The following is a 230,686-nucleotide window of genomic DNA, read 5'->3' as shown; positions in this document are numbered from 1 at the left end:
TTTTATCCGTTTTAATAAGCTTTATTGACATAAGGTTGCGCTCTGAAACTGGACATAACGTGAGTATTCCTGGACTATTCGAGCACATATAAGTGCATAAATTTCAATAGGTTAGCTCATGCTTTTAATGATCGACAACTATGACTCCTTTACCTATAACATCGTTCAATATTTTGGCGAGTTAAATCAAGACGTAAAAGTAGTCCGTAATGATGCCGTGACATTGGAAGATATCGAGCGATGGCAACCCCAATATCTGGTGATTGGTCCTGGCCCTTGTTCACCAAGTGAAGCCGGAATTTCAATTCCAGCCATTCAGCACTTTGCCGGCAAAATCCCATTGCTTGGTGTGTGTTTGGGACATCAAGCGATTGGCCAGGCTTTTGGTGGGGATATTATTCGCGCCAAGAACGTCATGCACGGTCGCTTGTCCGATATGTATCACAGCAACAAGGGCATCTTTAGCAACCTGCCTTCCCCCTTTTCTGCGACACGCTATCATTCACTGGTGATTGATCAGGCGACCGTACCAGATTGTTTGGAAGTGACTTGCTGGACCAATGAAGCCGATGGCCGCATGGAAGAAATTATGGGTGTTAAACATAAGACATTAGCCGTCGAAGGCGTGCAGTTTCACCCTGAATCAATTTTAAGCCAGCATGGTCATCAAATCTTCCAAAACTTCTTAGAAATTTATGCATAAAGAGCGTAACGAAAATAATGAACATTCAACAAGCTTTAAATAATATTACCAAACAGATTCACTTGACCCAGCCACAAATGGAAGATGTGATGCGCAGCATCATGTCCGGTGAAGCAACCGATGCTCAAATCGGTGCGCTGATGATGGGCTTACGCTTGAAAGGCGAAAGCATTGATGAAATTACTGCAGCCGCGCGTGTGATGCGTGAGTTTGCGATCAAAATTGATGTTAGCGATCTTCCACATTTAGTCGATATCGTCGGTACTGGCGGTGACGGTCAAAACCTGTTTAATGTCTCTACTGCATCCAGTTTTGTGATTGCTGCTGCCGGTGCCACCATTGCCAAGCATGGTAACCGTGGGGTGTCTTCTAAATCAGGTTCATCCGACCTGCTTGAAAAAGCAGGTATTAACCTGAACCTGAATATGCAGCAAACTGAACGCTGTATCCGTGAAATGGGCGTCGGTTTCCTGTTTGCGCCGAATCATCACAAAGCCATGAAATATGCTGTGGGTCCACGTCAAGAACTGGGTATTCGCAGTATTTTCAACTTGCTTGGCCCACTGACCAATCCGGCTGGAGTACAACGTTTTGTACTGGGTGTATTCTCAAATGAACTGTGCCGCCCGATTGCCGAAGTCATGAAACAATTGGGTGCTGAACATGTGATGGTGGTTCATTCTAAAGACGGTTTAGATGAAATCAGTCTGGCATCTTCAACTTATGTCGCTGAACTGAAAGATGGTGAAATCACGGAATGGATGATTAACCCTGAAGATGTCGACATTGAATCACAGACTTTAACCGGTTTAATTGTTGAAGATTCAGCCGAAAGCCTCGCTTTAATTAAAGATGCTTTAGGCAAGAAAAAATCGGCGAAAGGCGAAAAAGCGGCTAACATGATTGCACTCAATGCAGGTGCAGGCCTCTATGTGTCCGGCTTAACCACAAGCTATAAACAAGGTGTGGCATTAGCCCATGACATTATTTACGGCGGACAGGCTTTAGAAAAAATGAGCGTTTTGTCTGAATTCACCAAAACTCTCAAAGAATATGAAGCTTAAGGCTATAAAGGAAATATTGTTATGTTAGATATCGCAAATACGATTTTAGGTAAAATTGTTGACCGCAAGCAGATAGAATTTGCTGCACGTTTAAAGCAATATAGCTTAAAAGATTTAGAAGAACTGGCGCAGGCAGCAACACCGGTGCGTGGTTTCGCAAAATCTTTACTTGGTAAACGTCCAGGTGTAATTGCTGAAATTAAGAAAGCATCACCGTCTAAAGGCGTGATTCGTGAAAATTTTAATCCTGCTGAAATTGCCCAGCAATATGAGCAAGCGGGTGCAGCCTGTTTATCGGTATTGACGGATGTGGACTTTTTCCAAGGTGCGGACGAAAATATTGCGATTGCTCGTTCTCATTGTGCCCTTCCCGCACTCCGCAAGGATTTCCTGATTGACCCTTATGGTGTGATTGAAGCACGTGCCCTGCATGCAGACTGTATTCTTCTCATTGTGGCTTGTCTGTCTGATCAGCAACTGGAAGAAATGTCTAAAACCGCATTTGAACATAATTTAGATGTACTGGTTGAAGTGCATGATGAACAAGAGCTTGAACGTGCACTGAGACTTTCAGAACGTTGCTTGCTAGGCGTGAACAACCGTAATTTAAAAACCTTTGATGTCGATTTAAATACATCTCTGCGTTTAAAGAAATTACTTGAGCCTTCACGTTTACTGGTGACTGAAAGTGGTATTGCCACACCAAATGATGTCCACATGATGCAACAGCATGATATTCATGCCTTCCTTGTGGGTGAAAGTTTTATGAAACAGCCTCGTCCAGATCATGCATTCACCGCATTATTTGGTCAGCCTGAACCTGTTTGATGAATAATTAAGATTATGAGTAAACATGATTCTTCGCTTTCGAAAGATCAGTACAACTTGCTGAAATCTTTTAAAAAGCAAATGACCAATCCGCATTCAACTGCTCTTGCCAAGCAACCTGAGCCTAAAGCTCAGACCCAGCAAGAACCGGAAGATGATTTCGATTTGTTCCAGAAGTCGATGCAAGGTGTCAAAAAGATGGACACCAGTAATATTGCGCCGATTGAAAAGAACAAAAAGAAAAAAATGGATGCCCAAACATTAGCAAAACGTGCTTCAGCCACTGGCCCAATGCAAATAGACAATGCTGAGCTGTCTGATACCCAAGCCATGCTGAACCCTGTTGCCAGTCAAGCCACCTTAAGCTATCGCATTGCAACTTTACAGCACAAAGTGTTTGAAGATTTAAAAGCGGGAAATTTACGCTGGTTTGAAGCGGTGGACCTACATGGTTGTACAGTTGAAGATGCGCGAGCTGCGGTATTACAGATCATTCAAATGGCAAAAGATGAAAATCAAAATGTCATTAAAATTGTGCATGGTAAAGGCCCTGAAGCCATTTTAAAAACCTATGTGAATGGCTGGCTTCGTCAACACCGTGATGTTTTAGCATTTGTCAGTGCGCCTGAAAAGCAAGGGGGCACGGGTGCCGTTTTGGTTTTACTCAAACGTGCAGAGAAGAACCCGAAATTTAAACAGTAAGCAGAATTTTTCCCCAAAACACGGCATTGTAGCGGTTTTCTGCTACAATGCCGTCCTTGTTCAATATCAGTGTAAGTGAACACGTCTTATGTCTATGCAGCAATCCTACGCCAACATTTTAACCGCCGTTGGTGAAGATCTTAATCGTCCTGGTCTTAAAGATACGCCAATGCGTGCTGCTAAAGCTTTTTCGTACTTAACGTCTGGATATAGCAAAACTTTGGAAGAAGTGACCAATAGTGCGGTCTTCCCTTCTGACAACTGTGAAATGGTTTTAGTGAAAAATATTGAATTCTATTCTTTATGCGAACACCATTTATTGCCTTTTTACGGTCGTGTGCATATTGCTTATTTACCTGAAGGGAATGTTTTAGGTTTATCCAAATTTGCCCGTATTACTGAAATGTTTGCACGTCGTTTGCAAATTCAGGAAAACCTGACTCAACAGATTGCTGAAGCTGTGGCTGAAGTGACCAAAGCACGCGGTGTTGCGGTGATGATTGATTCTGCACATATGTGCATGATGATGCGCGGTGTAGGGAAACAGGAATCCACCACTCGTACGGTTTCTTTCGTTGGAGATTTTAAAACCAATAAAGAAGAACGTCGTGAGTTTTTAAGTGCTTTACCTGAAAATTACTAAGTTTGAAAGATTCAAAAAAGCCCCGACGAAATGGGGCTTTTTTATTGATGCTTCAATCTGTTTCGTTTATATAACTCTTAACTTTAAGGACAAGTCATGTCATCTATTTGGTTAGCAGGTTACGGTTTGACTCAGAGTAAGGCAACGATTGATTATCCTCGTCCTGATCGTCTGGTTGCAGGTAATCCTAAACGTATCACCCAAAGTTTATATGAGCATCCCAATATGAACTGTGGCATCTGGACGTGTGAAGTGGGAGCATGGAATATTCAATTTGCTGCCAACAAACAGGAATTCTTTCAGGTGATTGAAGGTCTGGTACGTTTACATGATGCCAAAACACAAAGTTTTATCGAAATTAAAACAGGTAAAGCTGGCATTATCCCCCCTGGCTTTAGGGGTAAATTTGAAGTCGTGGAAGCAGTTAAAAAATATTTTGTCGTGGTTGAAGCCTAAAAGCTGTTTTATACCCCTAGACTATACTGGGCACTTTGTTGGCTCTGTCTACGGTCAAGATAATATTTCATGCTTAACTTTATTTGCCCACATAAACATTATTGCGCCCATTATTTTTTGCAGCATACAGCGCTGAATCCACAGCATCCAGGAAACGTTGATAATCGGGATGTCCATCATAAAGTGAACAACCGATACTGACGGTAAAATTAAAACTATTGCCCGTAGCGGTACGAATAGACGTTTCCTGAACACGCTTGCGGATATTTTCTGCAATTTCCTGCGCTCGGGTTAAATCACTGTCTACCAGAAGCAACAAAAATTCTTCCCCACCCACCCGGAATGCATAATCACTTCCCCTTACCGACTCCAGCAACACTTCACCAATAAACTGTAACGCCAAATCACCGGCTCCATGACCGTATTTGTCATTAATTCGCTTAAAGTAATCGGCATCAATTGCGAGCAAAGACAACGGCACATCATTTTTTCGAGAAAAATTAATCTCTCGGGAAATAATAGTATTTAAATAGCGTCGATTGAGCAGCTGAGTTAAAGAATCATTTCCTGAATCAATATATTCAGCCACCTGAAAAATCTGATCGACCAAATGCTGGATTTCTCTATTTTTCTCACGTATGTGTTGGATCAATTGAATAGTTTTATCTTTTTCAACACACGCTAAAACATTTTCATTTAACTGGTCAATCTCATAAATTCGCTCAATGATGACATCAACTTGCTCTGAACCTGTAAATGCATAGGCTGCTTTATGAATAAACCATAAACCAAACTCAGATTTCGATAATAAAGGATGCTTAAAATCAACCTTGTCTGAAAAAACTTTAAACATCAGCTCATTTTCCCAATCCAGTAATGAGCCACGCTGCTTATCTTTTTGTACGGCTACATCTTGCATGGCTGAAAATAAACGGTAGGTATGCTTGATGTCATTACTTTTTTCTACATTCACTTCATAAGAACGGCACATGATTTCAGACGCAAAACCCAATACCTGAATAATATAATTGATAATAACGAAACTATTTTTCTGTACTTTAAAGGATTGCAGATGAAAAACTTTATTTTCAATCTCCCGCACACCACGCATGATCAACCAGGAAGGAATCCCGATACGCGCATGAACTGTTCCCACCACCAGCTGTTTCTTTGACATTTCTTCAAAGTTTTGCTGAAATGGCACATTAAAACAATCGACTAGCCATTGGTTCAAAGTCGCTTTTAAACGGTTTTGAACAAGATTGTCCGAGAGAAAGTAGGATGCTTCTTTTTCTCGCATAATATTTTTATAGAATTCATCTACTAAAACGAGTGAATGGGCTTGAATAAATTGAAAAGTGTCATTTAAATCAGTTGTAGAGTAGCCAGCACAAATCGATTTCCATTGCTCCGCCAGCATGGCAATACTCTCTGTATTCATACAATTGATTCCAACAGCTTTAAAATTTAAAGGGAGATAATTAATTTATAAATATAACAAATTTTCAAAAAAATTACTGTGTGATCTATTTTAAGTTTTATCTAAATAATGAGATAACTAACAAAATATGATCTGATTTTAAAAAAAGTTTATATATCCTAAGCTTGCCTTATTCCAGTTTTTTCCATCCTGTTGTTGATATTCCCAGCCCACTCGAATCGCATTTTGCTGATTCAACACATATTGCCATTGAGTATTCAATTTCAATTGCCACTGGTGTGAATCTTCCCAATACGGCAATTCTACTTGAATTAAAGAATTAATTTTATCTGACCAAATATTCTGGCAGCCTAAGGTTGGTCCCATAGCGACACGCCAACCTTCATCCAATGCCTTGCCGGCTTGAATATGATTTTGCAGCTGCGCATAACATAAATGCTCACGTGCCTGATCGGAATAGCTATAGCCCATTTGCACTTTTAAATTGGCGACTCCATGCTGTTCCTGTTCACTAAACCTTCCACCCTGCTCTAATGCTTCTTGCTGCCAGCCTAAATTAAAGCCCCAAGACAAAGGCAGTTTAAAGGGTGAAACAGGATTGTAAGAATTGACTGTCATCAGGTCCATTTGTTCAAATTTCAGCTCATCTTCACGGTACTGTATTGCTGTATTTAAAAATAACAGCTGTGTGCCGGTACGAAAACCGCTCTGAGGATCTATCAGGTCATGATAGGCCTGCCTGTGTCCAAGCTCGATAAATTTCTCACCCTGCACTTCACCCGCCTGAATTGAAATATGACGAGCGTTATGACTTTGGGTCGGATCCGTTTTTGGACGCATCGGCGATTTTCGCTGCTTTTCTATATCAAGCTGGCTTCTTAAACCCAGTAACTGACGGAAACGAGGCTGGGCAAAAAATTTATCGACTTTTTGTCTCAGAAAATCCAGATATAGATGGTCATAGGCCATCTCCAGAATTTTAGCCTGATCCTGCACCGAAAACTTCTGTAGCTTTAAAGACTGAGTGTCTGTATTTGCATATGCCACCTGATGGGCAGTTTTCGCCAAAGTTGTACCGTGCTGTCTAGCTTGTGCCAATAATTGTGTTTCCAAAGCAGGTCGATAAATTTTTTCCTTGAGCAGACCTTGCTGTTCCACAACTTTCAGGGTTTCTATAGGAATAGCAGCTGAATTGAACTGTTGTTGAAGATTTAGCTCGGGACGTGCCAGGTCAAAAAGTCCGAGCAAGCGGTAAGCACAGTTGTCATTGATAAAATAATACGGGAAACTGACTTTCTGCATTTCCCACAGATGTTGAACCAGAAACTGCGTTTCTTCCGGATTTAAATTCAGCTCATATTCCCATAAATCACGACTTTCAAAGTCACCATATTCTTTGACCTTACGATAATAAGGCATTAGGGAATATTCGCCCGGGTATTGTCCGGTCAAGCCTTTCCAGGCAAAAGACCAGTTATCATTACTGTTTACTGTGGCCGCATAGTTTACCGCATAGGAAATCAGGTTTAATTGTTGCTGATCTTTCGGATCTAGACGCAATAAGGTATGGCCAAACATGGAGCTGGGATTACCCATAAAATCTGTGGCATAGATTAAAGTAGCCTTATAAGGTTTGACCTGACCAATCCACTGTTCAAATTCGGGACAGCTTACCGCCGGTAGTTGCTGTTCAGAGATGTTCAGCTGCTGTATCAGCCAGTGACTGCGTGCCGGAAATTTACAGCGTATCGATTGATTCGGTTCTGCTGCCGTAAATAAAGCCTGTATATTCTGCTGCATTTCCTTTTTAAGGTCGATTGATCCGTGCTCGGCCAAAAAATAACCTGCATAATTAACTTCGCTTTTACCCTGTGCATTCGCATACATGAGGCGTTGCCAGGTACGAGCGTGATTCAGCTGTTTGGTCTCGGCCAGATTGAGATAACTTTGTATTTCCGGTTTTATTTCGGCTGCATGACTTAAATGGACACAGGTCAGACCAAGCAGTAAAAAGGCATATTTCATTCAGTAATTTTATTCTCTGCAATTCTTGTATTCATAAGAAAACCCTGCCAAGGTGACAGGGTTTTCAGTCAGCGGCTTAGATGTAGGATTTTAATACATCATCCTTCGCCATAACCGTTTGTAGAGAGGTTAATACTTGAAGAGTATCCTGATTTTTATCAGAATAAATTTCAGAAAAATTCTGCTTGGATACCGCAAAGAAACGGGCTTTATCTTCAGCTTTAATATTGAGCAATTCAGCCAGCACATTCAGGCTTTCGCCCTCACCTACCGACATATCACGTGCGAGAGTTTCGGAATTTTCATTGGTAAAAGTGACCACCTGAGCGGTAACTCTTCCGCCTTGACTACATCCTAAAGTACCGAAAGTAATCCCGATCCATTGGTTAGTGAAAAGAACGTTGGTTGTTCCTGCCAGAAGTTTAGGAATGATGCCGGACTGACCTTCCCATACCTGACTACCTATACCACAACCGACATCATTGTCGGCCATAGCCATACCTGAACCTGTGACCAGTACAGCGGCCAGCATTATTTTTTTCAACATGCTTATTCTCCAATTATTCTCATGCAATCTTGTTATTACTCTAGTCATGTAATTTAAATTACATACTTAGCAGATTAACGGGAAGTCAAGTATGGTGCAATGAAAAAAATGTATGCTTTAGCTAAAGATAAAGACCTACTGTTCTAATGTGGTTTAAGTGTCCAGTTGCCTTCGGTATGACGCGTGCCTAAAATTTTCAGCACTAGCACCAGACTGAGCATTAATAGTAGATACCAGGAACCCAACTTGCCCCAACCAACCATATGCCAGGCATCGACCTGACTCGGATAAAGCCAGATTTTATAAAAGGTACTGATATTTTCTGCAACCCAGATAATAAACGCCAAAATCATTAACACGGGTAACATCGGAAGCTGGATTTTATGCCGCTGCAGCTGAAAGCGAATTTTTGTTTTCCAGAAAATGATGACGCTCCATGCAAATAGTAAATAGCGAATATCTGGCACAAAAAATTTGCTCATGAAATTAATATACGAGAATACTGCCAACGCCATCATGTTAAGAAAGTTAGGAAGCTTCTCGAACGATACCTGATACAGCCTTAATGAGCGGGCAAAAAAACTGCCTACGGCTGAATACATAAATCCAGCAAACAAGGGTACGGTCAAAATTTTGAATATTGCAGGCTGTGGATACTGCCATGAAGCAATTTGCGGATGGGTCAGGAAAATTTCCATGACCATCGCCATAATATGAAACAAGGCAATGACTTTGGCTTCTGACCATGATTCCAGCTTTAAATACAGCAAGCAAACTTGAATAATTAAGGCATAAAACAACAAATAGTCATAACGAAAAAAGCCATAAAGCTCTTGGCTTCCCATAGAGGCTGTAAATACAAAAGCAACCAACAGTAAAATCCCAAATAAGGCAGCCGAAGCTGCCTTAAATGAGAACTCAAAACATGATTTAACAAGACTGATCACGGTTGAATCCTAAAAAAATGATTTTACTCACAGATGCTTAAAGATATTTGGCGCTATATTCATGCACAGTATCAATAAATACTTTAGGATTTGCAGGATCGACCCATTGGGTAATACCATGACCTAAGTTAGCGATGTAACCTGTTTTTTCACCACCCGCATACGCATCATCCAGCATGGCTTTGGTGGCTTTTTCAATGGATGCCGGTGTACCATACAAAGTGGCTGGATCCAGGTTTCCTTGCAAAGCAGCGCGGCCATTGACAGTTTGGCGTGCCACATTCAACGGCGTAGTCCAGTCCAGACCTAATGCATCTGCACCCGTGGCCAGCATAGGCTCGATCCACTGACCGCCACCTTTGGTAAATAAAATCACCGGTACTTTACGACCTTCATTTTCACGTTTTAAACCTGCAACAATTTTCTGCATGTAGTTCAATGAAAATTCGATGTATTCACGATGTGCTAATGCCCCGCCCCAACTGTCAAAAATCTGTATTGCTTGTGCACCCGCATCAATTTGCGCATTTAAATAATCAATGACAGCAATAGCCAGGCGGTCCAGCAAGGCATGCAATACTTCAGGTTGGGCATACACCATATGTTTGGTATAACGGAAGTCTTTACTTGAACCCCCTTCAATCATATACGTTGCAAGCGTCCAAGGACTGCCGGAAAAACCAATCAATGGCACTTGACCGCCTAATGCAGAGCGAATGGTGGTTACAGCATTCATCACATAATCTAGATCAGATTTGGCATTAAAGTTGGGTAAATTTGCCACATCCTGTTCAGTACGAATGGTTTTATGGAACTTCGGACCTTCACCCGCTTCAAAATACAGGCCTAACCCTAAAGCATCCGGCACAGTTAAAATATCTGAAAATAGAATGGCTGCGTCCAAGTCATAACGGCGCAAAGGTTGCAAAGTGACTTCACATGCAAAATCATTATTTTTACACAAGGAAAGAAAATCACCCGCTTTGGCACGTGTTTCGCGATATTCAGGCAAATAACGCCCTGCTTGACGCATCATCCAAACTGGTGTGCTATCTACTGGCTCACGCAACAAAGCACGTAGAAAACGATCGTTTTTTAGAGTCGTCATTTACTTTCCCATCTCATTTTTAATCTTCGAACCATCATACCAAAAAGCCCGAAAATTTAGTAACTTCTCTCGCCTTTAAAAAGTAATCATGGGAAATTTAAAATAATTTTTACACAAAACAAATACTGCATCTCCTCTTTTTTTCTGCAATACTTGTGTAGTTTTATCAAATTGTTAATGAATAATTTTTAAGGTTGAATTCCATGTTCGTTCGCACATTACTCGCTATGAGTTTAAGTTGCATTTTTGCGGGTACAACGTTTGCTGCATCTACTGCTGAACAGCCTTTAACTCCCAAAAAGATTGCTGATACTGCGGTTCAAGACCCTATTGACCCTCTTGCAACTGAAGCAGCCTCAAGCGCTCAAAGCACTGAAACCCATATTACACAACAAGAACAACAAGACTTGAATAAGGCTTCAAAAACCTTAGAAGATCTTAAAAATTCTGAAGATGATACCGCTGCAATCGGTACTGCACCTACGACAAAAACATCGAGTGTGACCCCCAACTCTAGTGCTGCTGCAGCCAAAGCATCATGGACATTAGATGGCCTGAACAATGCCGAATGGTATGAAAATATTGGTAAAGGTCAATTCCCAGTTTATGCTCGTGCACATGTCATGTTAAACAACTCGCATGCTTCCCCGGGTGCGATTGATGGTTCAAGTGGTAAAAACACCCTCAAAGCAATTGCGTCATTCCAACAAATAAGTGGCATTAAACCAACTGGGACCTTAACTCAAGAAACCTGGAATGCCTTAATTGCCAAACACGGTTCTAAACCTGCATTTATTGAATACACCATTACCGATGCCGACTTAAAAGGTCCTTATGCTGCATCTATTCCTCGCGATTATGCATTACAGGCAAAAATGAAAGGTCTGTATTACACTCGTGTAACTGAAATGTTGAGTGAAAAGTTTCATATGGATGAAGACTTTTTGAAAAAGTTAAATCCGAAAGCAACTTTCAAGAAAGCGGGTGAGAAAATCATTGTCGCCAACATCCGCAATGAAGTACCAGAAGATATTCATTTGATCGTTGCGCATAAAGGTGCCAAACAACTGTACTTGTTTAACAGCCGCAATCAAATGATTGGTTCATTCCCAGCAACCATCGGTAGTTCAGATACTCCTTCTCCTACTGGCACTTATAAAGTCACTGGCGTAGCACCAAATCCTTGGTATAGCTATTCACCAAGCAATTTTGTGCAAGGTAAGAATACTAAACCGCTTTCACTACCACCGGGTCCCAATGGTCCTGTTGGAAATATCTGGATTGGTTTAAGTAAAAAATCATTTGGTATTCACGGTACACCAAACCCATCTGCAATTTCTAAAACTGCATCGCATGGTTGTATCCGTTTAACCAACTGGGATGCCAATGACTTAGGTAAAAAAGTGAAATCTGGCGTAACTGTTAAATTCCTAGAATAATCAAAATATTGATAATTCCAAAGCCTGCATTTATGTGGGCTTTTTTTACAAAAAATAAAATGCCATTTATCTTAAAACCACTCATAATGTGATTTATTCTACATATTCTAAATATTAACAATAAAAAATATCCGTTGCATAAATAGAATGATATGTCGCTTTTATACTATTTTTATCACTTTTATAGCACGGTATTATCATTCTAATTTCAAATAATAAGGAGCATCAAAGATGAATACTTTTTTGCATCATGCTGAGAATCGAGGTCATGTCAAAGCCGGTTGGTTAGATACCAAGCATAGTTTTTCTTTTGGCAGCTGGTATGACCCCAAATATATGGGCGTCAGTGTACTTCGCGTGATTAATGATGACACCATTGCTGCTCATAATGGTTTTGGCGCCCATCCACATGAGAATATGGAAATTTTGACCTGTGTACTGGACGGTACAATTTCGCATAAAGACAGCATGGGCAATGAACGTCATATTACTGCAGGTGAATGGCAACTCATGAGCGCGGGTACCGGGGTTCAACATAGTGAAATGAACAATGGCGATACCCCAGTGCATATGTTGCAAATCTGGATTCATCCAGATATTCAGAATGCTGAACCCAATTATCAGCAAATTCAGTGCAATCCGCATGAGCAACCGAATCAGTGGCATTTAATTGCTGGACCGAGTGATAATGCGCCTATGCATATTCGCCAACAAGCTGAAGTAAAAACTGCAGTCTTGAAAAAAGATCACCTGCTGCCTGTTGAAGCAACACAGCAAGTCAATTATGTGCATGTGATTTCAGGGGTAATCCAGATTGAAGATCAAATTGTGAAAGCTGGCGATGCGCTACTTTTTGCTGAAAATAATCAAATTAAAGCTTTAGAAGACAGTCAATTCATCTGGTTCGATTTACCACAAGCTAAAAATTAATGCTTTATATTGCTAATTTCCTATTTGAGATGACTATTGCCAATAGTCATCTCAAATAGATTTAAAAAGTGAATATTAAAAAATGTCTTTAACCGCTTATTCAATCTAACTATCGTTATATCTTGTCGCATCCATAGCTATAAAAATCAAACCAATAACCCTCATATTTTTATCCAAAAAAACTACCTTTTAGAGGAAAATAAATCCGGTTTATTTTGAAATAAAGAGATAGAACATTGCTTTCATCAGTAAGAACTATCTTGGCGGATCTATTATAAATGGTGAAATAAATTTATAAACCTTAAATTATTTTTAATAATCAGAAGAGAAAATCTACATGAATCAGATTTTGGATGTTCAAACTACTCAACAACAGGCTCTGCTTTTTTTATTAGATTTTTTAAAACAGAAAAATTACCACTTTACGACGATTACTCCTCTTTCCCATCAACGTATTTTGAACCGCAATAAGAATACAAAAAATAAGGCTATTACTCTCGGCGATATATTTGGCTGGAATTTAGCATTCACAGAAACCGCTCTGGAATCCTCCCTTTTTACAATTCTAAAAGAAAATCAGCTCATCCGTTTCCATGATGGTCAGTGGTTCAGTCAAGTGCGAGTAGCTTCCTTAGATGATGAATTATTTATTCATTCAGGTTTTCCTACCGTTGAACATGACGCGGTTTTTTTGGGTCCCGATACCTATCGCTTTGTTTATCATTTAAAACAATATTTGGCGCACAAACCTCAGTCATTCAAGCAGGCGCTGGAATTGTGCTGCGGTACTTCTGCTGCTGCGATTAGTATGGCTAGAAATTTTTCTGATTTTGATAAAATTACCGTGGCGGATCTTAATCTGAAAGCATTGTCATATAGCCAAATCAATGCAAGCTTTGCAGATTTAAATAATATCACGCCAGTCTACAGCAATTTATTTAAGAATCTTGAAGGACAGTTTGACCTTATCTTTGCCAATCCCCCTTATTTAATTGATGCAGATCAACGGCAATATCGTCATGGCGGCAATGAACTGGATGGTAGTGAATTATCCTTTAGAATACTGCAAGAAGGTATTACGCGGCTAAATCCACAAGGGTGTTTGTTTTTATATACGGGAGTAGCAATCCGGTCAGACCGTAACCCTTTTTTAGAACAGCTTGAAAAGTTAATGCGCTCTAAATCGAACATAAACTGGTGTTATGAAGAAATTGATCCTGATGTTTTTGGCGAAGAGTTAGAGCAGCCTGCTTATCAACATATAGAACGAATTGCTTTGGTTTTGGTTAAATTGGAATTGATGCGTTAAGAATAGCTGTGTTACCCAAATATTTAAGAATTCAAAAGTATCCCCAGAAAAATAAATGATTTATCTATTTTTTTTCATTAGTTTTATCGGATTGTTTTTTATTTATCGTATCCATTCTTATATAGCTAAAATCGTAGACATTAAAAAAAGCCCCTGTTTTCACAGGGGCTTTTGAATTTGGCGGAAGCGGTGTACGCCTAACAGATGTCCTAGGCAATTTTGATTATGCCCAGGCTATGGAATATTTTGTTGGGGAGAACGCTGCTGAATGGAAAAGCAATTTAGAACCCATCCTCGGTAATTTAAAACAGATTTTTCGCCCTCATCCATCTTTTTTATGATCAAGTTTATGATTTTGTTAAGCATTTAAGATAGAAAAAAGAGATTCCCCCTAAAGCTCTGGAATTTGCAATTCTGACTATCTATCGTTCTAGTGAAATTTTTGGGACTAAATGGCAGGAAATTGATTTTAAGCATAAAGTCTGGATTATTCCTAAAGAACAAGTGAAAGCTCAAAAGGAACATGGTGTATTGTTATTTCAAGAAGCTATTAGTTTGCTTAAATCAATTCAAGAATATACTCCACCTCAAAATTTCATCTTCCCTGCTACGTAATGGGCAAATGCTTTCGGATAGGTCATAACTACACTGATCAAACGCATACATGAACAAAAATTTAAAGATACGGGCTTAGGCTATATTGATCCAAAACAAAATCGAGTGATTACAACACATGAATTCAGATCAACATTCCGTGACTGGTCAACCGATAAAACAGACTACCCTCGTTAAGTTTGTGAACATGTACTTGCACATAAATTACCAGATGAAGTTGAAGCTGTTTATTTATGTAGGGCTTAGTTTGGAAAACGTAAGAATTTGATAATAGGGACTAAGTTTATTAATTTTTTCAAAAAACCATAATTTAAAACCAAACCCAGCCAAATTGCGAGAATCAAATTAAATTGCATTGAAGTAATAGATTTTTTTAAATTTTTTATTTTTAATAACAAGTGAGGCATATTTAATCAGTCATAAATTTTTAAAAGATATTTTATAAATTAAACCTTAAAACTGCATTAAGAAACACGACCATTCTTTAATAATTATAATAAAGATCAAATATTTAATACAATTAAACAATGAGCATTTAACTTTCCTGAATGCGTTTAAGTGACTAAAATTTTATTGTATATCTGATAGAAGAATTAAACAGATTATTACTTTTTCTTATCGACAGATAAGAACAAAAATATCATTTATTCTTAAGCTTAAGTTAATTAATCCAATTTAAAATATTAAAAAAGATCACCAAAGAGTCCAGCTGATGAATCAACAAGAATCAAGTATCGCTACTCACCTTTCTAAAGTTCCTCAGATCACTGCACTTTTCTGGATCACTAAAATTTTTGCCACAACTTTTGGTGAAACTGGCGGTGATGCAGTATCGATGTCTCTAAATTTAGGCTATTTGATCAGTACCTTTATTTTTGCAGCCATATTTATAGCTTTGCTATTCTTTCAAATCAGCTCTAAATCTTACCGTCCTTATTTGTATTGGTTTACTATCATCGCCAGTACGACCGTAGGTACGACACTGGCTGATTTTGTCGATCGATCTTTGGGGATTGGATATGTCGGCGGAAGTAGCCTGTTGCTCGGTTTGGTCTGCTTGTCTTTATTCAGCTGGTATAAAGTTGAAGGCAGTATTTCACCGCATACGGTGAATTATCCACGGGCAGAAATTTTCTATTGGTTAACCATTACCTTTTCCCAAACCTTAGGGACGGCTTTAGGAGATTGGTCAGCAGACACCATGGGGCTGGGTTATAGCGGTGGAATTATTCTTTTCGTCGGTCTTATTCTCATGATTTTGGCCCTGTACAAATTCACTCATGTTTCAAGAACCTTACTGTTTTGGAGTGCATTTGTTTTAACTCGCCCTTTGGGCGCTGTGGTCGGAGATTTTCTCGATAAACCGATCGCTTCGGGTGGTTTGGATTTAAGTCGTTTTACTGCTTCAGCTGTTATTTTGATTGCGATTCTATTGTGTATTTACTTTAGCAATAAAACGACTGTAAAAAAGGCCTAAATATATAAGGTCGTATTAATATTGAAACATTGATTGGATCTGTGCGCTGACACAATAAGCCAGTAAGCCCTGCTAAAAATGCTTTCAACAAGGAATTTTTTTGCCATGATGTCATTGATTCAAACCCATCAGCAATTGTTCATCTTGGGCATACTCCTATTTTCACTGGTTATTCTTTTGTGGGGGTTGCAGTACTGGATTATTCAGCATGGCAAACAATTATTGGATCAATTTGTGCAGTATGGGGAAACGTTTAAACAACATGTGGGAAAAAGCAATTTATTCATTCGAATAAAATATAAGTACCCGCGTTTTTTCGGTTTTTTGTGGAGAAGATTCCAACTTCAGCATTTTTATGGCTTACCTCTGACGCTTTTATTTTTAGCTATGGGCTATATTTTAGCTTTGTTTACCGGACTTGTTGAAGATGTGGTTACTTCAGACTCCATCGTGACAATGGATTATTTTGTTTCCCAACAGATGAATATGCTGGATCGGCCCAGTTTAGTGAATTTTTTTATTTTCATCACCAGTTTTGGTTCTACAGCAATTTCTTGTTTGATTGTGATTTTAGTCTGTGTGATCTGCTGGATCATTCGCCAACCCTATATATTAATAGGGTTGCTGGTCTCCACCATAGGAAGTTCTATATTTACCTTCCTCAGTAAACTATTATTTCATCGCGTGCGACCAGTCGATGCTTTACTGCTTGAGCAGTCATACTCATTCCCTAGTGGGCATGCCACCATTGCCATTGCCCTATATGGATTTCTTGCTTACCTCACTATTCGTTTTAGCGCAAATTTTACCAGACAAGTCCGTATATTTTTTACGATGTTTCTTTTTGCTGTACTTTTAGGCCTCAGTAGAATGGTATTAAATGAACATTATCTAAGTGATGTACTGGGTGGATTTTTAGTAGGAATATTATGGTTAATTATCAGTATTAGTCTGACAGAATGGTTAAGTGCCAGAGGAAAAATTATTTGGCAAATACCTGGGTCAGCTATGCAGACTTATACAGTAGGCCTAAGCATTATTTTGGTTCTGCTTGCTGTGCTAATATATGCAGAAGTCTATCAATTTCCATTGTTAGCTTAAGTAAAATCAACTTTTAAGATCTTTTAGTGGCCAAGTAAAATAATTGATCAAATAATAAAAATAATGAGAAGTGCTAAAAATTATGCCGCACTTCTCATATCTTTTGCATTTTTGGAATGCAGGTTTTTCAATCGAAATACGATCTAAAACAGCTTCAATTGCAGAATTGAATAATTCCACCATTAGAGCCAGTAAACAGACAGCCCCCATCAATGCCCGTTCTATAGAAGAAACAGCAATAAAAAAGCTCATAGGAATTAGAATAAGATTAATTAATACCATTTGACGAAAAGCCGCCTATTTTTAGACGCTCTTTTAAATCCTGAAAATGAATAGCCAGTGGCTGCAAAAATCCGTTTTAAATTTTTTTTGCCTTTTACTCCCGGTTTTTGAAATTAGCCAATAATAATCTCTACAGATGAAATAAATTTATTATAATCATCCTGATAACAAAAAGGATATACCTTGTGCGCCATTCTTACCATATTGAAAAACATTACATCGAACGTGCGGGATGGTTGCGTGCAGCTGTGCTGGGGGCAAATGACGGGATTATTTCAGTCACAAGTCTCGTGGTGGGAATCGCAGCTAGTGGAGCATCCACACATACCCTATTGGTGACCTGTATCGCCGGGTTAATATCTGGAGCTGCATCAATGGCGGCGGGTGAATATATTTCTGTTAAATCGCAACAAGACATTGAAAAGAATGATCTAGAGATGGAAGAACGTGAACTGCAACGCCATCCTGAACATGAATTAAATGAGCTAAAAAATATTTACATACAGCGTGGATTACATCCCGATTTAGCGCAACAAGTCGCGCAACAACTGACTGCACACAATGCTTTAGATGCACATGCGCGTGATGAAATTGGTATTTCAGATCATACTTCTGCCCAGCCCTTTCGTGCCGCATTCTCTTCAGCTATTGCATTTACTGTAGGCTCATTATTTCCTTTAATTTCAATTATGCTTCTGCCTGAGCAATACTTAGAGAAAGGCGTCATGCTGATTGGGGTATTAAGTCTCGGAATTATGGGTGCCTTGGCCAGTTATGCGGGCGGTGCAAGTATTTGGAGAGGTTCGATTCGGGTGATGATTTGGGGAATTATCGCCATGTTATTCAGTGCTTGGATCGGATCATTATTTAATGTTGCGGTGGCATAAGATCCCTTTTTTGTATAATCCAAATACTCCCACTCCATGTGGAGTATAGATAATAAATCTATAGAAATACCTTACATGTCTGACATGCTTTATATCGATAAAGCATGTTGTTCTAGGTGAACAATATGCCTATTTTTTTCTCGTTATAAATCTAAATCATTTCATTTTTTTAAAAAGCATACTTTTTAATACATTATCTTTGAAAATAAAATGGTGGATTAATGCAGCACAAGCATGTAAACCTACGACTGTAATAAAGAAGTTACCTAAAAATTGATGTATCTGACCAATATATTTAACCTCTCTAACACTGCTCAAAAGTGGCAAATTTAAAGAGAATACTTGGAAGTTATCAGTGAAACTCGATAATGCAAGCCAGCCCGCTATTGGAACGACACATAAACTTACGTAAAGCGCAAATCTGACAATTTTAAATAATTTTATTTGATACGGATTAATGATCTCATTTTGAGGAATATTTCTTTTATAGAAAAAAACAAAAATCAACCGCACGAAAAATAGAATAAATATTGAAATTCCACCTATAACATGAATCTGGCCCTGCAACCCTGTTCTTGTTGGATCTCCACTCGTCAAATATACAATTACAACTAAAACAAAGGTAATCCAGTGCATTATTATCATAGGTTTAGGATAATTATTATTCATATTTTTTCCTGAATTTTAAATATTTATATAAGACGGAACCGATGAAAGAAGAATAGATAAAATTTATCTAGTAAAGTAGTGCTAGCCCAAGTTGGCTGCAGATCATCTCCCTACTTGAAGATCTTTTATAATTTCAACATACCTCATTTCTAGTCTATACATGGTATTACTATAATCTTAAAAATAATTTGCCAGACGCTTAGAAACTTTGGGTACGAAGATTTATTTTTAATAGGTAACTTATAAATATTATTTCAGACATTGTAGGCACTCAGCATTGTGGTTAAACAGCTCCCTTCAGTATTACTGTGCATCCTGCACACAGTTATTTTTTTCGTCAGTTGTGGGAACTGTTACAAGCCTATTCGGCCTGGAACTAGCATGCTTTAAGCATGGGTCTCTGTGCCTTCTTCACTCTACAATTTACCTAGCGCTATAAAACTATTCCCGTAGCTTTTTTGTTGATTATTTTAGGTATTGGTTTAAATGTTATGGGGTATACCCAGGAATGGGGAATTAGTTCTGTTGGGCATTTTGAGTTTATTCTACCGAGTTTTAACTTACCTCATTTGAATATGAATAATTGGTTGCAACTAGTAGAAATTTCGCTGGCAGTTGCACTGATTATTTATGCCGAATCTTATACATCAATTCGTACCTCTGCCCTAAAATACAATAATTCAAGCGAGCCAAACCGTGAACTGACTGCATTGGGGGGTGAGTAATATTTGCTCAGGATTGTTTAAGGGAATGGCGGTTGGCGCAGGCTATTCAGCGACTTCAGCCAATGAGTCTGCAGGAGCAAAAAGCAAAAAATCGGCATGGGTGGCAGCGCTGGCAGTGGTGATTTTTTTGCTGTTTTTTCGTTAGTATATCGCCAATATTTCTGAGCCAGTTTTGGTGAGCATTGTGATATATGCGGTAAGTGGGCATCTTCATTTTGCCCCCCATTTAAACAGTATTTTATTTGGCATAAAGATCGGTTGTTGTCGATTATTGCGATTTGGGCAGTGATTATTTTTGGTGTGCTAAATGGTTTATTGATTGCGGTAATTGTGAGTGTTTTAATGTTATTAAAAAGCTACTCTGTTCCTCGAATTGCGTGGCTTTGACGTCTAAATGGTGGGCATGATTTTGTAGACACAAACCGTTTCCCTGAAGCTGTAGCACCTTATGCTATTTTAATTGCACGGCCTGATCATTCCATGTTTTTTGCCAATGCAGAAAAAATCTGTCATACGATTCTAAAGAAGGTTTCTGAGCAAAATTATGAACATGTGATTTTGAATCTTGAAGAGTGTCCAAGCCTTGATAGTACCAGTATTGAAGAGTTGCTATCGTTGGCTAAGCATTTGCAAGAGCAGCAGATCGACCTGCAATTGGCAAGAATACGTCGTTCAGTCGCACACCTTATTGTATGTGAATAGTCCATTATTTCCCCAGTCTAGTTATGATTCACAAAGTGTCGATGATGCCGTACATCAGTTAGAAAGCAGCGCTATTAATCAGAGAAAGTTTGTTCAGTGGGCAATTAAGTGTGGTAACACCTTTTCAAGTCAATTTATCATCCATTATTCGAAGTCATTTAGAATGATGTTAAAAACTTGATTTTCTTTTTCAAAAAATGGTTATGTGGGGTAGGTTGAGGGGTAAAACCATAGTTAAAAAAATAAGCCCTTGTAAAAACAAGGGCTTATTTAGATATTTGGCGGAAGCGGTGACAGTCACATTTAAAACATAATACATTGAAAAACAATAATAAATAAAATAAAAATTCAGTTTTTACTGTTATTTTTACTACTTCATATTTCCACAAATTATTTATTAAAAACTTATTTCAAAAATTTGTTACTACAGAATTTCTAAGAATGGATTTTTATCCACGATAGCAGCTTGCGATTTCTTACGAAGTAAATCGACTAGATCATCTTGACGTTGTAGCAGCATAACAAATTCTCGTAATGAACATAAGAATAAAGTTTTTTGATTAAGAGCATTTCTACATTCAGACACAACTGATGAAGCATAACCATTTGTTGCAATGAAAATTCCATGAGCATCAGCACGACTAAATAGGCGAACCAAATGTGGTGAAAACTCACCTATACCTACTGATGCATTAAGCCACTTCATTTCAACCAGATGAATCTGTCCATTTAGTTCAATGACCCCATCTATTTGTTCGACAACTACAGAAGTATCAGGATTTCGACGACGAAAATCTTCACACACAAGAATTCCATAGACACGGAATAAATCATTTAGAATTCCTTCTAAAAGTTTACCCCTTTCCTGTGGTTTGTCATCCATACCAAAGAGTGCAGCAAGACGTAGGCTAATAGCATTAATTTCTTCACGTCGTTTTGCTGCTGCGATGCGTTCTGCTTGTTGCCTAAATCGACGTTCATCTCTCTCAGCATTTCTTTCCTGCTTCATCCGAGTAAATGAATCTTTCTTATTTACAGCTTCCCTAATACTTGCGACTAACCCTTTAGCTTTGAGTTGGTCAGTTGGCCAGCAAGTTTCAAAACTCTCAAACTCTATAACTCGCTTAATTATTTCACGACGAGCACTAAGCCCACTATCCCCCCGTGAATTTACTTTCGTTAAAACATTACGAACAATTTCAAATTTATTAATTGACTGAGGATCTGTCTGTACAATCCTAATAACACCCATTATATCCTCTTGTGGAACACCTGCCCCTTGGAGAAAAAGCACAACAGCTTTCTTTCCTCGGAATAACCTTGGAATCGTTTCAACCAGCAATTCGAACACATCAGGTGGATAATGAAATATATCAGTCATTCTATTCTCTCATAGCCTTCAATACCTCGTTTATGTCGGGTTTATATTGAAGTGGATTAAAACTAATCTATACCAAATTTTAAATGATATATCAGAACATGGAGCTGCTAAATAAACCCATTTTTATTGGTATCTGCTATGCCTGATAATGCATCAATCACAGTATATGTAAATAGGCTATGTCCTCAAAACTCTTTGTTTAAAGCATAACGACCTGCGGTTATTATCACGCCTGATTTACAGGCTTTAATGTTATAAACTAATTGCAAGACATTTTCAAAGTCAGGGCAATGAGATTCATGTACGTATGGCGGTATTAAATAAATTTTTCAGATTTAGGCAGATCTCACACTCACGTTGTCACTTAAATTTGAGGATTTTAGGGTAGCTTTAATGTTTAGATCTTTGTGCAATAAAGCCGTGAAAATCTGATTATTGAGTGTCTAAATATCATGAGCGACACTGCTTGTCGCTAAACAATATAATCCATATTCTAAAATTTGTTAAAGCTGACTACTTTATATTTTTCATCCTAAAAAATAGTAGATGCTTATGCAATTACCCTCTCCTCCCCCTCAAAAAATCGACTTTAGTGCTGATGGCTTCTCTAAGTATTTATCCCTAGCCTTTAAACTGAGTACATTTCTAGGTGGCCTATGCTTTGTTCTCTATTGTCAGCGCTTGAATTATTTTCCTTCTGGCGTGACTGTTGGTGACAGCCTATTATTTATTATCTTTGCTGCCAGTTTTGGACTAGTTTATGGCTTTATCAATCTGGGACTACTTTCATTTGGCGTCTGTGGGGTGTACTGGCTCAAGCTTTTATTTAAACCAGCTCATGGATTGCTAAAAAAATATAGATCACCTCAAAATCGTGCTAGAACTCATGAACTAATCCTATTTGTTAAACCAGAGCCTATTCACTATCTTTTGGCTCTGATCGGTATTGTGTTCATCTCCCTCATGTATTGTCTAGATCATTCCGCATTCACATTACTTAACCTACTAGCAACTATTCTTTTTCAATCTATGCTCTGGGGTCTCTACAATGACAAACGGTTAAGAGTGAGTCGCATTCTATTGCCTTCAAGCAATGAACTTTCTATGGCACAACAGGAAGACCATAACAGAAAAATGCGTTGGCTATTTTTAGGGTTGATTGCACTGATGCCACTGTTTTTTAGTGGTGTAGCTGGCCGTATTTTAGATGGTGGAATGAAGTTTGCTCATCTAAGTGCAGGGCCTTCCTATGTACTGGTTAAACCGCCGTATGATCAAGCCATACCTGTAGCTTATCTGGATCAAAAACCGACCTTTACTGAATCTGGATATAAATCTTTCAAAAATATTGATGTGATGCTCACGGGAATCGGTCAGAAAACCGTGATTCAATTTATTCCCAAACAAGGGGCTAAGCCTCAACCACTTGCGATTCCAAATGACCACATCATGGTGTTTCCAAACCTAGCACAATAAAAATAATAGATTCACTTAAAACCAAGGCATCCATCGATGCCTTTTTCTTGACTATCAAGCTGATCAACTAAAAAAGCCACAACCTCTTACCGTACAACTTACCGCATAAACTTATTTTCTCAATGCAACTTCATTACCTATTAGTTGCATATATTGATCAAGATCCTCCATCATTTGTGCCTGATGTGCCAATATTTCACTTTGTTGCCACTGATTATTTTTAAAGATTTCCTCTAATTTTAAAGAAGCACCTATGTGCTTATCCTCAAATTTTGCTTTTTTAGTACGAAATCCTGCGTTACTCATTGCTGAATTCATACTTCTAGTAACTAAGGCTAAATTGCCAAAATCATGTAACACTGCGTCAGGAATGCGCTCTTCAACTCTCTCTGGATTTTGTGGAGTCACATGCTCAACTGAATTCTTAGAAGTTATCCTAAAGTTGTCAACAAGCCTATTATTCGTTCTTTTAAGTTTAAGATATAAAACATACTCTAATTTATAAAACCAATAGTGCGGATATTGAGTTCCATTTTCATATTGTTGTCCCAAACTTTCTTTAGGGTCAATCAAATCCGCCTCGTGCCATAAATTTTCTAAAAATTTATGTGTTCGCTTTATAAGTGGTTCATCAGCATGGCTGCACAACAAATGATTATCAAGGTGCTGTAAATATAGTTCTGCATCATCTGAATGATTTTCCAACAAAAATTTAAGTAAAGGTGTTAACCAGTACTGTGTTGACATTTGCTGAGAGTGATAAAGCATACTTTGTAATAATGCAAAATCTGGGGAAGCATCAGAAGTTTCGCGTTGTAAATAGCATGCATCTTGCTTCTTATTATAATTAATACGCATACGACGAATCGCATGGTATTTTTCTTCCTCAACCAATATCCATTTAATGACATGCTTATCAAACTGGTATCTTACATCCCAAAGCAATTCAAAGAATTGCTTTATATCAGCTTCATTCGGCTTTCCATCAAGCCAATACTCTTTGAATATAAGCAACAAATCTTTATCAGAAATTTTTGCGATATCTTGCTGTAGAGCCATTTTACTTTGCTGCAAGTAAATTCTTAAGACATGTTGTAATAGCATTGAAAATGTGATGATACTAGTGATTCGATCAGGTAAAACTGAATTTAGATCTTCATCAAGATCATTTTCCGACCTAGCAATAGGTTCGATTTTATTCAAGATATCTTCAAGCGTCATGCTTGCACCAACCTTATCCAACTGCATTTTTTTGAGTTCATCTAGTACAGCTTTTGCATTAGATAACTGCTCTCTTTCACCATTCTTAAAATCTAATTTTTTTTGGTAAAGAACAACAGTTTCAAGTTTGGTCGTTGTTTTTAAATGTTGCTCAACATAACCATTCATATTACTACAAGCATCCCACAATAAAGCATATGCTTCGCGTTCCTGAGAATTTATATTCTCTAACAACTTTGCTTTTAATATCTCATGGTGTTGTAACTGTACACCTCGGTTGTTGATAACTTCGAACAACTTATTTAAGTCTGTGTGATCAGGTACTGTTGTTAGAATCAGTTGTACTTTGGTCAGAATAAACTCAGAAAGTGCCCTTTTGTCCAATGCTTTTTTCTTATCAATATAATTAGCAAAATAAGCACGAATTTCTTGTAAAGCATCTTCCAACTGCATCGCTTCAGGCAAACTAGCTGGTAACCCTTCACATACCTTTTCAAAGAATTTAGTTACTTGTGGTCGAATTGAAAAACTAATACGGGGATGTTCACCATATTTTGTATCCACTCTTGTATAAGCAGCCAGATGTTCCTGTAATACCACACTAATCAGCCATAAAGTGGTGAATCGCTGTTGACCATCAATCAAGTCGAAATATTTTATATTTTCAAATCCATTAGCAACCCTTTCAATAACTAAAGTACCACCTAAATAGAACTCATTTTTATCCTCAAGCCATGCTGTAACAATATCATCCAATAGAGTACATATTTGTTCTTTACCCCAAACATAAAGGCGCTGATAAATTGGAATATTAAAAAAATATTGTTGGTCAATAACGTCCTCCAAGGTGATTAAGCTAGATTGAAACTCAGACATTAATAGCTCCTTTAAGCCTTAGATCGATTTTTTTTTTGGGTTTAGATAACTGACTTTCTACAGAGCACTCAATACACTCTGCCGTTTTCTTATCCAAGCTTGCAATCTTGTAATACTCAGCAAGCGCAGCAACATAACGCTCCTGCACACGTTGGTTACTTTGGATTTCCTTCCACCAGCCTTCTTTTAAACTGTAAGTCTTACTGACATCCACTTGTTTTAGAAAATCAATAACTTCATCACATTCATAAGCATAGCCAATAACATCAAGCAAATTACGCGTTGAATCTCTTAAAAACTTAATTGGAGTCTCTCGTCTGATATCTGATTGAGATAAACGAATTTCACCAAGCCGATGATCAAGCCATAAAGTAAAACGCAATAACCCTTCACTCCCTAGACGATCAAAATAAACCAGTAAACATAAACGGAATAAGGTTTGTAAATAATGTGAAAGAGTTGTTATTACATCTTTGTAAAATTTCTGCACAGCCTGAATTTCAGGATCTATGCCCGGTTTGTAGAATAGCAAGTTAAGCATCGCTGCATATTTTTCGGCATATAAGAAAAAGCCTACTCCTCGGCTAATAGGTTGGCGCAGTGCGAATGGTAAATAGGCAGGTTTAACTCCTACTTGTCGACTAGAAGGGGTTAAGTAAAAGTCATTGTTATGCGTAAGGCTAAGGGTCTGTCCCCACTGGTTTTCAGCAACTGGATATAGTATTACTTCGCCCAGTTTTGTATTTTTAGTACGTTTTCCAAAATGAGTAAGCATTTCATCTTTGCTTTTCAGCTCAACAATTTGACTGCCTATCCAGTTTCGCGCTCTCCATAAATAATAGTGGAAAAATTCAGGGGCGAAATCATGATTACGGCTGGATTTCCCAAGCTCACCTTGCGACTGTATTTGTTCCCAGCGTGTAGCACAGATACTTTGTAATTGTTCAGCTTGCTGCAAATCATCACCTTGGATGGCCCTCAAATGAAATGCTTTCAATAAGTCCGTACTACCTAAAGGTACACCACGATTATTCTGGGTATCAAAAAAGGTAAAAGCGAGATCTTCCCTCGTAACAGTGATCACAGTAAAACGTAACCGATCAAATAAATGGGTAAACGCATTTCTATCAATATTGTTATCCTTAAACCAGTTTTCCATCACCCATTTCACTTGCTGAATATTGACTATTGAGCGAGATGAGCGGAAGAAAAACTGAATATGTACTGGCAATTTACCGTTTAACAACCAGTACAATACAGCAAGGGAAGTTAAGCGTTGCTGACCGTCAATAACAAACAGACTGCTCTGCTTTTGGTCAACTTTTTGGTGTAACAGCAAGGTGCCCATGTAATAGGCATCCTCATGGGTATTAGGTTGAATAAAGGCACATAAGTCACTTAAAAGCTGAACAACTTTATCCTTGCCCCAGACATAAGCACGCTGATAGTTATCTAGTGCAAGCGGGCAAGTCATATTAGCTAAATTATTAAAGCTCAGTAGCGTTACCGATACATCTTTTTGATCTCGTATCGTTAATTCATTCGAAGCACTTTTAGTTTGTTCAATTACCACATCCACCTCTTTCTACTTCGAGTAATTTTGAGAAATATAGCCTTGTCCTTGCACAAAGTGGCTCTTACAAATATTTTCTTCAATCAGCTGCTTCAGCAATTTTTCTGCCTGAGAATGCCCAATTAAAAACTTACGTTGCAAACTAGATATCGAAACCACACCCATTTCTTCAGTGAATAATTTGGCATGTTCAAAAAGATCATCTGATTGCATAATTTATCCATCACCAATAAATTAAATTCTTGCTCGTACTAAAACCATGCTGACATTGTCATAAGCCTGCTTCAAATGTAATAAGGCTTTCATTTCTAATAACCACGTTCGAAGTTCTATATCTGCTTTTAATGGAGGCCATTCTGTACACTCCATAACATCATGTACGCCATCCGTGCAGACTAGCAGGGCATCATTTTGTGTTAAGAATTCTTCTGCTATTGTAAAGTCCGACACTTCATGCAAAGGATCAGCACAAAAATATTGTAATAATACATCATAGATACTTGCGTAGTTTTCCCCTGTTTTTATTTTGCCATTTTCTCTTAAGTGTTCTAGGTAATTATGATCTCTAGTCAAACAATGCCATTTTTGATCATGCTGACTAAATAGATATACTCTACTATCCCCAAGATGTTGAATCGTCACAAAACCTTGTCTAGCATCGTTATGAATGAGTGCGAGTGTTGAGCTGGCACCAAAACTACCTTTTTGATTTGCCAATTGATCCACAAGATACTGCTGAATAGCTAACGCCTGATATTGTTCAACTTCTCTATTTTGCGTTAAAGCACTTAAAATGGCATAAGCTGCTTGATCTGCTGTTAGACTATTGCTAATGCCATCAGCTACAGCAACACACCACTTGTCTTGTTCAGAATGACAATATAGTTTACTGATTAGTCCATCATGTTGAATAATTTTATTTTCAATCAATATGGCATCTTGTTGATACTTCGATCTAGCCTTCCACGTAAGACCTTGCATTTCAAAAGCATTCATTACACCGATCTCACGCTTTATAATTATTGTATTTCTACCAAAATTAAAAGACATAATCAAGCTTTAAATTAATATAAATTATTGTTTTATATGAGCTTTTTTCATAAAATTTACTTTACGCTTTTTTAATTTCGTTCATGTCTAATTTTATAACAAAAGATGTAACAAATTATTTTTTGAATTACATTGATTATTTGAGCCGATACCTTGGCTTTGGACTCTTTGGTTTATATGGAATATTAAGTTCAATCAAACCAACATTTTATAAAATGATTAAAGTATTTTCGCTGAAATGTCGATAAAAATAAGATTTCTTTCTTTCAGTATTAATTTGTGACAAAGATTTACCATACGACAATCTGTTAGTGCTATTCATCATGTAATTCATCTGGAAGTGCATGAATATAAATCAAACCTTCAAAATTTAAATTCAATCAATACAATTTTACATTGAGCGACTCACATGATTATCAAATGGGCTTTTCCTTTCTTCAGAAAAATAGTGTTAACGAGTAGCAAATAGCTACACATTTTCATACGCCAAATAAATGTTCTTACTTGAATTTTAAAAACCATATAAACAAAAAGATGAAATTGAGATTAAAAGTGGTTCAATATACGTATTACAGAGCCTTTCTGATCATCCTTACATTAAAGAAAATAAAAATATTATTCACAAAATTGGTGTAACTACAGGGAAAGTAAACAAACGTATCACTGAAGCTCTTAAAGATGCTACTTACTTATTAGCTAATGTTGAAGTCGTAGCAACATATTCTATCCCTGGAAATATTGTCCCTCATAAGTTAGAAAAGCTTATTCATAAAGTTTTGCAATCAGCACAACTTGATATTGTTATTGATGATAGATTTGGAAATCCAGTCAAACCCCAAGAATGGTTTTTAGTTCCTTTAAATATAGTTGATCAAATAATATTAAGAATTAAAGACAGCACTTTAGACTTATATAATTATAATCCAGTGACAGGAACATTAGAAAAAATGGGCTTAAATGAATAAGAGAGCATAAGCTCTCTTATTTATCAATTCAAGGCCTGAACCGACTGTTGTAAGTCTTTCTGAAGAACCCGTACATGGGCCAAATCATGGGTTTGTTCAAGTTGCTCTGATTTTGATTCCTCTGTATAAAACTCCTCTAACAAATCCACCTCTTCCTCGGCATTCACTTCAAATCGAGCATTGGCAAAACCCTGCCGTGCCATCTGATCAAGCGCACTCTGGTTAAAACCTACAGCCTTACTTTTCTGATCAATCTCTTTCGCTGTTTGAATCGCCTCCTGTAGGTTGATGCCATCCCTTAAAGTTAGATCGACGTAATACACAGGCGTTCGATAGCTTTGTGTGGTGCTTTTTCCTCTCAATGCAAGTTGCAATGGCAAACAGGAAAGTAAGCCACCCGATGCGGCATGGTAATAACACAACCGTGCTGCCAAAGTGCGAATGCTATTAAAACCCGTGGTTCTAAAGATGAAGGTGCCCAGCTCATCTGACTCATCTAAATTGATATGTAAACGTCCATACGGTTTATAGTTGCCATCCTGGGCCAATGCACATAAATCAGGAGATGGGCATGAATGTTGCTCCACGCCTTGATTGGTCATTCGCTGGCAAGTTTCACCATTGCCGATACACATAGGTCTACCTGCCTGACGATCAAATAAGCTGTACTCAGCTCGAAGATTAAGTTCAGGATCATTAAAGATCATTCGTACTGGAATGATTCTGAGTTTCTGGTTTTGGTTCGGTGCTTTGGCTCGTTGTTCATCAAGCGGATGCTTGACCCATCCCTCTTTGCCTTATAATCTAGTAGCTGAGTTTATTCAGCACTTAAGACTAGAAAAAAGGGATTTCACCTAAAGCTCTGGAATTTGCAATTTTAACGGCTTGTCGGTTTGGTGAGATTTTTGGGGCGAAATGGCAGGAAATTAATTTCAAAAATAAAGTATAGATTATTCCTAAAGAAAGAATGAAAGCTGAAAAGGAACATCGGGTACCGTTATCTCAAGAGGCAATTAGTTTGCTTGAATCAATTCAAGAATATACTCAGCCACAAGGTTTCACCTTCCCTGCACCTCGTAATGGCGCAATGCTTTCTAATATATCTTTAAAAGCTTTAATCAAACGTGTGCATGAACAGAAACTTAAAGAAAATGGCATAGGCTATATTGCCCCGAAACAGAATCGAGTAATTACCACGCATGGTTTCCGCTCTACTTTCCGTGACTGGTCAGCTGATAAAAGAGATTACCCGCGTGAAGTATGTGAGCATGTACTTGCCCATAAATTGCCAGATGAGGTAGAAACCGCTTATTTGCGTGGAGAATACCTCGAAAAGCGTAAGAGTGTAATGACAGATTGGGCTGAGTTTTGTTATGTATAACCAGAATTCAGCAGAAACTCAATACTTCTCCCATTTAAAGTAGAAGTATTGATAGCTTGATTAGATATATTAGTTACGACTTGATCTGATACAGGTTTTGAAAAAGAGAAAGTACCTTGAAGTCTAAAGACAAAGAAAAATTTAACTCGAATATAATCCACCTAACTTATTAAAAATTAATTCGTAATTACTGGTAACCAACGTAAGCTTTCACTCATTGATATTTCAACCCCTAAATTTGCAAGTTCTAAATATTTTTCAGGAATATAAGATAAAATCTTTCCATCAATATATGCAATCCAAAATTCTGGTGGTGGACAATCACATTCATCATAAAAACCATTTGTTTCTTCATACGCTAAACAATCATACATGGAGCTTGAAATATCAAACTCTAAGATTTTTCCTCTAGGGTCAAATATAATATTTTTTCCATTGATTTTATATTGGGAAAAAACAGATCGAATAATCTCACTATAGTTTTCCTCTTCAATAAAATTCTGATTACACATTTTCCATAACATTTCCGATGTAAAATCTATGTCAACAAGATTACACATAACAATTTTACTATCTACAAACATTAATTTATTTTCATCTACCCAAATACCTATAATATCCACTACTTTTCTCCTAATACTTTCTTAAGGATTTCAACTCTTGTTTGAAATACTTTAGAGTTACTTGTTTTAGCTTTATTTCCGCCTATATTTAAAATTTGTTTCTGATAAGCACTAAAAGCTTTTCTGTCTATATCTTTAGGAACACCATTTTTTTGAATATGTGCTAATAACTTTATTGCTCCATCTTCGCCTTTTCCAAATTGTGTCATGTAATCATTTACATAGTTTTGTTTAAACTTAGGTAGTTCTTTCCAACTAGGTGAAATAAATGCTGAAAAAACGGAAGCTCCTGTCCCAAGCGTCATCCAAGATGTTAATATTCCTAAAGCAAGGCCATCTCTTTCTGCAATTTTCTCAACACCCACATAATATTTCTCTTTGTCATATCCTGAATCGATCCACAATGCATCTAACTCTGCCATCACAACTGCTTCATGTGTATTATTGTTCCTAACAGCCATGTCTGCAGACATGGCTGCAACATCAACATCATAACCAGCATATGCAGCAACCACACCTGCAATCAATTTGCTTTGATTAATAATTTTTTCTTTTTCAGCGATAGTCAAAATTTTACTTCCATCATTTAACTGTCCTGCAACAACTTCTCCAACGGCTGCCCCAATCGCTCCAGCCTCACAACTTTTCTGTAATGCTCCAACGACACAACCAGCAACAGCATGCGCAATTTTATGTAGCACATAATTAACATCTTCCAATTGCTTAATATTTTGCGCAAATTCACCCTGTAAGGAACTTGAAATTCCTGCGATTAAAGCTTTCTCTAAAGTATCTGATAAACTTTCACCTTGTATACTATTGCTAATAATATTCGAACCAACCCCTTGGATGAAGTTGTTTGCAAAATTTTCTAATCGTGGCAGATCATTGAATTCAATATTTAAACTCGCTCCAACTTTATCCATTAAGCCTGCTGTTATAACAGCTGTTGCTAGATTTTTTATTGAATCCTTACTCCCTAACTCTTTTAATGTAGCCCCGAGATCTCCCCCATTATTAATAAGCCCAATACTCGCTTGAGTAGCAAGAGAAGTTACGGCGGCATTTGCCATCGCGCCTAATACAGACGGAACAATTGCACCTGCAGCAGTTGTAGTAATTCCGGCAGTACCAAGCATACTTGCACCCAAACCGACCGTTGTACCACCAGCCGCTGCTCCACCGGCTCCCGCTGCACCGGCTGCTGCCGCCGTTCCTGTCCCCATAGTGACGATTGTTACAATAATTACGATAAGTGCTGCACCAGCACCTGTTAATCCTTGTGACTTATAATCCCAATCTTTCTGAGCTAAAATAACAGTATTCCAGTTAACGTCTTTTCTATTTACGAATTCTTTTAAATACGCGTTCCCTGGCTGATTAGCCAGTTTTAAAATCTCATCACGGATAACGATTTTATTTTGATCTTTTTCTGAAATTGGAACTTGAACACTCAAGCCCCCAGCTGCTTTAAATGTGGGTAGAACAGGACCATTGAACTGTGGAAGCTGTGCAGTTTCAGTGATTGAGCCTTTATCCTGCATAGATTGCCAAACAACTGAATTTTTCTCTTTTTTTAAAAGCTCAGTTATAGAAGTCTTTGCGGCAATTAACTCGAGTTTTCCACCCGCCTCAATCGTTGCATCTTTTAGGTATTCAAACTCTGTTCCGACTAAACGCGTATCAAAACCTGATTTAGTTCCGATGTAATCTGCTTTTAGAGTTGCGGGTAGCTCTGTGACTTGCGAACGAGTTGCATTGGTCTTTGAAGTATTATATTTAATCCCTGCAAATGAAGATTTTTTTGTGATATCCACATTACTACTTGATGATTCTTCTACAGTATAGAAATTAAGATTACCGCCTGCTTTAATAGAAATATTTCCACCATCTGCAGTAAATTTCCCAGAATAGATATCTATACTGACATCTTGATTTTGGTCTTTACTTTCAATACTGATATTTTTCCCATAGATATCTACAGAGGCAGCATTTACATCATTATTCTCAGAGACTGTAGTAATATATTTTTTCTTTAACCCACCCCAAGAGCTTTTCTTTTCAGTTATTGTACTTCGATCATAACTTTGTTCAATTGCAGCATCGAACAGTATATTTTTATTTGACTCAATATTAACATCCCCCTCAGATACGATACCAACACCTTGCATAATTAAATTATCATTGGCTGTCGTTCCGATAGTCTTTATATTAACGCCTTTTTCTCCATTAATTACCGTTGGGTTTACCAAAGTTCTCATACTGTAGTTGGCATCATTTTCATTGCCTTTATCGTAGAAGTTAGTATACCCATCTATGATCATACTAGCTGACATTTTCTTAGGATCTATAGCAGTATTAGAATTAGAAGTTAATGTGTATAGATCATCTAGTACTCCACGCGACTCTAAATTTATCTGTCCTGTTTTAGCCGAAATTTCTCCACCACTAATAGATAAACCCTTTGCTGATAAAATATTTATATTACCTGAACCACTTTCAATATTCGATTCTTTATGATCATACCCACTTGAATTAGATGAAAAAAAATTATAGTTCAACAATAGATCATTCAATATTTCTGGACTATTAAGTGGATCTAATAAATAATAAGGATTATCCGAAAGATATAATGACCAAAGGCTAAACAATGCAGTTGGTCTATTAACATCATTATTATAACTATCTTCAAAGTTTTGCTTTATTTTAACTGGATACTTAGAAATAAAATTTTTCAATCTTTCAGCTGTTAATTTTTTATATAAATATGACCACTCCATAAATAATGGATCATTTACATCTGTTACACCTAATAATGTAAACTCAGGATTTCTTTCTTGAATATCTTCCTCAACAATACTAGAAACATTTTTAAGCTCGAATAAGAAATTTTGATAATCACTCTGAAACTGTTGAGAATAATAAGGGGCATTTTCTTCTAACTTTTCCAACCTTTCTTTAGAAAAAACATTAGCAATGGAATCAAAAGTTTTATTAACGAATAAACTCTTAACTCCATCAATCAATAAATCGCCTTCACTTGAAATAATATTAATATCTTTTTTCGCAGCTAGCTGTGCTCCTTGAATCGCAACCTTGGTTCCTTCAAGGCTAATTTCCCCACCTATGGTATTAAACTTAACCACTTGTTCTGATCCATTGCCTTGCGTACCGCCGTAACCTTCAAGTTTTAAAAGCCCATTTTTTGCAATTAATTCAATATCGCCAATTGCAGAAAAGTTCATAATTTTTGGATCAATGGTTAGACCGCTTGTTCCGCTGGTTTGTATACTCAAGTCCCCATTCAAACTATTGAGTTCGATATCATTTTTTAATAAATCACTTCCTGTAGCATTAAAGACGAGCCCAGGTTTAACATATAAATTTTCTGTTTCAAGTAAAACAGCTCCACCTGTAAGTGTGGCATTTTGCATCACTTGATTGCCTGCCGCCGTTAGAGATAAAACTCCTTTTGAAGTTAAACTCACTTTTGCAGTAGGGTCCCATACTGTCGCTGGTGTATAGTCTGCATTTAAATATAAGGTTCGCTTAGAATTCACAGCTAAATGTTGATCTGAATTTGCTATTACATTTTTAAGTGTCAGTATGTCCTTGGAATAAATTTCAGTATTTCCTTTAGAACTAAGCGTACTCTTGTTAACAGTCAGCATTCCTGCTTCACTATTTAAATTTAGCTGATCTACCGTCGATACCAAGGCAGTGTTCTTGATATCGATATTACCTTTCTTCGTTCCTATTGATACTGACTTGGCAGTGAGTTGGTTGGTAAGAACCGTGTCCTGTCCATTATCACCATGAATCACCACATCTGTATTTGAGTCCAGATTTACACCATTTTGTCCCAATATCTGTAAATCACCGTTAGCTGAAGTTAAATCTGCTGAGTTCACTTCTACGCTGCCTTTTTCCGCACTGGCAATCACAATCCCCTGATCTGCATTGATCACACTCTTATCGGTGATTTGCTCATCACGATCCGCATGGGATGCAGCAATAGTTGCTTGTACCGAGTTTAAACTCACATTTTCATGCGCGATAATCGATGCACGGCCTGTCGTTGAATTAACTTTTAGGCTTTGCGCCTGGATACTGCCCTGTAACGAGGCTAAGTTTACATCCGTGACTGCACTTAAAGATGTGCCTTGTGCTAGGGACATGGCATGATGGGTGGTTAAATCAATACCCTGATCGGATTTCACTAGGGTGTTTAAGTTTAAGGTATCTGACTGGGTCACGATGCCATTGGCGGCATAAATTGCAGTACCGGACAACTCTAAGCCCTGTTTTGCTTCAAGTTGTAGTTTTCCTGAAATTTGGGGCAAAGGCTTAGCTTTATTATCCCAAGTCAGGTTTTTGCCACTGTAGACACTAATATTTTTTAAACGTGTAGCATTATTAACCAGGTTAAAACTTAAGTTTTTAAGACTGACATCACCTGCGCCATAGATATTTAAATCTTTACCGGCATAGAGTGTTCCACCATCCACTTGTAGTAGCTGTTCCTCTGCTGCTGACTGGATATTAATCGAGCCGCTAGTGGCCTGTAGTGTGTTTCCTATCAGTTTCAGATTTTTGTTGGCAGTTAAATTTAAATCTTTCGCAGCTATCAGTCTTGCTGTGCTGTTACTCACCAAATTTTCATTGGCATTAATATTGGCAGAACCACGGTTACTACGTAACTCTGAATTTGCTGCCAGATTGATTCCTTTAGCATCGACATATAAGTCGCCATTTGTACTTAGGTTGTTAATTTTGGTGCCAGTGGCTAAGTTTAGATTACCTTGAGCACCAATAATCAGTGCTGCTGAGTTCTGAGTCGTTGCATCATAATTCAGGGTGATATCTTTCGCGTTAAGATTTAAGTCATTACCTGAATCAATATTGATCAAACCATAGCTATTCACCGATCCACTTACATCAATATCTGCATCAGCTCCTGTCCCTGTCGTCGCAACGCTGATCAAGCCATTCTTTTTATCTGAAGTTGAGATCGTTCCGCTATGGACAATTTTACCTGCATTGGTGACCACTATATTATTTACTGCTTGTAGTGTGCCCGCATTACTGACGCCTAAGCCCTTTTCATTTCCCATCAGGTAGATGTTATTGGCATACATGCCGCCAAGGCTTTTAATATCTAAAGATAGAGCAGGCGCTGCAGCAGTTGAGGATTTACTCTCTATACTCTCAAGATTAGCTGATACGGTATTTGCGCCTGTGATGACATTTATCTCATTATTTGCATGCAGCTGTGCATTCAGTTCCACTGCCCGAGCATAAATATCGACATAATCCGCATTATTCGTATTACCGCCCAGACCTAAACTAGAACCTGTATTTGCACTAACAGTCACTTTCCCTTGATCAACAGTGAATTGCTGAAGACTTCCATCTGCATTCAGTTGCGGTTTTCCTGTAGTAAAAATCGCTTTATTGGCATTAATAAAACCGCCACCTTTGATATTAATACCTGATGGGTTGGCAATGATTACATCTGCACGTTGACCTGCAACCTCAAGATTTCCTTCAAAGCGGGTTGCGGCAGTTGAATTGATTTCATTCAAAATGAGGCGTGCTTCACCTTTGGCTAAGAACGGGTTTGCTCCCACACTCCCTACAAGGACTGAACCGGCTCCTGTTCGGCTATTATTCAGCACTACACCATTGCTGAGCACATCCATTTGCTTATAAATATTGTGTGATACGCCATTCACTGGGGTTTGAATGTTCACTACAGGTACATTTTGACCTTGGTTATTTGTCCCTACACCAATCACTGGACGATTAGCTGCATTAGCCGCCGGATCTGCCTGAATCTGAGCATACACTGGCGCCAAAGACATCCACACACTCATGCTGGCCACCAGGCTCTTGACCACCCAATGCTGATGTAAAGCTGTACTATCTTGAGGTTCGTTAGATATAGCTATTTTTGCGCTCTCTCCAGCAGCTTTGGTTTGGCTTTTACTATTTTCCCCTACAGCGATAAACATATTGCGGGCTTTGCTGAAAATAATGCGATAAAAATTCTTGTTCATTGAAAGGACTTCTATTTTTAAATTAAGTTTTTAAAGTGAAATATTTAGTAGGAATAACTAAGACTAAAGCCTGTAGTGAGTTCTCTTTTCATACTCTGTGGCGCAACCAGTCCGTGTCCCGCAAAAGCATCCAGATACAGCCCTTGGTAATAACTACGGATTCCCGCAACTCCCCCAGCCAAATAACGCTGCCCTGCAATACTGTGTTCACCTCCAACCCATCCTTGATCTACCCCTGCATAGAGCTGGCTGTTAAAAGGGAGATTGACATTGATTTCCTGCTGCAGGAAATGACCATTGTCTCCAGACAACATAATTTCCCCATCAAAGCCACGAACACTATAGCGACCACCAATATAAAAACGGTCCTGTGGAACCAAGACTTTAGGTGCGTACTGCCCTTTCCAGTTGATTCGGTACTGAGCCTGCTGATTAAGTAAAGCGAAAGGATAGTTAATCCGTAGGTCAGCACTCCAAAGTGGTGCGCGTGAATAACCTTCAACAGGAAGTGGATTGCCAAAGATATCGGTGATTTCTTCTTCTGGAGCAGCGAGTGAATTAAAAGCGCCTATACCTCTTCGATAATCCAGTGCTAGATCCATTAAGGCATTGCCAACATAGTGTTGATGTTGAATACCTGCATGCCAGCCAGCGGTGCGTCGATGCTGAACACCAATTTCAATATCTTCGATATAGTTTTGATTTTGCTTTTGATAAGCTTTGCCGTAAACGGAAGTTTTATATTGGGTTCCACGTAACAACATTTTTGACAGGGTTATATTGGTCTGCTTACTTTCACCACTGTATAAAATCGGGTTCTCATAACCTGCAACATACTGATCGTATTCATACCAGTTGTAAGATGCACTCAAGTCAAAAGTCTGGAATGGCAGCTGATAGCTAGCAAAGTAACTTTTATTACGGTCTTGATCAAAATCATCAAGTGAATGGCTAAAGTTAAGATTCAGACGGTCATTCATTCGAGCAGGATTGTTAAGGGTTAGACCAATATTACCGATATATTGTCCGGTGCTTTTATTGCCAGAATCATCTACAGACAAACTGACACTAAGCTTTTTATAGGGTTGCGTGTTAATCACAATATTACTCTGCCCCACTGCAGACTCTTCTGTGGCAGCCTCTATCTGAATATCGACTTCGGGCCCCACTATTTTTTTTAAGTTTTCTAATGCATGATCTAATAAGCGAATATTAAGAATATCGCCCTCTGTAAAAGGAAGTGCTGTCTTTAACTGTAGTGCTGAAATATCAGGGCCACTGTGACTGATCTTTGCTATACGTCCTGGCACGAGTTCAAACCTCAAAATCCCTTGAGTCATGTCCTGTTCAGGTACCACAATTTGGCTGGTGACAAAACCTTTCTTGATCAATTCATTTTGAGCGAATCTAACCACGTTCTGTAAACTCTGGGTACCAATACACTGCCCAATAATCCTATTATTTTTTTTATTGAGTATTTGACTTAAAAATTTAAAAGTATCAATGGTTTTTGAATTTGAATCATTCACCTCTGTGTGGATAGTGTTGATGTCAAAGCAGGGTTCTTCCGCCACAATGAGCGGCTGTTTTTTTAATAAGTGTGCTGATATAGGTTGAATGATGGCCTGAGTATCCAGCTGTTGCTTTAAATCACTTAAACGCTGATCTTGTCGAATGAGCTCTGGAAGCGATAAGTCTTGTGGAGATAAGGGCTTAGCAGCGAATAGATTGATATTTTCTGCAGCATATCCATCATTTATTCCCCAGATACAACAAAGACTTAAATAAAGTTTTTTTCTCATGATTACAATTATTAATATAAAATTTCAATACGTAACGAAATCTACTTTTTTTATCTAAGATTTGCAATACTCCCTCCCTCTCAACTGAAAGATTTTTCATCAAATGGTAAATTTTATTTAATTATTCTAAATAACACTTTATCGATAGACTCTATTAATAACTCCTAAGTAAGAGAAGTTAATTTTTAATATTTGAATACGTTTCCTCTTATTTTTAGCTCATGAAAAATTATCTGGGTTTAGCCAATATCTTAAGGCAGAAGCAGGATATATCTACTAATACATTAATTTTTTTATTTTAACTGCTTGTCGATCTGGTGAGATTTTTGGAGCTAAATAGCAGGAAATTGATTTTAGGAATAAGGTTTGGACCATTCCCAAAGAACGAATGAAAGCAGAAAAAGAACACCGTGCACCTTTGTCTGAAGAAGCAATGAGTTTGCTTGAGTCTATTCAGCCATATACGAATATCCTACACATGCGTTAGATCATGAAGTTATGTAAATTCTTGTAGTTTAGATTCTTCCTTATAAAACTCCTTAACAATATCCTGCCCCCTCTTCACCTCCTACCACAAAGCCAGCATTGCCACAACCTCGCCGTGCTACATAATCTAAAGCCTCCTACCACTGCCTTGCTTTGTTCATCCATCTGTTTGGCTTGGGCTTTGGCTTAAACAGTCTCATCTTTCAAACTGACACCCTCGCGTATAGTGAGATTAACGTAATAGACAAGTGTGTGGTAGCTTTGTGTTGTGATCTTACCTCTTAATGTCAGCTGTATCTTCAGTAACAAAAACACTTTCTTCTAAACAGCACACTTCATCATCAATAAGAGCAATTTTTTTAAATTCTCCCAAAAGTCCACAGTAAAGAGCAACTAGAACAAGTCGATGTAACCACTTTGATTAAACGTATGCATGTGCAAAAATTTAAAGAAAATGATATCGGTTATACTGACCCTAAACAAAATCGTGTGGTTACAACACATGGTTTTCGCTCAATATTTCGTGATTGGTCAGCAGATAAAATAAATTACCCTGCGAAGTTTGTGAGCATGTGCTTGTACATAAACTACCTGATGAAGTTGAAGTGGCCTATTTGCGTGGGGCTTATCTTTAAAAACGTAAAATTTTGATGGCTGATTCTTCAAAATTTTTAATACGAAATACCTCTTTTAAAAGATATCTCTTGCTTCTAAAATTCGTCTTGTTATTATGATCGGTCCTCAAATAGATCACTCTTTTTAAGGAATTCTATCTAAAATAGTTTTAATCGCTGATATTTATGAGAGTTGAATGAACACTTTAAATTTGGAACTATTTCCTAGTAATACTACTGATGATAAAGTTGAATTTAAAGGACGTTTCTCAAACTTAGACGCTGATAAGTTACGTGGTGGATACTACACTAGTCCTGAAGTAGCTACATGGTTAAGTGCGTGGGCTATCCAACATAATCAACAAACAATTTTAGAACCAAGCTGTGGTGATGGTGCTTTTTTAGAAGCTGCCATAACCCGCTTAAAAGAGCTTAAAACAAAAACAAAAGAAATAAAAAACCAAATTACGGGTATTGAATTTAATACGACAGAAGCTAAAAAATCAGCGGAACGTGTGAATTTGCTACTTAATAGTTCTGAAACATCTATAGTTAATAATTCAGATTTTTTTGAATGGTGGGAAAACAATAAAAATAAAAAATTTGATGTAGTTCTAGGTAATCCCCCATTCATTAGATATCAATCGTTTCCTGAACCTCATCGCTCATTGGCTATGGCAATGATGAAGTCCCTCGGTTTAACGCCTAATAAATTAACAAATATATGGGTACCATTTGTTGTAGCTGCATCAGCATTATTAAAACCAGGAGGTCGTTTAGCATTAGTACTACCTGCAGAAATATTACAAGTTACATATGCAGCTCAACTGCGCTCATTTTTAACTGAATGTTTTGAAGAAATTGAGATTATTGCTTGTAATGAACTTTTTTTTGAAAATGCAGAACAAGAGGTTGTTTTACTTTTAGCTGACGGAGCTTTACCTCAAAGCCAGCTAAATAATGATTGTCAGGTATCGTTAATAGACGCGCAGTCTGTAAATGAAATAACTACAACACAACCTGAAATTTTTCTACAAAAACGTGAACCTAAATCTGTACGCCATGAAAATGAAAAATGGCTCAAATACTTTTTAAGTAATCAACAAATTTCTTTGATGAGAGCTTTAAGAGATGCTGACATTTGTGCAAACCTAGGTGAACATGCCCACGTAAATGTTGGAGTTGTTACTGGAAAAAATGAATTTTTTGTTCTATCTGAAGAACAAGTTTTAGAGCTAAATATTCCTTCCTATATGACTTCATTAGTCTCCCGCTCCACTCAACTAAAAGGATCGGTGGTTTATAAACAAGATTTAGAAACATTAGCTGCTAAAGGCAATCGAGTTTTTTTATTAGATATAAATAAAGAGAGAGTTAATAATCTTTCACAAGAAATACTTGATTATATTAAGAGTGGTGAAGAAAAACGCTATCATGAAGGTTATAAATGTTCTATTCGTAAACCTTGGTATCAAGTCCCTTCCATTTGGATTCCAGATGGATTTTTCTTTAGACAGATATATGATTTTCCAAGAATTGTACTGAATGAAACACAAGCAACTTCAACTGATACAATTCATAGATTCAAAAGTAAGGGAGCGGATCCAAGACTCATTATTGAAAACACATATTCTTGGTTAACTGCTGCATCAGCGGAAATTGAAGGAAGAAGTTATGGAGGCGGGGTTCTTGAGCTTGAACCTAAAGAAGCTGAGAGAATTCTTGTTCCTAAAAAATTATCTGATGCGATGCCTTTAAATGAGGTTGACCAATTGATTCGCGCAGGAAAATTAGATTCTGTGCTTGAAGAAAATTCTCGTATCATCCTGCAAAAATCTTTGGGATTATCTAAAGAAGAATGCAATATGCTCAAAGAAATTTGGATTAAAATGCGTGATCGTCGAAATACTCGAAAACGATCTAAAACATAAATAATAGAAAACTTATGATCAGTAACTCAATCGAAGCAAAAAATAAGGCAAGAGCTCAACTTCAAGAGCTCGTTAAAATTTTTAAACAGAATGAAGTTGATTATCTGAAAAAAAATTATAATGAGACTCAAGTCCGTACTGACTTTATTTCACCTCTTTTAGAAATTTTTGGCTGGGATATTTATAATAAAGAGGCTATTTCTCTTAGTTCAAGAGAAGTTATTGAAGAAGCGACTATAGAGATTGAAGACGAAAAATTTTCTAAAAAGCCTGATTATGAATTAAGAGTAGCAAAACAACGTAAACTATTTTTAGAAGCGAAAAAACCTAATGTAAATTTAGAGACTACCAAAGACGCCGCATTTCAAGCACGTCGGTATGGTTATTCGGGTAGTCTCCCAATCGTTGTTTTAACTAATTTTTATCAAATCGCTGTCTATGATTGTCAATACAAACCAAACTCTCAAGATCATCCTAATATTGCTCGATTATTAATAATTAAATACGAAGATTTTGATCAAAATTTCGATCAACTTTGGTTGATTTTATCTAGATCTTCAATGTTTTCTGGGGATTTTGATAAAAACTTTTCTACAAAATTATTAAAAAAAGGCTCAGAAACATTCGATATATTCTTTCTTAATCAAGTAAGAAGCTGGAGAAAGAAACTAGCCCTCGATATATATCAAAATAATGCAACCTTATCATCAGATGAACTAACTTATGCAGTACAAATTTTCCTATTACGTATTATTTTCCTAAGAATATGTGAAGATCGAGATATTGAAAAATATCAAAATTTAAAAAAACTTTCAGGGAAATCTAGTTTTACGTCTTTTATGAAAGAACTAAAACGAGCAGATGAATTTTATGATTCCGGACTTTTCCGTCTTATAGATGATGAAGCATTTAATATTACAATTTCAGACAATACGCTTAATGAAGTTATTAATGAATTATATTATCCATTAAGCCCTTATACGTTTGCTGTTGTAGAGACTGAAGTACTTGGTGAAATCTATGAGCAATTTTTAGGTGAGTCAATCATAATCAAGGATGGAAACACGGTTGATATTATTTATAAACCTGAAGTTAAAGAAAGTGGTGGAGTTGTACCTACTCCTCGCTATATTGTAGATACTATTGTTGAGAATACTTTAAATCCTTTATTTTCAGGTAAATCTCCAGCTGAAGTCTCAGATATTTCCATAAGTGATATTTGCTGCGGATCTGGAGTTTTTCTATTATCCGTATTTGATTATTTATTAAATTATTACTTAGATTGGTATACTTCAAATTCAACCCAAGAAAATAAACATAATAAAATTTATGAAAGTATTAATGGCTTATGGAAATTAAATTATGCCGAGAAGAGAAGAATTTTACTGTCGCATATTCGTGGTGTAGATATAGACAATAATGCCGTTGAAGTTGCAAGATTTAGCCTTTTATTAAAGTTAATTGAAAATGAATCTGCTGAAAATTTACAAACATTTGTTAGGGAGTACTCTACACCAGCGTTACCAGAACTGGACTCATTAATACTATTTGGTAATAGTTTAGTAAGTCATTCAGAATGGGTATTAGTTAATAATACAACTTCTTTTGATCTTCTAGAAAAAGTTAATCCTTTTGAATGGAATATAGCATTTCAGAATGACTTTTTGAAAGGTGGTTTTAATGTAATCGTTGGCAATCCACCCTATATCCGCATCCAGAACATGACACATTACTCACCCGAAGAAGTGAATTTCTACAAAAATGACCTCTCTCCTTACACAACTGCCAGACAAGATAATTTTGATAAATATTACCTCTTTATAGAAAGATCTATACAACTTACTAAATCAAATGGACGCCTAGGTTTTATTATTCCAAATAAATTTATGTCAATTAAAGCAGGTACATTGTTACGTACACTATTGCTGGATAACAAAATCTTAGAAAGTATTTCAGACTTTGGGGTTTTACAAGTGTTTGGTAATCAAGCTACAAACTACACTTGTTTAGTTCATTTGAATAAATCTGGATGTGAGAATATTAAATTTGAAAAAATTATTGATCTTGATAATTGGAAGTATAGTAAAATCGCAAATACAACATACCTTCCTATGTCTGCTCTTTCTACTACTCCGTGGTCATTCCAACATTATGAACTCCAATTAATCTTAGACAAAATTAAAAGTAGAAATTACCAGAATTTAATTAAGATCGCAGATATTTTTGTTGGTTTACAAACTAGTGCTGATTCAATATATATATTTAAAGCTATTAATGAAACCTCAACGACTATAGTAATAGAATGGAACAATAAAGAATGGGAGATTGAGAAAGCTATTCTAAAGCCATTTATTCATAAAATGACTCTTCAAGCATATACATTTACACCTTCTAATAATTGGCTAATCTTTCCTTATTCTTTTGAAGAGATAAATGGAAAAGTAAAAGCTAGATTAATTCAACCAGATAAAATGCTATCGGATTTTCCTCTTTGCTATGAATATTTATTAGCAAGAAAAGCCGAGCTTGAAAAAAGAAAAATTAACGGTGGAGATAAAAATGAACAGCAATTCTATCAATTTGGTAGATCTCAAAGCTTAACTCAATTTGATAAACCTAAAATTGTCTTCTCTGTACTTTCTAAAGAAGCTCGATATACATACGATGATAAAAATATCATGATGACAGGTGGAGGTAATGGGCCATATTATAGCCTTAGGGCATCTACAAATGAGTTCTCAGATTTTGTCCTATTAGCCCTATTACATCATCCCTTAATTGAAGCTTTAATAAAAACCCAAGCAAGTACTTTTAGAGATGGATATTACTCGCACAGTAAACAATTCATGGAACAATTACCTGTTCCTCATTTAGCCGATCCAATAAAATCTCAAATTGAAAAGCTCTGTATTGATATTCTTGATAATCAAAAAAAATTACTTGATATCAAAATTCCACACAAGCAAACTATCATTAAGCGAATGATTTCAAGTAACATGATTCAGATTGAGAATATTTTTAGTCAAGCTTTTGAACTACCCCCAACTGAAATCGATATTCTCAAGAAATTTATTTCGCAATAAATTATTCGTAGAACTACAGTTTAAGTGAAGCTTTGAGTATAAGAGTACTATTCGAGTCCCAAAACTCATCAGTAGGCTTTGAGATTTAAAAAAAGAAAGCCCTTTTAAAGGGCTTTCTTTTACGTGTTGTAATCTGCATTTTTTAGGGCCATAATTCCTATCCAAATTACTAATAAAGATTGGAAGAAACTCGTTATAAAGTAGTAAACGGCAACTCTCAAAAGCCAAATATTTACAATATTTTTCCCACTTGAAAAGGTAAGTAATGAACTAAAAATGGTTAAGACTATAAATACCATGATATTAGATTAAAAAATATTTAATATTTTTCTGGTTCAACCTTTAAAATAAATACAAGCTAATTTAACTGCTTATATGAATTTTTCAAGCTTTTCTGAATACTCATTACTTCAATAGAATCATCTGATTGCTCCTCTTCATATCCATCGCTAAAAAATTCTTCGAGCCCACCTATTCCCTCCTCACTATTCACTTCAAACTGCGCGTTGGCAAAACCCTGCCTAGCTATGTGATCTACAGCTTCCTGATAGAATCCTGCCACTTTATTCTGTTCATCAATTTGCTTGGCTTGAGTAATAGCCTCATTCAGGTTAATGCCATCCCGTAAAGTCAGATCCACGTAGTAAACAGGCTGGCGATAACTCTGTGTGGTGCTCTTGCCCCGTAATGTCAACTGTAACGGCAAACATGATAGTAAGCCTCCTGATGCTGCATGGTAATAACTGAGTCGAGCAGCCAACGTGCGTATGCTGTTAAAACCTGTAGTTCTAAAAATGAATGTGCCAAATTCATCCGAGTCATCCAAGTTCATATGCAAACGTCCATACGGCTTACAGTTCCCTCCTTGAGCCAGTGGGCATAAATCAGGGGATGGGCACAGATGCTGCTCGACCCCTTGAGTGGTAAGTCGCTGGCAGGTTTCCCCATTACCGACACATACTGGCCGTCCGGTCTGTCGGTCAAACAAGGTATATTCAGCTCGTAAGTTCAGATCAGGATCATTAAAGATCATTCTGACGGGGATTGAGCGTAGCTTTTGATTGGGAGTATTGGCTCGAAGCTGTTCATCCAGTGGATGTTTCACCCATCCCTCTTTGCTTTGGATTTGGGAAGTAATGGTAAACTGGTCATCCTTTTCAGGCAGACGCTTACCGTTCTTTTCCACCACCCGACCAATACTGATACGTCCTAAGGCTGGTGGTGTAATCGCTAAACCTTTAATCATTCTATTTTCCTCAATTTGGTTTTTTACAGATCATCCACCTTTATGTAGATCACCTGATTCAATAAATATGTATATAGCTAGCTACAAAAGCCGCGACCGTATTGCCCTCTATTCCTAGCGAGTGGAGGGCGGGGAGCGGTTTTTGCGCATCGGTATTTGAATGGGCTGAAATAGGCTTAGTCGGTATAGATGTTGAATCGACGACTGTCCTGCTTTTGAAGTGGATAAAGCTCGATGAGTTCAGGCTGGTGCTGAAGTAAGGCTCTGGTATTCAAACTGATGGAGTCCTTGGCTTTCTTCCACACTACGGAACCACGACTGAACACTGCTCGCTCTGCATCTTTCATCAGCATCTGGATTTGATGTTTAAGCTGATCAAAGCGTTCCTGTTTATGCTGAATCTCTTCTTTCATTTTGATGAGCTGATCGAACATCAAATTGGCATTTTCATTTTGTGAGAGATTTTCAACGGTCAGTGGCACATGGGCTGGATAAAGTTGCAGGATAGCTTGGGCTGCGGATTCACTGGCATCCACAGATGGAGGTACATCATTTTCTACACATTCCCAGAAGTAACGCTCTGCTTTAACAATGTGTTCAATCACCGATTCAAACCGCGTCACTTTAAAGATCTTGGTTTCATGCCCACAGATGAGGACACAAACATGCGCTGCCTGTTTACCTGTCACTGCAAGTTGGTGTTGCACCTGACACAGCACATACAGGGGTACACCATCCCGCCATAGCCGGGCACCATATTCCCCTGCGGTTTTGCATTCAAGAATTTGCACTTCCTCATTGCCGACAACTGAGTAATCTAGGTTTGCCAACATAAAGGATTTATCCGGATCGGGATGCTGAAGCACAGCATTGACACGACGGACTTTATTGTTGGTATGTAGGCTGTAGTACTCCGCAACGAGCGGCTCAAGCTGCTTGCCCCAATACAACGGTGCAATGCCTGAGCTGTCATCATTAATGTTCTGCTGCACACGCCCGGTCTTGGTCAGCCATAGTTCCAACATCGACGTATAGGGATTGAGGCCACAGGCAGTTGCGGCATCACTGCTGCCAATACCTTGCTTACGCACTTCAAGCCATTCCTGATAATCCATATTCTTTGTATTGGCTAAACGCTTGGCTGTCGCTGTTCTTTTAGCTGCTGTATTTGATTCATTCCTCTCATTCGGAATTGGGAGATGAGGGAGTTGATGGATATTCATCGGTGCAATCTGATTCATGGTCTTATCCTTATAAATAGCGGGGTCTGTAAAAATTTGTGGCATAAAAAAAGCCACATCCAAAGATGTAGCAAAAGGGGTTCATTAACTGAATATTGCTGAAGGCCATGTGACTGAACACTTGCAGTAATTTTAATTACCTTCGATTAAATCAAACTTAAACTGCCAGTCTAAGTGCCTGTTCTAGGCCACGCTGTTTTAACGCAGCACCGGCACCGAACCAGGCTGAATCGAGGCGATGATCGGTACTCATGGCGCGACGTTCATGATCAGCAAACTCGGTGATTGAACAAAGTAAACCATAGGCAGTATCTTTGGCTGAAGACAGGTCTGCACCACGACCTTGGCCATTGAACATATTCATCGCTTTGCTCATAGCCCGTCCATTCGGTTCAGACTTTTCTTTAGCTTGATTTGGATTGGCAACATTACGGTAAAACTGAATAATGTTCTCCTCCTGATCAGCAACGCTTAGGCTAGTGTTGTTAAATACAGCATCAAAATACGCAGCCGCTTCACCTTGAGTGACTTTACGTTGAGTCAGCTGTTTCATTTCGTACATATGATCCTCCCATTGGCGTACTGAAATGCCCAATTGCTGTTTGACCTTGTCGGCATCAAACTTGGTGCTGTGTGGCACTTTAACTACACCAGCACTGCTGTTCTGCCCGCGTAAGGCAATTGCTAAAGTGTTATTACACACTACCCGGATATTGGTGAACTGTGCAGTAGTGGCCAGTGTACCGTCGCAAGCAGTTGCCAGCAGAATATAGCCATTACTGACATCCTTGCCCTTGAGTGCTGTGCTTTGTCCGGTACGTGCCAATGCCCAGAATTTCTTACCCCCTTTGAGTACACCTGCGGTTTCCAGTTCAAAACCGGATTGCTCAGTCAGATCTCGATAAAACTCCAGAATCTCCATCGGCTGGACTTCCTGATAACGCTGACTCACTACCGAGAGAGCTGCATGAGTATCTGAACGATATAAAACCCGCTGTTCCTCATATGGCATGATGATGCTCTGCCCGCGTTCATTCTGTGCCATATAGCTGACATCAGAAGATTCAATCCGCCAATCCATGCCTGCCTGCTGTGCCCATATTTCTATAGGTTGGTTTTGGGTCAGTTGATTACCTAGGCCATGCCAAGGGGTTTCACCAATATAAGCCATGTGTTCAAGTTGATGTGCCATAAAATTTTCCTTTTTAAATTAAAGATCGATTTGCTTAAACCCAAATTTTGGACATAAAAAAACCTGCTATGTCAGCAGGTAAAAGAGATAGTGTTTAACGCAAAAATGAAGATCTGAATAATCTTTCATGTAGATGATATATATCTGAAATTATTTAGAATCTATTGTCTAAATTTCTAGCCAAGTGTATTGGCAATCAATTGACCTTCTCTTTCTCACAGATTATGATTCCCTTGCTGGCCTACATTGCCAGTCGGTTTTAGCAGACCGTTCATACAGCGCATCAGGATATATTCGTCTGAGTATTCCTTATGCGTAAAACCTTCTCGTCCCCCTTTGCGGTAGAACGGGAGGGGGACGCGTCCGCGCGTGCTGGTTCTGTATGTCCAGTCTGCTAACCCCTTTTCGTTCTGCCACCATTATTTAGCAGTGATTTGGCAGAGCTTCTATTACATACAGGAGCAGTCATCATGACTCAAATTTTTTTATTCTCATTACCTTCCTAAATAAATTTTATTTCTGTTCAGCGATTTCTGATCATTTGATCCGTCTGCTGAATTATTCTGCCTAAAATTTATTCAGGCTATGAATCACATGCATCATCGCTTGACAGTTACTTTTGCAGTTTTGGCACATTACTGAACTCAACATCTACCGGTCAAAAAATTGGATCGCTCCAGAGACAAACTAATTGAACTCTGGGAATACCCATGCAGTTCAAAAATAATGTTTAAAAAATGATAGGAAACATAATGAAAAAATTGATTCTCACAACTTTACTTGCCACTTGTACAAGTACAGCTTTTGCAAATATTCAGCTGAAAATTGGGGGAGAATACATCACCCCTCAATACGACACTCCAAAATCCCTTAGTGTTAAGCTAGGACAACCCAGTTCCAGCAATGGAAATAAGATGGTATGGAAAAAGGGAAATGCGGTGATTACGGCTGAATTTCGAAATAATAAGCTTCAGGAAATTTATACGAATCTATTTTATTTCGATGGTAGCAAGGGCAATCTAGCTGAACGACCTGCTGAAATGGTCTTTCTGCCCGGACTGAGTTTCGGAGTTGTAAACTCTTACGGCTTCTACAAAATGCCTATTGTTAAAATTGGGAATTCACTTGGGCGCAATTACTGTTTAGGCACTAAATGGATAAACAAAGCTGAGGGGAAAGTAAGCTATACCATCAAAACTAAAGGCGTAGATAACGGCAGTTTCTATTGGACTTCCGACTCTACAATGGAAGCAATAGAACAATGGAAGGTCTACCGCAAAGACATCAATGCTCAAGGTATGGGTATTATTCATCGGGTTGGATGGATTAATGAACCTGTTAATTATGATGTGAAAAAGTGCTATTAATTGGGAATACTTAAAATGCAAAAACTAATCATTACATCACTTTTAACGTCTGTATTTTCTGCCTCTGCTTTGGCTGGCATGCCTTCATTGACATTTGAAGGCAAAAAAATAACGGTGGAAGACACTCGGGCCTCTTTAATTAAAAAGCTGGGTAAACCAACGGATGGAAATAACACATACAGCTATTGGAATAAATCTAATTACTCCATCAGTGCAAGTTATGACCAATATGGTTTAAAGCATTTCAGCATTGACCAGCTTCGCACTACGCCATCAGTAAATATCATTCAAGTCAATGGAACAAAATTTTATCTGGGCAAAGACAGTTTAAAATCGGCAGTGGCCAAATTGAAACAAGGCTGTTTTAATCTGTTAAACACCAAATTCAATTCAGACTATTCATTCATTGTCCGCGATGGCGCAGAGGGTGAAATCAACGTTGAGTTGAAAGCAGAGTATGTCAACCAAAATAAGTCAGCATCGCTGAACAAACCCATTTATGGCGTAGTTTTCAGTTATGATGAGCTTGATTCAAGCGACGGCTGTAATTACTAGATTAATCAAAAAACAATCAATCACCACGGAACTTAATATGAAAAAATTAAATCTATGCCTCATCCTATCATTTGGCGTGTTGTCTACCTTCCCTGTACTTGCTCAAGCAAAAGAAGCCACCTGTCAAATTGATGAAAGTGGTCAAACACGTTACAAAGGGAAATGTAATTTTCAGCCTCAAGGCGGTGGCAGCTTTTATATCAGCCATCCTAACATCTCTAAAAAATTAAAAGTCGAAGGCCTTATGGTGATGGTTGAAGGCAAAAATCAGGCTGTTGTCCAAGCGACGAAATTAGGGGGTGGCGGTTCAATGTGGGGTGAAGCAGTTCGTTCTCAAAAACAAAAAGCTTGTTGGGTTGGCAGTGACTTTAAAGTCTGTGCTTGGTAATCACTCAGCTTAAGTAAACTGTCTACGATGGCTAAATTACAAACTCGCTAAAAAAATAAGGGAATACATTTTCCCTTATTTCTTTTTTGGAAGTAACAAAGAATTCCCTAACTCCTTAAAGAAATCCAATATCCCCTCTATCTCACATATAAATAACTACTGGAAATTACGATGGCAGTTATGACAATGAAAAAATGCCACAGGCTGTTGTGGCTTTGGCTGCTGTATAAAACTATCAATCACCCCGCCGATTAACGCACCAGCAAGTCCACCTAAGATCGGTGAAAATGGTGTAGGAAGGCTTTTGGCAAGGCTTGCTCCAATTCCAGCACCCGCAATTGAAGAAAAACTAGAACTATCTGACTGAGCTGTTTCACGGCTCACATTTTCGGAATGGCAATACGGACACGTAATATTCATAAGATATACCTCTTGAAATGAAAAGGCTTATCAATTGATAAGCCTTTGAATGTGTAAATAAACATTCACTGTTCATGTAGATGATGTATATCTATTATTTTTTGGGATCAACGCTGTGACATCCCAAAGGTTCTCATTTTCTTTGACGTCTTTACTCTTAAATGTTGTCCCTTGGTCGACCTTAACAAATATGCTAGCGTTGAACGCATCTTCTCGACTTGATAAGTTAGGTTACTATAAATGATCCCAACTCCAATCATATCTCGTTTTTCATAACGGCTCAGATACTTACGATCATGGCAATTGAAATAGCACCCTTGATCATCCGTTATCTCTTCCCATAATTCACCGATAGCTTTTGCAATACTCCATGCCCCTGTACGATCTCTTTCATCAAATATCAATGCTATGTGGCAATGATACCCTTTGGATGCCCCTTGCTCTAAAGCCCATACCAGTAGAAGTAAATCATCTCCATATCGGGACCGATTAATTCGTCTGCGTAGCTTTTCTAAATCATATTCTACTTGCAGAATATCAGGATTCTGGACATAGGCTAAATCTACTCGTACCACCAATAGAGCTTGGTAATCCTCAACTAGTTCTAATAATCGATTATCTAAACGCTCTGCATTCAGACTTTCATTGTAGCGATGTTGGCACATATCATTCTGATAAATTTCTTTGGTTTTACTAAAGTCACTTTGCCATTCTTTGAATGAACTCTGTTTTAAACGTTTGTATAGGTCTATAGGAGAATCTAAATCCAACTGGTAGTCATACATTAGGGTGCAAAATATTTTTATTATACTTGAATAGCTAAAGTCAGGATTATAAATTTCGGAAAACTCGAATAATAGATCACAGAAGTTCCCATAGAAAGATCTGGGTTGTCTGGTCGCAATTAAGCAGGATTGAATGAACTCTTCAATTTCGATGGTTAAGATTGCTTCGTTGTTTGTTTTTAATGATACATCTTTATTAATTCGATGAGACATGGTCACTTACCTATAGTTTAGAACTATATGAAGTGGCTAATCTGTAATAAATTACTTTTAGGGGTATGAGCTTACTAAGTGAGATATTGGTTATTAGATTATTAATTCATAGAATAATACTTAAAATATTTGAATAAGGTTATATTTTATTAAATTATAAACAAAGTCATTACACTCAACCTATAAAGCATAATAAAAAACTAAAATCCTACTTACAAGTATTGCAGTACAATGGTTTTAATCCTGCTCATCAGCATAAATCATAAAAAAATATAAATAAAACTCTGTTAAAGTTATCCGATAGAAATTAAATATACACTAGACATTAAAACTCAAAATAAATTAAAATATAAACCATCAATTATTTATTTTTAAGTTTTTAAAAATTCCGTATTATTATATATTTCCTACACCAAATTCTGGCTGATAGAAAAAAGCTTAAAAAATAGCCAAACTCCATACTTTTTTAATTATTAAAATATTATAAAAAAATAAACAGAAATTGACAGATATCGTTCGATAAACTCACTTGAAACCTAGCCACATTTACAATAAATTTTATGGAAATCTTATTGTAAGGAACAAACCATGGACTCAATAAAGCATTGTAATGCACTGATCAAGCTAATTAAAGATTTTCATAATGAGGATATTGTTTGGTTATCACATGTGCTTAATAAAGAAAAGCTTATATATGATTTAAGAGTTAAGAATGTAGAAAACAATGACATTGAACTTATAGAAATGGATATTAAAAATATAAATTCATCTAAAAATTTAAATGAAATTAAAATTAATCTTATTAAAGAACTTTCAAATACTAGAGAGGATTATGCAAAGGATTTTATTTATTACATTAATAAATACAAAGATGATTTAATAATACGTGGTCGAAATTTATCTCAATATAAATCAGATAGACGGCTTTTAATTTACGCACTATATAGGATAAAAATTAGAGATAGGGAAATTTCACGATTAATCAACTCCATCTCCAACCCATATATTCGGTTCCTTTATATTATTTTCACCTTTAGAGAATACTACCGTGACAACCGTGAACTTGATTATATTGAAGAAGCCTATTCCAAGCTTATTACTGAAAAATCATTACACTTTAAAAAATATGATCACCCTGAATTCTATAAATGGGCTAAAAAATATATGGATGAAGATCGGGAAAATTTTAGAGAATTTAACAAATCTCCACTTATGCCTCTTGAAGACTCTGATTTCGGTGTCGTTGTGAATTCAATTTTTGATGTAATGTATGTTGAGAACATTCACATCTACACAGCATTAAAAGAGAAACTAAAGAATGCATGGTATCAAAAGGTGTATCGCGCTAAAAATAAAGGCAAAGCTCACCACTATTTCTTAACAGATAAAGCACTAGATAGCTTAAAAATACTTGCATTAAAGCACAACAAAACTCAAGAAAAGATGATTGAGCATTTAATTAATAAATGTTTTACGGAAGAATGTGCTGATTATTCAGGGCAATCGATGTATTCCTCTTAACTATTCCCAAGTATAGTAATTGCATTAATTTTAAATAAGCTTGTACTCTCCTATTCTAGGGTACACGCTTATTTAATTTTTTTAACTTATTATTCGAGATGGTTAAAGCTTCACTAAAGCTCTCAGGTATACCAAATCCACTACGTAAAGAGTGCTCAAAACCAGGCAAAAATAAACTATACTTTTCTTTTGACATTTCTTCAAAAATTAATTTTATAAGTATATAAAAACTATCAAACCGAAGAGAGTGGTTATAAATAGCTCTTGCTTTAATTTTAAATCCATAAATACTCATTTTTTGACTTGCAATCTCAGCACAAACATCTTCAATATCTTCCTCTTGATCAAAAACAAATTTATTGTCCTCAAACTTTTGTCGATAAAGCGTAAGCGTACCATTTTTTGCATGTGCTTCATAAAAAATCCAACTTCCCATCAATCCAGGACAATCAGGAGTACTTTTTAATAAGAGAGAATTATTGGATAGTATCTCACTCAAATTTTTTAAGTATTTATTTATCTCTCTTTTATTATCAATTTTGACCTGCGTTATACTTTTATGAAGGTTTTTTAGAATACCTCCTTCTTTTTTTAGGTATTTATTTTTCAACAATTCAAACTCACAAAACAGCATAGCACGAACAAAATCTTTTTCTATTTCTTTTGTTTTAGTCTGGTCTACATTTTTAAATAAAAATTTATCTGATTTCAAGATTCCCATGACTAAGAATTTATGAAAACTTGAAAAAGCTGTGCTATCAAAATCAAAATATAGAATTTGAGCAACTAACTTATATACTACTTCTCTTTCCCTAGTAGATAATTTGTATTCTAGATTTAATTCACTTAGGTCACTTATGAATTCATCTTTTAAAAAACCATTATTAACCACCTCATAAATCAACTCATTTAATATAAAATCTAACTTTATATTAAATTCTTCATATGACTGAGAGTAGTTTGCTAAAATCTCTATTCCACACAATATAAAATGTTGATATATCTCTGCTTTAATCCCATGATGGTTTCTTGCTGAATTTATATAATCAATTGTACCCAAAAGATCTGGATAGAAAGCATTCTTTTCATCAGAAAAAGTAGACATGGAAGCAACATCATACAAAAACAAATAATCCAAGATATTGATTGCTATGTTCTGGGATTCGGTCCGTCTAGGCATAAGTCATCATTTAAATAAAACACCCCTTTTACGACATTGTCTACAATTTCATTTTTTTTACAATGACTCTCATAACGCAGAATCAAAAAGTTGTTAGGAAATAACCTCCTTTTTTGCATCCTGCTTTAGCTTGTGCTTAACAAAACTCAATGGAGTCACTATGTATCACTTAAACACTGCTGATTACTTATTTCTTAAATTTCGTTCAACACTAATTAAATTGGATGACGTGTGTAAAGAGTTTTATCCTCATCTGTGTAAAGAAAAAGTACTGGAAAAAGCACGTCAACAAAAATTCCCCTTTGCTTGTTTCAGAATTGACGAAAGTCAGAAAGGTGCTTTTTTTGTAGAGATTCATGAATTGGCTCAAGTACTAGATGACATTTATAAAAATAGTTATCAGAGCTTTCTGTCTGCTACACAAAAAGCGATTAATTCAAAAATTTAATACAGAATAGGGAGAATAAAATGTTAGAGCCTCGTTATCGTGTAAAGGATTTAGTGAATTATCCTGAACGACCTGCTAAAGATTATATTGACCGGAGTGGTCGCCATCGTCGATTGTCACATAAACCTGCAACAAAAGGTTTGTTGAATATTGCGGAATCCACTTTTTGGAAAATGATCCGTCGTGGCGACTTTCCAGAGCCGACCTATTTAACAGCAAGCATGCCGACTTGGTCTGAAAGTAAGATTAATGCTTGGCTTGAACAAAAAATGAATACAGCGGCATAAATAAATGACCTGTCACAGACAGGTCTATGTTTTTCATTTATCTATTTTTCCCTAACATAACTTTTATTGCATTACAAAAAACTAACTGACATACCTCTATAATAGTTTCATTTTATCTTGAAGCTAGTTCCTTCACTAAATGTACCCATTCAATCCATCCACTAAATAACAAAAACAGTGATGATATGAAAGTTCGTGCCGCTGCCTATATGCGTATGTCCACCAGTGAACAGGTAAACTCCATAGAAAATCAGCTATCTTATATTATAGATTATGCTACGTTAAATAATATGCTGATCGTTAAGGAGTATAGAGACTCTGGTAAAAGTGCTCTGACTTTTAAAGATCGCCCAGCAATGCAGCAACTGCTGTCCGATATATTTAACCAGCAAGCAGATTTTCAGATTATCTTAGTTTATGACATGAGCCGTTGGTCCCGTGCTCAAAATACTAAGGAAAGTATAGTCAACCAATATCTATGTGAAAAAAATGGTGTCCGACTAATCTGTTGTCAAGGTAACGGACCTAAATATGATAATTATGAGGACAATCTTGGTGCAGAAGTAGGTGAAATGTTTGACCGTCACGCTGCAGCACATTTCAGTAAAAGTTTATCTCTGCGTGTATTCCGTGGACAATGTCATTTAATTAAACAAGGATATAGACAGGGTGGTCCTGCTGGTTTTGGCCTGCGTCGTGTACTGATTGATGAAAATGGGGTTGAAAAACTTACTTTGAAACGTGGTGAGTGGAAAAGTATTCAGACTGATCGCGTGATCCTTCGTCCCGGCCCAGATGACGAAACTGAGATTGTTAATCAGATTTACCAATGGTTTATTGAAGATAATAAAACTGAACAACAGATTGCTAACCTTTTAAATGCACAAGGAATTAGAACTGATCTGGACAGACCTTGGACAAGAAGTACTGTATATCAAATTTTAATTAATGAAAAATATATCGGAAATAACGTCTTTAACCGCTCTTCAGCACGTCTGAAAACACCGAGAAAACCAAATCCGTTTGAACAATGGGTAAGAAAAAATAACGCATTTAAAGCGATTGTGCCTTTAGAACTATTTATGAAGGCACAGCAAATCAGACTGAACCGTTCTCAAAAAATAACCAAGGAACAAATGCTGAAACTTTTAAAAATATTATTGTCCAGCAAGGGAACCTTATCCGGGCTTCTTATTGATGAACAAGATAATATGCCTTCTTCCTCAACCTACCGTACTCAATTTGGAAGTTTACTCAAGGCTTATACTTTAATTGGTTTTAATCCCGAACGGGATTATCGTTATATTGAGATCAATAAAAATCTGAGAGTCTTTCATCAGCAACTTCTAAATCAGATTATAGACAAGATGGAACAACATGGTGCAGAAATTGAACTCTGTAATAATCACCTGATCCATGCCAATCATGAAATTTCCATCTCAATTATTATTTCACGCTGCATTGTCAAATCCCCGCATCAAAAACAGTGGTTATTTCGCTTTGAAAGTAGTCTGAATCCAGACATCACTGTCGCTGTTCGCATGCAACCAGATAATCATCATGTTCTGGATTACTATATTTTTCCGCATCAGAATTTCAGTAAAGAAATTTTGAAAATCAACTCCCATAATCAATCTGGACTGGATGTCTATCAATTTAAATCACTGGATTTCCTATACAGGCTTGTGGCCCGAGTTCCATTAGCTGGAGTAAGTTAATTATGCAGGAACTTGATCAAATACAATTAATTCCAATCAATAAAATTAATATTCTTAATCCGAGAGTTCGCAGCCGTAAACAGCACCAAGCAATTGTTGACAGTATCAAAAAAACTGGTCTGAGAAGACCAATTTCAGTAAGACTTAGAACTGATCAGAACCATGAATTTGAATATGACCTTATCTGTGGTCAAGGTCGAATAGAAGCTTTTAAAATACTTGGACAAGATGAAATATGGGCATGCATTCTTGATATAACCGAAGATCAATGCATGATCATGAGCCTTGTAGAAAACATTGCACGATTTAATCACTCTTCTATAGAACAATTAAGAGAAATTGAAGCGCTACGTAAGCGAGGCAACTCCCATCAGAATATTGCAGAAAAAATTGGTACGACAGAAAGTTGGGTTCGAATGGTTTTATCCCTACTGGCCCGTGGTGAAAGTCGATTGCTCGCTGCTGTTGAAAATGAAACGATCCCTATTGGGCTTGCGATAGATATTGCTCGCAGTAGTACCGCTGAAATTCAAGACTTACTGACTGAAGCACTTGAAAACAAAAAAATCCAGCCAAGAAAAGTTGCAGCTATTCGGAATATTCTCGATAAGCGAGAAAAGGGATTAAAGGCTCAGCCACAGAATAACGTATTTGGTCGAAATTCAATCAAATCAAATAAAACCAGTATAGAAGAATTATACAAAATCTGTCAGGAAGAAGCAGAAGAACATGAGTTATCTGGAAAAAAAGCCCAGCTCTGTCAAGAAACCTTAATCTTTCTAGGACACGCTTTTAAAAAACTCATCACCAATCCTACATTTTATTCTTTATTACAACAGCAAGGCTTTTCTCAGATCCCCCAGATATTACAGCATCTCATTGATAATGGATTAACCTATGAAGAAGAATAACCCACCTATTAAAGCTGCTTTTAATCCTCGTATCTATTTTATCGAGATTAACCAAATTACACCCTTGAAAATTTTTCACTCAAAGTTTAAAACCAGTAAAAAATATCGGCAAATATTGCAATCCGTAAAGGCTATTGGTTTAGTTGAACCATTAATTGTTTTTCCTGATCCTCAAAAAGAAAATAACTATTTACTCCTTGATGGGTATTCTAGATTAATTGCCCTACAGTCTTGTGGACAAACACAAGCCAAATGTCTGATCAGTACTCTAGATGATACCTATAGTTATAACAGTAAAGTTAACCGGCTCGCATCCATACAAGGAGTTCACATGATTATTCGTGCCATGAAGGCCGGTGTTCCCGTTAATGAACTGGCGCATGCGCTTAATCTAGCCCCTCAGACCATTATTAATAAATTTAATTTACTTACAGGTATTTGTGACGAATCTATTAAAATCATGGCTGATCAGGAAGTACCTTTAGGAGTTTTTCCATTCCTAAGACAAATGAAAAAACTTCGACAGCTTGATGTTGTAACATGCATGAAGAATTTACAGGATTTTTCAGTTAGACATGCCCGATTTCTAAAGGACACCAGTAATGAAAATGAATTAATCCCACTTAAAAATAAAAAAAATACTGCAGCTGATACTGCTAGTATGGCGCAGCTTAAACGCGAAATCTCTAATCTCAGAATTAAACAGAAAAATATTTTTCAAACATTTACCATCGATAGCCTCAAACTAACTTCGATCAAACATTTTATTAAAAGACTCTTGAATAACGTAGAAATTGTTAAATGGTTAGCCGAACATGAAAATGAATATCTGATAGAGTTCAATAATCTTGTCAACAATGACAAAATATAGAATCGACACTATTTAAATATAGTCATACCGACATCTGGTATGAAATAGTCAAAACTGGATTGTCTAGATTAAATTACATTTAAACAATTCAGTTTAAGATTTTTTATTCATTAACCAATTTGATCTAGCAGGGATTCTAAATAATCTGCCCACTCCTGCATCATCTCTCGACGATTATTTAAAAACTTAGTTCGATTATAAGCAGTACCATTATTGTCTTTCACTTTATGTGCCAGTTGATGTTCAATAAAATCTACACGTTGTTCTAGAATCTCATCGAGCATGGTACGGGCTGTTGCTCTTAAGCCGTGTGCCGTTTGCTTCCCGCCATATCCCAAACGTTTCAATGCCGTGTTAATAGTGTTGTCTGACAGATAGGTTTTAGAATCACGTCCGACAAATAGATATTCACTATGCGGATACAAATCAATAATCGACTGTACCAATTCAAATGCTTGATCCGATAACGGAACCACATGCTGTTGTTTGGTTTTACTGGCGATGAATTTAAAGCACCGCTCTTCTGGATAGTAGTAAGACTTTTTAAGCTTACGGATTTCTCCAGGTCTCTGAAAAGTCAAAACTGAGAGCTTTAAGGCAACTTGCGTGGTGATCAAACAGCGTGCATGTAATTTTGAATAATTCCAGATTTTATTCAGCATCGGTGCTAAATCCTGTTCTTCTGTGACCGCTGCAAAATTACCCCCTTGTGGATTGGGTAATTCAATATCTTCGATGGGATTATATTGAATGAGTTTCTTTTTACGTGCTGATTTAAAAATTTGGTTTAAGTCTGACTTTAAGCGTTTGGCAACCGATAAGGCTTCACGGTTAATAATACGCTGGAATACTTTTGCTTCTAATACCTCTACAGTCAGTTGTGGGAAGCTCATATCGCCTATATAAGGATAGGCATCATGATTTAAACGACGAAGTGTTTCTTCATCCTGTTTACCTTCCAATTCTCGTTTTTTAAGCCACTCTGCACTGACTACACGAAAGGTATGCTCTGCTTCTTTCTGTTTTTGATTCTTGGTTTCTAAACGTACTGTCGCTGGATCAATCCCTTGTTTGATCAATTTCTTATAATCGTCACGGACTGTACGTGCTTCTTCCAAGGTGACTTCTGGATATGTGCCTAATGATAAATCGTTGCGTTTCGCAATGTAGGGCCGTGTATAGTTAAATATCCAGTATTTTTTACCATTAGAGTCAATACGCAGGTATAGGTTTCCCCCATCAGGAAGCTTATACATTTTATCAGGGTTCGCTTTTGCCTTTTTAACCTGTAAGGCAGTCAGTTTATTGATTCCACGTGCAGTCATAACGTATAAACAAAAAAAATGCAGTAAGAGATAATCTTACTGCATTTTTTACTACTTTATAACCGCTCATTGACGTCGTGTGTCATAGCTTGCTATATCGTTTGTTTCTAATTTTAACCTTATAAATCAATTATTTATATAGTGTTAAACAGTGTCAGAAACTTCAATGTGGCGGAAGCGGTGAGATTCGAACTCACGGAGGACTCACACCCTCGTCGGTTTTCAAGACCGGTGCATTAAACCGCTCTGCCACGCTTCCATGTGCGCCATAATACGGATCTTTTTAAAAACTGACAAGTAAAAATTACAACTAAACCATTCAAATGAATATTGTTTCGCCAAATTAACTTAAAAAATCATAATTTGGCTGCTAATTCCGCACCCTCGCGGATTGCACGCTTTGCATCAAGCTCTGCAGCCAGTTTGGCACCGCCAATAATATGGTAATTCGCCAAGGTAAATTCATCGTCATTCGGCATGATGTCTTTTACCGAATCTTGCCCGGCACAAACCACAACAGTATCTACACGTAACAGTTGATCATAGCCGTTAGTTTCGATCCATAAGCCCTCATTGGTAATAGATTTATATTGCACCCCACGTAGCATCTTCACTGCATGCTTTTTCAATTGCGCACGATGCACCCAGCCTGAAGTTTTGCCTAAACCCATACCCAGCGGTGTCGTTTTACGTTGCAATAAATAAATTTCGCGAACAGGATGATCTACTTCAGCAGCTTGCATGCCACCTTCAGAAATATAGTTCGGATTTGGATCAATACCCCACTCACGTTGCCAGTCTGCCAAGGGCTGGGGTTGCGGCTGATGTGCCGGTTTTAATAAAAATTCCGACACATCAAAGCCAATACCACCGGCACCAATTACGGCAACTCTATGACCCACTGGAGCGCCGCGCAACACCTCTGCATAAGACAAGACTTGAGGTGCCTCAATACCTTGAATTTTTAAACTCCGCGGTACAACACCTGTTGCAACAATGACTTCATCAAAGCCTTCGCGTTCAAGCTGTTCACGGTTCACTCTGGTATTTAAGCGAAGCTCTACCCCTGTTTTTTCAATTTGAACTTTAAAATAACGAATGGTTTCGTGAAATTCTTCTTTACCCGGTACCACTTTAGCTAAGTTAAATTGCCCGCCAACCTCTGTTGCAGCTTCAAACAAGGTAACTTTATGACCGCGACTTGCCGCCACCGTTGCAGCAGACATTCCTGCCACACCCCCACCAATAACAGCGACCTTTTTAGGTGTTTTGGTTTTTAAATAAACCAGCTCAGTTTCATAGGCAGCGCGTGGATTCACCAAACAGGTTGCCAGTTTATTTTTAAAAGTATGATCTAAACAGGCCTGGTTACAGGCAATGCAGGTATTAATTTCATCAACACGATTGGTCGCTGTTTTATTGACCCAGAAAGCATCTGCCAAGAATGGGCGCGCCATCTGCACCATATCTGCTTTTCCAGCAGCTAAAATGGCTTCGGCTGTTTCAGGCATATTAATACGGTTAGATGCAATCACTGGAATTGCGACATGCTTTTTCACTTCTGCGGTGTAGTCTGCAAATGCAGCACGCGGAACTGAAGTCACAATGGTGGGAATGCGTGCCTCATGCCAGCCGATACCGGTATTCAGCAAGGTGACTCCTGCCTTTTCCAGAGTTTGAGCCACTGTAATCACTTCCTGCATGGTATTGCCATCATGCACCAGATCAAGCATCGACAGGCGGAAACAGATAATAAAGTTTTCACCAATTTTTCCACGAATCGCTCGTACAATTTCTACTGCAAAACGCATGCGGTTTTCAATGTCACCACCCCAGCGGTCATCGCGGATATTGACATGGCGGCTTAGAAACTGGTTCAGCAAATAACCTTCAGAACCCATGATTTCCACACCGTCATAGCCGGCTTTTTTAGCAATACTGGCAGTATGAGCATAATCCTCAATAGTATCCAGAATCTGCTTTTCGCTCATTTGACGCGGTTTAAATGGTGAAATCGGTGACTTGATTGGGCTGGCAGAAACCACAAAAGGCTGGTAACCATAACGGCCAGAATGCAGAATCTGCATCAAAATTTTTGCACCATGCTTATGTACTGCATGGGTCACTAAACGATGTGGCGCCACATCGCCCAAATTGTTCATGGTTCCCCCAGCCGGCAGTAACCAGCCTTGACGGTTTGGTGAAATTCCGCCAGTGATAATCAGCCCCACACCGCCTTTTGCACGTTCCCCAAAATATGCCGCCAATTTTGGATAGTTATAAAATCGGTCTTCCAGACCGGTATGCATAGAACCCATCACGACACGGTTTTTTATGGTCGTAAAGCCCAAATGTAGCGGTTTTAAAATATTTGCATAGCGAGTTGTCATGATGAATCCTTAATTTATTGGCTTTGCAACTTGTTGCATACTACTTTACCTATTTTTATTTATTTGTTTATGACATCTTTGCAACATTGTCTGACGAAACAGTCAATTTTCCATAAAAAAGGTGCAGTTTTTAGACTGCACTACAGATAAAAACCATGATTATTTATATTTTAATTCTAGGTTTTAACTCCAACCTTTTAATTTGGAGGTATGGCCAATCCCGACATTAAAACTATTGGTGGGATCCAACTTTTGATAATGATTTTTGAGTGCAGGCTTGGCCACATATAAATGTCCGACATTATGCTCGGCAGGATATTCGGCCCCACGTTGATCCAGTAAATGCCACATTTGATGTTCTATCGCTAAAGGATCAACACCTTTTTTCACAATATAGTCTTGATGGAACACATGACATAAAAAATGACCATAATACAGTTTATGGATAATCAGCTCATCCATTTCCTTAGGCAAAGTTTCGACCCATTCACGGTCGTTACGCCGTAAAGCAATATCCAAGGCGACAATGTCTTCCACTTCACTACGATGGGTATCGCGATAACGAATGGCTGCGCCTGCAACGGCAAAACGATGTAAAAAGGCTTTACGCCCTTCTTCTTCAGTACAGAGAAAATAATCTCCCGTGTTAGAGGTTAAAAAATAATGTTTTAAAAATTGCTGAACCTGTGCCACATCCTGATTTTCGATACGCAACACCAAATGATGCTCATACAGATCACGAAATTCATTCATGCGTTTCGGCAAATGCGATGGCAAAAATTTGCTTACCAGTTGCAAGACTTTATCTGACAGCCCTTTCATGCCGATTTTTTCCAAGTAGCCATCGACTTTATCTTTCATGGCGAAAGCAGCGGGTACTTTGGCAGTCCCGAATTTCTCGATAAACATGAAAGCATCTTTACCATATTCGGCGCCAATATCATAAGCGACACGGTGAATATACTCTCCTGCAATCGGCAGGCGCGGTAAGTCTTTCAAAAGGAAACGGCGGATTGCGGTTAAATCTTCTTGGTTATTGGTACCAACATAAAACACCTGACTGGGAATTTTTTCAAAAGTGTCCAGACGTACCGCAAAAACACAAACTTTTCCTGCCGAACCGGATGCTTCAAACAAGCGTGATGGATCGGCATTAAAACGTGCCGGAGTATTTTCATCGACCTGAGTGACATCATGTGCATAATGCTGATCTGAGGCACAAAAATTAGCATCATCTTGAATATCATTCATCTGATATTGCTGATTCTCTAATTTTGATAAGATTTCTTCGGGGGTGGTTCCTAAATTCATGCCTAAATGATTGACCAGTTCAAGCTGTCCTGAATCATTCACTCGTGCATACAGCGCAAGTTCAGTATAAGCCGGCCCACGGCGAACCAAGGCTCCACCCGAATTATTACAGACTCCACCTAATACTGACGCACCAATACAGGATGAACCAATCACGGAATGTGGTTCACGATTAAACGGTGCCAGCTGCTTTTCTAATTTATCCAAAGTTGCCCCAGGCAAACAAACCACTTGTTTTGCATCATTAATCACTTGAATGCCAACTAAACGCCGAGTGTTGATGAGTATTACAGGACGATCATAATCATCACCAAAAGGCGTTGAACCTCCAGTGAGTCCAGTATTGGCTGCCTGCATAATCACAATACTGTCAGCCTGAACAGCAATTTGTAATACCTTCCATTGCTCAACTAAAGAACCAGGCACCACCACCGCCAGAACCTTACCTGATCCGTAACGACGACCTTGACGATATAAACGGGTGTCATTTTCATCGGTCAATACATGTTGCCTACCGACAATATTAATGAGTTTTTGAATAGTGTGCGGTGCAGCTGATTGCGTGAACATATTTCCAATCCTTTTCTAAAGTCCTTTTGAGCTACTCACTGCTCTTTTTAATATGCTTAAAAAATAACGTCATAACTAATATTTGATACGCGAAAAAGTCATCCGTTGCTGTTTGAGGCAGACTAAAATAGGAGCTTCAATGTTTCTGCGAGAGGTTCATTCATTTTGTTATTTGACGAGTTCAACGGATGACAAATGCCTTTGGTTACTTTGGGCGAAACCAAAGTAATAGCTGAGCTCCAAGTATTTGCTTTTTCATGATAAGACTCCGTCTAAACTCGTCTTGTTTGAATTTCTTATGTATAGGATTAACAGATACCTGGAGAAAAACTAAAAAAGCGGAGCCATTTTTCTGAAATTTAGAATTTATAAATTCTCAAAATCTCCCCTAGCCTCTCTTTAATAAAGAGAGGGAACTCATTCTTTTTTTAAAAAAGAGTTCGGATAGATCATCACTCAGCCAACTCTCTATTCAGCTTCACCAAACAATCTGACGTAATATCTTGAATCGTTCTAGCCCCGGTCAAAGTCATTGCTACACGCATTTCTTTGTCGATTAAATCCAGTAGATTAGAAACACCGGCTCCGCCTGCTGCACCTAAAGCATAAATAAAGGCACGACCGAGCATGCAAGTATCTGCACCCAAAGCCAGCATGCGCACCACATCTAAACCATTACGAATACCGGAATCGGCCAAAATTTTAATCTCGCCTTTGACTGCATCGGCAATCGGCGGTAGAGCGCGGACACTGGATAAAACGCCGTCCAGCTGACGTCCCCCATGATTCGACACCACAATCCCATCAGCACCAAAACGTACCGCATCCTTGGCATCTTCAGGATCTAAAATACCCTTGATGACCATGGGTCCATCCCAGTATTCCCGAATCCATTCCAGATCTTTCCATGAAATAGACGGATCGAAATTATTGCCTAACCAGCCGATATAATCTTCAAGTCCAGTCGGTTTACCCAAGTATTTTGAAATATTGCCCAAGTCATGCGGACGGCCATGCAATCCCACATCCCATGCCCATTGTGGATGCAATACCGATTGCAAATAACGGCGCATGGCGGCATTGGCGCCACTCATTCCAGAATGGGCATCGCGGTAGCGCGCACCTGGAACGGGCATATCTACCGTGAAGATTAAAGTTGAGCAACCTGCCGCTTTGGCACGCTCTAAGGCATTTTTCATAAACCCGCGGTCACGTAGCACATAGAGCTGAAACCACATTGGGCGCTGGATGGCCGGTGCCACTTCCTCAATCGGACAAACTGAAACTGTCGACAAAGTAAAAGGTATGCCTTTTTTATCTGCCGCGACCGCCGCCTGCACTTCACCGCGACGCGCGTACATCCCGGTCAATCCGACCGGCGATAAAGCGACAGGCATCGACAAGGTTTCATCAAACAATCTGGTTTCCAGACTTAAAGACGACATATCGTTCAGAACACGTTGTCTTAAGGCAATTTTGGATAAGTCTTCTACGTTACGCTTGAGTGTATATTCTGCATATGCACCCCCATCAATATAATGAAACAAGAAGGGTGGCAAGCGACGTCTAGCGGCTTCGCGGTAATCATTGGCAGAAGAAATAATCATGGTTAAATCCTATTTAATCGACTCGCACGCTGACGACGGGCATCTTCCTCATCAATCGAGCGTACTTGTTGAATAACAAACTCAATATGTCCACACACTGCCTGTCTGGCAGCTTCCGGATCTCGACGTTCAATCGCATCTATCACTTGTTGATGCTGTAAATGCAACTGATCAAAACGATGGGGTTCGGAATACACTTTCCGGCGTCCCAGCACCACGTTGAATTGCAACAAATCAAATAAGCCGCGCATCATCTGGATCAGCACCAAATTATGTGAAGCTTCGGCAATAGCAAGATGAAATCTGGCATCGGCCTGTGCTGCCTGATCATCATCACCGATGGCTTGAAAATGGCTAATCTGTGCATAGCAATCACGAATGTTTTGCAAGTCTTCGGGCGTGGCACGCTCTGCGGCATACCACGCTGTTCCCCCTTCCAAAATAGTTCGTGCTTCTTGCACATCAAAACGGTAAGCAGGATCTTGATCAATTAAATCACTTAAAGGCTGCACGATTTGATGTTGTGACCAATTGGTCGGCAATTGCTGCAAAAAAGTACCTGCTCCCACTTTACTCAGCAACATTCCTCGACTGGTCAGTTGCTGAATGGCTTCGCGTAAAGAGGAACGAGACACTCCCAGTTGTTCACATAATTTTCGTTCGGCAGGCAAACGGTCTCCAACTTGCATATTATTTTGTTCAATCAATATGCGCAGACTTTGTACGACTTTGTCGGAAACTTTCATTTGCTGTCCTCAATTGCGTGTTATGGAATCATCCACGGGAACACATAAGCTTGTAAGGTAATAATAATACCCATCATGATGGTAAAGACGATACTGTGTTTAACCGTAAAACGGAACAGATCAGATTCTTTACCCACAAGCCCTACCGCGGCACAGGCAATTGCAATGGATTGCGGTGAAATCATTTTTCCGGTGACTCCACCACTGGTATTTGCTGCAACCAATAAAACTTCAGGAACACCAATCTGTTGAGCTGTAGTGGCTTGCAGCGCTGCAAACAACGCATTTGCTGAAGTATCGGAACCGGTTAAGAACACCCCGATCCACCCTAGAAATGGCGAGAAGAAGGTAAAGGCTTGTCCGGTATGCGCAAGTGCCAATGCCAAAGTTGCCGACATGCCCGAATAATTGGCAATAAAAGCAAAGGCCAGCACCATGCCAATCGAATAAATCGGTGTTTTTAATTCATTGATGGTTTCACCAAAAGTCACTACAGCTTCTTTTGGCTTCATTTTCAGGAAAATAATGGTAATAAGTGCGGCAATAAAAATGGCTGTACCTGTGGCAGAAAGCCAGTCAAATTTATAGATGGCATCATAATCTTTTACTTCGGGTACCACAGGAGGCATTTTTTGCACCAGTTGATGCAAATAAGGCACTTTGATTGAAAAGACCAAATCGTGTAAAGCACCGTCTTTGGTGAACAAGTCTTTAAAAGGTTTGATGCTCCAAATGGTCACCATCGCGGTTAAAATCATGAATGGAGACCAAGCTTTGGTAATCTGTGCAAGACTGTATTGTTTTTGCTGATCGGCTTGTAAACTCACATCCAGATTGGCATCTTCATTGCTAAAACGGAAGATATGTTTCGGTTTCCAGAATTTAAGTAAAATCGTCAAGGTCACTAAAGATGCAATCGCTGCAGTAATATCCGGCAGTTCTGGACCAACAAAGTTAGACGTTAAATATTGTGCAATCGCAAAAGACCCCCCTCCCACAATCACAGCAGGCCAGGTTTCTTTAATACCGCGCCAGCCGTCCATAATTCCCATAATCCAGAACAACACGATTGGCACCATGAACGGTAACTGACGGCCCACCATCTGGCTGATTTCCATGGTATCCACGCCAGACACCTGCCCTGCGACAATAATCGGAATCCCCATTGCGCCAAAGGCAACAGGTGCGGTATTTACAATTAAACATAGACCCGCTGCATATAACGGTTTAAAGCCCAAGCCGACCAGCAAGGCCGCAGTAATGGCGACCGGTGCACCAAATCCTGCAGCACCTTCCAGGAAGGTACCAAAAGCAAAACCTACCAGCAGCATTTGTAAACGTTGATCTTCGGTAATGGATAAAATGGAAGAACGGATAATATTAAATTGGCCGGTTTTTACTGAAATTTTATATAAGAACACTGCTCCAATAATGATCCAGGCAATCGGCCACAAGCCGTAGAAAAAACCATAAATCATGGAGGCAAAAGCCATTGCAACAGGCATCTGATAAGCAAAAAGAGAAACCAACAGTGCTAGAACAACCGTAATTGTTCCCGCCACACTACCTTTTAACCGGAAAATCGCCAATGCGAGAAAGAAAAAGATAATTGGAATAAGGGCAATCGCGCTGGAAATCCAGATATTGCCCATAGGATCATAAATTTGTTGCCAAGATTGAAGCATTGTCTTCTCCTTGAAATGCTCACGGCTCTATTAGAATTGGTCTGATTATTTAAACGATTAACTCGTAATTGGTACGACCAATATTGAGTTAAATAAAAAAATAATTCATATTTCAGCAAATATACTAGTTTTTGTTTAATTAAAGATCAATAGCGGTCTGATTAAAATAATATTGGTCCTACCAATATTATCTAAATTTAAATAATAAATTAATTTTTCAAAACGCTCCTAAAACTACTTAAAAGAATTACTACCTTTGTTTTTACTTAAGTTTTTTGAATAAAGTTTTAATCTTTTTATATTTATGCAACTTTAGTCTAATCCTCTAATTTTTCACTTCTTACTGTATGTTTTTAATACTCAAGATTTCTTGCTTACCTCTTCACTAAGATTCTCAATCTCGATATAGATTAAATCGGCCGGTCATTTATTTTAACGGTTTGAAAGGAGTTGCAATTGAGTAAAGTAAAGTCTGGCTTAATCAATTTTTTTTATCTTTCTGTTCTGTCCCCCCAGAGTGGGTTGCTAAGCTCAAACGATTTACTTCATTAATTTATGGTTTAATTTATTTAAGTTAACTTACTTTCTATGTCCTTAAATCACCTGTTGATGATTTTTCACTATACTATCCGCTTAAAAAGTACAGATATTTTTTTTGATTGCTTATTTTTACGAAAAAAATTTCACCTAAAAGTGCTACAATTGAGGGAACTATAGATTCTCCTCGGCTACCAATTATCGTGGTGCCTATTTCATATCGTTAGGACTTACAATGACTGACAATGCAACTATCTTGCAGAATGTACCAGTAGGCAAAAAAGTCGGGATTGCCTTCTCTGGTGGCCTTGATACCTCAGCTGCTTTATTGTGGATGAAACAAAAAGGTGCTGAACCTTATGCTTATACAGCAAATTTGGGTCAGCCAGATGAAGAAGACTACGATGCGATTCCTAAAAAAGCTGAAGCTTATGGCGCAGTAAAAGCTCGTTTGGTTGACTGCCGTTTACAGCTTGCACTTGAAGGTATTGCTGCAATTCAGTGTGGCGCATTCCACATTAGTACGGGTGGTGTTCCTTATTTCAACACAACTCCATTGGGTCGTGCAGTAACAGGTACTATGCTTGTTACCGCAATGAAAGAAGACGACGTAAACATTTGGGGTGACGGTTCAACTTATAAAGGTAACGACATTGAACGTTTTTACCGTTATGGTTTGCTGACTAACCCGAACCTTAAAATCTATAAGCCTTGGTTAGACCAAACGTTTATTGACGAATTGGGTGGTCGTGCCGAAATGTCGCAATTCTTAATCGACAACGGTTTCGACTATAAAATGTCAAAAGAGAAAGCCTACTCAACTGATTCAAACATGTTGGGTGCAACTCACGAAGCCAAGGACCTCGAATACCTGAATGCCGGTATCAAAATCGTAGATCCAATTATGGGTGTTGCGTTCTGGAAAGATGATGTTGAGGTTAAACCTGAACTTGTATCTGTGACTTTCGAAGAAGGTACGCCAGTTGCATTGAATGGCCAACGTTTTGACAATCCGGTTGAATTGATTCTTGAAGCCAACCGTATCGGTGGTCGTCATGGTCTAGGCATGTCTGACCAGATCGAGAATCGTATCATCGAAGCAAAATCTCGCGGGATCTATGAAGCACCGGGGATGGCTCTTCTTCATATCACTTATGAACGCCTTGTAACGGGTATTCATAACGAAGATACCATTGAACAGTATCGTATTAACGGTTTACGTTTAGGTCGCCTGCTTTACCAAGGTCGTTGGTTCGACTCACAAGCATTAATGCTTCGTGAGACTTCTCAACGTTGGGTCGCTAAAGCAGTAACCGGTACAGTAACTTTAGAACTTCGTCGTGGTAATGACTTCACCATCATGAACACTGAATCTCCTAACCTCACTTATGAAGCTGAGCGTTTGACTATGGAGAAAGGTGATTCTATGTTTACGCCTATGGACCGTATTGGTCAGTTAACTATGCGTAATCTGGACATTACAGATACGCGTGCGAAACTCGGCATCTATACCAACGCAGGTCTTCTTGCTGTGGGGACAGGTTCTGCAGTACCTCAATTAAAAGACAAAAACAAATAAGTTTGTTTTATTTTAAAAAAACCGCCTACGTAGGCGGTTTTTTTATGCTTGAAGTTGGAGTCTTTAGGCGATATTTGTCGTACGAATAGATTGATAATAAATTTGGTTTCTTCCCAGTTGTTTAGCCCGATATAAAGCTTGATCGGCAATCTTGAGTAATTCTTCTTTACTAATCTCATTTTCTCCACGATAAACCGTAATCCCCAAACTAATTGTAATGTAGCTCGACACCAATGATTTAGCATGTGGAATTTCTAAACGCTCTATTGCTTTAAAAATATTCGATGCAACCGCATAGGCACCATGCGCATCTGTTTCAGGTAATAAAACCACAAACTCTTCACCACCATAACGTGCAACGAAATCCATATGCCGAATGGCATTTTTAATCGATTTGGCAATTGAAGAGATCACGTCATCGCCTTTTTGGTGGCCATAAAAATCGTTATAGTTTTTAAAGAAATCGACATCAATAAACAAAATAGATAAAGAAGTGTGATCAAGACGAGTTTGCTGATAAAAAACTTCCATCATTTCATCAAAAGTACGGCGATTCGAAATTTTGGTCAGTTCATCGTGCTGACTAAGATGCAGTAATTCTGAATTATGAATGCGGTGAATTTTTTCACTAATTTTAGCCCGCATTGAATATAAATAAATCATACGTTCACGTGCAAAGATCATATGACTAATGACATAACCCAGTACACAGCTTCCCGTGAGAATACGTCCCAATACCATCGCATCAAAATTGATATGCAGTCCTAAAAGCAGAACAATTGTAAATATGGCTGCCGACACACCGGTCAACAACATATGAAACGGTTTTACCCCGGTAAGAATATAACCAAGAATATAAATAATACATAATATAGCCATGGCCTGATGCTGGAGCACCACCGTTTCAACCGTTATGGTCAACCATGACATGGATACAATGGCCCAAAACTTGATTCCCATCGCAGCATGGGCAAAATATGGACGTACTTTAGGAAAATAAGCAAACCAAAATAGAACCAGCAAACATGCGCCACCATTCACCAGTCCTAACAGGCAGTGCATAAAATCATGGACAAAATATTGCTTGTCGATAATCCAGTAATCACTTGGAATCATGACCACTACGAAAAGAAAATAGATTAAAACACCACCCCAGAAATATTTTTCAACATGTTTACGCGCGCGTTCTAAATTTTTAGACCAAAATTCCTGTTCCAGTCTTTTTGGAAAAACTTGTCCTACACGGCGACTTTGCTGCGTAACCAGTTCTTCTACTTTTTCTTTATCGTACTGTAATTTCGCGAGATTATACTTGTATTCCATTTGCAAGCATTATGTATTTGTTTTTTAGTTACTTAAAAATAACACAATTTTATGATTTATATTTAAATATATATCGCCTTTTGTCTTTAATTGTCGTTACCATTTTCACACTTTATGGATTATCATTTGTTTTATTTGTCCGATTAAGATGACCTTGAATACAATCACTCTTCTCCAGCCAGATGATTGGCATGCTCACCTTCGTGATGGTCTTGCTTTAAAACGTACGGTTCCAGATTTAGCCAAACAGTTTGCGCGCGCAATTTGTATGCCAAACACTGTTCCTCCTGTGAAAACAGTGGAAGAAGCTAATGCTTATCGTGAACGAATTTTGGCCCATGTCCCTGAAGGCATCTCATTTGATCCACGTATGGTGCTTTACTTTACGGACTTCACTCAACCTAGCGAAGTTAAAAAAATTAAAGAATCTGAACATGTAAATGCCATTAAGCTATACCCTGCTGGTGCAACCACAAATTCAGACAATGGCGTAAGCGATATTCGTAAAGTCTATGCTGTAATTGAACAACTTGAAGAACATCAAGTTCCTTTACTGCTACATGGTGAAGTCACTCATCATCATGTCGATATTTTTGATCGTGAAAAACGCTTTCTGGATGAAGTTCTTTCTCCGCTATTAAAACAGTTCCCTAAGCTTAAACTTGTACTTGAACACATTACTACAAGTGAAGCTGCACATTTTGTACTTGAACAAGACCGCAATGTCGCAGCCACAATTACCCCTCAGCATTTATTGTTTAACCGTAATGATATGCTGGTAGGTGGTATAAAACCGCATTTTTATTGTTTGCCAATTTTAAAACGTCAAACCCATCAGCAAACTTTACTTGAAGTGGCGACCAGCTCGAATCCTAAATTTTTCTTGGGTACAGACAGTGCGCCGCATTCAAAAAATGCCAAAGAAAATGCATGTGGCTGCGCAGGTTGTTATAGTGCACCCACCGCAATTGAATTATATGCTCAAGCTTTTGACCAAGTGGGTAAAATTGAACGCTTGGAAGGTTTCGCCAGCCATTTTGGTGCTGACTTCTATGGTCTTCCGCGTAATACCAATACCATTACCCTAGTAAAAGAAGAGCAAGTTATTCCGACAAGTTTAGACTATTTGGATGGTGAAAAAATTATCCCACTATATGCGGGTAATACCATTCAATGGAGAAAAGTGTGACAGATGAAACCCAACCAATAATTGGTCAGCGTTTCCGTGGATTTTTACCTGTTGTTGTCGATGTCGAGACAGCAGGTTTTAACTCACAGACCGATGCCTTATTGGAAATTGCAGCAATTCCCATCATTTATAACGAAGAAGGTCAATTTGTGCCAGGCGAAGCCCATCACGCACATATTAATCCTTTTGAGGGGGCTAATTTAGACCGTCGTTCACTGGATTTTATTGGGGTTGATCCATTTAACCCGATGCGCATGGCTATGGCTGAAGATGAAAAAAATGCCTTAAAACGTATTTTTAAATCTGTAAATGAAGTTCGTCGCCAGCAGAATTGTACCCATGCGGTTTTAGTCGGTCATAATGCGCATTTCGATCTAGGTTTCTTACAGGCAGCAATTGCGCGTACTGGAACTAAAAATCAAAATCCATTTCACAGTTTTTCTGTATTCGATACCGTGACTTTAAGTGCAGTCATGTTTGGTCAAACCGTACTGGCAAAATCCTGTATTCACGCTGGAATTGAGTTTGATGGTAAGGAAGCACACTCTGCTTTATACGATACTCAAAAGACTGCTGAACTGTTTTGCTATATTTTGAACAAACTCGCACCTCACCTACTTGACACTCTGATGGCGGATCAATAAGATACCGCCATCTTCTATACGTCCCTATCGTCTAGAGGCCTAGGACATCGCCCTTTCACGGCGGTAACCGGGGTTCGAATCCCCGTAGGGACGCCATCTATTTATATCTCCTTTTAAATCCCCACTAAGCAAATTTCTATTGTTCAGCTTTTCCATGTTCTTAATTTCTCTATCCTCTTGATTATATTACTTTCTATTAAAATATATTATTGAAAATAATTCTCATTTCTATTGATTAAGTTGTTAAAGTTAATGATAATCTATCGCATTACGATTTACATAATTTTCCAATAAATATGCGTTTTGCTTACTCCCCTCTTAGCTTTGCTATATTAACTGCGCTGAGTACTTCTATTTACGCTAATGATCTTTCACAGGCTGCAACATCTGCATCAATTGATTCACCTATTCCTCTTACCCCCATTGTGATGCAGGCAGAAAAAACTGTTGTCCTAGGAACCATCCGCTATACAAAAGAAGATCTAGAAAAAACACCGAATAGCTCAAAAAATATCACTGATTTTTTAAAGGTCAATCCGAATGTACAATTCTCAAATGACCATTTAGCAGCCAGCACACAAGCGGATTTAAAACCCGCCGAACTTTCAATTCATGGCGCACAGTCTTTTCAGAATAAATTTATCATCAATGGTGTAAGTAATACTAATATTTTGGATCCACAAGGCAATGGCAACTCCTATACGGGACAGCTTGCTTCGGGTTCTCAAGGTGTTGCCATCAATACAGACTTATTGTGTAATTTAGACGTATTGGACAGTAACGTCAGCGCAAAATATGGTAGTTTTACCGGCGGCGTGATCAGTGCTGATACCTGTGCACCTGATACGGAAATTGGTAAAATCCACGGCAGCATTAGCTACGACTATACGGAAAGCGATTGGTCCCGCTATCACCTAAAAACAGATGCAGATAAAGACCTATTTGAAGACGAAACCACTCAGGCCAACCAAAACGAATATACCCGCCAAGGTATTAGTGCCAACATGTACAGCAAATTGTCTGAACAATGGGGCATCAATTTATACGGCTCAGAGCGCCGCTCTGTCATTCCGGTAGCCAGCGGTTTTGATACCCCAGCACACATTGAGCAAAAAAAGCACAATAGCAATATTGGCGCGACTGCCTTCTATACCCCGAATGACGAAATGAAGGGCAAATTCGGCTTTACCCTCGGCGACCTTGAAGACAATAACTATACAGCATCGCGCCGCAATTCAAAAAATACGGTAACCAATGATTCGTTAATGATCTTCGGTGAACTCAATCAGCAAACCGACTGGGCTAAACTCAAACACAAATTGAATTATCAAAAAATTGATAATGTCCGTGATTGGTTAGACGATGAAGGTAAAGTTTGGCTGTATGCTGAAGGCAGCAAGGACTGGCAAGATACAGATAAGGTAAAAGAAGGTTCACTAGGGACAGATATCCGCTTAAAACAAGAATCCTTCAATTATGAATTTGACGCTATATTCAATCATTTTAAATGGGGTCAAAGCGTACATCAAATTTCAGCCGGTGCAGGCTATCAGCGTGATGACGTCTCTTGGTCACGTCCAAATACTGCATCTTTGTATGTAGCAACTACCCACTCAACCAATCCCAATCTAGTAACGCTCAAAAATTTAAATGGCGAAAAATGCGCTGCTGGTGACCGCCTTTGTGATGAAGCCGTGACCGCACCTTTCACCTATAAAGATCAAGAATATACTTATAATGGTCAATATTATGTGAGTGGAACGCTACATGAGGCAGGCACTTTTGATGGTATCTATGAGCAGTCTTTTCTATATGTAGAAGATGAGATTAATTGGAATAAATTTAAAGCCCGTCTTGGCGTTCGTGCTGATTACGACGGCGCCAACAATAACTTAAATTTTGCACCGCGCAGCAGCTTTAGCTACAAACCGTTTACTAACGATGCATTGACGCTGACGACAGGCTGGAATCGCTATTATAGCGCGCCCACCTACAATACCGACCTTCAGCGTGAAATCGCAGGCTTAAGTTATACCATTAAACGTGCAGATCAAAATTCAGAATGGGTCAAATCACCAAATGTGACTTATAACAGCACACGCAAAACAGATTTAGATATGCCTTATGCTGATGAATTTATCCTTGGCTTAAACAGCCAATTTAAAAATACCAATGTGATACTTAAATGGGTAAATCGCGAATATAAAGATGAAATCACCCGTAACCGTACCGATATCCCTTTAGATTCAACCTACAAATATTCATATGAATATGGCAATGATGGTTATGGCAGTGCAGACACCTATGCGCTGAGCATAAATATGGTCAACCCACTGAATTTCAAAGGGAGTTGGCATCAATTTGGTCTTGCTTTAGATTACAATAAACGTGTCCGTGGCACACCAGACTATACGGAGAATACCATTGATACAGACATGACTAAGCTGGTGTCATATGATGGTAAAATCATGCAGTATGCAGACCGCCCCGCCTCTAACTTCAATCAACCCTTTGCTGCTCGCCTGAATTGGGATATTGGCTTTAATGCACTACCGTTAAAAATCTACCACTTTTTTAGCTACAAAAATGAATACAATCAAGCTATTAGTTCAACCAATAAAGTCGAATATGAAGGTGTGAAGCTGGACACCTATGTGGTGGAAAAAATTAAACCGCGTTTCTCTTGGGATATGCGTACAACCTATGATTGGAAAATTGGTAAAGATTACGATGCGATTTTTGGCCTGAACATCAACAATCTGACCAACCGCAACAATCAATTTGTCTACAATAGCAAACTCTACTCAGAAATCGGTCGTCGTTTTATTGCCGATATTACTTTTAAATTCTAATTTTATCAGTTTAACTCCTGAGCACTACGGTGCTCTTTTTTTATAGCAGCTTGCATGCTAACGTTACCGCTTCTAAATGAAGGTTATGCCCAGTATGTTGAAAAAAGTTTTTATTGTTTTAATGATTTTGCTGCCTTCGGCTGTATATTTATATCTCGCCAGCAAAGATGCAGAGCATGCTAGTGAATCCTCCTCTGCCACGCCTAAACAAATACCTGCACAAGAACAATCACAAAAATATCAAACCCCGGACCACTAATGCATAATTTTAACAACCTGCCTTACTGTAAAGGGTAATTTATCGGTTTTATAGCTCTTAACTTCATCCTTTTTTAAATGTAAATATATTTTAATGGCAAGAAAATATTCAGACCATTTTCAAATTGAATTGTTTATCGTGCAATTTACTTTTTAAATTGTCATTTTTTATGCAAGTAATTCAATATTTAAAAAATAATCCAATTCCAGGTTTGACAGCCCCATTAAAAATCCATAATATACGCATCACCTCCTAACGACCCTATCGTCTAGAGGCCTAGGACATCGCCCTTTCACGGCGGTAACCGGGGTTCGAATCCCCGTAGGGTCGCCATATATCGTGCTATACGATCATTCAAGCTTCAATACTTCTCATTATTACATTGCAGATTTGTAGTTTTTCACTACAATAGCTCGCTTCATTTGTCTTTTTTGTTTTTCTCTTATGCAGTCATCTCATACTCCGAATGATGCTTCGCATCAGGGCAATTCTGCGCCTTTAAAACGCGCTATGAGTACTCGACATCTGGTCATGATTTCGCTTGGTGGCGCAATCGGAACAGGTTTGTTTTTAGGTTCGGGTGAAGTCATTGCACAAACGGGGCCTGTAGGTGCAATCATCTCCTATGTATTGGGCGGTTTAATTGCCTACGCTGTTATGCTTTGCTTAGGCGAGCTTGCGGTACATATGCCCGAATCGGGTTCTTTTGGTACATATGCACGAAATTATATTGGTCCAGGTACCGGGTATACCGTAACTTGGCTTTACTGGTTAACTTGGGCAGCGACGCTCGGTACAGAATTTACTGCTGCTGCATTGCTGATGCAGGAGTGGTTTCCTCATGTATCGGTCTGGTTATGGACCATTATTTTTGCTGCGGTGGTTTTCGGCTTAAATATGAGTTCAACCCGCTGGTTTGCCGAATCCGAATTTTGGTTATCTTTAGTTAAAGTATTGACTGTTATTGCCTTTATTTTACTGGGACTATTGGCTATTTTTGGCATTTTAAACTTTAATGGTTATGAGTCTGCTCCCTTGTTTAGCAACTTAACCGCTCAAGGTTGGTTCCCACAAGGCGTGTTCCCTATTTTTGCAACCATGCTGATTGTCAATTTTGCCTTCTCTGGTACTGAATTGATTGGTGTGGCTGCAGGTGAAACCAAAGATCCAGCCAAGAATGTCCCTAAAGCCATCAATGCAGCTATTTGGCGTTTATTGATTTTCTTTGTCGGTACCATCGTGGTAATCAGTGCGCTGTTACCGCATCAAATGGCCGGCCTAAATGCCGAAGGCGTCAGTAGCAGTCCCTTTGTTACTGTATTTACCCATATCGGTATTCCATACGCTGAAGACATTATTCGTTTTGTGATTATCACGGCATTATTGTCTGCGGCAAATTCGGGTTTATTTGCTGCATCACGTATGATGTGGTCGTTATCTGATAAAAAACAATTACCTGCGGTTTTCTCTAAAGTGAATCATCGCGGTATTCCCTTTGTGGCCGTAGTGGTCACCATGCTGGGTGCCTTACCTGGTTTATTGTCTGAACAATTTGCCCCAGAGACTATCTTTAAGAATTTACTGGGTGTTGCAGCATTCACGATGGTGATTGTATGGATGAGTATCTGTTTAAGCCAGTTCAATTTCCGTCGTCAGTGGTATAAACAGGGTCACAGCGCAAAAGACTTAGGTTTTGCTGCGCCATTGTTTCCTATTGTGCCCATTTTAGGTTTTGTGTTCTGTTTTATCACGGCAATAAGTATGGCATTCGACCCTGAAATGCTGCCTGGCTTTATTGGGTGCCTGCTCTTCATTGCAGCTTGTTATCTCAGTTACTATGTTTTCTACCGAAAGCAAAACTAACACAGAAAAAGAGTGGTCAAGTACCACTCTTTTTTTTAAGCTAAATAAAGATAATAACTTCTATAAAAAACATGAGCCGGTATGAAAATCATTTTTATTCACGGTATGAACCAACAAAATTATGATGAAAAGTCATTAAAAAAACACTGGTTAAATGTATTTCAAATCGGTTTAAACCATTCCGGGTACGATATTGATGTTAATTCACTGGAAATCAAGCTGCCCTTTTATGGTGATTTACTCAGCAAGCATCACTTGTATAACACTCTGGATTTAGACACATTTTTACCCAAATCAATTTCACATCTGCATCTCCCCTTTCACTTAGGCCACAATACCTGTATTGATCAAGAACATAGACCTTGCGTCACATCTTTACCCACTTTTAATCCAAATCATTCTGAAACGCTTACCCAACGTTTATCCGTCATTTCTGCGCTCACCAAAGACCATGCTTTCCGGGAACTGTCCTTGTTTCTTAATCATTATCCCAAACTGCATGAAACACTGATTCATAAATTTTTAATTGAAACTTATCTGTATTTATCTAATCCAGATTTTATGCATGAGGTACATCACAGGATTATGTCGCATCTTGTTCCCAACAAAGATCATATTATCGTGGCCCACTCACTAGGTTCTGTGATTGCTTACAACCTCCTCCATCGATTCAAAAGCTTTAGATTACAGCGTTTTATTACTCTGGGATCACCGCTCGCCTTTAAAGTGGTTCAAGCCAAACTGGTTGTACCGATTTCCCGACCGCCTCAACTGCAGGGCGACTGGTTTAATTTTTATTCACCTGAAGACTTTTTAACAGCCTTCCCCCTCTCTGAAGCCCCTTTTAATTTCGACCCCCCGATTATTAATCAGGCAATTATGACACTGATCAATAATCCACATAATATTAGCGGCTACTTGCAGCATTCTGATGTGATTAAAAGCATTGTTGAGGCCTTAAACTGAAAAAACACGGCATTTCAGCGTATATTTCACCTATTTGTTTTATTTTTATTCACTTGATTCAGTTTTTAAAGATTATCCCGGAAAAAGGTTTGACAGGGTATCGTATCCACCCTATTATACGCCCACCTCTGAAACGTCCCCATCGTCTAGAGGCCTAGGACATCGCCCTTTCACGGCGGTAACCGGGGTTCGAATCCCCGTGGGGACGCCAATTCATATAGATGACCCTATCGTCTAGAGGCCTAGGACATCGCCCTTTCACGGCGGTAACCGGGGTTCGAATCCCCGTAGGGTCGCCATATTCGAGATTGAAAAATCTCAAAAAAAGCCTGAGCATAATGACTCAGGCTTTTTTTTAAATATTCTTAAATTTAGTATTGCTTTCTGCTTTATAATTTCAAGACAGTAAAATAATAAATTTAACCTTATGTATATTCGTTTGTTCCACAAAACCAATTCACGTTCTCAACGCATCCTCTGGTTATTAGAAGAATTGCAGCTTGATTATGAAGTGGTCTTTTGTGATGCCAATATCCCGACTCAAGAATTAGCACCCCTCCAAAGCAATCATCCACCCATCAAATTTCCGACTGTACAAATTTTTCATGATGATTTGACAGAGGTCATTACACTGTCTGAAACAGCTGCAATTGCCGATTACTTAAGTCATCAATTGAATGCTTTAGGTATATCCCTGCTCTCAGGCCAAGAAGCACATTTATATTTTTACTGGAAAAATTTTGCTGAAGCGACTTTTATACCCGATTTAGCCCTGAAACAGATTTTTGCTCAAATTGTAGCAAGAACCCCTCTCCCCGTGAGACTGGTCAGTAAGTTTCTAAAGTTTGGCTTTGATCGAGGTTATTTAAATCACGCATTGCAGCAGCATTTGTTGATGATAAATGAACATTTAAAAAGTCACCCATATTTAGCCGGTAATCATTTCAGCATTGCCGATCTTTTATTATGGTTTCCACTATTGGCTTGTACCCAAGCCAGTACAGAATTTTCATCCCTGCAAAATATTCAGTGCTATCTGCAACAAATCCAAAGCAGACCCGCCTTTCATAGCGCGATAAAGAAAGGTCAATGGTCTGCTGTAGAGTTTAAATCTTATTGGTCAAAAGCGTGGTAATCCAAACTTAAGCACTGCGACGTGAGTTGACTCGCCCTTTAATCATGGCCGTAATATTACCTTTAGCATATTTAAAGAAAACTTTCAGTGGCGAGAGTTTTGGATTCGGACGTTTGCCTCGTGCGATCTCTTTAAACTGTGCGGCATACCAGATAATTTCCATGATTGCCATTTTATCGACCATTGGAATACCCGTTTTGATTTTATCCACCGCATAACGAACATCCTCTCCAGCAATCAGACGATTGGTTAAATCAGTTTCGACCGCCAACGGACGCGCAATTCCAATAAAATCGCATGCACCACTATCCAGTGCAGCATTCATCCCTTCTACCGTACGAAAGCCACCAGTCACCATCAAATGGCATTTTACTTGCTGACGAATCTGCTCCGCAAAATCGAGGAAATAGGCTTCACGAGCAATGGTGCTAATTTTACGTTTATCTGCTTTAGCTCCAGCCATTGCTGGTGCTTCATAAGTTCCACCAGAAATTTCGATCAGATCGATTCCCGCTGTATCAATCGCTTTAAAGACTGCAATTACTTCATCTTCAGTAATGCCACCCCGTTGGAAATCCGCTGAATTCAATTTTACAGAAATGATAAATCGATCCGAAGTGACTGCTCGTACTGCTTTATAAATTTCCAACAGGAAGCGCATGCGATTTTCAATCGAACCACCCCATTGATCCTGACGCTTGTTGGTCAATGGCGATAAAAACTGGCTGATCAGATAACCATGTGCACCATGTAACTGTACACCTTCAAAGCCAGCTTTCTCGCAAATTTGAGCAGAGGTGGCAAAACGTTGAATAATATCGAGGATTTCCTCTTCAAGTAATTCACGCGGTGTACCAAACGTGGTCGCAAGCATTGGGCTAAAAGGCACAGCCGATGGCGCCACGGTTTCTTTATTTAAACCTTTAGGGCACTGACGGCCTGGATGGGACAACTGGATCAGTTGCACCATGCCATGTTGTTTACCGATCTCTGCCCATTGCTTCAGCTGAACCAAATCACGATCTGACTCAATTACCACCACGCCCGGTTCGTTTTTGGCACGGAAGTCCACCATCACATTACCGGTAATTGCACAACCCAGACCACCTTTTGCCCAGGCTTCATACAAACCCAAATGCAACTGACCCGGCTGACCTGCATCATTTGCCAAGGCTTCACTCATCGCACCTTTAATAATGCGATTTTTAAAGGGAGTATTTCGAATACTGATTGCTTCGGCAAGATGGCTCATATTCATATCCTGATTTATTTGTATTTATATAGAGCTAAGACTCTAAACTGATTATGCAATCCGTCAAGAGCAATTCTGACAATATGACTTGTCAGTAATTTTAAACATACTGGCTTGCTTCAATCAATTGACGGGTATATTCAGTTTTTGGATTTAAAAATAATTGTTCTGTACTTTGAAATTCCATTACTTGGGCATGACGCAGCACCAACACTTTTTGACACAATGCTTTCACCACCTGTAAATCATGGCTGATAAATAAATAACTGATCTGGTGCTCTTGCTGTAAACGTCTGAGCAATTTCACGATTGCACGCTGAGTGGTGCGATCCAGTGCCGAGGTCGGTTCATCCAGTATCAGTAACTTCGGTCGTAATACCAATGCACGCGCCAAGGCTACACGCTGACGCTGTCCGCCTGACAATTCATGTGGATAACGCGTTCTAAAATTGATGGGTAATTCCACTTTTTCCAAAGCTTCATCAATCCGCTGCGATATTTCTGTGGCTGACAGTTTTTTTAACCCCAACCCCTCGCCAATGGTTTGCTCGACATTCAGCCGCGGATTTAAACTGCTAAATGGGTCTTGAAACACAATCTGAAACTCGGCACGCAATGGTCGTAACTGCTTTTCATTACACTGATTTAAATCTGTGCCAAGCAGAACGATTTCACCATCACTTTTAATTAAACGCGTAATCGCCAAAGCCAGCGAACTTTTACCCGAACCACTTTCGCCGACAATGCCAATTGACTCACCCTGTGCCAACTGCAAATCTAGGGGTTCAACTGCAACAAAGTATTCTTTGACCCGGTTCAGCAATCCTTGCTTAATCGGAAACTTTACCGCGACATTGTGTAAAGCCAAGATATTGGGACTGTCTGCAATTTGAATTGCTTCGCCAAAATCATGATTCAGCAAATCTCGGGTATAGGCCTGTTTCGGGTTTTTAAAGATTTCCGCAACGCTGCCCTGTTCTTCTACTACGCCTTTATTCATTACAATCACTTGGTCAGCATAGCGACGTACCAGATTTAGGTCATGGCTAATTAAGATCATCGCCATATTGCGGCTTTGCTGTAATGATTTAAGCAGATGTAATATTTGCGCCTGTAAAGTGACATCTAAAGCGGTGGTGGGCTCATCAGCAATCAGAATATCCGGATCTAAGGCCAATGCCATGGCAATCATCACCCGTTGCCGCTGCCCACCGGAAAGTTCATGCGGATAACGGCGTAATTTCTCTTCAGGCTGGCTAATTCCGACATCATTCAGCAATTCAATAATACGTGCCTGAGTCTTCTGCTTTGACCAGCCTTGCAGCAACAAAGTTTCACCAATAATTTTTTCTACCCGATGCAACGGATTTAAAGCCGTCATCGGTTCCTGAAAAATCATGGCAATTTTATGGCCACGAATTTGTCTCAGCTGTTCAGTTTTAAGGGTCAGCAAATCCTGTTGGCCTAGTCTAGCCTGACCTTTTATTTTTAAGGTGCTCGGTAAAAGCCCCAACACAGCCATACTACTAATTGACTTACCGGAACCACTTTCACCGACAATGGCAATGGTTTCACCTGCATGCAGCTGAAAATTCAGGTTATCCACCAAAACCTGCTGTTGATGCTGAATATTAAGATGCGCTACAGTTAAGAGCGCTTGCGGATTATTGGCGTCTTGGATCGAATGCATCACGTGTCGCTTCCCCAATATAAATTAATAAAGATAGGACAATTGCCAAGGTAAAGAAGCCCGATAGTGCCAACCACGGTGCATTCAAATTGGATTTACCTTGTAATAATAATTCACCTAAAGATGCCGCATCCGGTGGCAAGCCGTAGCCTAAAAAGTCTAAGGCGGTCAAAGCAGTAATATTGGCCGTTAACATAAACGGTAACTGCGACAAACTCGAACTCATGGCATTCGGCAAGATATGACGCAGCATAATGGTTCGGTCTTCCACACCCAGACTGCGTGCGGCCCGGACATAATCCAGATTACGTGCCTTTAAAAATTCAGCACGAACCAGTCCCACCAAAGTGGTCCAGCCGAATAACAGCATAATCAGAAACAGCCAGTACACATTCGGAGTAAACATGCTGACCAGAATCATCACCATGAATAGCATCGGTAAACCGCCCCACACTTCCAGAATGCGCTGACCAAGCAGATCAATCCATCCACCATAATAGCCCTGAATGGCGCCAACGGCGATTCCGAGAATGGCTGAAGCAATGGTCAAAGCAAAACCAAACAGCAGCGACACACGCAAACCATAGAGTATCCGCGCCAATACATCACGCCCTTGGTCATCCGTGCCTAACCAGTTTTGGGAAGTCGGTGCAGAGGGTACCGGAACCGCCAGTTCCAGATTAGGTGTTTGGTAAGAGTATTTAATCAGCGGCCAGACTGCCCAGCCTTTCTCGTTAATGAGTTGCTGTACCACTGGATCTTTATAATCGGCTTCGGTTTCAAAGACACCGCCAAAGGTAGTTTCCGGATAGGATTTTAAAACCGGCACATAAAGTGAATGATCATATTTCACTAACAGCGGTTTATCGTTGGCAATTAATTCAGAAGCCAGCGACAATACAAAAATGACCGTGAAAACAATTAAACAGGCAAAACCAAGTTGATTTTCCTTAAATCGTTTCAGGCGCGCATGCATTAAAGGCGACATTATTCTGCACCTCGCGAATCAAAATTAATACGCGGGTCAATCACCTGATATAGCACATCACTAATTAAACGCAGAATCAAACCCAGCAAGGTAAACAGGAACAAGGTTCCAAAAATCACTGGATAATCACGCTGTTGAATGGCTTCAAAACCGAGCAAGCCCAAACCATCCAAATTAAAGATGATTTCAATAAACAAGTTGCCGACAAAGAAAATACCAATCAGCGCTTCCGGTAAGCCCGCAATTACAATCAACATCGCATTACGGAATACGTGACCGTATAATACCCTTGATTCGGTTAAACCTTTAGAGCGCGCCGCCAAGACATATTGTTTATTTAATTCTTCCATAAACGAATATTTGGTTAAATAGGTGAGGCTGGCAAAACCACCGATCACCATCGCCAGCAAAGGCAAAGTCATATGCCAGAAATAATCTTTAATTTTTCCCAATACGCTCAGTTCACTAAAATTTTCTGAAACCAGTCCCTGTAATGGGAACCACTGAAAATAGGAACCACCCGCAAAAAACACGATTAGCAAAACCGCAAAGACAAAAGAAGGCACCGCATAGCCAACAGCCAACAACATGGAAGTAGATTTATCAAACAGCATGCCATGTTGGCGGGCTTTTTTAATACCTAAAGGAATCGAGACCAGATAAATCAGCAAAGTGCTCCATAATCCTAATGATAAGGACACCGGCATTTTTTCCCAGAGCAGTTGGGTCACCGGCTTATCTTTAAAAAAACTGGTGCCAAAATCGAAAGTGACATAACTTTTCAGCATCATCCAGAAGCGTTCAGGTGCAGGCTGATCAAAACCATATTGCGCTTTAATCTTCCCGACCATTTCTTCACTCAAGCCTTTTGCACCCTGATAATTGCTTTTGGTCGCAGCGGTTTCACCACCAGTCGCACCTAGCCCCTGAAAAGCTTCTGCTTGTTGAATGGCTTGCTCAACCGGACCTCCTGGTGCAATTTGAATCACCACAAAGTTAATCAATAAAATGAAAAACAGTGTCGGAATAATCAGCAGCAGTCTTTTTAATATATATATGCCCATCGAAACGACGTTCCTTGTGCCTGTGCTCTTGCTTATTGTTGACCTAAATAATGTGTGACTTTTTTTGCTTGTTTCGCATCACTCCACCAATAGTCAATCCCTGTTGAAAGCTTGGGTTTAACCTTGGGTTGATGATACATGTTCCAGTAGGCAAACCAGTTTTCACCTTTACCATAGGTCGGAATTTGATAATAACCGGCACGCAATAAACGATCCAGCACCTTGGTTCTGACCACCAACTCTTCACGATTGGGGGCACGGATCACCTGCTGAATCACAGCATCAATCACCGGATTCTTAATACCTGCATAATTATAATTGCCGGGCTGATCTGCCGATGCACTGCCCCAAAACTGCGCCTGCTCATTCCCCGGATTAAGCGACTGTGGCATCACACTGGTGGTCATGTCAAAGTCCTTACTGCGCATACGTTCAATGTACTGTGGCACGTCGACATGACGAATGGCCACATCAACGCCCAAACGTTTCATATTGCGGACAAACGGCATCAGCGTACGTTGTAAACCGTCTTGATGAATTAAAAACTCAATCTGAATCGGCTTGCCTTTGGAATCAAGCAATCGACCTTTTTGAAAGCTATAACCGGCTTTTAATAAAAGTTGGCGTGCAATCAGCAGATTATTGCGATTAAAACCACTGGCATCAGACCCTGGATATTTCCAGACTTTCAGGACACCCTGACGTTGAATCGGATTGAGTTTGGCTAAATACGGTTTGAGAACCTTAAACTCCGCTGAACTTGGGATACCTTTCGCTTCAAGTTCACTATTGGCAAAGTAACTCTGTAAACGCTGATATTGTCCATAAAACAGGGCTTTATTTTGCCATTCAAAATCGTATGCATAAGTGATGGCTTGGCGGAACTTGATGTCTTGAAAAGGTGTACGGCGAGTATTAAACACAAAACTTTGCGTCGGAATGGGATTCTGATGCTTGAATCTGTATTTTACTACCATCCCTGTCCTTACTGCAGGAAAATGATATTCCGTAACCCATTTACGCGCAGTAAACTCTTCATGCAGGGTATATTGACCGGACTTAAAACCTTCAAAAGCAATATCGAGACTGCGGTAATAAACATACTTCAACCGATCAAAGTTATAACGCCCTTTATTGACCGGTAAATCTTTAGCCCAATAATTCGGGTTACGTTTGTAGGTAATACTGCGACCAGCATCAATCCGATCAATCAGATACGGTCCCGAACCTAGAATCGGCTGCATGGTGACCCGGGTAAAATCTTTGTTCTGCCAATCTTTTTTAGAATAAATGGGCAGTTGCGACAAGATCAGCGGCATTTCTGAATTATTGTCAGACTTAAAACTCATCTTTACCGCATACTTGGACAACACTTCGGTTGTATCCAAATCTGCCAGATACATTTGCAAACCCGGATTAGACTTGTTCTGATACGCATCGAAACTAAATTTCACATCTTCGGCAGTCACTGCACTGCCATCACTAAAACGTGCTTTGGGGTTTAAATGAAAAATGACATATTTGGTTTTATCTGGATCAAAGGTGACTTTCTCCGCCAACAGTGGATACATCACCCCAGGCTCATCCAGTGACGCCGACATCAGCGAGTCAAACAAACGATCAACGCCCTCTGTTGAACTGCCTTTGCCATTCATACTATTCAGGTTATCGAATGTGCCATTACTTGCTGTACTTAAATAACCGCCTTTTGGAGCATAGGCATTTGCATAAGGCATGACCGACAAGCCTGCATATTTCGGCTGGCTATGGATTGCGATATAAGGGGTGGTCTGTACTGCAGCCCACAGCCCTTGCGTAAGAAGACTCACCCCACAGGCAAAACCAAAGCGTTTTGCGAAAGCAAATGACATCTGAAATGGCTCCCTGTCTTTGCGTATAATTATAAGTTTGGCACTTTAATGACATCACCGATACGCAATTGAGTATTCGGTTGAATCGCGTTTATTTCAGCCAGTTTGCTGCTTTCCAAACCATAACGGTTGGCTAGACCAATCAAGGTATCACCGCGTTTGACTTTATAGTCAATCACTGTTTTAGGGACCATGATCTGCTGACCGACACGTAAACCTGCCCGTGCATTTAGATCATTTAACGATGCCAATTCAGCAACTGTTATTCCGGCCCGACTGGCAATCACATTTAAAGACTCGCCTGGTTTCACAGTATAAGCATCAGCATTTTTTGATGATTTCATCGCTTTTGCTACAGGTTCATCCACTTTAGCTTCTAGCTTTGGAAGATCGCCTTCAATTTTCAAACGTTGCCCACTACGCACACTTGAAGTTCGGGTCAAGCCGTTTAGTGCAGATAAATAATCCAGCTGTAAATGATATTTTTTGGCAATACTGCTTAATGTCTCACCTGATTTTACAGTATGCGTATCTGGCTGTTTGTCGAAGCTCACTTTTTCAATTTTTGCTTCAACTTTGGCTGGAGCTGGTTCTTCACCCGTGAGTTTTAAGCGCTGTCCAGCACGCAAGCCTGTATTACGGTTAATGCCATTAATATTGGCAATATAATCCATGCCTAAATTATATTTAGCTGAAATAGCCGACAAACTATCACCCGATTGCACAGTGTAATTTTCAGGAACAGTTGAACCTGCAGGAATTTTAAGGGTCTGACCAACTTGCAAGCCGCTGCTATTGGATAATTTATTGAGCTGGGCTAATTCAGTTAAAGAAATTTTCGACTGTGCAGCAATACTGGATAAAGTATCACCTCGTTGCACACGATAGCCTTCAGTTTTATACGATGGTTCTACACTAGCCGTTTCTACTTTAACTGCAGTATTTTTTTCTTCTTGCTTCGCTTCTACTTTAGTTTCAGCTTCTTGTAATGGCACATTAATTTTCTGCCCCACTATGAGACTACTGCCCGCAGTTAAACCTTTGGTTAAATCTGCCAGCTCCTGATTAGACAAGGCATAACGGTCTGCAATCAGTTTTAAATATTCACCACGTTTGACCACATAAGACTTGGTTTTCACTTTGGCATTGAATTTTGCGTTACTGATTTTAGTTTCAGCCAGATCGGAATTACTTGGCGCCGTTTCCTTTAACGACAATTTTTGCCCAACACGCAAACTACTACTGACTGATAGATTATTGTAATCCGCAAGTTGTTTAACTGACATGCCAAACTGGCTAGCCACCCCAGTCAAGCTGTCATTGGCTTGAACCACATAACTTTCAGGCTGCGCTTTTGACTTATTGCTGGCAGATGTTTCTGTCTGTTTCGGTTTAGCATCATATAGATAAATACTGGTTCCGACATAAAGCGCTGAGTTTGGATCAATCTGATTCCACTTTGCCACATCACGCCAGTTCAAGCCATTTTTCATGGCAATAACAGCCAAGGTATCTCCTGGAAGTACAGTATAAGTACTGCGTTTTCCTTTAGGTGCGACCACCACAATTTCTAAATCCGTTTTAACGTAGTTTTTACCTTGGTTACGTTTCGCTTCGTCAGAATCAATTTTGGTATTTTCCGCTACCCCTTTAGGATAAGAAAAAGCTTTGGTCAGTTCTTTCCCTTGTTGCTCTGCTACAGATTGACTGGTTTGAATCGCGGTAAGTTTAATTTTACCGTCAAAAGGATCGATAATTTCTGTACCTTGCGGTGCCAAGGCTTTAAGTTCTGCAACTACTTTATCTTGTTCAGCTTTGCTGGCTACAGGTTGTAGCACTTGCTCGACTGTTTTATTTTCACCTTCAGCTCTTACTGCAGCCAAAATTTGCTCACGCTCAGCCGAAGACAATGGCGGCTCAACGGTTATCGGCTTAACATTTGCTACTTGATTCACGGCTACAGGAATACGTGGTGCACTTGGAATATCGCTATTCGATGCAAACGATGCCAATGCGGCTGAACCTTGAGGGGTAGAAAGAGGTGCCTTTGATGTGGAGGTTGTTGTCACAGGATTCGTAGCTTTAACCGCTGCAGATGTAATAGCTTGAGATGTTTTTGTAGTCGTCGTGGTTAATACGGGTGGAGCTGTTTTTATCGGATTAATCACTTGAGTGTTTAAGTCAGGCGGATTAGATTTTTCTGGCGTAAAGGGTTTGGCAGTACTTGCCCATAAACCACCAGAACTGGAAGATAATTTTTTAAGTCGCGCATCAATTGATGGACTCAGGTCTGCCGGAATAATAATCCGCATTGGGCTTTCACTATCAATCAAATCTCCGCGATGCCCTGGATTTAACTGATATAGCTCAGCACGGCTCAAGCCGGTAATTGAAGCAATTTCATTTAAGCTTACCGGACCAACAGGCACTTCTCTAAAGTGTGGACGGTTGGCAATAGGAGGCAAAGACACGCCATAGGCGCTCGGGTTTTTAATAATTTGTGCAACTGCAAGAAAGCGTGGCACATAGTTCATGGTTTCCTGAGGCAATTTCAGTGACCAGTAATCTGTTGGTAAACCTGCGGCTTTATTACGGTTAATTGCTTGCTGGATACGACCCGGACCTGCATTATAAGCCGCCAAAGCCAATTCCCATGAACCAAACTGGTTATACAAGCCACCTAAGAACTCATACGCTGCACGCGTTGACTCAACCACATCACGGCGACCATCATATAAACTGGTTTGTTTTAAACCATAAATACGGCCGGTACTTGGAATGAATTGCCACATGCCGGCTGCTGCTGCACTACTGGTTGCAGCTGGGTCATAAGAGCTTTCAATAATCGGCAATAAAGCCAGTTCAGTCGGCAAGCCACGACGCTCGGCTTCTTTCACCGTATGATAAAGATAACGTGAAGCACGTGCGCTTAAACGATCCAAATACGGTTGACGTGAAATAAACCAACCGCGCTGCGCTTCAATACGAGAGTCCCAATGGGTTTGATCCATTTTAAAACCTACGGTCATACGCTTCCAAACGTCACCGTGTTTTAAAATAAGCAGACGATCCCCTTCTACCGCGCGCATATCTGTGGCGGAAAGTAAATCTTCCAAAGAGTCCAAACTATTGGCATCCAGATATCCAGAACCCACCAGTTTCGATTTTGATCCTTGCGTTGCACTTTGGCTCGAGGAACAGCCAGTCAGACCTAGCGCAGCTAAAGCTGAACCCAATACGGTAATTTTAAAAAATTTGGGTAATAAAGGCTGCCACAAAATCGCGGTTGGTTTATACATAAAGAAATCCAGACAACTCGTATAAAATTTATTTTTTAGATATGCCATTGTAGTGAAGCATGTCTTAGACACAAGGCAATAATTTAGCGCGATTTCACTATAAATGTTACAAGAAATTAAAAAATAAGCATGTTATACAGTTCAAAAGTGCAATTGCGTTATACAATATACTATTGACGCTGTTCAATTTGACTTTCACTCGTTCGGATTTGGTTTATATGACTCAAACAATCACACTCTATGTCGATGGCGCTTGCCGCGGCAATCCAGGTTTAGGCGGTTGGGGTGCATATGTCATTACTGAAACTGAAGAACATAAACTGTATGGCGGTGTACCGGAAACCACCAACAACCGTATGGAACTAACTGCAGCAATTGAAGGGATTAAGTTCTGCCCAACAGATGCTAAACTGATTATCTGGACAGATTCCAACTATGTGAAACAAGGCATTACCGAGTGGATTCATGGTTGGAAAAAGAAAAACTGGAAAGATGTTAAAAATCCTGATCTGTGGAAATTGCTTGACGCAACCTGCCAGGGCCGCGACATTGAATGGAACTGGATTAAAGGTCATGCTGGACACCCAGGCAATGAAATGGCAGATCAACTCGCCAACTTAGGTGCAGATCAAACCTTAGAAGCCATGAGAAATGCATCATCAAAAGCAGAAAAACCATTAGAACAAACTGTCGTTTTAGATAAAAAAAAAGTGGAAAAGGACTGGCTCCTAGATGATCCTTTTGGTTTCGATTTAATCGAATCGGATGTGCAAGATGATACTGAAGCTTTAGAAAACTTAGAACAAGAAATGATTCAGCCTGAAGAGATGAATGACGAAGCTGAAGTGCAAGATGAGCTTATAGAAAGTGTTGCGCCTGACCTTTTAAACGTAGAGCATCCTCATATTATGATTACGCCACGAACCAAACAGGTTCATGGTCCGCGTCAACTGATTCTGGATACGGAAACCACCGGTTTCTACTTCCAGGACACTGACCGGATTATTGAGGTCGGCGCCATTGAAATGGTCAACCGTAAACTGACCGGTAGCTCCATTCATATTTATATCAATCCGAAAAAACCAGTCGGTGATTCTGAGAATATTCATGGTATTTCAGATGCCTTCTTGCAAGATAAACCTGTATATGCAGAAATTGCCGATGTACTTTTTGAGTATTTAAAAGGCGCAGAAATTATTGCGCATAACGCCAACTTCGATATGAACTTCTTGAATATGGAGTTCAAACGGGCGGGCTTTGTGGCTTTATCAGAGGTGTGTAAGGTTACTGACACCTTAGCTATGGCGAAAAGCAAACATCCTGGGCAGAAAAACTCCCTGGATGCGTTGGTTCGCCGTTATGAAATTCCACAACGAGACCGTACGTTTCACGGTGCCTTACTCGATGCTGAAATTCTAGCTGATGTCTATTTAGCGATGACGGGTGGTCAAGTCTCCTTCGATATGGATACCTTGACCGAAAGTGAGCAACAACAGGCACAGACAGCACGTCTAAGTGTACAAATCGAGCTTCCTATTATTCTGCCTTCAGAACAGGAACTTGAAGCACATGAGACATGGGTCAAACAATTTGAAGAAAAACATGGAACAGCTTGTCTTTTTGCAAAATAAAATCTACATTTCTAGTGGTTTTTTGTATTTAAACGTTTAACAGTTAAGTTATAGTTGAATGTAAAGAAGTTTCGCCCTTAACCGGCTGCTCATAAACAGATAAAACACTAGGAAAGGTGCAGATCCATGTCTTACCAAACCTCTATTCATTTTGACCCAACTGCATTGCTGATAATAAAAAATGAGGTTGATAACTCAATTAAACTAGTCGAATCAGCGGTTAGCAGCTTAGCAGAGGATCAAACTTTACCTTTTGGTATTGATGATGCACTGAATCAGTTTGAGCAATGTGCCCAAGTACTTGCGCTGATTGATATGCAAAGCTTGGCTAAAATCGCTCAATATTCTGCCGAGTTAATGCGTAAAATCATGAGCAATCCTGCGCAAATTAATACGCAGGAGGTGATCGCCTTAAGTGAAGGCACCACCATGATGAAACGCTATATCGAATTTATTTGCTTGCGTGAAGTTAAAATTCCGCAATTTTTGCTTGATACTCTGAATCGCCTTGAGATTGTATTAGGCAAGCCGATTACCCCTGAAGGTCAGCATATTGAGCCATTAATTGATAGCTTCACCCCTGACTTCCAGCTTCCTAAAGCACCGAGCTTAGAAAAATCTAAATATGTGCATCGCTTGTATAAACTGTCTTTAAACAAGCTTATTAAGCAGGAAGAAACTGAATTTGATTTACAAGCCATTAAATTGGTCGGTGCATATTTAGCAGGTCTTGCTGAAAATACGCCAAGCAAGCAATACTGGAATCTGGTGCATGTTGCATTTGACCAAATTGATCACTTGCTTCTGAATGATCCACGTTTACGCACCTTGATTAGCATTGAACGTAACATTGCGCAATATTTCATTACTCCTGATCGTTTCAAACCAAGCTTGCCGGATTTAGCCAATATTTTAAGTTTGTGCATTAGCCAAGAAGATGAGACTGCGCAGCATATCCGCAGCCAGCTTAATTTGAGTGAAGACCACCTGACCGATACGCAATTACAAGTGTTCAGCCGTCATCTTTATGGTCCCGATTTTGATACCATGCATACGATTAGTGAACTTGTAACCACAGAAATGGCACAAATTCGTAACGACATTGAATACAACTATCAGAATATGACCCCAGAAAAAACGCGAGAGTTACAAGACAAATTAACCAGTCTTGCTAATATTTTCAAAGTGTTAAATCTGAATGAAGCCTTTAATGACTTGTCGCGTCAAGCCAGTTTGCTTAGCAGTGCTGAAGTGCTAAAAGATGAAGATTTTGCACAACAATTGATGAATTGCATTCTATCTGCGATGAATTCAATTGGCGTATTGGAACGTCATCACACCTCAAGCCGTTTACAGCTTCGTGTGCATAACATGAATATCTCTTTAGACCGTTTAGATGAAGCACATGCTGCTTTGCTGAATGAAACTAAAGCTGTGATTGACCTTTCCAGCCAAACTCTGATGCAATACTTACAAGACAACAATTTGGCAACTGTAGAAAATACGCCGACGCAATTGCGTGAAATTGGTGGCGCACTCTTGTTCCTAAATGCTGAGGCAGGTCAAACTGCATTAAAAACTGCAGCAGACTTTATTCAGCAGCAAATTGAAAGTTCAACAGTGATTAATGCTGAACAAATCAATCATACTCTCGACACTTTAGCCAGTGCTGATATGATGATTGACAATTTAAAATACAAACAACCTGTATTGCAGTCAATGTTTAATGTAGCATTGGAAAGTAGCGAAAAACTGAAAACTGTTGCCTAATGTCTGAATTATCACTTGCTTATATTTTTCATCAACATCAACTGTTAGTGGATGAAAACTTTCAACTTCCTCGAGTAGAACGTTTAGCAAGTGATCTTCACTTCAACACGGGTGATCAAGTGATTGCCCGTGATCTTCTCGAACACGAACCTATTCCTCAGGGCTTGCAGTTGGTTCCCATCCGTCAGCTATTGACACTTTGGAATACCAAGCAATTCGAACATGCCAGTCGTGCAATTCAACTTTTAGAATGGCGTAAAAACCATAAATTCTGTAGCCACTGCGGACATCAGACAGAAGCACATCAGACTGAATATGCCATGATTTGCCCTGCTTGTCGCTACCATCAATATCCGCGAGTACAGCCTTGCGTAATCACGGTAATCACACGCGGTGATGACGAAATCTTGCTGGCTAAAAATGCAAAAAACAAAACCAATATGTATGGTCTGATTGCTGGTTTTGTCGAAGTTGGAGAAACTTTAGAAGAAGCAGTACGCCGTGAAACCTTTGAGGAAGTCGGATTAAAAGTAAAAAATGTACAATATCTTGCCAGTCAACCCTGGCCATTTCCGAGTAATTTAATGCTCGCTTTCCGTGCTGAATATGCTTCTGGTGACATCAAGCTTCAAGAAGAAGAAATTAGCGATGCACAGTTTTTTAAACTCGATCAACTGCCGGAAATCCCTTTTAAAGGCAGTATTGCTTACGCAATGATTAAACACATTACCGAAGGTCACCCTGTTGCAGATGACACTCGTGAATGGTTGTAAGCTAGGGGTTTAGCGCTTCATCCAAAGCCGCTAAAATTTGTTTCTTGGTCTGAAAAAAGCGGCTAAACAAACTCGAAACCGATCCCATAATGGAAATATGCCCCGTACCTGGGATGGTAATCATTTGGCTATGATTGCCCTTTTCCTGCAAAATACGATGCAAATCTTTTGAATTATTATGACCAACCACTTGATCATTCGCTGCTAAAAACAGGTAATGCTTCACTGTGTTCGGTTCAATAAAATAATATGGCATCACATGTTGATAAGGCACGCTCTGATCAAACGCATCTGCACATAATGGATCATCTTTATAATCAAAATGATAAGGCCCAGATAATCCAATAATCGCCTGAATTTGGGCACGACAGTGCAAGGTATATGGCTTTGGATGATACAGTGCCGACATGACATTAAATGCGCCAGCCGAATGCCCCATCAACACGATTTTTTCAGTCCGAATATTCAGTTTAGATTGATGTTGGTTCAGATAGTTTAATGCCAGGCTCAGGTCATCAATATAACTGGGAAATACATGTTCTGGTGCAAGATGATAATTGATCACCGCAACATCATAGCCCTCCTTCGCAAAGGCTTCACCGACAAAACGATAATCTTTTTTATCTCCATGTAACCACGCCCCGCCATGTACAAATACAATTAAAGGACGGTGTTCACGTGGTGTTTCAGCGGTAAAAATATCAAGGCGTTGCCGGGCTTTTAAGCCATAAGCAACATTTTCAATGACCGAATAGCCCTTTCTGGAAGTTAAACGATTCAATGCATAACTACCAAAATCGTAAAGGCGAAAATCTTTGTAAAACATTTTCACCAATGCGACATTTTGTTCCAGTTTGTTCTTGACCAATTGAGTTACATTATTGAGCATTCGTAGGCTCAGCTTGGTCAGGATCAATCGCTACAGGGGTTTGTTCAACAGGTTGTGCATACACCACAGGACTGCTAAAACTTGAATTCACTGCACGTGATTCTTCAACATTATCAATCAGGGTAATAATTTTAGTCACATTTCCAACTTGCTCAAGTATCTGATTAAGATCCTTGATTTCAGCACTATTTAAACGTCCCATTACATATAGAATGCCATCTTCTGTGTGAATGCGGACTTTACTATCCGATACTACGGCAGCTTTCATTATCAGCCCACGTGTGTTGGCTGTAACCGTAGTATCTTGCATAATGGTGCTATAACCAATTTGGTTACCCACAGTAATATAATTATGTACAGTTTTGACATCCGTCATTGCACGCACATTATCTTCAGCCAATTGCTTTAAATGGGCATCTGGCACTTGGCCAGTCAGTAAGACATTGCCATGAAAACTTTCAATATTGACTCGGGCTTGTTTAAAGCGGCTATCTAATTTATATAAATTGATTTTAGCGGTACGTTCTATAGAAGAATCAATAAACACCTGTCCAAGCGAACGGGCACCACTCTCTGTTCCTACCGGGGCTGGTCCTGTGCCACCAGAGATGAAACTTGCACAACCAGATAAACTTGCTACACACAGTAACGTCATTGCAATACGGTTAAACACTCAGCAAGACTCCTCATCATTAATTTCAATTCTATTTTATTTCAGCATTTACGCTCTGATTTTGTTCAAAGGTTAATGAACTCTTGATCAAAAGTAAAAGCATTTTCTATCCATTGTTGATCATAAGTGAATTTAGAAAAATCTTGCTGTATGGTTTTTGCAAATTGTTGAAAAAAATCAAAACAAATCACATCAAACCGACAATAAAATTGTTGAAATTCTGGATGACTATTTAAAAAGTATAATGCTGCTTTCATAATCTTCTTTTGTTTAGAGAGTGAAATTGTTTCACATGATTGTGCATATTGAGTTGCAGAGCGTGCTTTCACCTCTACAAAGATCAATTCTTGATCCTTTTCTACAATCAGGTCAATTTCCCCATAACGACAATGATAATTCATGGCAATCAGGACAAAACCTTGTGCTTGTAAAAACCCCAAAGCCTGCTGTTCAGCCCATTGTCCTAAATTTAAATTGAGTTGCATATTTTTTGTCATTACAAGCTCCTAATGCCTTTTCTAGTATTTTCAAAACAATGTGGAGGCCGCTGAATATGAGGATTGCTGATTTGAATCAGCCCTGTTCGCCCTTGAAATTCAATACTTTTTAAATTTGGTTCATCAAGATATTGTTGAGCAATATGCCGAACATCAACACCAAAGGTTTGTAGCCGTTTATATGGCATGGCAACAGGATTTTGTTGACACGAATAAGCTTCAATCACATCTGAGCCTGCCAGATTATATAAAGCTGGTACCTCACAAAACTTCAATTTTTGGGGAATCGCTTGTTGCTGTTCAATGCCATTTCACCCTACATAAATATTTTTATTTGGTAACTTTGCCAGACTATTGCTCCACTGATTATTTCCGATTCGCAATAAACTGCTTTTTTTATTCAACTTTTCAGGTAATTCCTCGACCACAGTTAAGGGATAATCTATTTTTGAAACTAAGGACATGACAAAAAGCTCACTGTCGGCTTCTATTCCCGGCTGGCGAAATACATAAATTTGCTTAATTTTATCCTTCTGCAAGATTTGATTTAGTCTATAAGCATCATCTTTCTTGGACAGGCTAAACTGCCCTACCTGATCTGCTTGGTGGGTCACTTCATTTAAAGCAAAAACACAAACTTTGGGTTTACTCTTGATTAAGCCTTCCACTTCATTGCGCGCTAAAGACCCAATCACCATTTGGTTTTTTTTATTGACATTTATTTTTAACAGCTGGGCGATTTGTTTTGTATCCGAGTTTACAAATTTAATCGGGGTTTTCTGGCCTGATGCTTGATAAGCACTCATAAAACCCTGTTTGACGCTTAATCCGACTCGCGCCCTGGGACCCGATTCAGGTAAAATGCCCCATACTTCAGCTTGTGCATGGTTAAAAATGCAATACAGCATGAAGTCCATTAAATTATTTTTATTATCCAACATTGGAGAAACCTTATGAGTGCTCAGTTATTTGTTGTAGCGACCCCAATTGGGCACTTAGATGACATTACTTATCGTGCGATTGATGTTTTAAAGTCAGTCAGTATTATCGCGGCAGAAGATACGCGTACTTCTGCTCAATTATTAAAGCATCATAATATATCAACTCCCCTAACTGCGTGTCATGAGCATAATGAAAGCAACAAAATAGATATATTGATTCAAAGATTGCTGAATGGCGAAAATATGGCTTTAATTAGTGATGCAGGGACACCGCTGATTAGTGACCCGGGCTTTAAACTGGTTCGTGCCGCGCAAGAGCAAAATATTCGTGTGGTTCCTGTGCCGGGTGCTTGTGCTGCAATTGCCGCACTCAGTTCTGTCGGTTTACCGAGCGACCGTTTCAGTTTTCAAGGCTTTTTGCCTTCTCGTCAATCCCAGCGCCGAATTCAGTTGGAAAAACTGAAAGATGAAACCCAAACTTTAATTTTTTATGAAGCGCCTCATCGCATTTTAGATTCTGTTAAAGATATGGCTGATATTTTTGGTGCAGACCGCCCGGTTGGCTTTGCCCGTGAAATTACCAAAACATTTGAAACCATCAAAAAAATGACTTTGGCCGATTTGATTCAACTGATTGAATCCGATCATAACCAGCAAAAAGGTGAAATTGTTTTAGTCATTGGGGGTGCAACGGTAGAAAAGGATTTAGATCAAGAAAAACTGGATCAGTTATTGACTCGCTTATTGCAAGATTTATCGGTAAAAGCAGCTTCACAGTTGGCCGCTGATTTGACGGGCATTAAAAAGAAAGTAGCCTATCAACGTGCTTTAGAACTCACCGCTAATGTTTAAAATGCATAACTAAAAACAAAAAAAGCATCACTTGTGTGATGCTTTTTTATAGCCTTGGACAAAATCAAGGATTAGACCATTAACCCTTAGCAGATTCATCTGCAGGAACTTCGGTAATACGGCCACCTTGAGCAAGAAAAGCAGCAAGTTCATCTTCTAAGGCTTGGCGCTTTTTAAGTTTAGCCGTCACGGTTAAAGTTTCTGCCTCAGCCACATCGCCATCAGTTGGCGTAACTTCACTGACAGATGCACCTTTTTCAGCAGCTTTCGCTTCATCTTCATCTACTGCAGATTCTTCTACTTCATCGTAGTCATTCATATCTGTCATGGCTGTTTCTCCCCATAAATAATGTCTAGCGTTCCAATGTGAATTGGTTTTGAATTAGGAAGAAATTTAGCAATCTCTGATCATTTCGGATAGAGTGAAATACAAAAAAATCGTATCTTTTTTAATCAAAAAAGTAAACTTATATAAATATTTGTACAAAAAGCAGCATTTCAGGCTCAAACTGCATAACAAGTGTTTTTTAGAGTCTGTAATCCATTCGCTTGCGACATAAAAGCATCTTTTAAGGCAGCATGTTGCTCCACTTGTTTTAAGCCAAAATTTCGCGCCCAAACCACTGGGAAAAGTTGTGCGGTTTCCATCCAGCCAATCGCAGACATGCTATGCATCATGGCATCATTTTGTCCTTTACGACGGTGTTCATAACGCTGCAAAGTCTGTTCATGTGCCCATACGCCACGCTTTTTGTCATGCAGTAATGCATCACATAGAATTGCTGCATCCAGACAACCAATATTCACCCCTTGCCCTGCAAGAGGATGAATCACATGTGCAGCATCGCCAATCAGGGCTAAACCAGCTTTCACATATTGCTGTGCGGCACGTGCTTTAAGCGGGAATTGTGCCCGTGGTGTCGCTTCTAATATTTCACCCAACATGTGATGACTCTCGCGCGTTAAAAGTTCAGTAAATGCGCCATCATCTAGAGCTGCATATTCTTCTGCGTAATCATCAGGTAATGTCCAGACAATCGATTGCCAATAGCCGTTTTGTTCCGGCTTTAAACTGGCCATCGGTAAAAATGCCAAGGGGCCGGTTTCAAGGAAAATCTGACGGGCCACATGTTGGTGGGACTGTGCAGTTCGAATTGCGCAAGTTAAACCTGCTTGCTTGTAATCCATTATGTCCAGATCAATAAAGGCTTGTTCCCGGACAAATGAATTTGCACCATCTGCACCAATCACCAGTTTGGTTCTAAGCTCGGTACCATCCGCCAGGTGAATATGCCAAACCCCTACACCCTGTTCTACACGTATGACTTTGACTTGGGTACGGTAATCTTGCAGCTGTTGCAGCATTTTTTGCTGAATGGCTAAATTCAAAATACTCGGCTCAACCATCGAACCTAACGTATGTTCAGCACCAGGTGTATTTTGGCTGGCTTGACCAAAATTGATTTCACCATAACCATTTTTATTCCAGACCTGCATGCCGCTATAGGGCATCTGACGTGCAAGCTTTTCCCACACATGCACTGTTTTGAGCAAATGAATCGTGGCCTGGCTAAGGGCCAAAACACGCGGATTTGTAATAGAAAGAACTTTTTGTTCATCTAAAATAGGTGCGGCATCGAGTACAGTCGCCTGAACACCACCTTGAGCCAGCAACAATGCGGTTAAGCCACCCACCAGGCCACCACCAATCACAACGACATCTAACACCTCCAGAACGTCACTCATGCTTTTAGCCCCATTGCATAATTTGCTACCAATGGCTTAACGCCCGGAATCATATCAAAAGCAAGCAATCCGGTATTACGGATCAATTTGAGCACTGGATTTTGATTACTAAAACCACGTACCACACTGTCGCAAAACTTGATCACACGTTGTTGATCGTTTAATCGTGCCTGCTCGTAAGCAAGTAACATACTTGGCTCACCAATATCTTCTGATTTGGATAATTGCTCTATCAGAGAGCGTACCAATACATAAGCATCTCGCATACACAGGTTAAAGCCCTGCCCTGCAACTGGGTGAATCGTATGTGCAGCATTGCCCATTAATACTACACGACCGACTGCCTGTTTTTCAGCAAGTACTTGTGACAATGGGAAACTGAAACGACGACCAGTTTTTTGGAACTTGCCTGCCCGGTCGCCATAGGTTTCTTGCAAAGCATCTAGGAAGTGCTGATCGTTTTCTTCACCGAGCCATTCACCTTCTGTACCTTTTTTCACTGGCCACACCACTGAACGACGATATTCACCCGGTAAAGGTAGAAGTGCCAGAGGCCCTAAATGGCTAAAACGTTCGAAACCAACATGGTGATGGGGTTTCGAGGTTTGTACCGTCGTAACAATAGCGACCTGATCATAATCATACTCATCTGCACCAATGCCAAGAGCTTGACGGCAAAAAGAGTCCCGACCGTCAGCAGCAATGACCAGTTTAGCTTGCAGAGAGAAGCTTTCTTCACCACGTACAGCTTCGATATGAGCTTGATCAGTATCTTGTGTGAGTGAAATGACTTGTACACCATCAATTAATTCAATCAGGGGCTGTTTTTGCACTTCAGTGAGCAGCACACGGCCCAACCAGGCATTCTCAATTACCTGGCCAAAGCTTTCGACTTTTTCTTGATCTGCTTTTAAACGTGCCTTACCAAAACTGCCCTGTTCAGTAATATTGACTTCCAGAATAGGCGTAGCATGTTCTTGTAAGGCATTCCATAAACCCAGTTCTTGATAAATTTGTACACTACGACGGGATAATGCGCTATTTCGCGCATCAAAACTGGAGTGATACGGCGCAAGATTGGCATCATCATAATTTGGATATTTGATGGCTTCTAACAGCTTTACCCCAATGTTTGCTTTAGCTAACATTAAGGCCAAACTTAGCCCCACCATACCACCGCCTACGATGATCACTTCTTGCTGCATGCCTTGATCCTTTTATGTCGTATCTAGTAAGTTTTAGATACTTATAATCTTGATTGATTTTATATTACCTCAAAGATTTTCATTTTTATAATGAATTAGCGCTTCGCTTGTAAGTGATATTCGATTGTCGGTAAATTTCGGCTATCTAACTTGCCTTTTGAGATAAAATGTAAACAGAAATATATAAGTTTTAGCTCTTCTCATAAAAAAAACGGAGCTTAAGCTCCGTTTTTTCCAGATCAACTCAGTTATTAAAATAAGCCAATAATATAAATTACGGAAGAATTGACTTAATTAGGATCCAAGTTAGTCTTTGTATTCGATCCTACTCTCTGCTAACGCATTACTCTTGTCTGAGGCTCATGATGTACTGATTTACCTAATTTAGTAGCTGTATAAATCAAATAAAGTGCAGATAAACCAACCAAGACATAAACAATTCGAGATAGAGGGCTCATTTCACCAAAGATTGCAGCGACCAAATTGAAATCAAATGCACCAATTAATCCCCAGTTGATGCCACCAATAATGGTTAAAGCATAAGCAATCCAGTCTATAGTGTTTAATCTCATAATTTTTCTCCTGCTCTTCTTTAAGTTTATTTGAGGATCAAAGAAAGTATGAGAAAAAAATCAGCTTTAATATGTTGCTTTGATGCTAAAAACCGATTTCCTATGTTGAATTCGTGTCAGTTTTTAGAACTTAAATTTTAACTGGGTTGGTTTTATTCGAGTTATGCTTGATAAACGTAAATTAAATTGCCTTTTGATTGAATGCTTATCCTGCGTTCACATTTTCTTCCTAAATCAAGTTAATTCTCCTTAAAATATATAAATGTTTCACTCAAAGATAATGCATCTTTAATAAAAAAGCCGATCATCTGACCGGCTTTTAACTCACTATGAAACTCGCTTAGGTTACTTTCGCTTTAGCCATCAATGCTTCAATATCTTCTACTGTTTTCACCACATCCTTGGTGAGTACGAGTGGCCCATTTTCAGTAGCGACCACATCATCTTCGATACGAATGCCAATACCACGCCATTTCGTCTCAACCGTTTCATCATCTGGTGCAATATATAAGCCCGGCTCAACGGTAACGACCATACCCTCTTCATAGGTACGCCATTCACCGTCCATTTTATATGAACCCACATCATGCACATCCATACCCAACCAGTGCCCCGTACCATGCATATAGAACTGACGGAAGGATTCAGTACGGATAATTTCTTCAATATCGCCTTTCATTAAGCCAAGCTCCACCAAACCTTCAACCATAATGCGAACAGCAATATGATGCGGTTGTTTATAGGAATTGCCGACACGTACCGCGTCAATCGCAGCTAGTTGTGCTTTTAGTACAACTTGGTATAAAGCTTTCTGTTCAGGACTGAACTTGCCATTAACCGGAAAAGTACGGGTAATATCCGATGCATACAGTTGATATTCAGCTGCTGCATCAATTAGAACCAGATCACCATCTTTTAGTTCTTTGTCATTTTCCACATAATGCAGAATACAGCCATTGGCACCGCCACCAACAATACTGTTATAGGCAGGAACGCAGCCATTTTTGCCAAAAATGTAATTTAGCTCTGCTTCCAGTGCATATTCCATCATGCCTGGTTTAACCGTTTGCATGGCACGCATATGTGCTTCACTACTGATATTCGATGCAATTTGCATCAAGGCAATTTCTTTTGTAGATTTGTGCAAACGCATTTCATCTAAAATACGATCCAGCTGAATCATATGTGCAGGCGCTGACGTACCTCGACGTGATTCACCATTTGCCTCAGCAACCCACTTTGCTACACGTGCATCAAAATCAGCTTGCTGGCCAATCCGATAGAACAGTTTTTGTTTATCGAGCAATTTCTCGATAATCTCTTCATCTAACAGATCGATGGCATACGCTTCATCAGCCTCATAATCATCTACTGCACCATCTACACCGGCACGGTAACCGTTCCATATTTCCATTTCCCGGTTACGTTCACGGCAGAACAAGCTATAAGTATAACCTTCATCAATAGACTCAAAAGTCTCAATGACAGCCACTGCTTCAGGTTCTGCAAATCCTGTCAGGTAAAAAAAGCTGCTGTCCGCACGAAATTTATAATCTGCATCACGGTTACGCATGGCAACCGGACTGGTGGCAATAATCGCAATACTGTGCGGACCCATTTCTTCTGCCAGGCGGTCGCGACGTTCCTGAAAATCTGCTTGAGTCAGTTTCATCATTAAGTTTACTTTTGTCTTTTATGAGTGGAGTTTATAACTTTTTAAATGGTCTATTGTTGAACCAGAATCGCCCGAATTAGCTCGGACGATGGGGGGTAAACATTTCTACAACACTGTTTGGCTCTGTAGGCGCTGCACTTTTCAATTGAGGCTGAATCTTTTTCAGCAAAGGTATTTCTGCAATTTCTACTTTCTTGCGTCCCAATGATAAGCTGACAGGAATTAAGCGTACAAATTCATATAACTCCTGATAGCTTTCTTCACCTTCTTCGTCATCATCAGATTCTTCAAACTCAACTGCTGCAACATCTTGAAGATGTTCAACCCATTCGACTTCATCTTGACGGATGTGACCTGAAGCCAAACCAAAACCAAGTACAACCCCTGCACACCAGTCTGCCAACGCTTGTACACGATCCGCAAGAACGTGCTCGTCATCAGGAAGAAGAGGTAAATAGTCGAGTTCATCATCTGATAAAGCATGGGCAATATCTTCCGCTTCATCTGCGAGCAGATTCAGAACATGTTCATCCAATGCTGGAATTTCAAGACTTGCTAAAATTTGTTGCCATTCATCACTGGTAGGTGCTTGAGTAACACAAACAATACCTGTAAGTAACCCATGTAACTCACTTGGGCTTGAAATCTCTTCAATTTTTGAAAAATTGTGGTGCCATTCCGACCAACCTGAAATATCGTCTTGCATTCGCTTATCCAATCTCTATACTTCGTATATATTACCTTTGTTTGCAATACTGTGCGACTACGATATGTTAGAAGAATTACAGCGTCTACAGGCGCATCTTGGCGTTTTAAAAACGCGACTTACGCATTATGAAAGTGAAAATAGTGCACTCACCGCGGCAAAAGAAAATTCTGCCGAGCATCACCACGCTCAAATTGTGCAAAAGAACGGCATTATCACCAAGAAACAAGAAGAAATAGACGATCTGAGTGAACAATTAAGTGATGCACGGTCTCAATTCAAACAATTGAATACAGATGCGAGCTCTTTAGCAGACCGTTATAGCCGTTTGGAAAAAAGTTGTACTGATCTTAAAAATCGTTTTCAGGAAATTCTGGCTGAACGTAATGAATTACGTGTCATTAAAGAAAAAATGCAAAATGAACAACGTCTTGCTCAACAAGAAATTCAGGGTTTGCAGCAGGAACGAGAAAGATTGTTACAAAAAAATGAACATGCCAAGGCTAAGGTTGAAGCCATTATTCAGCGTTTGTCTATTTTAGGAACTGCTCAAGACCAGCACGCGCAAGAAATTCAACAACTTGCCCATCCGACAGAAGCCAATGAGGACATTTAAGCATGAGTGAACAAATTGCTGTTGAGCTGCGCGTATTGGGACATAATTTTCGTTTAGCCACCACTGAAACTGAAAAGGCTGATTTGGAACGTGCGGCTGAATTGTTAAATGGAAAATATGATGATTTTCGTCGTAAAGCCCCACGTCTAGAGCCAACCAAACTTATTATTATGGTTGCGCTGGAGTTGATGCAAGAAGTGCTCGCGATGAATAAATCGTTGCAAGAGTACGCTCACTGCGAACGCTTATTGGCGACCATTTTAGAAGATGTGGATGATTTGGCTTAATTTTTGTTAAAATCGGGTAAAGTATCGGCAGTTGAAATCTAAGTTTACAGTTCCTGCACACGGATGATTTGCCAATACGCGATTATTGGTTATACTTGTTTCATCTCTGAGATGTTCGCCAGCGAGTCAGATTCCCCTGAGCCGATATCTACATCCCCGGATGCGTTCTGTATATTTAGAGTGTATGCCTGCCTTCGTGTAGGTAACCCAGCAAGTATGCGCCGCGTCCACCTTGAACTTTAGGGTTCAAGGGTAATGACATGCAGCGGCATCTTCGGAGTGTTTATTTTATCAATAATTACAAAAACTTATGTCAAAATAGACAATCTTAAATTTCTACACAAATCTATTAAATTCTTAAATGTAGCCACCATGTAGCCACTAGTAATATTGTTCTATATTTCCTACTATAGCTAATTATTGCATAAACAGTTAGTTATCCATGGCAACAGAAAAATATAAGCTCACTAAAACATTCGTAGAAAATATTCCTCTATCTCTTAATAAACAAACTTTTTATAAAGATTCAGAACTACCCGGCTTTGCTTTACGTGTTACTAAAACCAAAAGCTATATTGTTGAAAAAAAACTACCTGGTGGGGTTACCTGCCGTGTAACTATAGGGCAGCATGGTATCTGGACGGTCGTACAGGCGCGTGAACAAGCACGTGAATATCTACTCATGATTGCTAAAGGAATTAATCCAAATAATATAAAGAAGGAAACAACGGCTACTATCAAGCAAGACAATGCTAATAGCAAACAAATCCCCTCCCTTCATGAAGCCTATATTTTTTATAAAGAAAACAGAACCCTCTCTCAATCCTCACTGACTGCTTATGATATTTGCATTAATGACTATTATCAGGATTGGGCTGAAATAAAACTAACATCTATTACCAAGAAAATGCTTTTAGATCGTTTTTCTAGCCTATCTAAGCGGAGTCCTGCACAAGCAAATTTATCGGTTAAATTTTTACATGCACTCTTTAACTATTGTTCAAAGCATTATTTAAATGATAAAGATGAATATATCATCACAACTGAAAATCCAGCTAAGATCATTACCCAAAATAATTCACTAAATAAGATTAAACGCAGACGTACTTATATAAGGTCTGAGCAACATCAAGTTTGGGCTAATGCAGTGGTTAATTCGAAATGGGTCGGTGAACAAAATAATGATTTTAGAGCTTATACCAATCAGGATTTTTTATTACTTTTAGCTTTAACTGGATTTAGACGGACTGAAGCAGAAAGGTTGGAATGGCTAAATGTGGATTTGGCATTTGGAACAATCAAAGTTACTGATACAAAAAATGGAGAAGATTTAATGTTACCTATGGGGGATCTTCTATGGCACATAATGAAAGAACGTAAAAAACATGCCACTGGCTTAAAATATGTTTTTACTGATCGTAGTGGGAATTCTCATATAAGTGACCGTAGAGCAGTACGAGTTAAAATTTCTGAAGAATGTGGGGTACCCTTCACCTTCCATGACTTACGCCGTACATTTAGCTCAGTTGCTAACAGCCTAGCTATCGGAAGTTATACGATTAAACGCCTCATCAATCACACTAGTGAAGATAATGCCAATGATGTAACTGATGGCTATGTTCAAGTATCATTTACTGATTTACGTAAGGCTATGAATTTGATAGAAGGTGTATTAATTCCTAATGATGCAAGAGCACTGATACTCAACCGAGAATATAAAATCTAAAACCTTCATTCTTCATATTTTAAGCATGTACCCTTATCAATAGTACCTATTATAGATAGGTTTATAATGGATAGATGTATGCTTTAAGGTATGATTATTCAATAGTAAATAACTCCATCTAGGGACAAAGCAATGTATGAAACCATTGATACTTTAAAAGAAAAATTGGATCGATACCGCCCCTTGTCTGGTGCTATGGTTAAAAATTTACAAGAAGATTTGATTCTGCGTTGGACATACCACTCCAATGCGATTGAAGGCAATACACTTACTCTACTCGAAACAAAAGTTGTTCTTGAAGGAATTACTGTAGGTGGCAAAGCGCTTCGAGAACACTTTGAAGCGATTAATCATCGTAATGCGATTTACTACGTTGAAGATATCATCAAAAAAGAAGAGCCTTTTTCTGAATGGCAAATTCGTAACATTCATCAACTGATTTTAAAAAACATTGATGATGACAACGCTGGTCGATACCGTCAGCAGAATGTGCTCATTTCAGGTGCTACTAACACGCCACCAGATTACACTTTACTAAATGATAAGATGGCTCAGTTCGTAGATTGGTATAATTCAGAATCTAGCCAATTACATCCTATTGAACGAGCAGCAAAAGTGCATGCAGACTTCGTAGGCATACATCCTTTTATTGATGGTAATGGTCGCACCTCTCGCCTACTCATGAATTTAGAGTTAATGAAAGCTGGCTATCCACCTTGTGTGATTACAGTTGAGAATCGTCTTGCCTACTATGAAGCTTTGGATCAATGGATGGCCTTTGGAAAAACTGAGTCCTTTAATCAATTGGTTGCTGATGCCGTATTGGAAGGATTTAAGCCTTATCAGGTTGTTTTAGGGATTTAAAAAACCCAGATAAATTCAGCTTTTATTTAATCCATGTTTATTATGCAATTAACAAAATAAAAAATATGAGAAGCATAAATGCTTCTCATAAAATTTAAACTATCCATTTTGTATACTACTAACAATTTCAAGACCTTTTGCCTGAATTAAATAATGCTGATCAGTATCATCAGGATCATATTGGACTCTTTCAATTAAAGGTGATGATTCTGCTGTACTTTTATCTTCAATCAATCCCTCTTCGTTTTCGATTTTATATTCAACAACACCATAATCCGTTGCAAGTTTAATTAAATCTTTTACCTTCTGATTTATAGATAAAAAATTATTTTTTCCGGCCACCAATGTCTGCATGTAAACTTCAACATTTTGATCGGTCATTTCTAAAAGGATTTTCTTTTCTAAATCAGTAGGGTTTTCAGCGTATGGTCTTTCAATGCTTAAGTGAACTCTTTTAAGCTTCTTACAATGTGCAATTTTTTCAGCGGTAATTACTTCAGGTACAATGCTAACTACGATTCGACCAAATTGAGCTTGCAGTCTATCTGTAATAATTAAGTTCGTTAGAAAATCTAATAGTGTACTCACACTAATCTGATTCTCTGGATATTTTACTTCGCAAATTAATTTTTGATGCAATGGAAAAAATACAAATTTAAAAAATCTCGGATTTGCTTTTAAGTTTGATGGAATATAACTCTCACCAACATTTTGATTACGGTTTCTTTCATCTTTATCTTCATCATACCAATCGTTTGTGAGCCCATTACTTCTAAAGACCTCCCCAGTAAACCCATTAACCAAATTATTGTCGTTAATGGGTTTAATGGAGCGGAGCTTTAAATAATTATTACGTGTTAATGGTATCTCTCTGTAGTTCTTTTGCAGTTCTTCAAAAAGAGCTATATAAGTTTCAGGTGTTACACCTTCTTTCAATAATTTTATATCTACAACTGCATAGTTAACTGTACGCTTACGAGCCATACTATTTAATCCTTGTGAAATTTTATGAAGTGATAATTTTTTCAAAATGGAAGTGGTTTCATTAAATTAATAAAAGCCACCTCTTTTTTCGTTTTAAGCCTTTATTTTTCCTTACGTACTCCTTTAAAAGGTGTTTTATCTGATGTTTTTACATCCATAAAACGCCCTGTATCTGTATCACGCTTTACCCAATGTCCACTCGGGGTTTGTGTTTGTGAACGATCACGTACCGCGCCATTCCGATGACCATCGCCTGATGGAGGATTTGTAGCCATAGCTTTCACCTTATTCTGCTTAAGTAAATCCGATTAATCAGATATTAAAATTAAAGGACTTATGCCCTTATTACTATAATAACCTGATTATTCTGATTAAGTAAAGATTTTTAAGCAGATTTTTTAGCAAATACTTTTATAAATAAATTCTATCCCGCCAGACTCAGCAACTTCCTCTATTCTAAGTATATAACCTTCATCTACTAATTTCTTTAATTTGCTACTAGCATTTGGAACTGACAAGCTCAATTGCTTAGCTACTTTATTAGTTGTAATTGATTTATTTTTCATAACCAAATCAAATACTTCTCTATTAGAACTTGAAAGTTTATCACCTAACAACCGTATATTATCCCCAATTTTAGCTAAAATTGGTTGTTGCACCTTTTCTGCCGCATAATCCCAATTATCTATCATATCAATATATTGAGGATCAAAATTGGATAGATAAATTCCCTTATTACCACGAAACATTTTAGCCAATAACAAAATGCTTTCTCTAGCAAAGGATGAGTCTGTAAACTCAATTTCATCAAAGGATATTTCAAAAATATTTTTTGAAGGATTTGAGTCAATAATTGCTTTTAATTTAGGAAAAATATCTTTGCCTTTTTTATTTCCAAAAGGCATCCTATTTCCATCACATAACTCTATTAGTTTCATGGTGCATACATTCTCGTTCATGTCGTTCTTTTAATCAGAATAAGTTATTTTGTCAATAGTATTGTCAAAATAAATTGTGTGCCATTAATTTTTGTAAGATGATTTAGACTAGTCATATCTTCAACAACCAAAGGCTTATCCTTATAAGGGAAGTTAATTTGATAAGTATCTTGTCGAATTGATACGGTTACTTGAATATTATTTAAATTTAGTGATTCCATCGTTTGTATTTTTGGAAGCTTCTGCAAATTCCGATGTATCTCATGCAGTCCTAACCCTCTATTTTCATCGCCAGTTTGTGAAATACCTCCCAGATTAAATACAAGTGATATTAATTTCTTCGTATGATCTAAATTTTCTTTGGAAAGTTGACTTGCTATATCTTTATACTTATTTAGCTTTAGGGCTTTCCTAAGTGTATTTGTCAATCCTAAACCATTATCAGCCACAACTAAAATAATTTTTTTTTGATCCAAATTTTTATTTGGGTGATAAATTTGTAATGCTGAAAATCCATCTAAATCTGAATGTCCATGCTCTCTAACATTATCAATCAAGTTAGCAATAAAAGATCTAAGTTTTGGCAAAAGAAATAAAGATTCTTCTTTGCTAAAATTATCTTCAAATACTGCTGAAATCTTTGCCATTTCATCATTTGCCTGATTAGATGGAATGATTTTAAATATTTCCACTAAATTACCAGAATTCCCATGATATTTATTAGCTAAGAATTCATTTGGTCTACGAGGTAAAACGATAACATCCTTTGATAAACACTTAAAAAAACCTATACGATTTATATAGTTATATGTATTAATACAATTATTAAAATCTAATACCACCTTTTTCTTTGCAAAACTTAACTGATTTGTAATACACAACAATCTTAAAATTGCATCAAGTAATAACTGAGTTCCTTTAAAAACAAAACGTATTAAGTCTTTTTCGAATAAATTCGAATGTATTAAAATGTTATTCTCAAATATCTCTGCATCTATCCAGCCAGATGAACATGCAATAATTATTTCCTCATCAGATTTTTTTAAATTACACCATTGATAAGTTGATTCATTTTGGTAAAAACTATCTGCATTTTCATGCAGAAATGAATTAATAGCTTTTCTATCAATCCCTAGTTTTTTCGAAATTTCTCTACCAGTTAAATTTGGATTTAAATCCAATAAATTAATTATTAAGTCTTTCAAAATTCCCCCTGTAAATTTTAATCTATTCTAAATCACTAGTTTTATCTCAACGGCATCTGCCCGCGATTCGCCAACATATCAAAAATTAAATGACCAAAAACATGGGCTTTAGATGGATCGGAAAGCAATTGCATCATTTGCTCTCTATGCGCTTCATGACTCCCTAGAATGGCATCATCAATGGCACGAGGGAAATCACCTAGCATCGCTTGCTCACGTGTGTTGTTGGCAATTTGCGACATCACACCATTATTTTCATAAACCTTGTCTGCAATGGTATTGGCATAATTAACCATGTCTTGATCTGTTAGCTTATCTGTCACAAAGACTTCATTTAAACGATGAATAATGCTGGATAAAAAATCTTCCTTTTTGTCTTTAGCAGTCGCACTGCCGACATCATTACTTGGCTCTAGCTGATGCTCGTTACTATTGGCTTGTAATTCAATATCAATCTGACGTAGCTTAGATAAGCGATAGTGACTCATCTCGACATTACTTAAATCAATTTCATCATCCAAGATGATATTTTCACGTAGCATCGGTCTCAGGTTACGTGCAAACAGACTCAGCTTCTCCAGCTCTTTATCATCATAATCGACGATCTGTGACATGAATTCATAAAAGCGAGTGAAGGTTCCTAAATCCTTTTTAAAAATTTCCAGTTCATCTTTGGCTTTTTTGGCTTCAGCAAAATCCTTTTCCGCATTACCAATCAATACCGCATCACCCGTTTGTTTACAGCGTTCCAGCATGTTTTTGGTTTTACTATATGCAGTAATGGCTGTGTTATAACGCTGTTGCCAACGCTCAATGGCTGGCTTACAAATATTCGCCAATACAGCGTTGGATTTATTACGGCTAAAGAATGCCGTGGCAAACTGCTCGACTTCCGACCACAAAAAGATGCCATTGCTTTTGAGCTTGTTAAACAGCTCAAAGACCTTATCTGGATCGGTCACATCCGCCAGTTCAGCGGTTTGATAATAGGGTTGGAACGCTTCTAAAATTTCATCGGGTTCATTAAAGAAATCCAGTACAAAAGTACCTGACTCTGCTTTACCCGGATACGTGCGATTTAAGCGAGACAAGGTTTGTACGCACTCTACCCCACCGAGTTTTTTATCCACGTACATGGCACAGAGTTTCGGTTGGTCAAAGCCAGTCTGGAACTTGTTGGCGACCAACATCACCTGGTAGTCATCACTGTCAAATGCCTTACGCATTTCACGCCCTTTTAAATTCGGGTTCATGTTGTGCTCAGTAAATTTCTTCCCGGCCAAGGCACTGCTGTTGGGATCTGAATCGTTAAACTCAACTTCACCCGAGAATGCCACCATCGCTTGAATCGACTGATAACCTTGTTCGGTGACATATTTATCAAAGGCCAGTTTATAACGCACAGCTTCTTTACGTGAACTGGTCACTACCATGGCTTTGGCTTGACCACCCAATAGGCCCATCACATTCTTTTTAAAATGCTCAATGATCACTTTTACTTTTTGTGAAATATTGTGGTCATGCAATCGTACCCATTGATTGACTTTAACCTTAGCTTTTTTAGCATCCACCTCATGGTCTTTTTCAGCCAGTTTTTGTGTCAGCTTATACACCACTTTGTAGTTGGTGTAGTTCTTCAGCACATCTAAAATAAAGCCTTCTTCAATCGCTTGGCGCATGGAATAGACATGATAGGCTTCAGGCTTATTCTCTGCCGATGGCGGTAATAAAGGATTTGGACAACGTCCAAATAATTCTAGGGTTTTGGCTTTAGGTGTTGCGGTAAAGGCGTAATAACTGACATTCGGATTGGCACGACGCGCTGCCAAAGTAGCATCTAAAATATCTTCCGATGACAGCATGACATCTTCATCACTGCTGTCAGTCATCAAGACTTCTTTGAGCTGTCGCGCCGTTGAGCCGCTTTGCGATGAATGTGCTTCATCAGCAATAACGGCATAACGTCTTTCTTTTAATGCGGTGCTGTTTTCAATGGCTTTGAGTACAAACGGGAAAGTCTGAATGGTGACAATAATAATCGGTTGAGATTTTTCCAGTGACGTTGCCAGTTTCTCCGACTTCGAGCCATCGCCTTCTTTATTGTTTATTCGTCCCACTACGCCATCGGCATGTTCAAACTGATAAATCGTATCTTGTAGCTGGGCATCTAGGATGGTGCGATCCGTCACCACAATTACAGAATCAAACTGTTTATTGCCATGTTCATCGTACAAGGTAGAAAGCTGATGCGCTGTCCATGCAATCGAATTGGATTTACCTGAACCGGCACTGTGCTGGATCAGGTATTTATGCCCTGTGCCATTATCTTTGGCATCTTGAACCAGTTTGGTTACCACATTCCACTGATGATAACGTGGAAAGATCAGGCTTTCTTTTTTGTATTTACGTCCTTCCGCATCTTCTTTGTCTTCAATATTCAAGTGAACAAAACGTCCAAGAATATTCAGCAAATTGTCAGGTGTTAATACTTCATTCCACAAATAATCGGTGGCATAGCGGGTTTGATCTTCGGGTGCATCGTTGCCTGCACCACCGTCATGCGTACCTTTATTAAAGGGTAAGAAAAAGGTGCTGTCGCCTGCCAAGTGTGTGGTCATATAGGCTTCATACTGACTCACGGCAAAATGTACCAATGCACCACGTTTAAAGGTCAGTAAGGGTTCAGGCTTGTTGGTATCAGGGTCTTTCGGCAAGCGCGTTTTTTTATACTGGGTAATCGCGTTTTGCACAGTCTGCTTAAATTCAGATTTAAGCTCTAGCGTAGAGACTGGTAAGCCATTAATAAACAGTACTAGGTCAATCCGCCATTTTTTGGCTTGCACACCGGTACTTTCTAATTCTGCTTTTGTGGCATATGGGCTATACACCAACTCAGGCACCACACGGCAAATGTTCTGCTCATAACATGCCAAGGTATCGGCATTGAGATTATGCTCAGGCTTAAACTGACACAATTTAAAACGTGCATTACGGATTTTTATCCCATGACGCAACACACCCAATGTACCGTAACTGCGTGAGGCTTGATCAGTAGCATTGATGTCGGCTTTTTTAAGCTGTACCACCAAGGCATCGATAAAATGTCTTTCTGAATCGATAGGATAGCTTTGACAAAACTTTTTCCATTCTTCAGGCTGCGTAGTTTGGACAAAATTTAAAACATCTGCGCTATACAGGGCATTTTCACGATCATAGTGTTTGGCTGTCCCCAACACCCAACCGTTGGCTTGCATATGCTGAATCATATCGTTTTGGAAGATATTTTCCCGAGTAGCATCTAAACTCATGCGCTAAACTCCATTTTAGCCTCAGTTGGATTTTGCCAGTTTTGTACGTCGATCTTTCCTGTGACGGCAGCAGATATAAGTGCGGTTCGACGTTCTTGCATCAGTTGAATGATTTGGTGGGCTTTATTTTCAATCGCATCATATTTATTTTTAATAATCAAAATATGGTGATGGATTTCTTTTATTTCAGCATCCGATGGTACAAGAACAGGAATATTTTCAACCTGTTCTACTCTCAAATGAGTAACTGTACTACCATGAGAAACGCTATTGATATAGCGTTCTAAACAATCTGAAATCAGATAATCAAATAGATAATCACTATAACTTTTAGTATTTGCAATAAAATTCATCATGCGCTGCCCCATGCAAAACTTAATATTTTCAGGAACAAGACAAACTTCACCGGTTGGAGCTTCTCGTGTAAATAATATTGAGCCTGCTGGTGGAACTCCCCTTTGAGTCCATATTTCAAAATTCTTTTTATCTGTATATAAAGCACCATTAAAATTTAATTTTTGGTTTTTAACATTCGTAGTGCGTATTACAAAATATTCACCGTTTTCAAAATATTCAGGTGTTTTATTTCGACAATCGACAACCTCACTTTCATATTTTAGCTTTGAAACAATCCAATGCTCAGGCACTTGCCCTAACCACTCAACACCAGAATCTTTCATCGGGACATTTGAATTAAGCCCTTTAGTCACGGCATGGCTAATCACCGCTTGACGTTTTTCTTTAAGCAGTTCAATTAGCTTTTTTTGTTTGGTAATTAAAGTGTCAATTTTTGCGGTTTCATGATCGAGGAAAGCACCAATAGCATTTTGTTCACCTAATGTAGGAATAACTATCGGAAGCGTATTAATACGATCAACTGCAATTCCTGGTTGGGCGGCAGAAACAGAATATTGCCCTAAATCCATAAATCTAAGAAATTCTGATAAAAACGTAAGGTTAAAGGTTTCGTATGGATAGACAACAACAGCGTGTTCAGTAGCAAAAAACTTTCCTCTTGCTACATTGATATTTCCACAAAGTGCGCCTTGTCTACCAATTAATGCATACTCGCCATCACAGTTATATTGTTCAGTAAATCCTCTTAGACCATTACCACCGAATACGGGATAAGTTCCCGTGTCTTCAATATCAAAAGCGGTTATCCCATCACCACTTAATAATTTTAATTTATAACTTAATTTAACAACCTTCCAATCGCTAGGAATCTTACCTAACCACTCAACACCTGAATTTTTATATTCAGCATATTTCTGGTACTTCGCCATTAAGAATGCACCTCTTGCAAAAGTGCCATAATTTCACGGCTGACCGCATCCAAATCCGCATCAATCTCCGCTAAATCACGCGGTGGTTGGTAAACATAAAAATGACGGTTAAATGGAATTTCATAACCCACTATACCAATTTCACCATCTTTATCATCACGCTTATCGGCATTAATCCACGCATCAGGTACATGCGGCTGAACTTCACGTTTAAAGTAAGTCTCAATTAAATCGGTGGTGTCTACGTTTGGATTTAAAGCAATATTTTCAGCATCACGCAAATCACCATCCTGTACAAACTCAACTACTTTACCGTTGTAAGTAAACTGACCATAAAGTGGGTTTTCAGCTTGTTTTACCACTTTACTAATAACAGGTTCCGCTTCAGGGTTTTTCCAGGTAATGGCATCGAGGAATTGTTTTTTCTCTTTGGTATCGAGCTTGATATCAGTCGCTTTAAAGGCTTGCTTTAAGGTTTCATCAAAACGATTAAAGTCATCACATTGGGCTGTGCCAATGTGGTCTTGTAAAGCGTGAGCCTTTTGCATGAGTTCTTTTTGGAATAACCAAATTTTGCTATCCAGTACATCTTTAATGTCTTTTTCTTTAAGCTCTGGATATTCAGCTTTAACTAAGGCACGTACTTCAAGTACAACCTCGGATAAATCTCCATAGCTTTCATCTGTAGGTGCATCTGTCCATGTCGTACCAAACTGTTCATAAATGCTTTGCATCACCGCATTAAATGGCTTTGGTGCAAAACGTAAAGAAGCAATGGCTTCATCGCTAATCTGTGCAGATAAACGCAATGGACGTTCAATGGTCACGCGGCGATAACCAAATTCATAGCTATTAAAGATTTTACTGGCAAAGGTTTTGGCAGGCTCACTTTTAGGGTTAGCTGACTGGCGACCACGATTAGACTTAACTTCTGCTGGTTTATCCAGTGTGCGCGCGTCCATCACTTCAAAGTCACCAAAGCTGCGGATAATGGTCTTGATATCGTCTTCGCTCATCTCATTACGCTTAGAGCCGAGAGACTTACGCATTTTGCTGTACAGATTACTACCATCAATCAGCTGTATTTTTCCTTTGCGCTCAGCGTCTTTTTTATTGCTCAGTACCCAAATATAAGTCGCAATGCCAGTGTTATAGAACATGTCATTTGGTAAAGCGATAATCGCTTCAAGCAAATCAGTTTCTAGAATATAACGACGGATTTCACTTTCACCACTGCCGGCACTACCTGTAAACAATGGTGAACCATTTAGAATAATTCCTATCCGGCTACCTTGTTGGTTGCTGCTATCGCTATCACGCATTTTACTAATCAGGTGCATCAAGAATAGTAAAGAACCATCGGATACACGCGGCAAGCCTGCACCAAAACGCCCATCAAAGCCTTTGACTTGATGTTCATCTTTAATCTCAGCTTCAATCTTTTTCCAGTCCACACCAAAAGGCGGATTGGACAGCATGTAGTCAAATTTATCGTGTGATAGTTGGTCATTGGATAAAGTATTGCCGAGTTTAATTCGGCTGACATCCTGACCTTTTATCAGCATATCTGCTTTACAGATAGCATAAGACTCAGGGTTTAGCTCCTGACCAAAAGACCGCATCACTGCATTCGGGTTGAGCTCTAGTACATATTCCATCCCAGAGGATAAAAATCCACCTGTCCCTGCTGTTGGATCGTATATGGTACGGATGATGCCTTCTTTACTTAAGGCTTCATCATCTTCCATAAAGACCAGTGATGTTGTTAAGCGCACGATGTCACGCGGAGTAAAGTGTTCCCCTGCGGTGTCATTTGAGCTTTCCGCAAAACGACGAATCAGTTCCTCAAACACTAAACCCATTTCATAGTTAGAAACAGCTTCAGGACTGAGATCAGTCGTGGCGAACATCTTGATGACTTTATAAAGCAAGTTGGCATCATCGAGTAAACCGACAAATTCATCGAATTTAAAATGCTCAAAAATCTCACGTGCATCTTTAGAAAAACTTTGCACATAGGTTTTGAGATTGGCTTTAATATCAGTTTGACCCATCTTGCCTAAATCCATAGGCGAAGTATTAAAGAATGCCAATTCATTGGTGGCACGTAATAAGAACTTTTCTTGTGCTTCTTCAGGTAGGTTCAATGACTGAATTTTTTCATGCTCTGATACAACGGCAGCTTTACTGTCCGCAAGCACACACTCTAAGCGGCGCAACAAGGTAAACGGCAAAATGACACGTCCATATTGCGATTGTCTAAAATCACCACGAAGTAAATCTGCAACCGACCAAATGAAGGCTGCAACCTGAGAAAAGTTATTATTCGACATACCAACAATTTCCAAAGCGTGAAAGCTATAGCATTTTTAAATTAGATGGATTGTGCCTGAAATGAGGATGGGTTTTCTAGAAATAAAAAAAATAAGGGAGCAAATGCTCCCTTATTTTTCAATAAGTCCTATTAGGTTTTCAATTTAAAAGGCTAAAAAAAATTAGACTCCAAGTATTCTACTCATATATTGACTTTGATATATTCGTAGTAATGGATCAGCCTTTGTTGCATCACTATCTTTGAGATTTAAATTTTTCTCATTGATAATATCCTCAGAACTTTTCAAGGTTTGTTGCAATTGGCTTTCTCGTCCTTTCATTGAGCTATTAATTGAATTAATCAGAATTTTTTCATTTTTCCGGATTGCTTTAGTCAGCTTACGATCCAACTCCTCGATAGCTTCATTAATAATTTTCTTCTGAAATGCAGCCATACTCTTAGTTTTTTCTTGACCCGGTTTCATTTCTAAAACAGCCAGGCACTCCGTATTATCTAAAGAAACTTTTTGAGCAATATATTGTTTTAAAATACCTTTTACTTCTTTTTTTGTTTCTCTTACAGAACTTCGTAGAATATTATTATCAATTTTACCTGAGACTAAATCTTGAAGTTCATCAAAATAAGACTCTACTGCATCAAGAGTCTTTTCTTCGATCACATCTGTTTGATCTCGTACTTTCATGCCAAAACTTGTCAATATCTCACCAATATTAATAGTTTCTGCTACAGAAGAAGCATTTGAACTATATGAAGAAGTTGAACCAACCTTCTCTGCAGACCCTGTAAGTAAATTTTTAACAGTACTTACAACAGTCGAAACAATAATTGGAACAACAGTCTTAGTTACAGCTGAAGCTGCACTCGAAATAAAACCTCCGACACTACCCCAAAATCCCATTTAAACATCCTCTCTAAACAAATTATAAATTTGGCTTGATGCCACTAAATTTTTAATTTGTGGACTATCCTTACGATTAACATTGTTTAATATATCTTGTAAGCCACTGAATTCAATAAATACATTTAACCTATTAACATTCATATTCATCTCTTCAACTTCACGTTCTTTTTTTAAAAATCGATTCGTTAAATCATCTTCAAAATTAATCAAACAGTTTTGAAAAACTCTATATACGTACTTAACCCCTGTTGGTTTAAATAACCATTTTTTATTTCTTTTAACGATTACTCCACTTTTTAACAACTCATTCCTATCTATAGACAAGAATATATTGGGTACAATATCTTTTATTTTAGTATCATTAAAAGACAACCAATGATCTTGAAAAATTTTCTCGGCTCGTTCTATCAAAATTTTCTTTTTACTATTCATATCAGGCTATACCTAGGATAGTTTTAAACTACGAATATCATGTAAAAGCTCTGAAGACCTTGCTAACGCTTGACTCTCAAAATCAGCCAAATAGCTTTCCAACTCATTACGTTCACTTTCAAGCTCTTTCAAAAGTTTAACTTGCTTGTTTTTAAACACTATAATTTCTTCAACACTTTTTTGTGTTACCTCTAAAATTTCAATTTGACCTGTTCTAATTTCATCAACAAATTTTTTAATTGCTTTACTAGTTGATTTAAACTTACCTTCAATATCTTCAACTAATCTCTGTTGGTAACCTATTACTAGATCACTTTCAATTCGGCTCTTCAAATAATTAAGATTCGATAATTCAATTAATTTATCCTGGTTTTCTTCTATTTGATTTGGCATAAATTTGAACTTAGCTAAGACACTCAATAAATTAAAAAATTTAGGATCATTACTTTCAATATTTTTTTCTTGCATAGCAATTTGATACAACATTCCTGAAGTAATAATGAGATTTTTTTCTGCTAACTCTCTAGAACCATATGCACTATCAATTTCAAGATATTTTAACCACTCATTTTTTTGCTTGTCCCAATCACCCTCAGGATTATTTAAAGCATCATACTTGGTACCAATTACGTATACTTTTTCAGGATTATGACGAGTATTCGCAAAGACTCTCAATATAGTATTCATTTCGCTGCCAGTAAGTGCCTCAGATCTGACGCAAACCAATACTGCATTAGCTCGATCAATATATTGACGAGTTATATTTGATCGATAATCAACAACATCATCTAATCCGGGAGTGTCTACAAACACAATTCCTTTTGGCATTTTAAAATCTGTAAGGCTAATTTCTAATTCTCTGACAAAATAATGAGTTGCAGTTTTAGAAGAGCTCCACTTAAAAATTTCTTCTTTTAAGCCCGTTAAGGAATCACATTCAACAATGATGTCTTGTATACCAATCCATTCATTTTTGATTTCATCCGCATTAAGTTTTTTATAATCATTTATAAAAACAGTCGCATTATTTTCTTCTGCACTTTTCCATAAATCACCCCATTCCTCTTTACTATAAAAGCTAACCTTAATAGTATTCTTGTTATTACCTGATGATCTAAATTTTGTTAAAGATGCTGTTTCTGGTGTTACAGAAACTGACGCAAGATCTTGCTCTAATAAAGCATTAATTAAGCTAGATTTTCCTGCTTTAATCGCTCCAACAAGTGCAATATGCACTTCAGCCTCTGCACTATATTTTAAGAAGTTTTCTATTTGTTTATTTAAATCATCTGGAACCTGAGTAGCTAAATCGCCCCAATTTAATAAAACTTTTGTTTGCTCAATTTTCTCTGCAAAGCCTTTAACCTTTGGACTCCACATATAGGGTTGTAAATCAAAAACATTTTTATTGATTACATTTTTAATTTCAGAAACTTTACTAGATATATTAGATAAAACTTGAGAATCTTTTACGTTGTACTTTTCCGTAATTTCCCCACATTGCAAACAAATCAAATCAGTTAAAGCAAATTTTTCATTACATTTTTTACAATTCATATTTTTTCCATACAAAACTTCATATTTTCTTTTTTAATATACATTAATGAAACTAAAAAAAAATCTTAAAATTCAATATTATTTTATATAAAAAAGGGAGCTGAAGCTCCCATCTTTTATCGATTCGTCAACTTGTCTTCAATCCATTGATTGATTTCCCAAGCTGACCACCCAACACGACCAATAGTCAAATTGACATGCTTAGGAAAAGTCGGATCATATTGTTTATGATGCTCATCCATGATCCTATAAATCGTTGCACGACTTAAGCCTGTAAATTTGATTACTTCTTTCAGATTAATGATTTGGTTCATTTGGAATATTTGACCAACAAATGTATTCATGACCGACTCTCCTTAGATTATTTGAGCGAGTTGACTTTAGCTCAAAAATATTTAATCCATTCTGAATTTACTCCATAAAGATCCAATAGCATCTAATTGACTGCTCTAACACTGCGTTGCAACCCCTGTTTAATATCCTGCACAAATCCATCCTGCGAAGCTTGTTGCTCCACTGCCCGGTTCTGTTCTTGTTCAGGATAGTATTCCTCCAGCACATCTAACCCTTCCTCTATATCCGTCTCAAACCGTGCATTGGCAAAACCTCGTCTGGCGATATGATCCAGTGCCTCCTGATAGAATCCGGCCTGCTTGCTCTGTTCATCAATTTGCTTGGCTTGAGTAATGGCATCATTCAAGCTAATACCCTCCCGTAAAGTCAGATCGACGTAGTACACAGGTTGACGATAGCTTTGTGTGGTACTTTTCCCTCTTAAAGTGAGTTGCAATGGTAGGCACGACAGTAAGCCTCCTGAAGCTGCACTGTAGTAACTCAATCGTGCAGCCAAAGTTCGAATACTATTAAAGCCTGTAGTTCTGAAAATGAAGGTTCCAAACTCATCCGAGTCATCCAAATTCACATGCAAGCGACCATAGGGCTTACAGTTCCCTCCTTGAGCTAGAGGACATAAATCCGGTGATGGACATGGATGTTGCTCGACCCCTTGATTGGTTAAACGCTGGCAGATTTCACCATTACCGACACACACTGGTCGTCCGGTCTGTCGGTCAAACAAAGTGTATTCAGCTCGTAAGTTCAGATCAGGATCATTGAAAATCAGGCGCACCGGGATAGTTCTGAGTTTTTGATTGGGTGCTTGTGCTCGAAGCTGTTCATCAAGTGGATGCTTTATCCAGCCACTCTCTTTGCTTTGGATCTGGGAAGTAATGGTGAACTGGTCATCCTTTTCAGGCAGACGCTTACCGTTCTTTTCTACCACCCGACCAATACTGATACGTCCTAGGGCTGGTGGTGTAATCGCTAAACCTTTAATCATTCTATTTTCCTCAATTTGATTTTTTACAGATCATCCACCTTTATGTAGGTCACCTGATTCAATAAATATGTATATAGCTCGCTACAAAAGCCGCGACCGTATTGCCCTCTATTCCTAGCGAATGGAGGGCGGGGAGCGGTTTTTGCGCTTCTGTGATTGAATGGACGGAAACAGGCTTAGTCGGTATAGATGTTGAATCGACGACTGCCCTGCTTTTCCAGTGGATAAAGTTCGATGAGTTCAGGCTGGTGCTGAAGCAATGCTTTGGTATTCAGACTGATTGATTCCTTGGTTTTCTTCCAAACTACAGAGCCACGACTGAACACTGCTCGCTCTGCATCTTTCATCAGCATTTGGATGTGATGCTTCAGCTGGTCAAAGCGTTCCTGCTTATGCTGGATCTCTTCTTTCATTTTGATGAGCTGATCGAACATCAAATTGGCATTTTCATTTTGTGATAGATCTTCAACGCTCAGTGGCACATGGGCTGGATACAATTGCTGGATAGCTTTGGCTGCGGATTCACTCGCATCTACCGATGGCGGAGTATTATTTTCCACGCATTCCCAGAAATAACGCTCTGCCTTAACGATGTGTTGAATCACTGATTCAGAACGGCTGACTTTAAAGATCTTGGTTTCATGCCCACAGATCAGGACACAGACATGTGCTGCCTGTTTACCTGTAACAGCCAGTTGATGTTGCACCTGACACAGCACGTATAACGGCACCCCATCTCGCCAAAGCTTGGCACCATGTTCCCCAGCAGTTTTGCACTCCAATATCTGTACGTCATCACTGCCAACAACTGAGTAATCTAGGTTTGCCAACATAAAGGACTTATCCGGATCGGGATGCTGAAGCACGGCATTGACTCGTCTAACTTTGTTATTGGTGTGTAGACTGTAATACTCAGCCACTAAAGGCTCTAACTGTTTGCCCCAATACAATGGTGCAACGCCTGAGCTGTCATCATCAATGTTCTGTTGAGTTCGACCGGTCTTGATCATCCACAGTTCCAGCATCGACATGTAAGGATTTAATCCACATGCGGTTGCGGCATCACTACTGCCAATGCCTTGTTTACGTACTTCTAGCCATTCCTGATAATCCATATTTTTGGTATTGGCTAAACGCTTGGCGGTCACTGTTCGTTTAGTAACTGTATTTGATTCATTGCTCTCATTCGGAATTGGGAAACGAGGACGTTGAGGGGGATTTATGGGTGCAATCTGATTCATGGTCTGATCCTTATAAATAGCTGGGGCTGTAAAAATTTGCGGCATAAAAAAAGCCACATCTGGAGATGTGGCAAAAGAGGGGTCTTCACTGGAGAAGGATCATCTACATGACCCTTGACCGTTACTGTAATGGTACTGGGTTAAATAAAACTTAAACCACTAAGCGGAGTGCCTGTTCTAGTCCACGCTGCTTTAACGCAGCACCTGCCCCAAACCAGGCAGAGTCCAGACGATGATCCGTACTCATAGCACGACGTTCATGGTCGGCAAACTCGGTAATTGAACAGAGTAAGCCATAAGCGGTATCTTTGGCTGAACTGAGTGCTGCGCCACGTCCTTGTCCATTAAACATGTTCAGGGCTTTACTCATCGCTCGTCCATTCGGTTCAGACTTTTCTTTCGCTGGAGTTGGATTAGCCACATTGCGATAGAACTGAATGATGTTCTCCTCCTGGTCTGCAATGCTTAGGCTAGTGTTGTTAAATACGGCATCAAAGAAAGCTGCCGCTTCACCTTGAGTAACTTTACGCTGACTCAGCTGTTTCATTTCATACATATGCTCATCCCATGCACGGACTGAAATACCCAATTGTTGCTTGACCTTGTCCGCATCAAATTTAGTACTGTGTGGGACTTTGACCACACCCGCACTACTACTCTGTCCACGTAAGGCAATCGCTAAGGTGTTATTGCACACCACACGAATATTGGTAAATTGTGCAGTGGTCGCTAAGGTTCCATCGCATGCGGTTGCTAATAAAATATAGCCATTACTGACATCCTTGCCTTTTAAAGCGGTGCTTTGTCCGGTACGTGCTAAAGCCCAGAACTTTTTACCCCCCTTGAGTACACCTGCGGTTTCCAGTTCAAAACCGGATTGCTCAGTCAGATCCCGGTAAAACTCTAAAATTTCTTTAGGTTGAACTTCTTGGTAACGCTGACTCACCACAGACAAAGGTGCATGTGTATCAGAGCGGTACAGCACCCGCTGTTCTTCATAGGGCATAATGATGCTTTGCCCACGTTCATTCTTTGCCATGTAGCTGACATCGGAGGATTCAATGCGCCAATCCATACCTGCCTGCTTCGCCCAAACATCAATCGGTTGTTGTTGTGTCAATTGATTCCCCAGGCCATGCCAAGGAGTTTGACCAACATAAGCCATGTTTTCGATTAAATGTGCCATAGTAAATATTCCTTAATTTAAAAAGTAAAATGCTTGAAATGAATTAAGTGATGAAAAATGTGAGATGGTGAAATCAAAGCTGAATAGTGTTTAAAAGTACCTGTATCTACAGAACAGGCTATTTAAGTTGGTTTGGCCCATGCAAAATACTGCTGACAGTCCTGACAGATGAAATTCATGGCATTACCGTAATGCCGTTCAAAGCAATACTGACTCACCATCACCAGCACACCACCGATAACGATGCCAACCACCGCACCGGCTAAAGGGGGAGCACCGGTCTGCTTTGCGATCTTGATTCCGAACAGCGCCATCTGGGCTGGGGAAATAAAATGCCGCAGCTGTTCGAAATACTGTTCATGAGGGTGTCCAGATTCGGTCTGCTTGATATTGGCAGACTGGCAATAAGGACAGTGGATAAAGGACATTGATTAATTCCTTATAAAAATACGGTAGGGTGCAGACATAAAAAAACCGCACCCCGAAGGATGCGGTTTGGTCTTTAGGTCAGCTGTGACTGGTTTTTTAGATCATTTATTGAAAACTATAACTGGCTGTGCCCTGTTCAGTTTCAACGTCCACCTGCACTACATTGTTGTATCCGCATCCCGTCAGCTGTAATTTCAATACCTGCCCCATCTTAAATATTTGTGGATACTGAATTTTTCTTCGGTGACCTTCATAACTGCATTGACCGTTATTGATCGACACATTGGTCGCATTAATATTGTCAGGAGAGTTGGAGCGGATCGTCAGTACCGTAGCGGTTTGATTTTGAGCATACCAATTACTGGTATCTTCAACATTCAGTTCAACCGTGAAAGTATTCGGGTCTAAATCCATCGTAGATATATGCATTTAACATTTAGCCTTCCTTTAGCTGTATATGTAATAAAAATAAATTTAAAAATTATGTAGATTTTGTTGATAACGCGATTGATGCTTTTGTCTAGAAACTAGTTCACGCTGGGATTATCTTTTTAAAAGCATCACGACTGATTAATGCTGCATACCATCTTTCAATTGCTGGAAAAGTATAGTTTTTTTTCACCTTGATTTTATTCCAACTATGGAAATAACTTCCCAATGCAATATCAGCCACTGAAAAAATTTCCCCTGCAATCATCTTGTTATATTTAAGATGTTCATGTAGCAATTCTAATTTTTGCTCAAATACCACAATTGCTTTAGATAAGGTACCTGCATTCTGCTGATCTTTTGGAAGCTGGAGTTGCAACATGATGATTCTAAAATTTGGAACCAAAGTGCTCAAACACCAATCCATCCATTTTTCAGCAGAGTAGCGACTTTCTATATCAGATAAATAAATTGATTCCTTTCCGTATTTTTCTACTAGAAATAGGAGAATAGTATTTGATTCCCAAAGTAAAAAATCATTATCTTTTAAGCACGGTACTAAACCATTAGGATTCATACTTAAGTATTCACTACTTGTGGTCAACCCATATTGACCACCTGCCAAAATATGCTCAAATGGTAAATTTAACTCATGTAAACACCAAATAACTTTACGTACATTGGTGGAATCTGGACGTCCCCAAACCGTAATCAAAACACACCTCTTATAAATGATCGGAATCTATTTTTTTGAATTCACTTTCAATAAATTTTGCAGATTGACTCAATATATTGACAATAGTTTCAACATTTATAAGATTGAAACGTTTTACTGATCCCACAATACTGAGTGAGATTGGAAAAGCTCTATTTGAATAAATGATTGGGACAGCAATTGCACCTAAATGCGATTCCAATTCACCCTTTGAAAAGTAATAGCCTTGCTTTTTAATTTCATTCAGTTTTTGAATAAACGTGGCTTCATCTTGCGCAAAACCTGATGTAAGAAATTGCTCATTATATTTTTGAAAAATTGATTTTTGAATTTTCGTGGCAGTATTGGCTAGGATAACTTTTGGTGCTGCACCCGCATATGCTGGTCTTGGTCGGCCCCGTCCATATGCTAATAAAGTCGTTTCCTTACAACTTTCATGATAGATATCCAAACAATAGTCTTCATAAAATTGTGTTAAACAGCAATTGAATTCCGTCTGTTCCACAATATCTTTCATTAGCGGAATACTTAACTGAATAACCGGGTTAGAGCGTTGGGCAATATAATCCATTACTGAAATACGTGGACCTAAAGTATATTGTCCCCCATACAAACGTTCCAAAAGACCATGTACCACTAAGTCTTTAATATATCGGTAACCTGTAGGCTTTGAAAATTCCAATTTTTCACAAATGGTGTCTGCATCCAAAACAGGTTGATCTATTGTGAATAACGTCAAAATTTGCAACATATTGTTGGATGTAGACATTCTTTCCTCTATTTAGCTAGCTGACATTAATTGTTGCATTCTACCTTCCCACTCCACTCTTGGGCAAAAACCTGGTAGTTCCCGTGCATGACCTTCCACAATACTCATGATTGTTTGAGCATCTAATGTCAAATCTAATGGAACTTTCATTGGTTGTGAAACATACCAAGGTGTATCAATAAATAATTCTAAGCGGTTCCCTTCAGGATCTGGCGCATAGAATGAGATTGCATTGCCATGGGTAATAGCATCAATATTTGGGACATTCAATGCTTTAAAATTCAAAAATAATTCTTGCAAGGTTTCTAAAGAATCTGCTTCTAAAGATATTTGATTTATCGGATTAAAAATATTTTCCTCTGGACGCCCACTTGCCAACACAATTTGATGATGTGTTTTTGGATCACGACTTAAAAATACCAGTTGTACTTTACCTCGTGGTGTATCCAGATTACCCCGATCCGTCACAAAGAAATTTAAAACCTTAGTGTAAAAATCTTCCATTTTTTCAAGATCTTTCACATATATTCCAATATGGCTAAAGCTGAGTCCTTTCATATTTTTCTCAATAATTGATAAAAGTGTTGACACAACATTATATCTTTGGAATTATTGTGTCAATCTTTATCGACTATTGATAATTATTTTAAACCAATCAAGGACGACCCTTATGAAATTATTAAGTTTTAGCGTAAATGGCGAACAATCTTTCGGTTTAATCAAAAATGATTCTGTCATTGATTTAAAAAAGAAATTAAATGGCAAATTTGAAGATTTAAAAAGCTTACTTGCAGTAGAAAATTTAGCTGAAACGATTCAGTCAATTGAAAATACTGAAAGTGATTACGCTTTAACAGATATTCAATTTGAACCAGTGATCCCTAATCCAGGTCAAATTTTCTGTATCGGTTTGAACTATGGTGAACATGTAAAAGAAACTCAACGTGAAGTTACTGAAAAACCAATGATCTTTATGCGCTTGGCACCATCACAAATCGGCCATAACCAACCCCTATTAAGACCTGTTGAAGCTGAGCAGTTTGACTATGAAGGTGAAATTGCCATTGTGATTGGTAAAGGTGGCCGTCGTATTTCAAAAGAAAATGCATGGGATCATATCGCTGGTTACTCATGCTACAACGATGGTTCAGTACGTGATTGGCAACGACATACTGCGCAATGGGGACCAGGTAAAAATTTCTTCCAGACTGGTGGCTTTGGTCCGTGGTTAGTAACAAGTGATGAAATCAAAGCAAATGAAACGATGACTTTAATTACTCGTGTTAATGGACAAGAAGTGCAGCGTGCACTCACCACACAGTTAATTCACGATATTCCATCTTTAATTAACTACATCTCAACATTTACCCCACTCAGTGCAGGTGATGTGATTGTCAGCGGTACACCAGGTGGTATTGGTTTAAAACGTACCCCACCTCTTTTGCTCAAAGAAGGGGATGTTGTTGAAATTGAAGTGGATAAAGTTGGAGTACTTAAGAACGTTGTTAAAAATGATGCATAAATAAGAAATGAGGCTTTTTAAATGAATTTAAAAAGCCTCAATAATCGTAAAGGAAATTGAAAATGGATTTACAAAAAAATTATGATATTGCAATTGTAGGCTACGGTCCTACTGGAGTCACACTAGCAAACTTATTGATTAAAATGGGATTAGAAGTTCTCGTTATTGAACGTGAACCTGCCATTCTACAACTTCCACGTGCTATTCGTTTTGATGCTGAATGTATGCGTGTTTTCCAAACAATTGGCATCACTGAAAAACTTCTTGAAGAAATTGCACCTGGTCCAGGTATGAAGTTCGAAGATGCTGAAGGTAATTTATTAATTACTTGGGAGCGACCTACTACTAAAGGTATCCATCAATGGAGCTCAGCATATCGAATCCATCAACCAGATTTAGAAGCTGTCTTACGCGCTAAAATTCATGACCATAATTTGCTGGATCTTAAATTACGCCATGAAGTGTTTAAAATTGATGAGCATGCAGATGCTTGTACAATCCATTATGAAAACTTAGCCAATGGCACGCTTCACCAAGCTCAAGCAAAATTTGTGGTTGGGTGTGATGGTGCTCGCTCATTAATACGTCGTTTGATTGGAACAACATTTGAAGATTTAGACTTACATAGCAAATGGCTGGTTGTCGATTTTATTGCCCAGAATAATACCAATGACATTGGTGATTATAGTATCCAATTCTGTGACCCAAAACGTCCAATGAGTTATATCAAAGGTACAGGCATGCGCCGACGTTGGGAAATCATGGTCATGCCAGAAGATGATGTACAGCAACTTGCTACACCGGAAAGTATCTGGAAGCTTTTGGAAAAATATATTCGTCCAGAAGATGCAATTATCGAACGTTCTGCTGTTTATACATTTCATGCACTTATCGCAAAAAAATGGTGTAAAAATCGGTTAATCATTGCTGGTGATGCTGCTCATCAAACCCCACCATTTATGGGCCAAGGTATGGCAGCAGGTATCCGTGATGCTGCAAACTTGGCATGGAAGCTAAATGAATCAATTCAACACAACAACCTTGGTTTGATTGAAAGCTATCATTCTGAACGTCTTTCACATGTCACAGAATTTGTTAATGGTGCAGTTAATTTCGGAAAAATTATTCAAAATTATTGTGAAGATGCTGAATTCCAACAACAAGTGAATCAACTGAAAAACTTTATCACCCCAACACCACAGCTTGGACAGGGATTTTATATAACTGGAGATAAGTTAAGTGGGCAGATTTCGCCTCAATTTCTACTTATAAATGATCAGTTAAGTGATGAAATTGTTGGTTATCAATATGCACTATTTATTCACCCGGAATTTAAACATCTTATCGATAATCTTAATCATACAGAAAACCTGGTGACCTTAATTGCTGACTCCACCCAACCTAAAAAATGGCTTGAAGATAATCAGGCTATTGCCATTTTGGTACGTCCCGATCGATATGTATTTGGGCAAGCCAATAACCGTGAAACTTTAGAAGGCTTAATGAAGGCTGCAAATATATACGATTTAGCAATGATTTAACTCTAACTAGGCGATTTATTCGCCTATTCCATATTGTGTTCAAAGGAAGAAACGATGGAATCAAATCAAAATAATGCATCTTTTAATGCAGATGGTAAACAAGATCAGGACAAACTGAATTTTGTCATAAAAAAAGTTCATAAAAAACTGCTCTACTTTCTCTTAATTTTATTTATTTTTTCTTTTCTCGATAGAATTAATATCGGTTTCGTTGGCAAACAACTTAGTGCTGACCTAGGTCTAACTGCATTAAGCTTTGGTCTCGCTAATACCATTTTTTATATCTTTTATATTTGTTTTGGCATGCCAAGCAACCTTATGTTGCGAAAACTAGGTACTCGAATTTGGATTGGATTTATCATCATTGTTTGGGGGGTTGCATCAAGTTGTACTGCCTTTGCTACAGATGAAAAATCGCTATACATCATTCGAGCTATTGTGGGTATTGCTGAAGCAGGTTTTATGCCTGGCATGCTACTGTATTTAACCCAGTGGTTCCCCTCTAGCCATCGTTCTAGAGCAAATGCAATCTTTATGTTAGCTATGCCATTTACTGCGATGTTTGGTTCTGTCGTTACTGGCTATATCTTAAATATGCATGACTTTCAGGGCTTATCAGGATGGCAATGGGTATTTTTATTGGAAGGTTTACCATGCATACTCTTAGGTTTTATTGTATTTGCTAAACTTCCAAATAAGCCTAAAGAAGCAAAATGGCTAAATGAAGCTGAAAAAAACATTCTCATAAATGCGCTTGAAAAAGAGCAGACAAATGAAAAATCTCAATCCACTGTAAAAAGTAGCCCATTCTCTTTTATTAACTCTTCCGTTATCCGCTGTGCATTAGTCTATTTTTGTATCGTAACCACATGTGGCATGGTCAATATCTGGGTTCCTCAAATTGTTTCAACAGCTTTACCTAATGCTAGTTCTGTAATGACTGGTATTGTTGTTGCAATTCCTCATCTTGTCACTATTTTTGCCCTATTTTTTCTATGCAGTCATTCCGATAAAAAACAAGAACGCTATTGGCACACCTTTATTCCAATGCTATTAGGCGGTATAGGTTGGCTCATGGCAGCATATCTTCAGATAGGAGGCCTACAACTGATTGGCCTATGTCTAGCTTGTATGGCAGGTTTCAGTACTATGGGTATTTTTTGGGCTTTTGCTGACGAAAGCCTTGATAACAGTGCCAAATTCCTGGGGATTGCATTTATTAATGCTGTTGGTAATTCAGCAACCATTGTTAGCTCATTCTTAATCGGCTTCTTAAAAGATCTAACTCAATCATTTGCAACAGGCATGCTTTACGGCAGTACTTTAATGTTTATTGGAGCTGTCATCATGTTGAGTTTTGCAATGAAGAGAAATCATCAAAGAAAGAAATTAGAAAATGGAATTTATATTAATGAATAAAATCACACCCTCAATTGTGGATTTAATGCAGAACATCAAAGATGGTTCGACCATTCTAATTGGTGGATTCGGTACCGCTGGACAACCTGCGGAGTTAATTGATGTTCTCATCGAAACCGGGGCAAAAAACCTCACGATTGTTTGCAATAATGCCGGCAATGGTGATTATGGGCTTGCCAAATTGCTTAAAGCAGGTCATGTCAAAAAAATGATCTGCTCCTTTCCACGCCAAGCTGATTCTTATGTATTTGATGAGCTGTATCGTGCAGGGAAAGTGGAACTTGAATTGGTTCCACAAGGAAATTTAGCTTGCCGAATTCAAGCTGCAGGTATGGGTCTTGGTGCTATCTTCACCCCAACTGGATTTGGAACATTGTTGGCTGAAGGCAAAGAAACTCGTGCAATTGATGGAAAAGACTATGTTTTAGAGCATCCAATTAAAGCAGATTTTGCTTTAATCAAAGCGCATAAAGGTGACCGTTGGGGCAATTTAGTTTACAACAAATCTGCACGTAATTTTGGTCCCATTATGGCAATGGCAGCCGAAGTCACAATTGCACAAGTGAATGAAATTGTTGAATTGGGTACTTTAGACCCAGAACACATCATCACACCAGGAATATTTGTACAACATGTTGTACAGCTAAATCCTGTAGAACTTAGCAAGGCAGGTTAACAATGAGCTATAGCAAACTTTCTCGTGATCAGATTGCAGCACGTGTTGCACAGGATATTCCTGATGGAGCCTATGTAAACTTAGGCATTGGTTTACCAACTAAAATTTCAAATTATTTACCCAATGATAAAGAAATTTTTCTACATTCTGAAAATGGCTTATTGGCCTTTGGCCCTGCTCCAGAAGCAGGCTCGGAAGATCAAGATCTAATTAATGCTGGCAAAGAATATGTCACCATGCTCACTGGCGGAAGCTTTTTCCATCATGGTGATTCTTTTGCCATCATGCGTGGTGGACATCTGGATATATGTGTTTTGGGCGCTTTTCAAGTAGCTGAAAATGGAGACTTAGCCAATTGGCACACAGGTGAAGCTGATGCTATTCCAGCTGTAGGTGGTGCTATGGATTTAGCTGTAGGAGCAAAGAAAGTTTTCGTCACCATGGATCACACAACCAAAACTGGTGCTGCAAAAATTGTTAAATCCTTAACTTATCCTGTAACCGGAAAACATTGTGTAGATCGTATTTATACCGATCTTTGCGTGATTGATGTGACTAAACAAGGCCTAGTCGTCACTGAAAAAGTGGATGGAATGAGCTTTAAAGAGTTACAAGCCTTGACTGAGGCTCCGCTGATCGATGCTACTCATGTTGAGCAAACCATGTCAGCATAAAACTAAGACAACATAAATAAATTAAAAGACCACTCCCCTTAAAAGGTATTAAGGGGAAAATCATAAGGATAGAATGATGAAAATTCAAAATCTCGTATTAGGGATAATGGCCTTTGCTTGCCTAAATTCTGCAACCCAAGCGGCTTTTATTGAAGATACCAAGGGACAAATTTATTTAAAAAACTTTTACTTCGATCGAGATTATAGTGATCAAACCGCGGACTTAAGTAACTGGTCTCAAGCTGTCAGCTTATTTGTTAATTCTGGATATACCGATACACCTATTCAAATGGGCTTAGATTTATCTGCTCGTTATGCTTATCGTTTAAGTCCAGCAAAAGATATTGTAGATAACGTCATGCCTTATGATGAGCATGCTCATAAACAGGCACAAGACCAATTAAAATTGGGGGGTGCAATTAAACTTAAGTATTCAAATACTGAACTAAAAATTGGTGAATTCACTCCCAAATTACCAATTGTTCATACTGATGTAGCGATGCAGCTACCGACGACTTTCCTAGGCGGAATGATCGAGTCTACCGATATTAAAAATACAAAAATTACTACTGGTCGCCTAACAAAAGTCAGTGGTCGTAATGCTGAAGATTACTCGAAATTTCAACTCAGCAATGGTACAACTAAGGCCAAAACTGATGCACTGAATTTTATCGGAGCTGACTATGATTATAAAGATCAACAATTCAGATACTTTTTTGCCGATTTAGAGAATATTTATAATCAACATTTTCTAAGTTATGAGTATCGCCATGCTTTTAATGAAAATTTACGCCTTAAATCTAACTTCTATATGTTTGATACCTATGATTCAGGCGACTCATTAGAGGGAAATATCGATAGTTTAGCTTTAGCCACGATTCACATGCTGACTTACGGTAACCATACCTTTAGTGCAGGCTATAAACATATGAGTGGCGATACGAAATTTCCACTTTTAGCCAATTGGGTTCCACAACTGTATTTAGCCAATTGGTCTGTGGGCACCTATATGCAACAAGATGAACATTCTTGGCAAATTCGCTATGATTACGATTTTAAAGAAACACCATTCAATGGTCTGAAATCAACACTACGTTATTACTACGGTGACAATATTAAAACCTCAACAGGAAATGATGGTGTTGAAAAAGAATTAGACTTCATTTTGAACTATGAGTTTTCTCAACAGAAACTGAAAGGATTTGGTCTCAGTTGGCTTATCGCAGATTATAAAAATAGTACATCCAAAGATTATTTAGAAAATAGGTTATCTGCCACATATACTCTAAATTTCTAAGATCAACAATACTTCAAAATAAGAATAAAAAAGCCGCATTAAAAGCTGCTTTTCTATTCTTATATTAGAAATTCGTGTAGCCACCATGTAGCCATAAACTTTTAAAAAGCGTGTAACCATCATGTAGCCACTATTTTTTTAGGCTATTATTGTTTAATATAGATTATTATATAAAATATATAAATTTCAAAATCTTAAAACAAATAATTAAGACGTTATTGTTGTTTAATATTGTAAAAAATTACAAAATAAATTGAACTTTAGGGTTCAAGGGTAATGACATGCAGCGGCATCTTCGGAGTGTTTTTAGTTACTTATTTGAAAACAAATCTAATAAAAATTTCTACCTCTTTCTTTGTTCTTTTTTAAGTATTTGTATACTCTATATATAAAACTATTTTCCCAGCTCTGCGAGTTAGACTAAAAGAGGTCTGAGAAGAAAATTAATATTCCTATTTTAATTTATTGAAGATTTAATCAAAAAATATAGTTAATCTACAGGCCAAACCCGTATTCAGTTCGAGTATTGATATTCTTCATATATCAGATATTTCACTTAAAATTAACAGCGGCTCTTAGATTTTTATCTGAAGTAAATACCTACAACATAAAATAAAACCTGTACTGCTTCCCTAATTCCCCAATTCCGTATGCATAAGTTTTAAATCAGTAAGCGGGGCGGGTTTCGCATAAAAATAACCCTGAAGCAAATCGCAACCTTGCTGATATAACAAACTGGCCTGTTTCAGTGTTTCTACACCTTCGGCCACCACTTCTAAATTAAGCTGATGTGCCAGGTGAATAATGGATTGAACAATCGCAGCATCCTGATTATTTATGGTTAATTCTTCAATAAAGCTACGGTCCAACTTGATTTGATTGATGGGTAAACGGCGTAAATAACTGAGGCTTGAATAACCGGTACCAAAGTCATCAATTGCTACTTGTACCCCTAAAGCACGTACCGATTTTAAAATTTCTACTGTTCTTTCTGCCCCTGTGATAATTACACCTTCTGTAATTTCAATTTTAAGCAATTCAGGAGACAAATGACTTATTTCCAGCACATAGTTAAGTCCCTCTAGAAAACCGGTTCTACCGAACTGTAAGGGAGAAATATTGACTGAAACGGTAAGCTGAGTATTGTGTTGCCGGTTCCATTCAGCAATATCTAAACAGGCTTTTTCTAATACCCATTGACCAATCGCGACAATCTGTCCAGTTCTTTCTGCTAAAGGGATAAACACATCCGGGAAAATATAACCTCGCTCTGGATGACACCAACGTACAAGCGCCTCCACCCCCTTAACCCTTCCAGTCGAGGGGTGAACCAGAGGTTGATAAAACAGATTAAACTGTTTCTGCTGGATAGCTTCCCTAAGTTCCAGACGCAAATGTGCATAATCTATTTCTGGTACAATTTTATTATTACTTTCTTTATACCATTGCCAAGTATTACGACCTTGTTTTTTTGCTTCCTTCATTGCCAAAACAGACTGATATAAGAGCTCAGTAGACTGTTGTATAGAACCGTTATCTACGGCTATGCCAATACTGGCACTCAAATGGATCGGGTGATTATCTACCTGAAAAAGTTGTGAAAGAAGATCGAGAATCTTTTCGGCTAATGCAATGACGCTCTTCTGATTCTGGGGACCCGATATCAGTAATGCAAATTCATCTTCAGCAAAACGACTGAGAAAATCATCTTCTTTTAGAAAATTTTGCAGCCGCTCACCCACACTCTTGAGAATTTGATTACCTACCTGATGCCCCAAGCTATCATTCATAGACTTAAAGTCATCTAGATCTATGTAAAACAGGATTAAAGGCTTTAAACTATCGCGTTGTGATTCAAAAGATTGCTCTAAAAAAATTTCAAAAGCTTTCTGATTAGGTAATCCAGTTAAATAATCATGGCTGTGTTGATGCTTAATATATTCCTCATGAATACGTTGTTGAGTCGTATCTTCCTGAATTCCCAGAAAATGACTACAATTCCCCTCTTTATCCAACACAGGTCCCAACGTTAAACGGCTCCAGAACCAGCTTCCATCCTTACAATAATTTTTTAACGTAAGCTGAACTTCTTTTTGTTCTATCACTGCTTGCTTGAGTAATAAAACCTGCTCTAGATCGGTATCGAAACCCTGTAAAAAATTGCAGCTCTGTCCGATTATTTCTTGCTCTGTATAACCTGTTAAATTAAGGAATGCAGGATTACCATAAACCATTAACATTTCTTCAGATGCATCAGTAATAAATATAGCGTTAGGACTCGCTTCTACCCCAAGTTTCAATAGGCGTAAATTTTCCTGATTTTTTCGACTTAGGCTAATGTCGCGTGCTATCCCAAATACCCCTGTAACTTTTTGATTTTGTTTAACAGGCAAATTAGTTAGCTCAAGCCACAAGATTTCTCCTGAGGCATTATAAATAGGGATTTCATAATATTGAGCCTTACCTTGACTCGCTTCTTCAAATGCAGCGTTAGCCAATTGATGATATTCAGCAGGAATAAATGCACAGTAATGTTGGCCCCGAATTTGCTTTTCAGAAAAACCCGTAATTTCACGACATGCAATATTTGTGTTTAGAATATGCCCGTGTATATCAAGTTCAAAAATTACATCGGGATGATAAGTATAAAATGAACTATATTTTTCATTCATGACCAGTCGTCGTTGGCGTTCATCGTTGAGTTCAATCGCTAATGCAACTAAGGTTGAAGCTTGTTCTAAAAGCTTAATATGACGTTCAGTTGGTATTTTTGAGGTTTTGTAATAAGTTGCAAAAGTTCCATAGAGGGTGCCTGTCGCGCTTATGATAGGTGAAGCCCAACAGCTAGAGAGTTTTTCCGCTTTAATCACGGCACGATACGCCTCCCAATGATCATCTTTCATCAAGTTTGGACTAATCACCACCTTGCGCAGAAATGCAGCCGCTCCAAAGGCTCCCTGATGTGGACCTATTTTTAAGCCATCGATTGCTGTGCAATACTGATCTGAAAAATGCTGTTTCCCACTGACCAGTTTTAAAGTCTGCTCTTGTTCTGAATAGAGCATAATAGTGACTAGTGCATTTGAAATACATAATTCAAGCCACTGGGTAACTGCATTCAAAATACAGGTAAGATCTGTATGTTGTCCAATGAGGTTAAAAATATGCTGGGTACCCTGGTCATCATATTTTTTTTTCATTTATAAACCCTATCTTCCGTGGCTTTGCTACATTTCAAGTCCAACTCTAGCTTAATTATCACAGGAAATGTGTGTTTATTCGAGTATAAGTGAGCAAGATTAATTAGAGAAATATTTGATTGAATATTTCTGTAAACATTCATTTATTTTATAAGCAATTTTTAAAACCTTGATAATAGCAATAATTAACTTTATTGCCCTTTTTTCAATAAAACTCAATTTAGAACTATAATTTCAAAATAAATAGGTTTGCCCCATAAGCTCACCTTGCGATCAGGTCGTCATAATGAAATATAGCCCTGATCAATAGCGGTATTTAAGATAAGATGAAATAAGAAGTTCATTGTTAGCTTTATATAAAATCCCCCATATAAAAAGCCCCATCTACTTTCTCAAGCGATGGGGCATCTAGCAGCATGTATGTACAGAACTGAAGAAAATTTATTCAGATTTAGTCTGGTCATATTTCTGATATTCGACTTCAGTAAATATATTAGACTCATAATCGTGCACAGGAATACAAAATAATTTACTTAGAAACTTAATCATAGTCTTCACCTGTATTAATAAGTTAATGTTCAGAAAATAAAATTAGCGATGCAATTGTTGATATACCCATTTCAAAAATTCATTTTTATCCCTTAATGGAGGTGCCAATTTAATATTAATGATTTCTCGACTTCCAAATTTACCTACAATCTTGCCAGGCGAATCAAATCTGATTGCAGTAGGAAAATCTTCATGTATTGCCGAAAAAAACTCCAGCAATAAATCCAGCTCACTTTTCGATTTAAAGCCAGGTCTTTCTGCAATAAAGTTATAAACTTGCTGCAATATATGAAAATTAGCACTATTTTTCATTTTTTTTAATCAAGTAAGTGGTTAATTAAGCTATATATAGTGCATGTATCTCTCTTTATATTTAGAAAATATTTGTTAAGTATTTGTTTATTTTTATTACAAAAAAAGCCCATTTTCACATGGGCTTTTAATTTTTTATTTTGTGTACTGATCCACTTTTCCAAGACAACGCGGCTTGAAAGAAATACTAGTTTCTCCTAATAACTTAGGCATATTCCTCTGTTAAGACTTTAAATACTTTTCCTGTTCGAGGATGAGTAAATGTCTCGTCATAACTTAAATCAATTACTTTGTCTGTAAGCGCAATTTTAAACAAAGGTATCCATGCTTCATCATTACTGGCTTCCTGTTGAGCTCTTTCATAAATTCGCTCTACAACAATCTCTGTGCCGCAACTACTTTTAGCACTGACCTCTTTTAATTTATGAAGTTTAGGCATATTTGTATCTCTCTTATTTTTCCAAGACATTATAAAAAGGCGCTAAGTAAAAATTGTAAATTTTATAATTAGATATGTAATGATTTCTTTAGAGTTAGAAACTCATTTAATATTTTTAGTAAGGTTAGAATAAGAAGCTCTAAGCCAGTTGATTAACCTTTCTCCTCCTTTCTTATCGCACATGCAGATTTTATTGTTTCAACATGAAAGGTATATCTCTATATGAATGGAAACTATTTTTGTAAGCAATCAAAAAAATCTCCAGATAAAAAGCATTATAGAGCGTAGCAATTATGATCATACATTCATTTATGCAGCAGTTCTGCTCAGGCTCGCAATATTGTAGAGATTAGAAGAAACTCTGCCAGAAGCATGTCTAAGTTTCTAACATGCTGCAAAGGTCTTATATTTTAACTGTTCATGGCAGCTGCACGAGTACGGTTGTATTGCTCACCCTAAAACAAGATGAAAAAGTGTGCTAACGAATCGGGTTTAAAACAGTTATGGTCTTATGCCTATACAATGAAAATGATTTATAGAAGGTTCTAGAAAAGTTTCGAAGTAGAGTGATTGTCCATTTAAACAAGAGCATGAATGAGCTGTCATTACGCCCTCTCGTATATTGAATGCACAAAGTCATAGCACAGACCTGTCAGACAATACAGACCAATAGACTTCAGCAGATATCTCTCTTAGTTAAAAATATTTCATTAAAAATCGTTAGCATAACTTTATGATCAGGTCGAAATTAAAAAGGGATCTATTTCAGATCCCTTTTTAGATACTTAGATTCAATACTTTCTTCAATCTATTTTCATGACTATTTTTTAGGCAAAAAAATACCCAAAATTTTCATCTTGACTATGCTCTATGAATGCCTAGGCTTTTAGTCTTATTCAGATTTTTGCAAACGTAGTGCATTAATCACCACAGATAAAGAACTTAAGGACATCGCTACCGCGGCAAGCATCGGTGTTAATAATAGACCGGTTAATGGATAGAAAATACCTGCCGCAACTGGCACGCCTAAGCCATTATAGACAAAAGAAAATGCCAAGTTCTGCTTCATATTTTTTACGCCCAGTTTCGCCATATGAATGGCATCAGCCACACCGCGGATATCCCCTTTGACCAGGGTAACTTGAGCCGTTTGTTTGGCAATATCGGTACCATTGCCCATCGCAATCCCGACATTGGCTTGTGCAAGTGCAGGTGCATCGTTAATACCATCGCCTGCCATTGCCACAACTTGTCCTTGCGCCTGAAATTTTTTCACAATGTCTAATTTTTCAGTCGGGGTGCAGTTACCATAGACCTGCTGAATTCCTAGCTCAGCCGCAACCAGTTTTGCATTTTGTTCATGGTCACCTGTAGCCATCACCACCTCTATGCCATCAGCAATCAGCTGATCTATTACCTGATGTGCATTGTGTTTAATCGCATCATGAATCGAGATATATGCCAAAACTTGCTGTTCATTGGCCAAGAAGCTAATCACATTACCCTTTGAACGTTGCTGATCAAGTTGCGCTTGAATATTTTCATTTAACGTTAAGCTCAGTTGATCAATCAGTTTTTGGCTGCCCACATACAATATTTGATTTTCAATGTGACCTTTGACACCAAAGCCTGTAATATCTTCAAAGTCATTAACTTTAATCAATTGATTATTCGGAATGAGCTTTGTCAAAGTTTGTGCAATTGGATGAGTTGAATATTGTTCAATTGATGCAATCCATTGTTCTACTTGCGCTTGCTGAACTGTATCTGAAAGCAGTTTAATCTCTTTCAAGCTCGGTTTACCTTCAGTCAAGGTTCCGGTTTTATCGATAATTAAAGTCGTGACTTTGCTTAAAGCTTCAATCGCTTCTGCATCTTTAAACAGTACACCTTTTTGCGCTGCCCGGCCTGTGGTCGCCATCACCGACATCGGGGTTGCCAGACCTAAGGCACATGGACAAGCAATAATCAGTACAGCCACTGCACACATGAGTGCCAAATCAAATTGAGCTTTGCCAAACACCATCCAGGCAATAAAGGTCAACACACTAATTGCTAAAACAATCACCACAAAATATTTGGCAAATACATCGGCAAGACGTTGCAACGGTGCTTTTGAACGCTGTGCTTCGACTACGGTTTGAATCATTTTTGCTAAGGTGGTATTTGCGCCCACTGCCGTGGTTTGAATGCGGATACTACCCTGCTGATTCACCGTACCGCCAATCACCCGGTCATCAATTTCTTTTTTGACCGGAACAGGTTCACCCGTCATCATCGCTTCGTCAACATAGGTTTTACCTTCCACCACAATGCCATCGAGTGGGATCTGATCACCGGAAGAAATCTGCAAGATATCACCCTGTTTTACCATGCCAACATCCACTTCCACCACCTGATCATGCTGCACCAGTTTTGCGGTATGCGGCTGCAGTTTCAGCAAGGATTTAAGTGCGTCTGCTGTTTTGGCACGGGCTTTCAACTCCATAATTTGCCCAAGCAGACTTAATGAAACAATCATACAAGCCGCTTCATAATAGACAGCGACCCCATGACCGGTTTTGGCCTGCATGGGAATTAAAGATGGGAAAATGGTTGCAACCACACTATAAATAAAAGCTGCAAGCACCCCAACACCAATCAAGCTCCACATGTTGAGGTTGCGGGTTTTATAAGAGATCCAGCAGCGTTCAATGAATGGTTTACCCGCCCAGAGCACCACTGGAATAGAAAGCACCAGTTCAATCCAAGGCTGAATATGCTGCGGAATAAAAGCATGAATATGCGAACCCATCGCCAATACAAACACAATTAAAGTCAGCGGTAAAGTCATCCAGAAACGATGACTGAAATCGACCAGCTCAGGATTCGGCGCATCATTTAAGGTCGGTTGCATCGGCTCTAAAGCCATCCCACAAATTGGACAGGTTCCTGGTCCTTTTTGCACAATTTCAGGGTCCATGGGACAGGTATAATCCATGTCCGCAGCGCCTTCCGGTACAGGTCGCTGATCCGCCGGTATCAGATAAAACTCCGGGTCGCCTTTAAACTTGTCCAGGCAAGACGGATTACAGAAATAATAAGTTTTAGCTTGATACTCTGTTTTTAAATCAGTTGAAGTATCTACCGACATGCCACACACGGGATCGATCTCTGAACCATGTAATGGTGAATCATGCGCTCCGCCACAGCAGCCAGATTTCTTTTCTGCAACTGCCGCTTTTTCTGTTGAAACGCAGCAAGAAGATGCTGTTTGCAGATATTGCTCAGGCTGCTGGTTAAATGTAGTTAAACAGCGTTCTGAACAGAAGTAATAATCTTTTGATTCAAACTGGCTGTGCCATTTAGAATTGGTTTTAACCTGCATGCCACAGCCGGGATCAACAGTTGTTTCACTCACCTGCTCTGCGGTTTGCGATTTATTTCCCGCACAACAGCCTGATGATTGCTCTACTGGTTGTTGATTTTGAGAACCACAGCAAGACTTTTTTTCATCTGCTTTTGATTTAGATGTACAACCACAACCCGAAGTCTCAGATTTATTTTTTTCTAAATACTGTTTTGGATTGGTCTCAAACTTATTTAAACAACCCTGACAGCAAAAATAATAAAGTTGTCCCAAATATTCCGTGTTCGGCTTGGACAAATCTGTCACGGTCATGCCGCAGACCGGATCAATATATTGCTGCGCTTCAGCTTTTTGACCGCCACAACATGAAGATGAGGCCGCTACAACTTTAGCTTTATTTGCACAGCCACAGCCTGATTTAGGCTTGGTTTCTTGAAGGTAAGCTTCAGGTTTTTTAATAAACTTTTGTTTGCAGCCATCACAACAAAATAAATATTTTTTCCCCAGATATTCAAAATAATGTTCTGAACTTTCCGAAATGTTCATGCCACAAACTGGATCAACTTTTACCAATTCAAGACCTGAAGCCTGTTTTTTACAGCAGGAAGATTTTTGTTGCTCATTCATCCGACTCACCTGTTTTATTCTTTCATTGTGCTAGCATAAAGTCTGTACCCAAGTACAGAGTCAAGTTATTTGAGGATATTTTATGCTCACCATCGGAAAACTGGCCAAACAGTGTCATGTAAATGTCGAAACCATTCGTTATTATCAACGCATCGGTTTAATGCGCGTGCCTGAAACCACGCAGAACTATCGTTATTACAATGATAAAGATATGGAAACCTTAAGCTTTATTCAAAAAGGCAAAGATGCAGGTTTGCAACTTAGTGAAATACAGGAATTACTGCAACTTCAGCTCGATGATCGAGAGCAAGTGAGACATGTCATTGAGCAACGATTAAAAAAAATCGATCAAAGAATCCGGGAATTACAAGCACTCAAAACCCGTTTAAGCAGCTGGATAGATGAATGTAAAACTACAAATGACAGCGGTTGTCCGATTTTGAAAGAGCTGAAAAACAGTTAAACTCCTTTTACGATGAAGATTCTTGTATTTTTTGGGAACGAATAAAAGATGTCAGTGGATTTAAAAATTTTACGCAAGCAACTTCGACATCAACGTAGAGTCGTTTCCAGTTTTCAACAAAAGCAAGCTCAACAAAAAGTACTTCAGCAACTTATCCGGCTAAAATCTTTTCAGCATGCAAAAAAAATTGGTGTTTACCTGCATGCTTTTGGAGAGCTTAATACCAACCAGATTATCGAGTACTGTTTTAAACAGCATAAACAAGTTTATTTGCCGATGATTTGCAATATGAACCAGCAATTGCACTGGGTTAAAATCACGCAACAACAATATCGAAACAATCGGTTCTCCCATCATCCCTTCGGCATGAAAGAACCCATGGCCAGTCGCGGCTTGCATGTATCTAAACTCCACCTGTTAATCATGCCTTTATTGGCCTGCGATATTTATGGCACACGCATTGGTATGGGTGGCGGCTACTATGACAAAACCTTAGCCAGTGCGGGCCAGCGCCCTTTTCGTTTAGGAATTGCACATGACTTTCAGTTGATTGAGCAACGTTTGCATCGTGAAACTTGGGATCAACCTCTGGATGCCTTACTCACTCCTTCACGTTATTTATATTTCAAACGCTAATCCGGTATTTTTTGACCACCATGAACACGTCTAAATCATACATTAACCTATTTTTTATATATTTTCATTGGTTCGACCCTTGTAATTTTTGAAATACACTTCACTATAAAAATATGGCAACACCATTGTTACTCATTAGGAGTGCCCATGTCTGAAATTATTATGAATCAAGAAACCTTAGTTACACAGGTTCCAAGCGTATTACCACTTTTAGCGCTACGAGATGTAGTGGTTTATCCACACATGCAAATTGCGTTATTTGTAGGTCGTGAAAAATCGATCAAAGCAGTTGACGTGGCTCGTAACAGTGACAATCTTGTATTTGTAGTTGCACAACAAGATTCTCTTACAGAAGAAATTGATCACGACAACTTATATCAATACGGTACTGTCGCGAAGATTGTGCAAGTTGTGAATCATGAAAATGATGAAAACTGTATAAAAGTACTCATTGAGGGTTTACAGCGTTCCAAACTGGTAAAAATCATCGACAATGATGAATATTTATCGGCCGAACATGCTATTAGCCCAATGACAGTTAATGTCGAAGCTGACTCTCAAGAAACACGTGTGCAAGAACTGCGCGCTTTATTTGCCCAATATGCAGAAGCAAAATTACGTAATGCACGTGAATTGATTACTGCTGCAAATAAAATCGACGACTTATTGCAACTATTGTTCTTTGTGGCTACTCGTGTGCCATTGAACATCGATGTAAAACAAAAGTTTCTGGAACATGATGACTTTGAAGCACATTTGACTGAACTCATGACTTATTTGTTACAACAATCTGAAGAACAACAGATTGAACAAACCTTGCATGACTCGGTAAAACGCCAAATGGAGAAAAACCAGCGCGAATATTTCCTGAATGAAAAAATGAAGGTGATTCAGCGCGAACTTTCTGACATGAACGGCGGTGCTGAAGATGACGTTGCTGAAATTGAACGTCGTCTTGAAGAAGCTGATTTACCTGAACACGTACGCAAAAAAGCGGAATCTGAATTCCGTAAGCTTAAAGCAATGCAACCTGCTTCAAGTGAAGCTGCTGTGGTGCGCAATTATATTGAGGCAATTTTAGATACGCCTTGGAATAAAGCTAGCAAAGTCAGCATTAACCTGAACAAAGCACAAGAGATATTGGACGCTGACCACTATGGTCTGGATGAAGTTAAACAACGTATTGTTGAATATCTGGCTGTTCAATCACGCGTGAAAAAACTCAAAGGTCCAATTCTTTGCCTGGTTGGTCCTCCAGGGGTAGGTAAGACTTCACTGGGTGAATCCATTGCTAAAGCCACAGGTCGTGAGTTTGTACGTATGGCTTTAGGTGGCGTGCGTGACGAAGCGGAAATCCGTGGTCACCGTCGTACCTATATTGGTGCGATGCCGGGTAAAGTGGTGCAGTCTTTAACAAAAGTAGGCGTGAAGAACCCGCTGTTCTTGCTCGACGAAATTGACAAGATGGCACAAGACTACCGTGGTGACCCTGCTTCTGCCCTGCTTGAAGTACTTGATCCATCACAAAACAGCAAGTTTAACGATCACTATTTAGATCTTGATCTTGACCTGTCAGAAGTGATGTTTATCTGTACTGCAAACAGCATGAATATTCCTGAAGCTTTGCTTGACCGTATGGAAGTGATTCGTCTACCGGGTTATACCGAAGAGGAAAAAGTCAATATTGCTGAGCGTTACCTTGTTCCTAAAGCCATTAAGGACAACGGTTTACGTGGTAAAGAACTGACTATTCATGAAGAAGCAATTCGTGACATCGTGCGTCGTTATACTCGCGAAGCGGGTGTACGTAGCCTTGAACGTGAAGTGTCAAAAATTGCACGTAAAGTCGTGAAAGAAGCGGTGAGCAAAAAAGCCAAAAACTTGCATATCGATGTGACTGCTGAAAATCTGTCTGATTACCTGGGCGTACATAAGTTCGATTTCGGTATGGCAGAAGAAGAAGCACAAGTGGGTCGTGTAAATGGTTTGGCTTGGACGTCAGTCGGTGGTGAATTGCTTTCGATTGAAGTTGCTGCGGTAAAAGGTAAGGGTAAATTCATTACCACCGGTTCCCTCGGTGATGTCATGAAAGAATCCATTACCGCTGCAATGACTGTGGTTCGTACCCGTGCAGATGCCCTCGGTATTGAGGCTTCAAGATTTGAAGAAACCGATATTCATGTGCATTTACCTGAAGGTGCAACTCCGAAAGATGGTCCATCTGCAGGTTTGGCATTAACTACTGCCTTGATTTCTGCCTTCACTGGCATTCCAGTTCGCGCGGATATCGCGATGACGGGTGAAACCAACCTGAGTGGTCGTGCAATGCGTATTGGTGGCTTAAAAGAGAAACTTTTAGCAGCACATCGCGGTGGCATTAAACTGGTCTTTATCCCTCAGGAAAATGTTCGTGACTTGGTGGAAATTCCCGACAATGTAAAAGCAGGTCTTGAAATTAAAGCAGTGAAAAGTATCGATGAGATCTTGCCATTGGCTTTAATCGAAACACCGAAACCTTTGCCTAAAAATCCGATTGTAAAACCGGTTGAAGAAAGCAAAGCCGCACGTCATTAATCGCATTTGGATACAAAAAAGAGAGCTTCGGCTCTCTTTTTTTATGATGAAAAGTTTTACTATATTAGTAAAGCATAATCTTGAAAAATGTACATCTAATCCTCATTTATTATTATAGAGACCCAAATGCGCTGTAAGTTTCTGATTAACAAGTTATGTGAATGGTCATCTACATCTCCAGGTGGATGACCTTTTGATCGCAGTTCCAGTATTCATTCAGGGACTGCGTTTTTTATGCGTTCTTTATCAATCCGATTGAACCATTAAGCTATAAACCAGTCCGTCTACCACACTGGCCATTTTTCCAACATTCAGTGTTTTTAAGGTATCTCCCTTGGTATGGTAATGCTTATTTCGGAAAGAAGCGGTATCGGTAATCATCAGCGCAGGAATCCCGAATTTCCAATAATTCACATGATCAGAAAATTCCATTGCTGATACAAAAGAGGGTGTGGCCAATCTTTGACACTCTAAACGGTTAATAATTTGCATGGCTTGACAATACTTCGCCCCTAGCTCATAAGACTGTAAATTACTCACCGCTGCAATAAAATTACCATGACTTGGATAGACCCACTTTAAACCGGCTGGATATTGCTGTACAAGATTTTCATCATAGTAGCCAATCATTTCTAAAATATAGACCCCACGAATCTGCTCCTTTTGCGCTTGTACCGATTTGGCGTGCACATAACTTCCCATCTGCTCGGTTTTGAAAAATGGCGGTTCTTGCAAGGTATAAAATACAAATTCTATATTATGTGCCAACTGTGACTTCTGCTGCGCAAGGATGCGTGCCGTCTCAATCACCCCGGCCACACCAGAAGCATTGTCATCAGCGCCCTGTTGCTCCCCAAACACATCATAATGCGCACCGACAATCACTTTATCAGCATGACCGGCTGTTAAGGTACATACTACATTTCGATAGCCCAAACCATTCACCGAATAATTTTGATACTGGCACGGTATACCAAACAAACGCATCTGTTCTTTAATCCAGGCAGAAACGCGTTGCAATTCTTGTGTGTTTTTATAATTACGATACCCCTGCTGACCTGTAATTTGCTCCAGATAGACTTTTAAATTATCAGTACTCGCTGGAGTTACGTTCGGTAATGCCCAAATTGAAGGACTAAAAAAAATAGTGCAAAGGAAGATGCCCCACAACAAGTCTAAATTTCGATTATTTTTGAATCGCATTTATTATTAGTCTCCTTTTATTCTTCATATTTAATCCATTACTGAAGATTAATGCAGCATCTTGCTCGACTTTTCAATTGCAATTTGTTGCGCAAAATAAGTAAAACCAGTTTTAGCGTTTATAATAACGATGACTTTCAAATTATCGAATCTTATGAAAATCCGTATTATTACCATCGGTCAAAAAATGCCAGCTTGGGTCCTCACTGGTTTTGAAGATTACTTCAAACGTATTCAGCCTTTTGTACAGACTCAAATTATTGAATTACCCATGGCAAAACGTGGTAAAAATGATTCGGAAGCGGATATTTTAAAATATCGCCAGATTGAAGGAGACAGTATTTTGAATGCACTGAAGCATAATGAAACCCTGATTGCGCTTGAAGTCGGTGGTAAAGAATTCAGTACGGAGAAACTGGCGGAAACCATGAAAGGCTGGATGCTTGAAGGCAATGACGTGGTTTTGGCCATTGGCGGGCCAGATGGTCACTCTGAAGCGGTGCGTAAAGCCGCTGCATGGCACTGGTCGCTGTCCAAGCTGACCTTGCCCCACCCGATGGTTCGAGTGATGCTGATCGAGCAGCTATACCGTGCCATGAGTATTAACCATAACCATCCTTACCATCGTGCAGGTTAAAGCAACCATTTGAAATATTCATTTTTGTTTTTATCGAATTCACATAAAGAGTTTTTCATATTTCGTCTGATTTCTTCATCGTTGCATATCTGCAACAACATGTTGAAATATACTCTATTTATTCTATCTGCTCTTTTTGGCATTATAACCATTACACCCCCAATCGATATTATTTAAATTAGGCGCATTGTCATGAATTTACAAACTTTACCCGGTTTATTTATTTCACATGGATCACCCATGCTTGCGCTTAACCCAGAACAAGTCGGACCAGCTTTACATCGCCTGAGTTTAAATCTTCCCAAACCTGAAGCAATTATAGTGATGTCGGCACATTGGGAAAGTAATGCCCTAGAAGTGAGTAGCAGCGTACGTCCAGAAACCTGGCATGACTTCCGCGGTTTTCCAGCTGAACTGTATGAAATGCGCTACCCTGCGCCTGGTCAGCCAGAACTTGCTGAGGAGATCTTACATCTTTTCGCCGATGCTGGCTTAGCCGCACATGCCAATAGTACCCGTCCTCGTGATCATGGCGTGTGGATGCCCTTGCTGCATATGTATCCAGAAGCTGATATTCCTGTGGTAGAAATTTCCTTGCCCATGAACATGTCTGCGGACGAGATTTATAAAATTGGCGAAACACTGGCGCCATTACGGGAAAAACAGATATTGATCATTGGTTCAGGCAGTATTACCCATAACCTGGCTGAGCTTGCTTGGCGCGGTGAACCTGCTGACGTACCCGAATGGGCATCGACTTTCCGTAATTATGTGGTCAACAAACTGACCCATCAAGATTATGCGGCTGTACTGGATTGGAAAAATATTCCGCATGTGCAACGTAATCACCCAAGTCTAGAACATTTTGCGCCGCTATTTTTCGCAATGGGAACCGGTCAGCGATTTAATATTGTACATAGTAGCTTCAGTATGGGTTCACTCGGTATGGATATTTATCGTTTTGACTGATGCCTACTAACTTATAATTTTTTATTAACAATCAACAAAAAATTAGTTATGGATACATTTTGATACTTAACTCATCAGAATGTATCCATATTTTTTAAATAGTCATACGTTATTCTATTAAAAATTCTTCAAAACTCAGTACTTTTAACATGAAATTTAAATTTTTAGCGATTGCTCTTTTCCCACTCACGCTTGCGGCTTGCCAATCTGGTGATATTCAAAAAGCTGGAGATGTTGCCGTGTCTATATTACAACAACAAAATGCCGATAAGACGCTTGCTTCTTATCAATGGAGTACTAATACCGGGACTGCACCTAAACCTTTAGTGCTTCATTTTGATGATAAAGGTCGCTTGAGTATTGCCACCAGCTGCAATGGTATGGGAACCAGCTGGAAAGTGGAAAACAATCAAATTGTAACGGGTGATTTAATGGCCACCCAAATGGCTTGTCCAGAAGCTTCCATGCAACAAGAGGCCATAGCCTCAGATTTGTTTAGTAACCGCAAAGCACCTTTTATTTTAGATCTCAAAGATCCGCAAAATCCAACTTTGACGGTCATTTCGGCCAAAGGTCAAAAATACATTTTCACCGGAAAAATGACACCCGAAACAAAATATAACACTCAGGCTGAAATGATTTTCTTGGAAATTTCACCTGAAACCAAACCCTGTACTGGTGTAGCACCACAAAAATGTTTACAGGTACGTGAACTTAAATACAATGACAGCGGCATTAAAACCCAAGTCGATAAAGACTGGAGTTTATTTTACGATCACATTGAAGGTTTTGAGCATAATCCTGCTGAACGCCAAGTAATTCGGGTGAAGCGTTATGAAATTAAGAATCCGGCAGCCGATCAATCAAAATATGCATATGTGTATGATATGACTGTAGAACGTGCCAGTGTAAAATAATTCTGCTTAATTCAGATATAAAAAAACCGATGCTTAGCACCGGTTTTTTTATATCTGAAAATATATTCTTAGAATACGCCTTGAGCCAACATCGCATCGGCAACTTTTACGAAGCCAGCAATGTTCGCACCATCAACATAGTTTACAGAACCATCTTCTTTAACACCGTATTTAACACAGTTGCGGTGAATTTCTTTCATGATTGCATGTAGACGTTCGTCAACTTCTTCGAAAGTCCAGCCCAAACGAATCGCGTTTTGAGACATTTCAAGACCAGAAGTTGCAACCCCACCAGCATTTGACGCTTTACCTGGTGCATAAAGAATTTTCGCTTCAACGAATTTCTCAACAGCATCTAATGTAGATGGCATGTTTGCACCTTCAGCAACACAGATCACGCCATTTGCAATCAACTGAACTGCATCATCCGCATCCAACTCGTTTTGAGTTGCACATGGAAGTGCGATATCACATTTGATTGACCAAGGACGCTTGCCTTCAAGGTATTCAAAACCGTGTTTAGACGCGAATTCTGAGATACGACCACGTTTTACGTTTTTAAGTTCCATCACTTCAGCAAGAAGTTCGTCAGTGAAGCCATCTTTAATGTAAACAGTACCCGCAGAGTCAGAAAGCGAAACCACTTTCGCACCCAAATACATTGCTTTTTCAGCAGCATATTGTGCAACGTTACCAGAACCTGAAATGGTTACAACTTTGTCTTTAAAGCAGTCGCCACGAGTTTTCAGCATTTCCTCAGCGAAATAAACTGTACCGTAACCTGTTGCTTCTGGACGAGCCAATGAACCACCGAAAGTCAGACCTTTACCTGTAAATACACAAGCAGTGTCATTACTCAATTTTTTCATCATGCCGGCCATGTAGCCAACTTCACGGCCACCCACACCAATATCCCCCGCAGGGATGTCAGTATTTGAACCTAAGTGACGGTACAATTCAATCATTAATGCTTGGCAAAAACGCATGATTTCGCCTTCAGACTTACCTTTAGGATTGAAGTCTGAACCACCTTTACCACCACCCATCGGGAGGGTAGTTAAGGCATTTTTAAAGGTCTGTTCAAAACCTAGGAATTTAAGAATTGAGAGGTTCACAGATGGGTGGAAACGCATACCACCTTTGAATGGACCGATTGCTGAATTGTACTGTACACGGAATGCACGGTTGACATGTGTTTGACCTTTGTCATCAACCCAAGAAACACGGAATTGAATCGCACGTTCTGGCTCAACTAAGCGTTCAAGTAGACCATGATCAGCATACTCTGGGTTCTTTTCAATGAACGGCCAAAGGCTAGTCATTACTTCTTCTACCGCTTGTAGAAATTCTGGTTGATGTGCATCACGTGATTTAACGTAATCTAGGAAGTCGTTAAGGCTGTTATATTTCAACACTTAATCCTCAGCAGAAAGATGGATCAAAATTGGTCAAATTTTCAAAAAATGATAATTTTTGGCGCAAAATATTAAATAGCTTTTGTAACAATAGCACAATACTTTTTTTTAAAAAAATTAAATAATATTTAATAACATATATTTATTTTAATTATAACCATTTTCTTATCTTAGTACTAAAGCGAGGCTGTGTGACTGTTTTTGCTATCTTTTCGCCCGATAATAAGGCGCTTATAGCTTCATTTTCGCGCATAAGATTAAAAGGTGAAAACATGCTAAAATCCTCTACTTCGTTTTAATCTTCTTTCAGTATGCTGCTATTTCTTCAGCAGTCGTGGTCTACACATGAATTCGCAACTTGCTCTCATCCAAGATATTGATGCCCTTCTTCCTCAAACCCAATGTGGCTTATGTGGTCATCGGGATGGATGTTTACCTTATGCAAAAGCCATAAGCGAAGGTGAAGAAGCCAATAAATGTGTTCCAGGGGGTCAACCCATTGCCGATGCTCTAGCCCATTTACTCGGTCGTGCTCAACTGCAAGCCGAAGCAAGTGTTTGGCCAATTCAAAGTGATGGTCGTCCACAACGCATGAAAGCCATTATTCGCGAAGACGAATGTATCGGTTGTACCAAATGTATTAGTGCCTGCCCTGTAGATGCCATAATTGGCTCGGGCAAACTCATGCACAGCATTTTGACTGACCTGTGTACTGGCTGCGAACTGTGTATTCCCCCTTGCCCGGTCGACTGCATTGATTTGATTGAAGATCATCATGCGGTGCCTGATGAGAGTATGCGGATTACGGAACAAGATGACTTGCGCAACCGCTATTACGCGCATATTCAACGTGAAGAAAAACGACGTTTAAACCGTAAAGGTCCTGTGGTGCGTGCCAATATTGATACAATCTTATTTGCTCGATTTTCAGCACAAAATGACAGTGTCCCAGACATTGTTATTACTCAAAATGAAGTTAAACCAGCCATCCATTTTGATGCCAAATCAACCATCGAACTGGCAAAAATTCGTACACAAATCAAAAAATTAGAAAAGCAACTTAGTGTTCGTGAGGATACACAAAAACGTCTACAATTAGATGAACTTAACCATCAACTCAATGCTTTACAAGGAGCATAAAAAATGCCTGTAAAGAATATGACTAAAAAACAAATTCAGGTATTTTTTGAGCGATTACGCGAGCAAAGGCCTCATCCGAAAACCGAACTGAATTACACCAGCCCTTTTGAGCTTTTAGTGGCTGTAACACTTTCTGCGCAGGCAACCGATGTCAGCGTAAATAAAGCCACCGATAAGTTATTTCCTGTTGCCAATACACCGGAAGCAATTTATGCACTTGGCGTTGATGGCTTGAAGGAATATATTAAAACAATTGGCTTATATAATGCTAAAGCCGAAAATGTTATCAAAGCCTGTAAAATACTAATAGACCAGCATAATAGTATCGTTCCAGACAACCGTACTGATCTGGAGGCCTTGCCTGGCGTTGGACGTAAAACTGCAAATGTGGTGCTGAATACTGCCTTTGGTCAGCCGACTATGGCAGTCGATACCCATATTTTTCGTGTAGGCAACCGAACTGGGCTGGCGACTGGCAAAAATGTGTTAGAAGTTGAACATCGACTGGTTAAAGTCATTCCTAAAGAATTTATCATTGACTCGCACCATTGGCTGATTTTACATGGTCGTTATTGTTGTATTGCCCGTAAGCCGAAATGTTATGAATGCGTGGTGTCTGATGTCTGCCAGTGGCCGGATCGGTTTGAATTTGGTGCAGCGAAAAGCATTCCCGTAAAAATGATTGAAGATAAAATCTAACTTCAGTTTTTATCTTTATTTTTTTGCTGCACTTTTGGATGTAGCTGACGCTCGGGCTGACTATTTTTCTTTTCTGCCGCTTCCTGCTTTTCCACTCGGCGCAAGAATTTAAAACTTTGTACCATTAAAGCCAATACCACAATACCAAAAAAAATCATCAATACCACTAAGCCAATTTTTAGCAAGGCATCACCTTCAAAATAGTGCACAAATAAAAAGAGCCCTAATATGACTTAGGACTCTTTTAATGTCAAAACATTCACTACGCTAGGGCAAGCAAATTATTTTGATTGATCTAAAATCGCGAACAAATCAGTTTGAACTTCTTCAATCGGACGAAGACCATTCAATTTGTCATAAGTCGGTGCATTTTCGCCAGAAGCTGCACGACCTTGATAGAAACCGACCAATTGTTCAGTTTCAGTATGATATGAACCCAAACGTTTGCGAATCGTTGCTTCCAAGTCATCTGGACGCTGAACCAAGTCTTCACCCGTTTCATCATCTTTACCTTCCACTTTAGGTGGATTGTAAATAACATGATAAATACGGCCAGAAGCTGCGTGCTGACGACGACCCGAAAGACGTTGTACAATTTCTTCATCAGGTACATCAATTTCGATCACATGATCGATATTAATACCTTCACTTTCCAAAGCTTCTGCTTGAGGAATCGTGCGCGGGAAACCATCAAAAATGCAACCGTTTACACAATCAGGTTGAGCAATACGTTCTTTAACAAGCCCGATGATGAGTTCGTCAGATACGAGACCACCGCTTTCCATCACGCTTTTAGCTTTAAGACCTAATTCTGTACCTTCACGAATTGCAGCACGGAGCATATCACCGGTTGAAATTTGTGGGACATTGTAGCGCTTACAGATCAACTGAGCCTGTGTACCTTTACCTGCTCCAGGTGGTCCGAGTAATATAATGCGCATAAAAAAACATCCTCATTTAACAATGTATATGACACTTTGTTTATGTCGAATCTATTGATCCAACATGCAGTCCAGCATCTAATTATAAGAAAGCCACAAACAAATGGATTGTACCCGCTATAAATCCGGTTACGCCACCCAGGAGGATCAAAATCCATTCATCTTCCTGAAAAGCGGGCCGTAATAAATTCTGAAACTCTCTGGGAGTCAGCTCTAGAATACGGTCTCTAAACATTTGATAGATTTTCTGTGCACGGCTCGCATTAAAGGCAGGGTCGCATACAGGCACCATCGTAATTTCAATTGAGCGATCGATCAAGTCCGTCTTGAGTTTTGCGTATTCTTTTGGCCCTAATGAGAGCTGTAAAGAGGTTCTAACCAAGGGTGTTTCCATAATTTCGTTAATATGACGTTTAACGATACGGCGAGTCTTATTTTTCTTCCCGCCATACATCATCTCAGTCATGATCGATTTTAACGTAATTAGGTCTTCTGTGACTACTCGTGCAAAAACATCTGACACTTCTTCTTGGCGTTTCATAAACGCGCCCTGAATATTGTAGGTGCCAATACGTGGAACCACAGGTTTCACCCAAGGAAATTTACGGTTCTTGGTTAATTCAAAGAATTGCGGATAACGGACATAATGCGGTTCAAGCGGATTAAACACCATCCAGATTGCAATCCAGTTGGTCAGAAAACCCCAAATCGCAGCCCAAAATGGTACAGTCCAGTGCCATGGAACGACAAACCAGACGATCATTTGGAATACACCAAAGAACATCCCGATTAATGCACTAATATGCCAAATAAAGTTGATCTCTTTCTGGCCAACTTTGAGGAACATATTGACCATTAGACGGCGATCCCCTTCCATTTGGCGAACCACCATTTCACGCATATCTACAAGTGACTCGACGTTCATGGTCAGCTCAGTCACAAGTTCTCTTAATATACCTGGCAACTGTTTATGTGCCTGAGCATAAATACGGCGCTTAATTGAGTAAGGTAAGTTTTCCCAGAGCACCGCATTCCGTTCCATCATCATTTCGTCAATCAAGTGTTCCAGTTCAAAACCCACCTGCTCACCAATGATACGCGCCATATCTTCCGGATCCATCGCATCCAAAAATTCACGCAATGACCCCAGTTTTGACAGAGTATTATCGGTAATAATCCCTGAAATACGGCCGGCTTTACGCGGCACAATACCCTGCCAGCCGACAGGTAACGGACCTAAATGGAATCCCCAAAATGTAATAGGATAAAAGACCATTTTAAGCGCCATCCACACATGCGCCCAAGTGACAAAAGCAGTTACAGGAATAATGCTAAGTACTGCCCAAAAATCTGGGCGTTTCAAGAAGGTTTGCCACAATTCGTTGACGTACTCAAGCATGCATAATATCCATTTTAATTTTTAATTACCAAATACTAAATCGTATAAAACTGAACATTTTGACTATAAACCGATACTTAGAGTATAGGAGAATTGTATTGTTGGCTCTGTTTCAGCAACGACATTGCCAGCACTATTCTTTAACTCTTCGCCCGCACCAATACCGATACTAAAACTACTAATCCGTTCATTGCTCAGCAAAACATAGGCTAAATCCACACCAGCACCCAATCGTGCTTTGAGATCATTGTCTACCCCTTTACTTTCAATATGTCCAGCATAAACCCCTAGATAATAACCGTTTTTATCTTTACCTGTGAGATGGTATGGATAGCGAAATCCAACCTGAGCACCCGGAGTATAATCATCATCTATGAATACCCCTGCTTTTGCATAGGCAATTCCATAGGGATTCACCCACTCTGCATTCGCATGAATCATTTCTTGTGTGAATCCAGCCCCAACATTCCAGGCTTTTGCATTATCTGATGTTAATTTTGCTTTTGGTAAATACGGATTGTCTTGTGCATAAGCCACATTCGCTAGCGCAAAAAATGCCAGCAAAGAATACACTTTTGTGATTATTTTCATGCTTGTCCTTAATTTTATTTTTAATACAGTCCTTTTTTTCAATTTTGACTTTAGCAGAATTATCAGAACTCTTATATACTGCACTTTACAATTTTAATGTCTGTAAAGTCAAAGTTTAAGCTAAACCAACCTAACTGCTTACCTGAACAAATATCAAAAAATCCTGACATGCGTTAGAATGTGCCACCCGTTTTTTCCACTCTCCGGTATGTAAGTCGATCGCGTATGAAGCAGCACTTTCCTTTAAAAAATGTCCAACAAGAAAAGCGCATTTATCGCAATCGGGTGTTTATCTCGGTCGGAATTGTGGTCTTCTTTCTTCTGTTACTCGTTGCTCGTTATGCATATTTACAGATTGCACACTACGATGAGTTTTCAACGGCTTCAGACCAGAACCGAATTCGACTGCAGCCTTTAGCACCTGCACGCGGTTATATTTATGACCGTAATGGTATTTTACTGGCTGACAATTACCCTGTATTTTCAGCCACCATTTCACGTGCTGATGTTAAAGATATTGATGATACAGTTAAGCGCTTAACGCCAATTTTGGCATTAACACAAGAAGATATAGACCGTTTTAGCAGTCGAATTAAAACTTCCAAAAAAACCGAACGGGTTTCAGTTAAATTAAATTTAACTGAAACTGATATCGCCAAATTTAGCGAAGTAAAGTTTCAGTTCCCCGGGGTCAATATAGAAACCCAAATGACCCGCTATTATCCGCATGGTGAATTATTTGCGCATGTCATCGGTTATGTCGGACGCATTAATGACAAAGAATTAAAATCGATTGATAAAGATTTATATGCCGGGACTAACCTGATTGGGAAAATTGGGGTCGAAAAATCCTATGAAGATCTTTTACATGGTGTGCCCGGCAATGAATCGGTTGAAGCGGATGCACACGGTAATGTACTGCGCAATTTAGGTCGTAAGGATCCTGTTCGCGGCAATGATCTGTATCTGTCGATTGATTATGGTTTACAAGTCATCGCCACAGAACAGCTGGCAGGACGTCGTGGTGCAATTGTGGCATTAAATCCGAAAACAGGTGAAATTTTAGCCCTGGTTTCAAGCCCAAGTTTCAACCCGAATCTATTCGTTACCGGAATTAGCAATACCGACTATAGTGCGCTGCGAGACAACCTTGACCAGCCGCTTTATAACCGCGCTGTGCAAGGGGCTTATCCTCCGGGTTCAACCATTAAACCGATGTTTGGTTTGGGAGGCATTCATTATGGTTACGTCGACTGGGCAACTGCCATCTCTGACCCCGGTTATTTCACCTTACCGGGTGACAGCCACCGTTTCCGTGACCATAAAAAAACCGGACACGGTGCTGTAAATATGCATAAAGCCCAAGTGGTGTCTTGTGATACTTACTTTTATGTCCTGTCTTATCGCATGGGCATAGAAAAAATGAATGCCTGGATGCGCCAGTTTGGTTTTAGTGAAAAAACCGGCGTGGATTTACCGAGTGAAAGTACCGGGTTGTATCCAAGCCCGGAATGGAAAATGCGCACCCGTAAAAGCAAATGGATGAAGGGTGAAACCATTTCCGTGAGTATCGGTCAAGGCGCTTTTACTGCAACGCCATTACAACTGGCTATGGCCACTGCTATTACTGCAAATCAAGGTTCGCATATTACCCCACACGTCCTGCGTGAAAGTCATGGTGCCAAATTATATCAAGTGCATAATGCACCAGACGGCAAAATTCAGTTTAATGGTAAACCTGAAGACTGGGTTAAAATGCGTGATGCCATGGTGGATGTAATTCAAACTGGTACTGGCCGTGGTATTCGCACCCCAATGTATCAAATTGCAGGTAAAACAGGCACGGCCCAAGTTAAAAGTATCGCTCAAGGTAAAAGATATAACGAAGCTTTATTAACCGAGCGTCAACTTGACCATGGTTTATTTGTCGGTTTTGCCCCTGCTGAAAACCCTGATATTGCGATTGCAGTGGTATGGGAAAATGGTCGTCATGGTGGTTCAGCCGCACAGTTGGCTCGCCCCATCTTTGATTACTGGTTATTGACGCGTAAAAAGAATCCAATCCGCCCAGCCAACCATCAAATGAGTGGCGGCTTGATGACAGCTGGAATTAAACCAGGTGAATTACCAAGTGGCACCTTGCCAGTGACTGCTGCAGAAACTAATGCTCAATCAGCTCAGCCTGCAAGCCAAGCCATGCCAAGTATACCTTTATCAACCAACCCTCAACCCGTAGAAAGTGAGTGATCCATGAAAAACCAACTTCGTATTATTGGTGGTGAATGGAAACGCCGCCAACTTGCTTTTGCCAGTATTGATGGTTTACGTCCTACACCGGATCGTGTCCGTGAAACTTTGTTCAACTGGCTGATGTGGGACATTCAAAATTCTAATGTCCTCGATCTCTGTGCTGGTTCGGGTGCCTTAAGTTTTGAAGCATTGTCGCGTGGTGCGTCACAAGTGGTGATGATTGAACCGAATCGCACCCAGGCCGCATTTTTAACAGATAATTTGCAGTTGCTTAAAGTGACCAGTCAACATGCAAAGTTGAAAGTCGCCACAGCTCAACAAGTCGTGCCGACTCTCAAAGAACAGTTTGATCTGGTATTTTTAGATCCGCCTTATAGTCTGGATTTATGGCAAGAACTGGCTCAACTTGCCGATCCTTTGATTAAAGATAAGGCTTTTATCTATGTAGAAGCCGATCGAGATTTGACTCAGCTGAAACTTCCATCTTCATGGCAACAGATTAAACAGACCAAAGCCGGAACTGTTCGCGCAGGCTTATATCAAAAAAATGCCTGTTAATGAAAGGCAATAAAAAAGGATTCCTATCTGGAATCCTTTTTTGTCGAATGTAGTTTAAAAATTCAAGATCTGGCTTATAGACCTGTTAACGATTGTAGTTTCGGTCTCGATCGTTTCTGTCATGGTTCCAGTCCGGACGGTCTTTATTGTTCCAATCTCGGTCACCATGTTGTCGATCATAATGTCCGTTGCGGTCTCGATGATCACGATAATCGCCATCATAAGGATCAACAACACAGCCACTTAAAGACACTGCCAATACAGAAAGTAATATCATTTTTTTCATCATGTCCATCACCTCTTACTGCACTATGTCAGTATCAAACGATTTAATGGAGAAATGAACGGAGCGATTGTTGCTCTTTTGTAGTGATTTATTCATTTTTTATGCATAGTGAATATATTCAATTAATATTTCATTCAATCCTTTTATCAAAACTTTGACATAGATTTGCATAAATACAGCTAACTATAAGCTTGGCTTTTGCCCTGATCTTTAGAATACTGCTGCCTTTCCTTATGACCTTATCCCTATGACTTGGCTGCTATTTATTCTTGGTGCAATGGTCGCAGGTTTTGTACAAGGACTCACAGGTTTTGCTTTTGCCTTAATTGCCATGTCTTTCTGGGTATGGGTATTGTCTCCGCAAATTGCTGCTCCTCTAGTGGTATTTGCTTCGGTATGGAGTCATATCATTTCATTATCCAATGAACAAAAGCATCCTCATCTGAATAAAACCCTGATCTTGCCTTATTTAATTGCCGGGCTGACTGGGGTGCCTTTAGGCACTTATTTACTGGATATTATTCAGCCAGAAACATTTAAACTAATCTTGGGCTTATTTTTGGCGCTATGGTGCCCGCTCATGTTCTTCAACCCGCAATTTCCAAGACTGCAACAGTCCGGGAAATTTGCAGATGGCGTAGTGGGATTTATCGGTGGAATACTGGGTGGTCTAGGCGGATTTTGTGGTTCGCTTCCTTCAGCCTGGGTCATGCTGAAAAATTTATCCAAACAAGAACAACGTTATATTTTACGGCATTTCAATTTTGGCATTCAGGTGTTTACCTTGGTTGCCTATTTGCTCCAAGGCACACTCGAAATACAACTGCTGCCTTATATGGCTATCCTGTTAATTAGCGTCAGTTTCCCTGTAATCTTGGGAGCAAAATTATTCTATAAAATTTCAGAGCGGCAATTTAAACATACCGTATTAAGTTTATTATTTGCATCTGGCTGTTTCTTAATCTTTAGTACTTTGTTTTAAATTTATCGATCGAGAGAATATTTAAAACTCACATACAGCGAGTTAAAATGATTTTCCCTGAACTATATTTTAAAAAATGAGATAAATATCATTTAATCAAAAAACATCCAATTGGTATTCGACATTTCATTAATGTGAGAGAAAACTTTATACAATAACTCATCCCGTCCATTAGTTTTTCTAAAAATGAAAACCTTGATTTGCTTAGCAGGGATAATTCTGCTAACCGGCTGTAGCTTAAGTACTTCTCGCGATGTCAAACATGCTGAAAAAATGCTTTCATATTTTAAATGCAATAAAATTGAAAGCACACAAATGACGCATAGTTCCATTACCTCATTTCACGAACAATCACTCGCTTCTAGCCGTCAAAAAGCCGAATCTTATGTGCAAAGTTATAAAGAAGGTGAAAAGTTATTTGATGTTCCCTTAACCGATGTAATTAAGGAACAATATGGCATTTATCAGGAAGCTTGCCAGCATTTAGGTGGTATTAGTCCAACAGCAAATAAATAAGTATATTTCATCCGTTTAAGTGAAGACTCTACAGGCCTGTGGATGACTAAAAAGTGTCAAATCACATACTGATTGGCAAATTATGAAACGTTGAGGCAAGTTTTTTCAATTTATAAATTTCGCCACGTTTTAAAGCAAGACAGGGATACGTTCCCTGTCGTTTTAGAAACTATGCTTCAGTATAATAACGCTTATCAACACTAAATTTTTTCGGAAACTTAGCATGGATTTTTGAATAGAAATCCATAATTTCGGCCATATCTCTTTCATAATCCCCAGTAGGATATACAATTTTTCCTACCCCAGTTTTTTTCTTGGCGTAATCCATATACGCCAAAGCAATAGGCACGCCTGCACCCGTTGCTACATGATAAAACCCGGTTTTCCATTGTTCTTGTTTTGCACGTGTTGCTTCAGGTGTTACCAGCATTACCAATTTTGGATGGTGTTTGAATAAATCAGTCATAACCTCAACCATACTTAGGCGCGGCTCGCCTTGTTTTTTTGGGGTACGGTCAATACCGATGCCGCCCAAAGCACGTACGAATGGCCCGAATGGAAACTTCATATAGCTGTCTTTAATTGTTAGACGGACATTCACTCCTAAAGCTTTTAGAGCCAAACGGGCATATAAAGCATCCCAATTACTGGTGTGAGGTGCAGCAATCATTACACACTGATCCAAATCAAGTGGCCAATGGTTATCAATTTCCCAACCCATCATTTCTAGACTTTGTTCAGCTAACTTTTCGAACACAAAAACACCACACCCTAATAAAGTGTGCAGATTCTAACAATGTCTCTAAAATAAGATAGCTCCACATGAATAATTAATGATCAATTAATATATAAATGTATAACTTTCAATTTAAATGAAATATATATTTATTTTCACCTTTATCCACCGCAAAAAATATTTTTTTAGGAAAAATTGAGTTTAATCAATAAAAGTTAAGCGAAAAACAGTAATGTCTATTTTAAAAACACCTATAAGTAATAACAAAGCATGAACAATATCGTTCTTTAATAAATATGCTTTTCTACGTAGTTTTAAAAGTTAAATTTTCTTATAAAAGGAACTAAAGCGTGAAAAAAACAATATTAATCCTGCCTCTTATCACTATTGCATTAACTGCATGCAGCAAACCAAATACCGATATTAATGCAAGTAATCAAGCACCTGAAAATACGGTCACTCAAACTCAATCCATGCAGCCAACGCACACTCAAGCTGCAACCTCATTAGGTGATACCGCAGAAACTTCACTCGATTGGGCGGGTGAATATAAAGGTGTTTTCCCCTGTGCGGATTGTGAAGGAATTAAAACCGATCTCGAGTTGAAAGCAGATAAAACTTATGAATTAGCAGAAGAATACTTGGGTAAAGGAAAGAACAACGAATTTAAAGTCAAAGGGACTTTTAGCTTCGATCAGGATAATCCATCGATCATTAGCTTAGATAAAGCCGGTGATAATCGTAAATTTTTTGTCGGTGAAAATTTTGTAGAAGCACGTGATATAGATACAGGAAAAGCCATAGATTCAAAGCTAAACTACAAGCTCCAAAAAAGTTCTTAACCAGTTTAGTTGCCTTTTTTCTCTGCATCAAGAGGCTGAAATATGGATTTTTAGCCTCTGGATTTTCTGCTATCGGTCACGATTTGCTACAAATAAATCACTTATTTAATGACTTAATACTAGCGAGATCATTCAGTTATGATTATGTTTAAAAATATGTTTTTCATTAAATGACTCTTATGAAACAAGCGATGATTACCCTCAGTTTTTTTTCCATTTTACTTTTAAATGGCTGCGATAATACGAGTACATCATCACTGAGTGAAAAAGTTAGTCTTCCTGAGCAACCTTCAAAACCTATACAGGTTAAAGTGCCAGATTGGGTTGGCTATTACAAAGCATTTATTCCTTGTGATACTTGTGAAAAGAAACTCATTTCACTCAGACTTCATCAAAACCAAACCTACAGCCTAAAAGAAATTAGTTTTTTAAAGCAAAAAATTAAACAAAAAGAGTCGTCAGGAACATTTACTTTCGATGAGCAAAATTCAAACTTATTACAATTAAGTGATGATAAAACTAAAAAAAATCGTTATTTTTCTCTACATCAGCATTCGATAGAATTATTGGATCAGAATAAAAACCCATTCAAAAATTTTGAACAATACCAGATTCCTCAAGTGCAAAATATTCAAGTCAATAATGCGCTCAAATACGTAGATATACAGGCTGATTTATTTAAATCGGAAAAAATACAATTAAATGGTATTGAAAGCACTCAATTGACGTATTTTTTTGAAATTAATAATCAGTCAGATCGACCACTTAAATTACGCAACAGCGATATTGTTTTAGTGGATAATAAAAATAATGAATATATTGCTACGATTAAAAATAACCCAAGCTCGCCTATCAAATCCAATAGCACTCAACATGAGTTGATTGTATTTATTTATCCAGATTCTTCTCAACCTGCTTATATCAAAATTAAATAATTGAATATAGTTAGTAAATATTAAAAAAATTAAAGTAAAACGATTTTTTATATCTAAAAATTGCTGTAGCTTAATGTATTTAAAAATTCACTTCATTTTTTAAATCATTTGAATAACAACACAAAATAGTTCTCTTAATTTTTACAACTTATTACGTTGTTATAAAAAGTGACGAAAAATAATTTATTTATCCCAATTTGAGGATATTTTGCGCCCATTCAGCTTGTTTATGCTCTATGCACAATAATCAAAGGTTGATGGAGTAGAAAAATGAAAAAAGTGCTCTTGGCATTTGCCATTGCGGGCTTACTTACAGCATGTAATGACGATGATGATGACGATTTTATCCCACCACCTACCCCTACCACTCAACAGGGACAACTCGTTGATGGACCAGTATCGGGCGTTGAATATCAAACAAGTAGCGGTATAAAAGCTAAAACCAATGCGGAAGGTTATTTTGACTATAAAGCGGGTGATACCATTAAGTTTTTTATTGGTGGTGTACAGCTAGGCGATTCAATTCCTGCTTCTTCTCGAGTCACTCCATTACAATTATCTACAGTACAAAATGTCCGTCAAAATATTATCGTTTTCTTGCAAACACTTGATACCGATGCGAATCACGATAATGGGATTCAAATTAGCGATGCTGATTTCGCCGCACTGGCTGACAACACCATCAATTTCAACCAGACTTATGAGCAATTTATTACAGATCCTGTTTTTACCGAACTTAATAAAACTCCAATTGCATTAGAAACTGCACTCACTAATTCCGAAAATGCCTTCTATAAAGATATTGCTGGAAGCTGGGAGTTGAGTCATACCGGTCAGGATGCTGTAGTTATTCATATTTCGCCTTCTGGACAATATATATTAGGAGACGTAGATGGAACTAATCTGGCAAGTAGTGGCGTAGAATCCGGCACATTGGACTGGAATCCAGTTACTGGACAAATTAATCCAGTAATTGAAATTGATACCAATGGCGATCTAGGACTGTCTAATCCAAATGGAGGAGTACCGTTTACCTTAAATTATGATCGAACCAACGTAACGCTAGTCGAATCTGGTGTAACGAATGGTGAAAATAAATTAAAACGGATTAGCACAACTGCAAACAATCTTCAGGACAACTGGTTCAATGATACAAATGCAATCACATTCTTTAGTGACGGTTATTATATGTATATTGACACTTTAGCAAATGATGAATGTGACACACCGACACCAGGGGTTGAATACGGCAAATACACCACGACCAATGGAACTGTGATTGCCACTCAAATTATAGTGGATACCACTGGCTGTTCAGGACTTGTCAATGGCACAACGCTTTATCCAGCGTTTACCTACACGATTGCTACTGGATCTTTAACTCTTGTCAGCGGTGATATTTCATATACTTTTAATAAAGACTTCCTAGCTACTGAGACTACTGACACTCTTGTTGCTACCGAATAATAATCAAGATATATCTATCCAGAATTAGGTTCTGGATAGATTAACTTACATGCTCGAAATCTAGAGTAAGGCCAATTAATTTATATAAAAACTCTACCTGGGTATTACACTGCATTTTTGCATAAATATTTTTTAGATAGGTGCGTACTGAACTTAATGCCAAGTTGCAATGCACTGAAATTTGCTCAAGGTTATATCCATTAACAAATAATTCGCACAATTCACATTCCTTCTTCGACAACCCATAAACTTTCTTTAAGTAAGGTACGGCAAGGGTATATTTTTTTTCTGTTTCAGTAATGAAGAGAAGAATATACTCATTTAAATGGTCTTTTAAATCTGCAAAATGCTGCGTACTGTTAAAAGGTGCAACAGTGAGCATAAACTTATGACCAGCTTGATCCGTTAATGCCAATAACCCGCCGACCTGTTTTTTTGTATATTCAGATTTAAGTCTAGTGCTCAATATTAATTGTTCTAAATCAGGTTGAGCTGTCTTGCTCACATTAATTCGATTATTTTTATCCAGTTCAACTACGTTAGATTTTTCAAAAATAGATTGGGCTTTTTGATTGAGATAATGCACTTTTCTATCTAGATCAATCAGTAAAATACCAGTTTTTGCTGCATTCAGTATTTGGTATAAATTATGATTTTCTAAACGAGCCAAACTTAATTGTTTATGAATTTGCAGTGCGCGTCGTAAATGTAGACCCATCCTTTTTAAAATATCTAATTCAAATTGACTAAAGGGTTGATCTTGCTCACTCCGATGAATTCCAAGTACAGACCATTGGTGATCGCCCTGATCCAACAACACCGCCGCAATAAAACAAATCCCTATAGGCTTTAAACATTTTTCATAAAAAATAAACTCATCCGTACCCAACATTTGACTATAGTGCGATAAATTTTGACTTAAAGTATTTCCTACACCTAATTTTTGCCATAGTGGAAAATGTAACTTCTTATCAATACTTTTTATTCTTTCCTGTTGCCCCCTTTCTACACTTTGTTGAGGAAGATTATATGTATAGATAAAATTATAGGCGGGATTTAATTGATCTAAAGCAGTGAACATGGCAGCTTTACTTTCAGTATATTGAACAATATGTTGAATCACCTTAGGCCACAAACTGGCATCCAAAGCAGCTTCATAAATTTGCCCGATAATTAGATTCTCTAACTCATTATTCATTATTTTCACCAGTTATAAACAGATAAAAAATTTATTAATTAGTTTTTCTTAAGAATAGAGAATTAAAGTAATTAGTCAAACTTAGCGGATGAATCATTTGAATAGGATTCTTTAAAAAAAATCCCCGCATTTTGCAGGGATTTTTTTATCGGAGGATCAGTATGAATTACATCATACCGCCCATGCCACCCATACCGCCCATATCAGGCATTGCAGGTTTATCTTCTGGAATATCAGTAATCATGCATTCAGTTGTAAGCATTAATGCAGCAACAGAAGCAGCATGCTCAAGTGCTGAACGCGTTACTTTTGCAGGGTCAAGAATACCCATTTCTAGCATGTCGCCATATTCGCCAGTCGCAGCGTTATAACCGAAGTTACCTTCGCCATTTTTCACAGCGTTGATTACAACTGAAGGCTCATCACCAGCGTTTGCAACGATTTGACGAAGTGGCGCTTCAATCGCACGGCGTAAAATGTTGATCCCAACATTTTGGTCATCATTAATCCCTACAAGGCCATCAAGTGCTTTAGCTGCACGTACTAGCGCAACACCGCCACCTGCAACCACACCTTCTTCAACTGCTGCACGAGTCGCGTGAAGCGCATCATCAACACGGTCTTTTTTCTCTTTCATTTCAACTTCAGTTGCCGCACCGATTTTGATCACTGCAACACCGCCTGCTAGTTTAGCAACACGTTCTTGAAGTTTTTCTTTGTCGTATTCTGAAGTTGATTCTTCAATTTGCGCACGAATTTGTTGAACACGATCCGCAATTTGAGCTGCATTTCCTGCACCATCAACAAGAACAGTATTTTCTTTAGATACTGTCACTTTGTGTGCTGTACCTAAGTGCTCTAGAGTTGCTTGTTCAAGTGACATGCCAATTTCTTCAGAAATTACAGTACCACCAGTCAAGATCGCGATGTCTTGAAGCATAGCTTTACGACGGTCACCAAAACCAGGTGCTTTAACCGCACATACTTTGATAATACCGCGCATGTTGTTCACTACAAGCGTAGCCAACGCTTCGCCTTCAACATCTTCAGCAATAATAAGCAGTGGTTTACCTGTTTTAGCAACAGCTTCTAATACACTGATTAATTCACGGATGTTGCCAATTTTTTTGTCAACAAGAAGAATGAAAGGGTTTTCAAGTTCAGCAGTTAACGTGTCTTGTTTGTTTGCAAAGTACGGGCTGATATAACCACGGTCAAACTGCATACCTTCAACGACGTCAAGCGAATCTTCAAAGCCTGAACCTTCTTCCACCGTGATTACGCCCTCTTTACCTACGCGCTCCATTGCTTGCGCAATAAGTTTACCCACAGTGGTGTCAGAGTTAGCAGAAATCGAACCGACTTGTTCAATCGCTTTGGTATCAGAAGCAGGTTTAGCAGTGGCTTTAATGTTTTCAACCACAGCGCGAACTGCAAGATCGATACCACGTTTCAAATCCATTGGGTTCATACCCGCAGTCACTGATTTGATCCCTTCGTTCAAAATTGCTTGAGCCAATACAGTTGCAGTTGTTGTACCGTCACCTGCGATGTCATTGGTTTTTGAAGATACTTCACGAACCAATTGCGCGCCCATGTTTTCAAACTTGTCTTTAAGCGTAATTTCTTTCGCAACAGTTACACCATCTTTAGTGATGTGTGGTGAACCGAAAGAACGGTCAATGACAACGTTACGACCTTTAGGGCCTAAAGTTACTTTTACTGCATCTGCAAGTACGTTCACGCCTGCAATCATTTTGCTGCGAGCTGAATCACCAAATTTTACGTCTTTAGCTGACATGCTTTACTCCAAATATTTTAATTTTCAAAGATTTGATTAACTGAAACAGGTCTAAATTAGTCTTCTAAAACGGCTAAAATGTCAGACTCTTTCATAATAAGAAGTTCTTCGCCTTGTACTTTGACAGTTGTGCCAGCGTAAGTACCAAACAATACTTTGTCGCCTACTTTAACGTCTAAAGCACGTACACCATTGTCAGTAATCTGACCATTACCTACTGCAATAATTTCACCTTGAGCCGGTTTTTCAGCAGCAGAACCCGGAAGTAAAATACCGCCAGCAGTTTTAGTTTCTTCTTCAACACGACGAATAACTACGCGATCATGTAATGGACGAATGTTGCTCATTGGAAACTCCATCAGACTAAGTCTTTTATAGTGAAGTAATGATGACTTTGTTATTCCATCGGTCATCATCAAAAAATAATTTCGATGACACTTTGGTGGGGATGGAAAAAAACGCTTCAAGGGGGCAAGCAAAAAAAAATACTGTTTTTTGTATATTTTTTATTCGATCTCAAATATTTCTGTATTTATTCAACATTTTCTTCTTTTAATACAAATTCTTTTTGCTGTTCATCAAAATAATAGTGCTGCACATCTGCATTTGCATGAATGACGTTAAAACTATTCGGTAAGCCATGATGTAGACGATATGAAGTCGCTGTACCTGCATGAATATCCAGTACTGGATGTGCTGCGCCTAAATGATAAATCTGGTTTAAATCATAGACTGCCGATTGATGCAGATGGCCATGCAATAAACCATTTAAACCACTTTGACTCCAAGACTCCAAGGCCATCCTACCCAACATGGGACAATCTTTCACCCCATGCGAATCATTCGGCGGGGTATAAAAAGGTTGATGCGCCACGATCAGTTTGATTTTATCCGCAGGAGCGATCATTAACGACTGGTCGACCTGCTGAATTTGCTGCAATGAGATATGGCCGCGGGTGTGATAACGCCGTCGAATGCTATTTACCCCAATAAGATAAAAATGCTCAGTTTCCAAGGTGGTTTCCATATGCCCAAAGAACAATTTATAGCGGGTAAATGGACTAAAGATACGGCTCCACACGTGATACAGCGGAATATCATGATTGCCTGGCACCACCAAATACGGCAGATTTAAACTTTCCAAAAATTTTTTGCAATCATGAAACTGTATATAGCGTGCACGCTGGGTCAAGTCCCCGCTCACCACAACCGCTTCAATCTGTTGCTCTTGGCAAAATAAGCGGATTGCCGCCATACAGGCGAGTTTTTCCGTTCCAAAATGCAGATCAGACAGATGCAGAATCATGAGGCACCATTATTTTTAAGGCATTTTTACGCACTGAAATTTTAAGTGGAGGCTGTATTTCAACAATTTCACCATCTAAAGCAACCGTTAATTTTTTTCTCTTTGAATAAATTTTAACTTCATCTGCTGAAAAGCTATACACATCCGGTGCTTTATCCAGGTTTCCCTTTATTAATTGCCATAATATTTTAAATAAGGTGCGTTTATCACTTTTGGCGACGACTAAACCAGCCACCTTGCCTTTTTCAGCAGATTCAGCAATACGAAGGTTCATTTCTGCCAGTTGCAACTGGTTATTGCCAAAGAAGATCAATGGCGTTTTAACAGGATATTTTTTGCCATCAACTTCGACTTCAAGTTTTAGTTCTTTACGGTCACGAATGAGCACATCCAGACCTGAGATATACGCATTTAAAGCAAAACGACCAAAGCGCTGATTATAGAGTTCACGTTTCTGAATAAATAAAGGATATAACCCTAAACTGGCATTATTTAAATAAATATGATCATTGATCTGTGCCACATGCACTTCACGCATCTTTCCTGTGGCAATCACCTCAGCAGCTTTTAATAGATCGAGTGGAATATTCAGTAATCGTGCCACATAATTAAATGTTCCTAATGGCAAGATCCCCATCGGTATTTCAGTTTCCATAAGTTTCGCAGCAACTGCGTTTAAGGTCCCGTCTCCCCCTGCTGCAACGATAACCCCAAGCTCGTGGGCTTGTTGATGGCGTAAAATGATTTTGTTCATCAAATGATCAAAACTCACTTCTGCACCAATTTCAAAAGCCTGAATTTCATAGCCATAAGCAGTTAAATTTGTCATAAGCTGCTCAAAGACTTGATCTTTATTCGCGGCGTGAAACCCGGACTTTTCATTGTATATGAGTGATAAGGGCTTTAAAGGTTCTGACATTTTCATATCTTTTTGAAGCAATTGCTCTAATCTTGTCCAAATTATCAGCAATTAAAAGCCTCTTTATGTAAAATTCGAATGACAACCATTTATTTAATCAATAATAATTCTCATAAAAAAAATATCATTAACACACTGTTTTTAAAGAAAATAATTTAAATAAATAATCCTCATAACATAGAAAAATACCATTTCAAATCTTATTTAAAAATCATAAGCTATTGTTTTAAATATATTTAAAATAAAATAAAGCTTATCTCTCCTCCTATTTTACATACTTCTTAAGTCTTATTTTTTTTATGATTTTATGCTTTAATACAGCCACTTTTTTTTATATTTTCATCCAGGCGGTGTATCCCATTGCTTGGATTGTACTTTGTACATTCAAATTGTACACATATGAGATAGGCCTCACCATGACCCAAGTGAACGCACCAGAATTCGTTCGACACCCTAAGCTTATTGCATGGGTTGAAGAAATTGCAAAATTAACGAAGCCAGCGAAAATTGAATGGTGTGACGGTAGCGCAGAAGAATATCAACGTTATATCGACTTGATGATCGCTAACGGCACTATGCAAGCGCTTAATGCAGAAAAGCATCCTGGCTCTTACTTAGCTAATTCTGATCCTTCTGACGTTGCTCGTGTTGAAGGTCGTACATATATCTGTTCAGAAAAACAAGAAGATGCAGGTGCGACAAACAACTGGGAAGCTCCAGCTGAGATGCGTACTCGCCTGAATGGTTTATTTGATGGCTCAATGAAAGGACGTACTTTATATGTTGTCCCGTTCTCTATGGGTCCTTTAGGCAGCCATATTGCACATATCGGTATTGAACTTACTGATTCTCCTTACGTTGCTGTAAGCATGTCTAAAATGGCTCGTATGGGTAAAGCTGTTTATGATGTTCTTGGTACAGATGGCGACTATATTCCTTGCGTACACACTGTAGGTGCTCCGCTAGAAGAAGGTCAAAAAGACGTTGCATGGCCTTGCAACCCTGAAAAATACATCGTTCATTACCCTGAAACTCGTGAGATCTGGTCTTACGGTTCTGGTTACGGCGGTAACGCATTGTTGGGTAAAAAATGCCTGGCTTTACGTATTGCATCTTCAATGGGCCGTCAACAAGGCTGGTTAGCTGAACATATGTTGATCCTTGGTGTGACCAACCCACAAGGTGAAAAACACTACATCGCAGCTGCATTCCCGTCTGCTTGTGGCAAAACCAACTTTGCAATGTTGATTCCACCAGCAGGCTATGAAGGCTGGAAAATTGAAACTGTAGGTGACGATATTGCCTGGATTAAACCAGGTGAAGACGGTCGCTTGTATGCAATCAACCCTGAAGCTGGTTTCTTCGGTGTAGCACCAGGTACAAATACCAAAACCAACCCGAACTGTATGGCTACGCTAAGCAAAGACGTGATCTATACCAACGTTGCTGTGACTGATAACGGTGAAGTTTGGTGGGAAGGTCTGACTAAAGAAGCGCCTGCTAACCTGACTAACTGGAAAGGTCAGCCACACGTTGCTGGTGAAAAAGCTGCGCATCCAAATGCTCGCTTCACTGTTGCTGCTGGTCAATGCCCTTCAATTGATGCCGACTGGGAAAATCCAGCGGGTGTTCCAATTTCTGCGTTCATCTTTGGTGGTCGTCGTGCAGACACAGTGCCTTTAGTTTCTGAAGCTTTTGACTGGGTTGATGGCGTTTATAAAGCTGCAACCATGGGCTCTGAAACGACTGCGGCTGCTGTGGGTCAACAAGGTGTTGTTCGTCGTGATCCGTTTGCAATGCTTCCTTTTGCTGGCTACAACATGGCTGATTACTTCTCTCACTGGTTAGAATTGGGTGAAGAAGTGGGTGCTAAAGCAGAAGCTGCTGGCAACAGACTTCCAAAAATCTTCAACGTAAACTGGTTCCGTCGTGATGCTGAAGGTAACTTCGTATGGCCGGGTTTCGGTCAAAACATGCGTGTTCTTGAGTGGATGATTGATCGTTGTGAAGGCCGTGCTGAAGCGACTGAAACACCAATCGGTTTGGTTCCAACTTACGAACAATTGAACTGGACTGGTTCTGACTTTACTAAAGAGCAATTTGATCTTGTCACTGCACAAGACAAAGATCAGTGGATCAAAGAACTGGAAAGCCACACTGAGTTATTTAACAAACTTGGTGAGCGTTTACCAACTGCACTGAAAGCCCGTCAAAACGAGCTTTTAGAAGCTGTTAAATCTGCTTAATCTATTGAATTAATTTATAAAAGGTCACTACGGTGGCCTTTTTTTACGTTAAAATACCCCCGCAAATAACGTCATAATTAAAAGAGGGAAATTTCATGCTAAAAATATTTGGACTTACAACGTGCCTACTAAGTTTATCGGGTCTAGCTACGGTTCAAGCAGCTACTGCAGAACAACCTGCTCTTCACGTCTGCGCGATCAAAGGCACACCAGACTCTAGCCAATTTCAAATTAAAAAACGCATTAAAGTCGCTAAAGGTACTTACGGCAGTGTCGTCGAGCTGTATCCACGTTTTGCAGAGCGTGCACATCAGGTCGGTGGCAACGTCGTCATTAACTACAATGCGAGCCAAAGATTCGGTTTCTGGCCTTGGCGTGTTGTACATCCGGTGATTTGGGGTACTGCAGTGCAGTGGAATACACCTGTAAACTGCGCAGCATTGGGCGGCGTCGAAATTTAAAAAAAATTTAAATAAAAGCCAAATAGGCACGCTGTTACCATCTAAGCTGCGATTTATTGCCAACCAGCATTATAATGAGATTAAAAAAGACCGCTGAAGTGGTCTTTTTTATAGTATAAAAGTTATTAAGCGGCAGTATCCTGCGATCTTTTAAGATGTAATTTTAAAAGATATTGATCTAATAACTGAATTTTGTCATCCGTAAATTGAAACCCCAGTTTACTTCTACGCCATAAAATATCCTGACTGCTTCTCGCCCACTCCTGATCAACCAGATAATCTACTTCTTTGGCGAATAAGCCGTGTCCTAAATCTTCACCAAGTTCCTCGGTCGTTGAAACACCCTTTAAAAACCGCCATACCCGTGTCCCATAAGCATGTGCCCAGCGCGAAGCCAATTGAAATGGCACATCTTCGACACTTTGCATAATCTGCTGCATTAAGAGCTCAATCGAAATCAGGTTTTCTGCACCAGGTAACAATGCTTTTTCAGTCCAAGACTTTTTCATTTCAGGAAAGAAAGGTTGCAAATGTGCAATTGCAGATTCCGCCAGCTTTCTATAGGTCGTCAGTTTCCCACCAAACACCGAAAGCAAGGGTACATCATTTTTCTGTTCTTGAGATACGGCCAAAGTATAGTCGCGAGTAATCGCAGATGGATTATCAGACTCATCGTCACACAAAGACCGGACCCCTGAATAAGTATATAAAATATCTTCAGGGCCTAACTGATGCTTAAAGTGATCATTATAAACATCCAGCAAATAATCAATTTCAGACTGGGTAATCTTGACCTGATCCAAATCATCTTTATATTCATGATCAGTGGTTCCAATCAAAGTGTATTGATCCAAGTAAGGAATTGCAAAAACAATTCGCTGATCATCATTCTGAAGAATAAAAGCCTTATCCCCTTCATAAATTCTTGGCATAATAATATGGCTACCTTGAACCAATCGGAGCCCATAAGGAGATTTTTGTTTTAAATTCTGTTGAATAAATTCTGCAACCCACGGCCCAGCAGCATTCACCAATGCTTTGGCTTGAACCTGATAAGTGCCTTGTGCATTTTCCAGTTGTACCACCCACAATCCATTTTCTCGGTATGCAGAGTTGCATCGCGTTTGGGTGACAATATACGCACCACGCTCACGTGCTTGTAGCGCATTTAAAACCACTAAACGTGCATCATCCACCGCACAATCTGAATATTCAAAACCCTGTGTCATTTCTTCTTTTAAAGGGCTGGTTGCGGCATCAAAATGAATATGCTTTGAGCTTGCTAATTTTTCTCGTTTACCCAAATGATCATAGATAAATAAACCGGTACGAATCAGCCATGCAGGACGTAAATGTGGCTGGTGCGGCATGATAAAGCGCAAGGGACGAATAATATGCGGAGCTTTGGCTAATAAAATTTCACGTTCAACAAGCGCTTCATGCACTAAACGAAACTCTTTATGCTCGAGATAACGCAAACCACCATGAATAAGCTTACTGCTTGCAGAAGATGTATGACTGGCTAAATCATCCTTCTCGCATAGAAACACAGACAGCCCTCGCCCAACGGCATCGACTGCAATGCCGACACCATTGATGCCTCCACCAACCACCACTACATCATAGACCGGATGACTCACTTGCATGTCTACCTCCTCTAATCCTGTCAAAACAGCTGACTTAAATTTCTTATTGTTGTATGAAACTTAACACCATTTAAGGTGAAATGACACTTGCAAATTACGGATGAATAGAAGGAATATAAAATAACAATGGGGTTGTCACAGCAAAAATAAACCATACCTATAGATCCTTCAACTCACTCTCCCCTTCAACTACTTCACTTTCAGATACTTAAATTCGAACATTTTTCATACAGAACTAAAAACACGTATGCTTATATCGTTAAAACAATAGGTTTAACATCTAAAAATAATAACAAAATGGACTTGGACAAATGATTGCAGATAACGTTTCTCAAGTAAATCTAGATACCAAAACACGGGTCAAATCCATTCTAGGTGGTTCAGCAGGCAATCTGGTCGAGTGGTATGACTGGTATGTCTATGCCGCATTTACCTTATATTTTGCTCATGCTTTCTTTCCCAAAGGCAGTCAAACAGCACAATTACTTCAAGCTGCCGCCATTTTCGCAGTTGGCTTTTTAATGCGCCCAATCGGGGCCTGGATCATGGGTATTTACTCGGATAAAAAAGGACGTAAATCGGGACTTACTCTTTCTGTAACCTTGATGTGTATTGGTTCTCTGATGATTGCAATAGCCCCAACACATGACCAAATTGGGGTATTTTCACCCATTATTCTTGTGGTTGCCCGCCTTATACAAGGCTTAAGTGTCGGTGGAGAATATGGTGCCAGTGCCACTTATTTAAGTGAAATGGCAGAAAGAAACCGACGCGGTTTTTTTTCCAGTTTCCAGTATGTGACTTTAATTGCAGGTCAGCTCACCGCACTCTGTGTGTTACTGATTTTGCAGTTTGTTCTTACTGAAGAACAACTCCATGCGTGGGGATGGCGCATTCCTTTCTTTATCGGGGCTTGTCTTGCGATTGTCGTGTTCTATATTCGCCGTGGATTACTCGAAACCCAATCTTTTAAAAATGCACAAAAAGATAAGAATCAGCCTGAATCGAGTATGTTTGCACTGTTCAAACATTATCCTAGACAGGCATTTACTGTGTTGTTTTTAACCGCAGGTGGTACGGTGGCCTTCTATACCTATACCACCTATCTGCAAAAATATTTAGTCAACACCTCCGGCTTTAGCAAGCCCGAAGCCACGCAGATCACAACTCTGGCTCTGTTTATTTTCATGTGTTTACAACCTTTTGCCGGAGCTTTATCCGATAAGATCGGACGCAAACCCCTCATGATTGCCTTTGGGGTATTGGGCGTTCTATTTACCTATTTCTTATTTGACAAACTTGGACAGACTCAAGACTACTGGTCTGCATTCTGGATCTGTTTGGTCGGCTTGATCATTGTTACAGGTTACACTTCAATTAATGCTGTAGTAAAAGCTGAAATGTTCCCTGCACATATTCGTGCATTAGGAGTCGCGCTTCCCTATGCACTTGCTAATACTTTATTTGGCGGAACAGCAGAGTTTTTTGCACTGAGTTTCAAAGAAGCTGGACATGAATCATGGTACTTTATTTATGTCACTATCTTAATTTCTATCTCATTGATTGTTTATATCTTTATGAAAGATACCAAACACCATTCAGAAATTAAAGAACACTAATTCCCAGTTATTTTTTAAAGCCTTTTGACAGGAAAGGCTTTTCTTTTATCCTATTCAATTAAAACAATAAATTAAAATTACTAAATGTTCAAAACAAAACACCAACAAAATTAAAGTCGAATGATCAAGCCAAACTATAGGCGTATAACATATTTTTAAAAATTTATTTTTGTCTTCCCTTATAAAATGTATGGTTTCAAATTTTTCACCTCGAAAATTTAAGAATATGTATTACCCATAATTTTTGAAAATTATGATGGCAAATTCATCTTTTCAGGTTGCTACTTCATAACTTGACCGCAAAACTCGTTTCAAATCTATCTTTGGCGGCTCTGCAGGTAATTTATTTGAATGATATGACGGATATGTGTATACCGCACTTAGCTTGTACTTTGCTTTCCAATTTTTCCCTGAAGGCAATAACACTGTCAAACCGCTTTAACCAACTGTTGACGTGATATCCGGTAAATTGGCCGTGAACTGGTTATGATGGCCTTTGGCTTATTGGATGTATACTGTCATTAATAGGGATAGTTAAAGCAGAATTATTTCCTGTAAATATTTTTGCCTTGGATATTGCTTTACCTTATACCCCTGCCAACTCCTTGTTTGGTGGTACAGCAGAACTGCCTGGGCTTAGCTTTAAAAATACAACTTATAAAAACCTCCTTTTCTCCTATCTTCCGTTCAGGATGGCCTTGGCTTTAATTATGATATCTTGTTGAGCGACTCCAAGAAACAGAGCCTCATTATCGACCATCAAACCCAGTATATTTAGATGAATAATCACCTAAAAAAGACTTTTCACGTTGTCACAATTGGAAAGCTTTTTTATGGATAGATGCCTAGATTACATCGTTAAAAAAGCAGGCTTATGGCATACTCAATACAATAACAACGCTTGGAACTTTTAAAGATGAACAATACCTATAAATTGCTTGGCTTAGGTTTTATGGCGCTTGGACTTGCTGCGTGCCAAAGCACACCGCTTCAATATAATGGTAATGTCGGCTATCAGATTGAAAGCCAGTCACCTAACTCAGCAACCTTGGCTTATACTTTGGCAGGTCGCCAGAACCAACAAGTAGATGAGAGAAAATTACAACGTGCTTGTCAAAAAGTATTAGGCTTAAACGAACAATACAAAATTGATATTTTAAGTATAAGTGACATTGCCAATCCAGCAATACAGACTCCACAATATGGCCGTCAACTGGGGCACAGTCGTACCAGCGTAAGTCTCAGCAATACGCCAGATTTATATAATAGTGAAGACATGGCAACTCGCCAAGCTTTAGAGGCTCGTCCAAGTACATTAAGCGTGGTTCGTTATACCTGTTCTTAAAATTTTAAAATGTAGATAGAAAAAAAGACGCTGTTTACAGCGTCTTATAAAAACTCACATTTCGAAATTCTTTGGACTCATCCAGATCCGGCCAAGTCGTGGCACTGCGTTCGTCTAATTTTTGATAGTTTGGATGACTAAAGTTTTTCACACGGCTATCCGCCACCCAAACCTCGGGTGCAAATTTTAAAAATTCATCCATAAAAAAGCGGTTACATTGATCATAAAGCACATCCGCTGCTAACAGCACATCTACCTGTTCTGCCTTATACAGATCATCTAGATATTCAAGCTCTACGTTATTCAGTTCTGCATTGGCACGACAGGCATCTAAACTCACCCTATCAATGTCACAGCAAATAACGCGTTTTGCCCCTGCCATTTTCGCTGCAATCGCGACTACGCCAGATCCTGCACCGAAGTCTAAAACCACCTTATCTTTAACGTGCTCAGGCTCTGCCAATAGCCACTGTGCCATCGCAAGTCCTGAAGCCCAACAGAAAATCCAGTACGGTGTATCGTTCCAGATACGACGAATCACGTCATCATCCAAACGATCGGTGGGAAACACCGGTGGAATCAGCCATAAAGAAATCGGGGTTTCAGGTAGTTGCTGCGCCATCAAGTCACAACCGGGGATCACCTCATGTAAGGCTTGGATAAGATACTCTGGGACTTTGGAGAATTGAAAAGTACAGCTCATAGATAAGCCTTAAAAACTTATTAGAATTTATAACTAAAATTTGATTAATGCCCGAGTCATTCGCAACTGTCTGAGGCAGACCAAAATCAAATCTGTCCTGTTTCTGCGAACAATAAGAAAAAAGACGGATGATGCCGAGTTCTGCAAATGACAAATGGTTTTGGTTACTTTTCCCGAAAGAAAAGTAACCTATGAGCTTCTTATATCAATTTTCACAACGATAAGAATCCGTTGTGACATACATCTTCAAATTAACCTAAAGCTTTTTCAGCAGCTTCAACCGTTTGACGAATCAAAGTGGTAATAGTCATTGGACCTACACCACCTGGAACAGGTGTATAAGCAGAAGCAACATTTTCAATACCGACAAGCTGAATATCACCTACACCACCGCCATCACGTGGATGGAAGCCAGCATCTACAACGACTGCACCTGGTTTAATCCAGTCTTTTTGGATCAATTCAGCTTTACCCACTGCACCTACAATAATGTCAGCCTGTTTAACCAATTCTGGAAGATTTTTAGTACGCGAATGGCAGATGGTTACCGTTGCGTTGGCTTGAAGCAACATCATTGCCATGGGTTTACCCAAAATTGCAGAACGACCCACAACTACCGCATGTTGACCTGCAATTTCAATGTTGTTCTCTTTCAGCATGGTCATAATGCCTGCTGGTGTTGCAGACCCATAAGCCGCCTCGCCCATTGCCATACGACCAAAGCCAAGACAGGTTACGCCATCTACATCCTTTGCCAAAGAAATTGCATCAAAACATGCACGTTCATCAATTTGAGCAGGTACCGGATGTTGCAACAAAATACCGTGTACATCCGGATTGGCATTTAATTTTTCAATTTCAGCCAGTAATTGTTCAGTTGTGGTCTCTTTGCCCAATTCAACTTTTAGCGAATCCATACCGACACGGCGGCACGCATTGCCCTTCATACGTACATAGGTAGCAGATGCACCATCATCACCGACCAAAATAGTCGCAAGAATGGGGGTACGACCTGTTTTCGCTTTTAATGCTTCAACGCGAGTTAACAAGTCCGCTTCAATTTGTTTTGCCAATGCACGACCATCTAAAACTAATGCCACGGCACATCTCCAAAGTAGATATGAATCAATTTCGCAAATAATACATGATTATTTCGGCTATTTTATTCTATATGCTGATTTTATGTGCATATACACTATTTATAGTATTGTTTTTTTTTCAAAGATTGCTAATATGTGCATCACCAAGAGATGGCGGGGTGGCAGAGTGGTCATGCAGCGGACTGCAACTCCGTGTACGCCGGTTCGATTCCGACCTCCGCCTCCAATCTTGTAAAATGCCCGAGTGGTGAAATCGGTAGACACAGGGGATTTAAAATCCCCCGCCCACAAAGCGTGCCAGTTCGAGTCTGGCCTCGGGCACCATTTTAAGACTACTTAAAATGGTGCAATAAAAAATCCAGCTTAATGCTGGTTTTTTTATGCCTGAAATTTCTTGCAGGCTAATCATAAAATTCAAGGGCATTGTGCTAAATACTTATCTATATCTACCCATCGCCCAGCTAAAACTTTAAAACCTTGCGTTTATTTTTACTGTGCACAGGTTAAATAGCCTTGCAGACTGGCATTAAGTTCTTGTTGGAAATGCTCAGGTTTGACGATTTTCACATAAGGTATCCAGTAACGCACCAACGGGTTCAATTCTTTCTGATGCCGAATCTGACAACCAATCAGCAACTCCCCGGTTTCCAATTCCTCTAAGATGACCTGTTCTGGAAAAATCCGGCGTTGCTTAAAATAAATTGCAGCCTCTGGATGTACAGATAAAATGACTTCCTGTTTTTCATGCTGAAACCAAATACCATCTTCATCTTTTAATTGCTGCAGCACATGCTGATCATGTTCAAATCGTAAGAGTTGATGGCTACAGATAATTTTCTCAATACGACCAAGACGGTAAACACGCAGTTCCTGCTTGCGTACAGCCGCCAAATACCAGTTACCCATGTGATGAATTAATCGATACGGTTTTACAACCCGCATTTGATTTCTGTAAAACAAAGCGATTTGCTGTCTTTTTTGAATATTACGGGTGAGTATTTTAAAATGTTCGGCATACTGCCTCGGATCTTCAAAGTTATACCCTTTGGCAGAAAAAACCAGATTGGCACGGTTATCGAATAACTCTCTTAAAAAAGAAATATCTAAAGAGGGATAAAGATCCTGAATGCCAGACAACTGGGCAAAATTTTGAATGTCTTGTAACTTAAAGCGCCCGAGATAGGAAGATTCCAGATAAAATTTTTTGGTTTTAGTGTCTTGAATGAGTGGAAGATAAGAATTTAAACGATCAAAATCACGCTCTATGGTTCGGCTACTCACCCGAAATTCAAGCGCTAATTGTTGTACGCTTAACTGATGCCCTACATTGAGCTTGGTCAATATACGGGCCAAACGTTCAGCAAGTCGTTCATGCGTTGAAGGATGATCCTTCATAAATCCCCTCTTCGTGCTTTACAGCACTGCATATAAAAATATGCAAAATTATTTAATTATCAAAAAAATTATACAGCCAAATAAAAAATAATTTTCAAATATTCCCTTCAACTTAAGGCTAATAAAAAGACTCTAAAAAGCTATTTAACCCGCTGTGTCACGCGGCTTTTTTTACCCTTACGATGAAGGCGTTCTACATAACGTTCTAAATGAAGCATTGCCTGGTAAAATTTATGCAGGTCTGAATTTGACACCTGATTATGAATAATCGCTTTATGCAGGCGTTTTAAAGCACGGAAACTATGCGCACGGGTATATGGTGTTGATATAATCTTCATTGTACATCCCCTTATTGCATGATATTTAACTCAATACCAAACAAATTGGTCAGGTTAAATTTTAAGGTTAATTTAAGCTACCTTTCTGACAGGTTGTGTCGAACAATCGATATTATTTTAATTTTTTATCATTTTTTAAAAAGTTATTTATTACTTTTCAATTAATTAATTTGAATTTTTATATTATTTTATGCAAAGAAAAGCCAACATTTGTTGGCTTTCATTGTTTAAGTAGAAATATTAGATGATTTGCACTACCACTTTACCAACATGCTCACCCTTATCCATAATGGCGTGTGCATCTTGAATCTGATCAAATTTAAAAGTTTCATAAATCATCGGTAAGCATTCACCTTTTGCCCATAGCGGTGCAACCGTTGCTTGCAAGCCTTGTGCAATTTCAGCTTTCTCTGCCGTGGTACGTGCACGCATAGTTGAACCAGAAATGGTCAAGCGTTTCATCATAATTTGACCGAGTTTCACTTCTTTGGCTTTAGCACCACCCAAGAATGCGATATAGACCAAACGCCCGTCACGGCGTAGTAAATTCAAATTACGTTCCAAATATGGTGCACCGACCATATCCAAAATAACGTCTACACCGCCATTGTCCGTTTGCTCATTAATCACTTGTTCAAAGTCTTGAGTTTTGTAGTTAATCCCTGTGGTCAGATGGGAAATCGCTGCAACTTTTTCGTCCGAACCTGCAGTTGCAAAGGTTTTGATACCCAGTGATTTGCACAGCATCAGTGCCGTCGTACCAATCCCGCTTGTACCCCCATGAACCAATACAGTTTCCCCTGCTTTGGCTTTACCCATTTGAAAAACATTCGCCCACACGGTAAAGAACGTTTCAGGAATAGCAGCCGCTTGAGTAAAGCTTACGCCTGTCGGAATAGTCAATGTTTGGCTTTCAGGTACTACGCAATATTCAGCATAACCACCACCATTGGTCAGGCCGCAAACTTTGTCACCGACTTTAAATTTAGTGACATCACTGCCTACAGCTTCAACAACACCTGCAACTTCCAGACCCGGTACTGGTGTTACGTCTTTAGGCATTGGATACAAGCCTTGGCGTTGCAAGATATCAGGACGGTTAATTCCGAAGGCATGGACTTTCACCAAAACTTCATCTGCTTTAGCTTCCGGAATCGCTACTGTTTCAAAGCTAAGTTTATCGACACCGCCTGGTTCTGTAATAATGACTTGTTGCATGTTGGTTTGTGACATAGTTTCTTCCTGATCTATTCATTACTTTTCATGTTTAGCACTCTATTTGAACATAGAAACAGCCGAGAATGAATAAGCATGGACTTATGTATAATTCAAAACCTATTTAGCAAATTGATAATAGGCCCAGCATGTTTCAGCTGATTAAATACAATGAAAATAACTTTAGTGATTACGAATGGTTTGATGATTTTGCAGTGATTCGCTTTTATGCGGACTAGTGTGCGCCTTGCGTACAGAACTTTCCTGTATTTGAACAATGTGCACTGCAAATGTCAGCACTACATAACAATATTAAATTCGGCAAAGTGAGTGTCGATCAATCCCCCATTCTGACTTTGCGCTATAACGTGTATGGTCTGCCTTCAACTTTAATTTTTTATCGCGGACAAATTGTGAAACGTATTGCTGGCGTGAAAACGCTTACCGAGCTTCACGCCCTCATTGAACGGGTCATTTTCGAACAAACCAATCATTAATTCAGCTTATTCCGGAGATGCTTCATTCGGCAGTGTCACAAATTTCATTAAAAATTTACGAACCAAAGGCAGAACCATGAGAATCAGTGGAAATGCCATCAACCACGATAAACTCCATGCATGCAGCCACTGGGAAAAGAAGCTATCCACCAAACTTTTATTAATAATCATGTTAAAACAAGAAATCGCGCCACTCATGATGCCTGACAGAATGAGGGGCATCAGCCAAGCCAGATGTTTTGGGTGAAATTTTGGGAGATTATTTTTCATCATTTAACCTAATTTTTTTAAATCGTGTATTGAATTACAAACGGGTAATGTTCGCTGCTGCTTGATCAATCTGTTCTGCAATTTTTTGAACATCTTCTATGCTTAATTCAGCTTGGGACAGTTTTAAACGTAATGAGGTTTTCAGGTTTTCCATCGCACGTTTGATATCAATAAACTGTTCGTTGTTGTGGATTTGTTTGCGTGTATCGAAGCGGCACAGGATTTTCTCTACAGTAGTTTGTTCTGCTTCTAGATGCGCTATACCGGCAGATGTAATGCTGTATTGCTTACGCTCATCTACATTCAATGCTGAGCGTATATAGTGTTGTTCTTCGAGATAATTTAGCGTTGGGTAGATGGTACCTGCGCTAGGCGTATAACCACCGCCTACGATAGCGCCCACATCTTTAATGATGTCATAACTAAACTTTGGTGCTTGAGCAATCAGGTGCAGTACCAACAGTTTCATATGCCCTGCTTCAAACAGGCGTTTGCGAGGTTTTGAAAAGTTCTCTCGTTCTTCTGTTAGCACAGAATGAGGTGTTATAGACATAGAAAAGATATATCTTAAATTTAATTAAGATATATCTTATATTCAAATAAAATAAATATCAAACCCATTTTAAAAAGTGTAATATTTAACCACAATTACTATTTTGAGTTGTTTTTATGGGGAAAATCAGAGATATGCTTTCTTCAGGCATGACAGATGGGGAGCGAAAAGAGGTAGAACAAGCTCTCAGACAACTTAGCGCGCTACATGGAAAGCTTTCGGCTAAATACACATTAGCTGATAATCTTGAGCATATAACTGATGGACGTACTGCCGCATCAAAAATGATTAAGGCTGAGATAGAGCAACTTCAAGCAGATATTCAAGATACTAAATCCTTAAAGAATCAGCTTCAGTCAGAACTAGATGAATTATTACAACTAAAACTAGAAATTTCTTCTCTAAAAGTTATGATTGAATACAAATATGAAGATGGATCTACGACCTTACAGACTTTAAAAGAACTATTAGACTCGGATAACTTAGCTAATTTATATAATGGAGCAGATAAACTCAGAGAACATTACCAATCTTACTTTGAAGCAACTGAAGGCGAGGAACTTAGTTTTAGTCAAAAGCTTGATAAACTATCGACCAAAACTAAAGAACTATATTCCTATCTCTTTAACAACGAAGTTGTAATAGAAGGGTTAGAAACTTCACGTGAACAAGCAATTAAGAAAAAATATCAAGAAATTGAAAAATTCTATGATTATATCTTCTTAGATGAAACTGATAAGGATGGACAACCACTTTCATCCTACTCAACAATGTTTAATAAGCAAAAAACTAGCTTAGATAAATTTTACGTAAAAATTTTTGGTGATGAGAAAAATCCATCATTAGAAAATGAGCTAGATACATGATTAACTAATTTAAGTAGTATTGAAGAACAAGCTTTAAAGACAATCAATCAAGCAAGTAGTGCTGGGTTAGCGGGTGGTTTTTTTGACAAGGTTAACCAAGCTCGGGAAAGTAAAAAGAATAATTTGTGGGTATTTGGAATCTCTTTATTCTTGCTTGCCCTATTCAATTTTTTAACTATTGAATTTGACAAATTAGATCAAATTACAATCACATCAATCATAGTCAGAGTAATATTAAATGTTCCTTTAATTTGGATTGCAACTGTAGCTAATATTAATTTGAATAAATATTCAAAATTAGAGCAGGAATATGGTCACAAAGAGGCTCTAGCCCGCTCCTTTGAAAAGTATAAATCTGAAATTATCACACTCACTGCCGAAACTGATGAGACAATCTATCTTAAAACCAAATTATTAGATCTGAATTTAGAAGCATTTAGAAAGAATCCAGCTGATGGAATGGAAACTGCAAAATCTGTTTCTTTTTTTGAAAAAATGATCCCCAATATAAAAAAGGAAAAGCAAGAAACTTAAGTTTTCTTAAAAAGAAAACCCGCCTTTCAGCGGGTTTTTTAAATCAATTCAATCTATTAAAGACGAACCAATTCCACAATTTTCTCAGCCAATTCTTCAACAGATTCTTGCGTGAAGCTTACATCTGTCGCTTCTGCAACAGTAGTAATCACTGCAATACCTGTTTCACGAAGAAGGGCCACTTGAGCAGCATCAAGGTCAGCTTTCGCAATCGCGACAATGCCTTGTTGAAGCAACAAGTTCTCAAGTGCTTGGGCATTTTCCAATGCTTTAGCAGACACAGTAATTGACGCAGGTTTTTGACCTAAACGTGCTGCACGGTCTTCTGCTGTTACCGGATTGGTATGAGCCGACCATTCAACCGACTCTTCCACCATACCCGCACCAATCGTTACGTTGTTCAAACGATCAATGAAAATAAATGAACCGGTATAACGGCTGTCCTGATAACGGTCAAATACTACTGGTGCATCAAATTCAATAGTGACGTTGGCAATCGCATTCAGCTCAAGGTGATCCACTTGCATTTGCTCAAGTGTATTCACATTGGTACGGAAGTTAATACCAGTCACTTTGGCAGGAACGGTTTGTGTACCAATTTTGATGTTATACAACTTGCCCAGCACAAGTGGTTGATCTGCCATCCATACCACAGTTGCTTTAACCGAACGCGAAATGGTAGGAATACCCTGATCCGCACGGATCAACATATTACCGCGTGATACGTCAATTTCATCGTTTAGCGTCAATGTCACCGCTTGACCTGCAAATGCATGTTCAAGATTGCCATCAAAAGTAACGATTTCTTTAACCGTTGAAGATTTGCCCGATGGCAAAGCAACAATTTTATCGCCCACGTTAATTTCACCAAGTGCAATCGTACCTGCGAAACCACGGAAGTCGAGGTTAGGACGGTTGACATACTGCACAGGGAAACGGAAATCACGTTTCGCGGTATCACGGTTAATTTCAACAGACTCAAGCGTACCCATTAAGGTTTCGCCAGTGTACCACGGCGTATTTTCAGACTTGTTCACCACGTTATCGCCATTCAATGCAGAAATAGGCGTAAAAATGATGTTGCTTGGCTTACGGTCGCCCAATTGGCTCACGAAGTTGGCATAGTCGGCTTGAATTTCATTGAAGCGCGCTTCAGAGAATTCAACCAAGTCCATTTTGTTAATCGCAACAATAATGTTCTTAATACCGAGCAAGCTTGCAATATAGGTATGACGACGAGTTTGAGTTTGCACACCATAACGCGCATCAATCAAAATGATCGCAAGGTCACAAGTAGATGCACCTGTCGCCATGTTACGTGTGTATTGCTCATGCCCTGGAGTATCAGCAATGATGAACTTGCGTTTTTCAGTAGAGAAATAACGATATGCCACATCAATGGTAATACCCTGTTCACGTTCAGCTTGTAAGCCATCTACAAGAAGCGCTAAGTCAGGCGCATCACCTGTGGTGCCGACTTTTTTAGAGTCGCGGGTTACCGCTTGCAACTGATCTTCATAGATCAATTTTGAATCATAAAGCAAACGACCGATTAAAGTCGATTTACCATCATCCACGTTACCGCAAGTCAAGAAACGCAATAAATCTTTATTTTCATGTTGTTTTAAATAGCCCAAGATATCCTGGCTAATGAGTTCTGATTGATGAGACATTGCTCAAACTCCACATATTCTTTAGAAATCGGTTGTTTTGAATCTCTTTGAATCCACCTAAATCCTCCACGGACCATGGAGGACTACCCTTTTTTATTTACCCTTCTTTTATAAAGAGGTAAGCAGCACTGCTGCACAAGAGAGATTTTTAAAGGGATTCTTAGAAATAACCTTCCTGCTTTTTCTTTTCCATCGAGCCTGCTTCATCATGGTCAATCATACGACCTTGACGTTCAGAACTTGTGGCCAAAAGCATTTCCTGGATAATTTCCGGCAAGGTGTTAGCAGTTGATTCAACCGCACCCGTCAATGGGTAACAACCTAATGTACGGAAACGTACCGATTTCATTTGCGGAACTTCACCTTCTTTTAAAGGCATGCGTTCATCATCAACCATAATCAGTGTGCCACTACGTTCAACTACAGGACGTTCTGCAGCTAAATAAAGTGGTACTAATGGAATACTTTCCAGATAGATGTATTGCCAGATATCAAGCTCAGTCCAGTTTGATAACGGGAACACACGAATACTTTCACCTTTGTTCACTTTACCATTGTAAAGGTTCCAAAGTTCGGGACGCTGGTTCTTAGGATCCCAACGGTGCTTCGTATCACGGAAAGAATAGACACGTTCTTTAGCACGTGATTTTTCTTCATCACGGCGCGCGCCACCAAAAGCAGCATCGAACTTGTATTTATCCAGAGCCTGTTTTAGGCCTTGGGTTTTCATGATGTCGGTATATTTAGAGCTACCATGATCAAACGGGTTGATCCCAGCGTCTTTCCCTTCTTTATTTTGATGTACGATCAGATCGAAACCATGGGTTTTCGCCATGTTGTCGCGGAATGTGATCATATCTTTGAACTTCCAACCTGTATCGACATGCAATAGCGGGAATGGGAGTTTTGCAGGATAGAATGCTTTTAAGGCAAGATGCAGCATCACGGCAGAATCTTTACCAATAGAATACAACATGACCGGATTTTCAAATTCGGCAGCCACTTCACGGATAATGTGAATACTCTCAGCTTCTAGCTGTTTAAGATGAGTAAGTCTTTCCTCATTTATGGACATTGACAACACCAACTCAGATCAACGTGTACTTATTACACTTTTAAAAATATATATATTCATTATAAAGATTTAGTTATCACAACTATTGCTTGTTTTATTATATTGATATGCAAAATTGTCATATAAAGCTTACCTAATAATAAGTATAAGTTTTTATTAATGATTCACTTAAATGCTGATCTATTATTTTATTCAGACAGTGCTATTACCACAAGCCAACATTAAAATTTACAAAATCTTATCTGATTGGTTATTCCTCTAAAACATCTATGTTATTCGTGCTGAAAATTACATAGAGTAGCCAAATTCTCTCCCATCTCCTATGTTGTTTTGTATTATGCCTACCCTAGACTGTACTCTTAAATCCGTTAAATCCAGCCTGGAACAGGCACAGCTTGCTGGTCATATCTATCAACACAATGAGCATTTTCTGATCTTGCAAGAACCTTTGAATGATGATGGTTCAATCCTGAATAATGTTGTGCAACACGAACTCACTGCTGACCAGATTGGGCTGCAATTTGGACTAAGACTTTCGGATAATTATTTCGATTTTTTGATGGGTGTTACCTATAGCAACCAAGACCGTAGCTATGAAATTGGTGCGGGTAATCTTAAGGCCGATCAAAAAGCATTTAACTTGCTCTATGCTTTTTATAACTACCCCAAAGCATTCTATTTGGTCAGTCTTCCACTTGCAGCCAATAGTGCGCAACTTGAAGAAGCAATTGAAAGCCAATTATTCAATCAACCTGAATTAAATTTCCTAAATACCGCAGTTAAAACTAATCCGATGGGACAACCAGTGCACTGGAAGAAAAACTTTATTACGCAACAGGCTTTGGAAATGAAAGTTCGTATTCAAACCTGTTTGAATTAAGCTTTATCTGAATTAGGGGCGGCTTAAATCAAGATCTGATTGTTTTGAGATGTCCTACATTTAGCCAATTTAATTAAAAGGTGGATGATCAGTATCTCCTAGACCTTTACCACATTTCTACTCTTTTATGAGAGGAGAAATTTAAATCATCTTCTATAAACTTTACTAAAAACACCTCTTCATAAAACAATAACTCTGCTCAACAACTGAATTCACATTTATATCAACATGAATTCATTTTTTAGACAAATTTATTTCTTCACCACTCTGTTTAATTTAGATTATTTTATATAAAAAACAACAATTTGAATAATTTAAGTGAACAAATGTATAGAGGTAAAAATAATGGGGGGAACTTATTATTCATTCTTTCACCCTCATTTTCAGCGTTTGTATTTGCTTGATATTGTTATCAGGCAGTTTAGAGCTAATTTTGCTTTTACTGAATGTTGGCTCTCAAGGATGGTTGAAGCAATTTTACCGAATAATTTAAGCACTGCATAACATGTTGAAATTGGCATCGATGCAGATCAGATTACCCAAGTTTTAACCTGGTTATATTTAGGTATGTGCCACTTTTTGTCCCGCTGATTATTTTCTTAGCCCTTTATAGTTTAACCGGTTGTATTATCCAACCGTATAGTTAATGAAACGAATAATATCTTGTCTATCGAAAACAGGTAGAAATCTAGATTCGTTTAGCATTATTAAAATATTTACACCAGATTATCCGTAAAAAGCATTAAATAGATAGAAATATTGATAATGTTAAAATCAATTAAATCAACATCCTAGGCTAGAGGCTCGGAATCAATGCATCAAGCGAAGTCTATTCGGATCATGGGTAACGTCTCTATCTGATTAAGTGGTGAATAGCGCTTTAGCTTTACGTTATCAAATTCAAATCCCCGATCATTACTAGCCTGATGAATTAACGGGGGGTATTCAAGCAGTTAATCCTAATAGTTTAACTCAAAGTCTAAAGTGGCTTCATCTAAATAAAAATTTAAAAAATGCAGCCAAATCAGCTACATTTTTTATTTTAAATTGAATAAATTTTATACAATTATTCAGCATAAACTTACTTGAGTTATAACTGTAGGACGTTACATTATCTGCTGACATTGCATATATAGAGCATAATAATGACTTCCTCTATTTACCCTGCCTTGCGGTTTAAAGAAAATACAAAAGCTACATTGGAATGGTATAGCTCTATTTTCCCAAATAGCCAAATTACTCAACAACCACTGGACACTGCGGTAAAAGCACAATTTTCAGGTATCCGTTTGTTGGTATTAACGGCGATGCCTCTTTTATAACCCATTCTTCTATTTCTTTTATGGTGACTTGCGAAACTTGTTCTAAATTGACTCTTACTGGAATGGAATTACCTTACAGGGCACTGAAGACCGGTGCAGTTGGTGTAAAGACTAATCTGGTATCAACTTGCAAGTTGTCCCGAAAATTTATGGGAGATTTTAAACAATAATCCTCCTAACCTAGATACCATATTCAAAATAAAAAAGAGTGCTTGATGATTTAATTCGAGCGCAATAAAAATTAAAAAATAAAATTTGCCCAGAATACAATCACAAATAATTTATGATTTTTCAAAAAACAATGATTTATCTAGCAAAAACTAACTAAACGCGAGTATAAAAAAATGATTAATTTTAAAAAGATGTGTAAAAATCGTTTTACCCCTTGCCTGTATTTAAGTCTAGGCTGCCTGACTTCTACTGTAAACTCTGCAGATTTACCTCAAATTAAACATCACCCTATAAATGATATTGTTCAGCAGAATACTGTCAAAAAACTTATTTCTTCAGCAAAGAAAACCACTAAAATTGATCAGATGCGCATTATGCATATCGATATTGACTATATATATGACAAAGACAAAAAACAGCAACAGGAGAATATTCGGACTTTAATAGAACGGATTCAACAGATTCAACCTAATACCATTTTTTTACAAGCTTTTGCTGATCCAGATGCGAATGGTTCAACAGATCGGGTCTACTTTAAAAACCGTCATATTCCCTTAAGAGAAAATCTTTTTCCAGTTCTAGTAAAGCAAATTCGTAGCAAAACTCAGGTAAAACATATATATGCGTGGCTGCCTTTAATGGCTTGGGAATTTCCAAAAAGCTACCACATTCCCTATGTTTTACATAGTGAAGGCGGAAAGCAAGGTTATATTCGGGTTTCTCCATTTGATCAACAAAACCTGAAATATGTTTCTGAAATTTATTTAGATTTTATGAAGTCTAATTCAGTGGATGGAGTACTCTATCATGATGATATTACCCTGAATGATTATGAAGATATTTCTGCTCCTGCCCGAAAGATGTATCAATCGTGGGGGTTTAATTCAGAGCAGATATCAAAACTCCAAAATTTTCCAAAAAAAGCACCATTAGCTCAACACAAAACAGCATATCTTGATCAATTTGCTGAAGGTATTAGCAAGATACTTAAACAACAGCAACCAAATATCCTTACTGCACGAAATATGTATGCACCCGTGGTATTAAATCCAGTAAGTGAGAACTGGTTTAGCCAGTCGATGCCCAGCACATATAAATACTATGATTATAATGCCATCATGGCGATGCCCTATATGGAAGAAGCCGATGATCATCAGCAGTTCTATTTAGATTTAATTCAACAATCAAAAAAATACGACCCAGAATTGAGTCGTACCATCTTTGAACTTCAAGCTGTGAATTGGAGAAATAATCAGAAAATATCTACCCAAGAACTTACAGAAACCATCAAGTTTTTAGAGAAACATGGAGTAAAACATATTGGTTATTACCCCGATGACTTTGTTACTGAACACCCTCAACCTTCTAGGCTGAAACACGCTTTTTTAACTGATGATTAACCTCAAAAAATTCTAACTTCCCTTTATTATCATAATAAAGGGTTAGATTTTTTGCCTGTTGCATATTCAGAATATCTATCGTATTAACCATAAAACTCCTTGCAAGCTGTTGTTCATCTATGGCTAAAGGAGTACTACGACGCTCACGGTTATAAAAGCGAATCCAGTTATATGTTGCCCAAAGCAGCAGTGCACATATAAAGGTGGTAATCATCATGATGATATTCATTAGACTCAACTGGCTATCGGGTGCCGCTTGGATCACCAGTTGTTGATAAATCGTTTTACCTTCTACCCACCAGAAAAATCCTGTCAACAGTGGCATGAACAACCACATAAAAGTAAGCCAACCTGCAATTTGCAAACTATAACCCACTGACTTATTTTTTACATATTCAGGTTTATCAATATAAGCAGGAAGTTCTAACTTCGACTCATCTTTAACAATATGAAGTTTATCTATATTAGTCATTTTTCATCTCTCCTCTAAAACCACGATCTGGACTAACCCATCGAGCACGCTTTTGAGTTTTGAAAATTGTTTTGGGTAATGCGACGACCGTGGTGAGCATCGCTAGTATCCAGAAGAATAATGGATACCAGATCACCCAAAAATAGTTCCTGAACATTCGGTCTTTATCATAAGATTTATCAATCCATAAACTGACAAAGAACTGGATAAGACACGTTAGCCCCAGAATCACCCCATACCATTGAGGAAAGAGCGATTGAATTGCCCATTCGCCCGGTAAAGAGAAAAACAGACCATATAAATACAAAAGAATAATACCAAACATCACATATGCCCAAACCACACTGATAACGGATTCCAGAGCAATTGGCCACATCCGGCGCAAATTCCACTTAAACAGTTTAGGGAGATAAGCGATTAAAACTTCAATTCCGCCTTGTGCCCAACGTAAGCGTTGCTTCCATAAACCGTTGATTGTTTCTGGCATATAAATGTAACAAAGTGCTCTTGGTACATATTGCAAATCCCAATGGTCAAACTGTAAACGCCATGACACATCAATATCCTCTGTAATCATGTCATCACGCCAATAACCAATACGGTCTAAAGCAGTTTTACGAAAACCGGCAATTGCACCCGAAACTGTAAAAATCCGTCCATAAGTTCGTTGGGCGCGTTTAATCAAACCAATGATCGAGGAAAACTCACCCACTTGAATTTTACCGAGGATACTAGAACGGTTCACAATACGAGGATTACCCGTTACCGCACCAATTCTCGGGAAGCGGGTTAAATGATGCATCATCCATAAAACAGCATGCGGATGTAATAAGGCATCCCCATCAATACAGACCAGATATTCATTTTGACTGACCATTGCACCTGCACGAAGCGCATAAGCCTTACCTTGATTTTCAGCTAAATGAACCACTCTCAATTTTGGGTATTGCTGTAAAAGTGAATCTAGAATTTCAGCAGTTTTGTCTCGACTTCCATCATTCACTGCAATCACTTCAAAATTTGGGTACTGAGATTGCATTGCAAATTTAATCGTTTCTCGGACCTGTGCTTCTTCATTAAAACAAGGAATAACAATACTACAGCCATGTTCACTTGGTTTTGGTAAGGCTGTTTTTTTAACTTCGTGCTTTAAGTAAAACCAGATCCCCCCCGCTATCCAAAGCCATGCCATAAATAAAGGATAGAAAAAGGCAAAGCCAAAATAAAAATCACTAAATCTAAGATGAATCAACTCTTCCATTATTTCATCTCCTTGGCAATGTTGCCTTCAAAAGGATTTCGATAAGTTAATGGACTGTCATTTGAACTAATAGACTGGTAAAGATTTTCCTGAAATCGTCTACCTTCGTTTAATTGATAATTATTAAGACCAATTTTTTGTACAGCCAGCCTTTTTAAAACTTGATAATCATATTGATATTCTTTCCATTCACTTTTAGATACATTCGGATCAACGGTAAAACTCACAATCAAATGCTGTTTCTGTTTAAGATTCAATTGTTCTAACTGTTTTTGCATGGCTTTAAATACTTTAGGGTAACGAACAGGATCAAGTTCGAGATATAGGAAGTCGCCTTGAACTAGACAACTGTCAAGTAAGAGTTTTAAACCATCTAAATGCTTATCCTTTAAAGTCATTTTCAATGCAGTCTGATAATTATTACTAATGTTTGTGTAATATTTTGCCTTTTCTTTGCTGCGTTCTTTAATTTGAAAAACTTGTTTCATTTTTTGGCTACAAGCACCATCCCAAGTTTTATCTTGTACGCCACATAAGAACTCATCACCAATTTCTATCATCAAGCCTTCAATTGATGAGTTATTCTTGACCAAATCAGCGGTTAACTCATCAAGCTTAAGGCCTTGTTGTGTTTCCAGACTTATAGGCAGTTCCGCATATACTCGATTATTGATGCGTGTGCGCGCCTGCCAAACTGTTCGATTCAGCAAATCTTGGCGCATATGAAGCTGCTGATTTGGGAAATAAGCAACGTCTATTTTTCCATCCCCATTTTCGTCAGCCACTGCTTTTAATACAATCGTATTGGTTTTTAATGAATTAACTTGATCTAATAACTGTCCGAGTTTTTGATCGAATACTTGATTGTTTTTGCTGACCATTTCACTTAATTCGAAACGAATAATACTTTTGCGTTGCTTATAGAGTGCTCGTGCAAAAGTCAAAAAATCCAGCATTTCCTCATGGATCATTTCAGGCGTTGGATTATTCATAATCAAGCCGCGTTGATATGTGGCCCCGGAGTCCACAAGTGTAGACATACTGCCCAAGCTAAAAGACATTGGCAATCCTGCCTTTGCCGCAAGTTGTTCACTTTCTTTTGTTACTGCCCCATAAGGCCAGAAAATAGCTCTGGTATTGATACCTAACTGGAAGTCTAAAATTTCCTTAGATTTTCTTAAATCCGCAATCACTCGTTTTTGATAAGCTTGTTCAGATTCATATTTACCCAGCTTAGGCAGATATTCACGGGTAATTGCAGCAGGCTGCATATTTTTTTGTGGATTGCCAAGAATACCTTTATGCAAATCGTCTGAGTGTGAAGCAAAATCGACTAAACCTGATTCTTGCATTTCACGCATTTGATCCCAGGTCATTAAATTATTTTCACCATAGGCAGAATAGGCATCTTTGTTGTTGCCATTAATCCAACTGGTTGGAATTGCAAATACGGCTGGAAAATCATATTGCTTCAATAAAGGGAAAACTCGGGTATAACTACTTAATGCCCCATCATCGAAAGTCAACAATACTGATTTAGGAGGCAGGCTCTTTTTCTTTTGACGTGCTTCCCACACATCTTGCAGGCGAATTGGATGCCACCCTTCTTGTTGAATCCACGCAAAAAATTGTGCTAAATTTTTAGTACTAATTGCATAAACATCTCGATCCCCCACCTTAGCGACATCATCTCGTACATCATGAAAAGTAAGAGTTACAAAAAGATTATCTGGCATTTCAATTGCTGAATTTGTCACATTTTGAGCCAAACTTACGCTAGGAATTGCTAAATTTGTTGTCAACACTACAGCGAATAAAATTGTTGCAATTTTTCTCATTAAAAATTCCCCTTAAAACCAAGCACTGCGTAAGTTCTTTTTTCATCTATACCATCATAAGGATGTGTTCCCCATCCTATTCCGTAATTCAAATTCCAAGTCCGCGAAAGTTGCCAGTCATGTTGGTAAAATGCGTTATAAATCGGTTTTGAGGAAAATCCGTCTTGCCCAAAAGTTCCGATGGTTGCTTCGAAATGTTGTGTGAAATTTCTGTCATGTCTACGCCAAGTAATCCAATCATGTTGTAAAGTGAGTTCTGCGCTATAACTTTCTTTAGGATTGAAATAATCAACTTGTATATCATCATTTTTACTGTAATACCCGCCTAAAATAAAACTGGTAATATGATGTGGAGCCGCAAAAACCCGTTGCTTAAAGTAGGCAGAGACTTCCTGACGGGTATTTCCATCATCAATATCAGTTAATTGATAAGCTGTACCCGCTTCACGAGATTCATTGTGATTCCAGTTCAGACCAAAAGTATAAGATTGACCTTCATTACCTTTTTTTATAGCTTGTAATGGAATATCGGCCTGACTATTAAAACCTAAAACATACTGCCAGTGATCACTCAACCATTGTGACCAGTCCACTTGTACTCCAAAACGATCATCTTCATTATCTATACTTTGAGAAAGCATGATATTTGCGGCTTTACGACGCGATTCCCATTCAAGTCCAAGTCCCACACGTTGATCATCAATTTTGCCATCCTCATAATTCGCCCAACGATTACTATGATTGGTATAAGCACGAAAAGTATCAAAAAACCATGGGGTATTAATACGTGTTAAATTCTCCTGTTCACGACTGCCTTTTAAACGATTCAGAACAGCAGAGTTATCAGATTCATTTTTTGAAAAAGTACTCTGATGCTGAATGGAGAAACGATTACGATCGTCAAGTTCTTTTTTGCTTTTTACAACACCAGAATCTCCTGGCATGGCTTCCATAAGATAAGCATTCTGCTTACGCCATTCTGAAATATCACCTAATGCCTGCATATTCTCTAAGTGATTGATTCGTATTAAGGAATCAACTGGCTCAACACCATCCCATTGCGCCAGTGTCCATTCTGAGCGTTGAGGTTGTTTACGCCAGCGTTGTACTAGCGCAAGATTACTTTGATAAACCACATTATTGGGTGCTTTTGCGACCAGCTTTTCAAAATATTGTTGCGCTTTAGCATATTCTTGGCGATAAACATAATTGAGACCGACCAAGTTTATATATTCCATACGGTCCTCATGGGTAACTCTATCGACACCTTTTGCATTGCTATATCGATAAGTAGGCAACATTTTGTCCATTTCTAACAGTAAATTATTGGCCTGCTCATACTTTTCTTGTTCAATTAATGCGTAATACAAACCTGAATACACTTCATAAGTTTGATAGTTTTTTTCCTTTAGCAAACTTCTATATTGTGCCTCGGCCAATTTAGGTTGCCGATTCTTTAAATACGCATCTGCAATCGCTTGACGTACATAAGGAGGCATTTGCTCGATAGGTAATCCAATTTTGGGTATTTGTGCGAGCACTTCCTGAGCCAAGTTTCTCTCATTTAAAGCATATATGTACTCGTAATAAAATTGACGTTTAATATTGGGGTCATTAGGCAGTTGGGATTCATACTTTGCCATCTCATCTATAACTTGATTGAGTTGTTTATAAGCAATATTTCCACGATCACGATAGGTTGAAGCCTTGTAATACTGCACTGCATTCTGAATGCGCAGGGTAAATTCACTAATTTTTGCATTTGTTCTAAGTTGAGGTTTATTTGCCAATATTTGATTATTCTGAATATATTTTTCTGCTTTGGCATAATCTGCATTTACCATAAGTGCCAATGCATACTGCTCTTGCGCACTACTATTATTTGGATTCTTTTCAACGGCTAAACTGGCGGTATTCAATGCCTCCACTGGCATATTTAAAATGCGATAGGCATAAGCAAGCTGAGCTAAATAATCAGGATCAATATAGTTGATATCGAGCGCAGACAAGGTTTTTTTCGATTCAAGAGTTTTACCTGCTTCTGCCTGTAATACCCCTATCCATACAACCCATATTTGATTTTGATCGGTCTGAGCGAATTTTTTCGCCCATTGTTCTGCCAATTCAAATTTTCTTAGATCGCGCAAGGCTTTAAGGACATCAACCTTTGCATAATCTGGAAATTGTTGTGTTTGTATACCGGAGAGATATTTAATATCTTGCTCGGTAAATTTTTGATGTTCATATGACATCACAATAAAATCAGCAATCAGTTTCTGATTATTGGGCTGGAGCACTAATAATTGTCTGAGTTTTTGTAAACCCGCATCTACCTGTCCTTGCTTAATCGAATCTACTGTTTTTTCACGTTGCGGATCTATAGAGTCCCTATATAATAATTCTGCATGCAAAAATGTAGAAAACAGTAAGGTGCTACAAGAGAGGGTAAGTATATTTAATCTAGAATCTACTTTATTCATATTTAAAAATTCATCATTCATTGTTATTAATTGTTGCAATCCAATAAACAATACCCTCAAAGCTAATCATATCAACCTTTTTTTGTGTTTCATTTTGTGTTTTTATCTATTAATATGACACATATCACTTTATAATAATCGTGAAAAATAATCCTGTATATTTTTTATTAGGTTATTTCTTTATATTAATTTTAATAAATAGACATTCATAAATTATTTTTGCTCAGTTCAATATTGTAAATTCCAGCCTTTAAATTGAATCTTAAATCGAGTCTTTTTCCTCTATTTCGATAACGTTCCGCAAGGATTTTATTATTCTTTTATCGATTTTTTGGTTATGACTTTTTAGTGCAGAATCCAGTTTACAACGTCTCTTAGCTTTGAACGACAACTAGCTATTTGAATAAAAATTATAATCCCTTGATCGCCTTTATCTGCAAGGATAACCCCCCCAAAAGAAATCTACTGTAAATTGCATTTGAATACCTCAACATCATCCCCCGCACCGCGACAGGTACATAAACTCATTATTTACTGAGTTGTATACTGAATAATGGTCTGCACTTTAAAGGTATATGTTTTTTTCTCGCCGCTATAGCTATTTTTAGGCTTTTGGATTGAAATTTCTGTAGCCTGTATAATCAAAAAATTCCCATCAATGCATTAGCATTATCTTTCTAATTGAAAACGTACAACAGGCAAATTCTTCGGTAAATTAAAACAGACTCGACTGAATCAAATCATCTTCTACATACCATAAAACTCTTGAGGATGTTGGATCTGGAACCCCATGACTCGTAGCCTCATGAAAAAGTTCTTTATTTGCGCTACTAGCTCAGACAAAACAGAACTTGACCTTCTGGGCTTGACTTGGGCGGTCCGCATTTAGTAAAACATGCATTTTAGTTGCTTAACCTTTAAATAGAAGTTAACCAAGCGATGTCTGTGTATTACTTGCACTGTGTTTCAGAAAGCTTTTTAAACTGATGTATTTCATTCGCAAATTATGCAGGATAGCGCTGAAATGTAGCATATAAATATCAAACCAAAAGATGCTTATTTTTGATTTATGAAAAAAATCCATTAATTTTAATGAATATACCCCAATAAAAAAGCTCTCAAATGAGAGCTTTTTTATTTTTCAAAAAATTAAGTCAAGCTTTTGTCTTTTAATACTTGAAGCATCGTCGAACCCAATTCTGCTGGACTACGAGTATAGGCTATACCAGCACGTTCAAAGGCAGCAAACTTTTCTTCCGCAGTCCCCTTACCACCTGAAATAATTGCGCCTGCGTGGCCCATACGTTTGCCTTTAGGTGCAGTTACACCAGCAATATACCCTACTACAGGTTTGGTCACATGTGACTGAATATATTCAGCGGCTTCTTCTTCCGCAGTACCGCCAATTTCACCAATCATAATGATGGCTTCAGTTTGCGGGTCTTCTTGGAACAGTTTCAAGCAGTCAATTTGGTTCATGCCCGGAATTGGGTCTCCCCCAATTCCGATACAAGTCGACTGACCTAAACCCAGCTTCGTGGTTTGCGCCACAGCTTCATACGTCAAGGTTCCTGAACGCGAAATGATTCCAACTTTACCCGGTTGATGAATATGTCCCGGCATAATGCCAATTTTACATTCACCTGGAGTAATAATACCCGGACAGTTTGGCCCAATTAGACGTGCGTTATTACCATAGGTTTCAAGATAACGTTTGGCTTTTAACATATCTAATGTGGGTACGCCTTCTGTGATCACCACAATTAAACCAATACCTGCATCTACAGCTTCTATAATAGAATCTAAAACAAAAGGTGCGGGTACATAAATCACAGAAGCATCAGCATTGGTTTCTTTTACTGCTTCATTCATGGTGTTAAATACAGGAAGACTTAAATGCGATTGTCCGCCTTTACCAGGAGTTACTCCGCCCACCACTTTAGTACCATAAGCAATGGCTTGTTCTGAGTGAAATGTACCATTTTTACCGGTGAAGCCTTGTACCAATACTTTGGTGTCTTTATTAACTAATACGCTCATGATTGATACTCCCTTACGCTTTCACTGCAGCAACAATTTTTTCTGCGGCATCCGCCAGACCATTCGCAGAAATTAATTTCAAATCTGATTCATCAAGTAATTTTGCCCCTAACTCTGAATTGTTGCCTTCCAAGCGCACAACTACAGGTACGGTGACATGTACTTCCTGAACTGCTGCAATAATTGCTTCTGCAATCATGTCACAACGCACAATACCCCCGAAGATATTGATCAACACACCTTGCACAGATGAATCTGAAAGGATAATTTTAAATGCTTCAATCACACGGTCTTTGGTTGCACCACCACCAACATCAAGGAAGTTTGCAGGTTGACCACCGTACAGTTTGATGATATCCATGGTAGCCATAGCAAGGCCTGCGCCATTGACCATGCAACCAATATTACCTTCAAGTGCCACATAGTTCAGATCAAATTCGGAAGCTTTCAGTTCACGCTCATTTTCCTGAGACTTATCGCGCATTGCTGTAATTTCAGGTAAACGATACAGTGCATTTGAATCGATCCCCACTTTGGCATCGACACACAGGATATCGCCATTTTCTCGAACTGAAAGTGGATTAATTTCAAATAATGCAAAATCATTTTCAATAAAGGCTTGATAAGCCGCCGTCATAATCTTGACAAATTGGTTGATTTGTCCATCTTTTAAATTAAGGGCGAATGCAACTTCACGGGCTTGAAAAGGTAAAAGCCCGACCAGAGGATCGACTTCAACTTTAATAATTTTTTTTGGGGTTTCTTCTGCAACTTTTTCAATTTCTACCCCTCCTTCTGTAGATGCCATAAAGGTGACACGACGGCTAGAACGATCGACCACTGCACCAAGATATAATTCACGCTCAACCGGATAAACATCCTCACAGACCAGAACACTATTTACCGGCTGACCATTGGCATCAGTTTGATAGGTTACAAGTCGTGTGCCAATAATGCCATTTGCATATTCAGCAGCTTCCTCACTGGATTTTACGACTTTAACACCACCTGCTTTACCACGTCCTCCAGCATGAACTTGAGCTTTCATCACGGCAAACTTGCCACCGAGTTGCTCAAATGCTGCGACAGCTTCTGCTGCATTGGTTGCCAGTACACCCTCTTGAATAGGCATACCATATTTTTTTAATAACGCTTTTGCTTGATACTCATGTAAATTCATCGAATAACCTTTTATTACTTCTTCGCTTTGTTATGACCCACCAATACCCAGACATCCATCAAAGCAGTATTGGCATTTTTTAAAATCTTTCTTATCTTTATTTTTAGATGATTGTTCCAACAAAAACAACCATCAAATGTAAAAAGAGCGACCTAAGTCGCTCTTTTACTCATCTTATTTACGCTTACGCTGAATCGCGTGAATCGCTCGTCCATCCACTGCCAGTGCAGCTTCATGAACCACTTCAGAGAATGTTGGGTGACCAAAAGTCATCAATTGTAGATCTTCAACTGAAGATACAAACTCAAGTGCGATCATACCTTGGTGAACGATGTCAGACGCAGCAGGTCCAATCACGTGCATACCGAGTAGACGATCTGTTTTTGCATCAGCAACAAACTTAACGAAACCGGCACCTTCACCAGCAGCGAGTGCTCGACCATTCACAGCAAAACCGAATTGACCAGTTTTAACTTCGTGACCTTTTTCAGTCGCTTGCTGTTCTGTTAAACCTACCCACGCCGCTTCTGGATGTGTGTAAATGACAGAAATAATCGTGTCATAGTTCACTTGAGCAGCATGACCGTGAATACGTTCAACTGCCATTACGCCTTCTTCCATTGCTTTATGTGCAAGCATTGGACCACGTACCAAGTCACCAATTGCGTATACGCCTTCAACAGAAGTTGCACACCAATCGTTTACTTCAACCAAACCACGTTCAGTCAATTTAATGCCTGAATCATCAGCCAATAAACCTTCAGCATAGGCACGGCGACCTACACAAACGATCAATTTATCGAAAGTTTCAGTTTTCTCTTCGCCAGCTTGGTTATATTTAACCGTTACTTCACGACCGTTGATTTCAGTACCTGCAACTTTCGCACCGATACGGATATCCATACCTTGCTTAGTCAACAGTTTTTGGAAGTCTTTTGCCAAAGCTTTATCAGCCATTGGCAAGAATGCATCCATTGCTTCAAATACAACAACTTCCGCACCCAAACGACGCCAGACTGAACCCAGCTCAAGGCCGATAACACCAGCACCAATCACACCTAAACGCTTAGGTACTTCTGGGAATTCAAGCGCGCCAGTAGAATCAACGATTAAGTCTTGATCTACAGGAGCTGAAGGAATGTTAATTGGTACAGAACCTGTCGCAAGAATCACGTATTTAGGCTCTAAAACTTGAGTTTCACCTTCGTGAGAAACAAATTCTACTTTTTTACCTGCAAGCAGTTTACCGGTACCCTTTAACCACTCGATACCATTACCTTTAAGTAATTGATCGATACCACCAGTCAACTGATCTACAACTTTGTCTTTACGAGCCAGCATTTTAGCAAGATCAAATTTAACTTCACCGGTCGTAATACCATGGTCATCTAAATGCTGAACGGTATCTTCATAGCGATGTGAAGAATCAAGTAAAGCTTTAGACGGGATACAACCCACGTTTAAGCATGTACCACCCAAAGATGGTTTACCTTTATGAATACGTTTTTCGATACAAGCAACTTTGAAACCAAGTTGAGCCGCACGAATTGCTGCTTCATAACCACCTGGTCCACCGCCAATTACTACTAAGTCAAACTGTTGAGACATTTTTATCTCCAAAAATGGGCTTAGAGGATCACCCTAAGCCCATGGATTTATTCTTTAGAATTAAAGATCAAGGATAAGACGAGCTGGCTCTTCTAACAATTCTTTAATTGCCACAAGGAAACCTACAGCTTCTTTACCATCGATTAAACGGTGGTCATAAGAAAGCGCCAAGTACATCATTGGTAAAATTTCTACTTGACCATTTACAGCCATTGGACGTTCCTGGATTTTATGCATACCCAAGATTGCAGTTTGTGGCGTGTTCAAGATAGGAGTCGATAACAATGAACCGAAAGTACCACCATTAGTAATAGTGAACGTACCACCAGTCATGTCTTCAATGCCCAATTTACCGTCACGTGCTTTACCAGCAAACGCACGGATGCCATTTTCAACTTCAGCATAGTTCATGCGATCTGTATCACGAAGTACAGGAACCACTAAACCACGCTCAGAAGATACAGCAACACCGATGTCATAGTAACCGTGATACACGATATCGTCGCCATCAATTGAAGCATTTACCGCTGGGTAGCGTTTAAGTGCTTCAGTTGCAGCTTTAACAAAGAATGACATGAAGCCAAGACGTGCACCATGACGTTTCTCGAATGCATCTTTATATTGAGCACGCATTTCCATGATTGGTTTCATGTTCACTTCGTTAAATGTCGTCAACATTGCAGTGCTTTGTGTTGCAGCAAGAAGACGTTCAGCAACACGTTTACGTAAACGAGTCATTGGAACACGTTTTTCGATGCGCTCACCAATAGCAACACTTAATGGTGCAGCAGCAGGAGCCGCTGGTTTAGCTTGATGACTTGCAACATCTTCTTTAGTGATACGGCCACCGCGACCAGTACCGGTAACATCACCAGCAGCAATACCCGTTTCAGTTAATGCTTTACGTACCGCAGGCGCTTGGTCAGCAACCGGTTGAGCACGCTCGACAACAGGTGCAGCACCCGCTTCTGTTTTAGATGCAGCTTGTTCAACTTGTCCTTCAGACTGAACTGCTTGAGTTTGAGAAGCACCAGACACAGCACCTTCTTCAAACTGTGCAATCACTTCGTTAGAAAGAACAGTTTCGCCTTCACCTTTAATGATGGTAGCGATTGTACCGTCAGCAGGAGCAACAACTTCTAAAACAACTTTATCGGTTTCAATATCGCAGATCACTTCATCACGTGATACAGCTTCACCTGGTTGTTTGTGCCAAGTTGCAATCGTACCGTCTGCAACTGACTCTGGAAATACCGGTGCTTTAATTTCGGTTGCCATTATTTAGAATCTCCTGATTGTTCAGCTACGATCGCCAATGCGTCATTTACTAGCTGAGCTTGTTGTTTTGCATGCAAATATGGTGAACCACAAGCTGGCGCAGCAGAAGCTGGACGGCCTGCGTAACTGATACGGACTTGTTTAGCAGATTTCATCACATCGTCATATAGACGCGGCGCGATGAATAACCAAGCACCTTGGTTTTTCGGCTCTTCTTGAGTCCAGACCACTTCTTTTAGGTTTGGATAAGAAGCAAGTACTTCAGCAATACGTTGTTCTGGGTATGGATACAATTGTTCAATACGAACGATTGCAGTGTTATCTAGATTTTCTGCACGGCGTTTTTCAAGTAAATCGTAATAAACCTTACCGCCACACAGGACTAAACGAGTCACGTCAGCGTGATTGATTTGATCTACTTCATCAATTACCGTCTGGAATGTACCAGTTGCAAGCTCTTCCAACGTAGACGTTGCAAGTTTGTGACGAAGCAATGACTTCGGTGAAGTCACGATCAATGGCTTACGGATTGGACGAATCGCTTGACGACGTAAAGCATGGAAAATCTGTGCAGGTGTCGTTGGTGTAATCACTTGCATGTTGTCTTCAGCACATAACTGTAAGAAACGCTCTAAACGTGCAGATGAATGCTCTGGACCCTGACCTTCATAACCGTGTGGAAGCAACATGGTTAAACCACATACGCGTTCCCATTTGGTTTCGCCTGAAGCAATAAATTGGTCAATTACTACTTGCGCACAGTTCGCGAAGTCACCAAATTGTGCTTCCCAAATAATTAAACCGTGTGGAATTGTAGTTGCATAGCCATATTCAAATGCAAGTACGGCCATCTCAGACAAGAGTGAGTCATAAATTGCAGTGCGCGGCTGGTTCTCTTTGATATGACAAAGCGGAATATAAGTTGAACCATCCACCTGGTTATGCAGTTTCGCATGACGATGTGAGAAGGTACCACGACCAACGTCTTCTCCAGTAATACGAACCATGTAGGTTTCATCAAGCAAGGTTGCATAGGCTAAAGTTTCAGCCGCCCCCCAGTTTAATGGCATTTCACCGGTCTGCATTTTTAAGCGTTCATCAATCACTTTCGCGACTTGACGTTGCATCACGAAGCCTTCAGGAAGCTCGCGCATTTTAGTGCCAAGTTCTTTTAAGCGTTCGATTGGGAAAGTTGTATCCCAAACATCTGTGTATTCGTGACCTAAATAAGGGGCCCAATCCACAAACATTTTCGTATTTGGTTCAAGTACCAAAGCATTAGCAACGTGCTTACCGGCTTCAAGATCTGAACGGTAGTTTTCAACCATTTGATCAGCAGCGGCACGATCAAGTACACCTTCTTTAACCAGTTGATCGGCATAAAGTGCACGGGTAGTCACTTTCTTGTTGATCACTTGATACATCATTGGCTGTGTTGCTGCTGGCTCATCTGCTTCGTTATGGCCGCGACGACGATAGCAGAACAGGTCAATCACAACGTCTTTACGGAACGTATGACGGAAGTCATGCGCCAATTGAGTCACGAAAATCACAGCTTCAGGATCATCGCCATTCACGTGGAATACCGGTGCCTGAATCATTTTTGCGATATCGGTACAGTATTCTGTAGAACGTGCATCACGTGGATCAGAGGTTGTGAAGCCCACTTGGTTATTCACCACAATATGAACTGTACCACCCACGGTATAACCACGAGTTTGTGACATCTGGAAGGTTTCTTGGTTTACACCTTGACCTGCAAATGCTGCATCACCATGTACAATAATTGGCAATACATCATCACCACCGATATCGCGACGGCGTACTTGACGAGCACGTACCGAACCTTCAACTACAGGTCCCACGATTTCCAAATGTGAAGGGTTAAACGCCAATGCCAAGTGAACTTCACCACCCGCTGTCATCACGTTAGAGGAGAAACCCTGGTGATATTTAACGTCACCCGAACCTTTTTTATGAATTGATTTACCTTCAAATTCACCAAAAAGATCTGCCGGGTTTTTACCCATGATGTTGACTAAAAGGTTGAGACGACCACGGTGTGGCATACCAATCACAACTTCTTTACAACCCACAGAGCCGGCACGCTGAATAATTTCGTTGACCATCGGGATGAATGATTCACCGCCTTCAACACCGAAACGTTTAGCACCCACGTATTTATTACCTAGGAATTTTTCTAGGCCCTCGGCTGCAGTTAAACGCTCAAGGAAATGTTTTTTCTGTTCTGCAGTAAAATTAAATTGACCTTTCGCACCTTCAAGACGTTGTTGAATCCAACGTTTCTCTTTAGTGTCAACAATATGCATGTATTCAGTACCAACAGAACCGCAATAAACGGCTTCCATTGCTTCAACCATTTCACCAAGCGTAGCTTCTGTTTTACCCAGTGCAAGGTTGCCTGTATTAAATACTGTATCGAGATCAGATTTAGTCAAACCGTGCGTAGCAAGATCAAGATCAGGCACATCTTCACGTTTTGCCAAACCTAATGGATCCAATTTTGCTTTTTGATGACCACGATTACGATAGGCAGCAATCAGCTGTAAAACGCCAATTTGACGACGTTCATGCTCAGAACTTACAGAACTTTGAACAACAGGCTGTACGCGGCTTGAATTGCGACCTAATAAAAGGAATTGCTCACGTACATTGCTATGTGGTTGATCACCTTTAGGGAATTTATCGAAATATTCGCGCCAGTCAGCTCCAACTGAGTCTGGTGACGTCAAATAATGTTCATAAAGTTCTTCAATATACGCTGCACTGTCAGCGCTTAGTTCAGTGTCAAGACGCAGTGCGTCAGCAACTTCTTGCATTTGTGGACCCATTTCCTATTGCAAAAACATTTTCAGGATGCTTTTTAAGCGAACCCATGATTAATAATGTCAAATTGGTAACATGACATTAGTCCCCATCAGGCATAAGCCATGAGGCGTTATCACTACATCAGGAATAACCTAATGTGAATAATGAATCATAACGCCCTCATTGGCATCATCACTCATTTAAATACTCGACCGAAACCGAGCAATTTTTTGCAAATCGACTTAGAAAAAATAACTACGCGACCTATTTTTTCTAAAACGATTAATCTTTATTTATACCCCTTATATACACTCTAAAATGTTGAAAAAATGTACATAAACAAGGCGCTTTTTTTAAATATAACGATGTATCAAATCGTAACATGATATCTAGTTACAATTGATTTTTTTGACACATACCTCTCATAAATTAGCGAAATACATCCTTCCCATTTTCCTTTAACATATGGTGCTTTATTTAATAATTGGTTTCAATGTAGACCATAGTCCCAAGCCAACAATTTAAATACAACAAAAGAGAGCGCAATATTTAAACTGGCCCTCTTTATTTACGCCATATGGTAACATTTTAATCTCAACTTTGCAGATTGAAACTTAAGATTGGCGCTTTAATTGTCGATTCGAACAACTTAACTACAATTCAATGAAGCTTTAATGTCATTTACGGTTAATTTTAAACAATTCCAGTCGTTTGCTTCAGCGCCAACAAATAATCCTCTTCCCCCAATTACATAGATTTTTTGCATAAATCTATAAATGATTATGATATTCAAAACATAAAAAAGCACACCTTAAGGTGTGCTTTTTTGGACTGGTACAGATTAGCCAGCTTGATCTAACAACATGCTACGGATGTGACCGATCGCCTTAGTTGGATTCAAACCTTTAGGACAAACAGATACACAGTTCATAATACCCTTACAACGGAACAAGCTGAATGGATCATCTAGACGAGCCAAACGATCTTGTGTCGCTGTATCACGAGAATCAATAATGAAACGGTATGCATTCAACAATGCTGAAGGACCCAAGAATTTATCCGGGTTCCACCAGAATGATGGGCATGCAGTTGAACAGCATGCACAAAGAATACATTCATACAGACCGTTTAAATGCTCGCGTTCTTCAGGAGACTGTAAACGCTCCTTCGCTGGTGCAGGCTGATTATTGATCAAGAATGGATGAATTTTGTTGTACTGATCGTAGAACTGGTTCATATCAACAACCAAGTCTTTTACTACAGGTAAACCCGGTAAAGGACGAATGGTGATTTCGTTTGGTAAATCGTTCAGATTCCACAAACAAGCCAAACCGTTTTTACCGTTGATGTTTACGCCATCAGAACCACAAATACCTTCACGACATGAACGACGGAACGTTAAAGATTCGTCTTGTATTTTCAACGCAAGAAGAGCATCAAGCAACATACGGTGCTTGTCAGTCAACTCAAGTTTAAAAGTTTGCATGTACGGTGCTTTATCCTTGTCAGGATCATAGCGGTAGATATGGAATGTACGGATACCTCTACTCATCTTTATTCTCCCGATTAGAATGTACGTGGTGCTGGTGGAATCGCATCAACCGATACTGGTTTGTAACGGACTGGTTTGTACTCAAGACGATTGTCTGAAGAGAACCATAAAGTATGCTTCATCCATTCATCATCACGGCGACCGTAAGAATAAGTTGGGTGATCTGCTGGCAATTCATAATCAACAACAGTATGTGCACCACGACATTCTTTACGTGCAGCAGCCGAAATCAAGGTCGCTTTAGCAACTTCATACAAGTTTTCAACTTCTAGAGCTTCAACACGTGCAGTGTTAAATACTTTAGATTTGTCTTTTAAATGAATGTTGCGAACACGTGGTTCAATCGCAAGAATCTGTTTCACGCCTTCATCAAGTAATGCTTGAGTACGGAATACACCGGCATGATCTTGAACGATATCACGAATTGCATCAGCAACTTCTTGAGCATTTTCACCCGAAGTTGACTCATCCAAATGACGAATACGTTTTCTTGTATTTTCAAACACAGTAGTCGGAAGCGGTTGATACTCATCACCATGATGTTTAGTCACGTAATCGATGATGTGTTCGCCTGCAGCCTTACCAAATACAACCAAGTCAAGCAGTGAGTTCGTACCTAAACGGTTTGCACCATGTACAGACACGCAAGAACATTCACCAATTGCATAGAAGCCTTTAACAGGTTTTGTATAGTTACGCTCACCGCCATTGCTTGAGTAAACGTCACCACTTTTATCGTAACCTGCTTCAAAGTTAGTATCCGAAGCACCTTCAGGAACAACAACTTGCCCATGAATATTCGTTGGAATACCACCCATTTGATAATGGATTGTCGGCACAACAGGAATTGGTTCTTTAGTGATGTCTACGTTTGCAAACTTCTTACCAATCTCAAATACAGATGGAAGACGTTTCATAATGGTATCAGCACCCAGATGCGTCATATCAAGCAAGATATAATCACCTTTAGGACCACAACCACGACCTTCTTTGATTTCCTGATCCATAGAACGTGATACGAAGTCACGCGGTGCCAAGTCTTTCAAAGTCGGAGCATAACGTTCCATAAACGGTTCGCCGTCTTTGTTACGAAGGATTGCACCCTCACCACGACAGCCTTCAGTCAACAATACGCCTGCGCCCGCAACACCTGTTGGGTGGAACTGCCAGAATTCCATATCTTGTAATGGAATGCCAGAACGCGCTGCCATACCAAGACCGTCACCAGTGTTGATATACGCATTGGTAGATGCACGGTAAACACGACCCGCACCACCTGTTGCAAATAATGTCGCTTTTGCCTGGAATACCGCAATATTACCGGTTTCCTGGTCAATTGCAGTTACCCCGAGTACATCACCCGCTTCGTTACGAATCAGATCAAGTGCGATCCATTCTACGAAGAATTGCGTACCCATTTTCACGTTGCTTTGATAAAGCGTATGAAGAAGCGCATGACCTGTACGGTCAGCTGCCGCACATGCACGTGGAACCGGTTTTTCACCGTAGTTTGCAGAGTGACCGCCGAATGGACGCTGGTAAATCGTACCGTCTGCGTTACGGTCAAATGGCATACCCATGTGTTCAAGTTCGTAAACAACTTTAGGCGCTTCACGGCACATAAACTCGATTGCGTCTTGGTCACCTAACCAATCCGAACCTTTTACCGTGTCATAGAAGTGATAGTGCCAGTTATCTTCTTGCATATTACCAAGAGATGCACCAATACCACCCTGCGCTGCAACAGTGTGCGAACGTGTCGGGAATACTTTAGTCAGGACTGCAACATTCAAACCTGCTTGAGCAAGTTGATATGAAGCACGCATACCTGAACCACCACCACCAACGATAACTGCATCAAAAGTGAGGTGTTGAATGTTTGTATAATCTTCTTTAGGGGTTATTGCGCCCATGATATTTTCCTATCAATTCGCCCAAAAAATCTGGATAGCCCAGATTGCATATGCAAATACAGCAATAATGACTGCTGACGTCAACACTAGGCGTAAACCTGAAGCTGAAGGACCCATTTGACGAGTAGTCACATAATCCGTGAATACCTGCCACATGCCGATCCAAGCGTGTGCGACAAGAGATAAGACTGCCAACAAAGATAAAATCTTCATTGGTAATGTCATCATAAAGCCAAACCATTGTTCATAGTTAAATCCGCCATTGCAGAGAATCCAACCAAATACCACAACAGTATAAACAGCTAATACAACAGCACTAACACGCTGGATAAACCAATCGCGAGAACCTGAACCCGTAAAACCTGTAGCACTTTTCATTATAGAACAATCCATACAAATGCTGCGATGATACCAATCGCAGACAAGATCAATGAAATAGTAGCTGCTATACGACCACTTTGCAGTTCTTCGGCAATACCGTTATCTGCAAGTAAATGCTTAACACCCGCAATAAAGTGGAATATTAAACCGGCTACAAATACCCATACGATGAAGCGCACAATGAAGCTACCGAAGATTTCTTGAACTTGAGCAAAACCTTCAGCCGAAGACAATGATTTGTCTAAAAGCCACAAAAGTACCGGTACGAGTAAAAATACGATGACACCAGAAAGACGGTGTAGAATTGATGCAATAGCCACAGGGGATTTTAAGTTTACTTCTAAAACTTGACCCATGGACAAATTGACAGGTCTGTTGCTTTTCACAGCGGGCATCCTGTAAGTAAAAACTCCATCCGGAGTTTGTTGGAATTAATTCGAAGGAAAGCTAGCATTGTTAGGTATTTGCAGTATGCAGCAATACCTAAACTTAAAACGACAGGGAATTATAAAACGTGAACTATTAAAATACAAACAATCCCATTTACCTTTTCTTCAAAAAATCATTAAATAAGAATCATTAACATGAATTACCCCCTTAAAGTAGACAAAATAGATCTAACAAAACATAGCTATATGATTGGTTTTTATTAATTAAAATACCATTTGATTGATCGTTTTTTGTTTGGATAATTAAATAAATATATTTAGACTAAAGATGAACAAATCATCGCAAAGACTTATTATCTCCTTTGATAATGGCAAATATCACAATAGCACCACATATTCAGAAAATAAATATATGGTATTTATTTAAAAATAAATAATAGCAACATCATGAAAAGAAATAAGCACTTAATCTGTGCATAACTCCACATTCCATTCTTACTCTAGTTTAACCTTTAAACAAAAATATGACTTCCTTCCATACAATTGATGAATTAATAAGCACTTACTCATTCTTAAACAAGTTATTTTTTATACAAAAGAATGATTTTTTACATATGATTAATCGCTTTTTATTATGAATAAGAAAGCGATGCTTTTCTTCAGGCAACATAGGCAAGTCATGAGAATTAGAATAGTTTACCCATCTTACAATTCTTAAAAAACCAACATACCTAGAGTTTTTAACAATTAAAAATTGCTTATAATTCCCACAGCATGCATATTTTTTTCTGCAACTTATCTTTTTATGACTTATTATACGGCGTCGATACTGATATTTTCCTCATGACTACTGGATTATTTTTGACCAAATCCCAGTGAGAGTGTCTCTTTTTATCCATAAGTATAATTGACAAAATTTCAGTACCCACTAATCTTATAGCAAATTTTTGATCCATCTGATTCGCGCATTAAAAGATTAGTACTACGAGTCGGATAAAACATTCACCGGGACAGGAGATCTATTGAATGTCTGAAGCAACTGGCAAAAAAGCCGTTTTACAGCTTGATGGCAAAGAAATTGAATTACCAATTTACAGCGGCACATTGGGCCCAGATGTAATCGACGTTAAAGATGTGTTGACCGCAGGTCACTTTACTTTTGATCCTGGTTTTATGGCAACAGCTGCATGTGAATCTAAAATCACATTCATCGATGGTGGTAAAGGTGTTCTTTTACACCGGGGTTACCCGATCGACCAGTTAGCGACTAAAGCAGACTACCTAGAAACTTGCTACTTGTTGTTAAACGGCGAACTTCCAACAGCTGAACAAAAAGTAGAATTTGATGCTAAAGTTCGTAACCATACAATGGTTCACGACCAAGTTAGCCGTTTCTTCAATGGTTTCCGTCGCGATGCTCATCCGATGGCGATCATGGTTGGTGTAGTGGGTGCGCTTTCTGCGTTCTATCACAACAACCTAGACATCGAAAATGTTGATCACCGTGAAATTACAGCAATCCGCTTGATTGCTAAAGTTCCAACTCTTGCAGCTTGGAGCTACAAATACACAGTAGGTCAACCGTTCGTTTACCCACGTAACGATTTGAGCTACGCAGAAAACTTCTTGTACATGATGTTTGCTACTCCTGCAGACCGTGATTACAAAGTTGACCCAATTCTTGCTAAAGCAATGGATCGTATCTTCACGCTTCATGCTGACCACGAACAAAATGCATCTACGTCTACAGTACGTTTAGCTGGTTCTACTGGTGCTAACCCGTATGCATGTATTGCTGCTGGTATCTCTGCACTATGGGGTCCTGCTCACGGCGGCGCGAACGAAGCAGTTCTTAAGATGCTTGATGAAATCGGCTCTGTAGAAAACGTTGCTGACTTCATGGAAAAAGTGAAAACTAAAGAAGTTAAACTTATGGGCTTCGGTCACCGGGTTTATAAAAACTTCGATCCACGTGCGAAAGTAATGAAAGAAACTTGTGATGAGGTTCTTGCTGCTCTTGGCATCAACGATCCACAACTTGCACTTGCTATGGAACTTGAACGTATTGCGTTATCTGACGAATACTTCATTAAACGCAACTTGTACCCTAACGTAGACTTCTACTCAGGTATCATCCTTAAAGCGATTGGTATCCCGACTGAAATGTTTACTGTAATTTTCGCTCTTGCACGTACAGTTGGCTGGATCAGTCACTGGTTAGAAATGCACAGCGGTCCTTACAAAATCGGTCGTCCACGTCAACTTTATACAGGTGAAGTTCAACGTGACATCCAGGGTCGTTAATTCTTTAAAAATTTAATGATTTAAAAAACCGCCTTTTTAGGCGGTTTTTTATGACTAAGAATAATTAAATTATTCTTAACGTCCTAATGAAGCATCTTGTTGTTTTCAGCTCAGCACAAAATCATGCTTTTTGAGACAGGAATGGAATACAATCCTCATAGGCCTGACACTCCTGCCCACGGGATTTTCTAATAAAATAGTCCTGAACCATCTGCGCCTGCTGTTCAATCCCGTACTGGAAAAACAGTTTACCCTGCTCTAAAACATACTGATATTTACGATCAAATATTGCTTTACGCACTACAGCCAAACCCTGCTGAATTTGCCATACATGGGTGAGTTCATGAATTAACCAGGACTGTTTAGCTAAAGACAGTGTAGAGAAATCTTGGCACCAGTTTTGAGGATGGAAATAGATATTACCATTGGGACTAATGGCATAATTCTTTAACACCCCACGATGAGCCACAATTCTGATTGCATCAAGCTGCAAATGTATCCCAAAAACAGATTGCGCAAGTTGTTTTTCACCTTGGGTTAATTTTCGATTCTCAACTTCGAATAAACGATTCAAAGTATACAGTAGAGTCTTCATAAATAATGTCATCTTATCTGGCAATAATCACACATTTTCTAGCATTTTTATTCTCTCATTAACGCTGTAGTTTTTTTGTCTAAATTCGGATTTTTTTTTGTTTTTATCTCAATAAATGTCGCAATTCGTATATAGTATCGAATTGCTAATTATTGATTAAACCTCTATTTGTTTGTCGTCGCGTACACAGCGTTGAACCAATAGCCATAATAAATCATCAGTCTGTGTATATATCCCTATAGGTATAGGATTAAGTTGGAATGAAAAGTTTTAAAATTGCCCTTGCACAATTCTCTCCGCATATTGGCAATGTCGAAGCAAATGCTCAAAAAATGCTTGCACAGGTAAATGAAGCCAAAAAACAAAAAGCTGATTTAATTATCTTTCCCGAGCTTTCAACCGTCGGCTACCCTGCGGAAGATTTGTTACTCCGTCCCAGCCTTGCTAAACGTACTCAAAATGCATTTGAGCAACTGAGCAAGGTAAAAGATATAGTAATGGTCTTTGGTTTTGTCAATCAGACTGAAGATGGCCACCGTTATAATGCGGCTGCCGTAATGAAAGATGGACAAGTACTGGGTATTTATAACAAGCAGAACTTGCCAAACTATGGTGTCTTTGATGAAAAACGTTATTTCAGCGAAGGACATCAACACCTTGTTTTTGAATATCTAGGCCATAAATTTGGTGTTTTGATTTGTGAAGATATTTGGTCACTCAATACCGTACATCAATTATCCCAACTCAATGTTGAAACCGCTTTAGTCTTAAATGCCTCCCCTTATGAAGTAGGCAAACCGCAACATCGCCTTACCACCATGAGCGAGCTGGCTAAACAACTGAACATCAATTTGGTCTATACCAACCAAGTCGGTGGTCAGGATGACCTTATCTTTGATGGCACCAGTTTTGTGGTCAATAAAGACGGCGGCATTGCTTTACAGGCACCAAGCTTTAAAGAAGATCTTTTTTACGCTGAATATGAAACGGAACAACAAGCTTATAAAGTTGGAACACTGACTCCCGCTTTAGATACCATGGCTGAAATTTATCAAGGCCTGGTTTTAGCAACTCGTGACTATATTCAACGTTCTGGTTTCCCGGGCGTGATTCTGGGTTTATCGGGCGGGATTGACTCAGCGTTAACCCTTGCAATCGCGGTTGATGCGATCGGTGCAGATAAAGTCCAAGCCGTAATGATGCCTTATACTTATACAGCGCAAATCAGTGTTGAAGATGCAGCTGCACAAGCGAAAAATATGGGCGTGACTTTTGGTATTGCTGAAATCAACCCGATTGTAAACAGCTTCATGCAAACCCTGTATCCTTTCTTTGGTAACAGCCCTGCAGATACGACTGAAGAAAACCTTCAAGCACGTGCACGCGGTACCCTACTGATGGGTCTGTCGAATAAATTTGGCAACCTTGTCTTGGCAACCGGTAACAAATCAGAACTTTCTGTAGGTTATTGCACGCTGTATGGCGATATGGTGGGCGGTTACGCAGTTCTAAAAGATGTGTATAAAACCATTGTTTTCGAACTGGCTAAATATCGTAACAGTATTTCTGAAACCCCTGTCATTCCTGAACGTGTGATTACCCGCCCACCTTCTGCAGAACTTCGTCCTGATCAAAAAGACCAAGATTCTTTACCTGCGTATGATGTACTGGATGCGATTCTTTATGCTTATATTGAAGAGGATTGCAGCCAAGATGACATCATTGCCAAAGGCTTTAAGAAAGAAGTGGTTGAAAAAGTAATTCGTCTTGTCGATCGTAACGAATACAAACGCCGTCAAGCTGCGATTGGTCCACGCATTAGTCCGCGCTCATTTGGCCGCGAACGTCGCTATCCGATCGTTAATGGATGGACACCGGGTGTCTAAGCAGGACTTTGCTCAACAGTTTGTTCAAGCACTTATGCTTGAGCAAACTTGTTTTATCAAAAAACAATTATTAGCAGAAAAAAATAATCACTACATCGAAAAATTTGTTCATCATATTTATACCCATTCCGATCAAATTTTATTAAAACAATTTATTCAGCTTGAATCATTACAGAATGTAGTTCAAAAATATGCTTTTGAATTAAATTTAGGCGCGGAAATTCTAGAGTTTATCGGGATGATTGCGCAAAGAATTCATCATCTTGCCATTAATAATCATACTCAAATTAATGAGCTGTTTTCAGATGAATCATTTAAATTATGGGTGAACAAGATACTGGAACTAGACCAGTTACGTTACTATATCCAAGATAATTTGCAACATAACCCGCAGGTCAAACTTGTGAGTTTACAGTTAGCCAACCAAATTCTGGAAAGCAATACACCTTGGCTGGACCATCTACGCAAACTTAATCTGCATAAACACGGATTGGGTTCCAAAATACTCAATTTTATTCAAGACCAACAACAAAATATTGAACTCAAGCTTGAGCAACAATTTGCCCAAACGCTGGTTAAACAATTGGGCAATATCATTGTATTGCCCAATGAAGAACTTGCTGATATCAGCCTGCACTTATGGAATGATATTAAACAAAAAACCTTAAAAGAAATCTTCTCGCAATTCCAAGCTATCGACTTTGAAGAGTTTTTCATTCTGGTTTATGAAACCTGGCGACAGTTGCGACAAGGCGAATATTTACAACAGGTGATTTTAGATGTTGTGGCCGTTTTTTATGATTATTTTGCTGACTACAACTTACAAGAATTATTGCACTCGGTTGGACTAGAGGAAGATGATTTGCATCAAGAGGCACTGCGTTTCTTGCCGCATATTATTCAGGCTTTAGAACAACAAGGCTTGCTAGAGGAGATTCTGGAGCAATTGATCTCACCTTTCTATTCAAGTGAAACAACCCATCAATTTATTGAGCAGTATATCCAAGATAATTTGTAGTCTTTTTCTGGTATTTTTTATTTGACATCAACCTATACTTTTTTGACCCACAAAAAAAGAGACCATGCTGAGAGCATGGTCTATAAAAATGGTGGCTATGACGGGACTTGAACCTGTGACCCCCGCATTATGAGTGCGGTGCTCTAACCAACTGAGCTACATAGCCATAAACTGTGTGCGCATTATCTAAATTTCAGTGAGTAGCGTCAAGCCCTGCATTTTACAAGTGTTCAGTCTTTAAGCGATTTAAAAGCTTTCAGTCAATATTTAAACAAAAGTAGCTTTCATTCATGTTATTTTTCTATTATCTGCTTAAATTCAGAATCAAAAAAATATGAATCAATTCAAATTAATAGCTATAAGCCTAATGGCTACTGTAATTACAGGCTGCCAAATCATCTCCCCCATATTTATAGACTACAATGGTGTACGGATGGATGTAGCACAATGGATTAACCATCAGCAGCTACTCACCATGCAACAAAAGCGTAGTCTTGCGCAACTGAGTAAAGCACAGCAAAAATTGTATCGAATTGAACAAATTCCAGAAGATCAAAAACTGGCAATTGCTAAACAAAACCAGATCGCATTGCATTGTGCATATCTACATTTAACTGAAAATAAAATTAATCAGTTACAGGTGATGGTGTTCGGTCAAGACAAGAAAGATGCTATTTTAGAAAAATACAATCAAGAATTTCCACACATTAAATTGGCAGCAACTGCTATTCAGTGTGAATAAATGATTTTAAACATGAATATTAAGTACAAATTTTAAGCATAAAAAAAGGTCACACTTATAGAAGTGTGACCTATTAAAATGGTGGCTATGACGGGACTTGAACCTGTGACCCCCGCATTATGAGTGCGGTGCTCTAACCAACTGAGCTACATAGCCAAAACTGTGCGCGTATTATCTATTTCAACATGCTACATGTCAAGAAATATCACACAATAATTGTAAAATATTTGGCGAAGTGAGCCGATAAGCCGGGTTCTGTCGTGAACGATCATTCCTCTAGGCGCACAATCACTCGTACGCTCAAGCGACCTACCCGAATCCAGCACGGGCCGTGCCTCAGGATTCCTATTTGGTCTTGCTTCTGGTGGGGTTTACCTTGCCGTGAACTGTTACCAGACACGCGGTGCGCTCTTACCGCACCCTTTCACCCTTACCATCTCTCTTGGTCTTCCCGAAGGAAAATTGCAAAGATGGCGGTCTACTCTCTGCTGCACTTGCCGTCGGCTTTCACCGCCCAGGCGTTACCTGGCACCCTGCCCTATGAAGCCCGGACTTTCCTCCCCTGTTTCAATCACGAAGATCTACACAGCAGCGATCGTCTAGCTCACTTCGGGGCGCATCTTATCAAACTTCCGCACTAATTGCTTGTGCTTTTTTGAGCAATCAGTTTTTTATATTTATCCATTAATTGATCTTGAGATTCCACATGCTGTGGATCTGGCGGAATACAATCGACTGGACAGAATAATTGACACTGTGGTTCATCAAAATGTCCGACACATTCAGTACACAAATCCGGGTGAATTTCATATATGATTTCACCCATGAAAATGGCCTCGTTCGGGCACACCGGCTCGCACACATCACAATTGATGCATTCATCGGTAATATATAAAGACACGCTACCAACCTTGTTGTTGTTTCCGTTTAAAGGCTTCAACCACAGCTTGCGGTACAAACTGGGTTACATCACCATTTAAACGGGCAATTTCACGTACCAATGTAGATGAAATAAAGGAATATTGCTCTGAAGGAGTTAAAAATACCGCTTCAAAATTCGAATCAAGTCGACGATTCATATTGGCCAGTTGAAATTCATATTCAAAGTCCGATACTGCACGTAACCCCCGAAGTACTGCTGTGGCTTTTTGTTCGCGGAAAAAATTGACCAACAAACCATCAAAGCCGACAAACTCTACATTAGGCAAGTGACTTAACGATTTCTGCGCCAAATCTACTCGTTCTTCTAAACTAAAGACTGGATTCTTATGATGGCCAATGGCAATCGCCACCACAACTTCATCAAACATTTTCGCTGCACGAGACACCAAATCGATATGACCATTGGTAATTGGATCGAATGTGCCCGGATAAATGACGCGAGTTTTAGACATCCATTTGTACTCTAGTTTATTGTGTAGATGCTTATTTTAGCAAAAACTTGTTTTTTTAGTGAATAATCCTCATAAATTTAAAAAAGTTCATCTTGGTTCGAGTTGCGGTACAATAACAGTAAGATTGGAAGTATCAGATTATGGCGAAAGCAAGTATTGTAGTTAAAAAAAATAGCGGCGGAACTATTGCACTCAACAAACGTGCCCGCCACGATTATTTTATTGAAGAGAAATTCGAAGCTGGTCTTTCATTACAAGGCTGGGAAGTCAAATCAATGCGTGCAGGTCGTATGACCATCGTAGAAAGCTATATTACCTTTAAAAATGGTGAAGCCTTCTTGTTTGGTGCACAGGTTCAGCCTTTGCTGAGCGCATCGACACATGTAGTCCCTGAAGCGACGCGTACACGTAAACTTTTGTTGAACCGACGTGAAATTGAAAAGCTGATGGGTGCGATTAACCAAAAAGGTTATTCATGCGTTCCACTGGCTTGTTACTGGAAAGGGCCAAATGCCAAGCTTGAAATTGCTTTAGTAAAAGGTAAACAGCTTCACGATAAGCGTGCCACTGAAAAAGACCGTGACTGGCAACGTGATAAAGCCCGAATTTTTCATAAATAAGTTTTCATCTAAAAAACAAAAAAACCTCCAGATGGAGGTTTTTTAATATTCATATCAATCTGCTTTTATTTTAGTTTAGCCAGCAATAAGCCGATATATTCACCAAACCAGATGGCGGTATCTAAATCGCCCTGTGGCGGAGTTATTTCAACGGGTGCATTATCGGACTGTGTCATTAAACCTAAAAAGCTCGACATCCGGTTCAAATCCTGTGCACTACGTCCGGTAGGCATCATCGGCAAGCCTGTCCACAACATGCCATGTTGCATGGCAAACAGATTAATCTGTTGCAATACAGCCAACTTATCTCCGCTTAAACCGCCACCATTGGTGAAACCCGCTGCAATTTTGCCTTGCCATGTACGTGCCAACCAGCGTTTGGAAGACTGCTCCATAAATAACTTCAAGGCAGCAGTTAAACTTCCCATATAGGTTGGACAACCAAAAACAATCGCATCCGCCTGATCCAATATATCCCAATCCACGTGTTCGATGTTCATGCAGTGCACATGAATGCCTGCTTGCTCAGCACCTTGAGCAATAAAAGAGGCCACTTTTGCAGTATGTCCATATGGACTGTGATAAACGATGGCAAGTGATTTCGAAGATAAAGGCATATCAATAAAAGCAGTAAATTTTAAGCAAGTTTAACAGTTTCACGCCATAAACACGAATGTTGCCATGCGCCCTGTTTTTGCTTCACGGCGATAAGAAAAATATTCTTCCGCTTGCTGATAACTGCACTGATCGCCACCCAGCACAACATCAACACCGTGACGCTTCAGAATAAAACACGCGATGGCATATAAGTCAGCATAAAATTTGGCCGCTTTTTCACTGTCTTTAAAAGCACTTCCAAGTTCAGGATATTTTGAACAAAAAGCCAATTTGACTTCTTCACCAATTTCAAAGCATGGCTGACTAATGGCAGCGCCTAACCATGCCCAAGTCGGCTGACTTTGCATAGTCGCAATCGTATTTTCAACAATGCCACCCGCCAACCCTCGCCAACCGGCATGCAGATTCGCTATTTCCGTGCCATCTGCATTACCGAGCACGACAGGCAGGCAATCCGCAGTCATCATCATTAACGCATGTGCTTTACGCTGGGTAACCAGACCATCACCCTCAAGTGCCTGAAAAGGAATTTCTTCATTAATGCTATGACAAATGGTGCTGTGCGTTTGCGTCATCCAGGTGATTTTATCGACCCCGAATTCAGCAAACTCTTGCAGTAACGCCATACGATGCTGTTGTACACGCCTGGCATCATCATGGACATGCAATGCCAAGTTAAATCCTGCAAGTTCAGGTTGGGCAGAGGGTTGAGTTTTTTGATGATGCACTCGTGTCTGCCCAACAAATATGCCTTGTGGAAGCCCTTGAACAAATTGCATGTTTCTTTCCTTATGATGCATATCATGCGATAAAACAACTTAGTAGGCTTGGTTTTCGCTACGTAATACTTCAACCAATTGAGTAAAGTCATCTGCCCAAGGCGCTTCAAACATCATTTCTTCACCTGAGCGTGGATGAACCAGGCCAAGCTTAGAGGCATGTAAGGCTTGGCGTTTAAAGCCACGTAAAGTTTCACCCAGTAATTCAGAAGCACCCGCAGGAACACGTACACGACTCATATACACCGGGTCCCCCACCAAACCAAAGCCCAGATAACTAAAATGAACACGGATCTGATGAGTACGGCCTGTTTCCAGACGCGCTTGGACACGAGTGAAATGCTGGAAGCGCTCTTTTACGTTGTAATGAGTTACCGCATCCTTACCACCCGGCAAGATGGCCATTTTAATACGATCAACCGGATGACGTTTAATTGGCTCATCAATGGTACCGCCGGCAATGATTTTGCCGTAAACCACCAGATCATAAACACGGTAGACGCTTTTCTTGGCCAACTGCTTGCTTAAGGAAAATTGAGATTCCAAGTTTTTAGCAACCACCAGCAAACCGCTGGTGTCTTTATCAATACGGTGCACGAGGCCCGCACGTGTTAACTCCGCCGATTTAGGATAATGATGCAACAAGGCATTTACCAAAGTACCCGAGCTGTTGCCCGCGCCTGGATGAACGACCATACCCACCGGTTTATTAATGACAATAATGTCGTCATCTTCATAAATAATATTTAATGGAATATCTTCAGGCAAGCTTTTGGTTTGAACTTCCAGCTCAACATTGAGTGTTAAAAGCTCATTGCCTTCACATTTATACTTGGGTTTAACAGTGTTACCATTTACCAACAAATGGCCGTCTTTCAGCCACTGCTTCAGTTTTTCACGGGAAAAATCGTTCCAGACCAGAGCTGCAACCTGGTCGATACGTTGCCCCAAATAGCTTTCATCCAATTGAAATTGCAACGATAAACGTGTTGCAGTTGAGTCTGAAGTATGGTTATCTGCATCCTCAGAATCTTCAAGTAAATTGAAATCAGTTTCAGGGAAATTAGAATTAGAAGATTGTGCTTGACTCATTTGCTCATTCAGACAAAAGTGGTTTAATAGTGCAATTGTAGCTCATTGCCCGTATTAACAGAGGAATTTTTATGTCGTTACCACGTTATAAAATGACAATGCTTGCTTTATCTTTAGGCGTTGCGTCGGCAATAGCGGGCTGTAGCAGTAATCCAAAGAAAGAAGTTGTGGACACAGGACCACAATCTAGCGAGCAAGTTTATATTCAAAAAGCTGAAAAAGCTCTTGAACGTGGTCAATATACTGACGCAGCTAAGCATCTTGAAGCCTTAGACACCTACTATCCTACAGGTGACTATGCGCAACAGGCACAATTAGAATTGTTGTACGTTAAATTTCAACAAAAAGATTATGAAGGTGCAATTGCCCTTGCTGAACGTTTTATTCGTTTAAATCCACAACATCCAAATGTGGATTATGCCTACTATGTTCGTGGCGTGGCAAATATGGAACAAAACTATGATGGTCTATTACGCTATACCTCATTAAAGCAGGCGCATCGTGATGTCAGCTATTTAAAAGTGGCTTATCAGAACTTTGTCGATTTCATTCGTCGCTTCCCGTCGAGCACTTATGCAGTCGATGCAGCACAGCGTATGAAGTTTATTGGTACCGAACTGGCTGAAGCCGAGATGAATGCAGCGCGTTTTAATATTAAACGTAAAGCATGGTTAGCTGCGGTTGAACGCTCTCAATGGGTGGTTGAACACTATCCACAAACCCCACAAGTGCCTGAAGCCTTAGCCACAATTGCCTATGGTTATGACAAATTAGGGGATACCCAAACTTCGCAACAGTATATTGAAGTGTTAAAGCTAAACTATCCAAACCTGGTTAAAGCGGATGGTAGTGTAAATCTTCGTGCTGCACGCAGTGAAGGCAGCTGGATTAACCGTGCAACTTTAGGTGTATTTGGACGTGAAGCGCAAAGTTCTACAGAGACAGAGCAACAACAAAGCACTGAATATGGGGAAAAACGCAGTCTCACCAATCGTTTAAGTTTCGGTTTGTTAGATCGACCACAAACAGAAAGCAGTATTCCTGCACCGAAACAAGAAATGATTGATGCACCGACTACAGAAGAAGCACCAGCACCCAAATAAGCCGAGCTTATTGGTCGCATTTTCATGAAGGGCAAGTTATCATACTTGCCCTTTTGCTATTTTAACCAATCATATTGATCATTTTGCGCAAAAGGTATACAAATTAACTTTTAACCGCTGATGCACATTTAACTTAGCTAACTTCTGGCAGCCTATTTGTCAGTCATTTTTAATAGATAGATCACAACCCGATTGCATACGTATGGCTATTCCTCAACACACGATTGATCAAATATTAGATCGCACAGATATTGTCGATCTGATTGGTCAACGCGTGAAACTTAAGAAAACGGGTCGCACCTATTCAGGTTGCTGCCCTTTTCATCAGGAAAAATCGCCATCATTCCATGTGTATCGGGATAAACAGTATTTTCATTGTTTTGGTTGTCAGGCCAACGGGAATGCCATTCGCTTTTTAATGGATATCGATGGTCGCAATTTTGTCGATGTGATGAAGGATCTGTCAAGTCGAAGCGGCATAGAGCTCCCTAAAGACAATCATGATTCAAATAAAATCAAATACAAACGTGAAGCAGCCAAGCCGCAACCTGTTGCGAAGCAATCTGAACGCAATATTCAAAATGCTGCAGCGAATTCACCACAACATTCTAGTACCACAGTAACGTCAGCCATTGATCACGACCCTTTTGCAGAATTTCAAATGCAAGAGGCTGTGTTCTATGGCAATGATCCGTTTGCAGCGTTTGATCAAACTACCGCGCAATTTGAAGATATTCCTCAAGACGGTAACTTATACGATTTACTAGAAAATATTGCGCTGTACTATGAACAGCAATTACCACATAGTCAGACTGCCCAGCAATACTTCAAACAACGGGGTTTAAGCGCTGAAACCATTGCGTATTGGCGTTTAGGTTATGCGCCCGAAGACTGGCAACATCTGGAAAAAGCCTTCCCTTATGATATTGAAGGTTTAAGACAACTGGGGTTAATCCGTACCAGTGACAAAGGGCGAGATTTTGACCTGCTGCGTGATCGGGTCATTTTTCCGATTCGTGATTCCAAAGGTCGTGTGGTTGGCTTTGGCGGTCGTGCTTTAAATGACGAAATCAAACCCAAGTATATTAACTCACCCGATTCTGAAGTGTTTCATAAAAACCAGTTGCTCTATGGTTTATATGAAGGCCGCAAGCAAAAAGCCCAAGACTGGCTGATGGTCGAAGGCTATATGGATGTCATTGCCTTACAGCAATATGGTGTTTTCGGTGCTGTGGCGACCTTGGGTACAGCCAGTAATACCGACCATCTAAATATTTTATTTAAGCAAAATAATCGCATCACTGTGGCATTCGACGGCGATGCTGCCGGTCAAAAAGCGGCGCGTCGTACTTTAGAAATTGCTTTGCCCTTACTGAATGACGGTCGTGAACTCAAGTTCTTCGTGCTCCCAAATGATCACGATCCGGATTCTCTCATTCGCCGTGAAGGCTTAGAAAGCTTTCAACGCATGTTGCAAGCCGCGCCTTTATTGTCCGAGTTTATTTTTGCCCATTTAACTCAAAATCATAACAGCACATCGCCTGAAGGTAAAAGCCAGGTCATGGGAGAACTCAAACAGCTCACTGAACTGTTACCGAAACATGGTTCTTACCGTTATTTGTTACAGCAATACTTTCGTGAAAAGCTCGGTTATAGCCGTAAATGGCAACCGCAAGTCAACAATGATGCGTCCTTAAGCTTTAGTACCAAAATTGATGCAGAAGAATATGTGGTGGCGATTTTAATGAGTCACCCCTATTTGTATATCCATTTCGAACCGTTACGCGCTTTGATTCCACATGATCAGTTGCTGTTTAAAATTTTAAATATCTTTAATATCATTTTTGATGATTTACCGGATGATACTGAATTATCCCAATATTATGTCTTAGGTGCCTGTGCAAATTACCACCATGACTTGCAGCATATTTTAATGCAAACCAACATCAGTGATTACACCTCATCTCCAGAGCAAGCAGATAAACTGGCTGAAGATTTTTCGATTAAACTGCAATATCAATGCTTGCAGCAAAAATTAAAATCGAAAAAATTTACCAGCATTGCTGAAATGAGAAACTTGAAACAGCGAATTTATGAAATTGATCGTAAACGCTCATTGACCTTAATTGACGAATAATCAAACGCCAAAAAATCTCTTATTTTTCTTGTTTTATTTTACGACGCTTCGCAAAGATTTCGTCCAGATCATCACGCATCCATTCAAAACAACTTGGATCTTCAGATTTCGCTGCTTGACGCAATAATATAGAAGTAGGATGGAGTAGTTTTTGGGTTAAACGATGGGAAAACTCTTGCAGCACTTGCTCGGCATTTTCACCGGCTTTAATTCGAGACATTGCTAGAGCCAATTCTTCTTGTCTTAGAACTTCGCCTTGTTCACGATACGCATGAATAGTACTACCCGCTTTGTTAATTTTTTGCTGGGTAAGCAATTCTGTGGCTAACTGGTTTACCATGACTTCTGCTTCAACAGCCGCTTGGCGACGTTGAGCCAGATTGTCATCAATGACACTTTGTAAATCATCGACGCCATATAAATACACGCCATCCAATGATTTAACTTTTGGATCGATATCACGCGGAACCGCTAAATCCACCAACAGCATTTGTTGATAGCGACGTTTTTTTAATGCAGTTTTAACCTCATTGTAAGCAATAACCTGATGTAAACTCCCGGTACAGCTTGAAATAACATCTGCGCGATATAAGTTTGCAGCTAACTCGGAAAAATCGATAATTTCCACATCTACACGATGTGCAATTTCTTGTGCCAAAGTTTCAGCCCGGGCACGGGTCCGATTACAAATAAGGACTTTACCTACGCCCATTTCGGCTAAATGTTTAGCCACCAAGCTATTCATTTCACCTGCTGCAACCACCATTACGGTCAGCTTTTCAGGCTTGCTAAAGACTTGAAGTGCCAACTGGGCAACGGCATAACCCATAGAAACCGCATGACTACCGACCGCAGTTTCCGAGCGAACACGCTTGGCTGCGTAAAAAGCATATTCAAAAATTCGGTTTAAATTTGCAGAAACGGTATGGGCGTCTTTCGCCAGAGAAAGCGCGGACTTTACTTGTCCTAAAATTTGTGGCTCACCCAGCATCAAGGAGTCAAGACCACTGGCAACCCGCATCAGATGCGTTATAGCCTGCGCATTTTCATAACGATAAACATGATTTAATAATTGTTTAGGATCTAAGCCATTTGTCTGGGCGAGCCAGTTCATTACCATCTCTGCATTTTCAGACATGGCATAAACTTCGGTTCGATTACATGTAGAAACCACGACCATATCATTCAAGTCATGGTTCTGGCTTTGCTCGGCAAGTAATTGCGTTAACTTTTCCGGGTTAAATGCAATCTGTTCACGTAGTTCTACAGAAGCGGTCTGATGGTTGACACCCAGTGCAAAGAAAGACATATCAGATCATCATTTCGCTAAATTTATGCTATTGTGCAATATTGGTGTCATAAAAAGCATTACTTGGATCAAGAAAAATTGCGTCAAACAAATAGCCGAATAAACGGCGCGACAATTAAGCAATATTCTACCACATTCTTACTTGTGGGTAGCATGGCTTCGAGTGCTCATATTAGAGCATCCGGAGAAATTTATCATGCCAATTCAAACTATAATGCTATAAAACAAAGCATGATTGCTGAATTTGCACTGGCCTATCATGACATTCCAACAGCATTACATAACTACACCGTGCTTGCAATTAAAAGCAGTTCAACTACGGTTAAACAGCGCGCTTTAAATGTTGCACTGGAACAAAATGACCTAAAAGCCGCACTCGATATTGCGACACATTGGGTGGTTCAGGAACCTACCGATGTTCCAGCGTTATTTTATCTTTCACATATTGCCCTGAAATCGCATGAGTATGAACTGGCATCCGAAACGCTAGATAAAATTTTAAATATTGACCCCGATGCAGATCTGGAAAAGATTCTGGTCGGCATTGTGCCAGAAGAACCGGAAGATCGAGAAGTTCTACTGGAAGCGTTAAGCAAAAGTAAAGAACGCGACAATCCATCTGTCTTGGTCCTGATTTCAGGCTTGGAAGCGCAAAATGGACAGTTAGAACAAGCATTGGTTACGATTAATCGTGCGCTTAAAAAACGCCCCAAAGTCACTGGATTTATCTTAATGAAAGCCAATTTACTCAGTGCTTTAGGGGATGAAGAAGCCACTCTGAAATGGTATGACAAGGCTAGTCGTAAACATAAATCCAACTTAGAAGTTCGTTTAGCTGAAATTAAATATCTGATTAAAATTAATAAATCCAAACAAGCACTAGATAAACTTGAAACCATTATTAAAAAATGGCCGCATGAGGAAGAAGCTCTTTTCATTGCAGGCTTAACCAGTATCGATTTAGAAGAATATGAAAAGGCGGAAAAGTTTTTAGTTGAGCTTCGATATTCTAATCAATATCAAAATGAAGCTTATTATTACCTAGCCGTGAATGCCGAAAGAAAACAGCACTTTGAAACTGCAAAAGCCTATTACCGCCTGGTGGATGGCAGTCTCTACACAGTTTCACGCCGCAACATGATTAATATTTTTTCAGAGCAGAAACAGCTGAGCGATGCGTTACGATTTTTAACCCAGGAACGGGTCAATTATCCTCAACATGCCAGTTTCCTCTATCAGGCTCAGGCAGATATTCTAAAACGTATGGGCAATAAAAAAGCAGCCATGCGCCTGCTCGAAGAGGCCATCAAAAACATACCCGATGACCCTGAACTGATCTATTCAGAAGTGCTATTGCTTGACCCTTATCAAGACCAGGATAAGCTGGATAAATTATTGAAAAAATTATTGGAAATTGAGCCAAATAGTCCAACCTACCTGAATGCCTACGCCTACACACTGGCGTTACAAAATAGACGATTGGATGAAGCTAGACAATATGTTGAACATGCCTTGGAGTTTGCACCCGAACAAGCGTCTATTTTAGATACGCTCGGCTATATCACCTTTTTACAAAACGACTTTAAAACCTCTGCGCTGGTGTTAGAAAAAGCGTATGAGATAAGTCAAAGTGCCAAAATTGGAGTGCGCTATGCAAAAGCGCTGTATATGCAAGGCGATCTGACAAAATTTAATCATGTGTTACAACAATTACAAAAAAAACACCCTAATGATCCTCAATTAGAACAACTGAAATCGTTATTGTTACCGCCAAACCTGAAAAAGAGTTAATGATCTTTATGCGTATTTTTTCCAAATTCAGCTTAACCCTGATCGCCACAGGCACACTGGTACTGACAGGTTGCCAACAATATACCCAGCCTCAAGCGCCGAGTGTTTCCCAGCTCCCTGAAGCAAATAATTTTAACTTGCAAGGTAAAATTGGGGTAAAAACACCAAAACAATCTGGCAGTGCATTTTTCACCTGGGTACAACAGCAGGATGAATTTGACATCGAGTTAAGCGGGATTTTAGGGGTGGGCAAAACGCAAATTTCAGGTACTCCAGGTCAAGTCACCTTAAATAGTGCCAAAACTGGACTCATTCAAGCTGAAACACCTGAAGAATTACTGGAACGTGCAACCGGTTGGCAAGCACCAATCACCCATCTGGTGGATTGGGTTCAAGCCAAACCGGCAACCACACAAGCGAAAATCAGTAAAGATGAAAACAATCGCCCCATCCAATTTCTGGAAGATGGCTGGACTGTTGATTTAAGCTATAATGATCAGGCGCAATTGCCGAATAAATTGATTTTGAAGCAAGCACTTGAATCAGGTCAGGAAAACCGTATTACAATGGTTATTCAAAATCGTTAAATCTGCAAAAGTTTAAAATTATATGATTCGTGTTCCCTCTCCCGCCAAGCTCAATCTTTTTTTGCATATCACCGGCCGTCGTGACAATGGCTATCATGAATTGCAAACTATTTTCCAACTGATTGATTTAACTGACTGGCTAGAATTCACTCAAACAGATGACCTCATCATTTCAATTGATGGCTTGAGCAGTGTCGACCTTGAACAGAATTTAATTTACAAAGCCACTCAGGTTTTAAAACCTTTTGCTAAACAGCCAACGGGTTTAAAGATCTCTATTGAGAAAAATATTCCAATGGGTGCAGGACTCGGAGGCGGTTCTTCCAATGCTGCCACCACCCTGATTGCGATAAACCAATTGTGGAAATGTGGTCTAAATATCGAACAATTGGCTGAACTCGGGCTAAAACTCGGTGCAGACGTTCCGATTTTTGTTCATGGTCGTAACGCATGGGCTGAAGGTATTGGTGAACACTTAACATTCATAGACTTAGATCAAAAACAGTACATTGTGCTAAAACCTGACTGTTTTATCAGCACTCAACTGCTTTTTTCACAAAAAACGTTGACAAGAGACACGAAGCCTACTAAATTTTGCGCCTATCAGTTAAAGCCATTTAACTTTGGAAATAACTTTGAGCCTTTGGCCAGAAGTCTATATCCTGAAGTGAATGAAGCGATGCAGTATTTAGACCAGTTCGGTATTGCAAAACTTACAGGTACAGGTGCTTGTGTGTTTACTGAAGTAACTGCCGATATGAATATTGATGAGATTTTGGCTCATTCACCTTGTAAAGCTTACTTGGTCAATAGTTTAAATGAATCACCATTACGTCATTTCCAGGTTCTATGATAGGGGCGTCGCCAAGTGGTAAGGCACCGGGTTTTGATCTCGGCATCCGTTGGTTCGAATCCAGCCGCCCCTGCCATTCATTTCATCTGTAGATTGCTGTATTAGGGGCGTCGCCAAGTGGTAAGGCACCGGGTTTTGATCTCGGCATCCGTTGGTTCGAATCCAGCCGCCCCTGCCATTCATTTCATCTGTAGATTGCTGTATTAGGGGCGTCGCCAAGTGGTAAGGCACCGGGTTTTGATCTCGGCATCCGTTGG

Annotated in this window: 193 protein-coding genes, 11 tRNA genes, 2 other RNA genes and 12 pseudogenes; 100 read left to right on the top strand and 118 right to left on the bottom strand. The window is 39.1% G+C overall.

Going from position 1 to position 230,686, the window contains the following annotated elements:
- The first annotated feature begins 118 nt into the window (after positions 1 to 118).
- The 6 genes from AC3CAU_RS08190 (at position 119) to AC3CAU_RS08165 (ending at position 4,396) form a co-directional block, all read left to right on the top strand.
- Complete coding sequence (locus tag AC3CAU_RS08190) at positions 119 to 703, top strand: aminodeoxychorismate/anthranilate synthase component II (protein WP_424621066.1); 585 nt, start codon at positions 119 to 121, stop codon at positions 701 to 703.
- A gap of 17 nt (positions 704 to 720) precedes the next feature.
- Entirely contained in the window at positions 721 to 1,767 is a 1,047-nt protein-coding gene (gene trpD / locus AC3CAU_RS08185) for an anthranilate phosphoribosyltransferase (RefSeq protein WP_424621064.1), read from the top strand.
- Between the two features lie 21 nt (positions 1,768 to 1,788).
- A complete protein-coding gene (gene trpC / locus AC3CAU_RS08180; protein WP_424621062.1) occupies positions 1,789 to 2,595 on the top strand; it encodes an indole-3-glycerol phosphate synthase TrpC in 807 nt (268 codons plus the stop codon).
- A 15-nt stretch (positions 2,596 to 2,610) separates the two neighbouring features.
- A complete protein-coding gene (locus AC3CAU_RS08175) occupies positions 2,611 to 3,297 on the top strand; it encodes a Smr/MutS family protein (RefSeq protein ID WP_447054261.1) in 687 nt (228 codons plus the stop codon).
- 94 nt (positions 3,298 to 3,391) lie between these two features.
- A complete protein-coding gene (folE, locus tag AC3CAU_RS08170) occupies positions 3,392 to 3,940 on the top strand; it encodes a GTP cyclohydrolase I FolE (RefSeq protein WP_447054372.1) in 549 nt (182 codons plus the stop codon).
- Between the two features lie 96 nt (positions 3,941 to 4,036).
- Positions 4,037 to 4,396 (top strand): cupin domain-containing protein, encoded by a 360-nt coding sequence (locus AC3CAU_RS08165; protein ID WP_447054260.1) that lies wholly within the window; start codon positions 4,037 to 4,039, stop codon positions 4,394 to 4,396.
- Positions 4,397 to 4,475: 79 nt separating this feature from the next.
- Here the strand turns inward: AC3CAU_RS08165 and AC3CAU_RS08160 are convergent, their stop codons facing one another.
- The 5 genes from AC3CAU_RS08160 to hemE form a co-directional block, all read right to left on the bottom strand.
- Positions 4,476 to 5,837: a diguanylate cyclase gene (locus tag AC3CAU_RS08160; protein WP_447054259.1), complete on the bottom strand. Its 1,362-nt coding sequence runs from the start codon at positions 5,835 to 5,837 to the stop codon at positions 4,476 to 4,478.
- Between the two features lie 138 nt (positions 5,838 to 5,975).
- Positions 5,976 to 7,862, bottom strand: coding sequence for an Lnb N-terminal periplasmic domain-containing protein (locus AC3CAU_RS08155; RefSeq protein ID WP_447054258.1), 1,887 nt, complete (start codon positions 7,860 to 7,862; stop codon positions 5,976 to 5,978).
- A 76-nt stretch (positions 7,863 to 7,938) separates the two neighbouring features.
- On the bottom strand, positions 7,939 to 8,409 hold the full coding sequence (locus tag AC3CAU_RS08150) for a DUF3015 family protein (protein ID WP_424619610.1): 471 nt from the start codon (positions 8,407 to 8,409) through the stop codon (positions 7,939 to 7,941).
- Between the two features lie 143 nt (positions 8,410 to 8,552).
- Complete coding sequence (locus tag AC3CAU_RS08145; RefSeq protein ID WP_447054371.1) at positions 8,553 to 9,353, bottom strand: DUF817 family protein; 801 nt, start codon at positions 9,351 to 9,353, stop codon at positions 8,553 to 8,555.
- Positions 9,354 to 9,393: 40 nt separating this feature from the next.
- Entirely contained in the window at positions 9,394 to 10,464 is a 1,071-nt protein-coding gene (hemE, locus tag AC3CAU_RS08140) for a uroporphyrinogen decarboxylase (RefSeq protein WP_447054257.1), read from the bottom strand.
- Positions 10,465 to 10,667: 203 nt separating this feature from the next.
- Between hemE and AC3CAU_RS08135 the strand changes: the two genes are divergently transcribed.
- The 6 genes and pseudogenes from AC3CAU_RS08135 (at position 10,668) to AC3CAU_RS08110 (ending at position 17,335) form a co-directional block, all read left to right on the top strand.
- Positions 10,668 to 11,903, top strand: coding sequence for a L,D-transpeptidase family protein (locus AC3CAU_RS08135; protein ID WP_447054256.1), 1,236 nt, complete (start codon positions 10,668 to 10,670; stop codon positions 11,901 to 11,903).
- A gap of 231 nt (positions 11,904 to 12,134) precedes the next feature.
- Positions 12,135 to 12,833, top strand: a complete 699-nt coding sequence (locus AC3CAU_RS08130; RefSeq protein ID WP_131213698.1) for a pirin family protein — start codon at positions 12,135 to 12,137, stop codon at positions 12,831 to 12,833.
- Positions 12,834 to 13,170: 337 nt separating this feature from the next.
- On the top strand, positions 13,171 to 14,142 hold the full coding sequence (locus AC3CAU_RS08125) for a methyltransferase (RefSeq protein WP_447054255.1): 972 nt from the start codon (positions 13,171 to 13,173) through the stop codon (positions 14,140 to 14,142).
- 218 nt (positions 14,143 to 14,360) lie between these two features.
- Positions 14,361 to 14,931 (top strand): annotated as a pseudogene (locus AC3CAU_RS08120) (tyrosine-type recombinase/integrase); the annotation flags it as partial.
- Between the two features lie 538 nt (positions 14,932 to 15,469).
- A complete protein-coding gene (locus tag AC3CAU_RS08115) occupies positions 15,470 to 16,234 on the top strand; it encodes a COG4705 family protein (protein WP_131213702.1) in 765 nt (254 codons plus the stop codon).
- 105 nt (positions 16,235 to 16,339) lie between these two features.
- Entirely contained in the window at positions 16,340 to 17,335 is a 996-nt protein-coding gene (locus tag AC3CAU_RS08110; protein ID WP_447054254.1) for a phosphatase PAP2 family protein, read from the top strand.
- 80 nt (positions 17,336 to 17,415) lie between these two features.
- On the opposite strand, the pseudogene AC3CAU_RS08105 reads toward AC3CAU_RS08110, so the two are convergent.
- Positions 17,416 to 17,688 (bottom strand): annotated as a pseudogene (locus tag AC3CAU_RS08105) (diacylglycerol kinase).
- A 114-nt stretch (positions 17,689 to 17,802) separates the two neighbouring features.
- Between AC3CAU_RS08105 and AC3CAU_RS08100 the strand changes: the two are divergent.
- Positions 17,803 to 18,504, top strand: a complete 702-nt coding sequence (locus AC3CAU_RS08100) for a VIT1/CCC1 transporter family protein (protein ID WP_447054253.1) — start codon at positions 17,803 to 17,805, stop codon at positions 18,502 to 18,504.
- Between the two features lie 156 nt (positions 18,505 to 18,660).
- On the opposite strand, the gene AC3CAU_RS08095 is transcribed toward AC3CAU_RS08100, so the two are convergent.
- Complete coding sequence (locus tag AC3CAU_RS08095) at positions 18,661 to 19,173, bottom strand: cytochrome b (protein WP_447054252.1); 513 nt, start codon at positions 19,171 to 19,173, stop codon at positions 18,661 to 18,663.
- Between the two features lie 491 nt (positions 19,174 to 19,664).
- Here AC3CAU_RS08095 and AC3CAU_RS08090 point away from each other — a divergent pair, with 491 nt between their 5' ends.
- The 3 genes from AC3CAU_RS08090 to AC3CAU_RS08080 all read left to right on the top strand — a co-directional run bounded on the left by AC3CAU_RS08090 (position 19,665) and on the right by AC3CAU_RS08080 (position 20,600).
- Positions 19,665 to 19,898 carry a SulP family inorganic anion transporter gene (locus AC3CAU_RS08090; RefSeq protein ID WP_447054251.1) on the top strand — a complete coding sequence of 78 codons (234 nt, stop codon included), beginning with the start codon at positions 19,665 to 19,667 and terminating at the stop codon, positions 19,896 to 19,898.
- Between the two features lie 25 nt (positions 19,899 to 19,923).
- Positions 19,924 to 20,043, top strand: a complete 120-nt coding sequence (locus tag AC3CAU_RS08085) for a hypothetical protein (protein WP_488368463.1) — start codon at positions 19,924 to 19,926, stop codon at positions 20,041 to 20,043.
- Between the two features lie 335 nt (positions 20,044 to 20,378).
- Positions 20,379 to 20,600: an STAS domain-containing protein gene (locus AC3CAU_RS08080; protein ID WP_424619373.1), complete on the top strand. Its 222-nt coding sequence runs from the start codon at positions 20,379 to 20,381 to the stop codon at positions 20,598 to 20,600.
- 424 nt (positions 20,601 to 21,024) lie between these two features.
- On the opposite strand, the gene AC3CAU_RS08075 is transcribed toward AC3CAU_RS08080, so the two are convergent.
- The gene (locus AC3CAU_RS08075) at positions 21,025 to 21,981 is read right to left on the bottom strand and encodes a restriction endonuclease (RefSeq protein ID WP_447054249.1); all 957 of its coding nucleotides are present in this window, start codon (positions 21,979 to 21,981) and stop codon (positions 21,025 to 21,027) included.
- A 256-nt stretch (positions 21,982 to 22,237) separates the two neighbouring features.
- On the opposite strand from AC3CAU_RS08075, the pseudogene AC3CAU_RS08070 reads away from it, so the two are divergent.
- Both AC3CAU_RS08070 and AC3CAU_RS08065 read left to right on the top strand, forming a co-directional pair.
- Positions 22,238 to 22,349, top strand: a pseudogene (locus tag AC3CAU_RS08070) (IS5/IS1182 family transposase); the annotation flags it as partial.
- Positions 22,350 to 22,533: 184 nt separating this feature from the next.
- Entirely contained in the window at positions 22,534 to 23,457 is a 924-nt protein-coding gene (locus AC3CAU_RS08065) for a hypothetical protein (RefSeq protein WP_447054248.1), read from the top strand.
- A gap of 111 nt (positions 23,458 to 23,568) precedes the next feature.
- Here the strand turns inward: AC3CAU_RS08065 and AC3CAU_RS08060 are convergent, their stop codons facing one another.
- The 4 genes from AC3CAU_RS08060 to AC3CAU_RS08045 are packed head-to-tail and all read right to left on the bottom strand — an operon-like array spanning position 23,569 to position 28,123.
- A complete protein-coding gene (locus AC3CAU_RS08060; RefSeq protein ID WP_447054247.1) occupies positions 23,569 to 25,554 on the bottom strand; it encodes a DUF262 domain-containing protein in 1,986 nt (661 codons plus the stop codon).
- The gene (locus tag AC3CAU_RS08055; protein ID WP_447054246.1) at positions 25,547 to 27,127 is read right to left on the bottom strand and encodes a DUF262 domain-containing protein; all 1,581 of its coding nucleotides are present in this window, start codon (positions 27,125 to 27,127) and stop codon (positions 25,547 to 25,549) included. The genes AC3CAU_RS08060 and AC3CAU_RS08055 overlap by 8 nt, the downstream gene beginning before the upstream one ends.
- Positions 27,128 to 27,139: 12 nt before the next feature.
- A complete protein-coding gene (locus AC3CAU_RS08050; RefSeq protein WP_447054245.1) occupies positions 27,140 to 27,340 on the bottom strand; it encodes a DNA translocase FtsK in 201 nt (66 codons plus the stop codon).
- A 21-nt stretch (positions 27,341 to 27,361) separates the two neighbouring features.
- The gene (locus AC3CAU_RS08045; RefSeq protein ID WP_447054370.1) at positions 27,362 to 28,123 is read right to left on the bottom strand and encodes a PP2C family protein-serine/threonine phosphatase; all 762 of its coding nucleotides are present in this window, start codon (positions 28,121 to 28,123) and stop codon (positions 27,362 to 27,364) included.
- A 593-nt stretch (positions 28,124 to 28,716) separates the two neighbouring features.
- Here AC3CAU_RS08045 and AC3CAU_RS08040 point away from each other — a divergent pair.
- The gene (locus tag AC3CAU_RS08040; RefSeq protein WP_447054369.1) at positions 28,717 to 29,142 is read left to right on the top strand and encodes a GIY-YIG nuclease family protein; all 426 of its coding nucleotides are present in this window, start codon (positions 28,717 to 28,719) and stop codon (positions 29,140 to 29,142) included.
- A gap of 23 nt (positions 29,143 to 29,165) precedes the next feature.
- On the opposite strand, the pseudogene AC3CAU_RS08035 reads toward AC3CAU_RS08040, so the two are convergent.
- A pseudogene (locus AC3CAU_RS08035) lies at positions 29,166 to 29,936 on the bottom strand (recombination directionality factor); the annotation flags it as partial.
- Here AC3CAU_RS08035 and AC3CAU_RS08030 point away from each other — a divergent pair.
- A pseudogene (locus AC3CAU_RS08030) lies at positions 29,926 to 30,523 on the top strand (tyrosine-type recombinase/integrase); the annotation flags it as partial. The pseudogenes AC3CAU_RS08035 and AC3CAU_RS08030 sit on opposite strands and share 11 nt — an antisense overlap.
- A gap of 176 nt (positions 30,524 to 30,699) precedes the next feature.
- Here AC3CAU_RS08030 and AC3CAU_RS08025 read toward each other — a convergent pair.
- Genes AC3CAU_RS08025 through AC3CAU_RS08015 form a run of 3 tightly spaced genes read right to left on the bottom strand, consistent with a single transcriptional unit; the run spans position 30,700 to position 39,007 of the window.
- On the bottom strand, positions 30,700 to 31,146 hold the full coding sequence (locus AC3CAU_RS08025) for a hypothetical protein (RefSeq protein ID WP_447054244.1): 447 nt from the start codon (positions 31,144 to 31,146) through the stop codon (positions 30,700 to 30,702).
- Positions 31,146 to 37,205, bottom strand: a complete 6,060-nt coding sequence (locus tag AC3CAU_RS08020) for a two-partner secretion domain-containing protein (RefSeq protein WP_447054243.1) — start codon at positions 37,203 to 37,205, stop codon at positions 31,146 to 31,148. Before AC3CAU_RS08020 ends, AC3CAU_RS08025 begins: the two co-directional genes overlap by 1 nt.
- Positions 37,206 to 37,249: 44 nt before the next feature.
- A complete protein-coding gene (locus tag AC3CAU_RS08015) occupies positions 37,250 to 39,007 on the bottom strand; it encodes a ShlB/FhaC/HecB family hemolysin secretion/activation protein (RefSeq protein ID WP_447054242.1) in 1,758 nt (585 codons plus the stop codon).
- 251 nt (positions 39,008 to 39,258) lie between these two features.
- Between AC3CAU_RS08015 and AC3CAU_RS08010 the strand changes: the two are divergent.
- Positions 39,259 to 39,473, top strand: a pseudogene (locus AC3CAU_RS08010) (tyrosine-type recombinase/integrase); the annotation flags it as partial.
- Positions 39,474 to 39,503: 30 nt separating this feature from the next.
- Here the strand turns inward: AC3CAU_RS08010 and AC3CAU_RS08005 are convergent.
- A pseudogene (locus AC3CAU_RS08005) lies at positions 39,504 to 39,796 on the bottom strand (recombination directionality factor); the annotation flags it as partial.
- Positions 39,797 to 39,901: 105 nt separating this feature from the next.
- Between AC3CAU_RS08005 and AC3CAU_RS08000 the strand changes: the two are divergent.
- The 3 genes and pseudogenes from AC3CAU_RS08000 to AC3CAU_RS07990 form a co-directional block, all read left to right on the top strand.
- Positions 39,902 to 40,128, top strand: a pseudogene (locus tag AC3CAU_RS08000) (tyrosine-type recombinase/integrase); the annotation flags it as partial.
- Between the two features lie 176 nt (positions 40,129 to 40,304).
- A complete protein-coding gene (locus AC3CAU_RS07995; protein WP_447054241.1) occupies positions 40,305 to 42,038 on the top strand; it encodes an N-6 DNA methylase in 1,734 nt (577 codons plus the stop codon).
- Between the two features lie 14 nt (positions 42,039 to 42,052).
- Positions 42,053 to 45,121: an Eco57I restriction-modification methylase domain-containing protein gene (locus AC3CAU_RS07990; RefSeq protein ID WP_447054240.1), complete on the top strand. Its 3,069-nt coding sequence runs from the start codon at positions 42,053 to 42,055 to the stop codon at positions 45,119 to 45,121.
- 358 nt (positions 45,122 to 45,479) lie between these two features.
- Here AC3CAU_RS07990 and AC3CAU_RS07985 read toward each other — a convergent pair whose 3' ends face one another.
- The 3 genes from AC3CAU_RS07985 to AC3CAU_RS07975 form a co-directional block, all read right to left on the bottom strand.
- Positions 45,480 to 46,367, bottom strand: a complete 888-nt coding sequence (locus AC3CAU_RS07985; protein ID WP_447054239.1) for a recombination directionality factor — start codon at positions 46,365 to 46,367, stop codon at positions 45,480 to 45,482.
- 176 nt (positions 46,368 to 46,543) lie between these two features.
- Positions 46,544 to 47,608, bottom strand: coding sequence for a YqaJ viral recombinase family nuclease (locus tag AC3CAU_RS07980; RefSeq protein ID WP_447054238.1), 1,065 nt, complete (start codon positions 47,606 to 47,608; stop codon positions 46,544 to 46,546).
- Between the two features lie 157 nt (positions 47,609 to 47,765).
- Positions 47,766 to 48,800: a DUF932 domain-containing protein gene (locus AC3CAU_RS07975; RefSeq protein ID WP_447054237.1), complete on the bottom strand. Its 1,035-nt coding sequence runs from the start codon at positions 48,798 to 48,800 to the stop codon at positions 47,766 to 47,768.
- 752 nt (positions 48,801 to 49,552) lie between these two features.
- Between AC3CAU_RS07975 and AC3CAU_RS07970 the strand changes: the two genes are divergently transcribed.
- Genes AC3CAU_RS07970 through AC3CAU_RS07960 form a run of 3 tightly spaced genes read left to right on the top strand, consistent with a single transcriptional unit; the run spans position 49,553 to position 51,110 of the window.
- Entirely contained in the window at positions 49,553 to 50,167 is a 615-nt protein-coding gene (locus AC3CAU_RS07970) for a hypothetical protein (RefSeq protein ID WP_447054236.1), read from the top strand.
- 15 nt (positions 50,168 to 50,182) lie between these two features.
- Positions 50,183 to 50,722, top strand: coding sequence for a hypothetical protein (locus tag AC3CAU_RS07965; protein ID WP_447054235.1), 540 nt, complete (start codon positions 50,183 to 50,185; stop codon positions 50,720 to 50,722).
- A 37-nt stretch (positions 50,723 to 50,759) separates the two neighbouring features.
- A complete protein-coding gene (locus AC3CAU_RS07960) occupies positions 50,760 to 51,110 on the top strand; it encodes a hypothetical protein (protein WP_447054234.1) in 351 nt (116 codons plus the stop codon).
- 156 nt (positions 51,111 to 51,266) lie between these two features.
- On the opposite strand, the gene AC3CAU_RS07955 is transcribed toward AC3CAU_RS07960, so the two are convergent.
- Positions 51,267 to 51,530, bottom strand: a complete 264-nt coding sequence (locus AC3CAU_RS07955; RefSeq protein WP_447054233.1) for a hypothetical protein — start codon at positions 51,528 to 51,530, stop codon at positions 51,267 to 51,269.
- Positions 51,531 to 51,637: 107 nt separating this feature from the next.
- The gene (locus tag AC3CAU_RS07950; RefSeq protein ID WP_447054232.1) at positions 51,638 to 52,528 is read right to left on the bottom strand and encodes a YagK/YfjJ domain-containing protein; all 891 of its coding nucleotides are present in this window, start codon (positions 52,526 to 52,528) and stop codon (positions 51,638 to 51,640) included.
- A 588-nt stretch (positions 52,529 to 53,116) separates the two neighbouring features.
- On the opposite strand from AC3CAU_RS07950, the gene AC3CAU_RS07945 reads away from it, so the two are divergent.
- The gene (locus AC3CAU_RS07945; protein WP_447054231.1) at positions 53,117 to 54,049 is read left to right on the top strand and encodes a hypothetical protein; all 933 of its coding nucleotides are present in this window, start codon (positions 53,117 to 53,119) and stop codon (positions 54,047 to 54,049) included.
- Positions 54,050 to 54,104: 55 nt separating this feature from the next.
- On the opposite strand, the gene AC3CAU_RS07940 is transcribed toward AC3CAU_RS07945, so the two are convergent.
- Positions 54,105 to 55,154, bottom strand: coding sequence for a hypothetical protein (locus AC3CAU_RS07940; protein WP_447054230.1), 1,050 nt, complete (start codon positions 55,152 to 55,154; stop codon positions 54,105 to 54,107).
- A gap of 235 nt (positions 55,155 to 55,389) precedes the next feature.
- Here AC3CAU_RS07940 and AC3CAU_RS07935 point away from each other — a divergent pair, with 235 nt between their 5' ends.
- From AC3CAU_RS07935 to AC3CAU_RS07915, 5 genes are all read left to right on the top strand, one after another.
- The gene (locus tag AC3CAU_RS07935; RefSeq protein ID WP_447054229.1) at positions 55,390 to 55,677 is read left to right on the top strand and encodes a pyocin activator PrtN family protein; all 288 of its coding nucleotides are present in this window, start codon (positions 55,390 to 55,392) and stop codon (positions 55,675 to 55,677) included.
- Between the two features lie 20 nt (positions 55,678 to 55,697).
- Positions 55,698 to 55,964 (top strand): helix-turn-helix transcriptional regulator, encoded by a 267-nt coding sequence (locus AC3CAU_RS07930; protein WP_447054228.1) that lies wholly within the window; start codon positions 55,698 to 55,700, stop codon positions 55,962 to 55,964.
- Between the two features lie 185 nt (positions 55,965 to 56,149).
- Entirely contained in the window at positions 56,150 to 57,682 is a 1,533-nt protein-coding gene (locus AC3CAU_RS07925; RefSeq protein WP_447054227.1) for a recombinase family protein, read from the top strand.
- Between the two features lie 2 nt (positions 57,683 to 57,684).
- On the top strand, positions 57,685 to 58,593 hold the full coding sequence (locus tag AC3CAU_RS07920) for a ParB/RepB/Spo0J family partition protein (protein ID WP_447054226.1): 909 nt from the start codon (positions 57,685 to 57,687) through the stop codon (positions 58,591 to 58,593).
- Positions 58,580 to 59,464, top strand: coding sequence for a plasmid partitioning protein RepB C-terminal domain-containing protein (locus tag AC3CAU_RS07915; protein WP_447054225.1), 885 nt, complete (start codon positions 58,580 to 58,582; stop codon positions 59,462 to 59,464). Before AC3CAU_RS07920 ends, AC3CAU_RS07915 begins: the two co-directional genes overlap by 14 nt.
- A 110-nt stretch (positions 59,465 to 59,574) precedes the next feature.
- On the opposite strand, the gene AC3CAU_RS07910 is transcribed toward AC3CAU_RS07915, so the two are convergent.
- From AC3CAU_RS07910 to lldP, 7 genes are all read right to left on the bottom strand, one after another.
- Positions 59,575 to 60,789: a tyrosine-type recombinase/integrase gene (locus AC3CAU_RS07910; protein ID WP_447054224.1), complete on the bottom strand. Its 1,215-nt coding sequence runs from the start codon at positions 60,787 to 60,789 to the stop codon at positions 59,575 to 59,577.
- A gap of 169 nt (positions 60,790 to 60,958) precedes the next feature.
- Positions 60,959 to 61,048 (bottom strand) — tRNA-Ser (locus AC3CAU_RS07905).
- Between the two features lie 97 nt (positions 61,049 to 61,145).
- A complete protein-coding gene (locus tag AC3CAU_RS07900; protein ID WP_447054223.1) occupies positions 61,146 to 63,179 on the bottom strand; it encodes an FAD-dependent oxidoreductase in 2,034 nt (677 codons plus the stop codon).
- 183 nt (positions 63,180 to 63,362) lie between these two features.
- Positions 63,363 to 65,060 carry a D-lactate dehydrogenase gene (dld, locus tag AC3CAU_RS07895; RefSeq protein ID WP_447054222.1) on the bottom strand — a complete coding sequence of 566 codons (1,698 nt, stop codon included), beginning with the start codon at positions 65,058 to 65,060 and terminating at the stop codon, positions 63,363 to 63,365.
- A 452-nt stretch (positions 65,061 to 65,512) separates the two neighbouring features.
- Positions 65,513 to 66,667, bottom strand: a complete 1,155-nt coding sequence (gene lldD / locus AC3CAU_RS07890) for an FMN-dependent L-lactate dehydrogenase LldD (RefSeq protein ID WP_447054221.1) — start codon at positions 66,665 to 66,667, stop codon at positions 65,513 to 65,515.
- 2 nt (positions 66,668 to 66,669) lie between these two features.
- A complete protein-coding gene (lldR, locus tag AC3CAU_RS07885) occupies positions 66,670 to 67,413 on the bottom strand; it encodes a transcriptional regulator LldR (protein ID WP_131213716.1) in 744 nt (247 codons plus the stop codon).
- A 20-nt stretch (positions 67,414 to 67,433) separates the two neighbouring features.
- A complete protein-coding gene (lldP, locus tag AC3CAU_RS07880; RefSeq protein WP_424622230.1) occupies positions 67,434 to 69,098 on the bottom strand; it encodes an L-lactate permease in 1,665 nt (554 codons plus the stop codon).
- Between the two features lie 772 nt (positions 69,099 to 69,870).
- Here lldP and argG point away from each other — a divergent pair.
- Positions 69,871 to 71,214 (top strand): argininosuccinate synthase, encoded by a 1,344-nt coding sequence (gene argG, locus AC3CAU_RS07875; protein WP_131213720.1) that lies wholly within the window; start codon positions 69,871 to 69,873, stop codon positions 71,212 to 71,214.
- 63 nt (positions 71,215 to 71,277) lie between these two features.
- Here argG and AC3CAU_RS07870 read toward each other — a convergent pair whose 3' ends face one another.
- Positions 71,278 to 72,537, bottom strand: coding sequence for a GGDEF domain-containing protein (locus AC3CAU_RS07870; protein ID WP_447054220.1), 1,260 nt, complete (start codon positions 72,535 to 72,537; stop codon positions 71,278 to 71,280).
- 154 nt (positions 72,538 to 72,691) lie between these two features.
- On the opposite strand from AC3CAU_RS07870, the gene pyrC reads away from it, so the two are divergent.
- From pyrC to AC3CAU_RS07815, 11 genes are all read left to right on the top strand, one after another.
- Positions 72,692 to 73,726, top strand: coding sequence for a dihydroorotase (gene pyrC, locus AC3CAU_RS07865; protein WP_131213724.1), 1,035 nt, complete (start codon positions 72,692 to 72,694; stop codon positions 73,724 to 73,726).
- Positions 73,711 to 74,370, top strand: a complete 660-nt coding sequence (rnt, locus tag AC3CAU_RS07860) for a ribonuclease T (protein WP_131213726.1) — start codon at positions 73,711 to 73,713, stop codon at positions 74,368 to 74,370. The genes pyrC and rnt overlap by 16 nt, the downstream gene beginning before the upstream one ends.
- 20 nt (positions 74,371 to 74,390) lie before the next feature.
- A tRNA-Glu gene (locus AC3CAU_RS07855) sits at positions 74,391 to 74,466 on the top strand.
- 200 nt (positions 74,467 to 74,666) lie between these two features.
- Positions 74,667 to 77,222: a TonB-dependent receptor plug domain-containing protein gene (locus AC3CAU_RS07850; RefSeq protein WP_447054219.1), complete on the top strand. Its 2,556-nt coding sequence runs from the start codon at positions 74,667 to 74,669 to the stop codon at positions 77,220 to 77,222.
- 94 nt (positions 77,223 to 77,316) lie between these two features.
- Positions 77,317 to 77,481, top strand: a complete 165-nt coding sequence (locus AC3CAU_RS07845; protein ID WP_424618886.1) for a hypothetical protein — start codon at positions 77,317 to 77,319, stop codon at positions 77,479 to 77,481.
- Positions 77,482 to 77,738: 257 nt separating this feature from the next.
- Positions 77,739 to 77,814 (top strand) — tRNA-Glu (locus tag AC3CAU_RS07840).
- Positions 77,815 to 77,925: 111 nt separating this feature from the next.
- Positions 77,926 to 79,344, top strand: coding sequence for an amino acid permease (locus AC3CAU_RS07835; protein ID WP_447054218.1), 1,419 nt, complete (start codon positions 77,926 to 77,928; stop codon positions 79,342 to 79,344).
- Positions 79,345 to 79,425: 81 nt separating this feature from the next.
- Entirely contained in the window at positions 79,426 to 80,310 is an 885-nt protein-coding gene (locus AC3CAU_RS07830; protein WP_447054217.1) for a hypothetical protein, read from the top strand.
- Between the two features lie 135 nt (positions 80,311 to 80,445).
- Positions 80,446 to 80,521 (top strand) — tRNA-Glu (locus tag AC3CAU_RS07825).
- A 12-nt stretch (positions 80,522 to 80,533) separates the two neighbouring features.
- A tRNA-Glu gene (locus AC3CAU_RS07820) sits at positions 80,534 to 80,609 on the top strand.
- 128 nt (positions 80,610 to 80,737) lie between these two features.
- Positions 80,738 to 81,445 (top strand): glutathione S-transferase N-terminal domain-containing protein, encoded by a 708-nt coding sequence (locus tag AC3CAU_RS07815; protein WP_447054216.1) that lies wholly within the window; start codon positions 80,738 to 80,740, stop codon positions 81,443 to 81,445.
- Between the two features lie 7 nt (positions 81,446 to 81,452).
- Here AC3CAU_RS07815 and AC3CAU_RS07810 read toward each other — a convergent pair whose 3' ends face one another.
- The 6 genes from AC3CAU_RS07810 to AC3CAU_RS07785 form a co-directional block, all read right to left on the bottom strand.
- Positions 81,453 to 82,697, bottom strand: a complete 1,245-nt coding sequence (locus tag AC3CAU_RS07810; RefSeq protein WP_424619666.1) for an NADH:flavin oxidoreductase/NADH oxidase family protein — start codon at positions 82,695 to 82,697, stop codon at positions 81,453 to 81,455.
- 100 nt (positions 82,698 to 82,797) lie between these two features.
- Complete coding sequence (locus AC3CAU_RS07805; protein WP_447054368.1) at positions 82,798 to 84,387, bottom strand: ABC transporter ATP-binding protein; 1,590 nt, start codon at positions 84,385 to 84,387, stop codon at positions 82,798 to 82,800.
- Complete coding sequence (locus AC3CAU_RS07800; RefSeq protein ID WP_131213736.1) at positions 84,362 to 85,375, bottom strand: ABC transporter permease; 1,014 nt, start codon at positions 85,373 to 85,375, stop codon at positions 84,362 to 84,364. Before AC3CAU_RS07800 ends, AC3CAU_RS07805 begins: the two co-directional genes overlap by 26 nt.
- Positions 85,375 to 86,439 (bottom strand): microcin C ABC transporter permease YejB, encoded by a 1,065-nt coding sequence (locus AC3CAU_RS07795; protein ID WP_131213738.1) that lies wholly within the window; start codon positions 86,437 to 86,439, stop codon positions 85,375 to 85,377. Before AC3CAU_RS07795 ends, AC3CAU_RS07800 begins: the two co-directional genes overlap by 1 nt.
- Before the next feature lie 32 nt (positions 86,440 to 86,471).
- Positions 86,472 to 88,310, bottom strand: coding sequence for an extracellular solute-binding protein (locus AC3CAU_RS07790; protein ID WP_447054215.1), 1,839 nt, complete (start codon positions 88,308 to 88,310; stop codon positions 86,472 to 86,474).
- Positions 88,311 to 88,339: 29 nt separating this feature from the next.
- Positions 88,340 to 91,609, bottom strand: coding sequence for a lytic transglycosylase (locus AC3CAU_RS07785; RefSeq protein WP_447054214.1), 3,270 nt, complete (start codon positions 91,607 to 91,609; stop codon positions 88,340 to 88,342).
- A 218-nt stretch (positions 91,610 to 91,827) separates the two neighbouring features.
- On the opposite strand from AC3CAU_RS07785, the gene dnaQ reads away from it, so the two are divergent.
- The 3 genes from dnaQ to nudC all read left to right on the top strand — a co-directional run bounded on the left by dnaQ (position 91,828) and on the right by nudC (position 95,783).
- The gene (gene dnaQ, locus AC3CAU_RS07780) at positions 91,828 to 93,240 is read left to right on the top strand and encodes a DNA polymerase III subunit epsilon (protein WP_131213744.1); all 1,413 of its coding nucleotides are present in this window, start codon (positions 91,828 to 91,830) and stop codon (positions 93,238 to 93,240) included.
- A gap of 126 nt (positions 93,241 to 93,366) precedes the next feature.
- On the top strand, positions 93,367 to 95,010 hold the full coding sequence (locus tag AC3CAU_RS07775) for a chemotaxis protein (protein WP_447054213.1): 1,644 nt from the start codon (positions 93,367 to 93,369) through the stop codon (positions 95,008 to 95,010).
- Entirely contained in the window at positions 95,010 to 95,783 is a 774-nt protein-coding gene (gene nudC / locus AC3CAU_RS07770; RefSeq protein WP_131213748.1) for an NAD(+) diphosphatase, read from the top strand. Before AC3CAU_RS07775 ends, nudC begins: the two co-directional genes overlap by 1 nt.
- Before the next feature lies 1 nt (position 95,784).
- Here nudC and AC3CAU_RS07765 read toward each other — a convergent pair whose 3' ends face one another.
- The 5 genes from AC3CAU_RS07765 to AC3CAU_RS07745 all read right to left on the bottom strand — a co-directional run bounded on the left by AC3CAU_RS07765 (position 95,785) and on the right by AC3CAU_RS07745 (position 98,783).
- A complete protein-coding gene (locus AC3CAU_RS07765) occupies positions 95,785 to 96,672 on the bottom strand; it encodes an alpha/beta hydrolase (protein ID WP_131213750.1) in 888 nt (295 codons plus the stop codon).
- Positions 96,662 to 97,345, bottom strand: a complete 684-nt coding sequence (locus AC3CAU_RS07760) for a BON domain-containing protein (RefSeq protein ID WP_424621475.1) — start codon at positions 97,343 to 97,345, stop codon at positions 96,662 to 96,664. Before AC3CAU_RS07760 ends, AC3CAU_RS07765 begins: the two co-directional genes overlap by 11 nt.
- A gap of 65 nt (positions 97,346 to 97,410) precedes the next feature.
- Positions 97,411 to 97,842, bottom strand: a complete 432-nt coding sequence (locus AC3CAU_RS07755) for a YraN family protein (protein ID WP_424621477.1) — start codon at positions 97,840 to 97,842, stop codon at positions 97,411 to 97,413.
- The gene (locus AC3CAU_RS07750; RefSeq protein ID WP_424621479.1) at positions 97,842 to 98,069 is read right to left on the bottom strand and encodes a hypothetical protein; all 228 of its coding nucleotides are present in this window, start codon (positions 98,067 to 98,069) and stop codon (positions 97,842 to 97,844) included. Before AC3CAU_RS07750 ends, AC3CAU_RS07755 begins: the two co-directional genes overlap by 1 nt.
- An 84-nt stretch (positions 98,070 to 98,153) precedes the next feature.
- Entirely contained in the window at positions 98,154 to 98,783 is a 630-nt protein-coding gene (locus AC3CAU_RS07745) for a penicillin-binding protein activator (protein WP_424621481.1), read from the bottom strand.
- A 12-nt stretch (positions 98,784 to 98,795) separates the two neighbouring features.
- Here AC3CAU_RS07745 and rsmI point away from each other — a divergent pair, with 12 nt between their 5' ends.
- Entirely contained in the window at positions 98,796 to 99,635 is an 840-nt protein-coding gene (rsmI, locus tag AC3CAU_RS07740) for a 16S rRNA (cytidine(1402)-2'-O)-methyltransferase (protein WP_447054212.1), read from the top strand.
- Positions 99,636 to 99,714: 79 nt separating this feature from the next.
- Here rsmI and AC3CAU_RS07735 read toward each other — a convergent pair whose 3' ends face one another.
- The 6 genes from AC3CAU_RS07735 to AC3CAU_RS07710 all read right to left on the bottom strand — a co-directional run bounded on the left by AC3CAU_RS07735 (position 99,715) and on the right by AC3CAU_RS07710 (position 105,539).
- Positions 99,715 to 99,963 carry a hypothetical protein gene (locus AC3CAU_RS07735; protein WP_131213760.1) on the bottom strand — a complete coding sequence of 83 codons (249 nt, stop codon included), beginning with the start codon at positions 99,961 to 99,963 and terminating at the stop codon, positions 99,715 to 99,717.
- Between the two features lie 176 nt (positions 99,964 to 100,139).
- On the bottom strand, positions 100,140 to 101,381 hold the full coding sequence (locus AC3CAU_RS07730) for an FAD-dependent monooxygenase (RefSeq protein WP_131213762.1): 1,242 nt from the start codon (positions 101,379 to 101,381) through the stop codon (positions 100,140 to 100,142).
- Positions 101,378 to 102,586 carry a 2-octaprenyl-6-methoxyphenyl hydroxylase gene (gene ubiH / locus AC3CAU_RS07725; RefSeq protein WP_131213764.1) on the bottom strand — a complete coding sequence of 403 codons (1,209 nt, stop codon included), beginning with the start codon at positions 102,584 to 102,586 and terminating at the stop codon, positions 101,378 to 101,380. Before ubiH ends, AC3CAU_RS07730 begins: the two co-directional genes overlap by 4 nt.
- A gap of 335 nt (positions 102,587 to 102,921) precedes the next feature.
- On the bottom strand, positions 102,922 to 103,158 hold the full coding sequence (locus AC3CAU_RS07720) for a DUF378 domain-containing protein (RefSeq protein WP_131213766.1): 237 nt from the start codon (positions 103,156 to 103,158) through the stop codon (positions 102,922 to 102,924).
- Between the two features lie 340 nt (positions 103,159 to 103,498).
- Positions 103,499 to 104,830 carry a Xaa-Pro aminopeptidase gene (pepP, locus tag AC3CAU_RS07715; protein WP_165493996.1) on the bottom strand — a complete coding sequence of 444 codons (1,332 nt, stop codon included), beginning with the start codon at positions 104,828 to 104,830 and terminating at the stop codon, positions 103,499 to 103,501.
- Positions 104,831 to 104,909: 79 nt separating this feature from the next.
- Complete coding sequence (locus AC3CAU_RS07710) at positions 104,910 to 105,539, bottom strand: UPF0149 family protein (RefSeq protein WP_447054211.1); 630 nt, start codon at positions 105,537 to 105,539, stop codon at positions 104,910 to 104,912.
- Between the two features lie 64 nt (positions 105,540 to 105,603).
- Here AC3CAU_RS07710 and AC3CAU_RS07705 point away from each other — a divergent pair, with 64 nt between their 5' ends.
- From AC3CAU_RS07705 to AC3CAU_RS07685, 5 genes are all read left to right on the top strand, one after another.
- Positions 105,604 to 106,155 carry a hypothetical protein gene (locus AC3CAU_RS07705; RefSeq protein WP_131213772.1) on the top strand — a complete coding sequence of 184 codons (552 nt, stop codon included), beginning with the start codon at positions 105,604 to 105,606 and terminating at the stop codon, positions 106,153 to 106,155.
- A 2-nt stretch (positions 106,156 to 106,157) separates the two neighbouring features.
- A complete protein-coding gene (locus tag AC3CAU_RS07700; protein WP_131213774.1) occupies positions 106,158 to 106,442 on the top strand; it encodes a cell division protein ZapA in 285 nt (94 codons plus the stop codon).
- Between the two features lie 100 nt (positions 106,443 to 106,542).
- Positions 106,543 to 106,726, top strand: a non-coding RNA gene (gene ssrS, locus AC3CAU_RS07695) — 6S RNA.
- 158 nt (positions 106,727 to 106,884) lie between these two features.
- Positions 106,885 to 108,168: a site-specific integrase gene (locus AC3CAU_RS07690; RefSeq protein ID WP_447054210.1), complete on the top strand. Its 1,284-nt coding sequence runs from the start codon at positions 106,885 to 106,887 to the stop codon at positions 108,166 to 108,168.
- 132 nt (positions 108,169 to 108,300) lie between these two features.
- Positions 108,301 to 109,032 carry a Fic family protein gene (locus AC3CAU_RS07685; RefSeq protein ID WP_447054209.1) on the top strand — a complete coding sequence of 244 codons (732 nt, stop codon included), beginning with the start codon at positions 108,301 to 108,303 and terminating at the stop codon, positions 109,030 to 109,032.
- A gap of 99 nt (positions 109,033 to 109,131) precedes the next feature.
- Here the strand turns inward: AC3CAU_RS07685 and AC3CAU_RS07680 are convergent, their stop codons facing one another.
- The 19 genes from AC3CAU_RS07680 to AC3CAU_RS07590 all read right to left on the bottom strand — a co-directional run bounded on the left by AC3CAU_RS07680 (position 109,132) and on the right by AC3CAU_RS07590 (position 128,677).
- Entirely contained in the window at positions 109,132 to 110,016 is an 885-nt protein-coding gene (locus tag AC3CAU_RS07680) for a DUF4747 family protein (protein ID WP_447054208.1), read from the bottom strand.
- 101 nt (positions 110,017 to 110,117) lie between these two features.
- Positions 110,118 to 110,291: a hypothetical protein gene (locus tag AC3CAU_RS07675; RefSeq protein WP_447054207.1), complete on the bottom strand. Its 174-nt coding sequence runs from the start codon at positions 110,289 to 110,291 to the stop codon at positions 110,118 to 110,120.
- A 123-nt stretch (positions 110,292 to 110,414) separates the two neighbouring features.
- Entirely contained in the window at positions 110,415 to 110,921 is a 507-nt protein-coding gene (locus AC3CAU_RS07670) for a winged helix-turn-helix transcriptional regulator (RefSeq protein ID WP_488368453.1), read from the bottom strand.
- A 77-nt stretch (positions 110,922 to 110,998) separates the two neighbouring features.
- Entirely contained in the window at positions 110,999 to 112,159 is a 1,161-nt protein-coding gene (locus AC3CAU_RS07665; protein WP_447054205.1) for a hypothetical protein, read from the bottom strand.
- Positions 112,160 to 112,200: 41 nt separating this feature from the next.
- Positions 112,201 to 115,467, bottom strand: a complete 3,267-nt coding sequence (locus tag AC3CAU_RS07660; protein WP_447054204.1) for a type I restriction endonuclease subunit R — start codon at positions 115,465 to 115,467, stop codon at positions 112,201 to 112,203.
- A complete protein-coding gene (locus AC3CAU_RS07655) occupies positions 115,464 to 116,753 on the bottom strand; it encodes a restriction endonuclease subunit S (RefSeq protein ID WP_447054203.1) in 1,290 nt (429 codons plus the stop codon). Before AC3CAU_RS07655 ends, AC3CAU_RS07660 begins: the two co-directional genes overlap by 4 nt.
- On the bottom strand, positions 116,753 to 119,086 hold the full coding sequence (locus tag AC3CAU_RS07650; protein ID WP_447054202.1) for a type I restriction-modification system subunit M: 2,334 nt from the start codon (positions 119,084 to 119,086) through the stop codon (positions 116,753 to 116,755). The genes AC3CAU_RS07655 and AC3CAU_RS07650 overlap by 1 nt, the downstream gene beginning before the upstream one ends.
- Before the next feature lie 162 nt (positions 119,087 to 119,248).
- Positions 119,249 to 119,986 (bottom strand): hypothetical protein, encoded by a 738-nt coding sequence (locus AC3CAU_RS07645; RefSeq protein ID WP_447054201.1) that lies wholly within the window; start codon positions 119,984 to 119,986, stop codon positions 119,249 to 119,251.
- Entirely contained in the window at positions 119,987 to 120,421 is a 435-nt protein-coding gene (locus AC3CAU_RS07640; protein ID WP_447054200.1) for a hypothetical protein, read from the bottom strand. It abuts the gene before it with no gap.
- A gap of 12 nt (positions 120,422 to 120,433) precedes the next feature.
- Entirely contained in the window at positions 120,434 to 121,978 is a 1,545-nt protein-coding gene (locus AC3CAU_RS07635; protein WP_447054199.1) for a dynamin family protein, read from the bottom strand.
- 116 nt (positions 121,979 to 122,094) lie between these two features.
- Positions 122,095 to 122,322: a helix-turn-helix transcriptional regulator gene (locus tag AC3CAU_RS07630; protein ID WP_447054198.1), complete on the bottom strand. Its 228-nt coding sequence runs from the start codon at positions 122,320 to 122,322 to the stop codon at positions 122,095 to 122,097.
- Positions 122,323 to 122,414: 92 nt separating this feature from the next.
- Positions 122,415 to 123,317: a recombination directionality factor gene (locus AC3CAU_RS07625; protein WP_447054197.1), complete on the bottom strand. Its 903-nt coding sequence runs from the start codon at positions 123,315 to 123,317 to the stop codon at positions 122,415 to 122,417.
- Positions 123,318 to 123,493: 176 nt separating this feature from the next.
- Positions 123,494 to 124,558, bottom strand: a complete 1,065-nt coding sequence (locus AC3CAU_RS07620; protein WP_447054196.1) for a YqaJ viral recombinase family nuclease — start codon at positions 124,556 to 124,558, stop codon at positions 123,494 to 123,496.
- 151 nt (positions 124,559 to 124,709) lie between these two features.
- Positions 124,710 to 125,744, bottom strand: coding sequence for a DUF932 domain-containing protein (locus tag AC3CAU_RS07615; protein WP_447054195.1), 1,035 nt, complete (start codon positions 125,742 to 125,744; stop codon positions 124,710 to 124,712).
- Between the two features lie 122 nt (positions 125,745 to 125,866).
- A complete protein-coding gene (locus AC3CAU_RS07610; RefSeq protein ID WP_447054194.1) occupies positions 125,867 to 126,172 on the bottom strand; it encodes a hypothetical protein in 306 nt (101 codons plus the stop codon).
- Between the two features lie 106 nt (positions 126,173 to 126,278).
- On the bottom strand, positions 126,279 to 126,602 hold the full coding sequence (locus AC3CAU_RS07605) for a hypothetical protein (protein ID WP_447054193.1): 324 nt from the start codon (positions 126,600 to 126,602) through the stop codon (positions 126,279 to 126,281).
- Positions 126,603 to 126,705: 103 nt separating this feature from the next.
- Positions 126,706 to 127,317 (bottom strand): glutathione S-transferase family protein, encoded by a 612-nt coding sequence (locus AC3CAU_RS07600; RefSeq protein WP_447054192.1) that lies wholly within the window; start codon positions 127,315 to 127,317, stop codon positions 126,706 to 126,708.
- Positions 127,318 to 127,327: 10 nt separating this feature from the next.
- Complete coding sequence (locus tag AC3CAU_RS07595) at positions 127,328 to 128,086, bottom strand: IclR family transcriptional regulator (protein WP_447054191.1); 759 nt, start codon at positions 128,084 to 128,086, stop codon at positions 127,328 to 127,330.
- A gap of 12 nt (positions 128,087 to 128,098) precedes the next feature.
- The gene (locus AC3CAU_RS07590; RefSeq protein WP_447054190.1) at positions 128,099 to 128,677 is read right to left on the bottom strand and encodes a VOC family protein; all 579 of its coding nucleotides are present in this window, start codon (positions 128,675 to 128,677) and stop codon (positions 128,099 to 128,101) included.
- Between the two features lie 79 nt (positions 128,678 to 128,756).
- Between AC3CAU_RS07590 and AC3CAU_RS07585 the strand changes: the two genes are divergently transcribed.
- The 6 genes from AC3CAU_RS07585 to AC3CAU_RS07560 all read left to right on the top strand — a co-directional run bounded on the left by AC3CAU_RS07585 (position 128,757) and on the right by AC3CAU_RS07560 (position 135,215).
- Positions 128,757 to 129,608, top strand: a complete 852-nt coding sequence (locus AC3CAU_RS07585; protein ID WP_447054189.1) for a fumarylacetoacetate hydrolase family protein — start codon at positions 128,757 to 128,759, stop codon at positions 129,606 to 129,608.
- Between the two features lie 62 nt (positions 129,609 to 129,670).
- Positions 129,671 to 131,149, top strand: a complete 1,479-nt coding sequence (locus AC3CAU_RS07580; RefSeq protein WP_447054188.1) for a bifunctional 3-(3-hydroxy-phenyl)propionate/3-hydroxycinnamic acid hydroxylase — start codon at positions 129,671 to 129,673, stop codon at positions 131,147 to 131,149.
- Positions 131,150 to 131,203: 54 nt separating this feature from the next.
- Positions 131,204 to 132,568 carry an MFS transporter gene (locus AC3CAU_RS07575; protein WP_447054187.1) on the top strand — a complete coding sequence of 455 codons (1,365 nt, stop codon included), beginning with the start codon at positions 131,204 to 131,206 and terminating at the stop codon, positions 132,566 to 132,568.
- Entirely contained in the window at positions 132,561 to 133,244 is a 684-nt protein-coding gene (locus tag AC3CAU_RS07570) for a 3-oxoacid CoA-transferase subunit A (RefSeq protein WP_447054186.1), read from the top strand. Before AC3CAU_RS07575 ends, AC3CAU_RS07570 begins: the two co-directional genes overlap by 8 nt.
- A gap of 2 nt (positions 133,245 to 133,246) precedes the next feature.
- Positions 133,247 to 133,918: a 3-oxoacid CoA-transferase subunit B gene (locus AC3CAU_RS07565; RefSeq protein WP_447054185.1), complete on the top strand. Its 672-nt coding sequence runs from the start codon at positions 133,247 to 133,249 to the stop codon at positions 133,916 to 133,918.
- A gap of 76 nt (positions 133,919 to 133,994) precedes the next feature.
- The gene (locus AC3CAU_RS07560; RefSeq protein WP_447054184.1) at positions 133,995 to 135,215 is read left to right on the top strand and encodes an OprD family outer membrane porin; all 1,221 of its coding nucleotides are present in this window, start codon (positions 133,995 to 133,997) and stop codon (positions 135,213 to 135,215) included.
- A gap of 632 nt (positions 135,216 to 135,847) precedes the next feature.
- Here the strand turns inward: AC3CAU_RS07560 and AC3CAU_RS07555 are convergent.
- The 4 genes from AC3CAU_RS07555 to AC3CAU_RS07540 form a co-directional block, all read right to left on the bottom strand.
- Positions 135,848 to 138,415 carry a bifunctional diguanylate cyclase/phosphodiesterase gene (locus AC3CAU_RS07555; RefSeq protein WP_131213776.1) on the bottom strand — a complete coding sequence of 856 codons (2,568 nt, stop codon included), beginning with the start codon at positions 138,413 to 138,415 and terminating at the stop codon, positions 135,848 to 135,850.
- A 591-nt stretch (positions 138,416 to 139,006) separates the two neighbouring features.
- Positions 139,007 to 139,276: a hypothetical protein gene (locus AC3CAU_RS07550; RefSeq protein WP_131213778.1), complete on the bottom strand. Its 270-nt coding sequence runs from the start codon at positions 139,274 to 139,276 to the stop codon at positions 139,007 to 139,009.
- A 205-nt stretch (positions 139,277 to 139,481) separates the two neighbouring features.
- Complete coding sequence (locus AC3CAU_RS07545; RefSeq protein ID WP_131213781.1) at positions 139,482 to 139,715, bottom strand: hypothetical protein; 234 nt, start codon at positions 139,713 to 139,715, stop codon at positions 139,482 to 139,484.
- Positions 139,716 to 140,607: 892 nt separating this feature from the next.
- On the bottom strand, positions 140,608 to 143,691 hold the full coding sequence (locus tag AC3CAU_RS07540; protein ID WP_447054183.1) for a heavy metal translocating P-type ATPase: 3,084 nt from the start codon (positions 143,689 to 143,691) through the stop codon (positions 140,608 to 140,610).
- 82 nt (positions 143,692 to 143,773) lie between these two features.
- On the opposite strand from AC3CAU_RS07540, the gene AC3CAU_RS07535 reads away from it, so the two are divergent.
- From AC3CAU_RS07535 to lon, 3 genes are all read left to right on the top strand, one after another.
- Positions 143,774 to 144,154: a MerR family transcriptional regulator gene (locus AC3CAU_RS07535; RefSeq protein ID WP_131213787.1), complete on the top strand. Its 381-nt coding sequence runs from the start codon at positions 143,774 to 143,776 to the stop codon at positions 144,152 to 144,154.
- 48 nt (positions 144,155 to 144,202) lie between these two features.
- Positions 144,203 to 144,790, top strand: coding sequence for a 5-formyltetrahydrofolate cyclo-ligase (locus tag AC3CAU_RS07530; protein ID WP_447054182.1), 588 nt, complete (start codon positions 144,203 to 144,205; stop codon positions 144,788 to 144,790).
- A gap of 147 nt (positions 144,791 to 144,937) precedes the next feature.
- Positions 144,938 to 147,364, top strand: coding sequence for an endopeptidase La (lon, locus tag AC3CAU_RS07525; RefSeq protein WP_131213793.1), 2,427 nt, complete (start codon positions 144,938 to 144,940; stop codon positions 147,362 to 147,364).
- Positions 147,365 to 147,610: 246 nt separating this feature from the next.
- On the opposite strand, the gene AC3CAU_RS07520 is transcribed toward lon, so the two are convergent.
- A complete protein-coding gene (locus AC3CAU_RS07520) occupies positions 147,611 to 148,567 on the bottom strand; it encodes a M28 family peptidase (RefSeq protein WP_131213796.1) in 957 nt (318 codons plus the stop codon).
- Positions 148,568 to 148,721: 154 nt separating this feature from the next.
- Here AC3CAU_RS07520 and rlmH point away from each other — a divergent pair, with 154 nt between their 5' ends.
- The 3 genes from rlmH to AC3CAU_RS07505 all read left to right on the top strand — a co-directional run bounded on the left by rlmH (position 148,722) and on the right by AC3CAU_RS07505 (position 151,090).
- Positions 148,722 to 149,204: a 23S rRNA (pseudouridine(1915)-N(3))-methyltransferase RlmH gene (gene rlmH / locus AC3CAU_RS07515; RefSeq protein WP_131213799.1), complete on the top strand. Its 483-nt coding sequence runs from the start codon at positions 148,722 to 148,724 to the stop codon at positions 149,202 to 149,204.
- A 192-nt stretch (positions 149,205 to 149,396) separates the two neighbouring features.
- Positions 149,397 to 150,173, top strand: a complete 777-nt coding sequence (locus tag AC3CAU_RS07510) for a DODA-type extradiol aromatic ring-opening family dioxygenase (protein ID WP_447054181.1) — start codon at positions 149,397 to 149,399, stop codon at positions 150,171 to 150,173.
- Positions 150,174 to 150,322: 149 nt separating this feature from the next.
- Positions 150,323 to 151,090, top strand: a complete 768-nt coding sequence (locus AC3CAU_RS07505) for a DUF4377 domain-containing protein (RefSeq protein WP_447054180.1) — start codon at positions 150,323 to 150,325, stop codon at positions 151,088 to 151,090.
- Between the two features lie 68 nt (positions 151,091 to 151,158).
- Here the strand turns inward: AC3CAU_RS07505 and gdhA are convergent, their stop codons facing one another.
- Entirely contained in the window at positions 151,159 to 152,505 is a 1,347-nt protein-coding gene (gene gdhA / locus AC3CAU_RS07500) for an NADP-specific glutamate dehydrogenase (RefSeq protein ID WP_250697805.1), read from the bottom strand.
- Between the two features lie 345 nt (positions 152,506 to 152,850).
- Between gdhA and AC3CAU_RS07495 the strand changes: the two genes are divergently transcribed.
- Both AC3CAU_RS07495 and nth read left to right on the top strand, forming a co-directional pair.
- Positions 152,851 to 153,645 (top strand): RnfABCDGE type electron transport complex subunit B, encoded by a 795-nt coding sequence (locus tag AC3CAU_RS07495; protein WP_447054179.1) that lies wholly within the window; start codon positions 152,851 to 152,853, stop codon positions 153,643 to 153,645.
- Between the two features lie 3 nt (positions 153,646 to 153,648).
- On the top strand, positions 153,649 to 154,344 hold the full coding sequence (nth, locus tag AC3CAU_RS07490) for an endonuclease III (protein ID WP_447054178.1): 696 nt from the start codon (positions 153,649 to 153,651) through the stop codon (positions 154,342 to 154,344).
- Between the two features lie 2 nt (positions 154,345 to 154,346).
- Here the strand turns inward: nth and AC3CAU_RS07485 are convergent, their stop codons facing one another.
- The 4 genes from AC3CAU_RS07485 to AC3CAU_RS07470 form a co-directional block, all read right to left on the bottom strand.
- Entirely contained in the window at positions 154,347 to 154,529 is a 183-nt protein-coding gene (locus tag AC3CAU_RS07485; protein WP_447054367.1) for a hypothetical protein, read from the bottom strand.
- 96 nt (positions 154,530 to 154,625) lie between these two features.
- Positions 154,626 to 155,285, bottom strand: coding sequence for an adenylate kinase (gene adk, locus AC3CAU_RS07480; protein ID WP_447054177.1), 660 nt, complete (start codon positions 155,283 to 155,285; stop codon positions 154,626 to 154,628).
- A gap of 82 nt (positions 155,286 to 155,367) precedes the next feature.
- Positions 155,368 to 156,684: a DUF445 domain-containing protein gene (locus tag AC3CAU_RS07475; protein ID WP_447054176.1), complete on the bottom strand. Its 1,317-nt coding sequence runs from the start codon at positions 156,682 to 156,684 to the stop codon at positions 155,368 to 155,370.
- Between the two features lie 63 nt (positions 156,685 to 156,747).
- Complete coding sequence (locus AC3CAU_RS07470; RefSeq protein WP_447054366.1) at positions 156,748 to 157,266, bottom strand: hypothetical protein; 519 nt, start codon at positions 157,264 to 157,266, stop codon at positions 156,748 to 156,750.
- A 234-nt stretch (positions 157,267 to 157,500) separates the two neighbouring features.
- Between AC3CAU_RS07470 and mrdA the strand changes: the two genes are divergently transcribed.
- Both mrdA and rsmD read left to right on the top strand, forming a co-directional pair.
- Entirely contained in the window at positions 157,501 to 159,522 is a 2,022-nt protein-coding gene (gene mrdA, locus AC3CAU_RS07465) for a penicillin-binding protein 2 (RefSeq protein WP_447054175.1), read from the top strand.
- 3 nt (positions 159,523 to 159,525) lie between these two features.
- The gene (rsmD, locus tag AC3CAU_RS07460) at positions 159,526 to 160,083 is read left to right on the top strand and encodes a 16S rRNA (guanine(966)-N(2))-methyltransferase RsmD (protein WP_447054174.1); all 558 of its coding nucleotides are present in this window, start codon (positions 159,526 to 159,528) and stop codon (positions 160,081 to 160,083) included.
- A gap of 85 nt (positions 160,084 to 160,168) precedes the next feature.
- On the opposite strand, the gene AC3CAU_RS07455 is transcribed toward rsmD, so the two are convergent.
- Entirely contained in the window at positions 160,169 to 160,372 is a 204-nt protein-coding gene (locus AC3CAU_RS07455; RefSeq protein ID WP_447054173.1) for a hypothetical protein, read from the bottom strand.
- A gap of 244 nt (positions 160,373 to 160,616) precedes the next feature.
- On the opposite strand from AC3CAU_RS07455, the gene AC3CAU_RS07450 reads away from it, so the two are divergent.
- Both AC3CAU_RS07450 and AC3CAU_RS07445 read left to right on the top strand, forming a co-directional pair.
- The gene (locus tag AC3CAU_RS07450; RefSeq protein ID WP_131213823.1) at positions 160,617 to 161,351 is read left to right on the top strand and encodes a sulfite exporter TauE/SafE family protein; all 735 of its coding nucleotides are present in this window, start codon (positions 160,617 to 160,619) and stop codon (positions 161,349 to 161,351) included.
- Between the two features lie 186 nt (positions 161,352 to 161,537).
- Positions 161,538 to 161,867 carry a hypothetical protein gene (locus AC3CAU_RS07445; RefSeq protein ID WP_447054172.1) on the top strand — a complete coding sequence of 110 codons (330 nt, stop codon included), beginning with the start codon at positions 161,538 to 161,540 and terminating at the stop codon, positions 161,865 to 161,867.
- A 169-nt stretch (positions 161,868 to 162,036) separates the two neighbouring features.
- Here the strand turns inward: AC3CAU_RS07445 and AC3CAU_RS07440 are convergent, their stop codons facing one another.
- Entirely contained in the window at positions 162,037 to 162,624 is a 588-nt protein-coding gene (locus tag AC3CAU_RS07440) for a 1-acyl-sn-glycerol-3-phosphate acyltransferase (protein WP_424621736.1), read from the bottom strand.
- 329 nt (positions 162,625 to 162,953) lie between these two features.
- Here AC3CAU_RS07440 and AC3CAU_RS07435 point away from each other — a divergent pair, with 329 nt between their 5' ends.
- From AC3CAU_RS07435 to AC3CAU_RS07425, 3 genes are all read left to right on the top strand, one after another.
- Positions 162,954 to 163,445, top strand: a complete 492-nt coding sequence (locus tag AC3CAU_RS07435; RefSeq protein ID WP_447054171.1) for a copper resistance protein NlpE — start codon at positions 162,954 to 162,956, stop codon at positions 163,443 to 163,445.
- 179 nt (positions 163,446 to 163,624) lie between these two features.
- The gene (locus AC3CAU_RS07430; protein WP_447054170.1) at positions 163,625 to 164,380 is read left to right on the top strand and encodes a copper resistance protein NlpE N-terminal domain-containing protein; all 756 of its coding nucleotides are present in this window, start codon (positions 163,625 to 163,627) and stop codon (positions 164,378 to 164,380) included.
- A gap of 270 nt (positions 164,381 to 164,650) precedes the next feature.
- Positions 164,651 to 165,847, top strand: a complete 1,197-nt coding sequence (locus AC3CAU_RS07425) for a hypothetical protein (RefSeq protein WP_447054169.1) — start codon at positions 164,651 to 164,653, stop codon at positions 165,845 to 165,847.
- 40 nt (positions 165,848 to 165,887) lie between these two features.
- Here AC3CAU_RS07425 and AC3CAU_RS07420 read toward each other — a convergent pair whose 3' ends face one another.
- From AC3CAU_RS07420 to AC3CAU_RS07400, 5 genes are all read right to left on the bottom strand, one after another.
- Positions 165,888 to 167,045 (bottom strand): helix-turn-helix transcriptional regulator, encoded by a 1,158-nt coding sequence (locus AC3CAU_RS07420; RefSeq protein ID WP_447054168.1) that lies wholly within the window; start codon positions 167,043 to 167,045, stop codon positions 165,888 to 165,890.
- A 166-nt stretch (positions 167,046 to 167,211) separates the two neighbouring features.
- Positions 167,212 to 168,846: a chaperonin GroEL gene (gene groL / locus AC3CAU_RS07415; RefSeq protein ID WP_447054167.1), complete on the bottom strand. Its 1,635-nt coding sequence runs from the start codon at positions 168,844 to 168,846 to the stop codon at positions 167,212 to 167,214.
- Positions 168,847 to 168,902: 56 nt separating this feature from the next.
- Positions 168,903 to 169,193 (bottom strand): co-chaperone GroES, encoded by a 291-nt coding sequence (locus AC3CAU_RS07410; protein ID WP_131213838.1) that lies wholly within the window; start codon positions 169,191 to 169,193, stop codon positions 168,903 to 168,905.
- A gap of 185 nt (positions 169,194 to 169,378) precedes the next feature.
- Positions 169,379 to 170,152 (bottom strand): metallophosphoesterase family protein, encoded by a 774-nt coding sequence (locus AC3CAU_RS07405; RefSeq protein ID WP_447054166.1) that lies wholly within the window; start codon positions 170,150 to 170,152, stop codon positions 169,379 to 169,381.
- Positions 170,133 to 171,071, bottom strand: coding sequence for a diacylglycerol/lipid kinase family protein (locus AC3CAU_RS07400; RefSeq protein WP_447054165.1), 939 nt, complete (start codon positions 171,069 to 171,071; stop codon positions 170,133 to 170,135). Before AC3CAU_RS07400 ends, AC3CAU_RS07405 begins: the two co-directional genes overlap by 20 nt.
- Positions 171,072 to 171,487: 416 nt before the next feature.
- Between AC3CAU_RS07400 and AC3CAU_RS07395 the strand changes: the two genes are divergently transcribed.
- Positions 171,488 to 173,317, top strand: coding sequence for a phosphoenolpyruvate carboxykinase (GTP) (locus AC3CAU_RS07395; protein ID WP_447054164.1), 1,830 nt, complete (start codon positions 171,488 to 171,490; stop codon positions 173,315 to 173,317).
- A gap of 95 nt (positions 173,318 to 173,412) precedes the next feature.
- Positions 173,413 to 173,778, top strand: coding sequence for a hypothetical protein (locus AC3CAU_RS07390; protein WP_447054163.1), 366 nt, complete (start codon positions 173,413 to 173,415; stop codon positions 173,776 to 173,778).
- Positions 173,779 to 173,903: 125 nt separating this feature from the next.
- On the opposite strand, the gene glpD is transcribed toward AC3CAU_RS07390, so the two are convergent.
- Positions 173,904 to 175,424, bottom strand: a complete 1,521-nt coding sequence (gene glpD, locus AC3CAU_RS07385; protein WP_447054162.1) for a glycerol-3-phosphate dehydrogenase — start codon at positions 175,422 to 175,424, stop codon at positions 173,904 to 173,906.
- A gap of 311 nt (positions 175,425 to 175,735) precedes the next feature.
- On the opposite strand from glpD, the gene AC3CAU_RS07380 reads away from it, so the two are divergent.
- From AC3CAU_RS07380 to AC3CAU_RS07370, 3 genes and pseudogenes are all read left to right on the top strand, one after another.
- Positions 175,736 to 177,043 carry an MFS transporter gene (locus AC3CAU_RS07380; RefSeq protein ID WP_447054161.1) on the top strand — a complete coding sequence of 436 codons (1,308 nt, stop codon included), beginning with the start codon at positions 175,736 to 175,738 and terminating at the stop codon, positions 177,041 to 177,043.
- A gap of 256 nt (positions 177,044 to 177,299) precedes the next feature.
- Positions 177,300 to 177,482: pseudogene (locus tag AC3CAU_RS07375) on the top strand (alpha-ketoglutarate permease); the annotation flags it as partial.
- Between the two features lie 477 nt (positions 177,483 to 177,959).
- Positions 177,960 to 178,388, top strand: a complete 429-nt coding sequence (locus AC3CAU_RS07370) for a hypothetical protein (protein WP_447054160.1) — start codon at positions 177,960 to 177,962, stop codon at positions 178,386 to 178,388.
- A gap of 34 nt (positions 178,389 to 178,422) precedes the next feature.
- Here AC3CAU_RS07370 and AC3CAU_RS07365 read toward each other — a convergent pair whose 3' ends face one another.
- Together AC3CAU_RS07365 and folD are read right to left on the bottom strand one after the other, a co-directional pair.
- Positions 178,423 to 179,091, bottom strand: a complete 669-nt coding sequence (locus AC3CAU_RS07365; RefSeq protein ID WP_447054159.1) for a class I SAM-dependent methyltransferase — start codon at positions 179,089 to 179,091, stop codon at positions 178,423 to 178,425.
- Positions 179,092 to 179,342: 251 nt separating this feature from the next.
- Positions 179,343 to 180,191 carry a bifunctional methylenetetrahydrofolate dehydrogenase/methenyltetrahydrofolate cyclohydrolase FolD gene (gene folD, locus AC3CAU_RS07360; protein WP_447054158.1) on the bottom strand — a complete coding sequence of 283 codons (849 nt, stop codon included), beginning with the start codon at positions 180,189 to 180,191 and terminating at the stop codon, positions 179,343 to 179,345.
- A gap of 152 nt (positions 180,192 to 180,343) precedes the next feature.
- On the opposite strand from folD, the gene AC3CAU_RS07355 reads away from it, so the two are divergent.
- Positions 180,344 to 180,417 (top strand) — tRNA-Cys (locus AC3CAU_RS07355).
- A 12-nt stretch (positions 180,418 to 180,429) separates the two neighbouring features.
- A tRNA-Leu gene (locus AC3CAU_RS07350) sits at positions 180,430 to 180,515 on the top strand.
- Between the two features lie 165 nt (positions 180,516 to 180,680).
- On the opposite strand, the gene AC3CAU_RS07345 is transcribed toward AC3CAU_RS07350, so the two are convergent.
- From AC3CAU_RS07345 to AC3CAU_RS07335, 3 genes are all read right to left on the bottom strand, one after another.
- Positions 180,681 to 181,586, bottom strand: coding sequence for a helix-turn-helix transcriptional regulator (locus tag AC3CAU_RS07345; protein ID WP_447054157.1), 906 nt, complete (start codon positions 181,584 to 181,586; stop codon positions 180,681 to 180,683).
- A gap of 140 nt (positions 181,587 to 181,726) precedes the next feature.
- The gene (locus AC3CAU_RS07340) at positions 181,727 to 181,924 is read right to left on the bottom strand and encodes a hypothetical protein (protein WP_131213860.1); all 198 of its coding nucleotides are present in this window, start codon (positions 181,922 to 181,924) and stop codon (positions 181,727 to 181,729) included.
- A gap of 240 nt (positions 181,925 to 182,164) precedes the next feature.
- Positions 182,165 to 183,157, bottom strand: coding sequence for an NAD(P)H-quinone oxidoreductase (locus AC3CAU_RS07335; RefSeq protein ID WP_447054156.1), 993 nt, complete (start codon positions 183,155 to 183,157; stop codon positions 182,165 to 182,167).
- A gap of 131 nt (positions 183,158 to 183,288) precedes the next feature.
- Here AC3CAU_RS07335 and AC3CAU_RS07330 point away from each other — a divergent pair.
- Positions 183,289 to 183,636, top strand: a pseudogene (locus AC3CAU_RS07330) (thioredoxin family protein).
- Positions 183,637 to 183,642: 6 nt separating this feature from the next.
- Here AC3CAU_RS07330 and AC3CAU_RS07325 read toward each other — a convergent pair.
- Together AC3CAU_RS07325 and AC3CAU_RS07320 are read right to left on the bottom strand one after the other, a co-directional pair.
- Positions 183,643 to 183,906 (bottom strand): DUF2798 domain-containing protein, encoded by a 264-nt coding sequence (locus AC3CAU_RS07325; protein ID WP_447054155.1) that lies wholly within the window; start codon positions 183,904 to 183,906, stop codon positions 183,643 to 183,645.
- Positions 183,907 to 183,940: 34 nt separating this feature from the next.
- Positions 183,941 to 184,459 (bottom strand): PadR family transcriptional regulator, encoded by a 519-nt coding sequence (locus AC3CAU_RS07320; RefSeq protein WP_447054154.1) that lies wholly within the window; start codon positions 184,457 to 184,459, stop codon positions 183,941 to 183,943.
- Between the two features lie 116 nt (positions 184,460 to 184,575).
- Between AC3CAU_RS07320 and AC3CAU_RS07315 the strand changes: the two genes are divergently transcribed.
- Positions 184,576 to 185,325, top strand: a complete 750-nt coding sequence (locus AC3CAU_RS07315; protein WP_447054153.1) for a coiled-coil domain-containing protein — start codon at positions 184,576 to 184,578, stop codon at positions 185,323 to 185,325.
- Between the two features lie 150 nt (positions 185,326 to 185,475).
- A complete protein-coding gene (locus AC3CAU_RS07310; RefSeq protein WP_447054152.1) occupies positions 185,476 to 185,859 on the top strand; it encodes a hypothetical protein in 384 nt (127 codons plus the stop codon).
- 56 nt (positions 185,860 to 185,915) lie between these two features.
- Here AC3CAU_RS07310 and cysN read toward each other — a convergent pair whose 3' ends face one another.
- Positions 185,916 to 187,532, bottom strand: coding sequence for a sulfate adenylyltransferase subunit CysN (cysN, locus tag AC3CAU_RS07305; RefSeq protein WP_447054151.1), 1,617 nt, complete (start codon positions 187,530 to 187,532; stop codon positions 185,916 to 185,918).
- A gap of 160 nt (positions 187,533 to 187,692) precedes the next feature.
- A complete protein-coding gene (gene cysD / locus AC3CAU_RS07300; protein ID WP_171459113.1) occupies positions 187,693 to 188,601 on the bottom strand; it encodes a sulfate adenylyltransferase subunit CysD in 909 nt (302 codons plus the stop codon).
- Positions 188,602 to 188,944: 343 nt separating this feature from the next.
- Here cysD and AC3CAU_RS07295 point away from each other — a divergent pair, with 343 nt between their 5' ends.
- The 3 genes from AC3CAU_RS07295 (at position 188,945) to pgaB (AC3CAU_RS07285) (ending at position 192,380) form a co-directional block, all read left to right on the top strand.
- Positions 188,945 to 189,487 carry a hypothetical protein gene (locus AC3CAU_RS07295; RefSeq protein WP_447054150.1) on the top strand — a complete coding sequence of 181 codons (543 nt, stop codon included), beginning with the start codon at positions 188,945 to 188,947 and terminating at the stop codon, positions 189,485 to 189,487.
- 1,145 nt (positions 189,488 to 190,632) lie between these two features.
- A complete protein-coding gene (locus AC3CAU_RS07290) occupies positions 190,633 to 190,809 on the top strand; it encodes a hypothetical protein (RefSeq protein ID WP_447054149.1) in 177 nt (58 codons plus the stop codon).
- Between the two features lie 344 nt (positions 190,810 to 191,153).
- On the top strand, positions 191,154 to 192,380 hold the full coding sequence (gene pgaB, locus AC3CAU_RS07285) for a poly-beta-1,6-N-acetyl-D-glucosamine N-deacetylase PgaB (protein WP_131213878.1): 1,227 nt from the start codon (positions 191,154 to 191,156) through the stop codon (positions 192,378 to 192,380).
- On the opposite strand, the gene pgaD is transcribed toward pgaB (AC3CAU_RS07285), so the two are convergent.
- The 14 genes and pseudogenes from pgaD to sdhC form a co-directional block, all read right to left on the bottom strand.
- Positions 192,346 to 192,852 carry a poly-beta-1,6-N-acetyl-D-glucosamine biosynthesis protein PgaD gene (pgaD, locus tag AC3CAU_RS07280; RefSeq protein ID WP_131213880.1) on the bottom strand — a complete coding sequence of 169 codons (507 nt, stop codon included), beginning with the start codon at positions 192,850 to 192,852 and terminating at the stop codon, positions 192,346 to 192,348. The two genes, pgaB (AC3CAU_RS07285) and pgaD, sit on opposite strands and share 35 nt — an antisense overlap.
- Positions 192,845 to 194,113 (bottom strand): poly-beta-1,6-N-acetyl-D-glucosamine synthase, encoded by a 1,269-nt coding sequence (pgaC, locus tag AC3CAU_RS07275; RefSeq protein ID WP_131213882.1) that lies wholly within the window; start codon positions 194,111 to 194,113, stop codon positions 192,845 to 192,847. Before pgaC ends, pgaD begins: the two co-directional genes overlap by 8 nt.
- Complete coding sequence (gene pgaB / locus AC3CAU_RS07270) at positions 194,113 to 195,951, bottom strand: poly-beta-1,6-N-acetyl-D-glucosamine N-deacetylase PgaB (protein ID WP_131213884.1); 1,839 nt, start codon at positions 195,949 to 195,951, stop codon at positions 194,113 to 194,115. The genes pgaC and pgaB (AC3CAU_RS07270) overlap by 1 nt, the downstream gene beginning before the upstream one ends.
- Positions 195,951 to 198,482 (bottom strand): poly-beta-1,6 N-acetyl-D-glucosamine export porin PgaA, encoded by a 2,532-nt coding sequence (gene pgaA, locus AC3CAU_RS07265; protein ID WP_447054148.1) that lies wholly within the window; start codon positions 198,480 to 198,482, stop codon positions 195,951 to 195,953. Before pgaA ends, pgaB (AC3CAU_RS07270) begins: the two co-directional genes overlap by 1 nt.
- Before the next feature lie 155 nt (positions 198,483 to 198,637).
- A pseudogene (locus tag AC3CAU_RS07260) lies at positions 198,638 to 198,751 on the bottom strand (IS5/IS1182 family transposase); the annotation flags it as partial.
- An 829-nt stretch (positions 198,752 to 199,580) separates the two neighbouring features.
- Positions 199,581 to 200,471: a succinate--CoA ligase subunit alpha gene (gene sucD / locus AC3CAU_RS07255; protein WP_447054147.1), complete on the bottom strand. Its 891-nt coding sequence runs from the start codon at positions 200,469 to 200,471 to the stop codon at positions 199,581 to 199,583.
- A 13-nt stretch (positions 200,472 to 200,484) separates the two neighbouring features.
- Complete coding sequence (gene sucC / locus AC3CAU_RS07250; RefSeq protein WP_447054146.1) at positions 200,485 to 201,651, bottom strand: ADP-forming succinate--CoA ligase subunit beta; 1,167 nt, start codon at positions 201,649 to 201,651, stop codon at positions 200,485 to 200,487.
- Between the two features lie 174 nt (positions 201,652 to 201,825).
- Complete coding sequence (gene lpdA, locus AC3CAU_RS07245) at positions 201,826 to 203,259, bottom strand: dihydrolipoyl dehydrogenase (protein ID WP_447054145.1); 1,434 nt, start codon at positions 203,257 to 203,259, stop codon at positions 201,826 to 201,828.
- 60 nt (positions 203,260 to 203,319) lie between these two features.
- A complete protein-coding gene (gene odhB / locus AC3CAU_RS07240) occupies positions 203,320 to 204,537 on the bottom strand; it encodes a 2-oxoglutarate dehydrogenase complex dihydrolipoyllysine-residue succinyltransferase (protein WP_447054144.1) in 1,218 nt (405 codons plus the stop codon).
- Positions 204,537 to 207,377, bottom strand: a complete 2,841-nt coding sequence (locus tag AC3CAU_RS07235; protein ID WP_447054143.1) for a 2-oxoglutarate dehydrogenase E1 component — start codon at positions 207,375 to 207,377, stop codon at positions 204,537 to 204,539. Before AC3CAU_RS07235 ends, odhB begins: the two co-directional genes overlap by 1 nt.
- Positions 207,378 to 208,207: 830 nt before the next feature.
- Positions 208,208 to 208,918: a succinate dehydrogenase iron-sulfur subunit gene (locus AC3CAU_RS07230; RefSeq protein WP_131213895.1), complete on the bottom strand. Its 711-nt coding sequence runs from the start codon at positions 208,916 to 208,918 to the stop codon at positions 208,208 to 208,210.
- Between the two features lie 14 nt (positions 208,919 to 208,932).
- Positions 208,933 to 210,831: an FAD-binding protein gene (locus tag AC3CAU_RS07225; protein WP_131213897.1), complete on the bottom strand. Its 1,899-nt coding sequence runs from the start codon at positions 210,829 to 210,831 to the stop codon at positions 208,933 to 208,935.
- Positions 210,832 to 210,843: 12 nt separating this feature from the next.
- A complete protein-coding gene (gene sdhD / locus AC3CAU_RS07220) occupies positions 210,844 to 211,209 on the bottom strand; it encodes a succinate dehydrogenase, hydrophobic membrane anchor protein (protein WP_053579839.1) in 366 nt (121 codons plus the stop codon).
- Positions 211,209 to 211,607, bottom strand: a complete 399-nt coding sequence (gene sdhC, locus AC3CAU_RS07215) for a succinate dehydrogenase, cytochrome b556 subunit (protein ID WP_131213899.1) — start codon at positions 211,605 to 211,607, stop codon at positions 211,209 to 211,211. Before sdhC ends, sdhD begins: the two co-directional genes overlap by 1 nt.
- 1,020 nt (positions 211,608 to 212,627) lie before the next feature.
- Here sdhC and gltA point away from each other — a divergent pair.
- Entirely contained in the window at positions 212,628 to 213,905 is a 1,278-nt protein-coding gene (gene gltA, locus AC3CAU_RS07210; protein WP_131213901.1) for a citrate synthase, read from the top strand.
- Positions 213,906 to 214,026: 121 nt separating this feature from the next.
- Here the strand turns inward: gltA and AC3CAU_RS07205 are convergent, their stop codons facing one another.
- Entirely contained in the window at positions 214,027 to 214,512 is a 486-nt protein-coding gene (locus AC3CAU_RS07205; protein WP_447054142.1) for a type IV secretion protein Rhs, read from the bottom strand.
- Positions 214,513 to 214,760: 248 nt separating this feature from the next.
- Between AC3CAU_RS07205 and AC3CAU_RS07200 the strand changes: the two genes are divergently transcribed.
- Positions 214,761 to 216,386, top strand: a complete 1,626-nt coding sequence (locus AC3CAU_RS07200) for an NAD+ synthase (protein WP_424621672.1) — start codon at positions 214,761 to 214,763, stop codon at positions 216,384 to 216,386.
- Positions 216,379 to 217,404 carry a hypothetical protein gene (locus AC3CAU_RS07195; RefSeq protein ID WP_488368447.1) on the top strand — a complete coding sequence of 342 codons (1,026 nt, stop codon included), beginning with the start codon at positions 216,379 to 216,381 and terminating at the stop codon, positions 217,402 to 217,404. Before AC3CAU_RS07200 ends, AC3CAU_RS07195 begins: the two co-directional genes overlap by 8 nt.
- Positions 217,405 to 217,493: 89 nt before the next feature.
- On the opposite strand, the gene AC3CAU_RS07190 is transcribed toward AC3CAU_RS07195, so the two are convergent.
- A tRNA-Met gene (locus AC3CAU_RS07190) sits at positions 217,494 to 217,570 on the bottom strand.
- A 168-nt stretch (positions 217,571 to 217,738) separates the two neighbouring features.
- Here AC3CAU_RS07190 and AC3CAU_RS07185 point away from each other — a divergent pair.
- Entirely contained in the window at positions 217,739 to 218,146 is a 408-nt protein-coding gene (locus AC3CAU_RS07185) for a hypothetical protein (RefSeq protein WP_447054140.1), read from the top strand.
- A 79-nt stretch (positions 218,147 to 218,225) separates the two neighbouring features.
- Here the strand turns inward: AC3CAU_RS07185 and AC3CAU_RS07180 are convergent.
- The 4 genes from AC3CAU_RS07180 to coaD form a co-directional block, all read right to left on the bottom strand.
- A tRNA-Met gene (locus tag AC3CAU_RS07180) sits at positions 218,226 to 218,302 on the bottom strand.
- A gap of 72 nt (positions 218,303 to 218,374) precedes the next feature.
- An RNA gene (gene rnpB, locus AC3CAU_RS07175) (RNase P RNA component class A) lies at positions 218,375 to 218,757 on the bottom strand.
- A 26-nt stretch (positions 218,758 to 218,783) separates the two neighbouring features.
- A complete protein-coding gene (locus AC3CAU_RS07170; protein ID WP_424620859.1) occupies positions 218,784 to 219,047 on the bottom strand; it encodes a YfhL family 4Fe-4S dicluster ferredoxin in 264 nt (87 codons plus the stop codon).
- A gap of 1 nt (position 219,048) precedes the next feature.
- Positions 219,049 to 219,540, bottom strand: coding sequence for a pantetheine-phosphate adenylyltransferase (coaD, locus tag AC3CAU_RS07165; protein WP_131213907.1), 492 nt, complete (start codon positions 219,538 to 219,540; stop codon positions 219,049 to 219,051).
- A 140-nt stretch (positions 219,541 to 219,680) separates the two neighbouring features.
- On the opposite strand from coaD, the gene smpB reads away from it, so the two are divergent.
- Positions 219,681 to 220,160 carry an SsrA-binding protein SmpB gene (gene smpB / locus AC3CAU_RS07160; RefSeq protein ID WP_131213909.1) on the top strand — a complete coding sequence of 160 codons (480 nt, stop codon included), beginning with the start codon at positions 219,681 to 219,683 and terminating at the stop codon, positions 220,158 to 220,160.
- A gap of 65 nt (positions 220,161 to 220,225) precedes the next feature.
- On the opposite strand, the gene AC3CAU_RS07155 is transcribed toward smpB, so the two are convergent.
- The 3 genes from AC3CAU_RS07155 to rluD are packed head-to-tail and all read right to left on the bottom strand — an operon-like array spanning position 220,226 to position 222,649.
- Positions 220,226 to 220,777: a flavodoxin family protein gene (locus AC3CAU_RS07155; RefSeq protein WP_131213911.1), complete on the bottom strand. Its 552-nt coding sequence runs from the start codon at positions 220,775 to 220,777 to the stop codon at positions 220,226 to 220,228.
- Between the two features lie 39 nt (positions 220,778 to 220,816).
- Positions 220,817 to 221,557: a peptidoglycan editing factor PgeF gene (gene pgeF / locus AC3CAU_RS07150; protein ID WP_447054139.1), complete on the bottom strand. Its 741-nt coding sequence runs from the start codon at positions 221,555 to 221,557 to the stop codon at positions 220,817 to 220,819.
- Between the two features lie 39 nt (positions 221,558 to 221,596).
- On the bottom strand, positions 221,597 to 222,649 hold the full coding sequence (rluD, locus tag AC3CAU_RS07145; protein ID WP_447054138.1) for a 23S rRNA pseudouridine(1911/1915/1917) synthase RluD: 1,053 nt from the start codon (positions 222,647 to 222,649) through the stop codon (positions 221,597 to 221,599).
- A gap of 71 nt (positions 222,650 to 222,720) precedes the next feature.
- Between rluD and AC3CAU_RS07140 the strand changes: the two genes are divergently transcribed.
- Together AC3CAU_RS07140 and AC3CAU_RS07135 are read left to right on the top strand one after the other, a co-directional pair.
- Entirely contained in the window at positions 222,721 to 223,752 is a 1,032-nt protein-coding gene (locus tag AC3CAU_RS07140) for an outer membrane protein assembly factor BamD (protein ID WP_447054137.1), read from the top strand.
- 202 nt (positions 223,753 to 223,954) lie between these two features.
- Positions 223,955 to 225,746 (top strand): annotated as a pseudogene (locus tag AC3CAU_RS07135) (DNA primase); the annotation flags it as partial.
- A 162-nt stretch (positions 225,747 to 225,908) separates the two neighbouring features.
- Here AC3CAU_RS07135 and hemA read toward each other — a convergent pair.
- On the bottom strand, positions 225,909 to 227,198 hold the full coding sequence (gene hemA / locus AC3CAU_RS07130) for a glutamyl-tRNA reductase (RefSeq protein ID WP_447054136.1): 1,290 nt from the start codon (positions 227,196 to 227,198) through the stop codon (positions 225,909 to 225,911).
- 78 nt (positions 227,199 to 227,276) lie between these two features.
- Here hemA and AC3CAU_RS07125 point away from each other — a divergent pair, with 78 nt between their 5' ends.
- From AC3CAU_RS07125 to AC3CAU_RS07105, 5 genes are all read left to right on the top strand, one after another.
- Positions 227,277 to 228,989 (top strand): tetratricopeptide repeat protein, encoded by a 1,713-nt coding sequence (locus AC3CAU_RS07125; protein WP_424620853.1) that lies wholly within the window; start codon positions 227,277 to 227,279, stop codon positions 228,987 to 228,989.
- Positions 228,990 to 228,997: 8 nt separating this feature from the next.
- Positions 228,998 to 229,576, top strand: a complete 579-nt coding sequence (lolB, locus tag AC3CAU_RS07120) for a lipoprotein insertase outer membrane protein LolB (protein WP_447054135.1) — start codon at positions 228,998 to 229,000, stop codon at positions 229,574 to 229,576.
- 22 nt (positions 229,577 to 229,598) lie between these two features.
- Positions 229,599 to 230,429, top strand: coding sequence for a 4-(cytidine 5'-diphospho)-2-C-methyl-D-erythritol kinase (ispE, locus tag AC3CAU_RS07115; RefSeq protein ID WP_447054134.1), 831 nt, complete (start codon positions 229,599 to 229,601; stop codon positions 230,427 to 230,429).
- Between the two features lies 1 nt (position 230,430).
- A tRNA-Gln gene (locus AC3CAU_RS07110) sits at positions 230,431 to 230,505 on the top strand.
- Positions 230,506 to 230,532: 27 nt separating this feature from the next.
- Positions 230,533 to 230,607: transfer RNA gene (locus tag AC3CAU_RS07105), tRNA-Gln, on the top strand.
- Positions 230,608 to 230,686 lie beyond the last annotated feature (79 nt).

The sequence above is a fragment of the Acinetobacter sp. GG23 genome, assembly GCF_057766365.1.
This window is presented reverse-complemented; position numbering and strand designations above follow the sequence as displayed.

What these genes read in the sequence shown, in the direction of transcription:
- AC3CAU_RS08190 (WP_424621066.1), top strand. Translation starts at nt 119, where the DNA reads ATGCTTTTAATGATCGACAACTATGACTCCTTTACCTATAACATCGTT.
- trpD (WP_424621064.1), top strand. Translation starts at nt 721, where the DNA reads ATGAACATTCAACAAGCTTTAAATAATATTACCAAACAGATTCACTTG.
- trpC (WP_424621062.1), top strand. Translation starts at nt 1,789, where the DNA reads ATGTTAGATATCGCAAATACGATTTTAGGTAAAATTGTTGACCGCAAG.
- AC3CAU_RS08175 (WP_447054261.1), top strand. Translation starts at nt 2,611, where the DNA reads ATGAGTAAACATGATTCTTCGCTTTCGAAAGATCAGTACAACTTGCTG.
- folE (WP_447054372.1), top strand. Translation starts at nt 3,392, where the DNA reads ATGCAGCAATCCTACGCCAACATTTTAACCGCCGTTGGTGAAGATCTT.
- AC3CAU_RS08165 (WP_447054260.1), top strand. Translation starts at nt 4,037, where the DNA reads ATGTCATCTATTTGGTTAGCAGGTTACGGTTTGACTCAGAGTAAGGCA.
- AC3CAU_RS08160 (WP_447054259.1), bottom strand. Translation starts at nt 5,837, where the DNA reads ATGAATACAGAGAGTATTGCCATGCTGGCGGAGCAATGGAAATCGATT.
- AC3CAU_RS08155 (WP_447054258.1), bottom strand. Translation starts at nt 7,862, where the DNA reads ATGAAATATGCCTTTTTACTGCTTGGTCTGACCTGTGTCCATTTAAGT.
- AC3CAU_RS08150 (WP_424619610.1), bottom strand. Translation starts at nt 8,409, where the DNA reads ATGTTGAAAAAAATAATGCTGGCCGCTGTACTGGTCACAGGTTCAGGT.
- hemE (WP_447054257.1), bottom strand. Translation starts at nt 10,464, where the DNA reads ATGACGACTCTAAAAAACGATCGTTTTCTACGTGCTTTGTTGCGTGAG.
- AC3CAU_RS08135 (WP_447054256.1), top strand. Translation starts at nt 10,668, where the DNA reads ATGTTCGTTCGCACATTACTCGCTATGAGTTTAAGTTGCATTTTTGCG.
- AC3CAU_RS08130 (WP_131213698.1), top strand. Translation starts at nt 12,135, where the DNA reads ATGAATACTTTTTTGCATCATGCTGAGAATCGAGGTCATGTCAAAGCC.
- AC3CAU_RS08125 (WP_447054255.1), top strand. Translation starts at nt 13,171, where the DNA reads ATGAATCAGATTTTGGATGTTCAAACTACTCAACAACAGGCTCTGCTT.
- AC3CAU_RS08115 (WP_131213702.1), top strand. Translation starts at nt 15,470, where the DNA reads ATGAATCAACAAGAATCAAGTATCGCTACTCACCTTTCTAAAGTTCCT.
- AC3CAU_RS08110 (WP_447054254.1), top strand. Translation starts at nt 16,340, where the DNA reads ATGATGTCATTGATTCAAACCCATCAGCAATTGTTCATCTTGGGCATA.
- AC3CAU_RS08095 (WP_447054252.1), bottom strand. Translation starts at nt 19,173, where the DNA reads ATGAATAATAATTATCCTAAACCTATGATAATAATGCACTGGATTACC.
- AC3CAU_RS08090 (WP_447054251.1), top strand. Translation starts at nt 19,665, where the DNA reads ATGGGGTATACCCAGGAATGGGGAATTAGTTCTGTTGGGCATTTTGAG.
- AC3CAU_RS08085 (WP_488368463.1), top strand. Translation starts at nt 19,924, where the DNA reads ATGGCGGTTGGCGCAGGCTATTCAGCGACTTCAGCCAATGAGTCTGCA.
- AC3CAU_RS08080 (WP_424619373.1), top strand. Translation starts at nt 20,379, where the DNA reads ATGTTTTTTGCCAATGCAGAAAAAATCTGTCATACGATTCTAAAGAAG.
- AC3CAU_RS08075 (WP_447054249.1), bottom strand. Translation starts at nt 21,981, where the DNA reads ATGACTGATATATTTCATTATCCACCTGATGTGTTCGAATTGCTGGTT.
- AC3CAU_RS08065 (WP_447054248.1), top strand. Translation starts at nt 22,534, where the DNA reads ATGCAATTACCCTCTCCTCCCCCTCAAAAAATCGACTTTAGTGCTGAT.
- AC3CAU_RS08060 (WP_447054247.1), bottom strand. Translation starts at nt 25,554, where the DNA reads ATGTCTGAGTTTCAATCTAGCTTAATCACCTTGGAGGACGTTATTGAC.
- AC3CAU_RS08050 (WP_447054245.1), bottom strand. Translation starts at nt 27,340, where the DNA reads ATGCAATCAGATGATCTTTTTGAACATGCCAAATTATTCACTGAAGAA.
- AC3CAU_RS08045 (WP_447054370.1), bottom strand. Translation starts at nt 28,123, where the DNA reads ATGAATGCTTTTGAAATGCAAGGTCTTACGTGGAAGGCTAGATCGAAG.
- AC3CAU_RS08020 (WP_447054243.1), bottom strand. Translation starts at nt 37,205, where the DNA reads ATGAACAAGAATTTTTATCGCATTATTTTCAGCAAAGCCCGCAATATG.
- AC3CAU_RS08015 (WP_447054242.1), bottom strand. Translation starts at nt 39,007, where the DNA reads ATGAGAAAAAAACTTTATTTAAGTCTTTGTTGTATCTGGGGAATAAAT.
- AC3CAU_RS07995 (WP_447054241.1), top strand. Translation starts at nt 40,305, where the DNA reads ATGAACACTTTAAATTTGGAACTATTTCCTAGTAATACTACTGATGAT.
- AC3CAU_RS07990 (WP_447054240.1), top strand. Translation starts at nt 42,053, where the DNA reads ATGATCAGTAACTCAATCGAAGCAAAAAATAAGGCAAGAGCTCAACTT.
- AC3CAU_RS07985 (WP_447054239.1), bottom strand. Translation starts at nt 46,367, where the DNA reads ATGATTAAAGGTTTAGCGATTACACCACCAGCCTTAGGACGTATCAGT.
- AC3CAU_RS07980 (WP_447054238.1), bottom strand. Translation starts at nt 47,608, where the DNA reads ATGAATCAGATTGCACCGATGAATATCCATCAACTCCCTCATCTCCCA.
- AC3CAU_RS07975 (WP_447054237.1), bottom strand. Translation starts at nt 48,800, where the DNA reads ATGGCACATCAACTTGAACACATGGCTTATATTGGTGAAACCCCTTGG.
- AC3CAU_RS07970 (WP_447054236.1), top strand. Translation starts at nt 49,553, where the DNA reads ATGAAAAAATTGATTCTCACAACTTTACTTGCCACTTGTACAAGTACA.
- AC3CAU_RS07965 (WP_447054235.1), top strand. Translation starts at nt 50,183, where the DNA reads ATGCAAAAACTAATCATTACATCACTTTTAACGTCTGTATTTTCTGCC.
- AC3CAU_RS07960 (WP_447054234.1), top strand. Translation starts at nt 50,760, where the DNA reads ATGAAAAAATTAAATCTATGCCTCATCCTATCATTTGGCGTGTTGTCT.
- AC3CAU_RS07955 (WP_447054233.1), bottom strand. Translation starts at nt 51,530, where the DNA reads ATGAATATTACGTGTCCGTATTGCCATTCCGAAAATGTGAGCCGTGAA.
- AC3CAU_RS07950 (WP_447054232.1), bottom strand. Translation starts at nt 52,528, where the DNA reads ATGTCTCATCGAATTAATAAAGATGTATCATTAAAAACAAACAACGAA.
- AC3CAU_RS07945 (WP_447054231.1), top strand. Translation starts at nt 53,117, where the DNA reads ATGGACTCAATAAAGCATTGTAATGCACTGATCAAGCTAATTAAAGAT.
- AC3CAU_RS07940 (WP_447054230.1), bottom strand. Translation starts at nt 55,154, where the DNA reads ATGTCTACTTTTTCTGATGAAAAGAATGCTTTCTATCCAGATCTTTTG.
- AC3CAU_RS07935 (WP_447054229.1), top strand. Translation starts at nt 55,390, where the DNA reads ATGTATCACTTAAACACTGCTGATTACTTATTTCTTAAATTTCGTTCA.
- AC3CAU_RS07930 (WP_447054228.1), top strand. Translation starts at nt 55,698, where the DNA reads ATGTTAGAGCCTCGTTATCGTGTAAAGGATTTAGTGAATTATCCTGAA.
- AC3CAU_RS07925 (WP_447054227.1), top strand. Translation starts at nt 56,150, where the DNA reads ATGAAAGTTCGTGCCGCTGCCTATATGCGTATGTCCACCAGTGAACAG.
- AC3CAU_RS07920 (WP_447054226.1), top strand. Translation starts at nt 57,685, where the DNA reads ATGCAGGAACTTGATCAAATACAATTAATTCCAATCAATAAAATTAAT.
- AC3CAU_RS07915 (WP_447054225.1), top strand. Translation starts at nt 58,580, where the DNA reads ATGAAGAAGAATAACCCACCTATTAAAGCTGCTTTTAATCCTCGTATC.
- AC3CAU_RS07910 (WP_447054224.1), bottom strand. Translation starts at nt 60,789, where the DNA reads ATGACTGCACGTGGAATCAATAAACTGACTGCCTTACAGGTTAAAAAG.
- AC3CAU_RS07900 (WP_447054223.1), bottom strand. Translation starts at nt 63,179, where the DNA reads ATGACAACTCGCTATGCAAATATTTTAAAACCGCTACATTTGGGCTTT.
- dld (WP_447054222.1), bottom strand. Translation starts at nt 65,060, where the DNA reads ATGTTCACGCAATCAGCTGCACCGCACACTATTCAAAAACTCATTAAT.
- lldD (WP_447054221.1), bottom strand. Translation starts at nt 66,667, where the DNA reads ATGATTATTTCTTCTGCCAATGATTACCGCGAAGCCGCTAGACGTCGC.
- lldR (WP_131213716.1), bottom strand. Translation starts at nt 67,413, where the DNA reads ATGAAAGTTTCCGACAAAGTCGTACAAAGTCTGCGCATATTGATTGAA.
- lldP (WP_424622230.1), bottom strand. Translation starts at nt 69,098, where the DNA reads ATGCTTCAATCTTGGCAACAAATTTATGATCCTATGGGCAATATCTGG.
- argG (WP_131213720.1), top strand. Translation starts at nt 69,871, where the DNA reads ATGACTGACAATGCAACTATCTTGCAGAATGTACCAGTAGGCAAAAAA.
- AC3CAU_RS07870 (WP_447054220.1), bottom strand. Translation starts at nt 72,537, where the DNA reads ATGGAATACAAGTATAATCTCGCGAAATTACAGTACGATAAAGAAAAA.
- rnt (WP_131213726.1), top strand. Translation starts at nt 73,711, where the DNA reads ATGGAGAAAAGTGTGACAGATGAAACCCAACCAATAATTGGTCAGCGT.
- AC3CAU_RS07850 (WP_447054219.1), top strand. Translation starts at nt 74,667, where the DNA reads ATGCGTTTTGCTTACTCCCCTCTTAGCTTTGCTATATTAACTGCGCTG.
- AC3CAU_RS07845 (WP_424618886.1), top strand. Translation starts at nt 77,317, where the DNA reads ATGTTGAAAAAAGTTTTTATTGTTTTAATGATTTTGCTGCCTTCGGCT.
- AC3CAU_RS07835 (WP_447054218.1), top strand. Translation starts at nt 77,926, where the DNA reads ATGCAGTCATCTCATACTCCGAATGATGCTTCGCATCAGGGCAATTCT.
- AC3CAU_RS07830 (WP_447054217.1), top strand. Translation starts at nt 79,426, where the DNA reads ATGAAAATCATTTTTATTCACGGTATGAACCAACAAAATTATGATGAA.
- AC3CAU_RS07815 (WP_447054216.1), top strand. Translation starts at nt 80,738, where the DNA reads ATGTATATTCGTTTGTTCCACAAAACCAATTCACGTTCTCAACGCATC.
- AC3CAU_RS07810 (WP_424619666.1), bottom strand. Translation starts at nt 82,697, where the DNA reads ATGAGCCATCTTGCCGAAGCAATCAGTATTCGAAATACTCCCTTTAAA.
- AC3CAU_RS07805 (WP_447054368.1), bottom strand. Translation starts at nt 84,387, where the DNA reads ATGCATTCGATCCAAGACGCCAATAATCCGCAAGCGCTCTTAACTGTA.
- AC3CAU_RS07800 (WP_131213736.1), bottom strand. Translation starts at nt 85,375, where the DNA reads ATGTCGCCTTTAATGCATGCGCGCCTGAAACGATTTAAGGAAAATCAA.
- AC3CAU_RS07795 (WP_131213738.1), bottom strand. Translation starts at nt 86,439, where the DNA reads ATGGGCATATATATATTAAAAAGACTGCTGCTGATTATTCCGACACTG.
- AC3CAU_RS07790 (WP_447054215.1), bottom strand. Translation starts at nt 88,310, where the DNA reads ATGTCATTTGCTTTCGCAAAACGCTTTGGTTTTGCCTGTGGGGTGAGT.
- AC3CAU_RS07785 (WP_447054214.1), bottom strand. Translation starts at nt 91,609, where the DNA reads ATGTATAAACCAACCGCGATTTTGTGGCAGCCTTTATTACCCAAATTT.
- dnaQ (WP_131213744.1), top strand. Translation starts at nt 91,828, where the DNA reads ATGACTCAAACAATCACACTCTATGTCGATGGCGCTTGCCGCGGCAAT.
- AC3CAU_RS07775 (WP_447054213.1), top strand. Translation starts at nt 93,367, where the DNA reads ATGTCTTACCAAACCTCTATTCATTTTGACCCAACTGCATTGCTGATA.
- nudC (WP_131213748.1), top strand. Translation starts at nt 95,010, where the DNA reads ATGTCTGAATTATCACTTGCTTATATTTTTCATCAACATCAACTGTTA.
- AC3CAU_RS07765 (WP_131213750.1), bottom strand. Translation starts at nt 96,672, where the DNA reads ATGCTCAATAATGTAACTCAATTGGTCAAGAACAAACTGGAACAAAAT.
- AC3CAU_RS07755 (WP_424621477.1), bottom strand. Translation starts at nt 97,842, where the DNA reads ATGACAAAAAATATGCAACTCAATTTAAATTTAGGACAATGGGCTGAA.
- AC3CAU_RS07745 (WP_424621481.1), bottom strand. Translation starts at nt 98,783, where the DNA reads ATGTTGGATAATAAAAATAATTTAATGGACTTCATGCTGTATTGCATT.
- rsmI (WP_447054212.1), top strand. Translation starts at nt 98,796, where the DNA reads ATGAGTGCTCAGTTATTTGTTGTAGCGACCCCAATTGGGCACTTAGAT.
- AC3CAU_RS07735 (WP_131213760.1), bottom strand. Translation starts at nt 99,963, where the DNA reads ATGACAGATATGAATGACTACGATGAAGTAGAAGAATCTGCAGTAGAT.
- AC3CAU_RS07730 (WP_131213762.1), bottom strand. Translation starts at nt 101,381, where the DNA reads ATGAGTGACGTTCTGGAGGTGTTAGATGTCGTTGTGATTGGTGGTGGC.
- ubiH (WP_131213764.1), bottom strand. Translation starts at nt 102,586, where the DNA reads ATGCAGCAAGAAGTGATCATCGTAGGCGGTGGTATGGTGGGGCTAAGT.
- AC3CAU_RS07720 (WP_131213766.1), bottom strand. Translation starts at nt 103,158, where the DNA reads ATGAGATTAAACACTATAGACTGGATTGCTTATGCTTTAACCATTATT.
- pepP (WP_165493996.1), bottom strand. Translation starts at nt 104,830, where the DNA reads ATGAAACTGACTCAAGCAGATTTTCAGGAACGTCGCGACCGCCTGGCA.
- AC3CAU_RS07710 (WP_447054211.1), bottom strand. Translation starts at nt 105,539, where the DNA reads ATGCAAGACGATATTTCAGGTTGGTCGGAATGGCACCACAATTTTTCA.
- AC3CAU_RS07705 (WP_131213772.1), top strand. Translation starts at nt 105,604, where the DNA reads ATGTTAGAAGAATTACAGCGTCTACAGGCGCATCTTGGCGTTTTAAAA.
- AC3CAU_RS07700 (WP_131213774.1), top strand. Translation starts at nt 106,158, where the DNA reads ATGAGTGAACAAATTGCTGTTGAGCTGCGCGTATTGGGACATAATTTT.
- AC3CAU_RS07690 (WP_447054210.1), top strand. Translation starts at nt 106,885, where the DNA reads ATGGCAACAGAAAAATATAAGCTCACTAAAACATTCGTAGAAAATATT.
- AC3CAU_RS07685 (WP_447054209.1), top strand. Translation starts at nt 108,301, where the DNA reads ATGTATGAAACCATTGATACTTTAAAAGAAAAATTGGATCGATACCGC.
- AC3CAU_RS07680 (WP_447054208.1), bottom strand. Translation starts at nt 110,016, where the DNA reads ATGGCTCGTAAGCGTACAGTTAACTATGCAGTTGTAGATATAAAATTA.
- AC3CAU_RS07675 (WP_447054207.1), bottom strand. Translation starts at nt 110,291, where the DNA reads ATGGCTACAAATCCTCCATCAGGCGATGGTCATCGGAATGGCGCGGTA.
- AC3CAU_RS07670 (WP_488368453.1), bottom strand. Translation starts at nt 110,921, where the DNA reads ATGCCTTTTGGAAATAAAAAAGGCAAAGATATTTTTCCTAAATTAAAA.
- AC3CAU_RS07660 (WP_447054204.1), bottom strand. Translation starts at nt 115,467, where the DNA reads ATGAGTTTAGATGCTACTCGGGAAAATATCTTCCAAAACGATATGATT.
- AC3CAU_RS07655 (WP_447054203.1), bottom strand. Translation starts at nt 116,753, where the DNA reads ATGGCGAAGTACCAGAAATATGCTGAATATAAAAATTCAGGTGTTGAG.
- AC3CAU_RS07650 (WP_447054202.1), bottom strand. Translation starts at nt 119,086, where the DNA reads ATGTCGAATAATAACTTTTCTCAGGTTGCAGCCTTCATTTGGTCGGTT.
- AC3CAU_RS07645 (WP_447054201.1), bottom strand. Translation starts at nt 119,986, where the DNA reads ATGGGATTTTGGGGTAGTGTCGGAGGTTTTATTTCGAGTGCAGCTTCA.
- AC3CAU_RS07640 (WP_447054200.1), bottom strand. Translation starts at nt 120,421, where the DNA reads ATGAATAGTAAAAAGAAAATTTTGATAGAACGAGCCGAGAAAATTTTT.
- AC3CAU_RS07635 (WP_447054199.1), bottom strand. Translation starts at nt 121,978, where the DNA reads ATGAATTGTAAAAAATGTAATGAAAAATTTGCTTTAACTGATTTGATT.
- AC3CAU_RS07630 (WP_447054198.1), bottom strand. Translation starts at nt 122,322, where the DNA reads ATGAATACATTTGTTGGTCAAATATTCCAAATGAACCAAATCATTAAT.
- AC3CAU_RS07625 (WP_447054197.1), bottom strand. Translation starts at nt 123,317, where the DNA reads ATGATTAAAGGTTTAGCGATTACACCACCAGCCCTAGGACGTATCAGT.
- AC3CAU_RS07620 (WP_447054196.1), bottom strand. Translation starts at nt 124,558, where the DNA reads ATGAATCAGATTGCACCCATAAATCCCCCTCAACGTCCTCGTTTCCCA.
- AC3CAU_RS07615 (WP_447054195.1), bottom strand. Translation starts at nt 125,744, where the DNA reads ATGGCACATTTAATCGAAAACATGGCTTATGTTGGTCAAACTCCTTGG.
- AC3CAU_RS07610 (WP_447054194.1), bottom strand. Translation starts at nt 126,172, where the DNA reads ATGTCCTTTATCCACTGTCCTTATTGCCAGTCTGCCAATATCAAGCAG.
- AC3CAU_RS07605 (WP_447054193.1), bottom strand. Translation starts at nt 126,602, where the DNA reads ATGCATATATCTACGATGGATTTAGACCCGAATACTTTCACGGTTGAA.
- AC3CAU_RS07595 (WP_447054191.1), bottom strand. Translation starts at nt 128,086, where the DNA reads ATGTCTACATCCAACAATATGTTGCAAATTTTGACGTTATTCACAATA.
- AC3CAU_RS07585 (WP_447054189.1), top strand. Translation starts at nt 128,757, where the DNA reads ATGAAATTATTAAGTTTTAGCGTAAATGGCGAACAATCTTTCGGTTTA.
- AC3CAU_RS07580 (WP_447054188.1), top strand. Translation starts at nt 129,671, where the DNA reads ATGGATTTACAAAAAAATTATGATATTGCAATTGTAGGCTACGGTCCT.
- AC3CAU_RS07575 (WP_447054187.1), top strand. Translation starts at nt 131,204, where the DNA reads ATGGAATCAAATCAAAATAATGCATCTTTTAATGCAGATGGTAAACAA.
- AC3CAU_RS07570 (WP_447054186.1), top strand. Translation starts at nt 132,561, where the DNA reads ATGAATAAAATCACACCCTCAATTGTGGATTTAATGCAGAACATCAAA.
- AC3CAU_RS07565 (WP_447054185.1), top strand. Translation starts at nt 133,247, where the DNA reads ATGAGCTATAGCAAACTTTCTCGTGATCAGATTGCAGCACGTGTTGCA.
- AC3CAU_RS07560 (WP_447054184.1), top strand. Translation starts at nt 133,995, where the DNA reads ATGAAAATTCAAAATCTCGTATTAGGGATAATGGCCTTTGCTTGCCTA.
- AC3CAU_RS07555 (WP_131213776.1), bottom strand. Translation starts at nt 138,415, where the DNA reads ATGAAAAAAAAATATGATGACCAGGGTACCCAGCATATTTTTAACCTC.
- AC3CAU_RS07550 (WP_131213778.1), bottom strand. Translation starts at nt 139,276, where the DNA reads ATGAAAAATAGTGCTAATTTTCATATATTGCAGCAAGTTTATAACTTT.
- AC3CAU_RS07545 (WP_131213781.1), bottom strand. Translation starts at nt 139,715, where the DNA reads ATGCCTAAACTTCATAAATTAAAAGAGGTCAGTGCTAAAAGTAGTTGC.
- AC3CAU_RS07540 (WP_447054183.1), bottom strand. Translation starts at nt 143,691, where the DNA reads ATGAATGAGCAACAAAAATCTTCCTGCTGTAAAAAACAGGCTTCAGGT.
- AC3CAU_RS07535 (WP_131213787.1), top strand. Translation starts at nt 143,774, where the DNA reads ATGCTCACCATCGGAAAACTGGCCAAACAGTGTCATGTAAATGTCGAA.
- AC3CAU_RS07530 (WP_447054182.1), top strand. Translation starts at nt 144,203, where the DNA reads ATGTCAGTGGATTTAAAAATTTTACGCAAGCAACTTCGACATCAACGT.
- lon (WP_131213793.1), top strand. Translation starts at nt 144,938, where the DNA reads ATGTCTGAAATTATTATGAATCAAGAAACCTTAGTTACACAGGTTCCA.
- AC3CAU_RS07520 (WP_131213796.1), bottom strand. Translation starts at nt 148,567, where the DNA reads ATGCGATTCAAAAATAATCGAAATTTAGACTTGTTGTGGGGCATCTTC.
- rlmH (WP_131213799.1), top strand. Translation starts at nt 148,722, where the DNA reads ATGAAAATCCGTATTATTACCATCGGTCAAAAAATGCCAGCTTGGGTC.
- AC3CAU_RS07510 (WP_447054181.1), top strand. Translation starts at nt 149,397, where the DNA reads ATGAATTTACAAACTTTACCCGGTTTATTTATTTCACATGGATCACCC.
- AC3CAU_RS07505 (WP_447054180.1), top strand. Translation starts at nt 150,323, where the DNA reads ATGAAATTTAAATTTTTAGCGATTGCTCTTTTCCCACTCACGCTTGCG.
- AC3CAU_RS07495 (WP_447054179.1), top strand. Translation starts at nt 152,851, where the DNA reads ATGAATTCGCAACTTGCTCTCATCCAAGATATTGATGCCCTTCTTCCT.
- nth (WP_447054178.1), top strand. Translation starts at nt 153,649, where the DNA reads ATGCCTGTAAAGAATATGACTAAAAAACAAATTCAGGTATTTTTTGAG.
- adk (WP_447054177.1), bottom strand. Translation starts at nt 155,285, where the DNA reads ATGCGCATTATATTACTCGGACCACCTGGAGCAGGTAAAGGTACACAG.
- AC3CAU_RS07475 (WP_447054176.1), bottom strand. Translation starts at nt 156,684, where the DNA reads ATGCTTGAGTACGTCAACGAATTGTGGCAAACCTTCTTGAAACGCCCA.
- mrdA (WP_447054175.1), top strand. Translation starts at nt 157,501, where the DNA reads ATGAAGCAGCACTTTCCTTTAAAAAATGTCCAACAAGAAAAGCGCATT.
- rsmD (WP_447054174.1), top strand. Translation starts at nt 159,526, where the DNA reads ATGAAAAACCAACTTCGTATTATTGGTGGTGAATGGAAACGCCGCCAA.
- AC3CAU_RS07455 (WP_447054173.1), bottom strand. Translation starts at nt 160,372, where the DNA reads ATGATGAAAAAAATGATATTACTTTCTGTATTGGCAGTGTCTTTAAGT.
- AC3CAU_RS07450 (WP_131213823.1), top strand. Translation starts at nt 160,617, where the DNA reads ATGACTTGGCTGCTATTTATTCTTGGTGCAATGGTCGCAGGTTTTGTA.
- AC3CAU_RS07445 (WP_447054172.1), top strand. Translation starts at nt 161,538, where the DNA reads ATGAAAACCTTGATTTGCTTAGCAGGGATAATTCTGCTAACCGGCTGT.
- AC3CAU_RS07430 (WP_447054170.1), top strand. Translation starts at nt 163,625, where the DNA reads ATGAAACAAGCGATGATTACCCTCAGTTTTTTTTCCATTTTACTTTTA.
- AC3CAU_RS07425 (WP_447054169.1), top strand. Translation starts at nt 164,651, where the DNA reads ATGAAAAAAGTGCTCTTGGCATTTGCCATTGCGGGCTTACTTACAGCA.
- AC3CAU_RS07420 (WP_447054168.1), bottom strand. Translation starts at nt 167,045, where the DNA reads ATGAATAATGAGTTAGAGAATCTAATTATCGGGCAAATTTATGAAGCT.
- groL (WP_447054167.1), bottom strand. Translation starts at nt 168,846, where the DNA reads ATGTCAGCTAAAGACGTAAAATTTGGTGATTCAGCTCGCAGCAAAATG.
- AC3CAU_RS07410 (WP_131213838.1), bottom strand. Translation starts at nt 169,193, where the DNA reads ATGAGCAACATTCGTCCATTACATGATCGCGTAGTTATTCGTCGTGTT.
- AC3CAU_RS07405 (WP_447054166.1), bottom strand. Translation starts at nt 170,152, where the DNA reads ATGATTCTGCATCTGTCTGATCTGCATTTTGGAACGGAAAAACTCGCC.
- AC3CAU_RS07400 (WP_447054165.1), bottom strand. Translation starts at nt 171,071, where the DNA reads ATGTCAGAACCTTTAAAGCCCTTATCACTCATATACAATGAAAAGTCC.
- AC3CAU_RS07395 (WP_447054164.1), top strand. Translation starts at nt 171,488, where the DNA reads ATGACCCAAGTGAACGCACCAGAATTCGTTCGACACCCTAAGCTTATT.
- AC3CAU_RS07390 (WP_447054163.1), top strand. Translation starts at nt 173,413, where the DNA reads ATGCTAAAAATATTTGGACTTACAACGTGCCTACTAAGTTTATCGGGT.
- glpD (WP_447054162.1), bottom strand. Translation starts at nt 175,424, where the DNA reads ATGCAAGTGAGTCATCCGGTCTATGATGTAGTGGTGGTTGGTGGAGGC.
- AC3CAU_RS07380 (WP_447054161.1), top strand. Translation starts at nt 175,736, where the DNA reads ATGATTGCAGATAACGTTTCTCAAGTAAATCTAGATACCAAAACACGG.
- AC3CAU_RS07370 (WP_447054160.1), top strand. Translation starts at nt 177,960, where the DNA reads ATGAACAATACCTATAAATTGCTTGGCTTAGGTTTTATGGCGCTTGGA.
- AC3CAU_RS07365 (WP_447054159.1), bottom strand. Translation starts at nt 179,091, where the DNA reads ATGAGCTGTACTTTTCAATTCTCCAAAGTCCCAGAGTATCTTATCCAA.
- AC3CAU_RS07345 (WP_447054157.1), bottom strand. Translation starts at nt 181,586, where the DNA reads ATGAAGGATCATCCTTCAACGCATGAACGACTTGCTGAACGTTTGGCC.
- AC3CAU_RS07340 (WP_131213860.1), bottom strand. Translation starts at nt 181,924, where the DNA reads ATGAAGATTATATCAACACCATATACCCGTGCGCATAGTTTCCGTGCT.
- AC3CAU_RS07335 (WP_447054156.1), bottom strand. Translation starts at nt 183,157, where the DNA reads ATGTCACAAACCAACATGCAACAAGTCATTATTACAGAACCAGGCGGT.
- AC3CAU_RS07325 (WP_447054155.1), bottom strand. Translation starts at nt 183,906, where the DNA reads ATGAAAAATAATCTCCCAAAATTTCACCCAAAACATCTGGCTTGGCTG.
- AC3CAU_RS07320 (WP_447054154.1), bottom strand. Translation starts at nt 184,459, where the DNA reads ATGTCTATAACACCTCATTCTGTGCTAACAGAAGAACGAGAGAACTTT.
- AC3CAU_RS07315 (WP_447054153.1), top strand. Translation starts at nt 184,576, where the DNA reads ATGGGGAAAATCAGAGATATGCTTTCTTCAGGCATGACAGATGGGGAG.
- cysN (WP_447054151.1), bottom strand. Translation starts at nt 187,532, where the DNA reads ATGTCTCATCAATCAGAACTCATTAGCCAGGATATCTTGGGCTATTTA.
- AC3CAU_RS07295 (WP_447054150.1), top strand. Translation starts at nt 188,945, where the DNA reads ATGCCTACCCTAGACTGTACTCTTAAATCCGTTAAATCCAGCCTGGAA.
- AC3CAU_RS07290 (WP_447054149.1), top strand. Translation starts at nt 190,633, where the DNA reads ATGACTTCCTCTATTTACCCTGCCTTGCGGTTTAAAGAAAATACAAAA.
- pgaB (WP_131213878.1), top strand. Translation starts at nt 191,154, where the DNA reads ATGATTAATTTTAAAAAGATGTGTAAAAATCGTTTTACCCCTTGCCTG.
- pgaD (WP_131213880.1), bottom strand. Translation starts at nt 192,852, where the DNA reads ATGACTAATATAGATAAACTTCATATTGTTAAAGATGAGTCGAAGTTA.
- pgaC (WP_131213882.1), bottom strand. Translation starts at nt 194,113, where the DNA reads ATGGAAGAGTTGATTCATCTTAGATTTAGTGATTTTTATTTTGGCTTT.
- pgaB (WP_131213884.1), bottom strand. Translation starts at nt 195,951, where the DNA reads ATGAGAAAAATTGCAACAATTTTATTCGCTGTAGTGTTGACAACAAAT.
- sucD (WP_447054147.1), bottom strand. Translation starts at nt 200,471, where the DNA reads ATGAGCGTATTAGTTAATAAAGACACCAAAGTATTGGTACAAGGCTTC.
- sucC (WP_447054146.1), bottom strand. Translation starts at nt 201,651, where the DNA reads ATGAATTTACATGAGTATCAAGCAAAAGCGTTATTAAAAAAATATGGT.
- lpdA (WP_447054145.1), bottom strand. Translation starts at nt 203,259, where the DNA reads ATGTCTCAACAGTTTGACTTAGTAGTAATTGGCGGTGGACCAGGTGGT.
- odhB (WP_447054144.1), bottom strand. Translation starts at nt 204,537, where the DNA reads ATGGCAACCGAAATTAAAGCACCGGTATTTCCAGAGTCAGTTGCAGAC.
- AC3CAU_RS07235 (WP_447054143.1), bottom strand. Translation starts at nt 207,377, where the DNA reads ATGCAAGAAGTTGCTGACGCACTGCGTCTTGACACTGAACTAAGCGCT.
- AC3CAU_RS07230 (WP_131213895.1), bottom strand. Translation starts at nt 208,918, where the DNA reads ATGAGTAGAGGTATCCGTACATTCCATATCTACCGCTATGATCCTGAC.
- AC3CAU_RS07225 (WP_131213897.1), bottom strand. Translation starts at nt 210,831, where the DNA reads ATGGGCGCAATAACCCCTAAAGAAGATTATACAAACATTCAACACCTC.
- sdhD (WP_053579839.1), bottom strand. Translation starts at nt 211,209, where the DNA reads ATGAAAAGTGCTACAGGTTTTACGGGTTCAGGTTCTCGCGATTGGTTT.
- sdhC (WP_131213899.1), bottom strand. Translation starts at nt 211,607, where the DNA reads ATGCCCGCTGTGAAAAGCAACAGACCTGTCAATTTGTCCATGGGTCAA.
- gltA (WP_131213901.1), top strand. Translation starts at nt 212,628, where the DNA reads ATGTCTGAAGCAACTGGCAAAAAAGCCGTTTTACAGCTTGATGGCAAA.
- AC3CAU_RS07205 (WP_447054142.1), bottom strand. Translation starts at nt 214,512, where the DNA reads ATGACATTATTTATGAAGACTCTACTGTATACTTTGAATCGTTTATTC.
- AC3CAU_RS07200 (WP_424621672.1), top strand. Translation starts at nt 214,761, where the DNA reads ATGAAAAGTTTTAAAATTGCCCTTGCACAATTCTCTCCGCATATTGGC.
- AC3CAU_RS07185 (WP_447054140.1), top strand. Translation starts at nt 217,739, where the DNA reads ATGAATCAATTCAAATTAATAGCTATAAGCCTAATGGCTACTGTAATT.
- coaD (WP_131213907.1), bottom strand. Translation starts at nt 219,540, where the DNA reads ATGTCTAAAACTCGCGTCATTTATCCGGGCACATTCGATCCAATTACC.
- smpB (WP_131213909.1), top strand. Translation starts at nt 219,681, where the DNA reads ATGGCGAAAGCAAGTATTGTAGTTAAAAAAAATAGCGGCGGAACTATT.
- AC3CAU_RS07155 (WP_131213911.1), bottom strand. Translation starts at nt 220,777, where the DNA reads ATGCCTTTATCTTCGAAATCACTTGCCATCGTTTATCACAGTCCATAT.
- pgeF (WP_447054139.1), bottom strand. Translation starts at nt 221,557, where the DNA reads ATGCAATTTGTTCAAGGGCTTCCACAAGGCATATTTGTTGGGCAGACA.
- rluD (WP_447054138.1), bottom strand. Translation starts at nt 222,649, where the DNA reads ATGAGTCAAGCACAATCTTCTAATTCTAATTTCCCTGAAACTGATTTC.
- AC3CAU_RS07140 (WP_447054137.1), top strand. Translation starts at nt 222,721, where the DNA reads ATGTCGTTACCACGTTATAAAATGACAATGCTTGCTTTATCTTTAGGC.
- hemA (WP_447054136.1), bottom strand. Translation starts at nt 227,198, where the DNA reads ATGTCTTTCTTTGCACTGGGTGTCAACCATCAGACCGCTTCTGTAGAA.
- lolB (WP_447054135.1), top strand. Translation starts at nt 228,998, where the DNA reads ATGCGTATTTTTTCCAAATTCAGCTTAACCCTGATCGCCACAGGCACA.
- ispE (WP_447054134.1), top strand. Translation starts at nt 229,599, where the DNA reads ATGATTCGTGTTCCCTCTCCCGCCAAGCTCAATCTTTTTTTGCATATC.